This is a genomic window from Microbacterium sp. SORGH_AS_0505, from assembly GCF_030818715.1.
GTDB lineage: Bacteria > Actinomycetota > Actinomycetes > Actinomycetales > Microbacteriaceae > Microbacterium.
Genome location: NZ_JAUTAT010000001.1, coordinates 1,918,678 through 2,149,363, shown reverse-complemented (window position 1 = coordinate 2,149,363; position 230,686 = coordinate 1,918,678). Strand labels below are relative to the sequence as shown.

At 68.9% G+C, this 230,686-nt stretch carries 213 protein-coding genes, 2 tRNA genes, 3 rRNA genes and 6 pseudogenes (2 of these 224 running past the window's edge); 53 read left to right on the top strand and 171 right to left on the bottom strand.

The features are described 5' to 3' along the window. Positions 1-327, bottom strand: partial view of a MarR family winged helix-turn-helix transcriptional regulator gene (locus QE428_RS10555; RefSeq protein ID WP_307468911.1) — the 5' portion only. Its footprint begins 114 nt before the window's first position; only the first 327 of its 441 coding nucleotides appear in the window; its start codon is at positions 325-327; the stop codon falls past the left edge of the window. Between the two features lie 40 nt (positions 328-367). Here QE428_RS10555 and QE428_RS10550 point away from each other — a divergent pair, with 40 nt between their 5' ends. Further along, the gene (locus tag QE428_RS10550) at positions 368-604 is read left to right on the top strand and encodes a hypothetical protein (protein WP_091352852.1); all 237 of its coding nucleotides are present in this window, start codon (positions 368-370) and stop codon (positions 602-604) included. A gap of 15 nt (positions 605-619) precedes the next feature. On the opposite strand, the gene uvrB is transcribed toward QE428_RS10550, so the two are convergent. The 6 genes from uvrB to QE428_RS10520 all read right to left on the bottom strand — a co-directional run bounded on the left by uvrB (position 620) and on the right by QE428_RS10520 (position 8,299). After that, positions 620-2,701 (bottom strand): excinuclease ABC subunit UvrB, encoded by a 2,082-nt coding sequence (uvrB, locus tag QE428_RS10545; protein ID WP_091352847.1) that lies wholly within the window; start codon positions 2,699-2,701, stop codon positions 620-622. 65 nt (positions 2,702-2,766) lie between these two features. Continuing rightward, positions 2,767-3,363 carry a dephospho-CoA kinase gene (gene coaE, locus QE428_RS10540; protein WP_307468904.1) on the bottom strand — a complete coding sequence of 199 codons (597 nt, stop codon included), beginning with the start codon at positions 3,361-3,363 and terminating at the stop codon, positions 2,767-2,769. A gap of 23 nt (positions 3,364-3,386) precedes the next feature. Beyond that, positions 3,387-4,574, bottom strand: a complete 1,188-nt coding sequence (locus tag QE428_RS10535; protein ID WP_307468901.1) for a diguanylate cyclase — start codon at positions 4,572-4,574, stop codon at positions 3,387-3,389. Further along, positions 4,571-6,283, bottom strand: a complete 1,713-nt coding sequence (locus QE428_RS10530) for a cell wall metabolism sensor histidine kinase WalK (RefSeq protein WP_307468897.1) — start codon at positions 6,281-6,283, stop codon at positions 4,571-4,573. Before QE428_RS10530 ends, QE428_RS10535 begins: the two co-directional genes overlap by 4 nt. Positions 6,284-6,382: 99 nt before the next feature. Continuing rightward, on the bottom strand, positions 6,383-7,834 hold the full coding sequence (gene rpsA / locus QE428_RS10525) for a 30S ribosomal protein S1 (RefSeq protein WP_065570782.1): 1,452 nt from the start codon (positions 7,832-7,834) through the stop codon (positions 6,383-6,385). A gap of 147 nt (positions 7,835-7,981) precedes the next feature. Then, entirely contained in the window at positions 7,982-8,299 is a 318-nt protein-coding gene (locus tag QE428_RS10520; protein WP_307468890.1) for a YchJ family protein, read from the bottom strand. A gap of 193 nt (positions 8,300-8,492) precedes the next feature. Here QE428_RS10520 and QE428_RS10515 point away from each other — a divergent pair, with 193 nt between their 5' ends. From QE428_RS10515 to QE428_RS10505, 3 genes are read left to right on the top strand one after another with little or no spacing between them, the layout of a single operon-like run. Then, positions 8,493-9,014: a hypothetical protein gene (locus QE428_RS10515; protein ID WP_307468887.1), complete on the top strand. Its 522-nt coding sequence runs from the start codon at positions 8,493-8,495 to the stop codon at positions 9,012-9,014. 17 nt (positions 9,015-9,031) lie between these two features. Continuing rightward, on the top strand, positions 9,032-9,919 hold the full coding sequence (locus tag QE428_RS10510; protein ID WP_307470723.1) for a hypothetical protein: 888 nt from the start codon (positions 9,032-9,034) through the stop codon (positions 9,917-9,919). A 16-nt stretch (positions 9,920-9,935) separates the two neighbouring features. Further along, complete coding sequence (locus QE428_RS10505) at positions 9,936-10,853, top strand: 5'-3' exonuclease (RefSeq protein ID WP_307468883.1); 918 nt, start codon at positions 9,936-9,938, stop codon at positions 10,851-10,853. Between the two features lie 4 nt (positions 10,854-10,857). Here QE428_RS10505 and QE428_RS10500 read toward each other — a convergent pair. Continuing rightward, positions 10,858-11,851: pseudogene (locus tag QE428_RS10500) on the bottom strand (PHP domain-containing protein). A 7-nt stretch (positions 11,852-11,858) separates the two neighbouring features. Next, positions 11,859-12,911 (bottom strand): anthranilate phosphoribosyltransferase, encoded by a 1,053-nt coding sequence (gene trpD / locus QE428_RS10495; protein WP_091352829.1) that lies wholly within the window; start codon positions 12,909-12,911, stop codon positions 11,859-11,861. A gap of 122 nt (positions 12,912-13,033) precedes the next feature. Here trpD and QE428_RS10490 point away from each other — a divergent pair, with 122 nt between their 5' ends. The 5 genes from QE428_RS10490 to QE428_RS10470 all read left to right on the top strand — a co-directional run bounded on the left by QE428_RS10490 (position 13,034) and on the right by QE428_RS10470 (position 17,943). After that, the gene (locus tag QE428_RS10490) at positions 13,034-13,678 is read left to right on the top strand and encodes a heme-copper oxidase subunit III (RefSeq protein ID WP_091352826.1); all 645 of its coding nucleotides are present in this window, start codon (positions 13,034-13,036) and stop codon (positions 13,676-13,678) included. A 24-nt stretch (positions 13,679-13,702) separates the two neighbouring features. Continuing rightward, positions 13,703-14,503 (top strand): c-type cytochrome, encoded by an 801-nt coding sequence (locus QE428_RS10485; RefSeq protein WP_091352823.1) that lies wholly within the window; start codon positions 13,703-13,705, stop codon positions 14,501-14,503. A gap of 39 nt (positions 14,504-14,542) precedes the next feature. Continuing rightward, on the top strand, positions 14,543-15,619 hold the full coding sequence (locus QE428_RS10480) for a ubiquinol-cytochrome c reductase iron-sulfur subunit (protein ID WP_307468871.1): 1,077 nt from the start codon (positions 14,543-14,545) through the stop codon (positions 15,617-15,619). Next, positions 15,616-17,439 carry a cytochrome bc complex cytochrome b subunit gene (locus QE428_RS10475; RefSeq protein WP_307468868.1) on the top strand — a complete coding sequence of 608 codons (1,824 nt, stop codon included), beginning with the start codon at positions 15,616-15,618 and terminating at the stop codon, positions 17,437-17,439. Before QE428_RS10480 ends, QE428_RS10475 begins: the two co-directional genes overlap by 4 nt. 78 nt (positions 17,440-17,517) lie before the next feature. Continuing rightward, positions 17,518-17,943, top strand: a complete 426-nt coding sequence (locus tag QE428_RS10470) for a rhodanese-like domain-containing protein (protein WP_307468865.1) — start codon at positions 17,518-17,520, stop codon at positions 17,941-17,943. Positions 17,944-18,251: 308 nt separating this feature from the next. Here the strand turns inward: QE428_RS10470 and QE428_RS10465 are convergent, their stop codons facing one another. The 5 genes from QE428_RS10465 to QE428_RS10445 all read right to left on the bottom strand — a co-directional run bounded on the left by QE428_RS10465 (position 18,252) and on the right by QE428_RS10445 (position 23,315). Beyond that, on the bottom strand, positions 18,252-18,686 hold the full coding sequence (locus QE428_RS10465; RefSeq protein ID WP_091352812.1) for a cytochrome c oxidase subunit 4: 435 nt from the start codon (positions 18,684-18,686) through the stop codon (positions 18,252-18,254). Further along, entirely contained in the window at positions 18,687-20,429 is a 1,743-nt protein-coding gene (gene ctaD / locus QE428_RS10460) for a cytochrome c oxidase subunit I (protein ID WP_133399447.1), read from the bottom strand. Beyond that, complete coding sequence (coxB, locus tag QE428_RS10455; RefSeq protein ID WP_091352809.1) at positions 20,429-21,328, bottom strand: cytochrome c oxidase subunit II; 900 nt, start codon at positions 21,326-21,328, stop codon at positions 20,429-20,431. Before coxB ends, ctaD begins: the two co-directional genes overlap by 1 nt. Before the next feature lie 113 nt (positions 21,329-21,441). Continuing rightward, positions 21,442-21,807, bottom strand: a complete 366-nt coding sequence (erpA, locus tag QE428_RS10450; RefSeq protein ID WP_307468852.1) for an iron-sulfur cluster insertion protein ErpA — start codon at positions 21,805-21,807, stop codon at positions 21,442-21,444. Positions 21,808-21,923: 116 nt separating this feature from the next. After that, on the bottom strand, positions 21,924-23,315 hold the full coding sequence (locus tag QE428_RS10445; protein WP_307468849.1) for a dipeptidase: 1,392 nt from the start codon (positions 23,313-23,315) through the stop codon (positions 21,924-21,926). A 52-nt stretch (positions 23,316-23,367) separates the two neighbouring features. Between QE428_RS10445 and QE428_RS10440 the strand changes: the two genes are divergently transcribed. After that, on the top strand, positions 23,368-23,928 hold the full coding sequence (locus QE428_RS10440) for a DUF3043 domain-containing protein (RefSeq protein ID WP_091352799.1): 561 nt from the start codon (positions 23,368-23,370) through the stop codon (positions 23,926-23,928). A 70-nt stretch (positions 23,929-23,998) separates the two neighbouring features. On the opposite strand, the gene QE428_RS10435 is transcribed toward QE428_RS10440, so the two are convergent. The 6 genes from QE428_RS10435 to dnaE form a co-directional block, all read right to left on the bottom strand. Beyond that, a complete protein-coding gene (locus QE428_RS10435) occupies positions 23,999-25,489 on the bottom strand; it encodes a hypothetical protein (protein WP_307468845.1) in 1,491 nt (496 codons plus the stop codon). A 73-nt stretch (positions 25,490-25,562) separates the two neighbouring features. Then, positions 25,563-26,582 (bottom strand): quinone-dependent dihydroorotate dehydrogenase, encoded by a 1,020-nt coding sequence (locus QE428_RS10430; RefSeq protein WP_307468842.1) that lies wholly within the window; start codon positions 26,580-26,582, stop codon positions 25,563-25,565. A 37-nt stretch (positions 26,583-26,619) separates the two neighbouring features. Beyond that, positions 26,620-27,093 carry a transcriptional regulator NrdR gene (gene nrdR, locus QE428_RS10425; protein WP_091352791.1) on the bottom strand — a complete coding sequence of 158 codons (474 nt, stop codon included), beginning with the start codon at positions 27,091-27,093 and terminating at the stop codon, positions 26,620-26,622. A gap of 13 nt (positions 27,094-27,106) precedes the next feature. Continuing rightward, positions 27,107-28,408 carry a histidinol dehydrogenase gene (hisD, locus tag QE428_RS10420; protein ID WP_307468837.1) on the bottom strand — a complete coding sequence of 434 codons (1,302 nt, stop codon included), beginning with the start codon at positions 28,406-28,408 and terminating at the stop codon, positions 27,107-27,109. A gap of 20 nt (positions 28,409-28,428) precedes the next feature. Then, positions 28,429-29,523: a hypothetical protein gene (locus QE428_RS10415; RefSeq protein WP_307468834.1), complete on the bottom strand. Its 1,095-nt coding sequence runs from the start codon at positions 29,521-29,523 to the stop codon at positions 28,429-28,431. A gap of 96 nt (positions 29,524-29,619) precedes the next feature. Next, positions 29,620-33,138 carry a DNA polymerase III subunit alpha gene (dnaE, locus tag QE428_RS10410; protein WP_307468832.1) on the bottom strand — a complete coding sequence of 1,173 codons (3,519 nt, stop codon included), beginning with the start codon at positions 33,136-33,138 and terminating at the stop codon, positions 29,620-29,622. Between the two features lie 48 nt (positions 33,139-33,186). Here dnaE and QE428_RS10405 point away from each other — a divergent pair, with 48 nt between their 5' ends. Continuing rightward, positions 33,187-33,660 carry an NUDIX domain-containing protein gene (locus tag QE428_RS10405; RefSeq protein WP_307468829.1) on the top strand — a complete coding sequence of 158 codons (474 nt, stop codon included), beginning with the start codon at positions 33,187-33,189 and terminating at the stop codon, positions 33,658-33,660. A gap of 22 nt (positions 33,661-33,682) precedes the next feature. Here QE428_RS10405 and QE428_RS10400 read toward each other — a convergent pair whose 3' ends face one another. From QE428_RS10400 to QE428_RS10310, 19 genes are all read right to left on the bottom strand, one after another. Continuing rightward, on the bottom strand, positions 33,683-34,603 hold the full coding sequence (locus QE428_RS10400; RefSeq protein WP_307468827.1) for an RluA family pseudouridine synthase: 921 nt from the start codon (positions 34,601-34,603) through the stop codon (positions 33,683-33,685). Next, on the bottom strand, positions 34,590-35,222 hold the full coding sequence (gene lspA, locus QE428_RS10395) for a signal peptidase II (RefSeq protein ID WP_307468825.1): 633 nt from the start codon (positions 35,220-35,222) through the stop codon (positions 34,590-34,592). Before lspA ends, QE428_RS10400 begins: the two co-directional genes overlap by 14 nt. An 11-nt stretch (positions 35,223-35,233) precedes the next feature. After that, positions 35,234-35,848 (bottom strand): DivIVA domain-containing protein, encoded by a 615-nt coding sequence (locus QE428_RS10390; protein ID WP_307468822.1) that lies wholly within the window; start codon positions 35,846-35,848, stop codon positions 35,234-35,236. 114 nt (positions 35,849-35,962) lie between these two features. Continuing rightward, the gene (locus QE428_RS10385) at positions 35,963-36,265 is read right to left on the bottom strand and encodes a YggT family protein (protein WP_091352759.1); all 303 of its coding nucleotides are present in this window, start codon (positions 36,263-36,265) and stop codon (positions 35,963-35,965) included. A gap of 4 nt (positions 36,266-36,269) precedes the next feature. After that, positions 36,270-36,725, bottom strand: coding sequence for a cell division protein SepF (locus tag QE428_RS10380; protein WP_307468818.1), 456 nt, complete (start codon positions 36,723-36,725; stop codon positions 36,270-36,272). 32 nt (positions 36,726-36,757) lie between these two features. Continuing rightward, positions 36,758-37,441: a YggS family pyridoxal phosphate-dependent enzyme gene (locus tag QE428_RS10375; RefSeq protein WP_307468815.1), complete on the bottom strand. Its 684-nt coding sequence runs from the start codon at positions 37,439-37,441 to the stop codon at positions 36,758-36,760. A 7-nt stretch (positions 37,442-37,448) separates the two neighbouring features. Further along, positions 37,449-38,609, bottom strand: a complete 1,161-nt coding sequence (ftsZ, locus tag QE428_RS10370) for a cell division protein FtsZ (RefSeq protein ID WP_307468812.1) — start codon at positions 38,607-38,609, stop codon at positions 37,449-37,451. A 157-nt stretch (positions 38,610-38,766) separates the two neighbouring features. Next, positions 38,767-39,798, bottom strand: a complete 1,032-nt coding sequence (locus QE428_RS10365) for a cell division protein FtsQ/DivIB (protein ID WP_307468810.1) — start codon at positions 39,796-39,798, stop codon at positions 38,767-38,769. A gap of 35 nt (positions 39,799-39,833) precedes the next feature. Beyond that, entirely contained in the window at positions 39,834-41,234 is a 1,401-nt protein-coding gene (murC, locus tag QE428_RS10360) for a UDP-N-acetylmuramate--L-alanine ligase (RefSeq protein WP_307468807.1), read from the bottom strand. Positions 41,235-41,303: 69 nt separating this feature from the next. Next, a complete protein-coding gene (locus QE428_RS10355; protein WP_307468806.1) occupies positions 41,304-42,377 on the bottom strand; it encodes a glycosyltransferase in 1,074 nt (357 codons plus the stop codon). 10 nt (positions 42,378-42,387) lie between these two features. After that, the gene (gene ftsW / locus QE428_RS10350) at positions 42,388-43,602 is read right to left on the bottom strand and encodes a putative lipid II flippase FtsW (RefSeq protein WP_307468803.1); all 1,215 of its coding nucleotides are present in this window, start codon (positions 43,600-43,602) and stop codon (positions 42,388-42,390) included. Beyond that, entirely contained in the window at positions 43,559-45,100 is a 1,542-nt protein-coding gene (gene murD, locus QE428_RS10345; protein ID WP_307468800.1) for a UDP-N-acetylmuramoyl-L-alanine--D-glutamate ligase, read from the bottom strand. The genes ftsW and murD overlap by 44 nt, the downstream gene beginning before the upstream one ends. Beyond that, the gene (mraY, locus tag QE428_RS10340; RefSeq protein WP_307468797.1) at positions 45,097-46,206 is read right to left on the bottom strand and encodes a phospho-N-acetylmuramoyl-pentapeptide-transferase; all 1,110 of its coding nucleotides are present in this window, start codon (positions 46,204-46,206) and stop codon (positions 45,097-45,099) included. The genes murD and mraY overlap by 4 nt, the downstream gene beginning before the upstream one ends. Then, positions 46,203-47,615, bottom strand: a complete 1,413-nt coding sequence (gene murF / locus QE428_RS10335; protein ID WP_307468794.1) for a UDP-N-acetylmuramoyl-tripeptide--D-alanyl-D-alanine ligase — start codon at positions 47,613-47,615, stop codon at positions 46,203-46,205. Before murF ends, mraY begins: the two co-directional genes overlap by 4 nt. Before the next feature lie 27 nt (positions 47,616-47,642). Then, entirely contained in the window at positions 47,643-49,454 is a 1,812-nt protein-coding gene (locus QE428_RS10330; RefSeq protein ID WP_307468791.1) for a penicillin-binding protein 2, read from the bottom strand. Between the two features lie 4 nt (positions 49,455-49,458). Then, positions 49,459-50,067, bottom strand: a complete 609-nt coding sequence (locus QE428_RS10325; protein WP_091352724.1) for a hypothetical protein — start codon at positions 50,065-50,067, stop codon at positions 49,459-49,461. Beyond that, positions 50,064-51,023, bottom strand: a complete 960-nt coding sequence (gene rsmH, locus QE428_RS10320) for a 16S rRNA (cytosine(1402)-N(4))-methyltransferase RsmH (RefSeq protein WP_133399430.1) — start codon at positions 51,021-51,023, stop codon at positions 50,064-50,066. The genes QE428_RS10325 and rsmH overlap by 4 nt, the downstream gene beginning before the upstream one ends. 103 nt (positions 51,024-51,126) lie before the next feature. After that, positions 51,127-51,558, bottom strand: coding sequence for a division/cell wall cluster transcriptional repressor MraZ (mraZ, locus tag QE428_RS10315; protein ID WP_307468785.1), 432 nt, complete (start codon positions 51,556-51,558; stop codon positions 51,127-51,129). A 205-nt stretch (positions 51,559-51,763) separates the two neighbouring features. Beyond that, positions 51,764-52,141 (bottom strand): DUF3040 domain-containing protein, encoded by a 378-nt coding sequence (locus tag QE428_RS10310; protein ID WP_307468783.1) that lies wholly within the window; start codon positions 52,139-52,141, stop codon positions 51,764-51,766. A 60-nt stretch (positions 52,142-52,201) separates the two neighbouring features. On the opposite strand from QE428_RS10310, the gene QE428_RS10305 reads away from it, so the two are divergent. After that, positions 52,202-53,296: a polyprenyl synthetase family protein gene (locus QE428_RS10305; RefSeq protein ID WP_307468780.1), complete on the top strand. Its 1,095-nt coding sequence runs from the start codon at positions 52,202-52,204 to the stop codon at positions 53,294-53,296. A 19-nt stretch (positions 53,297-53,315) separates the two neighbouring features. Here the strand turns inward: QE428_RS10305 and QE428_RS10300 are convergent, their stop codons facing one another. Continuing rightward, a complete protein-coding gene (locus tag QE428_RS10300; RefSeq protein ID WP_307470721.1) occupies positions 53,316-53,642 on the bottom strand; it encodes an Rv2175c family DNA-binding protein in 327 nt (108 codons plus the stop codon). 184 nt (positions 53,643-53,826) lie between these two features. On the opposite strand from QE428_RS10300, the gene QE428_RS10295 reads away from it, so the two are divergent. After that, positions 53,827-55,017 carry a LysM peptidoglycan-binding domain-containing protein gene (locus tag QE428_RS10295; RefSeq protein ID WP_307468777.1) on the top strand — a complete coding sequence of 397 codons (1,191 nt, stop codon included), beginning with the start codon at positions 53,827-53,829 and terminating at the stop codon, positions 55,015-55,017. A gap of 69 nt (positions 55,018-55,086) precedes the next feature. Continuing rightward, positions 55,087-57,046 (top strand): annotated as a pseudogene (gene pknB / locus QE428_RS10290) (Stk1 family PASTA domain-containing Ser/Thr kinase). 69 nt (positions 57,047-57,115) lie between these two features. On the opposite strand, the gene QE428_RS10285 reads toward pknB, so the two are convergent. Genes QE428_RS10285 through QE428_RS10275 form a run of 3 tightly spaced genes read right to left on the bottom strand, consistent with a single transcriptional unit; the run spans position 57,116 to position 60,118 of the window. Then, positions 57,116-58,444 (bottom strand): class II 3-deoxy-7-phosphoheptulonate synthase, encoded by a 1,329-nt coding sequence (locus tag QE428_RS10285; protein ID WP_091352699.1) that lies wholly within the window; start codon positions 58,442-58,444, stop codon positions 57,116-57,118. A 50-nt stretch (positions 58,445-58,494) separates the two neighbouring features. After that, on the bottom strand, positions 58,495-59,181 hold the full coding sequence (locus tag QE428_RS10280) for a 1-acyl-sn-glycerol-3-phosphate acyltransferase (RefSeq protein ID WP_091359473.1): 687 nt from the start codon (positions 59,179-59,181) through the stop codon (positions 58,495-58,497). A 1-nt stretch (position 59,182) separates the two neighbouring features. Further along, positions 59,183-60,118 carry an ROK family protein gene (locus QE428_RS10275; RefSeq protein WP_307468774.1) on the bottom strand — a complete coding sequence of 312 codons (936 nt, stop codon included), beginning with the start codon at positions 60,116-60,118 and terminating at the stop codon, positions 59,183-59,185. A 146-nt stretch (positions 60,119-60,264) separates the two neighbouring features. Here QE428_RS10275 and QE428_RS10270 point away from each other — a divergent pair, with 146 nt between their 5' ends. Then, positions 60,265-62,100 (top strand): long-chain fatty acid--CoA ligase, encoded by a 1,836-nt coding sequence (locus QE428_RS10270; RefSeq protein ID WP_307468770.1) that lies wholly within the window; start codon positions 60,265-60,267, stop codon positions 62,098-62,100. Between the two features lie 50 nt (positions 62,101-62,150). On the opposite strand, the gene QE428_RS10265 is transcribed toward QE428_RS10270, so the two are convergent. The 3 genes from QE428_RS10265 to QE428_RS10255 are packed head-to-tail and all read right to left on the bottom strand — an operon-like array spanning position 62,151 to position 67,611. Beyond that, complete coding sequence (locus QE428_RS10265; RefSeq protein ID WP_307468767.1) at positions 62,151-62,639, bottom strand: peptide deformylase; 489 nt, start codon at positions 62,637-62,639, stop codon at positions 62,151-62,153. After that, on the bottom strand, positions 62,639-64,150 hold the full coding sequence (locus QE428_RS10260; protein ID WP_307470718.1) for a MinD/ParA family protein: 1,512 nt from the start codon (positions 64,148-64,150) through the stop codon (positions 62,639-62,641). The genes QE428_RS10265 and QE428_RS10260 overlap by 1 nt, the downstream gene beginning before the upstream one ends. A gap of 53 nt (positions 64,151-64,203) precedes the next feature. Next, complete coding sequence (locus QE428_RS10255) at positions 64,204-67,611, bottom strand: pyruvate carboxylase (RefSeq protein WP_307468764.1); 3,408 nt, start codon at positions 67,609-67,611, stop codon at positions 64,204-64,206. 97 nt (positions 67,612-67,708) lie between these two features. On the opposite strand from QE428_RS10255, the gene QE428_RS10250 reads away from it, so the two are divergent. Further along, a complete protein-coding gene (locus tag QE428_RS10250; RefSeq protein WP_091352683.1) occupies positions 67,709-68,524 on the top strand; it encodes a ParA family protein in 816 nt (271 codons plus the stop codon). A gap of 48 nt (positions 68,525-68,572) precedes the next feature. Here QE428_RS10250 and QE428_RS10245 read toward each other — a convergent pair whose 3' ends face one another. From QE428_RS10245 to QE428_RS10235, 3 genes are all read right to left on the bottom strand, one after another. Next, a complete protein-coding gene (locus tag QE428_RS10245; protein WP_091352680.1) occupies positions 68,573-69,118 on the bottom strand; it encodes a MerR family transcriptional regulator in 546 nt (181 codons plus the stop codon). 100 nt (positions 69,119-69,218) lie between these two features. Continuing rightward, positions 69,219-69,899, bottom strand: coding sequence for a MerR family transcriptional regulator (locus QE428_RS10240; protein ID WP_231916557.1), 681 nt, complete (start codon positions 69,897-69,899; stop codon positions 69,219-69,221). After that, entirely contained in the window at positions 69,896-70,384 is a 489-nt protein-coding gene (locus QE428_RS10235; protein WP_065572210.1) for an FHA domain-containing protein, read from the bottom strand. The genes QE428_RS10240 and QE428_RS10235 overlap by 4 nt, the downstream gene beginning before the upstream one ends. A gap of 245 nt (positions 70,385-70,629) precedes the next feature. Between QE428_RS10235 and QE428_RS10230 the strand changes: the two genes are divergently transcribed. Together QE428_RS10230 and lpdA are read left to right on the top strand one after the other, a co-directional pair. Further along, positions 70,630-71,199 (top strand): copper resistance CopC family protein, encoded by a 570-nt coding sequence (locus QE428_RS10230; RefSeq protein ID WP_307468758.1) that lies wholly within the window; start codon positions 70,630-70,632, stop codon positions 71,197-71,199. A 29-nt stretch (positions 71,200-71,228) separates the two neighbouring features. Next, positions 71,229-72,629 carry a dihydrolipoyl dehydrogenase gene (lpdA, locus tag QE428_RS10225; RefSeq protein ID WP_307468756.1) on the top strand — a complete coding sequence of 467 codons (1,401 nt, stop codon included), beginning with the start codon at positions 71,229-71,231 and terminating at the stop codon, positions 72,627-72,629. A gap of 112 nt (positions 72,630-72,741) precedes the next feature. Here lpdA and QE428_RS10220 read toward each other — a convergent pair whose 3' ends face one another. The 8 genes from QE428_RS10220 to QE428_RS10185 all read right to left on the bottom strand — a co-directional run bounded on the left by QE428_RS10220 (position 72,742) and on the right by QE428_RS10185 (position 80,190). Beyond that, a complete protein-coding gene (locus tag QE428_RS10220; RefSeq protein WP_307468753.1) occupies positions 72,742-73,371 on the bottom strand; it encodes a CYTH domain-containing protein in 630 nt (209 codons plus the stop codon). Further along, entirely contained in the window at positions 73,361-73,603 is a 243-nt protein-coding gene (locus tag QE428_RS10215) for a response regulator (protein ID WP_091352663.1), read from the bottom strand. Before QE428_RS10215 ends, QE428_RS10220 begins: the two co-directional genes overlap by 11 nt. 89 nt (positions 73,604-73,692) lie before the next feature. After that, the gene (locus QE428_RS10210; protein ID WP_307468749.1) at positions 73,693-76,176 is read right to left on the bottom strand and encodes a glycogen/starch/alpha-glucan phosphorylase; all 2,484 of its coding nucleotides are present in this window, start codon (positions 76,174-76,176) and stop codon (positions 73,693-73,695) included. 85 nt (positions 76,177-76,261) lie between these two features. Then, on the bottom strand, positions 76,262-77,275 hold the full coding sequence (locus QE428_RS10205) for a YihY/virulence factor BrkB family protein (RefSeq protein WP_133399422.1): 1,014 nt from the start codon (positions 77,273-77,275) through the stop codon (positions 76,262-76,264). A gap of 74 nt (positions 77,276-77,349) precedes the next feature. Further along, positions 77,350-77,871: an A24 family peptidase gene (locus QE428_RS10200; RefSeq protein WP_307468746.1), complete on the bottom strand. Its 522-nt coding sequence runs from the start codon at positions 77,869-77,871 to the stop codon at positions 77,350-77,352. Positions 77,872-77,875: 4 nt separating this feature from the next. After that, positions 77,876-78,172 (bottom strand): DUF1905 domain-containing protein, encoded by a 297-nt coding sequence (locus QE428_RS10195; protein ID WP_133399420.1) that lies wholly within the window; start codon positions 78,170-78,172, stop codon positions 77,876-77,878. Positions 78,173-78,229: 57 nt separating this feature from the next. Beyond that, positions 78,230-79,216: an aldo/keto reductase gene (locus tag QE428_RS10190; protein WP_307468742.1), complete on the bottom strand. Its 987-nt coding sequence runs from the start codon at positions 79,214-79,216 to the stop codon at positions 78,230-78,232. A 5-nt stretch (positions 79,217-79,221) separates the two neighbouring features. Beyond that, the gene (locus tag QE428_RS10185; RefSeq protein WP_307468739.1) at positions 79,222-80,190 is read right to left on the bottom strand and encodes a LysR substrate-binding domain-containing protein; all 969 of its coding nucleotides are present in this window, start codon (positions 80,188-80,190) and stop codon (positions 79,222-79,224) included. Between the two features lie 80 nt (positions 80,191-80,270). Between QE428_RS10185 and QE428_RS10180 the strand changes: the two genes are divergently transcribed. Next, complete coding sequence (locus QE428_RS10180) at positions 80,271-81,311, top strand: aminotransferase class V-fold PLP-dependent enzyme (protein ID WP_307468737.1); 1,041 nt, start codon at positions 80,271-80,273, stop codon at positions 81,309-81,311. 6 nt (positions 81,312-81,317) lie between these two features. Here the strand turns inward: QE428_RS10180 and QE428_RS10175 are convergent, their stop codons facing one another. Further along, complete coding sequence (locus QE428_RS10175; RefSeq protein WP_307468734.1) at positions 81,318-82,985, bottom strand: sodium:proton antiporter; 1,668 nt, start codon at positions 82,983-82,985, stop codon at positions 81,318-81,320. A gap of 78 nt (positions 82,986-83,063) precedes the next feature. Here QE428_RS10175 and QE428_RS10170 point away from each other — a divergent pair, with 78 nt between their 5' ends. Then, positions 83,064-84,224, top strand: coding sequence for a hypothetical protein (locus QE428_RS10170; protein WP_307468732.1), 1,161 nt, complete (start codon positions 83,064-83,066; stop codon positions 84,222-84,224). Between the two features lie 8 nt (positions 84,225-84,232). On the opposite strand, the gene QE428_RS10165 is transcribed toward QE428_RS10170, so the two are convergent. Next, positions 84,233-84,544, bottom strand: coding sequence for a hypothetical protein (locus tag QE428_RS10165; RefSeq protein ID WP_223247041.1), 312 nt, complete (start codon positions 84,542-84,544; stop codon positions 84,233-84,235). Between the two features lie 218 nt (positions 84,545-84,762). Here QE428_RS10165 and QE428_RS10160 point away from each other — a divergent pair, with 218 nt between their 5' ends. Then, positions 84,763-85,785 carry an NADPH:quinone reductase gene (locus QE428_RS10160; protein ID WP_307470715.1) on the top strand — a complete coding sequence of 341 codons (1,023 nt, stop codon included), beginning with the start codon at positions 84,763-84,765 and terminating at the stop codon, positions 85,783-85,785. A gap of 79 nt (positions 85,786-85,864) precedes the next feature. On the opposite strand, the gene QE428_RS10155 is transcribed toward QE428_RS10160, so the two are convergent. Further along, complete coding sequence (locus QE428_RS10155; protein ID WP_307468727.1) at positions 85,865-91,105, bottom strand: GDSL-type esterase/lipase family protein; 5,241 nt, start codon at positions 91,103-91,105, stop codon at positions 85,865-85,867. 294 nt (positions 91,106-91,399) lie between these two features. Beyond that, a tRNA-Pro gene (locus QE428_RS10150) sits at positions 91,400-91,473 on the bottom strand. 104 nt (positions 91,474-91,577) lie between these two features. On the opposite strand from QE428_RS10150, the gene QE428_RS10145 reads away from it, so the two are divergent. The 3 genes from QE428_RS10145 to QE428_RS10135 are packed head-to-tail and all read left to right on the top strand — an operon-like array spanning position 91,578 to position 93,053. Then, positions 91,578-92,156, top strand: a complete 579-nt coding sequence (locus QE428_RS10145) for a GNAT family N-acetyltransferase (protein ID WP_307468723.1) — start codon at positions 91,578-91,580, stop codon at positions 92,154-92,156. Further along, positions 92,153-92,656: an O-acetyl-ADP-ribose deacetylase gene (locus QE428_RS10140; protein WP_307468720.1), complete on the top strand. Its 504-nt coding sequence runs from the start codon at positions 92,153-92,155 to the stop codon at positions 92,654-92,656. The genes QE428_RS10145 and QE428_RS10140 overlap by 4 nt, the downstream gene beginning before the upstream one ends. 40 nt (positions 92,657-92,696) lie before the next feature. Continuing rightward, a complete protein-coding gene (locus QE428_RS10135) occupies positions 92,697-93,053 on the top strand; it encodes an RNA-binding S4 domain-containing protein (protein ID WP_307468718.1) in 357 nt (118 codons plus the stop codon). On the opposite strand, the gene QE428_RS10130 is transcribed toward QE428_RS10135, so the two are convergent. From QE428_RS10130 to QE428_RS10045, 18 genes are all read right to left on the bottom strand, one after another. Further along, positions 93,039-93,443, bottom strand: a complete 405-nt coding sequence (locus tag QE428_RS10130) for a DUF2809 domain-containing protein (RefSeq protein WP_307468715.1) — start codon at positions 93,441-93,443, stop codon at positions 93,039-93,041. The two genes, QE428_RS10135 and QE428_RS10130, sit on opposite strands and share 15 nt — an antisense overlap. Next, complete coding sequence (locus QE428_RS10125) at positions 93,440-94,336, bottom strand: NUDIX domain-containing protein (protein ID WP_307468711.1); 897 nt, start codon at positions 94,334-94,336, stop codon at positions 93,440-93,442. Before QE428_RS10125 ends, QE428_RS10130 begins: the two co-directional genes overlap by 4 nt. 127 nt (positions 94,337-94,463) lie before the next feature. After that, positions 94,464-95,993, bottom strand: coding sequence for a ribosome biogenesis GTPase Der (gene der / locus QE428_RS10120; protein ID WP_091352602.1), 1,530 nt, complete (start codon positions 95,991-95,993; stop codon positions 94,464-94,466). Further along, positions 95,990-96,667 carry a (d)CMP kinase gene (gene cmk, locus QE428_RS10115; RefSeq protein WP_091352599.1) on the bottom strand — a complete coding sequence of 226 codons (678 nt, stop codon included), beginning with the start codon at positions 96,665-96,667 and terminating at the stop codon, positions 95,990-95,992. The genes der and cmk overlap by 4 nt, the downstream gene beginning before the upstream one ends. Beyond that, positions 96,660-97,775 carry a prephenate dehydrogenase gene (locus tag QE428_RS10110; RefSeq protein ID WP_307468705.1) on the bottom strand — a complete coding sequence of 372 codons (1,116 nt, stop codon included), beginning with the start codon at positions 97,773-97,775 and terminating at the stop codon, positions 96,660-96,662. The genes cmk and QE428_RS10110 overlap by 8 nt, the downstream gene beginning before the upstream one ends. Continuing rightward, positions 97,772-98,554, bottom strand: a complete 783-nt coding sequence (locus tag QE428_RS10105; RefSeq protein WP_133399408.1) for a pseudouridine synthase — start codon at positions 98,552-98,554, stop codon at positions 97,772-97,774. The genes QE428_RS10110 and QE428_RS10105 overlap by 4 nt, the downstream gene beginning before the upstream one ends. Continuing rightward, positions 98,551-99,156 carry an SMC-Scp complex subunit ScpB gene (scpB, locus tag QE428_RS10100; protein WP_018186406.1) on the bottom strand — a complete coding sequence of 202 codons (606 nt, stop codon included), beginning with the start codon at positions 99,154-99,156 and terminating at the stop codon, positions 98,551-98,553. The genes QE428_RS10105 and scpB overlap by 4 nt, the downstream gene beginning before the upstream one ends. Then, positions 99,146-100,000 carry a ScpA family protein gene (locus tag QE428_RS10095; RefSeq protein ID WP_307468697.1) on the bottom strand — a complete coding sequence of 285 codons (855 nt, stop codon included), beginning with the start codon at positions 99,998-100,000 and terminating at the stop codon, positions 99,146-99,148. Before QE428_RS10095 ends, scpB begins: the two co-directional genes overlap by 11 nt. Continuing rightward, positions 99,984-100,817 carry a ParA family protein gene (locus tag QE428_RS10090; protein ID WP_091359460.1) on the bottom strand — a complete coding sequence of 278 codons (834 nt, stop codon included), beginning with the start codon at positions 100,815-100,817 and terminating at the stop codon, positions 99,984-99,986. Before QE428_RS10090 ends, QE428_RS10095 begins: the two co-directional genes overlap by 17 nt. Before the next feature lie 146 nt (positions 100,818-100,963). Further along, positions 100,964-101,887: a site-specific tyrosine recombinase XerD gene (gene xerD / locus QE428_RS10085; protein ID WP_307468693.1), complete on the bottom strand. Its 924-nt coding sequence runs from the start codon at positions 101,885-101,887 to the stop codon at positions 100,964-100,966. A 6-nt stretch (positions 101,888-101,893) separates the two neighbouring features. Beyond that, positions 101,894-102,544 carry an NUDIX hydrolase gene (locus QE428_RS10080; RefSeq protein WP_307468690.1) on the bottom strand — a complete coding sequence of 217 codons (651 nt, stop codon included), beginning with the start codon at positions 102,542-102,544 and terminating at the stop codon, positions 101,894-101,896. 3 nt (positions 102,545-102,547) lie between these two features. After that, positions 102,548-104,248, bottom strand: coding sequence for a CTP synthase (locus tag QE428_RS10075; RefSeq protein ID WP_091352575.1), 1,701 nt, complete (start codon positions 104,246-104,248; stop codon positions 102,548-102,550). 71 nt (positions 104,249-104,319) lie between these two features. Next, the gene (gene recN / locus QE428_RS10070; protein ID WP_307468682.1) at positions 104,320-106,014 is read right to left on the bottom strand and encodes a DNA repair protein RecN; all 1,695 of its coding nucleotides are present in this window, start codon (positions 106,012-106,014) and stop codon (positions 104,320-104,322) included. Further along, entirely contained in the window at positions 106,011-106,931 is a 921-nt protein-coding gene (locus QE428_RS10065; RefSeq protein WP_307468679.1) for an NAD kinase, read from the bottom strand. The genes recN and QE428_RS10065 overlap by 4 nt, the downstream gene beginning before the upstream one ends. Then, positions 106,928-107,734: a TlyA family RNA methyltransferase gene (locus QE428_RS10060; RefSeq protein ID WP_307468676.1), complete on the bottom strand. Its 807-nt coding sequence runs from the start codon at positions 107,732-107,734 to the stop codon at positions 106,928-106,930. The genes QE428_RS10065 and QE428_RS10060 overlap by 4 nt, the downstream gene beginning before the upstream one ends. Further along, the gene (locus tag QE428_RS10055; RefSeq protein ID WP_157681063.1) at positions 107,731-107,895 is read right to left on the bottom strand and encodes a hypothetical protein; all 165 of its coding nucleotides are present in this window, start codon (positions 107,893-107,895) and stop codon (positions 107,731-107,733) included. Before QE428_RS10055 ends, QE428_RS10060 begins: the two co-directional genes overlap by 4 nt. Positions 107,896-107,951: 56 nt before the next feature. Beyond that, positions 107,952-108,983 (bottom strand): HAD-IIA family hydrolase, encoded by a 1,032-nt coding sequence (locus QE428_RS10050; RefSeq protein WP_307468673.1) that lies wholly within the window; start codon positions 108,981-108,983, stop codon positions 107,952-107,954. Beyond that, a complete protein-coding gene (locus QE428_RS10045; protein WP_307468670.1) occupies positions 108,983-109,648 on the bottom strand; it encodes a hypothetical protein in 666 nt (221 codons plus the stop codon). The genes QE428_RS10050 and QE428_RS10045 overlap by 1 nt, the downstream gene beginning before the upstream one ends. 6 nt (positions 109,649-109,654) lie before the next feature. Here QE428_RS10045 and QE428_RS10040 point away from each other — a divergent pair, with 6 nt between their 5' ends. After that, positions 109,655-110,644, top strand: coding sequence for a hypothetical protein (locus tag QE428_RS10040; RefSeq protein WP_307468668.1), 990 nt, complete (start codon positions 109,655-109,657; stop codon positions 110,642-110,644). Positions 110,645-110,781: 137 nt separating this feature from the next. On the opposite strand, the gene rrf is transcribed toward QE428_RS10040, so the two are convergent. From rrf to QE428_RS09960, 16 genes and pseudogenes are all read right to left on the bottom strand, one after another. Beyond that, positions 110,782-110,898: ribosomal RNA gene (gene rrf, locus QE428_RS10035) — 5S ribosomal RNA — on the bottom strand. A 98-nt stretch (positions 110,899-110,996) separates the two neighbouring features. Next, a 23S ribosomal RNA gene (locus QE428_RS10030) occupies positions 110,997-114,102 on the bottom strand. Between the two features lie 373 nt (positions 114,103-114,475). Further along, positions 114,476-115,998: ribosomal RNA gene (locus QE428_RS10025) — 16S ribosomal RNA — on the bottom strand. Together the 16S, 23S and 5S rRNA genes form the textbook arrangement of a ribosomal RNA operon. A 582-nt stretch (positions 115,999-116,580) precedes the next feature. After that, the gene (gene tyrS, locus QE428_RS10020) at positions 116,581-117,894 is read right to left on the bottom strand and encodes a tyrosine--tRNA ligase (protein ID WP_307468665.1); all 1,314 of its coding nucleotides are present in this window, start codon (positions 117,892-117,894) and stop codon (positions 116,581-116,583) included. Between the two features lie 230 nt (positions 117,895-118,124). Next, positions 118,125-118,820 carry a hypothetical protein gene (locus QE428_RS10015; RefSeq protein WP_307468662.1) on the bottom strand — a complete coding sequence of 232 codons (696 nt, stop codon included), beginning with the start codon at positions 118,818-118,820 and terminating at the stop codon, positions 118,125-118,127. Then, on the bottom strand, positions 118,817-119,458 hold the full coding sequence (locus QE428_RS10010) for a SatD family protein (protein WP_307468659.1): 642 nt from the start codon (positions 119,456-119,458) through the stop codon (positions 118,817-118,819). Before QE428_RS10010 ends, QE428_RS10015 begins: the two co-directional genes overlap by 4 nt. A 73-nt stretch (positions 119,459-119,531) precedes the next feature. Further along, positions 119,532-120,963: pseudogene (argH, locus tag QE428_RS10005) on the bottom strand (argininosuccinate lyase). Beyond that, complete coding sequence (locus QE428_RS10000) at positions 120,960-122,087, bottom strand: DUF418 domain-containing protein (protein WP_307468656.1); 1,128 nt, start codon at positions 122,085-122,087, stop codon at positions 120,960-120,962. Before QE428_RS10000 ends, argH begins: the two are co-directional and overlap by 4 nt. Further along, a complete protein-coding gene (gene argF, locus QE428_RS09995) occupies positions 122,066-122,989 on the bottom strand; it encodes an ornithine carbamoyltransferase (protein WP_307468652.1) in 924 nt (307 codons plus the stop codon). The genes QE428_RS10000 and argF overlap by 22 nt, the downstream gene beginning before the upstream one ends. Continuing rightward, entirely contained in the window at positions 122,986-124,230 is a 1,245-nt protein-coding gene (locus QE428_RS09990; RefSeq protein WP_307468650.1) for an acetylornithine transaminase, read from the bottom strand. Before QE428_RS09990 ends, argF begins: the two co-directional genes overlap by 4 nt. Continuing rightward, entirely contained in the window at positions 124,227-125,126 is a 900-nt protein-coding gene (gene argB, locus QE428_RS09985) for an acetylglutamate kinase (RefSeq protein ID WP_307468647.1), read from the bottom strand. Before argB ends, QE428_RS09990 begins: the two co-directional genes overlap by 4 nt. Continuing rightward, positions 125,123-126,280, bottom strand: a complete 1,158-nt coding sequence (argJ, locus tag QE428_RS09980) for a bifunctional glutamate N-acetyltransferase/amino-acid acetyltransferase ArgJ (RefSeq protein ID WP_307468644.1) — start codon at positions 126,278-126,280, stop codon at positions 125,123-125,125. The genes argB and argJ overlap by 4 nt, the downstream gene beginning before the upstream one ends. Continuing rightward, positions 126,277-127,326, bottom strand: a complete 1,050-nt coding sequence (argC, locus tag QE428_RS09975; RefSeq protein WP_307468642.1) for an N-acetyl-gamma-glutamyl-phosphate reductase — start codon at positions 127,324-127,326, stop codon at positions 126,277-126,279. The genes argJ and argC overlap by 4 nt, the downstream gene beginning before the upstream one ends. Positions 127,327-127,534: 208 nt before the next feature. Further along, positions 127,535-128,521 carry an NAD-dependent epimerase/dehydratase family protein gene (locus tag QE428_RS09970; RefSeq protein ID WP_307468639.1) on the bottom strand — a complete coding sequence of 329 codons (987 nt, stop codon included), beginning with the start codon at positions 128,519-128,521 and terminating at the stop codon, positions 127,535-127,537. Then, entirely contained in the window at positions 128,518-130,101 is a 1,584-nt protein-coding gene (locus QE428_RS09965) for a hypothetical protein (protein ID WP_307468636.1), read from the bottom strand. Before QE428_RS09965 ends, QE428_RS09970 begins: the two co-directional genes overlap by 4 nt. Then, on the bottom strand, positions 130,083-130,853 hold the full coding sequence (locus QE428_RS09960; protein WP_133398247.1) for an ABC transporter ATP-binding protein: 771 nt from the start codon (positions 130,851-130,853) through the stop codon (positions 130,083-130,085). The genes QE428_RS09965 and QE428_RS09960 overlap by 19 nt, the downstream gene beginning before the upstream one ends. A gap of 59 nt (positions 130,854-130,912) precedes the next feature. On the opposite strand from QE428_RS09960, the gene QE428_RS09955 reads away from it, so the two are divergent. After that, the gene (locus QE428_RS09955; protein WP_307468631.1) at positions 130,913-132,037 is read left to right on the top strand and encodes an AAA family ATPase; all 1,125 of its coding nucleotides are present in this window, start codon (positions 130,913-130,915) and stop codon (positions 132,035-132,037) included. A 2-nt stretch (positions 132,038-132,039) separates the two neighbouring features. On the opposite strand, the gene QE428_RS09950 is transcribed toward QE428_RS09955, so the two are convergent. From QE428_RS09950 to infC, 11 genes are all read right to left on the bottom strand, one after another. After that, positions 132,040-132,438 carry a hypothetical protein gene (locus QE428_RS09950; RefSeq protein WP_307468626.1) on the bottom strand — a complete coding sequence of 133 codons (399 nt, stop codon included), beginning with the start codon at positions 132,436-132,438 and terminating at the stop codon, positions 132,040-132,042. A 59-nt stretch (positions 132,439-132,497) separates the two neighbouring features. Further along, entirely contained in the window at positions 132,498-135,008 is a 2,511-nt protein-coding gene (gene pheT, locus QE428_RS09945) for a phenylalanine--tRNA ligase subunit beta (RefSeq protein WP_307468623.1), read from the bottom strand. After that, positions 135,008-136,048, bottom strand: coding sequence for a phenylalanine--tRNA ligase subunit alpha (gene pheS, locus QE428_RS09940; RefSeq protein ID WP_307468621.1), 1,041 nt, complete (start codon positions 136,046-136,048; stop codon positions 135,008-135,010). The genes pheT and pheS overlap by 1 nt, the downstream gene beginning before the upstream one ends. A 48-nt stretch (positions 136,049-136,096) precedes the next feature. After that, entirely contained in the window at positions 136,097-137,017 is a 921-nt protein-coding gene (locus QE428_RS09935; RefSeq protein WP_240741216.1) for an amino acid ABC transporter permease, read from the bottom strand. Continuing rightward, positions 137,014-137,670 (bottom strand): amino acid ABC transporter permease, encoded by a 657-nt coding sequence (locus QE428_RS09930; protein WP_091352501.1) that lies wholly within the window; start codon positions 137,668-137,670, stop codon positions 137,014-137,016. The genes QE428_RS09935 and QE428_RS09930 overlap by 4 nt, the downstream gene beginning before the upstream one ends. 70 nt (positions 137,671-137,740) lie before the next feature. Then, on the bottom strand, positions 137,741-138,637 hold the full coding sequence (locus QE428_RS09925) for a glutamate ABC transporter substrate-binding protein (protein WP_091352498.1): 897 nt from the start codon (positions 138,635-138,637) through the stop codon (positions 137,741-137,743). Positions 138,638-138,697: 60 nt separating this feature from the next. Next, positions 138,698-139,492, bottom strand: a complete 795-nt coding sequence (locus tag QE428_RS09920) for an amino acid ABC transporter ATP-binding protein (RefSeq protein WP_091352495.1) — start codon at positions 139,490-139,492, stop codon at positions 138,698-138,700. A gap of 77 nt (positions 139,493-139,569) precedes the next feature. Continuing rightward, positions 139,570-140,370: an RNA methyltransferase gene (locus tag QE428_RS09915; protein ID WP_307468614.1), complete on the bottom strand. Its 801-nt coding sequence runs from the start codon at positions 140,368-140,370 to the stop codon at positions 139,570-139,572. Between the two features lie 83 nt (positions 140,371-140,453). Next, complete coding sequence (gene rplT, locus QE428_RS09910) at positions 140,454-140,834, bottom strand: 50S ribosomal protein L20 (RefSeq protein WP_064003211.1); 381 nt, start codon at positions 140,832-140,834, stop codon at positions 140,454-140,456. A 30-nt stretch (positions 140,835-140,864) separates the two neighbouring features. After that, positions 140,865-141,059, bottom strand: coding sequence for a 50S ribosomal protein L35 (gene rpmI, locus QE428_RS09905; RefSeq protein WP_018187228.1), 195 nt, complete (start codon positions 141,057-141,059; stop codon positions 140,865-140,867). A gap of 47 nt (positions 141,060-141,106) precedes the next feature. Further along, positions 141,107-141,802, bottom strand: a complete 696-nt coding sequence (infC, locus tag QE428_RS09900) for a translation initiation factor IF-3 (RefSeq protein ID WP_231916552.1) — start codon at positions 141,800-141,802, stop codon at positions 141,107-141,109. Between the two features lie 177 nt (positions 141,803-141,979). Here infC and QE428_RS09895 point away from each other — a divergent pair, with 177 nt between their 5' ends. Beyond that, the gene (locus QE428_RS09895) at positions 141,980-142,378 is read left to right on the top strand and encodes a DUF1844 domain-containing protein (RefSeq protein WP_018187226.1); all 399 of its coding nucleotides are present in this window, start codon (positions 141,980-141,982) and stop codon (positions 142,376-142,378) included. 44 nt (positions 142,379-142,422) lie between these two features. Here QE428_RS09895 and QE428_RS09890 read toward each other — a convergent pair whose 3' ends face one another. Genes QE428_RS09890 through QE428_RS09865 form a run of 6 tightly spaced genes read right to left on the bottom strand, consistent with a single transcriptional unit; the run spans position 142,423 to position 146,774 of the window. Next, complete coding sequence (locus QE428_RS09890; RefSeq protein WP_307468610.1) at positions 142,423-143,202, bottom strand: SseB family protein; 780 nt, start codon at positions 143,200-143,202, stop codon at positions 142,423-142,425. Further along, positions 143,186-143,932, bottom strand: a complete 747-nt coding sequence (gene priA / locus QE428_RS09885) for a bifunctional 1-(5-phosphoribosyl)-5-((5-phosphoribosylamino)methylideneamino)imidazole-4-carboxamide isomerase/phosphoribosylanthranilate isomerase PriA (RefSeq protein WP_091352486.1) — start codon at positions 143,930-143,932, stop codon at positions 143,186-143,188. Before priA ends, QE428_RS09890 begins: the two co-directional genes overlap by 17 nt. Positions 143,933-143,982: 50 nt before the next feature. After that, entirely contained in the window at positions 143,983-144,630 is a 648-nt protein-coding gene (hisH, locus tag QE428_RS09880; protein WP_091352483.1) for an imidazole glycerol phosphate synthase subunit HisH, read from the bottom strand. Then, a complete protein-coding gene (hisB, locus tag QE428_RS09875; RefSeq protein WP_091352480.1) occupies positions 144,627-145,238 on the bottom strand; it encodes an imidazoleglycerol-phosphate dehydratase HisB in 612 nt (203 codons plus the stop codon). The genes hisH and hisB overlap by 4 nt, the downstream gene beginning before the upstream one ends. A gap of 57 nt (positions 145,239-145,295) precedes the next feature. Next, complete coding sequence (locus tag QE428_RS09870; RefSeq protein WP_307468607.1) at positions 145,296-146,369, bottom strand: histidinol-phosphate transaminase; 1,074 nt, start codon at positions 146,367-146,369, stop codon at positions 145,296-145,298. Between the two features lie 27 nt (positions 146,370-146,396). Beyond that, the gene (locus QE428_RS09865; protein ID WP_307468606.1) at positions 146,397-146,774 is read right to left on the bottom strand and encodes a LysM peptidoglycan-binding domain-containing protein; all 378 of its coding nucleotides are present in this window, start codon (positions 146,772-146,774) and stop codon (positions 146,397-146,399) included. 303 nt (positions 146,775-147,077) lie between these two features. Here QE428_RS09865 and lexA point away from each other — a divergent pair, with 303 nt between their 5' ends. Further along, the gene (gene lexA, locus QE428_RS09860; protein WP_091352471.1) at positions 147,078-147,743 is read left to right on the top strand and encodes a transcriptional repressor LexA; all 666 of its coding nucleotides are present in this window, start codon (positions 147,078-147,080) and stop codon (positions 147,741-147,743) included. 57 nt (positions 147,744-147,800) lie between these two features. On the opposite strand, the gene metE is transcribed toward lexA, so the two are convergent. Further along, on the bottom strand, positions 147,801-150,122 hold the full coding sequence (gene metE, locus QE428_RS09855) for a 5-methyltetrahydropteroyltriglutamate--homocysteine S-methyltransferase (protein WP_307468602.1): 2,322 nt from the start codon (positions 150,120-150,122) through the stop codon (positions 147,801-147,803). Next, complete coding sequence (locus QE428_RS09850) at positions 150,119-151,075, bottom strand: methylenetetrahydrofolate reductase (RefSeq protein ID WP_307468600.1); 957 nt, start codon at positions 151,073-151,075, stop codon at positions 150,119-150,121. Before QE428_RS09850 ends, metE begins: the two co-directional genes overlap by 4 nt. Positions 151,076-151,321: 246 nt before the next feature. Between QE428_RS09850 and QE428_RS09845 the strand changes: the two genes are divergently transcribed. Next, complete coding sequence (locus QE428_RS09845) at positions 151,322-153,217, top strand: prolyl oligopeptidase family serine peptidase (protein WP_307468598.1); 1,896 nt, start codon at positions 151,322-151,324, stop codon at positions 153,215-153,217. Positions 153,218-153,235: 18 nt separating this feature from the next. Here QE428_RS09845 and hflX read toward each other — a convergent pair whose 3' ends face one another. Continuing rightward, positions 153,236-154,750 (bottom strand): GTPase HflX, encoded by a 1,515-nt coding sequence (gene hflX, locus QE428_RS09840; protein ID WP_091352457.1) that lies wholly within the window; start codon positions 154,748-154,750, stop codon positions 153,236-153,238. Positions 154,751-154,828: 78 nt separating this feature from the next. On the opposite strand from hflX, the gene QE428_RS09835 reads away from it, so the two are divergent. Then, on the top strand, positions 154,829-155,470 hold the full coding sequence (locus QE428_RS09835; protein ID WP_307468592.1) for a class I SAM-dependent methyltransferase: 642 nt from the start codon (positions 154,829-154,831) through the stop codon (positions 155,468-155,470). A gap of 5 nt (positions 155,471-155,475) precedes the next feature. On the opposite strand, the gene dapF is transcribed toward QE428_RS09835, so the two are convergent. The 20 genes and pseudogenes from dapF to thyX form a co-directional block, all read right to left on the bottom strand. Beyond that, the gene (dapF, locus tag QE428_RS09830; RefSeq protein WP_307468590.1) at positions 155,476-156,342 is read right to left on the bottom strand and encodes a diaminopimelate epimerase; all 867 of its coding nucleotides are present in this window, start codon (positions 156,340-156,342) and stop codon (positions 155,476-155,478) included. A gap of 38 nt (positions 156,343-156,380) precedes the next feature. Then, positions 156,381-156,959, bottom strand: coding sequence for a TetR/AcrR family transcriptional regulator (locus QE428_RS09825; protein ID WP_091352448.1), 579 nt, complete (start codon positions 156,957-156,959; stop codon positions 156,381-156,383). Continuing rightward, entirely contained in the window at positions 156,952-157,806 is an 855-nt protein-coding gene (locus QE428_RS09820; RefSeq protein WP_307468587.1) for an alpha/beta fold hydrolase, read from the bottom strand. Before QE428_RS09820 ends, QE428_RS09825 begins: the two co-directional genes overlap by 8 nt. 51 nt (positions 157,807-157,857) lie before the next feature. Beyond that, positions 157,858-158,778: a tRNA (adenosine(37)-N6)-dimethylallyltransferase MiaA gene (gene miaA, locus QE428_RS09815; RefSeq protein WP_307468586.1), complete on the bottom strand. Its 921-nt coding sequence runs from the start codon at positions 158,776-158,778 to the stop codon at positions 157,858-157,860. Between the two features lie 4 nt (positions 158,779-158,782). Then, a complete protein-coding gene (gene miaB, locus QE428_RS09810) occupies positions 158,783-160,339 on the bottom strand; it encodes a tRNA (N6-isopentenyl adenosine(37)-C2)-methylthiotransferase MiaB (protein ID WP_307468584.1) in 1,557 nt (518 codons plus the stop codon). Between the two features lie 49 nt (positions 160,340-160,388). Further along, entirely contained in the window at positions 160,389-161,267 is an 879-nt protein-coding gene (locus tag QE428_RS09805) for an ABC transporter permease (protein ID WP_307468582.1), read from the bottom strand. Beyond that, a complete protein-coding gene (locus QE428_RS09800) occupies positions 161,264-162,184 on the bottom strand; it encodes an ABC transporter ATP-binding protein (RefSeq protein WP_307468580.1) in 921 nt (306 codons plus the stop codon). Before QE428_RS09800 ends, QE428_RS09805 begins: the two co-directional genes overlap by 4 nt. A gap of 65 nt (positions 162,185-162,249) precedes the next feature. Then, entirely contained in the window at positions 162,250-162,963 is a 714-nt protein-coding gene (locus tag QE428_RS09795; protein WP_307468577.1) for a regulatory protein RecX, read from the bottom strand. Positions 162,964-162,965: 2 nt separating this feature from the next. Further along, positions 162,966-164,021, bottom strand: coding sequence for a recombinase RecA (recA, locus tag QE428_RS09790; RefSeq protein ID WP_307468575.1), 1,056 nt, complete (start codon positions 164,019-164,021; stop codon positions 162,966-162,968). 227 nt (positions 164,022-164,248) lie between these two features. Next, complete coding sequence (locus tag QE428_RS09785; RefSeq protein WP_091352418.1) at positions 164,249-164,470, bottom strand: DUF3046 domain-containing protein; 222 nt, start codon at positions 164,468-164,470, stop codon at positions 164,249-164,251. A gap of 7 nt (positions 164,471-164,477) precedes the next feature. Next, the gene (locus tag QE428_RS09780; protein WP_091352414.1) at positions 164,478-164,798 is read right to left on the bottom strand and encodes a helix-turn-helix domain-containing protein; all 321 of its coding nucleotides are present in this window, start codon (positions 164,796-164,798) and stop codon (positions 164,478-164,480) included. A gap of 149 nt (positions 164,799-164,947) precedes the next feature. After that, positions 164,948-165,484, bottom strand: a complete 537-nt coding sequence (locus QE428_RS09775) for a CinA family protein (RefSeq protein WP_091352411.1) — start codon at positions 165,482-165,484, stop codon at positions 164,948-164,950. Continuing rightward, positions 165,484-166,051, bottom strand: a pseudogene (pgsA, locus tag QE428_RS09770) (CDP-diacylglycerol--glycerol-3-phosphate 3-phosphatidyltransferase). Before pgsA ends, QE428_RS09775 begins: the two are co-directional and overlap by 1 nt. 31 nt (positions 166,052-166,082) lie before the next feature. Then, entirely contained in the window at positions 166,083-168,791 is a 2,709-nt protein-coding gene (locus QE428_RS09765) for a DNA translocase FtsK (RefSeq protein WP_307468570.1), read from the bottom strand. 57 nt (positions 168,792-168,848) lie between these two features. After that, positions 168,849-169,340, bottom strand: a complete 492-nt coding sequence (locus tag QE428_RS09760; protein WP_091352401.1) for a GNAT family N-acetyltransferase — start codon at positions 169,338-169,340, stop codon at positions 168,849-168,851. Positions 169,341-169,378: 38 nt separating this feature from the next. After that, entirely contained in the window at positions 169,379-171,055 is a 1,677-nt protein-coding gene (locus QE428_RS09755; protein WP_091352397.1) for a ribonuclease J, read from the bottom strand. Continuing rightward, positions 171,052-172,030 (bottom strand): annotated as a pseudogene (dapA, locus tag QE428_RS09750) (4-hydroxy-tetrahydrodipicolinate synthase). Before dapA ends, QE428_RS09755 begins: the two are co-directional and overlap by 4 nt. After that, complete coding sequence (locus QE428_RS09745) at positions 172,027-172,551, bottom strand: hypothetical protein (protein WP_307468568.1); 525 nt, start codon at positions 172,549-172,551, stop codon at positions 172,027-172,029. Before QE428_RS09745 ends, dapA begins: the two are co-directional and overlap by 4 nt. A gap of 266 nt (positions 172,552-172,817) precedes the next feature. Then, positions 172,818-173,570, bottom strand: a complete 753-nt coding sequence (locus tag QE428_RS09740; protein ID WP_307468567.1) for an SDR family oxidoreductase — start codon at positions 173,568-173,570, stop codon at positions 172,818-172,820. Positions 173,571-173,597: 27 nt separating this feature from the next. Next, positions 173,598-174,341, bottom strand: a complete 744-nt coding sequence (gene thyX / locus QE428_RS09735; RefSeq protein ID WP_091352388.1) for an FAD-dependent thymidylate synthase — start codon at positions 174,339-174,341, stop codon at positions 173,598-173,600. Between the two features lie 83 nt (positions 174,342-174,424). Between thyX and QE428_RS09730 the strand changes: the two genes are divergently transcribed. From QE428_RS09730 to QE428_RS09715, 4 genes are all read left to right on the top strand, one after another. Continuing rightward, entirely contained in the window at positions 174,425-174,862 is a 438-nt protein-coding gene (locus QE428_RS09730; RefSeq protein WP_091352384.1) for a thioredoxin family protein, read from the top strand. After that, positions 174,855-175,421 carry a DUF4395 domain-containing protein gene (locus QE428_RS09725; protein ID WP_307468563.1) on the top strand — a complete coding sequence of 189 codons (567 nt, stop codon included), beginning with the start codon at positions 174,855-174,857 and terminating at the stop codon, positions 175,419-175,421. Before QE428_RS09730 ends, QE428_RS09725 begins: the two co-directional genes overlap by 8 nt. Before the next feature lie 94 nt (positions 175,422-175,515). Further along, positions 175,516-175,941 carry an OsmC family peroxiredoxin gene (locus QE428_RS09720; protein ID WP_307468560.1) on the top strand — a complete coding sequence of 142 codons (426 nt, stop codon included), beginning with the start codon at positions 175,516-175,518 and terminating at the stop codon, positions 175,939-175,941. Continuing rightward, the gene (locus tag QE428_RS09715) at positions 175,934-176,824 is read left to right on the top strand and encodes a TIGR01777 family oxidoreductase (RefSeq protein ID WP_307468558.1); all 891 of its coding nucleotides are present in this window, start codon (positions 175,934-175,936) and stop codon (positions 176,822-176,824) included. The genes QE428_RS09720 and QE428_RS09715 overlap by 8 nt, the downstream gene beginning before the upstream one ends. Before the next feature lie 4 nt (positions 176,825-176,828). On the opposite strand, the gene QE428_RS09710 is transcribed toward QE428_RS09715, so the two are convergent. The 6 genes from QE428_RS09710 to QE428_RS09685 form a co-directional block, all read right to left on the bottom strand. After that, complete coding sequence (locus QE428_RS09710; RefSeq protein ID WP_307468556.1) at positions 176,829-177,278, bottom strand: tetratricopeptide repeat protein; 450 nt, start codon at positions 177,276-177,278, stop codon at positions 176,829-176,831. Then, positions 177,275-178,087 (bottom strand): 4-hydroxy-tetrahydrodipicolinate reductase, encoded by an 813-nt coding sequence (gene dapB, locus QE428_RS09705; protein WP_307468554.1) that lies wholly within the window; start codon positions 178,085-178,087, stop codon positions 177,275-177,277. The genes QE428_RS09710 and dapB overlap by 4 nt, the downstream gene beginning before the upstream one ends. A gap of 9 nt (positions 178,088-178,096) precedes the next feature. Next, positions 178,097-178,918, bottom strand: coding sequence for a TSUP family transporter (locus tag QE428_RS09700; protein ID WP_307468552.1), 822 nt, complete (start codon positions 178,916-178,918; stop codon positions 178,097-178,099). A 1-nt stretch (position 178,919) separates the two neighbouring features. Next, entirely contained in the window at positions 178,920-179,519 is a 600-nt protein-coding gene (locus tag QE428_RS09695; RefSeq protein ID WP_091352354.1) for a histidine phosphatase family protein, read from the bottom strand. Between the two features lie 73 nt (positions 179,520-179,592). Next, the gene (locus tag QE428_RS09690) at positions 179,593-180,612 is read right to left on the bottom strand and encodes an aldo/keto reductase (RefSeq protein WP_091352350.1); all 1,020 of its coding nucleotides are present in this window, start codon (positions 180,610-180,612) and stop codon (positions 179,593-179,595) included. Positions 180,613-180,826: 214 nt separating this feature from the next. After that, complete coding sequence (locus QE428_RS09685) at positions 180,827-183,091, bottom strand: polyribonucleotide nucleotidyltransferase (protein ID WP_091352346.1); 2,265 nt, start codon at positions 183,089-183,091, stop codon at positions 180,827-180,829. 295 nt (positions 183,092-183,386) lie between these two features. Between QE428_RS09685 and QE428_RS09680 the strand changes: the two genes are divergently transcribed. Continuing rightward, complete coding sequence (locus tag QE428_RS09680) at positions 183,387-183,569, top strand: DUF5302 domain-containing protein (protein WP_091352343.1); 183 nt, start codon at positions 183,387-183,389, stop codon at positions 183,567-183,569. 63 nt (positions 183,570-183,632) lie between these two features. Here QE428_RS09680 and QE428_RS09675 read toward each other — a convergent pair whose 3' ends face one another. Next, complete coding sequence (locus QE428_RS09675) at positions 183,633-185,072, bottom strand: cation:dicarboxylate symporter family transporter (RefSeq protein WP_091352339.1); 1,440 nt, start codon at positions 185,070-185,072, stop codon at positions 183,633-183,635. A gap of 125 nt (positions 185,073-185,197) precedes the next feature. Here QE428_RS09675 and QE428_RS09670 point away from each other — a divergent pair, with 125 nt between their 5' ends. Continuing rightward, on the top strand, positions 185,198-186,463 hold the full coding sequence (locus tag QE428_RS09670; protein WP_307468546.1) for an ATP-binding protein: 1,266 nt from the start codon (positions 185,198-185,200) through the stop codon (positions 186,461-186,463). Continuing rightward, positions 186,460-187,140, top strand: coding sequence for a response regulator (locus QE428_RS09665; RefSeq protein WP_091352332.1), 681 nt, complete (start codon positions 186,460-186,462; stop codon positions 187,138-187,140). The genes QE428_RS09670 and QE428_RS09665 overlap by 4 nt, the downstream gene beginning before the upstream one ends. 7 nt (positions 187,141-187,147) lie before the next feature. On the opposite strand, the gene QE428_RS09660 is transcribed toward QE428_RS09665, so the two are convergent. Beyond that, positions 187,148-189,103, bottom strand: a complete 1,956-nt coding sequence (locus tag QE428_RS09660) for a GDSL-type esterase/lipase family protein (protein ID WP_307468543.1) — start codon at positions 189,101-189,103, stop codon at positions 187,148-187,150. Positions 189,104-189,254: 151 nt separating this feature from the next. Here QE428_RS09660 and QE428_RS09655 point away from each other — a divergent pair, with 151 nt between their 5' ends. After that, on the top strand, positions 189,255-189,851 hold the full coding sequence (locus tag QE428_RS09655) for a DedA family protein (RefSeq protein WP_307468541.1): 597 nt from the start codon (positions 189,255-189,257) through the stop codon (positions 189,849-189,851). Between the two features lie 23 nt (positions 189,852-189,874). Here the strand turns inward: QE428_RS09655 and QE428_RS09650 are convergent. Together QE428_RS09650 and QE428_RS09645 are read right to left on the bottom strand one after the other, a co-directional pair. Further along, positions 189,875-190,501 (bottom strand): annotated as a pseudogene (locus QE428_RS09650) (FMN reductase); the annotation flags it as partial. Beyond that, positions 190,498-191,694 carry an LLM class flavin-dependent oxidoreductase gene (locus QE428_RS09645; protein ID WP_373457719.1) on the bottom strand — a complete coding sequence of 399 codons (1,197 nt, stop codon included), beginning with the start codon at positions 191,692-191,694 and terminating at the stop codon, positions 190,498-190,500. The pseudogene QE428_RS09650 and the gene QE428_RS09645, both read right to left, overlap by 4 nt. 142 nt (positions 191,695-191,836) lie before the next feature. Here QE428_RS09645 and QE428_RS09640 point away from each other — a divergent pair, with 142 nt between their 5' ends. Then, positions 191,837-192,949 carry an acyltransferase family protein gene (locus tag QE428_RS09640; RefSeq protein WP_307468536.1) on the top strand — a complete coding sequence of 371 codons (1,113 nt, stop codon included), beginning with the start codon at positions 191,837-191,839 and terminating at the stop codon, positions 192,947-192,949. Here QE428_RS09640 and ald read toward each other — a convergent pair. Then, complete coding sequence (ald, locus tag QE428_RS09635) at positions 192,922-194,031, bottom strand: alanine dehydrogenase (protein WP_307470710.1); 1,110 nt, start codon at positions 194,029-194,031, stop codon at positions 192,922-192,924. The two genes, QE428_RS09640 and ald, sit on opposite strands and share 28 nt — an antisense overlap. A 120-nt stretch (positions 194,032-194,151) precedes the next feature. Here ald and QE428_RS09630 point away from each other — a divergent pair, with 120 nt between their 5' ends. Together QE428_RS09630 and QE428_RS09625 are read left to right on the top strand one after the other, a co-directional pair. Continuing rightward, positions 194,152-194,661, top strand: a complete 510-nt coding sequence (locus tag QE428_RS09630) for an Lrp/AsnC family transcriptional regulator (protein WP_091352317.1) — start codon at positions 194,152-194,154, stop codon at positions 194,659-194,661. Between the two features lie 59 nt (positions 194,662-194,720). Then, the gene (locus QE428_RS09625; protein ID WP_091352313.1) at positions 194,721-195,731 is read left to right on the top strand and encodes an isopenicillin N synthase family oxygenase; all 1,011 of its coding nucleotides are present in this window, start codon (positions 194,721-194,723) and stop codon (positions 195,729-195,731) included. 95 nt (positions 195,732-195,826) lie between these two features. Here the strand turns inward: QE428_RS09625 and rpsO are convergent, their stop codons facing one another. The 4 genes from rpsO to QE428_RS09605 form a co-directional block, all read right to left on the bottom strand. Further along, positions 195,827-196,096 (bottom strand): 30S ribosomal protein S15, encoded by a 270-nt coding sequence (gene rpsO / locus QE428_RS09620; RefSeq protein ID WP_018187174.1) that lies wholly within the window; start codon positions 196,094-196,096, stop codon positions 195,827-195,829. Between the two features lie 166 nt (positions 196,097-196,262). Further along, entirely contained in the window at positions 196,263-196,631 is a 369-nt protein-coding gene (locus QE428_RS09615; protein WP_091352309.1) for an FKBP-type peptidyl-prolyl cis-trans isomerase, read from the bottom strand. A 42-nt stretch (positions 196,632-196,673) separates the two neighbouring features. Next, on the bottom strand, positions 196,674-197,237 hold the full coding sequence (locus QE428_RS09610; RefSeq protein WP_091352306.1) for a YceI family protein: 564 nt from the start codon (positions 197,235-197,237) through the stop codon (positions 196,674-196,676). 232 nt (positions 197,238-197,469) lie between these two features. Beyond that, positions 197,470-198,627: a PrsW family intramembrane metalloprotease gene (locus tag QE428_RS09605; protein WP_307468516.1), complete on the bottom strand. Its 1,158-nt coding sequence runs from the start codon at positions 198,625-198,627 to the stop codon at positions 197,470-197,472. A gap of 59 nt (positions 198,628-198,686) precedes the next feature. On the opposite strand from QE428_RS09605, the gene QE428_RS09600 reads away from it, so the two are divergent. After that, positions 198,687-199,550, top strand: a complete 864-nt coding sequence (locus QE428_RS09600; protein ID WP_307468513.1) for a fumarylacetoacetate hydrolase family protein — start codon at positions 198,687-198,689, stop codon at positions 199,548-199,550. A 64-nt stretch (positions 199,551-199,614) separates the two neighbouring features. On the opposite strand, the gene QE428_RS09595 is transcribed toward QE428_RS09600, so the two are convergent. From QE428_RS09595 to QE428_RS09565, 7 genes are all read right to left on the bottom strand, one after another. Beyond that, positions 199,615-200,049, bottom strand: a complete 435-nt coding sequence (locus QE428_RS09595) for a DUF4190 domain-containing protein (protein WP_307468511.1) — start codon at positions 200,047-200,049, stop codon at positions 199,615-199,617. A gap of 78 nt (positions 200,050-200,127) precedes the next feature. After that, a complete protein-coding gene (locus tag QE428_RS09590; RefSeq protein ID WP_133398281.1) occupies positions 200,128-201,585 on the bottom strand; it encodes an aspartate ammonia-lyase in 1,458 nt (485 codons plus the stop codon). Positions 201,586-201,651: 66 nt separating this feature from the next. Beyond that, positions 201,652-202,632: an aldo/keto reductase gene (locus QE428_RS09585; protein ID WP_307468506.1), complete on the bottom strand. Its 981-nt coding sequence runs from the start codon at positions 202,630-202,632 to the stop codon at positions 201,652-201,654. Then, positions 202,629-203,018, bottom strand: a complete 390-nt coding sequence (locus QE428_RS09580; protein ID WP_091352286.1) for a MerR family transcriptional regulator — start codon at positions 203,016-203,018, stop codon at positions 202,629-202,631. The genes QE428_RS09585 and QE428_RS09580 overlap by 4 nt, the downstream gene beginning before the upstream one ends. 45 nt (positions 203,019-203,063) lie before the next feature. Further along, entirely contained in the window at positions 203,064-203,966 is a 903-nt protein-coding gene (locus QE428_RS09575) for a phosphodiesterase (protein ID WP_307468501.1), read from the bottom strand. A 36-nt stretch (positions 203,967-204,002) separates the two neighbouring features. Continuing rightward, positions 204,003-204,338, bottom strand: a complete 336-nt coding sequence (locus QE428_RS09570; RefSeq protein ID WP_091352280.1) for a peptidase — start codon at positions 204,336-204,338, stop codon at positions 204,003-204,005. Next, positions 204,335-205,585: an inorganic phosphate transporter gene (locus QE428_RS09565; RefSeq protein WP_307468498.1), complete on the bottom strand. Its 1,251-nt coding sequence runs from the start codon at positions 205,583-205,585 to the stop codon at positions 204,335-204,337. Before QE428_RS09565 ends, QE428_RS09570 begins: the two co-directional genes overlap by 4 nt. A gap of 185 nt (positions 205,586-205,770) precedes the next feature. On the opposite strand from QE428_RS09565, the gene QE428_RS09560 reads away from it, so the two are divergent. The 4 genes from QE428_RS09560 to QE428_RS09545 all read left to right on the top strand — a co-directional run bounded on the left by QE428_RS09560 (position 205,771) and on the right by QE428_RS09545 (position 211,388). Continuing rightward, on the top strand, positions 205,771-207,870 hold the full coding sequence (locus QE428_RS09560) for a S9 family peptidase (protein ID WP_133399303.1): 2,100 nt from the start codon (positions 205,771-205,773) through the stop codon (positions 207,868-207,870). 39 nt (positions 207,871-207,909) lie between these two features. Then, positions 207,910-208,812, top strand: a complete 903-nt coding sequence (locus QE428_RS09555; protein WP_307468496.1) for a hypothetical protein — start codon at positions 207,910-207,912, stop codon at positions 208,810-208,812. A 195-nt stretch (positions 208,813-209,007) separates the two neighbouring features. After that, a complete protein-coding gene (locus QE428_RS09550) occupies positions 209,008-210,039 on the top strand; it encodes a TerC family protein (RefSeq protein WP_307468494.1) in 1,032 nt (343 codons plus the stop codon). A gap of 62 nt (positions 210,040-210,101) precedes the next feature. After that, the gene (locus QE428_RS09545) at positions 210,102-211,388 is read left to right on the top strand and encodes a hemolysin family protein (protein WP_091352264.1); all 1,287 of its coding nucleotides are present in this window, start codon (positions 210,102-210,104) and stop codon (positions 211,386-211,388) included. Between the two features lie 78 nt (positions 211,389-211,466). Here the strand turns inward: QE428_RS09545 and QE428_RS09540 are convergent. Next, positions 211,467-211,542, bottom strand: a tRNA-Thr gene (locus QE428_RS09540). 30 nt (positions 211,543-211,572) lie between these two features. Further along, positions 211,573-212,508: a thioredoxin domain-containing protein gene (locus QE428_RS09535; protein WP_091352260.1), complete on the bottom strand. Its 936-nt coding sequence runs from the start codon at positions 212,506-212,508 to the stop codon at positions 211,573-211,575. A gap of 228 nt (positions 212,509-212,736) precedes the next feature. Here QE428_RS09535 and QE428_RS09530 point away from each other — a divergent pair, with 228 nt between their 5' ends. Together QE428_RS09530 and QE428_RS09525 are read left to right on the top strand one after the other, a co-directional pair. Next, positions 212,737-213,840: an ABC transporter ATP-binding protein gene (locus QE428_RS09530; protein WP_133398287.1), complete on the top strand. Its 1,104-nt coding sequence runs from the start codon at positions 212,737-212,739 to the stop codon at positions 213,838-213,840. Positions 213,841-213,921: 81 nt separating this feature from the next. Further along, positions 213,922-215,229 carry a DUF4032 domain-containing protein gene (locus tag QE428_RS09525; RefSeq protein ID WP_133398288.1) on the top strand — a complete coding sequence of 436 codons (1,308 nt, stop codon included), beginning with the start codon at positions 213,922-213,924 and terminating at the stop codon, positions 215,227-215,229. A gap of 9 nt (positions 215,230-215,238) precedes the next feature. On the opposite strand, the gene QE428_RS09520 is transcribed toward QE428_RS09525, so the two are convergent. The 3 genes from QE428_RS09520 to cysS all read right to left on the bottom strand — a co-directional run bounded on the left by QE428_RS09520 (position 215,239) and on the right by cysS (position 218,355). Then, positions 215,239-215,877 (bottom strand): NAD(P)-dependent oxidoreductase, encoded by a 639-nt coding sequence (locus QE428_RS09520; RefSeq protein ID WP_091352258.1) that lies wholly within the window; start codon positions 215,875-215,877, stop codon positions 215,239-215,241. Between the two features lie 95 nt (positions 215,878-215,972). Further along, positions 215,973-216,959, bottom strand: coding sequence for a 23S rRNA (guanosine(2251)-2'-O)-methyltransferase RlmB (gene rlmB / locus QE428_RS09515; protein ID WP_091352255.1), 987 nt, complete (start codon positions 216,957-216,959; stop codon positions 215,973-215,975). Next, positions 216,952-218,355 (bottom strand): cysteine--tRNA ligase, encoded by a 1,404-nt coding sequence (gene cysS / locus QE428_RS09510; protein WP_091352253.1) that lies wholly within the window; start codon positions 218,353-218,355, stop codon positions 216,952-216,954. Before cysS ends, rlmB begins: the two co-directional genes overlap by 8 nt. A gap of 58 nt (positions 218,356-218,413) precedes the next feature. On the opposite strand from cysS, the gene QE428_RS09505 reads away from it, so the two are divergent. Both QE428_RS09505 and QE428_RS09500 read left to right on the top strand, forming a co-directional pair. Further along, entirely contained in the window at positions 218,414-219,340 is a 927-nt protein-coding gene (locus tag QE428_RS09505) for a DMT family transporter (RefSeq protein ID WP_091352251.1), read from the top strand. A 1-nt stretch (position 219,341) separates the two neighbouring features. Next, the gene (locus QE428_RS09500; RefSeq protein ID WP_091352249.1) at positions 219,342-219,815 is read left to right on the top strand and encodes a GNAT family N-acetyltransferase; all 474 of its coding nucleotides are present in this window, start codon (positions 219,342-219,344) and stop codon (positions 219,813-219,815) included. 9 nt (positions 219,816-219,824) lie between these two features. On the opposite strand, the gene ispD is transcribed toward QE428_RS09500, so the two are convergent. The 3 genes from ispD to QE428_RS09485 form a co-directional block, all read right to left on the bottom strand. Further along, a complete protein-coding gene (ispD, locus tag QE428_RS09495) occupies positions 219,825-221,015 on the bottom strand; it encodes a 2-C-methyl-D-erythritol 4-phosphate cytidylyltransferase (RefSeq protein WP_307468481.1) in 1,191 nt (396 codons plus the stop codon). After that, positions 221,012-222,289 (bottom strand): acyltransferase, encoded by a 1,278-nt coding sequence (locus QE428_RS09490; protein WP_091352246.1) that lies wholly within the window; start codon positions 222,287-222,289, stop codon positions 221,012-221,014. Before QE428_RS09490 ends, ispD begins: the two co-directional genes overlap by 4 nt. 93 nt (positions 222,290-222,382) lie before the next feature. Continuing rightward, positions 222,383-222,865, bottom strand: coding sequence for a CarD family transcriptional regulator (locus tag QE428_RS09485; RefSeq protein WP_065571227.1), 483 nt, complete (start codon positions 222,863-222,865; stop codon positions 222,383-222,385). A gap of 133 nt (positions 222,866-222,998) precedes the next feature. Between QE428_RS09485 and QE428_RS09480 the strand changes: the two genes are divergently transcribed. Next, a complete protein-coding gene (locus QE428_RS09480; protein WP_133398295.1) occupies positions 222,999-223,484 on the top strand; it encodes a DNA modification methylase in 486 nt (161 codons plus the stop codon). Positions 223,485-223,548: 64 nt separating this feature from the next. Here QE428_RS09480 and QE428_RS09475 read toward each other — a convergent pair whose 3' ends face one another. Together QE428_RS09475 and QE428_RS09470 are read right to left on the bottom strand one after the other, a co-directional pair. Beyond that, positions 223,549-224,232, bottom strand: a complete 684-nt coding sequence (locus QE428_RS09475; RefSeq protein ID WP_091352243.1) for a response regulator transcription factor — start codon at positions 224,230-224,232, stop codon at positions 223,549-223,551. Continuing rightward, positions 224,229-225,422, bottom strand: a complete 1,194-nt coding sequence (locus QE428_RS09470; RefSeq protein ID WP_091352241.1) for a cell wall metabolism sensor histidine kinase WalK — start codon at positions 225,420-225,422, stop codon at positions 224,229-224,231. Before QE428_RS09470 ends, QE428_RS09475 begins: the two co-directional genes overlap by 4 nt. Before the next feature lie 177 nt (positions 225,423-225,599). On the opposite strand from QE428_RS09470, the gene phoU reads away from it, so the two are divergent. Further along, positions 225,600-226,271: a phosphate signaling complex protein PhoU gene (phoU, locus tag QE428_RS09465; RefSeq protein ID WP_091352240.1), complete on the top strand. Its 672-nt coding sequence runs from the start codon at positions 225,600-225,602 to the stop codon at positions 226,269-226,271. Positions 226,272-226,350: 79 nt separating this feature from the next. Here phoU and QE428_RS09460 read toward each other — a convergent pair whose 3' ends face one another. Further along, positions 226,351-227,100 (bottom strand): phosphoglyceromutase, encoded by a 750-nt coding sequence (locus QE428_RS09460; protein ID WP_091352238.1) that lies wholly within the window; start codon positions 227,098-227,100, stop codon positions 226,351-226,353. A gap of 41 nt (positions 227,101-227,141) precedes the next feature. Between QE428_RS09460 and QE428_RS09455 the strand changes: the two genes are divergently transcribed. After that, on the top strand, positions 227,142-227,966 hold the full coding sequence (locus tag QE428_RS09455) for a class I SAM-dependent methyltransferase (RefSeq protein WP_091352236.1): 825 nt from the start codon (positions 227,142-227,144) through the stop codon (positions 227,964-227,966). Between the two features lie 31 nt (positions 227,967-227,997). On the opposite strand, the gene QE428_RS09450 is transcribed toward QE428_RS09455, so the two are convergent. The 3 genes in view from QE428_RS09450 to QE428_RS09440 are tightly spaced (at most 2 nt apart) and all read right to left on the bottom strand, a layout consistent with a single transcriptional unit that may run on beyond the window. Further along, complete coding sequence (locus QE428_RS09450; RefSeq protein WP_307468467.1) at positions 227,998-229,092, bottom strand: aromatic acid exporter family protein; 1,095 nt, start codon at positions 229,090-229,092, stop codon at positions 227,998-228,000. A gap of 2 nt (positions 229,093-229,094) precedes the next feature. Then, entirely contained in the window at positions 229,095-230,177 is a 1,083-nt protein-coding gene (locus tag QE428_RS09445) for a folate-binding protein YgfZ (RefSeq protein WP_307468464.1), read from the bottom strand. Then, a protein-coding gene (locus QE428_RS09440; protein ID WP_307468461.1) for an FABP family protein crosses the window boundary here: on the bottom strand, positions 230,174-230,686 show its 3' portion. 93 nt of this gene lie beyond the right edge of the window; the window shows 513 of its 606 coding nt (coding positions 94-606); the start codon falls outside the window, past its right edge — the gene reads right to left on this strand; it ends in the stop codon at positions 230,174-230,176. Before QE428_RS09440 ends, QE428_RS09445 begins: the two co-directional genes overlap by 4 nt.

Below are 230,686 nucleotides of genomic sequence, written 5' to 3'. Positions count from 1 at the left end.
GGCGAGCTCGCGCAGCGCGCGCCCGTCGTCGGTCAGCTCGATGTCGAGGACGCGCTCGTCAGCCGCGCGACGTCGGCGGACCACTCGTCCCTGCGACTCCAGGCGCTTGATCGTCGGCGAGAGACTCGCGGGCTCCACGGCGAGGGCGGATGCCAGCTCGCTCAGAGACTGCGGGGCCCTCTCCCAGAGGGCGAGCATCACCAGGTACTGCGGGTGGGTGAGCCCGAGGGGGTCGAGGATCGGCCGGTAGATGGAGACGACGTTGCGTGCCGCCGTCACGATCGCGAAGCAGAGCTGGCTCTCCAGCTTCAGGGCGTCCTCGTTCATCCCGATCCTCACCTCACTAATCGTTAGTACACTAATGATTATGGATGAGGAACGGGAACAACGACCCCCACTCCGTCAGCGGATCCGTGCAGCCGGCGGCTTCTACACCTGGTGGAACAGCCGCCTCATCCGCTACGCCGGCCCCGCCTCCGTCGGACCCTATGACACCGAGCCGGAGCCGGTCCGCACGGAGCGTGCCTGCCCCCTGTGCGGCCGGCCGATGTCGCAGCACACGTTCGACCGCTCCGGCGAACGCCCGCTCATGCACTGCCCCTGATGGGCGTGGACCCGGTCAGGCGTGACCGGCGCGCTCCATCGCTCGCAGCTCCTTCTTGAGGTCCTGAACCTCGTCGCGAAGTCGACCCGCGAGCTCGAACTTGAGCTCATCGGCCGCCGCGAGCATCTGCCGGGTGAGGTCTTCGATGGTCGCCTCGAGCTGGTTCGCCCCCTCCGCCGCGATGCCTTCGCGCCGAAGCTGCGGTGTCGGGCTCTTTCCCTTGCCCGACTTCGTCTTGCCCTTGCCGCGGCTGTCCATCATGTCGCGCGTGTCGCTCGCCTCGCGGGCGAGGGCATCGGTGATGTCGGCGATCTTCTTCCGCAGCGGCTGCGGATCGATGCCGTGCTCGAGGTTATACGCGATCTGCTTCTCGCGACGGCGCTCGGTCTCCTCGATGGCCGCGGCCATCGAGTCGGTGATCTTGTCGGCGTACATGTGCACCTCGCCCGACACATTTCGGGCGGCACGACCGATCGTCTGGATGAGAGAGGTCCCGGACCGCAGGAAGCCCTCCTTGTCGGCATCCAGAATGGCCACGAGCGACACCTCCGGAAGGTCGAGGCCCTCGCGCAGGAGGTTGATGCCGACCAGAACGTCGTAGACGCCCTGACGGAGCTCGGTCAACAGCTCGACACGGCGGAGCGTGTCGACGTCCGAATGCAGGTAGCGCACCCGCACTCCGTGCTCGCCGAGGAAGTCCGTGAGTTCTTCGGCCATCTTCTTCGTGAGGGTCGTCACGAGGATGCGCTCGTCCTTGTCGACGCGGATGCGGATCTCCTCGAGCAGGTCGTCGATCTGCCCCTTCGACGGCTTGACGATGATCTCCGGGTCGATCAGGCCCGTCGGACGGATGATCTGCTCGACCACGCCGTCGGCGATCCCCATCTCGTACTTCCCCGGCGTCGCGGACAGGTAGACGCTCTGACCGATCCGCTGCTTGAACTCGTCGAAGCGCAATGGTCGGTTGTCCATCGCGCTCGGCAGCCGGAACCCGTGGTCGACGAGCGTGCGCTTGCGGGAGGCATCCCCCTCGTACATGGCACCGATCTGCGGCACGGTCACGTGCGATTCGTCGATCACGAGCAGGAAGTCGTCGGGGAAGAAGTCGAGGAGCGTGTGCGGGGCCTCCCCCGGCATCCGTCCATCGAGGTGGCGGGAGTAGTTCTCGATGCCCGAGCAGAACCCGAGTTGCTGCAGCATCTCGAGGTCGAACGTCGTGCGCATGCGCAGGCGCTGCGCCTCGAGGAGCTTGCCCTGCGACTCGAACTCCTTCAGTCGCTCCTCGAGCTCGTGCTCGATGGTGCCGATGGCGCGCTGGACGGTCTCGGTACCCGCGACGTAGTGGGATGCCGGGAAGATGGGCACACTCTCGAGCTTCTGCACCACGTCGCCGGTGAGCGGATGCAGCATGTACAGCGCTTCGATCTCGTCGCCGAAGAGCTCGATCCGCACGGCGAACTCCTCGTACACCGGGATGATCTCGATGGTGTCGCCGCGCACGCGGAAGTTTCCGCGCGAGAAGTCGACGTCGTTGCGGTTGTACTGCATCGCGATGAACTTGCGGATGAGGGCGTCGCGGTCGTACCGCTCCCCCACCTGCAGCGCGACCATCGCGCGGAGGTACTCCTCGGGAGCACCGAGGCCGTAGATGCACGAGACGGTCGACACAACGACCACGTCGCGCCGGCTCAGCAGCGAATTGGTCGTCGAGTGGCGCAGGCGCTCGACCTCGGCGTTGATCGAGGAGTCCTTCTCGATGAAGGTGTCCGTCTGCGGGACGTACGCCTCGGGCTGGTAGTAGTCGTAGTAGCTGACGAAGTACTCGACCGCGTTGTTCGGCAGGAGGTCGCGGAACTCGTTCGCGAGCTGGGCCGCCAGCGTCTTGTTGTGCGCCATCACGAGGGTCGGCCGCTGCACCTGTTCGATGAGCCACGCCGTCGTCGCGGACTTGCCGGTACCCGTGGCACCGAGCAGGACGACGTCGGTCTCACCCGCATTGATGCGCGCGGCGAGATCGGCGATCGCCTGCGGCTGGTCGCCGCTGGGGACGTATTCGCTGATGACCTCGAACGGCCGGACGGATCGCGTGGTCTGCATGAATCCAGCGTAGGCCGGGCCTCCGACACCGGCTCCGGCGTTCGCCGTCGGCGTGGGACCGACCCTCAGGCGGTGAGGCGGGTCCAGACGTCGTCAGTCTGCGCGAGCGTCTCGTCGAGCGTGCCGGCCGTATCGATCACGACGTCGGCGATCGCGAGCCGGCGCGCGTCGTCGACCTGGGCCGCCATCCGGGCGTCGGCGTCCTCGGTTGTCATCCCGCGCAGCGAGACGAGTCGCTCCCTGCGGAGGGCCGCCGGGGCGTGTGCGACGACGATCAGCTCCCACGGGTCCGCCGCCCGAGCCTCCAGCAGGAGCGGCACGTCGTAGACGACGACCGCGTCGGGATCCGCGTCGAATGCCATCTGGAATCGGCGGGCGGACTCAGCGCGCACGGCAGGATGGACGATCGCGTTGAGACGGCCGACGGCATCCGGATCGCCGAACACCCGTGACGCGAGGCCGGCGCGATCGAGCTCGCCGTGCGGCGTCAGCAGGTCGTTCCCGAACTCTGCGGCGATCGCGTCGAGGACCGGCGAACCGGGCTGCTGCACCTCGCGGACGAGCGCGTCGGCGTCGACGATCACGGCGCCGTGTTCGGCCAGCCGGCGGGCGATGGTGGACTTCCCCGAGGCGATTCCGCCGGTCAGCGCGATGAGAGGCACTCTCCGAGGATGCCACGGCTCGATCAGGTCAGGTGCGAGCGCGCTTCCTCGAGTCCGCCGAAGAGGACGGATGCCTCCAGGCTCCGCGATGCGCGGATGGCCGCCTCGCGAGCGGCGTTCATCAGGACGGTCGGGTCGTAGCCGACGGTCTCCGTCAGTCCGACTCCGATCCCGACGACCGGGAGAAGCCCCGTCGGGTTGTCCGCGAGATCGTCGATGCATCCGCGGTAGATCGCCGCGCCCTGCCGCCGCGCGTCGGCGGCGGTCGTCGCCACGCCGCACACGGCGAGCGTGGAGTCACCGTCCTCCCCCACGAAGGCGGAGGCGGGGGCGTGGCGTCGGACGGAGCGGCGCCACTGAGCCGCGAGCTCATCCGCGGCATCCGACCCGAAGGCGGCCGCCATCTCGTCCAAGCCGTCGACGTGGACGATGATCACGCTGACGAGCTCTCGACGCCATCCGGCGCGTTCGGTCATGTCCCGGAGCGCGTCACGGTAGGTGCGCCCGAGCATGATCCCGTCGGCCGCGACGCCGTTCTCGCCGAGCCACTCATACCGCTGGGTCGCGCTCTTGTTCGCTCTCAGGATGGAGGTGACCACGACGGCGACCATGGTCAGGACGACGGTTGCGATGTTGGCCGAGATGGAACCGAACCAGGTCACGAAGAAGGTTCCCTCAGGACCGTCGAGGACGAAAGCCGCCAGACGAGCGCCGTAGAAGGCGGCTCCGGCGAACAGGACCGCGGACAGCAGGTGGGCGTTGCCGATCCGGCCCATGGGGCGACGCGTCGCCTCCCACCCGCCTGCGAGGAAGAACACCACGATGGTGGCAGCCATGACCACCCATCCGCCCCAGGAGCCCTCGACCGGGACACGGATCACGGCGGCGACGAACGTGAACACGGCGAGGACACCGACGATCACCGAGGACCAGCCGATGGGGCGGTCGTTGAAGCGGCGGTTCCCCAGCCATATGAAGGCAGGGGTGAGCGCGAAGGCGGAGTTGCCGATGGCGATCGCGACCGCTCCCCCGATGCCCGCCGCCCAGGAGATGTAGGCGAAGGTCGTCGCCGTACCGCACAGGTACGCGACCGCCCAGAGTCGCCCCGCGCCGGCGTCGCGGCGACGCAACGTCTCTACGACGAAGATGCCCGTTGCGACGAAGGCGACGAGGGCCGTCATCACGGTCACCGAGAACAGATCGAGCGTCACCGGTCGCCCTCCTCGACAGGACGCGTGACGGCCGCCCGGGCGGGCAGACGGACCATGAACGTCGTGCCCTTGCCCTTGGTCGAGGTCACCGTGATGTCGCCACCGTGAGCGCGAACGATCTCGCGGCTGATGGCGAGCCCCAGCCCGGTTCCCGCAACACCGGACTCCGCTCGGAAGAACCGCTCGAACAATCGATCCTGGTCTTCTGGCGTCAGCCCGATCCCGGTGTCGCGGACGAGGAACCACGAGACGTCACCGTCCGTGGAACTGCTGAGCGTGATCGAGCCGCCGTCCCGGTTGAACTTGATGGCGTTGCTGATGAGGTTGTCGGCGACCTGACGGATCCTGGCGGGGTCGACGAAGGCCGGGGTCTCCAGGATGTCGTCGGCGTCGATACGGATCGCCCGCTCGCGAGCGATCGGCGTGAGGTCGGATGCCGACGCCCGAACGACGGACGCCAGGTCGTGCATCACGGGCGAGATCGTCACTTCGGCCGACATCCGCGATGCCGTGGATGCTGCGAGGATGCCGGACACGATGCCGAGCAGCCGCTCGCTGTTGCGGTAGGCCACGTCCACCTGACGGAACACCGTCTCGGGAAGGTCCTCCGTATCGAGGACCAGCTCCAGGTAGCCGAGGATCGAGGTGAGCGGTGTCCGCAACTCGTGCGAGACGGATGCGACCAGGCTGTCCCGGGCTTTGAGCGCCGTCCGCTCGTCGGTCACGTCGCGCGCGACGAGGACCACCCCCGCAGGATCGCCGTCGGCATCCCGCATCCGGCGCGCCGTCAGGCTGAGTGCCGCACGTCGCGACTCCGAGACGGCGTACCAGACGACGACGTCACTGAAGGTCTCCCCCCGCATGATGCGGGACAGCGGACGATCCTCAGTCGCCAACGGCGTCTCCCCGTCGGCGGCGAAGATCTGCTCCCTGCCATCGGCCCTGCCGAATCCGGGGATGCGCTGCTGGAATCGGCCGAGCGCGTCATTGACGAAGGTGATCTCGCCGTCGGGGCCGACGCGGAGGACTCCGAAATCGACGGTGTCGAGCACCTCCGTCAGCAGTTGTTCCTGTCGACTCGCGTGGCGCAGCGCCGCCGTCAGGCGCTGCGCCTGACGGTCGAGCAGGGCACGCTGAGCGAGGAAGCGCCGCGTCGAGTTGTAGGTGGATGCCCCGATGGCGATGACGACGGCCGGGAGGACGATGACCGCCCATGTGAGCTGGAAGTCGGGCACGAAGAGAAGAGCGACCCAGTACGAACCGATCGATCCGACGCACGCCACGATGAACCAGAGCCGCCCCATCGAGGACAGCCACATCGTCGGGAACGCCCAGAGGAGACCGATGCCGGGGACGTCCGACGTGCGCATGAGCCCGATCGCGACGATGTCGAGGAGTGGTATGACGGCGACCCAGGACGGGTGCAGACGTGACCAGGGGACGGCGAGACTCGCGACGGCAGCGACGACGACGATGACGACGCCGGGCGCGAACTGCGGAGCGTCGGCGAGCCACCCGCTGGGCAGACCCGACAAGAAGATCGCCGCCACGATCGCCGTGAGGAGGAGCTGATTGTTGGCGGCCACCCGGTCGCGCAGTTCGGTCAGCGGCAGCTGACGCAGCGGCGCGTCGAAGAATCGGTGCATGCGTGCTCCCGCCCGGTCGGACGACGATCGATCTGCGGTCGATCCCTCGTTCTCATGCGCCACACCTGCACGTTACCGGGAGCCGGGGCCGTCGGCATCCGTCGGTACAACGACCGAGGGGCCGGAGCACATTGCTCCGACCCCTCGATTCAGGTGTGTCGATCAGCGACCGGACAGCTTCTCGCGGAGAGCAGCCAGCGCCTCGTCGTCGGCGAGGGTGCCGGCGCCGCCGGAGACCTCGGACGAGAAGGACGACGAGCCCGAGTCGGCCGGAGCGGCGGCCTCGGCCTCGAGAGCCTTGGCGACAGCGGCCTTGTGAGCCTCCCAGCGACCCTGAGCAGCGGCGTACTCGGCCTCCCAGGCGAGGCGGGCCTCGTCGAAGCCTTCCTTCCACTGGTTGGTCTCGGGGTCGAAGCCCTCGGGGTACTTGTACTCGCCGTTCTCGTCGTACTCGGTGACCATGCCGTAAAGCGCCGGGTCGAACTCGGTGCCGTTGGGGTCGACAGACTCGTTGGCCTGCTTGAGCGAGAGCGAGATGCGACGACGCTCGAGGTCGATGTCGATGATCTTGACGAAGACCTCTTCACCGACGGAGACGACCTGCTCGGCGAGCTCGACGTGCTTGCCCGAGAGCTCGGAGATGTGCACGAGGCCCTCGATGCCGTCGGCGACGCGGACGAACGCACCGAACGGGACGAGCTTGGTGACCTTGCCCGGAGCGACCTGACCGATCGCGTGGGTGCGGGCGAAGACCTGCCACGGGTCCTCCTGCGTCGCCTTCAGCGACAGCGAGACGCGCTCGCGGTCCAGGTCGACCTCGAGGATCTCGACGGTGACTTCCTGACCGACCTCGACGACCTCGGATGCGTGCTCGATGTGCTTCCACGAGAGCTCCGAGACGTGGACGAGACCGTCGACGCCACCGAGGTCGACGAACGCACCGAAGTTGACGATCGACGAGACGGTGCCCTTGCGGACCTGACCCTTGTGGAGGTTGTTGAGGAAGTTCGAGCGCGACTCGGACTGCGTCTGCTCGAGCAGGGCGCGGCGCGACAGGACGACGTTGTTGCGGTTCTTGTCGAGCTCGAGGATCTTCGCCTCGATCTCCTGACCGAGGTACGGCGTGAGGTCGCGGACGCGGCGCAGCTCGATGAGCGACGCGGGCAGGAAGCCGCGGAGGCCGATGTCGACGATGAGGCCACCCTTGACGACCTCGATGACGGAACCGGTGACGACGCCGTCGTTCTCCTTGATCTTCTCGACGTCTCCCCAGGCACGCTCGTACTGTGCGCGCTTCTTGGAGAGGATCAGGCGGCCTTCCTTGTCCTCCTTCTGGAGGACGAGAGCCTCGACCTGGTCGCCGACGTTGACGACCTCGTTGGGGTCGACGTCGTGCTTGATCGAGAGCTCACGCGAGGGGATGACGCCCTCGGTCTTGTAGCCGACGTCGAGGAGGACCTCGTCGCGGTCGATCTTCACGACGGTGCCTTCGATGAGGTCTCCGTCGTTGAAGAACTTCAGGGTCTTCTCGACCGCGGCCAGGAAGTCCTCAGCAGATCCGATGTCGTTGATGGCGACCTGCTTGGTGGCCGGGGCGGTCGTTGCGTTAGTCATGTAGGGGGTTGTCCTTGGATGGTGTTGTGATCGGGCCCCGAGGCACATCCGCGCGAGGACGCGCGGCAGCCGATCGGAGCAGAGTGGTTGTTGTTGCGATGTCGCGAGAGCACGGCGGATGAGCCACGCGTGCGACGCTCTATGTTATCAGAGCGCGTCGACGTAGTACCAGCGCCCGGCCCGCCGGATGAAGCGACTGTGCTCCTCCATCGTCTCGAGGTCGCCGCCGGCACCTTCCCGCCATGACGCCCGGAAGCGCACCCGTCCCGACCGGCCGTCCGGAGCGATGTCGGAGCCCTGGATGTCGAGCCTCATCCATTCCGTGTCGGGGTCGATCGTCAGGTCGCCCGGCCGTGTGCCGGGGTACCACGTGTCGACCAGATGCCGCGCGTCGCCGAGCGCGAATGCCGTGTACCGCGAACGCATGAGGTCTTCGGGTGTTTCCGCTGCACGCCCGTCGAGCACTGGGCCGCAGCAGGACGCGAAGTCCCGCCGGCCGCAGGGACAAGGTGCGTCAGCGGCGAGCCGTCGCCCTCGACGAGCGGATGCCGCAGCCCCGAACGACATGATTCCTCCCCACGCTCACGAAAGACCCGAGTGAGCCTACGCGCTGTGGACAACCCTCGGAGAAGAGACGAGGGTTCACTACCGTGGTCGCATGATCGCTCGACGCACCGCAGCGCTGCTGGCCGCGACCGTACTCGCCGCCGCCCTCGCGGCGTGCGCACCGACCGCTTCCCCGACCCCGTCGCCGACAGCGACCGGATTCGCATCGGAAGAGGAGGCATTCGCTGCCGCGGAGGCGACCTATCGCGCATACGTCGACGCTCTGAATGAGGTCGATCTGTCCGATCCCGCGACATTTGAGCCCGTGTATTCGCATCTGTCAGGCGAGGCTCTCGACAGCGAGAAGAGAACCCTGACACAGATGCACTCCGATGGCTGGGCGGTGTCAGGTGATACGACCCTCCCAGCGATCTTCGAAGGCGAAGGTCTCGGCGAGCTAGTGGTCTGCCAGAACGTCTCAGAAGTCGACGTCCGGGACGCCGAAGGGACTTCCCAAGTGGCGGCTGATCGTCCCGACGTCTTCGCTCTGGAAGTGCGTGTTGTATTCGACCCGTCATCGGATACGAACGCAAGGGTCGCTGAGAGCCAGGCCGTCCAGGACTCGCGGTGTTGAAAAATCCAAGGTTGACCATGATCGGCGTCCTGAGCGCCATCGCGGTAGCCGCTGCCGTTGCGAGCCCAGCTTCGGCCGATGAGGGCGGCGGCTGTTTCGGGTCCAACACTTGGACAAACTGCCAGGTGCAGAACAACGGGTCATCCGTTTCGATCGGCGCGACCCGCGGCGAGTCCTCCACACCGACCCGCCCACAGACCGGGCCCCGGGGCGGCGGCGGCTCATCTGTCACTCCTCCTCCGCCGCGGAACCCGAACGCCTTCTATCCGGGTCAGCGGACCCGCGAAGAGTGGCTCGCAGAGTGCGCATTCAACCAAGCGTGCGCAGGCGCCATCGCCGCCCCGGGCGGCGCACCGATCCCCGGCACCGAACAGGCCGAGCTGCCGCCGCCCGATCCCGCTGTCCCGGCCGCCCCGGATCCGACGACGGCGACCATCCAGGACGTCGCGCAGTTCGCACCGGCGCCGCCGGCGATCGTCGGCGAACCCGACGGAATGGGCGTGGTGGGTATGCCCACCAACTTCGTGGTCGGGGCCGAGGAGCACATCGTGCAGGGCGACATCTTCGACATCCCCGTCACCGTTCGCTTCACTCCGGTCTCCTACGCCTTCAGCTATGGTGACGGGGCGACGCGGGAGACGAGGACCGCCGGCAGGTCGTGGGACGACCTGGGGGTTCCGCAGTTCACCGCGACCGCCACCAGCCACAGCTACGGCGCCGCAGGCGAGTACGAGGCCGCCGCGACCATCCGGTACGCAGCTGAAGCGGATGCCGGCGGCGGATGGTTCCCGATCGCCGGCCTTCTCGAGGTCGATACCCCGACCACCGTCATCCGGATCGTCGACGTCGAGACCGCGCTCGTGCAACGCACCTGCGACGAGGATCCGAGCGGACCCGGTTGCTGAGTGCGAGGATGAGCGCGTGACCGAACGCCTCATGCTGCTGGACTCCGCGAGCCTCTACTTCCGCGCCTTCTACGGCGTGCCCGACACGGTCAAGGCGCCCGACGGCCGCCCGGTGAACGCTGTCCGCGGGTTCCTCGACATGATCGCGAAGCTCGTGACCACCTACGAACCGACGCACCTGGTCGCCTGCTGGGACGACGATTGGCGGCCCCAATGGCGCGTCGACCTCATCCCTTCGTACAAGGCGCATCGGGTCGCCGAAGCCGTCGCCGCAGCACCGGACGTCGAGGAGGTCCCGGATCCCCTCGAGATCCAGGTACCGGTGATCCGCGAAACCCTCGGGGTGCTCGGCATCCCGATCGTCGGTGCCGCGGAACACGAAGCGGACGACGTGATCGGCACCCTCGCATCGACCAGCACCATGCCCGTCGACGTGATCACCGGAGACCGGGACCTCTTCCAGCTCGTCGACGACTCGCGCGGCATCCGGGTCATCTACACCGGTCGCGGAATGAGCAAGCTCGAGGAGCTCACGGACGCCGCGATCGTCACCAAATACGACATCCTGCCCTCGCAGTACGCGGACTTCGCCGCGATGCGCGGAGACGCGTCAGACGGACTCCCCGGGGTTGCGGGCGTGGGCGAGAAGACCGCCGCGACCCTCCTCGCGGCGCACGGCGATCTCGCCGGCATCCGCCGTGCCGCGGAGGCGGGCGAGGGCATGAGCGCGGGCGTGAGAACGAAGGTCCTGTCCGCCGCGGACTACCTCGACGTCGCACCACGCGTCGTCGAGGTGGTGCGAGACCTCCCACTTCCGGAGGTCGACGCTCGCATCACGACACCCGACGACGCAGAGCTCGCGACGCTGGCGAAAGCCTGGTCGCTGGGTTCATCGGCGACGCGCGCGGCCGAGGCGCTGTCCGCCCGGGCCTGACGACTCACCGAGACGATGTCCACTCCCGCAACCGCGCGAGCGGCCAGGTGGTGATGATCCGCTCCGCGGGAACACCCGCACGCTCCGCCCGGACGGCGCCATGATCCAGTAGCGACAGCTGACCGGGTGCATGCGCATCAGAATCGATCGAGAAGAGGCATCCGATCTCGAGGGCCAGCGCCACCAGGTCGTCGGGAGGATCCTCGCGCTCCGGGCGGGAATTGATCTCGACCGCGGTGCCGTGCTCGGCGCAGGCCTCGAACACGGCCCGCGCATCGAACACCGACGGCGGGCGCGTGCCACGAGAGCCCGACACGAGTCGTCCCGTCACGTGACCGAGGACGTCCACACGAGGGTCGGATGCCGCGGCCACGAGCCGACGCGTCATCGGCACCCGTTCCATCCGCAGGGCGGAGTGCGCGGAGGCCACCACCACGTCGAGCGTGCGCAGCAGATCATCCTCCTGGTCGAGGGAACCGTCGTCGAGGATGTCGACCTCGATCCCGCTCAGCAGCGTGAACGACGTCATCCGCGAAGCCCGGGATCACTGCGAGCTGTTCACGCAGCCGCTCGGCTGACAGTCCGCGCGCGACCCGCAACCGCGGCGAGTGGTCGGTCAGCGCGAGGTACTCGTGTCCGAGAGCGCGCGCCGCATCGACCATCAGCTCGATCGAAGTCAGCCCGTCGGACCATTCGGAGTGGGCATGGAGGTCACCGCGAAGCAGCGAGCGCAACTGAGACTGCTCGACGGGTGCGACCCGGTTCCGCAACTCGGCCAGGTAGGCCGGCACCTCACCGGAGAGCGCCTCGGCGATGACCTTGTAGGTGGAGTCGCCGATGCCCTTGCGCGATCGGAGGCGGCCGACGTCCGCACGCTCGTCGGCGTTCAGCCCCGCGAGCGTGTCGGCCGCGGCACGGAAGGCCTTGGACTTGTAGCGCGAAGCGCGGTCGCGCTCGAGGAGCTCCGCTATCTCGGTGAGCGCCTCGATCGGGTCCATCGTCTGCTCAGCGTCCGCTCGCCGAGACCCAGGCGTCGAGCTTGGCGCGCGCGGCGCCGGAGTCGACGGCGGCGCCGGCCTCTGCGTACGCGTCGGCGAGCCGTTCGACGAAGGGACGCTGCAGCTCGGCGGCATCCCGGAACAGGCGGTACGACACGATCCCCGCGGCCGCGTTCAGAAGGACGATGTCGCGCACCGGCCCCGCCTCGCCGTCCAGCACCCGCCGGACGATCTCGGCGTTGTGAGTCGCGTCGCCGCCCAGCAGGTCCGCGATGTCCGCGCGAGGGATGCCGAGATCGCGGGGATCGAGATCGTGCTCACGAACGTCGCCACGGCTGATCTCCCACACCCGGCTGTGGCCGGTCGTCGTGAGCTCGTCCAGGCCGTCGTCCCCGCGGAAGACCAGCGCGGTCGCTCCGCGAGTCTGGAAGACACCGGTGATGAGCGGGACGCGGTCGAGGTGGGCGACGCCGACCGCGTTCGCCTCGGCCCGTGCCGGGTTGCAGAGCGGCCCGAGGAAGTTGAAGACCGTCGGGATGCCGAGCTCGGCGCGTGTCGGTCCCGCGTGCCGGAAGCCGGGGTGGAACGCCGACGCGAAAGCGAACGTGATGCCCACCTCGTCGAGTACCTCGGCGACGCGCTCCGGGGACTGGGTGAGGTCGACGCCGAGTGCCGCCAACACATCCGACGAGCCCGATTTCGAGCTCGACGCGCGGTTGCCGTGTTTGACCACCGGGATGCCGCTGGCCGCCACCACCACGGATGCGGTCGTGGACACGTTCACGGTCCCGTAACGATCACCGCCCGTGCCTACGATGTCGAGCACATCCGCGCGGACCGGGAGGGGCACCGCCGCCTCGAGGATCGCGTCGCGGAACCCGACGATCTCGTCGACGGTCTCGCCCTTCGCGCGAAGTGCCACGAGGAAACCGGCGAGCTGCGAAGGCGTCGCGTCTCCCTGCATCACCTGGCGCATCGCCCACGTGGATTCGGACACGCTGAGGTCCTTCCGGTCCAGCACCGTGGTGAGGATCTCGGGCCAGGAGTACATGTCCGCCATGACCCCCGATCCTACTCAGCACTCTGACAGCCGACTCCCGGCGGGCCCATCGACCGCCCTGACGCCACGGAAAGACGGAAGTACCTTCAGGAATGCGAAACCCTCCCCCAACATCGGCCATAATGGGGAGTGTGACGACCACTCCCGCGACATACAACCAGGCGCTGCGTTCGGTGAAACGACCGGACCCCGTTGCCGTCGGCACGATCGTGTGGCTGGGCAGCGAGGTCATGTTCTTCGCCGGCCTCTTCGCCATCTACTTCACGATCCGCAACACCTCGCCGGAGCTGTGGGCCAGCCGAACCGAGCTGCTCAACGTGCCCTTCGCGGCCGTCAACACGCTCATCCTGGTTCTGTCGTCGTTCACCGCGCAGGCCGGCGTGTTCGCCGCCGAGCGCTTCCAGCCCTACCGCCGCGGATCGATCTGGAACTTCCGCCAGTGGGGCATGGTCGAGTGGTTCTACCTGACCTTCATCATGGGTGCCGTCTTCGTCTCCGGCCAGGTGTGGGAGTACGCCACGCTGGTCGCGGAAGGGCTGCCGATCAGCGCGGATTCCTACGCTTCCGCCTTCTACATCACAACCGGTTTCCACGCCCTCCACGTGACGGGTGGCCTCATCGCCTTCCTGCTCATCATCGGGCGTGCATTCGCGGTCAAGAACTTCGGCCGAAAGGAGATGACCTCCGCGATCGTCGTGTCCTACTACTGGCACTTCGTCGACGTCGTGTGGATCATCCTCTTCGCCGTCATCTACTTCATCCGGTAATACAGAGCGGAGCTGAGTTCCTCAATGGCATCCAAGACCCCGCGTCGGCACACGGGCCGTCGCAGCAAGTGGGCGGCCGCCGCTCTGATCGGCGTCGGCCTGCTGCTCACGGGTGGCATCTACGCCGGCGCGTCCGCGGCGATGGCCTCGACCTCCTCCACCGACTCGGCTTCAACGCTGACCGTCGAGGATGGCAAGAAGCTGTTCCAGGCGAACTGCGCAACGTGCCACGGCCTCGATCTGGAGGGCACGGAAGACGGCCCGTCGCTCTACGGCGTCGGTGAGCTGTCGGTCGAGTTCCAGGTCTCTACGGGCCGCATGCCGCTGCAGGCCCAGGGTCCCCAGGCTCCGCAGAAGGCACCGCAGTTCACGGAAGACCAGATCAAGGCGATGGCCTCGTGGGTCCAGTCCGTGGCTCCCGGCCCGACGTATCCGGACAAGCGGATCCTCGACGGCGAAGGCGACCTCACCGAGGGTGCGGAGCTGTTCCGCATCAACTGCGCGATGTGTCACAACGTCGCCGCAGCAGGTGGCGCGCTGACCGAGGGCAAGTACGCCCCCGCGCTGACGAAGACCAGCCCCCTGCACATCTACGCGGCGATGGTCACCGGCCCGCAGAACATGCCCGTGTTCAACGACATGACCATCACGCCCGACGAGAAGCGCGACATCATCTCGTCGCTGATGTACCTGCAGAAGAGCGAGCCGGTCGGTGGCTTCACCCTCGGATCCCTCGGTCCGGTCTCCGAAGGCCTGTTCATCTGGATCTTCGGCATCGGCACGCTGATCGGCATCTCGGTGTGGATCACCGCGAAGTCCAACTGATTTAACACTGACGACGAGAATTCCAGGACGAGGAGCACAATGTCACACGAGGAAGAGCCGCAGGCGCTCGAGAAGGCTCACCGGCCTTCGTCGGGACTCGTCGTCGCGGTCGCCGACCCCGTGCAGAACCCCGGTCTGCCGCCCCACCGCGAGCGGATGACCGACAAGGACCCGGCGGCGATGAGCCGCGCGGTCCGCACCGTCTACACGCTGTTCTACATCTCACTCGCTGCGAGCCTCTGGGCTGTCGCCGCGTACATGCTCTTCCCGATCGAGAGCGGCAACTTCGGAGACATCCGGAGCAACAACCTCTTCATCGGCCTCGGAATCGGGTTCGCTCTTCTGACCATCGGGATCGCGGCGATCCACTGGTCGAAGGCGATCATGCCCGACAAGGAGCACATCGAGGCCCGTCACTCGACCCGCGGCAAGGAGTCGACGCGCGAAGCCGCCGTCAACGTCTTCCGCGAGGCGAACGAGGAGTCCGGCTTCGGGCGTCGCACCGCGATCCGAGGCGGCCTCATCGCTGCGGTCGTCGCATCGATCGTCCCCGGCGTCACGCTCTTCCGCGGTCTGGCTCCGCACTCCTCCGAGGAGAACCCGCTGGCCGGTGACCCGGTCGCACTTCTGAAGCACACGATGTGGAAGGAAGGCGAGCGCCTGGCGCACGACCCCTCCGGCCTTCCGATCCGCGCGGCTGACGTTGCCCTGGGCTCCGCCGTCCATGTGATCCCCGAGTCCCTCAAGGATCTCGGTCACCTCGAGGGCTACCTGGAGGAGAAGGCGAAAGCGATCGTCCTCCTCATGCGGTTGCTCCCCGAGCAGCTCCCCGCCGAGTACAACCGCCTCGACTGGTCCTATGACGGGATCGTGGCGTACTCGAAGGTCTGCACGCACGTCGGATGCCCCGTCGCGCTGTACGAGCAGCAGACCCACCACCTTCTCTGCCCCTGCCACCAGTCGCAGTTCGACGTGTCGCGCGGTGCCGAAGTCATCTTCGGCCCGGCCGCACGGCCGCTCCCGCAGCTGCCTATCGCGGTGGACGCAGAGGGCTACCTCGTCGCGAAGAGCGACTTCGAAGAGCCCGTTGGGCCCAGCTTCTGGGAGCGTCATTGAGCACCTCGACTGAATCAGCGCCGGCTACCGCTCTCGCCACGCCGGCCGAAAAGCCCCTCGGCGGCCGGTTCATCGGCGCGACGGCGAACTACATCGACGAGCGCACGAGCATCTCGGGCCTCGTCAAGGAGATCGGTCGCAAGATCTTCCCCGACCACTGGTCGTTCATGCTCGGCGAGATCGCTCTGTGGAGCTTCGTCGTCGTCTTCCTGTCGGGCTCGTTCCTGACCTTCTTCTTCGAAGCATCGATGGCTCCGACGCACTACAACGGCGCCTACGTTCCGTTGCGCGGTATCGAGATGTCCGCTGCGCTCGAGTCGACGCTGAACATCTCGTTCGACCTGCGCGGCGGTCTCCTGGTTCGTCAGATCCACCACTGGGCGGCTCTGCTGTTCATCGCGGCCATCGGCGTGCACATGCTCCGCGTGTTCTTCACGGGTGCATTCCGCAAGCCGCGCGAGCTCAACTGGGTGATCGGCTTCGTGCTGTTCATCCTTGCGATGGCGCTCGGCTTCACGGGTTACTCGCTGCCCGACGACCTCCTCTCGGGCAACGGTCTCCGCATCATCGACGGCATGATCAAGGGCCTCCCGCTCATCGGTACCTGGACCTCGTACCTCCTCTTCGGCGGCGAGTTCCCGGGTACGGCGATCGTCGGCCGTCTGTACACGCTGCACATCCTGCTGCTGCCGTTGATCCTCATCGCCCTGATCGCAGCCCACCTGATGCTGATGATCATCAACAAGCACACGCAGTTCGCCGGCCCCGGCCGCACGAACGACAACGTCGTGGGCTACCCGATGGTCCCGGTCTACATGTCGAAGATGGGCGGCTTCCTGTTCATCACGTTCGGTGTCCTGGTGCTCATCGCCTCGATGTTCACGATCAACCCGATCTGGAACTACGGACCGTACGACCCCTCCCCCGTTTCCGCGGGTACCCAGCCTGACTGGTACATCGGATTCGCCGACGGAGCGCTGCGTCTGGCGCCGTCCAACCTCGACCTGGTGCTGTTCGACCACACCTTCTCGTTTGGGATCCTGTTGCCGGTCGCCGTGCTCGGCGTGTTCATCGTGCTCGTCGCGATCTACCCCTTCATCGAGGCGTGGGTCACCGGTGACAAGCGCGAGCACCACATCGCACAGCGCCCCCGTCACGCCCCGACGCGCACTGCGATCGGTGTGGCCGGTGTGATCTTCTACGCCGTCCTGTGGGCCGCCGCCTCGTCGGACATCATCGCGACGCACTTCCACCTGACGATGGAAGGCGTGATCCACTCCCTGCAGGCGCTGCTGTTCATCGGTCCGATCGTCGGGTACTTCGTCACGAAGCGCATCGCGATCGCCCTGCAGAAGAAGGATCGCGAGATCGCGCTCCACGGCTACGAGTCGGGTCGCATCGTCCGCCTGCCCGGCGGCGAGTACATCGAGGTCCACCAGCCCGTCGACGCCTACGAGCGTGTGAAACTGATCGACTTCGAGGTTCACGAGCCCCTCGTGGTTCGTCCGAACGACAACGGTCGCATCCCGTGGCACCAGAACGTCCGCGCCTCGCTGTCGCGGTGGTTCTTCGAAGACCGTCTGTCCCCGGTCACGCAAGCCGAAGTGGATGCCGCGATCGCTCACCAGCACCACGAGCTCGAGCACATCGACCACGAGGAGCAGGAAGAGATCCGTGGCGCGCACGAGCGTGCCGGCGCGGTCGATGCCCCGCTCCACCCGATCGATGACGGCCACAACCCGGAGACGGCCAACCGTCCGTCGAACATCATCGTGGTGGACGAGGACTCCAACAAGAAGAACGACCGCCCGAGCGACTGACCGCTCTGGCAGGAAAGCGGCGGGGTCTGACCGAGAGGTCGGACCCCGCCGCTGTTGTTCCTGCGTAGCGTCGATGACATGACCCTCTCCCCCGCAGTCGTCCTGTCCTACTTCGAGACGAAGCTCCTCGTCGAGACCGACCCGAGTGATGTCTACGCGGCCCAGCAAGCGAGCGATCCGTTCGTGCTCGTCGACGTGCGCAACCGCGAGGCCTGGGATCAGGGGCACGCCACAGGCGCGATCCACATGCCCCACCGTGAGATCGCGTCGCGTGCCGTGAGCGAGATCGCGTCGCATATCCCTGTAGTCGTCTACTGCTGGAGCCCGGGGTGCAACGGCGGGGCGCGGGGCGCCGCGGAGTTCGCGCGTCTCGGCTACTCAGTACGGGAGATGATCGGTGGATTCGAGTACTGGGCGAGGGAGGGACTCCCCGTCGAGGACGTCAACGGGCCGCTCCCCCGCCGATTCGATCCTCTGGTCATGCCGGTCCGCGCGCAGCGCTGACACGACCGCACGTTCAGCGACCCGATCTCGGAGAGCACTGCCTGCCGACGCGTGAGCACCCGGAGATCCGCCCGCCGGCGGGAGATGATCGCGCGCCGCGCTCAGGCCCTTGCGCTGGGCCCAGCGGGGCTCCCAGCAAAGTCCCTCCGCGCTCCTGGATACCGCTCATCAGGACTGGGCCGCCTGGGGGCTCGTCCGCGGCCTACGAAGGACCTCCGAGGACCCTACGAACGAAGCCGCCCGCCACGTGTTGCGGCAGACGGCTTCGTTAACGCGACGTCGTTATCGACGCCCGGACAATGCATGGTTCAGCGGGCGAAGTAGCCCCGGTAGTACTCGTAGACCCAGCCCACGATGGCGACGACGAAGATGCCGACGCCGATCGGGATCATGAACTCGCCGACGGCGAGGCCGATGAAGGCGATCGCGGCCGAACCAGCGAGGACGAGAGGCCACCAGGACCAGGGCGAGAACTCGCCCATCTCAGGGTCGCCGTCATCGATGTCCGCCGTGAGCGAGTCTTCAGGAAGCGTGCCGCCCTGGGCCTTTTCGACGCGGCTCGAGTAGAACGCGATCATCGCGGCCATCATCGTCACGAAGACGAGGCCCACGGACCCGACCCACTCGATCCGGTTGAACACCGGCAGCTGCGGGTGGGCGAGGATGTTCCAGCCGACGTACACGACGGCGACGAGGGCGAAGAATGCCGCCAGCACCCACCAGAGGTTGACGTTGGTCTTCACTTACTTGACCTCACCGTTCGACAGATCGACAACCGGAGCGTCGGGCGCGTCCTTCGCGGGTCCCACGCCCACCGGGATACCGGCTTCGGGGTGGTTCAGGTCGAAGGCCGGGCGTTCGCTGCGGATGCGCGGGATGGATGTGAAGTTGTGTCGCGGCGGCGGGCAGCTGGTCGCCCACTCGAGCGATCCGCCGTAGCCCCACGGGTCGTTGACCGTGACGCGAGGTGCGGTGCGTGCCGTGATCCAGACATTCAGGAGGAACGGAACCATGGATGCCGCGAGGATCATCGAACCGACCGTCGAGACCTGGTTCTGCCACGTCCAGCCGTCCGCTGCCGAGTAGTCGGCGTAGCGGCGGACCATGCCGTCCGCACCCAGCCAGTGCTGGATGAGGAAGGTCATGTGGAAGCCGATGAACAGGAGCCAGAAGTGGACGAGGCCGAGGCGCTCGTTCAGCATCTTGCCGGTCCACTTGGGCCACCAGAAGTAGAAGCCCGCGAACATCGCGAACACGACGGTTCCGAAGACCACGTAGTGGAAGTGCGCGACGACGAAATACGAGTCCGATACGTGGAAGTCGAGCGGCGGCGACGACAGGATGATGCCGGTCAGACCACCGAAGACGAACGAGACGAGGAAGCCGAGCGCGAAGACCATCGGGGTCTCGAAGGTGATCGAGCCTCGCCACATCGTGCCGATCCAGTTGAAGATCTTCACGCCCGTCGGGACGGCGATGAGCATCGTCATCAGCGCGAAGAACGGCAGGAGGACGGCGCCGGTCACGTACATGTGGTGTGCCCACACGGACACCGACAGGGCGGCGATGGCGATCGTCGCGTAGACGAGCGTCTTGTATCCGAAAATCGGCTTCCGGCTGAACACCGGGAAGATCTCCGACACGATGCCGAAGAACGGCAGCGCGATGATGTAGACCTCGGGGTGTCCGAAGAACCAGAAGAGGTGCTGCCAGAGCAGGACACCGCCGTTGGCCGGGTCGTAGATGTGAGCGCCGAGGATGCGGTCCGCCGCAGCGGCGAAGATCGCTGCAGCGAGCACCGGGAAGGCCATCAGGATCAGGATGCTGGTGACCAGGGTGTTCCAGCTGAAGATCGGCATGCGCCACATCGTCATGCCGGGAGCACGCATCGTCATGATCGTGGTGATGAAGTTGACGCCACCGAGGATCGTGCCGAAACCACTCATGCCGAGACCCAGCATCCACAGGTCACCGCCGGCGCCGGGGCTGAAGCTCTCGCCTGCCAGCGGCTGATAGGCGAACCATCCGAACGCCGCTGCACCCTGCGGGGTGAGGAAGCCGGCGACGGCGATGGTCGAGCCGAAGGTGAACAGCCAGAACGCGAAGGCGTTCAGACGCGGGAACGCGACGTCGGGGGCACCGATCTGCAGCGGCAGCAGCGCGTTCGCGAAGCCCGCGAAGAGCGGCGTCGCGAACATCAGCAGCATGATCGTGCCGTGCATCGTGAACAGCTGGTTGTACTGCTCCTTCGTCGGCACGATCTGCATGCCGGGCTCGAAGAGCTCGGCACGGATGATCAGCGCCATGACGCCACCGAGCATGAAGAACAGCACCGAGGCGATCAGGTACATGTACCCGATCGTCTTGTGGTCGGTGGAGGTGATCCACTTAACGACGATGTTGCCCTTGTGCTCGACGCGCGAGCTGCTGAGGAGTGCAGCCTGGCGAGGGGGAAGCGTGGGGGCCGGAGGTGCGATGGTGGCCATCAGTTGTGCTCTCCCTCAGCGGCGGGCGCGCCGGTGCCGGGCGCGTTCTGTTGCCGGTCGAATGCGTCGTCGATGTCGCCGGTCTGACCCTTGGCCTTCAGCGACGCGATGTAGGTCTCGTACTCGGACTCGGAGACGACCTTCACGTTGAAGAGCATCATCGAGTGGTACTGGCCGCACAGTTCGGCGCACTTGCCGACGAACGTGCCTTCCTTCGTGGGCTCGAAGGACCAGTAGTTCTCGCGGCCGGGGTACATGTCCTTCTTGTAGAGGAAGTCCACGATCCAGAACGAGTGGATGACGTCACGCGATTCGAGCTGGAGCGTGACCTTCTTGTTCACGGGCAGAACGAGCTCGGGGATCTCGTTGGTGATGTTGCCTTCGGCGTCGGTCTGCGCCTGGACGCCCATGGTCCACACCGGGTCCTGCGGCTCGTCGCAGTTGTTGCCGTTGTACTGGAAGTCCCAGGCCCACTGCTTGCCGATGGCGGTGACGCACACATCGGGGTTCTCGTACTGCGTCTCGAGGATCGCCTGGTCACGCGCGGTGAAGGCGAAGAAGCCGAGGACGAGGATCACCGGAGTGATCGTGAAGAACATCTCGATCGGCATGTTGTACCGCAGCTGGACGGGAAGACCCGACTGCCCCTTGCGGCGACGGTAGGCGATCGCCGCCCAGCCCATGAGAGCCCAGGTGATGACACCGACGGCGAGGACGACGATCCAGGACGTGGTCCAGAGGCCCGCGATCATCGACGTGTGGTTCGTCGCCTGCCCGCCTCCCTCATCGAAACCGGGGAGGAAGCCGTTCGCTGTTGTGGGGCTGCACGCCGCGAGCGTGACCGCGGAGGCGATCGCAAGCGGGAGGGCTACCCAACGGAGTCGGCGGTTGACGCGCACGGTGCACCTTTCGGGGACATGAAGGTCAGACTCATGCCAGTCTAGGGCAACCTCTTACGGGATTCCGGCCATCCGCTCAGGATGCCGGGGCCACGGAGGGAACCCGGGATGGATCAGTGGAAGCTGTCGCCGCAGGCGCAGCTGCCCGCAGCATTCGGGTTGTCGATCGTGAAGCCCTGCTCCGAGATCGTGTCCTTGAAATCGATCTTCGCGCCCTCGAGGTAGGGCACCGACATGTCGTCGACGATCACCTCGACACCGTCGAAGTCGACGGTCTGGTCGCCCTCGAGGTAACGCTCGTCGAAGTAGAGCTGGTAGATGAGACCCGAGCATCCGCCGGGCTGCACTGCCACCCGCAGACGCAGGTCATCGCGGTTCTCCTGCGAGAGCAGGCTCTTCACCTTGTCGGCCGCTGCCTCGGTGAGGGCGACGCCGTGTGCGGGAACGGTCTCGGTGGACTGCGTGGCGATGTCGGTCATGACTCTCCCCATGGTCGGGCCGCCAGTGCTCTTCAGGAACGGGGGCGGCGTGCTGACTCGATTCTACGTCGCGTCGCGCGGTCTGGTCGGGCGACGCGGGGATCCGCACGCGCGGATCATTCGGATGCGTCGAGGGATTCCAGCAGGAGCGCTTCGGAGAGCAACGCGTGACGGAACGTGTCGACGTGGAGCGACTCGTTCGGGCTGTGCGCCCGCGCGTGGGGGTCTTCCACTCCGGTGACGAGAATTTCCGCGCCCGGGAACTCCCGGACGAGATCCGCGATGAACGGGATGGACCCGCCCACGCCGATGTCGACGGGGGTCCGTCCGTATCCGCTCTCCAGGGCGGCCCGCGCCTTCTCAACCGCGGGGCCTGAGGTGTCGACGAGGAACGGGTTGCCGAAGTCGACGTCACGGAAGCTCAGGCGCGATCCGAACGGCGCGTGCGCGCGCAGGTGCGCCTCGATCGCGTCGAACGCCTCGGACGCGGCCTGTCCGGGCGCCACGCGGGTGCTGATGACCACCGTGACCTTCGGAGACAGGGTGTTGGACGCGTTGCGGACGCTGGGCGCATCGATTCCCGTGATGGTGATCGAGGGCTTGTTCCAGATCCGGCTCAAGATCTCGTCACGCCCGATGGGCGATACGCCTTCCGGCAGTCCGGCTTCGCTTCGAAGGGTCTCCTCCGAGTACGGCGGGGTCGCGGCATCCCGGGACGTCAGACCATCCACCGCAACGGCTCCATCTTCGTCCCAGAGGGTCGCCAGCAAGGTCACCGCCGCCATCATGGCGTCCGGGACGGCGCCGCCGAACATTCCCGAGTGGGAGGCGTGGTCGAGCGTCTCGATGTCCAGGGTGAAGCGCGCGTTTCCGCGCAGCGACACCGTCAGCGCGGGAGTCTCGGAGTCCCAGTTGCCGGAGTCGGCGACGACGATGACGTCGGCGCGGAGTGCGTCGGCGTTGTCGCTCAAGAACTGCGCGAACGATGCCGAACCGGCCTCCTCCTCGCCCTCGAAGAACAGGTTCACGCCCAGGTCGAAGTCATCGCCGAGCGTGGCTTTCAGGGCGCGGAGAGCTCCGATGTGGGCCATGATCCCGGCCTTGTCGTCTGCGGCGCCGCGGCCGTAGATGCGGCCGTCGCGCAGCGTCGGCTCGAACGGCGGGGACTCCCACAGCGATTCGTCGCCGACCGGCTGGACGTCATGGTGGGCGTACAGAAGGATCGTCGGCCGACCGTTGCGGGGCGCGCGCGTCGCGAGGACGGCCGGCATCCCCTCCTCCCCCGTCTCGGGGATCACGGCGGTCTTGATCTCGACGCGCTCGAAGATACCGAGATCGTCCACGAGCGCCTTCACCGCTTCGGCGCTGCGCTGCACCTCAGCACGGTCGAAGCCGGGGAAGGCGACGGACGGGATGCGGACGAGGGCTCCCAGATCGGCGAGGGCGGCGGGGACCTGGGTGAGGGCCGCCTCCCGCACCGCAGCGGACCGGGTCGTGTCGGAGGTCATGCGGCTAATCTTATGTGGCACGCCTTTTTCGCCGATTCCGAGGAACCGCCCCGTGGCAAAGACACCGCCCCCCGCCGACACCGCTCCCGACGCACCCGTCGGCTCGGGAAAGAACCGCCCGACGCCCACGCGCGCCGAGCAGGAAGCGGCGCGCAAGCGGCCTCTCGTCGCGAACACGAAGGAGGCGCGCGCCCGCGCGAAGGCCGAGCTCGCCGCGCAGCGGGAGAAGGCCCGCGTCGGCATGGCGAACGGGGACGAGCGGTACCTGACTCCCCGCGACCGAGGCCCCCAGCGCCGGTTCGCCCGCGACTACACCGACGCCGGATGGCACTTCGGTGAGCTCATCATGCCGCTGCTGGTGATCGTCATCCTCTTCGCGCTCGTTCCGAACACGGCCATCGTGTTCTACGCCTACGTCGGGCTCTGGGCCTACCTGCTCTTCGTGGTCGCTGACATGGCGCTGCTCTCGCGCAAGGTGAAGAAACTCGCCGCTGCCAAATGGGGCGACCGCCGCGAGAAGGGCCTCGGCTGGTACGCCGCGATGCGGTCGGTGCAGATGCGCTTCATGCGCCTGCCGAAGCCGCAGGTCAAGCGCGGCGAGTACCCGAACTGACTTCCCGCGACCGACGAGACGAAGCCCGCACCTCGAGGTGCGGGCTTCGTCTCGTCGTGATGATGATCGACTACTTCCCCATCACTTTGTAGCGGTACTCGACGGTGATCTTGTCAGACACGAAGTAGCTGTAGAGGCCCGTGGCTGCCGTGACCGAGAGCGTCGCCGGCTTACCGGGAACGCTGTACCAGCCCGGGGACGACGCGCCCTCCCTCATCTCCGTCAGTTTCGCCGTGGGGTTGCCGGCGGTTCCATATCCCCACACGGCCTGACCCGAAACGACCGGCGCGTTCAGCGTCATCTTGACCTTGACGCCGCCGAACCCGTAGGAGTCACGGACCTGCTTCGGAACACCGGTCGTACCTTCGGAGATGAGCGAAACGGAGTCGTCGCCGTAGTAGCCGTCGAACCCGATGCACGCGAAGGTCACCTCGTCGTAGTCGCAATAGCCGTCCTGGTATTCGTCGAGGGGTGTGTAGGTCTTGAGGACGGAGGACGTCTTGTACGTCTTCTTTACGGTCTTCTCAACGAGCTTCCCCGTCTTGACCACGACCGTAGTGGTGGCCGACTTCGTCGCCCCCTGCGGCCCCTTGATCTGGACTTTGACGGTGTAGGTGCCGGGCACGACTTTCCCGCCGACTTTGCCATCCCAAGTGACGTTCCAGCTCTTCGATGACGACAGCTTCCACGACCGCACGGTCTTGGTGCCCCGCAGGATCGTGACAGTGCCCTGGGCGGTCACGGCTTCAGCCGTACTCGTCTTGCTGGAGACGCTGATCTTGGTGGCGTCCAGATACCCGTCTTTGACCGGGTAGATCGTCCGAGCCGACGCGGAGACGGCCGTCGCGGTGATGGCGACGTCCTTGACCGTCAAGTTCGTGGACGTGCTCCGCGTCTTACCCGCAGCCTTCGCCGTGAACGTGACCTTCGCTGTCCCCGTGCCGAGCTTGACGCCAGACACCGTCGCCTTCGCGGGCGCCCCCGTCGCCGACGCGACCTTGAGCGTCGAGGACTTCGCACCTCGGACGGCCGTCACGACTCCCGTGAACGGAACCCGGAGACCCGTTTCGTCGACAGCGGCGACGGTCGCAGTCGATGTGTTGACCTTCGCCTTGGACCAACTCCAGATCGAGCGGGGGTTGAGCGACAGGGAGACGTCTACCGGAGCGCCTGAGCCCACGACGAGGTCCGTGCTCACGGGAGCTCCCGAGGCCGGCGTCACCTCGAGGCGATAGCGACCGGGCCGCGTGGTAAGGGAGACGTCGACAACGAGGCTGGCTCGTCTTTCGACCGTCGCCAGGTCCAGGGGTGCGAGCTCCGCGACGAGCGCGCCTTCAGGTGAGTAGATCCTCGGTACGCCCGTCGTATCTGCATCCGATGTCACGATGACCTGTGTCGTGTCGCGGACTCCGTCCGAGGCCGGCAGACTGATCACCGCCGGGCTGGACACAGTGAGCACGGCGTCTGAAGCCGGCTCCGTCGCCTGCGCGGCCGACACAGTGCCGAGAGTCAAAGCGGTCGCCACGCCAAACACGAGTGGCGTGAACATGGACGTTTTCATGAGAGATCCCCATCCCCTGACGTAGATGAGACGACTCTAATGTTTTCGGCAGCAGTCCCGCCACCGAATGATGTCAGCGCGCCAGGCCGCGGTTGATCTGCCACCCCCACAGCGGTCCGCGGTAGACGAACGCGCTGTAGCCCTGGACGAGGTCGGCGCCGGCCGCGAGCCGCTCCCGGACGTCGTCGGCCGTCTCCACTCCCCCGGCGGCGATCACGCAGAACTCGGCGGGGACTGCCGCGCGGACCCGACGGAGCACCTCGAGCGAGCGTTCGCGCAAGGGCGCGCCGGAGAGTCCGCCCGCGCCCATGGCCTCGACCTGATCGGCATCCGTCGTCAGCCCACTCCGGGCGATCGTCGTGTTCGTTGCCACGATCCCCGCGAGACCGGCGTCGACCGCCATCGTCGAGATGCCATCGATCTCCTCGTCGGAGAGGTCCGGGGCGATCTTCACGAGCAGGGGCGTGTCGCCGGCGGCATCCTTCACGGCCGTCAGCAGCGGCCGCAGGGTCTCGACGGCCTGCAGCCCGCGCAGTCCGGGTGTGTTCGGCGACGACACGTTGACCACGAGGTAGTCGGCGACGGGTGCGACGAGTCGCGTGCTCGCGACGTAGTCTGCCGTCGCGTCGGCGACGTCGACGACGCGGGACTTGCCGATGTTCGCGCCGAGGACAGGGCGCCGACGACGGCGGCGCATGCGGGCGAGCCGCTCGGCGACCACGGCCGCGCCCTCGTTGTTGAATCCCATGCGATTGATGAGCGCGCGATCGGCGGGCAGGCGGAACAGCCGCGGACGCGGGTTCCCGTCCTGCGGAATCGCGGTGACCGTCCCCACTTCGATGTGCCCGAACCCGAGGGCGTGCAGCCCCAGAGCTCCGATCGCGTTCTTGTCGAACCCGGCGGCGATGCCGAAGGGCGAGTCGAAGACGAGACCGAGGGCCTCGGTCCGGAGCTCAGGATCCGGTCTGGTCAGCCCGCGCGCGACCGCGGAGAACGGGGGCACCGCGGCGAGGCGGATGACCGCCATTCCGAGGTGGTGGGCGGTCTCGGGGTCGAGCCGGCGCAGGACGAGGTCGAAGAGGAGTCGATACATCGGCTCCCAGCCTAGAGGCGGCGCTCGCGTGGTTCGCTCAGGCGTCCTGTCGCGGGGCGCGCTGCGCCTGGTCCGCCCGCAGGAGGGCGATCGCCGCATCGAAGTCGTCGAGGGTCTCGAACGCCTGGTAGACGCTGGCGAAGCGGAGGTAGGCGATCTCGTCGAGTTCGCGGAGCGGCCCGAGGATCGCGAGACCGATCTCGTTCGTGTCGATCTGCGAGACACCTGTCTGGCGGACGGATTCCTCGACCGCCTGGGCGAGCATCGCGAGGTCCGCCTCGGTGACGGGGCGGCCCTGGCAGGCTTTGCGGACGCCCGACATGACCTTCTCCCGACTGAAGGACTCGATCACACCGGATCGCTTGATGACGTTGAGGCTCGCGGTCTCGATCGTGGAGAACCGACCGCCGCATTCGGGGCACTGACGGCGGCGGCGGATGCTGAGACCGTCGTCGCTCGTGCGCGAATCGATGACACGGGAGTCGGAGTGGCGGCAGAACGGACAGTGCATGGCGGCATCCAGCCTACGCGTCGAAGCGCGCCGAGACGGCTTCGCCGTGCGCGGGCAGCACCTCGGCGTTCGCGAGCGTCACGATGTCGCGGTGGACCGTCTGCAGCGCCTCGCGGTCGTAGGCAATCACCTGCTGCGGCCGGAGGAAGGTGGATGCCGACAGGCCCGACGCGTACCGGGCCTGACCACCGGTCGGGAGGACGTGATTGCTGCCGGCGAGGTAGTCGCCGAGGCTCACGGGGGTCCACTGCCCGACGAAGACCGCGCCCGCGTTGACGTACTCCTCGGGACGGGGGTCGCGCAGGTGGAGTTCGAGGTGCTCGGGAGCGTAGGCGTTGCTGAAGGCCGTGGCCGTCACGATGTCGTCGACGAGCACGACGGCGGACTGAGGGCCCGCGAGCGCCTGAGCCACGCGCTCCGCGTGGTGCGTGGCCGCGGCGCGCTTCTGGACCTCGGCCACGACGGCCTCGGCGAGCGTCGCCGAATCGGTGACCAGCACGGCGGCAGCCTGCTCATCGTGCTCCGCTTGGCTCACGAGGTCGGCCGCGACGAGGCGGGCATCGGCCGAATCGTCGGCGACGATGAGGATCTCCGTCGCACCGGCCTCGGAGTCGGTGCCCACCATGCCCGCCACGACGCGCTTGGCGAGGGCCACGAAGTTGTTGCCGGGCCCGGAGATGACGTCAACGGGGGCGAGGTCGATGGCGGGAACGCCGTGCGCGTAGGCGCCGATGGCCCCTGCCCCTCCCATCGCGTAGACCTCGGTCACCCCGAGGAGTTTGGCGGCCGCGAGGATGACGGGGTGCACCCGGCCGTCGTGGTCGCGCTGAGGCGGAGAGGCGAGCGCGACCTGCTGAACGCCTGCCACCTGCGCCGGAACCACGTTCATGACGACGCTCGACGGATAGACGGCCTTCCCTCCCGGGACGTAGACGCCGGCGCGACGGACCGGACGCCAGTGCTGCTCGACGCGGGCACCGGGACCGATCTCGGTCACGACCGGAGCTGGCACCTGCGCGGCGGACGCCAGTCGTACGCGACTGATCGCGTTCTCGAGCGCGGAGCGGATGCCGGGATCGAGGGACGCGAGCGCCTCGTCGAGGTGCGCAGCGGGTACACGGACAGCGTGACCGTCGACGCCGTCGAAGCGAGAGGCCTGCTCGCGGAGCGCGACCTCGCCCCGCTCCGCGACGTCGGCGACCACAGCGGCCGCCGTGGCGAGCGCCTCATCGCGGGCAGCCGTGGCCCGGGGAACAGCGGCGAGGAGGTCGGTCGGCGTGACGGCGCGACCCCGGAGGTCGATCGTGCGGAGCATCCCTCCAGGCTACCGGCGGCTCAGCCCCGTGTGACGCCCGAGACGTCGGTCAGGTACCCGATCCGGCCGTCCTCGTGACGGACGACGAACGAGTCGCCGCGGTCTTCGATGACGAGCGCCCAGGCCGTCGGGCCGACACGGAAGAGCGGCGCGCCGTTCTCATCAACGACATCACGCTCGACCGGCGCGAGAGCCCAGAACGCCTGATGCGCCGATGCGGAAACCGGTGCGGGCTCGTCGTCCTCCGCCGGCGCTCCGAAGGGGGTCGGGTCGGGCTCGACCTCCGGCGCCGCCATCGTGAATCGTGCGTCCGAGAGAGGACGCGCGACCACGGGACGCGCACGACGAGCCACGCGGTGAGCGGGCGCCTCGGCCCGGTGAAGGAAGTCCTCGTGGAACGGCGGGATGAACGGTGCGAAGACCGTCAACGCGACCCCGGCGGCCATCAGGAGGACCTCGACCCAGACCACCCAGCTGCTCAGCCAGACACCGGTGGCGGCACCGCGGGCGATGTTCGTCCACAGCCAGCTCAACCAGAGGACGGCGGAGACGGAGAACGCGACGGAGGCGAACTGGTCGACGCCGAGGGAGCCCACGCGGCGGATGCCGTCCGGCGAGAACCGGCGAAGGGTGATGAGGAACACGGCGACTGTCGGTGCGGCGATCGACAGGACCCAGTCGATGCCCGAGGTCCAGACCGACCCGCCGCCGAGGAGGCGGGTGAATTGGTTGTCGCCGTAGAGCGGGAAGAACGAGAAGAGGAACGCCAGCGCCCACACGCCCAGGAGCGAGACCTCGCGAAGGGAGAAGGGGCCGATCCCGTACTGCGGCGGGATGTGGCCCTCACCGGATGCCGCTGCGCCGGATTCGAGCGCGGCAGGTGACCCCGTCACGGCGGGATCGTCGACGACCGTCTCGGCCTCGACGGGCTCCGAGGCAGGCGCGTCGGCGTCAGCCGTGGCATCCGTCGAGAAATCGTAGGCTTCGGTCTCACGATCGAGGCCGTTCGCGTCGACGGCGGCGGTGTCGGGAGCCCGGACCACCGTGACGTCGAGGTCCTCGACGGTGCTTCCGGCGTCGTCGGGCGACTCGGGGTTCGTCTTCTGGTCGGTCACGGTGCTCCTTCCGAACAGCGCGGATCAGCGCCGCCTGCGATCCTACCCGCGTCGGCCCTGCGGATCAGCCCGCGCGACACGGCCTGTCGCACTCGCTCAGCCGAGGCACTGCGGACCGAGCAGCCCCTTCAACTCGCCGTACAGGTCGACGGTGACGCCTACCTGCGCCGGCACCTCGAAGACCTTCGCGACGCCGCCCTTGTGCAGCTTCAGCGTCACCTCCGTCGTCCCGGGGTGACGGTCGAAGACTGCCGCGAGCTGCCCGATCGTCGTCTCGGTCGCGCGATGCTCGGGCAGCAGCAGGACGAGCGGACCCGCGGCATCCACCGATCCGAGATCCGGGACGAATGCCGACTGGCCGTGCAGGTTGCGACCGTCGTCGCGCTGCGAAACGCGCCCTCGGACGACGAGGATCGAGTCGGCGACGAGCATCGACTGGAACTCGGTGTACGTCTTGCCCATGAACATGACGGTCACCTCGCCGTCGAAGTCCTCGACGGTGATCATGCCGTAGGGGTTGCCGCTCTGCTTGGCGACGCGGTGCTGGACGCTCGTGACGAGGCCTGCGACGGTGACGATGTCGCCGTCGGAGATGTCCTCAGAGACCAGCAGGTCGTGGATGGACGTCGACGCGTGCTTCGCGAGCGGGATCTCGAGACCTGCCAGCGGATGGTCCGAGACGTAGAGGCCGAGCATCTCGCGCTCGAAGGCGAGCTTGTCCTTCTTCGTCCACTCGGGGCGTTCCGGCACGCGTGCGACCTGCTGCGGCTCGTCGTCGCCCCACAGGCTGTCGAAATCGAATCCGACCTCGCCGTTCGCCTCGCGGCGCTTGTCGAGGACGGCCTGCTCGACGGCGTCCTCGTGGATCTCCATGAGGGCACGCCGGGTCGAGCCGAGCGAGTCGAAGGCCCCGGCCTTGATGAGCGACTCCACGGTCCGCTTGTTCGCGACGTGGACCGGGACCTTGCCGAGGAAGTCGTGGAAGCTCGCATACGGACCGTCCGAGCGGGCCGACACGATCCCGTCGACGACGTTCGTCCCGACGTTGCGGACGGCGCCGAGGCCGAAACGGATGTCCTCCCCGACGGCGGCGAAGAACCGGATGGACTCCCCCACGTCGGGCGGCAGCACCCGGATGCCCATGCGGCGGCACTCGTTGAGGTACACCGCCATCTTGTCCTTCGAGTCGCCGACGCTCGTGAGGAGGGCGGCCATGTACTCGGCGGGATAGTGCGCCTTGAGATAGGCCGTCCAGTAGGAGACGAGGCCGTACGCGGCCGAGTGGGCTTTGTTGAAGGCGTAGTCCGAGAACGGGAGCAGGATGTCCCACAGCGACTTGATCGCCGCCTCACCGAAGCCGCGCTCCTTCATGCCGCCCGAGAAGCCCTCGTACTGCTTGTCGAGCTCCGACTTCTTCTTCTTGCCCATCGCGCGACGCAGGATGTCCGCCTGGCCGAGCGAGAAGCCGGCCACCTTCTGCGCGATCGCCATGACCTGCTCCTGGTAGATGATCAGGCCGTAGGTCGTGTCGAGGATGTCCCGCAGCGGCTCTTCGAGCTCGGGGTGGATCGGGGTGATCGGCTGCACGCCGTTCTTGCGGAGCGCGTAGTTGGTGTGCGAGTTCGCGCCCATCGGACCCGGGCGGTACAGCGCGATGACGGCCGAGATGTCCTCGAAGTTGTCGGGCTTCATGAGGCGTAGCAGGGACCGCATCGGGCCGCCGTCGAGCTGGAACACACCCAGGGTGTCGCCGCGGCTCAGGAGGTCGTACGCCGCTCGGTCCTCGAGTTCGAGGTGCTCGAGGTCGAGCTCCTCACCGCGGTTGGTGCGGATGTTGTCGAGGGCGTCCGAGATGATCGTGAGGTTTCGGAGCCCGAGGAAGTCCATCTTGATCAGGCCGAGGGTCTCGCACGACGGGTAGTCGAACTGCGTGACGATCTGGCCGTCCTGCTCGCGGCGCATGATCGGGATGATGTCGATCAGCGGCTCGCTCGACATGATGACGCCGGCGGCGTGGACGCCCCACTGGCGCTTCAGGCCCTCGAGCCCGAGGGCGCGGTCGAAGACCGTCTTCGCGTCGGGATCGGTGTCGACGAGCGAGCGGAACTCGCTGGCCTCCTTGTAGCGCGGGTGCTTGGCGTCGAACATGCCGCCGAGCTCCATGTCCTTGCCCATGACGGGCGGCGGCATGGCCTTCGTGAGTCTCTCGCCCATGGAGAACGGGAAGCCCAGGACGCGACCGGCATCCTTCAGTGCCTGCTTCGACTTGATGGTCCCGTAGGTGACGATCTGCGCGACGCGCTCGGACCCGTACTTCTCGGTCACGTAGTCGATGACCTCGCCGCGGCGACGGTCGTCGAAGTCGACGTCGAAGTCGGGCATCGACACGCGGTCGGGGTTCAGGAACCGCTCGAAGATGAGGCCGTGCTCGAGCGGGTCGAGGTCGGTGATGCGCATCGCGTAGGCGACCATCGAGCCGGCACCGGAGCCACGGCCGGGCCCGACGCGGATGCCGTTGTCCTTCGCCCAGTTGATGAAGTCGGCGACGACGAGGAAGTAGCCCGGGAAGCCCATCTGCAGGATGATCCCGGTCTCGTACTCGGCCTGCTTGCGGACACGGTCGGGGATGCCGCCCGGGTACCGGTAGTGCAGGCCCGCCTCGACCTCTTTGATGAGCCAGCTGTCCTCGGTCTCGCCGTCGGGGACGGGAAAGCGCGGCATGTAGTTGGCGGAGGTGTTGAACTCCACCTCGCAGCGCTCGGCGATGAGGAGCGTGTTGTCGCACGCCTCTGGGTGGTCGCGGAAGAGCTGACGCATCTCCTGCGCCGTCTTGATGTAGTACCCGTCGCCGTCGAACTTGAAGCGGTTGGGGTCGTCGAGCGTGGACCCGGACTGGACGCACAGGAGCGTCTCGTGCGCGTCGGCCTCGTGCTGGTGCGTGTAGTGGGAGTCGTTGGTGGCGACCAGCGGGATGCCGAGATCCTTCGACAGTCGGATGAGGTCGGTCATGACGCGGCGCTCGATCGACAGACCGTGATCCATGATCTCGGCGAAGTAGTTCTCCTTGCCGAAGATGTCCTGGAACTCGGCGGCGGCGGCGCGTGCCGCGTCGTACTGGCCGAGCCGCAGACGGGTCTGCACCTCACCCGAGGGACACCCTGTCGTGGCGATGAGTCCCTTGCCGTAGGTCTGCAGGAGGTCGCGGTCCATGCGGGGCTTGAAGTAGTAGCCCTCGATGCTCGACAGCGAGCTCAACCGGAAGAGGTTGTGCATGCCCTCGGTGCTCTGGCTCCACATCGTCATGTGGGTGTACGCACCCGAACCCGAGACGTCGTCGCTCTTCTGGTCGGGCGATCCCCACGCCACGCGCGATTTGTCGCTGCGGTGCGTGCCGGGCGTGACGTACGCCTCGAGACCGACGATCGGCTTGACGCCCGCTGCCTTGGCAGCGCGATAGAACTCGAACGCCGCGAACGTGTTGCCGTGGTCGGTGACGGCAATCGCCGGCATCCCGTAATCAGCGGCGGCCTGCGTCATCGCGCCGATCTTCGCGGCCCCGTCGAGCATCGAGTATTCGCTGTGGACGTGCAGATGAACGAAGGAGTCGGATGCCACGGATCGAGTCTACGTTCCGCCTCGGACAGGGCGCCTAGGCTGATCGACATGACCACCCCCGAGTTCGTCCTGACCCTCCGCGAGAAGATCGGCACCGCACCGCTCCCCCTGGTCGGAGTCACCGCGATCGTGTTCCGCGACGAGAAGGTCCTCCTCGGCAAACGCGCCGACAACGGCGAATGGCAGGCGGTCTCGGGGATCGTCGAGCCCGGCGAGGAGCCGGCCGACACAGCCGCCCGCGAATGCCTCGAGGAGGCGGGCGTCGTCGTCCGCGCGACGCGGCTCGCCGCGGTGCAGCAGGTCCCCCGCATCGTCTACGCCAACGGCGATCAGGTCGACTACCTCGATCTCGTCTTCCGCTGCGATTGGGTCTCGGGCGACCCGCATCCCGCCGACGGCGAGTTGACCGAGGTCGGCTGGTACGGCCTCGGCGACCTGGTCGAGGTCGATCAGACGCACGTACGCAAGATCGCGCTCGCGATCGCCGAGGACGACCCGGCCACGTTCGCCGGCGGTCGTTGACTCCTCGTCGATCTCCCGGACGTCACTGGTCGCGGAGGATCTCCAGAGCACCTGCGAGGTCCGCCGGGTAGTCCGATCGGAACGTCGCCCAGTCCCCCGTGGACGGATGCGCGAACGACAGTTCGTGCGCGTGCAGCCACTGGCGCGCGAGCCCGAGCTTCTGCGCCAGCGTGGGGTCGCCGCCGTACAACGGATCGCCGACGCAGGGATGCCGGTGCGCGGCCATGTGCACGCGGATCTGGTGCGTGCGACCGGTCTCGAGGTGGACCTCGAGGAGCGACGCCCGCGGGAACGCCTCGAGCGTCTCGTAGTGGGTCACCGAATCCTTGCCGTCGGGGATGACCGCGAACTTCCACGAATGGTTCGGATGACGCCCGATCGGAGCATCGATCGTTCCGACCAGGGGGTCGGGATGCCCCTGGACCACGGTGTGGTAGATCTTGTCGACCTCGCGCTCCTTGAACGCGCGCTTGAGCGCCGTGTACGAACGCTCGGTCTTCGCCACCACCATGAGGCCGCTCGTGCCGACGTCGAGCCGGTGCACGACCCCCTGTCGCTCGGGCGCACCGGACGTGGCGATCCGGAAGCCGGCGGCGGCAAGGGCGCCGACGACGGTCGGCCCCTCCCACCCGAGCGACGGGTGAGCCGCGACGCCGGCGGGCTTGTCGACCACGACGATCTCGTCGTCGTCATGGACGATGCCGAGATCGGGTACCGCGATCGGCACGATCTCGGGGCCGCGCTTGTCCTCCCAATCGACCTGCAGCCAGGCGCCGGCGACGAGCTTGTCGGACTTGCCGACCGTGCGCGCGTCGAGCTGGACACCACCCGCCTCCGCGACCTCCGCCGCGAAGGTCCGCGAGAATCCGAGGAGCTTCGCGAGCGCCGCGTCGACGCGCGTGCCGTCGAGTCCGTCCGGAACAGGAAGGCTACGGCTGGGCATGAGGATCCGCCGACGTGGACGCGTCGTCGTCCGCATTCGACGAGGCAGCATCGGTCGAGGTCGCGGTGCGCGCGGCATCCTTCTCGCGCGTGCCGTCGAATCGGAGACCGATGAGCACCAGGATCGCGACCGCGATCATCATCGTGACGATGAACATGTCCGCGACGTTGTAGATGGCCGACGGGAACCACAGCCACAGCCAGGGTGTGTGGATGAAGTCCACGACGTGTCCGACCAGGAAGCCGGGCGCGCGCAGCAGACGGTCCGTGAGATTCCCGAGGATGCCGCCGAGCAGCAGTCCGAGCACGACCGCCCAGGCGCGGGTGCGCACGCGCGTGATGCCCAGGGCGACGATCGCGATCGCCGCTGCGGCGAGCACAAGGGTGAAGACCCAGGTCACGCCCTCACCGAGCGAGAACGCCGCGCCCGGATTGAACGTCAGGTAGAGCTGGAGGAAGTCCCCGATGACGGGCACGGCCTGCCGCTCGGGCAGGTTCTGGAGAGCGAGGTACTTCGTGAACTGATCAGCGGCCAGCACCAGCACCGCGAGGATCGCGATGGTGGTGCCGGCCGCTGCGGCGCGCAGTGTCGTCCGCGTCGCGGACGTTCGGCTCGACAATGTGCGAGTGGTCAGGACGCGGGGATGGGCGTCGAGCCCGACGTTCCGGCGACGTCGAGGTCGCGGAGCTTGTCCTCGATGAAGCCACGGAGCTGAACGCGGTAGTCGCGCTCGAACTGACGGAGCTCGCTGATGCGACCCTCGAGCGTGCCACGCTCGCTCTCGAGGCGCGTGATCTCGTCGCGCGCCTTCGAACGTGCGTCGTTGAGGATGGCGTCGGCCTCGGCCTGCGCCTCGGAGATGAGCTTCTCCTTCTGAGCCTTACCCTCGGCGACGTGCTCGTCGTGCAGACGCTGCGCGAGCTCGATGATGCCGGCGGAGGCGGCGGCGGGAGCGGTAGCTGCGGGGACGGGAGCCTCGGTCGGCTCGGCCGGGGTCGGGACCTCCTCGACGACCTGGGTCTCGGGCGCTGCTTCGACCTCGGGAGCGGACTCCTGGGCAGCGGGGGTCTCGCCGGACTCGTAGGCGGCGAGCTTCGCCTTCAGTTCCTCGTTCTCGGCGATGGTCTTACGCCACTCGATGACGATCTCGTCCAGGAAGTCGTCGACCTCGTCGGGGTCGAAGCCCTCCTTGAAGCGAACATGCTGGAACTGCTTGGTGACGACGTCTTCGGGAGTCAAAGGCATGTGTCTTTCCTCTTTCGGGGCTCAGGAGGCGGGCCGGTCAATGAAGACCCGCGAGGCGCGAGCCGTACCCCGACAGCATAGTCCGCGGCTGTCATGGGTGCGACGAGGGCGCGGTCAGTATCGGCTCAGCACCTGCGTGATCGACAGCAGCACGAAGCAGCTGAGCATGGTGATGGGGAATGCGAGGTCCAGGGCGATGGGACCGATGCGCAGTGGAGGGATGAAACGACGGAAGAACTTGATGGGCGGATCCGTCACCGTGAACACGACTTCTGCCACGACGAGCCAGCCGCCGCGCGGACGCCACTCCCGATTGAACATCGGGATGTACTCCAGGACCAGACGTGCCAGGAGGAACAGCACGTAGATGAGCAGGAGCGCGTTGAGGATCCCGGCGATGAGGCCGATGACCGACACGGCGTCAGTGGGTGAAGGGGGTGGAGTCCGTGTCACCCTGGGCGATCGCGCCCTCGCCCGACACGGCGACGTTCTCGGGCGAGAGCAGGAAGACCTTGCTCGTCACGCGCTCGATACGCCCGTACAGACCCAGCGACAGACCGCTCGCGAAGTCGATGAGGCGGCGCGCGTCGGCGTCGCTCATCTGCGAGAGGTTGATGATGATCGGGATGCCGTCGCGGAAGTTCTCGGCGATCGCCTGCGCGTCGCGGTACTGCTTCGGGTGGACCGTGACGATCTCGCTCACCGTCGCTGGAGCCGGCTGACGAACGACAGCGGGGCGGTGGATGGGCGTCACCGGCGCCGTCTTGTTCTCGATCTGCTTCTCCCGGCTCTCGCGGCGCGGAGTGGGCTCCTCGTAGACCTCTTCCTCATCGGCGAGGCCCAGGTACACCATGGTCTTCTTGAGCGGGTTCGACATCGCATCCTCCGTATTGCTCGTCTGTGACGAGGCTATCCGTGCACGGGCCTCGGGCCCGTGATTGCCGAACCGATCCGCAGGTGTGTCGCACCTGCCGCGATCGCTTCGACGAAGTCGCCGGTCATCCCGGCGGAGATCCAATCGGCATCCGGCACGACCATCCGGACGCCGGCTGAGTAGGAGGCCAACCGCTCGAAGGCGGGCGCGGGCTCCTCGCCCAGGGGGGCGACGGCCATGACGCCCCGCAGGCGGAGCGACGGACAGGTCGCGGCGACATGCTCGGCGAGCTCGGCCACGCCCGATGGAGCGACGCCCCCGCGTCCCGCGTCGTCGGTCAGATTGACCTGGATGAGGACGTCGAGGACGTCGGCGTCATCGGCCCGCGCGGCGTGCAGCGCGTCGGCGAGGCGAGTCCGGTCGAGCGAGTGCACGGCATCCGCATCGCGGCGCACCGCCCGGGCCTTGTTCGTCTGCGCCTGTCCGATGAAGTGCCATCGGACCGGGTCCCCGGCGTAGGCCTCGTGCTTCGCGCTGAGCTCCTGCTGGCGGTTCTCCCCGACGTCGGTCACGCCGAGTCCGGCGAGGTCCTGCACGAGGTCGACGGGGTGGAACTTCGTGACCACGATGCGGGTGATCCCCGATGGATCGCGGCCCGCCGACCGAGCGGCATCCGAGATGCGCGCGTCGATGTCGGCGAGCCGCGAACGCAGATCCACGATCCGGTTACTTCAGGAAGTCGGGGATGTCGAGGTCGTCGTCGCCGAATGCCGAGTCGTAGTCGCTCGACGAGGACGGCGCGGACACCGACACCGACTCACGCGTACCGGCGTTCTCGGCGGCTGCGAGGTCGCGAGCCACCGTGTCGGCCGGCAGCGGCGGCAGGACCGGGGCGGATGCCGGGCGGCTGGCCGTGATCGGCTCGACCTTCACCTGGGGCTCGCCACCGTCGAAGCCGGCGGCGATGACGGTCACCCGCACCTCGTCGCCGAGGGTGTCGTCGATGACCGTACCGAAGATGATGTTGGCCTCGGGGTGCGCGGCCTCCTTCACCAACTGGGCTGCGTCGTTGATCTCGAAGATGCCGAGGTTCGAGCCGCCCTGGATCGAGAGGAGCACACCGTGGGCGCCCTCGATCGACGCCTCGAGGAGAGGGGATTCGACCGCGAGCTCGGCGGCCTTGATCGCACGGTCGGCGCCGCGCGCCGAGCCGATGCCCATGAGCGCGGAGCCCGCGCCCTGCATGACCGACTTGACGTCGGCGAAGTCGAGGTTGATGAGACCCGGGGTGGTGATCAGGTCGGTGATGCCCTGCACACCGGCGAGGAGCACCTGGTCGGCCGTGGCGAACGCCTCGATCATCGAGATGCCGCGGTCGCTGATCTCGAGGAGGCGGTCGTTCGGGACGACGATGAGGGTGTCGACCTCTTCCTTCAGCTTCGAGACGCCGGACTCGGCCTGGGTCTGACGGCGACGACCCTCGAACGAGAAGGGCTTCGTGACGACACCGATCGTGAGGGCGCCGATCGACTTCGCGATCCGTGCGACGACGGGTGCGCCACCGGTACCGGTGCCACCACCCTCGCCCGCGGTCACGAAGACCATGTCGGCGCCGGCGAGGGCCTCTTCGATCTCCTCGGCGTGATCCTCGGCGGCGCGACGGCCCACCTCGGGGTCGGCGCCGGCGCCGAGACCGCGGGTGAGCTCACGTCCCACGTCGAGCTTGATGTCGGCGTCGCTCATGAGCAGCGCCTGTGCGTCCGTGTTGACGGCGATGAACTCGACGCCGCGAAGGCCGAGCTCGATCATTCGGTTGACGGCGTTGACACCGCCACCACCCACGCCAACGACCTTGATCACAGCAAGGTAGTTCTGGTTCTGGCTCACGCCGGCCTCCGTATCGTCCTGAACCTCGAGTGCAAACCTTCAACCTCAACCAGAGGTTTAAAGAATTGCCGAGTATGCAATTCCTGATTCCGAAGGTATGCGTCGATGAGACGCCCGCCCGCATCGCGGCGGCGTGTCGTCGGATCGGATTTCCGCGTCAGCGGATGACGACGGCGGTGGGCGACGAGACGTCGTATTCCTCGACCTCGGACGGGGGTTTGGCGGTCATCGCGGCCGACAGCACCCGAGCTTTCTCGAGTGGCTCCTCGGGGCTCCCCCACAGCACGTCCGCGCCGTCGATCGTCAGCGTGACGTCATCCGGGGTGGTCGCGGACATGGCGCTGATCTGCGTGCGGAGGTCCGCCGGGAGCGACCGGTAGACGGCGCCGACCGCCCGGAAGGCGCGCGACCCCGCACCACCCGACGCATCGATGACGGGATACCCCTCGGGTGCATCCTTCGTCGTCGCGAGGACGACACCTGCGGCATCCACGAGCGAGAAGCCCGCCCTCGTGGAGACGACACCGACAGGGGTCCGCTCGACGATCCGCACCACGAGCTCCTGCGGCGGTCTCGCTTCGATCGAGTAACTCTCGACGAGGGGGAAAGCGACCAAGGCCGCCTTCACGTCGCTCGAGTCGATCAGCGCGAGCGGTGTGCCCATCTCGCCGGCGAGGGCCTTCTCCACGGCGGCGCCGGCGAGACGGTCGGTCCCCACCACCGTGATCTTCGACACCGCGAACAGCGGGCTGTACGCCGTCGCGATCGCGCCCAGACCGACGATGACGACGGCGGCGAGTCCGCCGAGCCACGCGTACCGGCGGCGGCGCTGACGCACGGTGAAGCGCCGGACCTCGCGACGCAACGCACGTCGGCGGGCGCGTGCCGCCGCCCAGACGTCGCGCATGCTGAGCGATCGCTCCGGCTCGGCATCCTCTCGGGGCGTCTCCGGCGCGACATCGTCCGGCTGCTCGGTCGGCGTGAACGGGACGACCCGCCCGAGTCGGCCGGGTCGCGACGGCTCGATGACCTCGGTGACCTGCGCATCGGAGGCCGCCGTCCCGTCCTCATCCGCAGACGGTGCGGCGGGGGGCTCGATCAGCAGCTCCGGCTCGCGAGCGCGCTCGGTGCGCGACGGCTCCTCGGGGCGGCGCGTCGGCGTCGACGGGAGCGGCGAAGGCCGCCGCATCTCAGTCCCGCTCCATCTTCAGGCCCGACCCACGGTCAGTTCTCCGCCGAACCGAGGGCGTCGAGGACCTGCGGGATGATCCGGTACACGTCGCCGCATCCGAGGGTGATGATGTAGTCGCCCGGGCGGGCGATGGATGCCGTGTACTCGGCAGCCTGCTGCCAGTCGGCCACGAAACGCACCCGGTCCTGATCATCGAACGCCCCGCTGACGAGCGCGCCGGTGACACCCGGCACGGGGTCCTCGCGGGCACCGTACACGTCGAGGACGACGGTCTGATCGGCGCGCGACTCGAGAACGTCGGCGAACTCGCGGTACATCGCCTGGGTGCGCGAGTACGTGTGCGGCTGGTGGAGCGCGATGATGCGCCCCTCACCGACGACGGTGCGGGCCGCTGCCAGGGCGGCGTCGACCTCCGTCGGGTGATGCGCGTAGTCGTCGTAGACCGATACGCCGGAGCGGATGCCGTGCAGCTCGAACCGGCGAACGGTGCCGCCGAACTCCTCGACCGCGCGCACGGCGGGCTCGAGCTCGTGACCGAGCGTCAGCAGGACGGCGACCGCGCCGGCCGCGTTGATGGCGTTGTGCGCGCCGGGGACGGCGAGGGCGCCGGATGCCGAGTGTCCCCCGTGGTGGATCGTGAAGGACACCGGCCCCTCCGTGACGATGTCGCTCACGCGGACGTCGGCGTCGGGCGACGTCCCGAAGGACACCACGTTCGGGTGGGTCAGGGCGCCGGCGACCTCGCGGGCACCGGGGTCGTCGGAGGAGATGACGACCGCCTGGGACGCGGCATCCGCGAATCGGACGAACCCGTCATAGAAGGCCTCGCGCGACCCCCAGTGGTCGAGGTGGTCGGGGTCGACGTTCGTGATGAGAGCGACGGAGGTGTCGTAGAGGAGGAACGAGCCGTCGGACTCGTCGGCTTCGATGACGAAGAGATCATCCGATCCGGTGCCGCTCGAGACGCCGAGCGATGCGATGACTCCGCCGTTGACGAACGTCGGGTCGGCCCCGATGGCGCGGAGCGCGGTGACGATCATGCCCGTCGAGGTCGTCTTGCCGTGCGCCCCGGCGACGCTCACCAGGCGGCGGCCTCCGACGAGCCAGTGGAGCGCCTGCGAGCGGTGGATGACGGCGACGCCGCGCTCCTTCGCCCGGAGGTACTCGGGGTTCTCGGGCCAGATCGCCCCGGTGAACACCACCGCATCGACGCCGTCCGGCAGGTTCGACGCATCGTGACCGACGTGCACATCGGCTCCGCGGGCGGCGAGAGCGCGCATCGTGGCACTGTCGGAACGATCGGATCCCGAGACGCGGATGCCGCGGTCGAGGAACATCCCGGCGAGTCCCGACATCCCGGAACCGCCGATCCCGATGAAGTGGGCGGCGGTGATGTCCGTGGGGATGGGGAGCGAGAGATCGGGGCGAATCATGGCCCGTCAAGTCTAGATCGGGCCCACCGGGAGGACGCTGCGGCGCGCTGGGGCGACGGGCCCGGCGGCTCAGCGACCGAGTGCGCGATCGATGAGCGCGACGACGTTCTCGCTGCCCGCTCGCGTCCCCACCGTCGACGCCGCGTCACGCATGCGGTCGAGGGCTTCCGGGTCGGCGAGCAGCGGAACGACGCTCGAGCGGATGCGGTCCCCCGTGAGCTCGCCGTCCGGGATGAGCACAGCGGCACCGGCGGCGACCGCGGACGCGGCATTGAGCGCCTGCTCGCCGTTGCCCACCGCATACGGCACGTAGACCGCAGGGATGCCCAGAGCGCTGATCTCGCTCACGGTCGCCGCACCGGAGCGCGACACGATCGCGTCGGCGAGGGCGAAGGCGAGGTCCATGCGGTCGATGTACGGAACGACTCGGTAGGCGTCGTCGCCGGGGTCGGCGATGTCGTTGCGCTCTCCCGCCGCATGCAGAACCTGCCATCCCGCGGCGACGACGTCCCGCCACGAATCGGCGAGGGCGCGGTTGATGCGGACGGCCCCGAGCGAGCCGCCGAAGACGAGGAGGACCGGCCGTTCGGCGTCGAGGCCGAACACCTCTGCGGCCTCCGCTCGGAGCGCTGCCCGGTCGAGGTGCACGATCTCGGGACGCAGCGGCATCCCGACGACCTCCGCACCACGCAGCGGAGTGCCCTCGAAAGCGACACCGGATGCCGCGGCCCGCTGCGCGCCGAGGACGTTGGCGAGTCCCGGCTTGGCGTTCGCCTCGTGCACGACCACCGGGACGCCCGCGCGCCGCGCAGCGACATACGCGGGAGCAGAGGCGTAACCACCGAAGCCCACCACCACATCGACCCCCCGCTCGCGGATGTGCCCTCGGACCTGACGCACCGCGCGCGCGAAACGTTCGGGGAAGCGGAGAGCCGCGGCATCCGGTCGACGTGGGAAGGGCACCTTGTCGACGAACAGCAGCTCGTAGCCTCGCAGAGGCACCAGCCGCGCTTCGAGCCCTTCGCGTGTGCCGAGGACCAGGACGGTGGCGTCGGGTTCGCGAGCGACGAGAGCGTCGGCGACGGCGAGCAGCGGATTGACGTGGCCCGCGGTCCCGCCGCCGGCCAGAAGGTACGTGGTCACCGGATCGAGCCTACCGGCGGGCAGGCGCGGCCCCCGGCGCCGACGTCGGCAGCGTCCGGGCGAACGCGAGCAGTGCCCCGCAGGCAAGAAGCACCGACATCAGCGACGTGCCGCCTTGGGACATGAACGGGAGCGGAACGCCAAGTACCGGGAAGACCCGAAGCACGACGCCGATGTTGATGAGGGCCTGACCGACGATCCAGACGGTCACCGCCCCCGCGGCGATGCGGATGAAGGGGTCGGGAGTCTTCCGGATCACATGGAACGCACCGATGGCGAAGAGTGTGAACATCGCCAGCACCACGACGCACCCGATGAGGCCGAGCTCCTCGCCCACGATCGCGAAGATGTAGTCGTGGGATGCCGCTGGCAACCACGCGTACTTCTCTCGAGAATTGCCGAGCCCGAGCCCGAAGACACCGCCGCTTGCGAGCCCCCAGATGCCGTGGAGCGGCTGATAGCAGTCGCCGTAGTAGTCCGCGAGGCAGTCCGGGTTCATGAAGCTCATGATGCGCCGCATCCGGTCCGGACTCGTGATCGCCAAGAAGGCGACAGCGCCCACTGCCAGCACGAGCGGGATGACGAAGATCCGGAGTCGCACGCCGGAGAAGAACAGGGCCGCGAGGAGGATCAGCACGAGGATCATGGCTGTGCCGAGGTCCTTGCCTGCCACGACCGACCCGATGACGATGATGGCGACCGGGACGACGGGGATGAAGACGTGCCGCCAGTCACCGAGGAGCGTCTGCTTGCGGTAGAGGACGTAGGCGAGCCACAGGGCGAAGGCGAGTTTGAGGAACTCCGAGGGCTGGAGCTGGTTTCCCGCGATCATGATCCAGTTGCGGTTACCGCCGTCTGCGAATCCCAGCGGGGTGAAAACGAGCAGCTGGAGGAAGAGCGCCCCGATCAGCGCGATCCAGGAGATGCGCTTCCAGAACAGCATCGGCAACCGGCTCAGCACGAACATCAGCGGGATGCCGACCACAGCGAACACGCCCTGCTTGATCGCCGTCTCGAACGGACCGCCCGCTCCGGAGGTCGCCATCGTCGCCGACAGCACCATCACGAGGCCGAAGATCGTCAGGATCAGCGCCGTCGAGGCGATGAGGAGGAACTCGCTCGGGACCGGCGCGAGGACCTTCCCGAGACCGACGCGCGCCGTGAAAGCGGACGAGCCGCGGTCAGCCGGATCCGACGGGGCCGGACGGTCGGTCGTGGTTGTCACCGGCGTCCTTTCCGATCCGTGCGTTCACTGCGGCGGCGAAGCGCCGGCCGCGATCCGAGTACGAGGCGAACTGGTCGAAGGATGCCGCTGCCGGAGCGAGGAGGACCACGTCTCCGTCCTGCGCGACGCCCGCCGCCAACGCGACGACCTCGGTCATGACGTCCTCAGTCTGAGCGTGGTCGACCTCGAACACCGGAACCGTCGGGGCGTGTCGCGCGAAAGCCCCCACGATGTCGGCGCGCTCGACGCCGATCACGATCGCCGCCGCGACCGCAGGGCCGCGAGACGCGATCAGATCGTCGATGTCGACACCCTTCAGAAGGCCGCCGACGACCCAGACGGCACCCGGGTAGGCCTGGAGGGAGGATGCCGCCGCGTGCGGGTTCGTCGCCTTGGAGTCGTCGACCCACGTCACGCCGTCGGCGACGGCGACGACCTCGATCCGGTGCGGATCGAGACGGAAGGTGCGCAGGGCGTCTCGGACGGCGGCAGGAGGGACGTCGATCGAACGGGCGAGTGCAGCGGCGGCGAGGATGTTCGCCACGACGTGCGGAGCGGCCAGACCGGACTCGGCGAGGTCCTCGACGGTGGTGAGTTCCAGCGCGTTCGTGCGGCGCTCATCGAGGAAGGCACGGTCGACGAGGATGCCGTCGACGACACCGAGGTCGCTCGGGCCCGGAACGCCGAGATCGAACCCGATGGCGCGGCATCCCTCGACGACTTCGGCGTCCTCGACCATCTCGCGCGTCGCGACGTCGCTCTTGTTGTAGACGCAGGCCACGCGCGTCTGCCGGTAGACGACAGCCTTCGCGTCCCGGTACGCGTCGAAAGAGCCGTGCCACTCGAGGTGGTCCGCAGCGAGGTTGAGGCAGACGCTGGCGTGCGGCGACACCCGACCCGCGGCATCCGAGAGACTCAGGTACCAGAGCTGATGGCTCGAGACCTCGACCACGAGCACGTCGAACCCCGCGGGGTCGCGGACGGCGTCGAGGACCGGCACGCCGATGTTCCCGCACGGGGCGGCGCGGAGGCCTCCCGCCACGAGCATCGTGGCCGTGAGTTGCGTCGTGGTCGTCTTGCCGTTGGTGCCCGTGATGAGCATCCATTCGGCCGGCGTTCCGTCGGGACGGAGGACCTTGTCGCGGACGCGCCACGCGAGCTCGATGTCGCCCCACACGGCGACTCCCGCTTCGCGCGCCCATGCGACGACGGCGTGATGCGGGGGGAAGCCCGGCGACGCGATGACGACGTCGGGGCGGTGGGCGATCAGCTCGTCGGGGACGCCGTCGAGCGCCCCCTTCCAGAGGCGCGCACCGATGACCGGCAGCAGACGCGCGTACTCCTCGCTCGCCGTCTCGGTCACGACCAGGACGTCTGAGCCGAGCTCGGCCAGGGTGTCCGCGACCGAGAATCCCGTCATCGACAGGCCGAGGACCGCGACCCGCAGTCCCGACCAGTCCGCGTGCCAGCTCGTCAGGCGATCGAGGTCGGCGGTCACAGTGCAGCCAGCCAGCCGACGTAGAACAGGGCGACCCCGAAGATGGCGAGGATGCCGGCGATGACCCACATCCGGACGACGATGGTGATCTCGGGCCACCCGCGCATCTCGAGGTGGTGGTGGAAGGGGCTCATGAGGAAGAGCCGTTTGCCGCCCGTCGCCTTGAAGTAGTAGCGCTGCAGGATGACCGACGCGGGAGCGATGATGAAGACGCCCGCGAGGACGATGGAGAGGATCTCGGTACGGCTCAACACGGCCATCGCGACGACGACACCGCCGATCGCCATCGAACCCACGTCGCCCATGAACATCTTCGCCTTGGGGGCGTTCCACCAGAGGAACCCGACGAGGGCGCCGACGAACGAGGCGGCGACGATCGTGAGGCCCATGGGGTCCCGTGTGTCGTAGCAGGCGGCCGTGTACTCGGTCACCAGTGCGGCGGAATGGCAGCGCTGCTGCAGCTGCCAGAACGTCACGAGGCTGTAGGCGGACACCGTGAAGATGCCGGCTCCCGTGGCGAGGCCGTCCAGCCCGTCCGTCAGGTTCGTGGCGTTCGACCACGCGACCGACATGAACGAGATCCACAGGAGATAGAGGATCCAGCCCACGACAGCGCCGAGCGCCATGAAGGAGAGCGTCGGGATGTCGCGGAAGAACGAGATGTAGGCCGAACCCGGAGTCTCGCCGTACTGGTTCGGGAAGTTCAGGGCCATGATGGCGAAGGGGACGGCGACGGCGATCTGGCCGACGATCTTGCGCCAGCCCGAGAGGCCGAGGCTCCGTTGAGACCGGACTTTCATGTAGTCGTCGATGAAGCCGATGATGCCGAGGCCGACCATCATCCAGAGCACGAGCAGACCGGAGATGGTGGGCTCCGTGCCACCCGTGTAGCTGCCGACGAAGAACCCGACGATGGTCCCCAGGACGAAGACGATGCCGCCCATGGTGGGCGTCCCTCGCTTGGTGTGATGGCTCGGGTTGTTGATGTCTTCGGGTGTGCGGATGACCTGACCCCAGCCGATCTTCCGGAACAGCCGGATGAACAGCGGTGTCAGGAACAGGGTGAATGCCAGCGAGATCGTCGCAGCGGCCAACAGGGATCTCACGAGAAGAATTCTCCCAGACGATCGCCGAGGAACCTGAGCCCGGCGGAGTTCGAGGACTTCACCAGCACGCGATCACCGTCGCGGAGCTCGGCCGTCAGGTAGTCGTAGGCCTCGTCAGCGGTCTCGAAGAAGACGGCTTCGCCGTCCCACGAGCCTTCGCTGATGGCGGCCAGGTAGAGGCGTCGCGCCGCCGTCCCGATGACGACGATGCGTTCGTAGCGCAGCCGCACGGCCTGGAGCCCGATCCGATCGTGCTCCTCCCCGGCCTGCTCGCCGAGCTCCGTCATGGCACCGAGGACGGCGACCTTGCGCTGTCCCGGCTCGGCGATCTGGGCGACGGTCCGCAGCGCGGCGGCCATGGAGTCGGGGCTCGCGTTGTAGGCGTCGTTGATGACCCGCACGCGGTCGCCGCCGAGCGGCTGCATCCGCCAGCGCTCCGCGATCTTCACGGTCCCGATGCGCGCGATAGCGTCGGCCGGATCGACGCCGAGCAGCTGAGCGACCGTGATGGCGGCGAGGGCGTTCATGACGTGGTGTTCGCCGAGCACCTTCAGGTGCAGGGGCAGTTGACGGCCGTCGACGTGGACCGTCGCGGTCGTCCCGGATGCCGTGACTTCGACGTCGTCTGCGCGAACGTCGGCCGCGGTCCCGCGTCCGAACCACCGGACGTCGGCTCCGCGTTCCTGCGCCGCAGCTGCCATCGCCGCGACACGGGCGTCGTCCGCGTTGAGGACCGCGGTTCCGCCCGGACGGAGAGCCTGGACCAGTTCGGTCTTCGCCCTCTGCGTCGCCTCGACGCCCCCGAATCCGCCCGCGTGGGCGAGCCCGACCATAAGGACGACGCCGATGTCGGGCGTGATGAGACCTGCGAGCTCCGCGATGCGGCCCGGCCGCGAGGCGCCGAGCTCGCTGACGAGGAAGCGGGTGTCGTCGGTGACGCGGAGCATCGTGACGGGTGCGCCGACCTCGTTGTTGAACGACGCTCGCGGGGCGACCGTCGGCCCGTCCACCTCGAGGATGCGCGCCAGGAGGTTCTTCGTCGTCGTCTTGCCGTTCGATCCCGTGATGCCGACCACGCGGAGGTCTCCGGCGGAACGCACGCGTGCCACCACCTCGCGGGCGAGGGCACCCAGCGCGGCGACGGCGTCGGCGACGACGATCTGCGAGATCGCCGTCTCGACGCGGCGCTCGACGATCGCGAGCGTGGCGCCGGCTTCGGCGGCCACATCGACGAACAGGTGCCCGTCGGTCACGTCGCCGGGCTTGGCGACGAAGACCGAGCCCGGCTCCATCTCCCGGGAATCGGTGTCGACGGTGCCCGCGACAACCGTCTCGGGGGTGTCCGTGCCGTGGAGGTGGAGGGTGCCGCCGATGGCGTGCGTCACCTCGGCGAGCGTCATCCGGATCATGCTGGGGGTCTCCTCGTGCGCTCGGGTTCAGCCGGTGACGGGAAGGAGGGGGGTCTCCGAACCCGACGGCATGATGCGGTAGTGCGTGAGCACCTGCGCCATCGCCTTCTTGAACACCGAACGGTTGGCCGACGACATGCGCTGCTTCTTGGGCTCGTCGAAGACCGTCAGGACAACATACTTCGGATCATCGGCCGGAGCGAAGCCGACCAGTGAGGTGAAGTACAGGTTCTTCTTGTATCCGCCGTGACCGTCGGGGATCTGCGCGGTGCCCGTCTTGCCGCCCATCCGGTACCCGGGGAGTTCGACGTCCTCGGCGAGCGTGCCCTGTGCGAACACGTTCTCGAGCATGAGCGAGACCTCCTTCGCCGTCTCCTCTGTGATGACGCGTTCGGGCTTCGCGAGCTTCGGTGTGACGACCTCGCCGTTCGCCTTCGTGCACGATTCGACGAGGGATGCCGGCATCCGGACACCGCCGTTGGCGAAGGTCTGGTACGCATTCGCGACCTGGACGGCCGTCACGGTGAAGGCCTGACCGAAGGTCGTCGCGTACTTCGTCTGGTTGTCCCACGTGTCGGCGGGTCGGAGGATCCGTTCGGGCTCTCCCGACCAGCCCAGACCGTCGGTTTCGCCGGCACCGAACTTCTTGAGGTAGTCGTACCGGGTCTGCGGATCCACCATCGCGCCGAACTGCGACATCGCCACGTTCGACGAGGTCACGAGGCCACCGTTGAGGGTGAGGTTCTGCGTCGCGTGGTTCTCGGAGTCGTTCACGACGGCTCCGTTGGAGAACACCATGCGATCAGGGACGGTGACCGTCGTCTCCGGCGTGACGCCCGCCTGTTCGATCGCCGTCGCCGCCGTGACGGGCTTGAAGGTCGAGCCGGGCTCGAACGAGGTCCGCAGGAGGCGTGAGCCCCGGTCCTCGGACTTGCTGGCGCCCGGGTCGTTGGGGTCGACGGAGTCCGTCTCCGCGATCGCTCGGATCTTGCCCGTGGCGGTCTCCATCACGAGGATTCCGCCCCAGTTGGCCTGGTAGCGGTCGGTCTCCTCCGCGATCAGCTGCTGCATGTACCACTGCAGATCGGAGTCGATCGTCAGCTTGAGGGTGCCGCCGTCCGCGGCAGGCTCCTCGACCGCCGTACCGGGGATCGTCACGCCGTTCGCGCCGCGCTGGTACTTGATGCTCCCGCTCGTGGGTTCGAGGCACGAGTCCTGCAGCTTCTCGACCCCTTCGAGGGGCTCCCCGTCCGAGCCGACGAAGCCGATGATGTTTCCCGCCACCGCGCCGTCGGGGTACGACCGCGAGGCGACCGGCTCGAACGAGAGGAAAGGGATGCCGAGATCGTCGAGCTCGCGGAACTCCGCCGTCGACACGAGCCGTTTGATCACCTGATATCGGCTCTCGGGGTTCTTCGCGTAAGCGTCGTCGACCATGGTCCGGACCTCGTCCGAGCTCTGGTCGGTCACCTCGGCGATCTCTGCGGCGATCTCCGGCCACGTGACCATGACGGTGTCGCCGGCGTCGTCCTTCACGATCGCGCCATTGTCGTCGCGGAGGGACATGCCGCCCTCAGCGAGCTTCGGGTCGACGACGACGTTGTACCGCAGCATGCTCGTGGCCAACGGGCTGCCGTTCGCGTCGACGATGGTGCCCCGCGCACCCTCGAGGGTCGTCGTGGTCTGCATGCCCTTGCTGAAGGCGTCTTCGACGTGCTGGCTCGCGTTGACGACCTGGATGTCGATGAGGCGGGCGACGAAAGCGACCAGGACGACCAGGACGACGGCGAGGGCGACGACGGTGCGACGGCGCGGACTGCGGGTTGCTCGAGTCGTCATGTTCTCAGTGTGTGGCGGGGGTCGGCAGTCCGTCGGTGATGGACGGGGGTGTCGGCGTATCGGCCAGCAGCTTCGTGTCGATGGAGACCCCCGTGTCGAGGCTCGCCTCAGGATCGGTGACGAGCGGGACACCCGCCACGAGAGCGTTCGACACCGCCGCCCGCGACAGCGCCTCGATCGACGACGCGTCGGAGGCACCCGTCTTGGGGCCGAGGGTCGTGCCGTCGCTCAGACGGATGTAGCTGGGCTCACCGCCCGCGACCAGGCCGAGCGCCGCCGCATTGGCTGCGAGGAACTGAGGCGAGCTGAGACCCGCGACCTCGTCCTCGAGGATGTTCTTCTGGTAGTTCGCGTCCCGCTGCTGCGCCGTGAGGTTCTTCACTTCGAAGGCATCCTGCGTCGTGACGATCGACAGCCCCATCTGCACTCCGGCGATCGCGAGGGCGCCCGCGACGGCGATGACTCCGAACGCCCGCCGGGGGCGACGCCGGGGCTGGGGCGCGACGCCCCACCCGACGCGACCGACGGGCCGAAGCGCAGGTGCTGCCGAGCCGAGGAGCTCCTCATCGGGCGCGGTGTCGATGGCGGTGGTGGCCAGTGCCGAAGCGCTCATGACGCCTCCCTCACTCTCTCGGCCGCACGCAGCCGCACCGGGGTGGCACGGGGGTTACGGATCTTCTCTTCGTCGGACGCCAGCTCTGCACCCTTGGTGAGGAGCCGGAAACGGGGGGCATGCTCGGGCGGTTCGATCGGGAGCCCGGCGGGAGCGGTCGACCTGGTCGCTTCGGCGAGCACGCGCTTTACGAGTCGGTCTTCCAGCGACTGGTACGACATGACGACGATCCGGCCCGAGACGGGCAGGATGCCGAGCGCCGCGGGCAGGGCGCGCTCGAGGACCGTCAGCTCGCCGTTGACCTCGATTCGCAGCGCCTGGAAGACGCGCTTGGCGGGGTGCCCGCTGCGCTCACGCTGAACGGCGATCGGCGTCGCGGCGACCAAGATGTCGACGAGCTGCGCGGACCGCTCGATGGGGGCGTCCTGACGGGCGGCGATGATCGCCCGCGCGTAACGACCGGCGAGCTTCTCCTCGCCGTAGCGTTCGAAGATGCGACGCAGATCGCCCTCTCCGTACGTCGCGACGATGTCGGCCGCCGTCGTCCCCGCGGACTGATCCATCCGCATGTCGAGGGGCGCGTCCTTCGAGTAGGCGAAGCCGCGGTCCGCTTCGTCGAGCTGCAGCGACGAGACACCGAGATCGAAGAGGATGCCGTCGGCCCGGCGGACGCCCACGCTCGAGACGGCGTCGGCGATGCCGTCGTAGACGGTGTGCACGAGGTCCACGCGGTCGCCGAAGCGGGCGAGCCGCTCCCCCGCGATGCGCAGCGCGTCCGTGTCGCGGTCGAGGCCGATCAGACGCACCTGGGGGAAGCGTTCGAGAAGCGCCTCGGAGTGTCCGCCCATCCCGAGCGTCGCGTCGACGACGACCGCGCCGTCGTGCTGCAGCGCAGGCGCCAACAGCTCGATGCAACGGTCGAGCAGGACGGGGGTGTGGATCTCGTCGTGGGCCATGATTCCTTCGGTTCCGTGAGGCCCTCGACCCCGATCCCCATCCGCTCCGACCTGGCGCCGGGGAAGTGCGTCAGGGCGTGCGGCTGGGAGTCGCAGTCGAGGATCAGAAGAGTCCCGGGATCACCTCCTGCTCCATGTCCGAGTACGTGTCCTCATTGCTGTCGGCGTAGGCGTTCCACGCGTCCGCGTTCCAGATCTCGGCGTGTGCGCCGACACCCGTGACGATGAGCTCGCGCTCCAGCCCCGCGTAGGTGCGGAGGTGAGGCGGAATGGTGATGCGGTTCTGGGAGTCGGGCTCCTCGGCGCTGGCGCCCGAGAGGAACATGCGCTGGAAGTCGCGCGCCTGCTTGTTGGTCAGCGGCGCCTCGCGGATGCGCTCGTAGACCCGCTCGAACTCCGCCGAGCTGAACACGTAGAGGCAGCGTTCCTGGCCACGGGTGATGACGACACCGGGACCGAGATCGTCGCGGAACTTGGCGGGAAGGATGACCCGTCCTTTGTCGTCCAGCTTGGGGGTGTGGGTGCCCAACAACATCGCTCGGTCACCCCCTTCGTCCGGCCTGCTCCAGGATGACGCCACTTTACTCCACTTTCCTCCACTCCGCGACAGTTTCGACGCACGCCGCATCCCTGCCGCACCACCGGACGACGGCAAGGCGGGTGATAGCCCGCGCGGACACAAAAAAGCACCGACCCGAGGGTCGGTGCTTCAGAAGTGGAGCGCGGTGGAGGGCGCCGGATCAGCGATCGTCGTTGCGGCGATCCCAGCGGTCGTTCATGCGATCCATGAAGGAGGCGGATGCCGCTGCCTTCGCGGCACGCGGCTTACGCGTACCGGTCGCGTTCCGTGCGGCTGCCGCACCCTTGGCCGGGGTGAAGGCCAGGACGACGCCGACGACCATGACGACGAAGGCGATCACGCCGATCACGATCAGCGATGTGGCCACGCCGACGACGAGGCCGGCGATACCCAAGAGCACGATGACGGACCCGTAGACGATGTTGCGGTAGCTGAGCGGCGCCGCTCCACGGTCCGCGCTGACAACATCGGCGTCGTTGCGCATGAGATGGCGTTCCATCTCGTCCAGCAGACGCTGCTCCTGTTCTGACAGTGGCATGCATCCCCCTCGGGTCGGTCCGTCAAGTGTACGCGTCCGCGCGATCACTAGGCTAGGCCTGTGTCTTCCTCTCTCGACCCGATCGTCGCCGTTTCTCAGCGAGTCGAGAGGTTCCTCGAGGCGCAGCGCGAAGCCGCATCCGAATTCGGCGACGAAGCGCGCGCCTTCGTGGAATCCGGCGCATCCGCGGCGACCGGCGGCAAGGCGTTCCGAGCCCGCTTCTGCCTCGCGGGCTTCCGAGCGGTGGCGACGGCTGGCGGCGGGACGTCGAGCGTACCGGACGCGGCGATCACCGCCTCCGCAGCACTGGAGATCTTCCACGCCGCGGCGCTCGTGCACGACGACGTCATCGACAGGTCCGACACCCGGCGAGGGCGCCCTGCGTCCCATCGCGCGTGGGAAGCAGAGCACCGCGCGAACGCCTGGGCGGGTGACGCCGAGGAGTTCGGTCGATCTGCGGCGATCCTCTTGGGCGACCTCCTCGTGGCGTGGAGCGACGACCTGCTCGAAGAGGGGCTCGCGAACGTCGAGAACCCACGGGCCCACCGTGCGCGCACAGAGTTCGCACGGATGCGCCGCGAGGTGACGATCGGGCAGTTCCTCGACGTCGCGGAGGAATCCGCTTATGTCGTGGCACCCGTCGACACCCACCCCGACCGCGCTCTGCGCGTCGCGTCGTTGAAGTCCGCCCGGTACAGCGTCCAGCACCCGCTCCAGCTCGGCGCCACCCTCGCCGACGCGGACGACGAGCAGTACCGGGCTCTGGCGGCGTTCGGTCACCCCATCGGACTCGCCTTCCAGCTGCGCGACGACGTCCTCGGGGTGTTCGGAGACAGCGCGGTCACCGGCAAACCCGTCGGCGACGATCTCCGTGAAGGCAAGCGCACCCTCCTCATCGCGTACGCGCGCGCCTCCCTGCCTGCCGGCGCCCTCCGCATCTTCGATGAACTCGTCGGCGAGCGGGATCTCACCCCTGAGCAGGTGGCGCACCTGCAGCAGACGATCGTCGACACCGGAGCGCTCGCCCGCGTGGAAAGCCTGATCACGGATTGGGCGGCCGAGGCCGACAGAGCGCTCCGCGGCGCGCGGCTCGGTCACGGCGCCGTCGGTGATCTGCGCGACCTCGCTCGGGCGGCGACGGTACGCGCCGCCTGACGAGCAGGCATCCCCTCGGTCAGGCGAGCGTCTGCGCGACCCGTCGGACCTCGCTCTTGCGTCCCTGACGCAGGGCGTCGATCGGCGCGAAGCCGATCGAATCCTCGGGCGCGAGGAGCCAGTCGATGGTCTCGTCATCGGAGAACCCCGCATCGTGCAGCACGATGATGGTCCCCCGGAGGGAGGAGATCGGCGCCCCGTCCACCAGGAAGACGGAGGGAACCCGCGGCGCGCCGAAGCGGCGGGAGGCGACGAGCTGTTGCTCGTCGAGCATCCGCCGCACGCGCCCGAGCGGCTCTCCGGTCAGGTCGACCAGTTCGGGAAGACTCAGCCAATCGGTGGACACGGGCGTCGCAGAACTCACTCCCCCACTATCGCATCCGCCCCGCCCGATCGCCGCACTCCCATCTGGTCACACCCGTCACATACACCACACTGATTGACAGCAGTCACATCGGCGTGTCACGGTTTCGAGGGGGATCGACGATCTGGGACCGAACGAAGGAACACCTGTGCACCGGAACGACGTCATGCCCCCCTCTCTGTTCCACCGAGGCGCTCCCGCTGTGATCGGGTCGATCGCCCTCTCACTATCCCTCCTCCCCGTCGACGCGGCCACGGCCGACGATCACGAGCGCTCGGCGCCCCGACCGCTGTCGGCGAAGGCGCACGCGACGCCCATCCCAGCCGCGAGCCCCGCCACGATCGTCGGGACACCCGCCGCGCGCGCTGCTGTGCGGACACATGTCGTCGCCCGCGGGGAGACCATCAGCGCGATCGCGGCGGCGAACGGTGTCCGCACGGCGGACGTCCTGGCATGGAACGACCTCGGATGGCGTTCGCTCATCCACCCGGGCGACGTCCTCCGCCTCGGCCCGAAGACGGAGAAGACGGATGCCGAGCCCTCTCGGCCCGCCCGGGGTACGGCATCCGCCTATACAGTTCGTCCCGGCGACACGCTCTGGTCCATCGCACAGCGCCACGGGATGAGCGTCGCCTCTCTGGTCCGCGCCAACGAGCTCGGCGCGTCGTCGATCATCCACCCGGGCCAGAAGCTCACGGTCACGGAACTCGCCGCGCATCGCGCCGCGGCACCGGCGCCGTCTCCCCGAGTCGCGGCGGGGCCGGTGCACGAGGTATCCGCCGGCGAGACACTCTGGGCGATCGCCGCGGACAGCGGCACCTCCCTCGCACGACTCCTCGACGCGAACGGGCTCGATGAGGCATCCATCATCTACCCCGGGCAGAAGCTCCGCATCCCCGCCGCGGCAGCGCCTCGGGCCGCCTCCACGCAATCGCGTCCTGGGCAGACCGAACTGGATGGCGAGCAGATCGCGAACGTCCGGACCATCATCGAGGTCGGACGGGACCGGGGCGTCTCACGGGACGGAATCGCCATCGCGCTTGCGACGGCGATGGTCGAATCCTGGATCCGCAACCTGGACGGCGGCGACCGGGACTCGGTCGGCCTCTTCCAGCAGCGCCCGAGTGCCGGCTGGGGAAACGAGAAGCAGATCCGCGACCCCCGTCGGTCGGCGGCCGCGTTCTTCGGCGGCGCATCCGATCCGAACGGCGACCGCACGCGCGGCCTCCTCGACATCGACGGGTGGGAGGACATGGCCTTCGGGGACGCAGCCCAGGCCGTGCAGATCTCGGCGTACCCGGAACGCTACGGGCCCTGGAAGGACGAGGCCTACCGCTGGCTCGACCTGTACGGGTGATCACGTCTCCCCGCGGCGGAAGGTGCGCCGCTACCCGGGCTCGCAGGGTCTGCTCCGTAGACTTCTGACGTGACCGCCACCCCGCAGACCGACCCGCTGATCGGCCACCTGGTCGACGGCCGGTACCGCGTTCGCGGCCGCATCGCCCGAGGCGGGATGGCCACGGTCTACGTCGCCACCGATCTGCGTCTCGAACGCCGCGTGGCGCTGAAGGTCATGCACGGTCATCTCTCGGACGACACCGTCTTCCAGAACCGGTTCATCCAGGAGGCCAGGTCCGCTGCACGCCTGGCGGATCCGCACGTCGTCAACGTCTTCGACCAGGGTCAGGACGGCGAGATGGCGTATCTCGTCATGGAGTACCTGCCCGGCATCACGCTCCGCGAACTGCTGCGCGAACAGAAGCGGCTCACGCTCCCGCAGACGATCACCATCATGGACGCGATCCTGTCGGGTCTGTCCGCCGCGCACCGCGCGGGCATCGTTCACCGGGACGTGAAGCCGGAGAACGTCCTCCTCGCCGAAGACGGCCGGATCAAGATCGGCGATTTCGGTCTGGCACGCGCCACGAGCGCGAACACCGCCACCGGGCAGATGCTCCTCGGCACCATCGCCTACCTCGCTCCCGAGCTCGTCACGCGCGGCACGGCCGACGCGCGCAGCGACATCTACGCGCTCGGCATCATGCTCTACGAGATGCTCACGGGCGAACAGCCCTACAAGGGCGAGCAGCCGATGCAGATCGCCTATCAGCATGCGACGCACTCCGTCCCGCGACCGAGCGTCAAGAACCCCGCGGTGCCCGAACAGCTCGACGAGCTGGTCCTCTGGGCCACGGAACGCTCACCCGAGGACCGCCCCACCGATGCGCGCGAGATGCTCGAGCGCCTGCGCGAGATCGAGAAGCAGCTCGGGGTCTTCCCTCAGGTCGTGCGGTCGACGCCGGCCGGCTCGACCGTGGTCGTCGACGATTCGCTCGATTCGGACGAGGTCACCCGTGTCATGCCGGGGACGTTCACCGCCCCCAGTGTCACCACCGAGGTAGACAACGCCACCCGACTGCGCCGCCGTTCCCACCGCAACACGGTCAAGGGGAGCTGGCTCCTCGCCGTCGTCCTCCTCCTCGCCGCTGCCGCCGGCGGCCTCGGATGGTGGTTCGGGTCAGGGCCCGGATCACTCGTCTCCGTACCCACTGTCGAAGGGATGAGCTTCGAGGACGCTCGGGACCTCCTCGCCGACAACGCGCTCGTCGCGGAGCGCAGCGAGGTGCACAGCCTCACCGTGCCCGCCGGGCAGGCGGTCGACACCGACCCCGACCCCGGGACCTTCCTCGACCGCGACGCCACCGTGACGGTGAGGATCTCCTCAGGGCCGGCGACCGCGGAGCTGCCGGCGCTGCAGGACAAGACGCGCACCGACGTCGAGTCACTGCTGCAGGAGAAGAACATCGACGTCGCGGCAGTCAAGGAGTACTTCACGTCTTTCGCCTCGGGACGGGTCGTGCGCGTCTACGTCACGCAGACCGGCGCGGCGGACGCCGTCGAATGCACGGAGGGCTGTTCCGTCCTCGAGGGATCCCGAGCTGAGCTCCGTGTCTCTCTCGGGCCGCTCCCCGACGTCGTCGGGAAGAGCGCCGACGAGGCGTCCGCGGCCCTCACGGACGTTGAGATGAAGGTCGACGAGAAGCGCGAATACAGCAGCTCAGTGGCCGACGACCTCGTCATCCGCGTGGAGGATCGCCCCGGCGGCGGATCGTGGCAGCAGGGCGAAACCATCACGATCGTCGTCTCGGACGGGCCGAAGCCCGTGGAGGTTCCGAACGTCGTCGGCGAGACGGTGCGCACGGCCGTCGAGCGGCCTGCAGTCCGCCGGGTTCGAGGTCAATCCGAACATCGACGACGCCGAGATCCCGCTCGGTGGCCGCTACTGGGATGTCTACCGCGTCCGCTCCATGACCCCCGAGGGCGGGACCCTGCAGCGTCCGGGCGCGACGATCAGCCTGACGCCGCAGTTCCAGCCGTTCGGCTGAGACCCGGCATCCGTCTCCGAGGACGACGAGGGCCCGACGGTCATCACCGCCGGGCCCTCGCTCCGTGCGTCAGCGCTTGCCGAGCTCCTCGGCGACGAGGAATGCCAGTTCCAGCGACTGCATGTGGTTCAGTCGCGGGTCGCACAGCGACTCGTACCTCGTCGCCAGTGTCGCCTCGTCGATCATCTCCGAGCCGCCCAGGCACTCGGTGACGTCGTCGCCGGTGAGTTCCACGTGGATGCCGCCGGGGAAGGTTCCGACGGCGCGGTGAGCCTCGAAGAAGCCCCGGACCTCATCGACGACGTCGTCGAAGCGACGCGTCTTGTAGCCGGTGGGCGTCGTGATGCCGTTTCCGTGCATCGGGTCCGTGACCCAGAGCGGTGTCGCACCGGCATCCTTCACTGCCTGCAGGAGCGGCGGGAGGGCGTCGCGGATCTTGCCTGCGCCCATCCGTGTGATGAACGTGAGACGCCCGGGCTCGCGCTCGGGGTCCAGCTTGTCGATCAGCGCGAGAGCCGTCTCGGGGGTGGTCGAGGGTCCGAGCTTCACCCCGATGGGGTTGCGGATCTTCGAGAAGTAGTCGACGTGGGCGCCGTCGAGGTCGCGCGTGCGCTCCCCGACCCAGAGGAAGTGCGCCGACGTGTTGTAGGGAGTGCCGGTGCGCGAGTCGATGCGGGTCATGGGGTGCTCGTAGTCCATGAGCAGACCCTCGTGGCCGGTGTAGAACTCGACGCCGCGGAGCTCGTCGAAGTTCGCTCCCGCGGCCTCCATGAACTTGATGGCGCGGTCGATCTCGCCGGCCAGGCGCTCGTAGCGCTGGTTGGCCGGGTTCTTGGCGAAGCCCTGGTTCCAGCTGTGCACCTCGCGGAGATCCGCGAAGCCGCCCTGCGTGAACGCGCGGACGAGGTTCAACGTCGAGGCGGCCGTGTGGTAGCCCTTGAGCAGCCGCTGCGGGTCCGCGGTGCGCGACGCCTCGGTGAAGTCGTACCCGTTGACGATGTCTCCGCGGTAGGCCGGGAGCGTCACCTCGCCCCGCGTCTCGGTGTCGCTCGAGCGCGGCTTGGCGAACTGACCCGCCATGCGGCCCATCTTCACGACCGGCATCGACGCGCCGTAGGTCAGGACGACCGCCATCTGCAGGACCGTCTTGATCCGGTCGCGGATCTGCTGTGCCGTGGCGCCCGCGAACGTCTCGGCGCAGTCGCCGCCCTGCAGGAGGAAGGCCTGACCGGATGCGGCCTTCGCGAGGCGCGCACGGAGGTTGTCGACCTCGCCGGCGAAGACGAGCGGCGGGAGGGTCGCGATCTCGGCGGAGACGGCCGCGACCGCATCCGCGTCGGGCCACAACGGCTGCTGCTTGATCGGGAGCGAGCGCCAGTGGTCGAGAGGAGTGGGCATCCGTTCATTCTACCGACGAGGGAGGGGCCTGTCGGTCGTGTGACGGCGGCTCAGGCCGCGGCGGGGCGGCGGTCCTTGACCGTGGACGCGTAGACGTCGTCGTACTCCTGCTCCCCCATGCGCTGCAGCGCGACCATGATCTCGTCGGTCACCGATCGCAGCACGAAACGATCGGACTCCATGCCGTAGAACCGACTGAAGTCGAGCGGCTCCCCGATCACCATGCCCACGCGGCCCACCCGAGGGATGGAACGCCCGATCGGCATGACCTCGTCGGTGCCGATCATGACGACGGGGATGACGGGCACCCGCGCGGTCAGGGCCATGCGCGCGAGACCCGTACGACCCCGGTAGAGCTTGCCGTCGGGACTGCGGGTCCCCTCGGGGTAGATCCCGAGGATGTCGCCGCGGCCGAGCACCTGCAGGCCGGTGTTGAGGGAGGCCTCGGAGGCCTTGCCGCCGGTGCGGTCGATGGGGATCTGTCCCGTCCCCTGCATGAACACCCGGGTCGCCCACCCCTTCAGACCCTTGCCCGTGAAGTAGTCGCTCTTGGCGAGGAAGGACATGGACCTGTCGATCATGAGCGGCAGGAAGATGGAGTCGCTCACGGACAGATGGTTGCTCGCGATGATGGCCGCACCGGATGCCGGAATGTTGCTGCGTCCCACGATCCACGGTCGGAAGATCGCCTTCACGATCGGTCCGATGATCAGGTATTTCAGGACCCAGTAGATCATGTCAGACCCGGCCGCCCGCGAGGTCGGCGACGCCGATGAGGCCGGCATCGTTGCCGAGGGTCGCGATGGCGAACGAGGCGATGGGCCTCTCGCCGTAACCGGGCAGCGCGGTGGCGTAGGCCTCGCGCACGGGGTGCAGCAGGTGCTCGCCGAGGTCGGCGACGCCGCCGCCGATCACGAACAGCTCCGGGTCGAGCACCGCTTGAAATCCACCGCAGGCCTCCCCCAGCGCCGTCGCGACGCGGTCGACGGCCTCGAGGGCGCCCGCGTCGCCGGCGGCGATCAGCGCTTCCATCGCGGCGGCCGGCACGATCCCCTCGGCGGTGCGCGCTGCCGCCAGAGCCGCGCCCCGCGAACCGGACGCGGCGATATCGGCGGCCTCTCGCTGAAGCGCACGGCCGGACGCGTACTGTTCGAGGCACCCGTTCTGCCCGCATCCGCAGGGGCGCCCACCCCGTTCGAAACGGATGTGGCCAAGCTCGGCGCCGATACCGTTGCCTCCCACGAGAAGGTCGCCGTCGATGATCGCGGCGCCACCCACCCCGGTTCCCAGGGTGATCATGACCATGTCGCTGACCTCGCGCCCGGCGCCGAAGCGGAATTCGCCCCACCCGGCGGCGTTGGCGTCGTTCTCGAGCGTCACCGGACGCCCGATGCGCCTCTCGAGCTCGTCGCGCAGCGGCTCGTCGGTCCAGTCGATGTTGGGGGCGTGGAGGATGACGGCGCGGCTGGCATCGATGAACCCGGCTGCGGCGACGCCGACGGCGTGGACCACGCGACCAGAGACGAGTTCGTCGACCATTCCGGCCACGGCATCGGCCAGCGCGCCGGGGTCGGCGGGGGTGGGAACGCGGCGGCGGTCGACGATGATGCCGTCCGGGTCGACGATGCCGCCGGCGATCTTGGTCCCACCGATGTCGATGCCGACGTTGAGCACGCGACTCCTCTCCGCGCGTGCGAGGCCGCACGGCATCCGTGAGTCTAATGGGGCGGCGCATCCCGCTGCCGCCGCGGGATCGAGGATCACGATGCCCTAGACTCGGTCGCACCTGACGCCACCCGGTACCGAAGGAGTTGCCGCCCATGAGCGCCGTACAATTCGACGTCCCCGCTGTAGTGCCCGCGGATCCGACCGCGAACACCTCAGACATCCTCGTGGAGCGGGTGAAGGCGACTCCCTCGCTGGCCCTCTTCGCGGTCCCCGACGGGGACGCCTGGCGTGACATCACGGCCGCGGAATTCCACCGCGAGGTCCTCGCGCTGGCGAAGGGGTTCGCCGCGAGCGGCATCCAGCCCGGCGACAAGGTCGCGTTCCTCGCGCGGACCACGTACAACTGGACGCTCGTCGATTTCGCCCTCTTCTTCGCGGGGGCCGTCATGGTGCCCGTCTACGAGACGAGCTCGCCGTCGCAGATCAACTGGATCCTCAGCGACTCCGGGGCCATCGCCATCGTGGTCGAGAGCGACGTGCACGCGGATCGCGTCGCGGAGATCCGCTCCGAGGTACCTCTCCTGCGCGAGGTCTGGACGATGCAGTCCGGCGACCTCGACACGCTGCGCAAGAACGGGTCGTCCATCAGCGACGAGGAGATCGAACGCCGCCGGAACCTCGCGAACTCCGACGACATCGCGACCCTGATCTACACGTCCGGGTCGACCGGCCGACCGAAGGGGTGCGTCCTCACGCACAAGAACTTCGTCGAGCTCTCGCGCAACTCCGCCAGGGCGCTCCACGAGGTCGTCCAACAGCCGGGAGCCTCGACGCTGCTGTTCCTCCCGCTCGCGCACGTGTTCGCGCGGTTCATCTCCATCCTCAACATCCACGGCGGCGTCAAGACGGGCCACGAGCCCGACACCACGAAACTCCTCGCCGGACTCGGGTCGTTCAAGCCGACGTACCTCCTCGCCGTGCCCCGTGTGTTCGAGAAGGTCTACAACTCCGCCGAGCAGAAGGCCGAGGCCGGCGGCAAGGGCAAGATCTTCCGCGCCGCCGCAGCTGTGGCTGTCGAGCACTCGCGTCGCCTGCAGGACGGCGAGAAGATCCCGATCGGCATGAAGATCAAGTTCGCCCTGTTCGACCGGCTCGTCTACAGCAAGCTGCGCACCGCCATGGGCGGCCGTGTCCAGCACGCCGTGTCGGGATCCGCGCCTCTCGGGTCGCGCCTCGGCCACTTCTTCCACAGCCTCGGCGTACAGATCCTCGAGGGATACGGCCTGACCGAGACGACCGCTCCCGCGACCGTCAACCTCGCCACGAAGTCGAAGATCGGCACCGTCGGTCCCGCTCTCCCCGGCGTGGGCGTACGTCTGGCTGACGACGGCGAGATCGAGGTCCGCGGAATCAACGTGTTCAAGGAGTACTGGCGCAACCCCGAGGCGACCGCCGAAGCGTTCGACGACGGGTGGTTCCGCACCGGGGACATCGGGACGTTCGACTCCGAGGGATACCTCACGATCACGGGCCGCAAGAAGGAGATCATCGTCACCGCGGGCGGGAAGAACGTCGCGCCTGCGGTGCTCGAGGACCCGATCCGCGCGAACCCGATCGTCGGTCAGGTCGTCGTCGTGGGCGATCAGAAGCCGTTCATCGGAGCGCTCGTCACCCTCGACCGCGAGATGCTGCCGACGTGGATGTCGAACAACGGCCTCTCGTCCGACATGCCGATGTCGCAGGTCATCGCCCACCCGAAGGTCCTCGCCGAGGTGCAGAGCGCGGTGGACCGCGCCAACGCGTCGGTGTCGCGAGCGGAGTCGATCCGCAAGTTCGTGATCCTGGACACCGAGTGGACCGAGGCATCCGGTCATCTGACGCCGAAGATGAGCATCAAGCGGAACGTCATCCTGTCGGACTTCGCTGCCGACATCGACGAGCTCTACCAGGCGAACGTCTCGACGACGAACATCTCGCTCGGCAACTGAACCGAATGAGAGAAGGCCCCGGCGAGCCGGGGCCTTCTCTCAATCAGCGGTCAGAACCAGTCGGACTCCCGCACCTCGCGCATGGCCTGTCGGCGGACATCCTTCGGAAGGCGGTCGAGGTACAGCATGCCCTCGAGGTGGTCGCACTCGTGCTGGAGCGCCTGTGCGAGCAGCCCCTCCCCCTCGATGACGATCTCGTCGCCGCTGAGGTCCATGCCCGTGACCCGCGCCCACGGGTGCCGGATCGCGTCATGCCAGAGACCGGGGACGGACAGGCATCCCTCCCCCGTGGGCGCCGGATCGCCGGAGACCTCGAGGACGGGATTCAGGACGTATCCGATGACGCCGTCCACGTTGTAGCTGAAGGCCCGGACCCCTACACCGATCTGCGGGGCGGCGACACCGGCACGACCCGGCTCGGCGACGGAGTCGACGAGGTCGGCGACGAGTCGACGCACCCCCTCGTCGATCTCGTCGATCGGGGCGCACACGCTCCGAAGGACCGGGTCGCCGAAGATCCGGATCGGGCGGGCCGGCATCAGCGCACCACCCCGGCGGGGCGCAAGCCCTCGACCACGACGGCGGCGAGTTCACGCGCCGCGAGCCGCGTCGATGCCGACAGATCCCGGAACGTGATCGGCCCCCCGGTCGCGATGTGAGCGTCATACGGAATCGACACGACCGCGCGCACGCGGGTGCGGAAATGCGCCTCGAGTTCGCTCGGGCGCACCAGGCTCGCACCGGGACGGGACGTGTTGAGGACGACGACCGCGCTGCGAGCGAGTTCGGCGTAGCCGTTCGACTCCAGCCACGACAGGGTCTCTGACGCGAGCTTCGCCTCGTCGACGCTACGACCGGCCACGATGAGCAGCTGGTCGGCCAGCTCGAGGGTCGCATCCATCACGGAGTGGACGATGCCCGTACCGCTGTCGGTCAGGACGATCGAGTAGTAATGCGCGGCGATGGCGGCGACGTCGTGGTAATCGCGGTCGCTGAATGCCTCCGACAGATGCGGGTCGGCGTCGGAGGCCAGGATGTCCAGTCGTGTCTCGTCGCGCGCGACGATCGCGGACAGGTCGTTGAAACCCGTCACCTCGTCGCGCGATCGGACGAGGTCGCGCACGGTCTTGCCGCTGGTTCGCTCGATCCGCTCGGCAAGTGTGCCGCGATCGGGGTTCGCGTCGACGGCGATGACCCGGTCCTCGCGCGCGTCGGCGAGGGCCATGCCGAGCAGCGTCGTGACGCTCGTCTTACCGACACCGCCCTTGCGGGAGAGGACGGGGACGAACTTGGCGCCACCGGTGAGCGGCGCCGAGATGCGACGGTCAAGCTCCTTGCGGGCGCGGACGCGGGGGCTGTCGGCGAGGATGACGCGGCGCGCGGTGGCGCCGTAGACGAGGCGCTGCCAGAGCCCCTCGGGCTCGGACGCGGCGACGCGCGACCGGTCGATGAGTCGGTCGGCGGTGAGCAGCTCGGGGCTCTCGCGGTCGGCGCCGAGCTGGTCGAGGCGCCGCGACTGCAGCGGCTCCTCCTCGACCCGTGCGCCGCGGACGCGCTCCAGCGCGTGCTTGTCGCCGGCGGCGTGGTGCATGGCGCGTCGGGTCGAGCCCGTCTGCGCGGACACGGCGGTCGTCGTCGCGGCCGGGACGACCTCGGCGTCGACGACATCGCCCTCGGACACGGCGCCGGTCGGCTCTTCGGCTGGCTCGCCCGAGGCGGGTTCCGCGATGACCTCAGCAGGGGACACCTCGGCATCGGAGATCTCCGCACCGGCGATCGGCTGATCGTCCGCGGCAGTCTCGTCACCGTGCGCGACCGAGATGCCGTCGGCCGCACCGTCGTCGGCTACCGGACCGGCGTCCCCGCCATCGACGTAGTCCTCATCGTCGACGTAGTCGTCGTCGTCGTCGTCCGAGAGTGACGGAAGCGCGAGGTCGATCTGCGCGGTCGTCCCGTCGACGATGCCGATGCCGGTCGTCTCGAGGTTGTCGGTGCGCTCGAGCACACCGTTGTCGACGTCGTCCGACGTCTCGTTGTCGCGCTCACGCATCACGGGGGTCACTCCTGGTGGATCTCGGGGCTCGAAAAGCCCGACGCACCAGGTTAGTCCGCAGGACGGACGACGAGCAAAAGGTCTCCCGCCTCCACCTGAGCCGTCGCGGCGATCACGACACGCTCGACGACGCCGTCCACGGGGGCCGCGATGGCGGCCTCCATCTTCATGGCCTCGATGGATGCCACGGGCTCCCCGGCTCGCACCTTCGCCCCCTCGTCGGTCTTGATCGTGACGACGCCCGAGAAGGGCGCCGCCACCTGACCGGGCTTCGATGTGTCGGCTTTCTCGGCCTGGCGCGCTTCGACCGCGACGGAGCGGTCGCGCACGGCTACCGGGCGAAGCTGGCCGTTGAGGGTGGCCATGACGGTCCGCATCCCCTTGTCGTCGACCTCGCCGACGGCCTCGAGGCCGACGTAGAGCTGGACTCCCCGCTCGATCTCGACGACATGCTCCTGGCCCGGACGCATCCCATAGAGGTAGTCGATCGTGTCGAGCGCGCTCAGATCGCCATAGGTCTCCCGGACCTCGTGGAACGCCTTGGTCGGTGCCGGAAACAGCAAGCGGTTGAGCTTGTCGCGGCGCGTGGCGGAGTCGGCGTCGAGGGCGGCCGTGTCGTCGAGGGAGATCTCCGTGACTCCCGTCTTGACGGAGCGGCCCGCGAGGACCTTGGAACGGAACGGCTCGGGCCATCCTCCGGGGAGGTCTCCGAGCTCGCCGGCCATGAAGCCGACGACCGAATCGGGCACGTCGTACTTCTGGGGGTTCGCCTCGAAGTCCGCGGGGTCGGCCTTCACCGCCGCGAGGTGCAGGGCGAGATCGCCGACGACCTTCGACGACGGTGTGACCTTCGGAACACGCCCGAGGATGCGGTTCGCCGCGGCGTACATGTCCTCGATGAGCTCGAAGTCCTCCGAGAGCCCGAGGGCGATGGCCTGCTGCCGGAGGTTCGAGAGCTGACCGCCCGGGATCTCGTGGTGGTACACGCGGCCCGTGGGCCCCGGCAGGCCCGATTCGAAGGGTGCATAGAGGTTGCGCACTGCCTCCCAGTACGGCTCGAGGTCCGAGACCGACTGCAGATCCAGACCGGTGTCGCGGTCCGTGTCGGCCAACGCAGCGACGAGTGCCGAGAGCGACGGCTGGCTGGTGGTGCCCGACATCGGCGCGGCGGCGGCATCGACGGCATCCGCGCCTGCGGCACTGGCAGCGAGGAGTGTCGCGAGCTGACCGCCTGCGGTGTCGTGCGTGTGCACGTGGACGGGCAGGTCGAAGCGCTCGCGCAGAGCCGTGACGAGCTTCGTCGCGGCGGCCGGACGCAGCAGACCTGCCATGTCCTTCACGGCGAGGATGTGGGCACCGGCCTCGACGACCTGTTCAGCCAGACGCAGGTAGTAGTCGAGCGTGTAGAGGTCCTCCGCGGGGTCGAGGAGGTTGCCGGTGTAGCAGACGGCCGCCTCGGCCACGGCGGTGTCGGTGGAGAGGACCGCTTCGATGGCGGGGCGCATCTGAGCGACGTCGTTGAGCGCGTCGAAGATGCGGAAGATGTCGACACCGGATGCCGCGGCCTCCGCGACGAAGGCGTCGGTGACCTTCGTGGGGTAGGGCGTGTACCCGACCGTGTTGCGTCCGCGCAGAAGCATCTGGATGGCGACGTTGGGGAGCGCCGCCCGGAGTGCGTCGAGCCGCTCCCACGGGTCCTCGCCCAAGAAGCGGAGCGCGACGTCGTACGTCGCCCCGCCCCAGGCCTCGACCGAGAGGAGCTGCGGCGTGAGCCGCGCGACGTGCGGGGCGACGCGCACGAGATCTTTCGTCCGCACCCGCGTCGCAAGGAGCGACTGGTGCGCGTCGCGGAATGTCGTCTCCGTCACCGCCAGGCCCGGCTGCGCACGGAGTGCCTCGGCGAACCCGCGAGGGCCGAGCTCGAGCAGCCGCTGTCGCGATCCCGGGTCTGGTTCGGCGTCGAGATCCACGACGGGGAGCTTCGCGCTCGGATCGGTCTGGACGGGGCTGTCCCCGTTGGGGCGGTTCACCGTGACATCGGCGAGCCAGGACACGATCTTCGAGCCGCGGTCCTTCGACTCGCGTCCGAGGACGAGCTCGGGACGCTCGTCGATGAATGCCGTGCTGAGGTCGCCGGCGACGAAGGCCGGGTCGTCCAGCACCCGCTGGAGGAAGGGGATGTTGGTCGACACCCCGCGGATGCGGAACTCCGCCAGGGCGCGGCGCGAGCGGACGACGGCGGCCTCGAAGTCGCGGCCGCGGCAGGTCAACTTCGAGAGCATCGAGTCGAAGTGCGGGCTGATCTGCGACCCCGCTGCGGTCGTTCCGCCGTCGAGACGGATGCCGGCGCCGCCCGGGGACCGGTAGGTCGTGATCTTGCCGGTGTCGGGACGGAAGCCGTGGGCGGGGTCCTCTGTGGTGATGCGGCACTGGAGTGCGGCGCCACGCAGCTGGATCTGATCCTGGCGGAGGCCGAGGGTCTCGAGCGTCTCCCCCGCGGCGATGCGCATTTGCGACTGCACGAGGTCGACGTCGGTCACTTCCTCGGTCACGGTGTGCTCGACCTGGATGCGCGGGTTCATCTCGATGAAGACGACCTCGCCGGTGCGGGGTCCCGCCGTCTCGAGCAGGAACTCGACCGTGCCGGCGTTCTCGTACCCGATCGATTCGGCGAAGGCGACGGCGTAGGCATGCAGGCGGTGACGGACCTCGTCGGCCAGGTTCGGCGCGGGAGCTATCTCGACGACCTTCTGGTGGCGGCGCTGCACCGAGCAGTCGCGCTCGAAGAGGTGCACCGTCTCCCCCGCCTTGTCGGCGAGGATCTGCACCTCGACGTGGCGCGGTCGCTGGACGGCCTGCTCGAGGAAGACGCGGGCGTCGCCGAAGGCGCTGCCGGCTTCGCGCATGGCCTCGGACAACGCAGGCGGAAGAGCGTCGGGGTGCTCGACGCGCCGCATCCCGCGTCCACCGCCCCCGGCGACCGCCTTGACGAAGATCGGGAAGCCGATCTCACCGGCCTGCGCGATGAGAGCGTCGATGTCATCGGAAGCGTCCGTCGATCGGAGCACTGGAACGCCCGCGGCGATGGCGCGCTGCTTGGCGGTGACCTTGTTGCCCGCCATCTCGAGGACGGTGGACGACGGGCCGATGAAGGCGATGCCGTGCGCGGCGGCCTTCGCCGAGAGCTCCGGATTCTCGGACAGGAATCCGTACCCGGGGTAGATCGCGTCGGCACCGCACTCGAGCGCGACGCGGATGATCTCGTCGACGTCGAGGTAGGCCCGCACGGGATGCCCGACCTCGCCGATCTGGTAGGCCTCGTCCGCCTTCAGCCTGTGCAGCGAGTAGCGGTCCTCGTAGGGGAAGACGGCCACGGTCCGAGCACCCAGCTCATACGCGGCACGGAATGCGCGGATGGCGATCTCTCCGCGATTGGCGACCAGAATCTTGCGAAACATGCTCTTCACCTCTGTCAGGTGCGGGGCCGCTGCGCTGGGGCCACCGAGGTACGGGCTGAGTACCCTCACAGCCTAGGGGACGGTAACGTTGAGCCTTGTGCACGTACTCTCCGTCAGCTCCCTCAAAGGTGGCGTCGGCAAGACGACCGTGACCCTGGGCCTCGCCTCCGCGGCGTTCGCGCGCGGGGTACGGACCCTTGTCGTCGACCTGGACCCGCAGTCCGACGTGTCGACGGGCATGGACATCCAGGTCGCCGGGCGACTCAACGTCGCCGACGTCCTCGCCAACCCCAAAGAGAAGGTCGTCCGTCAGGCGATCACCTCGAGCGGGTGGGCGAAGGTCCACCCCGGCACGATCGACGTGATGATCGGCAGCCCGTCCGCCATCAACTTCGACGGCCCGCACCCGAGCGTCCGCGATGTGTGGAAGCTCGAAGAGGCACTCGCGACCATCGAGGCCGACTACGACCTCGTCCTCATCGACTGCGCGCCGTCGCTGAACGCGCTGACGCGTACGGCATGGGCGGCATCCGACCGTGTCGTCGTCGTCACCGAACCAGGACTCTTCTCGGTGGCCGCGGCCGACCGTGCGCTGCGCGCGATCGAAGAGATCCGCCGCGGTCTGTCTCCCCGGCTCCAGCCCCTCGGCATCGTCGTGAACCGGGTGCGCCCGCAGTCGATCGAGCACCAGTTCCGGATCAAGGAACTCCGTGACATGTTCGGGCCGCTCGTCCTCACCCCTCAGCTCCCGGAGCGCACATCGCTGCAGCAGGCGCAGGGCGCGGCGAAGCCGCTCCACATCTGGCCCGGTGACTCCGCGCAGGAGCTCGCAGCCGACTTCGACTCGCTCCTGGATCGGATCGTCCGAACGGGCCGCATCCCGGTCGCCGGGACTGCTTCCTCACCCGCCTGAGCGCGCCAGTCGTACGGAAGTGGATGCCTCACGGCATCCGGATCGGCGTCAGGCCGTGCGTGCGGCGCGACGGGCGGCGAGCTCGTCGGTCTGCTCGGGCTGCTGCGCGTCGAAGTCGACCAGAGTGGTCTCGACTTCACGCAGGACCTTGCCCACGGCGATCCCGAAGACGCCCTGCCCACGGCTGACGAGGTCGATGACCTCGTCGTTCGACGTGCACAGGTAGACGGAGGCGCCGTCGCTCATGAGGGTCGTCCCCGCGAGGTCGCGGATGCCCGCGGCGCGGAGCTGGTCGACGGCGATGCGGATCTGCTGAAGCGAGATGCCGGTGTCGAGCAGACGCTTGACCAGCTTGAGGACGAGGATGTCACGGAAGCCGTAGAGCCGCTGCGACCCGGAACCGCTCGCACCGCGGACGGTGGGTTCGACGAGCTCGGTGCGCGCCCAGTAGTCGAGCTGACGGTAAGTGATGCCGGCGGCCCGTGCCGCCTGGGCACCGCGGTAACCGACTTCATCGTCCATCTCGGGGAGGCCGTCGGTGAACAGGAGCTCCGTCGAGAACTTCTGCTCGCCCAGCGCGTCGTGCGCGGTCATCGAGGCCTCCTGCAGGTGAGTGGTGGTTCCACGCTAAAGGAGGGAACGGCCTCCGGCAACGACATCCGGCTCGCGGGTGTCGGCGTGTCGCGGAGGTCGGTCACGGCGTCAGGCGTTCGAGCGCGGCGCTGACGAAGACCTGGCGGATCTCCTCCAGCCGACGCGCGAGTTCCGGGGCCGTCTCGCTCGCCTGCGCGCGCGATCCGGCGTCCGTCCGACGCAGGAGCGGAGCGATGGCGCTCTCGATGAGAGAGACCTCGCGTTCCACGCTCTGACGGATCGTGCGCACGTGGCGGGGCTGGATTCCGTGGGCGTTCAGAGCGACCAGGGAACGGAGGATGCCGAGTGCTCGCTCATCGAACGAGTCGGACGGGCCGATCAGGCCTGCGGAGACCGCCTCGTTCATCAGCGTCGCGGTGGCACCGGCTGCGGTGATGAGTTCATCCCGTCGGTAGCGCCGGGACGTCTGGACGATCGATGCCGGCGGTGCCGGGGACGCCTCGTCGCCGTGCTCCTCGAGGTATTCGCGGATGCGCGCCAGCGGGATGCCGAAGTCGCGCTGCATCGTCAGGGCGGTGCGCAGGCGCTCGACGTCGGCAGAGGAGAACTTCCGGTAGCCGGAGTCCGTCCGGACGGGAGTGACGATGCCCTGCACCTCGAGGAAGCGGAGCTTGCTGGCGGTGAGGGCGGGGAACTCCGGACTCAACCGGGCGAGGACCTGACCAATGCTCAATGACCCCGAGGACGCAGCTCGTCCCCGGGTGGCGGCGGCCGAACTCACGCGCTGATCGCCCGCTCGGCGGGTGCGATGAAGAAGTTCAGGCGGAACTTGCCGACCCGAACCTCCGCGCCGTCGGTGAGCGTGGCGCGATCCACGCGCTCGCCGTTCACGTACGTCCCGTTGAGCGAGCGCTGATCGATCAGCTCGAACGTCGCTCCGGTGCGGGTGATCTCGGCGTGACGGCGCGACACGGTGACGTCGTCGAAGAAGATGTCGGCCTCAGGATGACGCCCGACGGTCGTCACGTCGGTGTCGAGCAGATAGCGTGCCCCTGCCGTCGGGCCGGAACGCACGATGAGGAGGGCCGCTCGTGCCGGCAGGGCGTTGATCGCCTCGACCTCGGCGGCCGTCAGTTCGGCGCCGAACGGCACGAAAGAGAGGTCGGAGTCGTGCCCGAAGGTCTGCGTCGAGTCCACGAGCCGCGGGTGCGCCGACGTCTCGGCACCGCGATGGATGTCGCCGTTCGGTCGCTGAGTGTCGTCCACGATGTCCTCCTTCTTCCACAGTAACCGATCGGTCACGCTCCCGGTGGCCGCGCACCAGGGATCGGCGCACGCCGACGGTGTTTCCCGCGTCTCGTCCGGGCGACGATCGCGACCCCGCCTGCGTAGCCTCGCGCACGCAGAGCCCGGGGCACAAGGAGGAGTCCCCGACCGCCGCATAGTAGCGGCGTCTCGCCTCCCACGACAGGCCTGCGGACGGCGGCGGCTCGCGGACTAGCCTCACGCGCATGTTCTTCACCACACGCCTCACCTCGCGGCGCGCGGGTGTCGTCGCCGCGACGGTCGCCGCCCTCCTCCTGCTCGCTCCGGCACCCGCGGCATCCGCTCACGACGAACTGCTCTCGTCGGACCCGAAGGCGGACGAGATCGCGGGCACCACCCCGGACAGCATCACCCTCACGTTCAGCGACGCGCCGTCGACCGAACCCGGCGCGACGCAGTTCGCCGTCTACGACGAGGCCTGCTCGGCGATCGCGGCCGGCGAGCCGACGGTCGACGGCAACACCGTCTCGCAAGCGATCAGCGGCCCGGTCGAGGGCGCCGTCCTCGTGCAGTGGCGGGTGGTGTCCAGCGACGGCCACCCGATCTCGGACGAGTACACGTTCTCGGTCGGGGAGGACGGCAAGGTCTCGGCGGTCGAGCAGTGCGGTGAGACCCTCGCCGAGCAGGCGGAAGGGTCTTCCGAGGGCTTCAACGCCGTTCCGTACGCGGTCGGTGGCGCGATCATCTTCACGGCCGTCGGCGTCGTCATCGCGGTCGCGATCGTCCGTGGTCGACGGGGTGCCACGAAGGAGTGAGGGCACCCGCGGCGGACTAGGCTGGGGGCATGCCTCACTACGACGTCGTCATCCTCGGTGCCGGCCCCGGCGGCTATGTCGCGGCCGTCCGCTCGGCACAGCTCGGACTGTCCACCGCCATCATCGAAGAGAAGTACTGGGGCGGTGTCTGCCTCAACGTCGGCTGCATCCCCTCCAAGGCGCTTCTGAAGAACGCCGACCTCGCGCACACCTTCACGCACAAGGCCGACCTCTTCGGCATCAGCGGTGACGTGAACTTCGACTTCGGGGTCGCGTGGGATCGCAGCCGCAAGGTCGCCGACACCCACGTCAAGGGCATCCACTTCCTGATGAAGAAGAACGAGGTGACCGAGTACGAGGGCCGCGGCTCCTTCGTCGACGCGAAGACCATCGAGGTCACGAAGGCGGACGGCTCGACCGAGACAGTCTCCGCCGACAACGTCATCATCTCGACCGGCTCGACCGTGCGTCTGCTCCCGGGCGTCACCCTGAGCGAGAACGTCGTCACCTACGAGGAGCAGATCCTCACCCGTGAGCTTCCGAGCTCGATCGTCATCGTGGGCGCCGGTGCCATCGGCATGGAGTTCGCGTTCTTCATGAGCAACTACGGCGTGAAGGTCACGATCATCGAGTTCCTCGATCGCGCACTGCCCAACGAGGACGTCGAGATCTCGAAGGAGATCCAGCGTCAGTACAAGAAGTACGGCATCGACATCCTGACCTCGACCAAGGTCGAGTCCGTGGTCGACTCCGGCGACAAGGTCACCGTGTCGTACTCGGCGAACGCCGACGGCGCGAAGGGTGAGATCGAGGCTGACAAGGTCCTCATGTCGATCGGCTTCGCTCCCCGCGTCGAGGGCTTCGGTCTCGACAAGACCGGCGTGAAGCTCACCGAGCGCGGCGCGATCGAGATCGACGACTACATGCGCACCAACGTCGAGGGCGTCTACGCCATCGGCGACGTCACCGCGAAGCTGCAGCTCGCCCACGTGGCCGAGGCGCAGGGCGTCGTCGCCGCCGAGACCATCGGCAAGGCGGAGACCCAGACGCTCGGCGACTACCGCAACATGCCCCGCGCGACGTTCTGCTCGCCGCAGGTCGCCTCGTTCGGACTCACCGAGCAGCAGGCCCGCGACGCCGGATACGACGTCAAGGTCGCGAAGTTCCCGTTCTCGGCCAACGGCAAGGCCAACGGCCTGGGTGAGCCGGTCGGCTTCGTGAAGCTGATCGCGGATGCCGAGCACCTCGAGCTGCTCGGTGGCCACCTCATCGGCCCCGACGTGTCGGAACTCCTCCCCGAGCTCACGCTCGCGCAGAAGTGGGACCTCACCGCCCTCGAAGCGGCGCGCAACGTGCACACGCACCCCACGCTCTCGGAGGGCCTGCAGGAGGCATTCCACGGCCTCGCCGGCCACATGATCAACCTCTGATCGCCGCGGGAGACCTATCGGAACGCATGGGTCTTCAGTAATCTGGCGAACACGACTGACGCCGCCCCGAACGAAGCCGGGGGCGGCGTCAGTGCGTTAACGAACGCTGCGGTCAGAGCCCGAGGGCGCGTTCGAGCTTGGACCCCGACGTCGAGACCTCTCCCCCCACGGCACGGACCAGCAGGTCCGCCGCATCGAAGAGCGCGTCGCGGGCAGCGGCATCCGTCGGCGCCGCGGGCCCCAGCTCGAGCTCCCACTCGCGCCAGGTGGTGTCGACGCCCCGGCGCACATCCGTCGCGGTGACGCGGTCGTCGACGAACTCGGCGAGGAGCCCGCCGGCGGTGTCGAGCAGGGCGTAGGCCGTCCGGGAGTTCCGGATCCGCGCAAGGGGTGCGAACGGCGGATCGGCGATCTCGGCGAGGACACTCTCGATCGCCGGCGGGACGACGATGTTCTCGGGGTCGCCGTCGTCGAGGGGCCACCGGGACTCGGCCTTGCCCTCGGGCGTCACCCGCTTGATGTGCCACCCCTCGTCCGGGCCGCCGCTGCGGCGACGCAGGGCGACACGAGCCCGACCGAGCGAGCCCTCCGCCGTGTCGAGGTAGTGGGCGTCGAGTTCGCGCGGCTCGGGCGCGCCGACGACGGCGACGCCGGGAAGCCGTGCCCAATCGGGCAGAGGCGTCCCGGCGTCGACGTCATAGGTGCGCTCGATCTCGAGCGAGTGCTCCGGCTCAGTCGTCAAGGGTCGATCGGTCGTCGCGCTCGTCTGCGGACGGGTCGATGTCGTCCTGCGAGGCGACGAAGTGGAAGTCCGCGGATGTCGGGCCGTCGCCCTCCCCCGTGTTCTCGTCGGCGCCCGATCGCTCGTAGGTGATCTGCGTCTCGCTGTAGGGCAGGATCAGTCGATCCGTGTCTTCCTCGAGCGGGATGACCTGGCCGTCGAGCGGGCCGCCGTGAAGTCGTGCAATAGCCATAGTTGTACCTCCGGATCCGACTCTAATCGCGGGAGCGCACCGGCCCGGGATGCCTTGTCAGCGCGCCGAGCCGGTGATATCCACCGGGCTCAGACGATCGGCGGAGTGTGCCAGATGCGGTCGATGTAGTCGCGCATGGACCGGTCCGACGAGAAGAAGCCGCACCGCGCGACGTTCAGGATCGCGGCGCGCGTCCAAGCATCCTGGTCCGCGTAGAGGGCGTCGACGCGCTTCTGGGCCGCGATGTAATCGGTGTAGTCCGCCAACGCCATGAACGGGTCGTGATGGATCAGATTCGACACGACAGGCTCGAAGACGGATGCATCACCGCCGGAGAACGTCCCAGAGGAGATGAGATCGAGCGCGCGGGACAGATTCTCGTCCGCGCGGACGAAATCGATCGGGTGGTACCCGCGCGTCTGGAGATCGGCGACCTCGGGCTCGGCCATACCGAAGAGGAAGAAGTTGTCGTCGCCGACGAGTTCGCGGATCTCGACGTTGGCGCCGTCGTCGGTGCCGATCGTGAGCGCGCCGTTGAGAGCGAACTTCATGTTGCCTGTTCCCGACGCCTCCTTTCCGGCGAGCGAGATCTGCTCCGAAAGATCGGCGGCGGGGACGACGCGCTCGGCGAGGGTGACGTTGTAGTTGGGCGGGAACAGTACCGCGAGGCGCCCCTCGACGCGCGGGTCGTCGTTGACGACCGAGCCGACCGCGTTGATGAGATGGATGATCCGCTTGGCCATCGCATACCCGGGCGCTGCCTTGGCGCCGAACACGAACGTCCGGGGCGTCACCTGATCGGCCGTGACCCGTCCCGAGGCGATGGCGTCGTACTCCGTGATGATGTGCAGGAGCTTGAGCGTCTGACGCTTGTACTCGTGCAGCCGCTTGACCATGACGTCGAGCAGATGATCATCGGCGACCGTCAGCCCGTCGCGCTCGGCCAGAGTCCGTGCGAGGGTCCGCTTGTTCGCGGCCTTGACGGCCCGGAAGGCGGAGCGGAACTCGGCGTCGTCTGCGTACTCCTCGAGTTCGCGCAGCCGGTCGAGGTCCGTGAGCCAGCCGGCACCGATCGTGTCGGTGATGAGCCGCGAGAGCCCGGGGTTCGCGAGACGCACGAAGCGGCGCGGCGTCACTCCGTTCGTGACGTTGGTGAACTTGCCGGGGTAGAACTCGTCGAAGTCCGGCAGCACCTTCTCGCGCAGCAGCTGCGAGTGGAGCTCCGCGACGCCGTTCACCTTCGATCCGGCGACCGTGGCGAGGTACGCCATCCGGATCGCACCGTCGGGCGAAACGATCGACATCCGCCGGATCCGCTCCGCGTCGTCACCGAACCGGTCGCGGACCTCCTCGAGGAACTCGTCGTTGATGCGGTAGATGATCTCGAGGTGCCGGGGCAGCAGCCGGCCCAGCAGGTCCGCCGGCCACACCTCGAGCGCTTCGGGCAGAAGGGTGTGGCACGTGTAGGCGAAACACTGCTGCGTGATCTGCCACGCGGCATCCCATTCGAGCTTCTTCTCGTCCACGAGGACGCGCATGAGCTCGGGCACGCCGATGACGGGGTGCGTGTCGTTGAGCTGGAAGATGACGCGGTCGGGGAGGTTCGCGAGGTCGAAGTCTGCCGGCAGGATGAGGTTCACAAAGTCGCTGATGGATGCCGCGACGAAGAAGTACTGCTGCTGCAGCCGCAGCTCCTTGCCCTGCGGCGTGGAGTCCTCGGGGTAGAGCACCTTCGAGATGTTCTCGGCGTAGGTCTGCGCGCGGACGGCCTCCTGGTAGTCGCCCGCGTTGAACACGCGGAGATCGAAGCCCTGCGTGGCCTGCGCACTCCAGAGCCGGAGCGTGTTGACGCGGCCGTTGTGATAGCCGGGGACCATGTAGTTGTAGGGGACGGCGAGGACGTTCCACGCCGGCTCCCACCGGGTCCGTTCGATTCCCCCGTCGTCGTACGTCTCGGTGTAGCCGCCGAACGAGATCGTCTGCGCGGCCTCGGGATGCGGGAACTCCCAGGGCGAGCCGAGCGCGAGCCACGAGTCGGCCTGCTCGACCTGCTCCCCGTCGACGAACGTCTGCCGGAAGATGCCGTATTCGTAACGGATGCCGTAGCCCACGCTCGGGACGCCGAGGGTCGCGAGCGAGTCGATGAAGCACGCGGCGAGCCGTCCCAGGCCGCCGTTGCCGAGCCCGGGCTCGACCTCCATCGCGCGGACATCCTCGAGATCGAGGCCGCACGCCACGAGCGCTTCATCGGCGATGTCGGTGAGGCCCGTCGCGAGCAGGTTGTTGTCGAGCTGGCGACCGAGCAGGTACTCCGCCGACAGGTAGGCGACGCCCTTGGACTGGATCGTGCGCTGACGGCGGACGTCCTCGAGCCAGCGGGCCATGAGGTAGTCACGGACCGTGGCGGCCAGCGCGAAGTAGCGATCGTTCGCCGTCGACGTCGACAGGGCGACCCCACGGCCGTTGTTGAGGTTGCGGAGGAACTGCGTCACGAAACCGTCGACCGTGGGCTCGGGTGCCTGGACGGGGGCGAGGGCGATGGGGTGACTCGGTTGAAGGCGCTGGTTCTTCACGCTTCGACGGTACACACCCCGCACGGCGGCATCGAGTGGATGCGTCAGAGTTCACACAGCGGTGATGCGGTCGTGACGCCGGGCCTCACCCGGCCCGCTCGGCGGCGAGCGCTTCGCGCGCGGCGTGGAGCTCGTCGGCCGCGGCCTTCACCTGATCCTCGGCGGTCTGCACGCGGCGCTCGATGAGGGTCGTCGCTCCGTGGACCCGTCGCACGCGATCCTCGCTCTCCAGCGTCGCGGCGACGATGTAGGACGAGGCGATGAGGATCACCTGGCACGACAGGTTGATCCACAGGAGCAGGGCGATGAGCGTGGCGAACGAGGCCAGCAGCGGGTTGGACCCCGCGCCGCCCACGAACAGGCTCGACAACTGCTGCAGGACGGTGAGCCCGAACCCGCCGATGAGCGCGCCGACCCAGAGGGCGCGGGCGGGGGCGCGCACCCCCGACAGCGTGCGGAAGAGGAGGGCGACGACGACGGTGTCGAGGATGAAGGTGACGAGGATGCCGACCCCGGCGCTGATTCCCACGGTGAGGGGACTGTCGGCGGACACCCCGACGAACTCCGAGACGAGCCCCACTCCCGCCGTGCCGAGGACCGTCGCCACGGCGGCGGCGGCGAGCCCCGCGCCGATCACGATGGCGAGGACCAGGTTCCGCGCGAGGACGATGAAGAAGAGCGTGTCGTCGTGCACTTTGTCGGCGAGGGTGCGCAGGGCCGTCCGGAGCGATCCGATCGCCCCGATGGCCGCCATCACCAGACCCACGAGCGACACCGCGCCCGCGAGGGAGAACGCGACCGGCTGGCTGAGGCTCTCGGGTTTGATGATGCCGTCCTCGCCGACGAGGCCGGGGATGACGCTGTCGACGGCGTCGATGAGGCCCTGCCACGCCTGCGGGTTCCCCGCGAGCCACAGCGCCGCCACCGAGAAGCCCAGCAGGACGCCGGCGAACACGCTGAAGAGGGTGCGGTAGGTGACGCTGTCGGCGAGGAGGGGACCGCGACGCTCGCTGTACCGCAGGTACGCGCGCACGATCCGCCAGGACAGTGCCTTCGCGATCAGGCGCGGGACGAGCGGGGTCTTCGTACGGTCGGCCATCCCCTCACGCTACTGACGGAGGGATGCCGGTCGGAGACCCTTGCGCCGCGACGGGGGATCTGGCATCCGCCGGCTCAGAGCCCGACGCGGTCGGCGATCGCTCCGCCGAACACGATGCCCGTCCAGGCGCCGAGCAGCATCCACGGCCCGAAGGCGACGGCGGTGCGCCGGCCGGCCCTCCGCGTCGCGAGAAGGATCACTCCGTACAGACCGCCGAAGACGAAGCCGGCGAAGGCGCCCACGGCGAGCGCCGACCAGCCCGCCCATCCGAGTGCGATGCCGAGGACGCCCGCGAGCTTCACGTCTCCCCCGCCCATACCCCCACCCGCAGCGCGGAGCAGCAGATAGAACGCGAACAGGACCGCGCCTCCGACCGCTGCGCGCAGCAGGGACGACCACGGCGCGCCCGCCAGACACGCGATCGCCAGCAGTCCGCCGAGCACGGGGTACCCGGGTAGGACCCAGGCGTTGGGCAGACGATGCGTTCGCGCGTCGATCAGGGCCAGAGCGATCGACACGACGAGGAGCCAGGCGTAAGCGAGCGCAACGGCGACGAGCGCGACAGGGCTGGGCGCCTCGGTGAGCAGGCCGAGCATCGGCTCAGCCGTCGAACACGTCGAGGCGAGCACGGACCGCGTCGCCGTCGGAGATGCCCTCCCGCTCGCGCACCGACCGTTTCAGCGGGAGCACGTACACCCCGCGGCCGGCGTCAGGGAAGATCGACGTCCGCCACCGAGAGGAGCCGATGGTCACCTCCACGGGGATCGATCCGAACCCACGCCCCGGACGCGGCACCTCGCGGATATCGGCGCTCACCTCTTCGGGCAGCGGGATGAAGTACCAGTCGTCCCTCCGCGACTCCCAGCGGTACAGGACTCCGGTGACGTCGACGATCATGTGGTCACGGTAGCGGCGTCGCGCGCCGGGCGGCGGGCGGCATCCCCACCCCTGCGTTCACCACTGGGGGTGGATGTCGGCGCGGAGCCTGCGGTCGTAGACGTCGACGACCGCGGCCGCGAAGGTCTCGAGATCGGCGGGATCGATCGACCCGGCGGCGGCGTTGCTGCGAGCTTGCGCCGTCGTCCGGGCGCCCGGGATGACGGAAGTGACGCCGGGACGGGACGCGATCCAGGCGAGGGATGCCGCGGGGAGCGACACCCCGTCGGGGAGGGCGGCGGCGAGCTCGTCCGCCGCGACGAGCCCGGTCTCGTAGTCGACGCCCGAGAAGGTCTCCCCCCGGTCGAACGCCTCACCGTTGCGGTTGAAGGAACGGTGGTCGTTGCCCGCGAACGACGTCGAGCTGGTGTACTTCCCGCTCAGGAGGCCGGAGGCCAGCGGCACCCGGGCGAAAACGGCGACGCCGGCGGCATCCGCAACGGGCAGCACCTCGTCGAGCGGCTTGAGCCGGAAGGGGTTGATGATGATCTGCACGTTGGTCACGCCGGGACGCGAGATGGCGGACAGCGCCTGACCGCACGTTTCCACGGAGACGCCGTAGGCCGCGATCGCGCCGTCGGCGACGAGGGCGTCGAGCGCGTCGAACGTCTCGTCGGCATCGATGACGGCGGACGGCGGGCAGTGGAGCTGCACGAGGTCCAGGGTGTCGACCCCGAGGTTCGAGCGCGACCTGTCCGTCCACGCCCGGAAGTTGTCACGGGTGTAGTTCTCAGGCTCCTGCGCGAGGCGGCGGCCCATCTTGGTCGCTACGGTCACATCGTGGCCCGGGTGCGCGGCCAGGAACGTGCCGATGAGGGATTCGCTGCGTCCGTCCCCGTACACGTCGGCGGTGTCGAAGAGGGTGACGCCCGCCTCGACCGACGCGGCGAGCACGTCGAGGGCGTCTGCTTCGGAGACGTCGCCCCAGTCCGCTCCCAACTGCCAGGTGCCGAGGCCGATGGTGGAGACGGAACGGCCGGTCGCGGCGAGGGGGCGCTGATGCATGGGGCTCACCCTACTTCGGCGCCGGGCGCTTCAGGGCCGGATGCCGCCATGTCTCCGACCGCATCGGCGAGGTGCCGCAGGACCGTCGCGACGGCCGGCACCCGCGCCGCGCCGCGCGCGGACACGGCGTGGAGCTCACGTCTGTCGCGTGACGCGAGTGGTCGCGTGAGGATGCCCTCGACGAGCGGGAAGGATGCGACGGCGAGCCGCGGGAGCGTCGCGACGCCGACTCGCTGGGCGACGAGCTGCTCGACGGCCGCGACGTTGTCGGTCTCGAACCGGATGCGCGGGGTGAAGCCCGCACGAGAGCACGAGTCGAGGAGATGGCTGCGGCACCGGGGGCATCCTGCGATCCAGTCGTCCGCGGCGAGGGTCTCGATGTCGACGATCACGTCGGAGGCGCGCGGATGCCCCTCGGGCAGGATCAGCAGCAGGTCCTCCTCCCCGATCCGTCGGGCGTCGAGCCCGCGGATGCTGTCGCCGTGAGCGTCGGTCCCGTCGCCGGGGTGGCTGAACGTGAGGGCGATGTCGGCACGGTCGGCGCGGACGGCTGCGACCGCTTCTGGCGGCTCGGCTTCGACGTAGGTGAGCGAGACGCCGGGGTCGGTCTCTGAGAGGCGTCGCATGAGCCGCGGGAGGACGGTCGGCGACGCGGAGGGGAATCCGACCAAGCGGACGGTGCCGGTCCGACCGCCGCTCAGGTCGGCGAGCTCACCGGCGACGGCGCCGAGAGCCGTCGTGATCGACGCAGCGTGACGGGCGAGGATGCGACCGGCCTCGGTGAGCCTCATCCGCCTGCCGACGCGCTCGACGACCGGTATGCCCAGACGTGATTCGAGCCGGCGGATCTGCTGGCTGACCGCCGGCTGGCTGTAGCCGAGCGCGGCCGCGGCGGCGGTCACCGACCCCGCGTCGCCGATCGCCTTGACGATGCGGAGTTCAGCGACGGACAGGTCGGGCAACGAAGACGGCACACCGATATATAACGCGACGTCATGGACTCGATGCAACACTTGCCGTGGTGCACTCTGACGAGTGTCGGGACGATGGACTCATGGCCCTCTCCCCCGCCGACGTCCGTGCCGCGTTCCCCGATGCTCGGGGATACGTCGCGGCCTGCACCGCGGGCATCCCGACCCGTGCCACCCGCGCCGCTGTCCGAGCGGACCTCGACGCGCTGCCGGACCCCGTCCGGTACGCCGCCGTGGCCGAGCGGTGCCGTACATCGTTCGCGCGACTCGTCGGGGTCGCGCCGGAGTCCGTCGCCCTCGGTGCCCAGACGTCGGCGATGGTGAGCCTGCTCGCGGCATCCCTCCCCGACGGTGCGGTCGTCCTCTGCCCCGACGGGGAGTTCTCCTCGCTCGTCCTCCCCTTCGTGCACGCCGGTCGCGGCATCACGGTGCGCACGGTCCCGCTCGAGGCGCTCGCCGCGTCGATCGAGCCCGGCGACACGATGGTCGCCTTCTCGATCGTCCAGTCCGCAACGGGAGCAGTGGCCGACGCGGACGCGATCGTCGCCGCCGCCCGGGCCCACGGGGTGCGCACCTTGTGCGATGCGACGCAGGCCGTCGGATGGATGCCGGTAGCCGCCGGCGCCTTCGATGCGCTCGTCTGCCACGCGTACAAGTGGCTGTGCGCGCCGCGCGGCGTCGCGTTCCTCACGGTCACCGAGGACTTCGCGGCCTCGATCCTCCCCCGCCAGGCCGGGTGGTACGCGGGAACCGACCCGTGGGCGTCCTGCTACGGCCGGGACGCGGCACTGGCGGCATCCGCTCGACGGTTCGACGTCTCGCCGGCGTGGCAGGCCTTCGTGGGGGCGGAGCCCGCGCTCGCGCTGTTCGCCGACGCGGATCCGGCCGCCCTGCGCGACGAGGTCACCGCGCTCGCCGCGGCGCTGAGGTCGCGCCTGGGGCTGCCGCAGCCCATCCGTGCGACGCCCATCGTGACGTGGCGGGACGAGAACGGGGCCGATATCGCGCGTCTGCGGGAGGCCGGGGTCGTCGCGTCGAGCCGGGCGGGCAACGCACGCGTCGCACTCCACGTGTTCAACGACCTGCGCGACGTGGACGACATCGCGCGGACGCTCGGACGCTGACCCGGGTCAGGCTCGGTCGGAGCGGAGCTCGATCGCGATCTGCGACGCGTCGATGACGGCGAGCTCGTGCGCGAGGACGTCGGCGTCGAAGGTCCCGCTATCGCGTGCATCGAGGAGCACCCGGCGCTGAACCGCCAACACCTCGAGTCGTCGAGCGCTCTCGACCTCGAAGATCTGGGACCGGTCCGCGTCCGCCGGTCGTTCGGCGGCCGGAACGGTCGCGGCGCTGTCGCGGAGGAGTTCGAGGATGTGACGACGCTCCTCGTGTTCGCGCTGCCGGGTCTCCTCCTGCGACCCGGCGGACGTGAGGGCCGTGACCATGGGGGCGACCGTGGCTCCCTGCCCGACGAGCGAGACGACGGCGACCGCGAAGGCGACGAGGATGAGGACCGACCGCTGCGGCGTGCCCTCAGGCAGCGTCTGCGCGGCGGCCAGCGTGATCGCGCCCCGCATGCCCGCCCACACGACGAGGGCCCCTTCTCGCCACCCCAAGGGCGCCTCCTGGAAGTACCGGATGTCCGCCAACCCGCGGGTCACGCGCGGTCCGAAGCGGCGCACCGTGTCACGCGAGACCGTTCTGCCCCGGCGCGCGAAGGCGTCGACGAGCTTCTTCTCGCCCTCTTCGCTCTCGAGCCGCTGGGCGATCGTCTCGAGTCGGGGCTGCAGCCGGCGCACGCGACGCGCACTCGCGGACAGGAGCGCCAGGAGCGGTGCGACGTAAGCGGCCCGGACGACGACGGTGAGCAGCCACGCCCCCGCCGCGATGAGGAGAGCGGGTGCCACGCCGGCGTGCACGGCTTGGACGTCCGAGATGATCGTCGTGAGCTGCAGGCCCATGAACAGGAAGACGAGTCCCTCGAGGATCAGCTCGATCGTGCGCCAGTTCTGCGCATCCGAGAGGCGGTTGCGTGCGGAGAAGACGCGCGGTCCCCCGACGCCCGTGATGATGCCTGCTACGACGGCGGCGACGAGCCCCGAGGCCCCGAGAAGCTCGGCCGGGATTGCGGCCAGGAACGGCACGGTGAAGGACAGGACGGTGTTCACGGTCGGGTCCGTCGCCCGACGACGGACGGTGAGGTTCAGCCAGCCCAGGAATGCTCCGATCAGCACGGCGACGACGACCGCGTAGGCGAACGTGCCGACGGCACCCCAGAACGAGAAGGATGCCGCAGCCGCCGCGATGGCCGTCCGCAGCAGCACGAGCGCCGTGGCGTCGTTGAGCAGACTCTCGCCCTCGAGGATGGCGATGACCCGTTTGGAGACCGGGGTGCGTTTGATGATCGATGTCGCGACCGCATCGGTCGGGCTCACGATGGCGCCGAGAGCGACTCCCCACGCGAACCCGAGGTCGGGGATCACGATCATGAAGAACAGCCCGAGGGCGAGCGCGGTCCCGATGACGAGGAAGACCGACAGCCCGGCGATCGCGCCGAACTCGCGTCGGAAGTGCATGGCCGGCATCGAGACGGCTGCGGAGTACAGCAGGGGCGGCAGGATGCCGAGGAGGATCCACTCCGGGTCGAGGACGAAGTCGTCGAAGACCGGGAGGAAGCTTCCTCCGACTCCGACGGCGACCATGAGGATGGGCGCCGCGATCCCGGCCCACCGGCCCACGACCGTGGTGAGGGCGACGACGAGGAGAGCGACCACCAGGCCGAGGAGTGACTCGATCACACCGAAAGCCTCTCAGAGCATCCGCATCGCCCGTCGACGATTCGGACAGTTCGTCACCGGCCGATAGGCTCCCGGATCGTGCTTCGCCTGATCTTCTCCGCAGCTGTGGGCGCTCTCGTCGGCGGTGCCATCGCCGCTCTCGTCGGCCCTCCTGGAGCCGGCATCTGGATCCTCGCGATCGCGCTGCCCGTCGGCATCCTGAGCCTGGTCTTCATCCGGCTCGGCGCCTCGGGGCTCGCTTCGACGTCCGTGTCACAGGATGATCTGACCCGCGCACGCGCCGAAGATCGTCTGGGCGTGGCGAGGATCGAGGCGGTCCGCCAGACCGGGACGCAGATCAACGATCAGCCTGTGTGCGAGATCGACGTGACGGTGCAGCCGCGTCGGGGTGCGGCGTACGCAACCACCCTTCGGAGCATCGTCCCGCTGGTCGAGCTCGGAGCACTTCGACCCGGCGCGATCCGGCCCGTCGCGATCCTCATCGAGGGCGGTCCCGAGTTCGGATTCATCGACGGCGAGGTCTCGCCTGAGGAGGTCGCCGGTCTCACCGTCCCTCCCCAGGGATCGGTTCCGACATTGGCATGGCCGAAGGCGCAGCGCGTGGTGAACGGCGCGCGGCGCGGGCCGCTCCTGGGCATCGGTCCGCGCGGGCGCGTGCTGCGCGGCATCCTCTTCGTCGTCGTCGCGCTCGCCGTGGCAGCCGCGGTCGTCGCGCCCTACAGTCGCGCCGTCGTCATGACCGTCCAGGCGGCGCAGGAGGGGCGCATCGGCGTCGACCTGCGACGCCCCGACGAGCTGGCCGTCGCCGTTCAGGCCCTCGAGGACGAGATCGGGCACGACGAGGTCAGTTCCGTGCTCATACGGTCCGATTTCATCCGCGTCGAGGCCCCCCTCATCCCCGGGAAGACCGAGACCGACGTGTGGATGTACCGAGGCGGGGTCGTGGACCACGAGGGAGCCGCCCCATCGCAGCCCGACCTCGCGTCCGAGCAGTTCTCATGGAAGGACATCGCCCTCTCGAAGGTGTGGGCGCTGATGGGGAAGGTGTCCGCGGAGTCGGGCATCGCCATCGGCGACGCGAGCGCTGTCGTGTCCCGAAGCACGGACGGCGACATCGACAGCGAGACGTTCGGGAAGTCCGTCGAAGCCCCCGAGATGTTCATCTCGCTCCGCACGGACTACAAGAGCGTCTCGTTCCGGGTGAACGCAGACGGGTCGGGTGACCTCGTCGCGCAGTGACGCGAGGCTCAGGCAGCGGTGAGGTCCCTCTGCACGGGAAGCGACGCCATCGCGTCGGCGCTGGGAAGGTCGACTCGCAGGCGCGTGGTTCCCGGGCGCGGACCGGCACCGTTGACGATCGCGGCCCCACCCAACCGGGCGAGCGGTGCGGCGAGCGCGGCAGCCGACTCGGCAGGGAGGAATCCGACGACGCGGCCGTGGGAGTGCACGGCGACGTCGGCAGTGCGACGCGTCCGACCGCGGCCGACGCGCAGGACGTAGAGCCGGTCGTTGCGGGTGCGCCGCTCAGGATCGTCGACGAGGTAGTACGTCCGCTCCACGTCTACCCGAGAAGTGGGAAGGTCACGGAGATCCGGGAGATCGTCGTGCGATCGCGTCCGGCCGACCAGGGAGTGACAGAGGTGTTCGAGCCAGGTGGGCACTACGCCCCCCTTTCCTGCACGCGACATGAAACGCCGCTGCGTCGAGCCTCTCACAGTGCGCCTGGCAATCCCCCGGTCTCGGAATGCGTGCGCGCTACGGTCGGTTCATGCCACGTATGAGAGCCATCGTCTACACCTCCCCGGGCGCCTCCGACGTCCTCTCCCTCGTCGACCGCGAGATCGCGGCTCCCGGACCCGGCGAGGTGCGCGTGCGCATCGCCGTGTCGGGCGTGAACCCGACCGACTGGAAGTCCCGCGCGGGCGGCACGGCGCGGGCGAGTTTCGCCGAGACCGTCCCGAACCAGGACGGGAGCGGGATCGTCGACGCGCTCGGCGACGGTGTCGAGGGACTGACCGTCGGCGATCGCGTGTGGGTGCACCTCGCGCAGCACCAGCGCCCCACGGGCACCGCGCAGGAGTACACGGTGGTACCGGCATCCCGGGCCATCCGGCTCCCCGAGGGCATCGACTTCGCGGCCGCCGCGAGCCTCGGCGTTCCCGCCGTGACCGCGCACCGCGCCCTCACGGTCCACGAGGACGGGCCGGCTCGCCTGGCCCCTGGAGCGCTCGCCGGACGCACCGTGCTCGTCGCGGGAGGCGCCGGAGCCGTCGGGCATGCCGCGATCCAGCTGGCCCGCTGGGCCGGCGCAACGGTGATCACGACCGTCAGCTCCGACGCCAAAGCGGAGCTCGCCCGGGCAGCCGGCGCGCATCACGTCATCGACTACACGCAGGGCGACCTCGTCGAGAGCATCCGCGAGGTCGCACCTGACGGCGTCGACCAGATCGTCGAGGTGTCGCTCGCCACGAACGCGGCGGTCGACGCGGAGGTCGCGGCCGGGCACGCGGTCATCGCGTTCTACGCCGACGACAACGGCGACACCTTCAGCATGCCGATCCGTCCGACCTTCGCGAAGAACATCCGTGTGCAGGGCGTTTTGCTCTACACCGTCGGAGAACCGGCCCTGGATGCCGCGGTCGCCGACATCACGCGCGCACTGGAGGACGGTGCACTGCCGGTGGGCGAAGATGCCGGCCTGCCGCTGACCTGGTTCCCACTGGAGGAGACCGCGGCCGCGCACGACGCGGTCGAAGCGGCGACGGTCGGCAAGGTACTCATCCGCGTCGCGGAGCTCTGAGTCCGCACGCGACCGCCTGACAGTGGCAAAGGGATGCCGCGGGTCGCACCTTCTGCGAGGGCGACCCGCGGCATCCGTCTCAGCGGACGACGACCGTCAGCGGAGTCGAGCGGGTCGCGCCCGCCTCGTTGCGGTACTCGACGACGTACTCGTACGTGCCCGGGGCACGGCCCGTGACCGCGGTGCGGGTGCGCTGCGCATTCGGCGACGCGGCGGTGAGCTGCTGCTCGTCGATGACCTTCCCGTTCTCGTACAGCGCGTACGAGGTCGCGTTGGTCCCCCACCACAGGTTCGACGTGACCGTGTAGGCGCCGTCCCGGTCGTGGTTGTCGTGCGAGAGCACGGGCGTTCCGGGAGCGGCATCCGTCACCGTGACGGTGATCGACGTCGTCTGGGTGACACCGGCCGCGTTGATCAGCTCGCCCGTGTAGACGTACGTGCCGTTCGAGCGGCCGGCGATCGGCACCGCGACCTGCTGCGCCCGCGGTGATTGCGGGGTCAGAAGGCGGGTGTCGAGGAGTTCACCGTTCTCGTACAGCCGGAACACGGAGCCGTTGACGCCCCACCACAGGTTCATGGTGACCGTGAACGATCCGTCGCGCAGGCCGTCACCCCACCCGCTGTCGCTCATGAGCGCACCCCGGCCGGGCCGGGCGGTCGCCCCTTCGTCGGCGTAGACCGAGAACCGGGACTCCGCCGTCGCGACGACGCCGTCGTGGTTGACGGCTCGGACCGTCAGCACGTGGTCCCCGGCCTTGTCCGACAGATCGATGACGGCGTCGGCCGCGATCGGCTCCCCGTCGAGGGCGACGTCGAGGTTCCGCACGCCGGACTCGGGGTCTGCCGCCGACACCCCGAGCGCCAGCTCGCCGCTGTCAGGCAGGAGCGCACCGTTCTTCGGGAGACCCGAGATCACCGGAGCGGTCTCGTCGGCACCGCCCGAGGGACCACCCGTCACGGCGATGCGCGGCATCGGAGCCGGTTCCATGCCGTCGCCGATGAAGAAGCTCGGGTGCGGCGGCTGGTTGTAGCCGGTGTTCTGCCAGGCGACCGCGACCCGGTACTGCATGTCGTGCATGAGCGTCGGGATGCGGATGTCGGTCTCGTCGGAGGTCGAGTAGATGCGCAGCTCCGACGAGTCCGCCGAGCGCCACACGATCTCTTCGCGCCAGTCGCCGAACAGGTCGGCCTGGAGGTTGGGCGTACCCTTCGTGCCGTTGTTCGACCGGGCCCCGGCATCCGAGAGGATCGTCTTCTGCTCCCCGGCCGCCCAGTCCCACTTCGCGACGACGGGCGTGCCCTGCGATGTCGTGGCATCCCAGTCGTGGTCGACGATCTCGCGCAGCGGGTCGCCGTCGAACCATGCGAGGAAGTTCGCCGCCGGGATGCGGTCCCCGATGACCTCGCCGTCGGCGGCGACGAGAGTCCCGGTCCGGGAGTTCCACGCGGCGTCGCCGCCGACGGCCCAGCCTTCGGCGCCGGGATGCCGCGGGTCGATGTCGCCCATGGCGGCACGGCCCGTGTCGACGGTGGCGGGAATGCTCCAGAGCACCTCTCCGGTCTTCGCGTCGCGGTACGTCGCGCCGCGGTTGCCCGATGCCGCCATGTTCTCGTGGGCGGCGAAGGCCTCGAGGCCCGGTCGCGACGGGTCGAAATCGCTGACGTGCAGCGCGTCGCCGTGGCCGAGCCCCGTCGAATAGAGGAGCTCCCCGTCGTCGTCGATCGTGGCCGAGCCGAAGATGATCTCGTCCTTCGCGTCACCGTCGACGTCGGCGACCGACATGGAGTGGTTACCCTGCCCGTACAGGGCTTCGGCACCGTCCTCGTCCGAATCGGCGACCCATCGCGTCGTCAGCTTCTCGCCGTCGAAGTCGACGGCGGCGACGACGGCACGCGTGTAGTACCCGCGGCTGAAGATCGCGCTCGGGTGCTCGCCGTCGAGGTACGCGACGGACGCGAGGAACCGGTCGACCCGGTTGCCGTAGGTGTCGCCCCACGATCCGACGTCGCCGCGCTGCGGGATGTAGTCGATCGTGTCGACCGCCGCGCCCGTCAGGCCGTTGAAGACCGTCAGGAACTCCGGGCCCTGCAGGACGTACCCCGAACTGTTGCGGTGGTCCGCGCTGGCATCGCCGATGACGCGCCCGGCGCCGTCGACCGTGCCGTCCGCGGTCCGCGTGATCAGCTCGGCACGGCCGTCGCCGTCGAAGTCGTAGAACATGAGGTCCGTGTAGTGCGCGCCCGCTCGGACGTTCACGCCCAGGTCGATCCGCCAGAGGCGCTCGCCGTCGAGCCGGTAGGCATCGACGTAGACGTTGCCGGTGTAGCCGCCCTGCGAGTTGTCCTTCGCGTTGGAGGGGTACCACTTCACGATGAGCTCGTACTGTCCGTCACCGTCGACGTCGCCGACGGTGGTGTCGTTGGCCGAGTAGGAGTAGGGCTGACCGTCCTTCGTGTAGGCGTCCGCCGGCTTCTGGAGCGCAACCGTTCGGTACGCCGCGGTCTGCACACGCACCGGATCGGACTCGGTCGTCTCGACGGTCTCGTCGCCCGACCCGCTCAACCGGGTGACGAAGTACTCCGAGGCATCCGTCCCATCGGGGTCGAGCAGGTTGGTCGACGCGGTGATCGGCGCCGTGGTGATGCGTCGGCCGTCACGGTACACGTGGAAACCTGCGTCGGCCGGGTCGGTGCCCAGCAGTCGCCACGACACGAGCACGCCGTCACCCGTCCGGACCGCGGCGACACCGCGGTCGAGGTACTCCGCCTGGCGCTGCAGCACCGTCGGCGCCGCCGTCTCGTACGGGTCGGATGCCGCACCGGCACCGCCCACGCCGACCGGGACGACCGTGTAGAAGTACGGCACCGTGGTCAGCACACCGTCGTCGTCGGTGAAGCGCGGGACGTCAGTCGTGCCGACGAGGGTGCCACGCTCGCCCTCGACCTCTGAGCGGAATACGAGGAAGTAGAGGCTGTCATCGGCGGCCGCCCAGGCGAGCTCGACCTCGCGCGGGTCGATGCGGACGGCGTCGATGCCCGTGGGCTTGCCGGGGGCGTCGACGTCAGGGTCGATCAGGCTCGTCTCGACCTTGGCCGACGGCACGGATTCGAGGCCCGTCCGGTCCACGGCGGTCACGTGGTAGCTGTAGTCCAGTCCGACGCGCGCCGTCCGGTCGGTGTACGCCGGCTCGGTGCTGCTGCCCACGAGCGCCGGGGCGGTGTCGAAGGCGGACGATCGGTAGATGTTCCAGGTGAGGCCGGATTCGGCATCCCATGCCAGGTCGATCTCGGGAGCGGCGGGGTCCGCCTCGACGCCCGTCACCTTCAGCCCCGTCGGGCCGAGGAGGATGGGCGTGATCTCGAGTCCGTTCAGACGCGTGCCGGCAGCGGCGCCGTAGGCCTCGATGTTCAGCTGACCGTCGGTGACGAGGAAGGGTCCGCGGAGGACGGCCGCGACCGAGCCTCGGCCGGCGTTGCCCGTTCCCGCTTCCTTCCCCTCGACGCGGAAGCTCGTGCGGGTCGACCCGATCCAGTCGCCCGAGAACGTCTTGACCGAGTAGGTGCCGTTCGGGACGTCGAGCGCGAAGGTCGAGCTGTCGCCCGGGAGGACGAAGTCGCGGATCAGGTCGTTCGACCCCTCGGAGGCGCCGCGGTCACGCCCCGCGTTGGCGGGCAGCGTGTTCGTGAAGCCGTACCCGCGGTCTTTCGTGTACCCGAGGTTCGGCGTGATCTCGGTGTACCCGGCGGCGAGCGGGTTGCCGGCGAGCTGGAAGTCGAACCGGTAGGCGGCCTGCTTGGTGGTGAACTCCACCGGCGCCGACGGTTCGGATTCGCCGCGACCGTTGACCGCGACGACGCGGTAGCGGACAGTCGCACCTTCGCTGAGACCCTGCACGATCGTCGTGGGCTGGGTCACGGTGCCGACCAGAGTCCAGGTGTCCTCACCGGCCGCCTGACGGAACACCTTGTAGATGTCCGCGGTCGGCACGGCGTCCCACTTCAGGGTGGCCCCGGCGTTGCTGATGGCGCCGGCGACGAGCTTCTGCGGGGCGGCTGGCGCATCGGCCGGGGGCTCCGTGTCGGTGATCTCGTCGGCGAGGGGGATGTCGAGGGTGCTGATGCCCTGGGCCACCAGGCGAGCCATCTGGATGGCGCCGTACTCCTGGAAGTGCGTGTCGTCGACCGTTCCGGCGGGCCGGTTGGGGAACACTCCCGGGTCGACGTGCAGGAAGACGGCCTTGGCCGCTTCAGGGCCGATCTCGTCGAGGTAGGCGCGGCTGGATGCCGAGAGGTCGACCAGCGGCACGTCCTCCTCCGCGGCGAGCTCGGTCATCTTCTCGACGTACTCGGGGAAGCTCACGCGGAAGAGCCCGGTCTCGGGGTCGAAGTTCCGGCGGGAGACGGGCGTCACGAGGACCGGGGTCGCACCGCGCTGGCGCGCGCCCTCGACGTACGTGCGGAGGTACTCCTTGTAGTCGGCCGGCGAGGCGTAGCGGTCGTCCACTCCCTGCGTCGCGTCGTTGTGGCCGAACTGCGCGAACAGGTAGTCGCCGGGGCGGATCGCGCGCAGCACCTCGTCGAGGCGGCCCTGCGTGAGGAAGTTCTTGGACGAGCGCCCGCCGATCGCGTGGTTCTTGACCGCGACGTCGTCGGAGAGGAAGCGCTCGAGCATCTGGCCCCACCCCGCCTGCGGCGCGTACGCCGTCGCGTCGTAGGTCTGGACGGTCGAGTCCCCCGTCAGATAGGTCGTGGACACGGCGCCGGCGGTGCGCTCGGGCAGCCGCGTGATCGTGAGCGCGTTGAGGGATGCCGCTCCGCCTGCGATCTGCAGCGTCAGGCGCCCGTCGACGAGGGCGATGGGGAACGCCATCTCGAGGTACTCCCCCGCCGCCTTCGCCGTCGGCTGCACCTTGGCGATCGATTCGGCCGTGATCGCGATGTCCGTTGCGCCCTCCGCATCGCCGGCGACGAGCGAGACCGAGTAGTCACCCGGCGCGAGGTCGACCTCGAAGGTGCCGCCCTGCGCCGCGACGAAGTCGGACCGCACGGCGTCGTCGCCCCCGCGGTCGACATCAGGGTCTGCGGATGTGGGCGCCGTGGAGAAGCCGTACCCCCACTCTGAGTCGAACGCCGTTGCGGACGTCACGCCGAGCGCGCCGGAGGCGACGGCGCCAGGCCCGAAGTCGAAAGCGACGACGTCGCCGTCGGGGAGCGGCGCGGGGGTGTCTGCAGCGGCCGCGGGCGTTGCAGCGATGAGCGACGCGGTGAGTGCGGCCGCGGACGCGAGAGCGAGCGCGGAGCGGGGACGGCGGATGGGCATGGGTCCTCCTGGACGTCGTCGGCGAAAAGGCGCGCCGGACGACCCGCACCGGATGGGCGGAGAACGGTCCGACAACCTCGAGAGGGGCTTATGTCACGTCATCGAGCCCACGCGCTCCCGTCGTTGGAAAGCGCATTCCAGCTCGTTGCGACCGATCCTGGCATGACCCATGAGGCAGGCGCAAGGCATCCATCCGAAAGAATGAATCGTGTCAATTCGCGGGTAGGTACGGAACGAACGACGAAAGCCCCGGAACCCGCATCTTCTGCGTGATTCCGAGGCTTCCTCGAACCGTCGGGATGACAGGATTTGAACCTGCGACCCCTTGACCCCCAGTCAAGTGCGCTACCAAGCTGCGCCACATCCCGGTCCGTTGCCCTCGCGGACAACTCCACTATCCTAACCGGTCCGAAGGCCGCCCGCGAACCGCCACGGGGTTCCGCGTGTCCGATGTCGCCGCTACCCTGCCCGGATGGCCGAGATATCGATCGAACCGGCGCGTGCGGATCGCTTCGCCGACGCCGAGCGCGCGTTGACCGGAGGCGGCGACGGCGCCGACTGCTGGTGCCAGTGGTGGATGCTCGCGCCGAAGGACTTCGGGGCCACCAGCGTCGACGAACGGCGTGAGCGACTGCGTCAGGATCTTTCGGCTTCGGTCCCGTCAGCACTGATCGCATACGTCGACGGCGTAGCCGCCGGCTGGGTGAAGGTCTCCCCTCGCCCCGATCAACCCCGCCTCGCCCGCACCCGCAACATCCAGACGTCGCCTGAGCCGATGGACGACCCGTCCGTCTGGGCGATCACCTGCTTCGTCGTCCGCAAAGAGCACCGCTCCCAGGGCATCGCGAGCCGCCTTCTGGACGCCGCAGTCGACCACGCCCGCACGCACGGCGCCCGCATCGTCGAGGGCTACCCGCTCGACACCGACGTCAAGCGGTTCTCCTCCAACGACCTCTACCACGGCACGCTGTCGAGCTTCCTCGCCGCAGGTTTCATTGAGACCGCCCGCCCCGGCGCGGCCCGTCCGATCGTCGCAAAGGAGCTCTCATGAGCCGCGTCACCGTCGTCCGCGGCGACATCACCCGCCAGCAGGTCGACGCCGTCGTGAACGCCGCCAACCGCGCCATGCGGGGCGGCGGGGGCGTCGACGGTGCCATCCACCGCGCGGGCGGTCCCGAGATCCTCGCCGACTGCATCGCCCGCTTCCCGCATGGCCTCGCGACCGGGGATGCCGGATGGACGACCGCCGGCGACCTGCCCGCACGCTGGGTCATCCACGTCGTCGGACCGAACCATACGGCCGGCGAACGCGACCGCGGCCTCCTCACCTCCTGCTACCGTCGTGCCCTCGAGGTCGCTGACGACCTCGGCGCGACGACCGTCGCGTTCCCGCTCATCAGCGCCGGGATCTACGGCTGGCCACTCGACGACGCGGTCGACGCCGCCGTCGCGACGCTCGCCGAGACCCCGTCGAACGTGACCGAGGCGCGCATCGTCGCTTTCGACGACGCCATGTTCACCCGCGTCGAGCGGCGACTCGCGGCATCCTGACCCGTCTTACGATGGATTCACCGGACGGGAGGAGGACCACATGGCGGATGCCGTGCGTGTCGACTCCTGGCTGTGGGCGGTCCGCGTCTACAAGACCAGATCGGCGGCAACCACCGCCTGCCGCGCCGGGCACGTCCGGGTCAACGGCGACAAGGCGAAAGCCGCCCAGCAGGTCAAACCGGGCGACGAGCTGCGCGTGCGGATCGCGGGCTTCGACCGCATCCTCGTCGTGCGTCAGACGCTCACCAAACGCGTCGGCGCTCCCCTGGCCGCCGTCGCCGCAGAGGACCGGACGCCCGAACGCGAACCCGTCGCGCAAGTCGCCGTCCGCGACCGCGGCGCCGGTCGGCCCACCAAGCGCGAGCGTCGCGACATCGAACGGCTACGCGGCCGCTGACACCGCCGCACGGTGACGCGCGAGCGCGCTGCGGACCGCGGCATCCGTCGCGCAGAGCACGACACCCGTCACCGCGTACACGAGCAGGTCGCGCGCGTCGAAGACGGTTCCGAACACGAGGACGATCGGCGGCCACTCCCCCGCCCACGCGACCGGCAGCCCCGTGAGCTGGAACAGTTCGACGCCGACCGACCACGCGACGACGATCGCGCCGATCAGCCAGGACGACAAACGGGGGAACAGCGCCACGAGCCCGCCCCACACCGCGACGACGTAGAGCGCATCACCGGCGATGTCGGATGCCGCGGTGTCCGCCGCCCCGAGGTGCACGGCCAGTCCGCAGGCCACCGCTGCCAGAGCGACAGCGACGCCGATCAGCTGTCGCTTCACACCCGGTCGCGCAGCCACGACGCCCCACGGACCTCCGCGCCCGCCGCGACCGCCCGCTCGCCGAGCGCGCGGTCGCTGGTCACGAGCAGGACTCGATCCCCGTCGCCGACGCGCCGCCGCGCCTCGGCGACGAGCGCGTCGTCACCCGCGGCATCCGCTCGCAGCACCTCGACGGAGCCGGCCGGATCCGCGGCGGCGCGCGCCTCACCCTCGAGCACGGCGACGACGGCGGGGAACCATGTGTCGCCCGGCAGCGACAGCTCGGAAGCCGTCACCCCCAGGCGCGACAGACCCTGAAGCCGCTCGAGCAACTTGGACGCGGCACCGGCACGGTCGCGCCACCACCCGTCGGGAACCGAGCCGACGACGTTCGCCGCGTCGACGAGCACGGTGGGTCGAACGGCGAGCAGGTCGCGCAGCGCAGGCCACGCATCCGCGAAGCCGGGATGCAGGGGCAGCGCGTCGACCTCGTCGAGCGGCACCCACTCCAGTGCGTAGCTCTCGGGGTCGGTGATCACCGGCTCGAACGGGTCGACGACGTCGGCGACGAGCGTCGTGTACGACCACACGCCGAGGTCGAGAACGCTCGTGAACTTCGGCCGGAGGGCTGCGACGGGAACGCCCGCCTCTTCGTGCGATTCACGGATCGCGGCATCCGTGGCGCTCTCGCCCTGGTGCCGCGCACCTCCGGGGATGCCCCACGTGCCACCGTGGTGACTCCACGCAACGCGGTGCTGCAGCAGGACGCCGCGCGCGGCATCGTGCGCGAGCAGGCCCGCGGCGCCGAATCGGCCCCAATACCGCTCACCCGCGTCGGTCACCACCCAGGCATCGCCCGGATCACGAGGACCGGAGGGGCGTGGCGGCCCGCTCGACGGTTCCTCGATCCTCATGCGATCAGCCTCTCACGCGCTCGGCGGCGAGGTGCGGCATCCGTCATGTCGCGGAACAGATCCCCAGCGTGCCCGCAGACAACTCAGCCTGCCCGCAGACAACGAAGGAGATGACGGCGGGCGGGCGTCAGCGCTGGCGACGCTCGCGCACGCGCATGTTCGTGATGATCGGGGTGCCCTCGAACCCGAAGATCTCGCGCAGGCGCCGCTGGATGAATCGGCGGTACCCGGGGTCGAGGAATCCGGTCGTGAACAGCACGAATGTCGGCGGACGCGTCGACGCCTGCGTCCCGAACAGGATGCGGGGCTGCTTGCCGCCGCGGAGCGGGTGCGGGTGCTCGGCGATGAGTTCGGCGAGGAACGCGTTGAACTTGCCGGTCGGGATGCGCTGATCCCACGATTCCAGCGCCGTCTCGAGCGCCGGGACGAGCTTGTCGAGGTGACGGCCGGTGCGGGCCGAGAGGTTCACGCGCGGCGCCCACGTGACGTGCGCGAGGTCCTGCTCGATCTCCCGCTCGAGGTAGCGGCGACGGTCGGCGTTGTCCATGTCGTCGTCGTTCAGGCGATCCCACTTGTTGAACGCGAGGACGAGGGCACGGCCGGACTCGAGGACCAGGTCGATGATGTTCAGGTCCTGCACGCTGATCGTCTCGGTCACATCCAGGACGACGACGGCGACCTCGGCCTTCTCGAGGGCCGCGCTGGTGCGGAGCGACGCGTAGAAGTCGGCGCCCTGCTGCAGGTGCACGCGACGACGGATGCCTGCGGTGTCGACCAGACGCCACAGCTTGCCGCCGAGCTCGACGACCTCGTCGACCGGGTCGCGGGTGGTGCCGGCGAGGTCGTTGACGACGACGCGCTCTTCGCCCGCGGCCTTGTTCAGCAGCGACGACTTGCCGACGTTCGGACGACCGAGGATCGCGACGCGGCGTGGCCCGCCGAGCTCGTTCTTCGCGACGGCCGAGACCTCGGGCAGCACCTTCATGATCTCGTCGAGCAGGTCGGCGACGCCGCGACCGTGGATCGCGGAGACGGGGTGCGGCTCGCCGAGGCCCAGGTTCCACAGCGCCGCGGCCTCAGGCTCCTGACGGGCGTCATCGATCTTGTTGGCGACGAGGAAGACCGGCTTGTCGGTCTTGCGGAGCATGCGGACGACCTGCTCGTCGGTCGCTGTCGCGCCGACCATCGCGTCGACGACGAACATCACGACGTCGCACAGCTCGATCGCGATCTCGGCTTGGGCTGCGACGGAACGGTCGATGCCCTTGGCGTCGTGCTCCCACCCGCCGGTGTCGACGAGCGTGAAGCGACGGTCCATCCACTCGGCCTTGTAGCTCACGCGGTCGCGGGTGACACCGGGGGTGTCCTCGACGACGGCCTCGCGGCGGCCGAGGATGCGGTTGACGAGGGCGGACTTGCCGACGTTGGGCCGTCCGACGATCGCGACGACCGGCAGGGCCGGCAGCATCTCCACGACCTCGCCGCCCGCGGTGAAGCCGGCCAGCAGGTCGTCGTCGTCCTCGTCGAGCTCGTAATCGGCGAGCGAGGCGCGGAGTGCGGCAGCGCGCTGCTCGGCGAGGTCCTCGTCGAGGTTCGCGAGCTTCTCCTCGAGCTGGTCGGGCCCGCCTTCGTATTCGTAATCGTCTTCGGCGCTCATCGCGAGCCTTCCGTTCCCGACCGCACGACGTCCAGGACGGCGTCGACGGTCTGTGCGAAGTCCAGGTCGGTCGAGTCGACAACCGTCACGCCGGGGGCGGCGGTGAGGAAGTCGACGACCTGGGAGTCAGATGCGTCACGCTTGTGCAGCGCGGCGGCGACAGCCGCGGCATCCTCTGTGGTCAATTCGGCGCTGCGCCGCGCGGCGCGCACCTCGGGGGCGGCGGTCAGAAGGATCCGCACGGGGGCGTCGGGGGCGACGACGGTCGTGATGTCGCGTCCCTCGACGATGACGCCGGGGCGACCGGATTCGGCCACGAGGCGACGGAACAGCACGTTGACCTGCTCGCGGATCACCGGCACGCGCGCCACACCGCTCACGGCTGAGCTGACGCGGGGCTCGCGGATCGCCTCGGTGACCGAGGTCTCCCCCACCCGCACCCAGTACTCGTCGGGGTCGAGCGAGATGGCGTAGTCGAAGTCGCCGGCGGCGTCGACGACGGCCGAGGCGTCGGACGTGTCGGCGCCGTGCTGCAGGACGTGCCAGGCCAGCGCCCGATAGGCGGCACCGGTGTCGAGGTAGCCGTAGCCCAGGCGTCGGGCAGCTTCCTTCGACACGCTCGACTTGCCGCTGCCTGCGGGGCCGTCGATGGCGATCGTGATCGGGTCAGTCATTGAGGCTCGCAATCTTCCAGCCGCGCGCCGAGAGGCCGTCGGTGGCGATGCTCACGGCGGAGGGGACGACGCTGATCTCGCCGAGGCCGAACTGGGCGCCCGGGGAGTGCTCGAGCCGGAAGTCCTCGACGTTGACGCGCAGCTCACCGAGGTCGCCGAACAAGCGCCCCAGCTGGCCGGGGGTGTCGTCGACCATGACGACCACCGTCTCGAATCGGCGGTTCTGTCCGTGCTTGCCGGGCAGTCGCTCGACGCCCTCGTTGCCGCGACGGATCGTGTCGGCGACGGCGCGACGCGAACCGGGGGCATCAGGGTCGCGGAGCGCTCCGGCGACGGTGGTCAGGTCGGCCGCGAGGGCGTCGAGCACGTCGACGACGGGCTCCGCGTTCGCGCCCAGGATCTGCACCCACAACTCGGGGGCGGACGCCGCGATGCGGGTCGTGTCGCGGACGCCCTGCCCGGCGAGGCGGAGCGACGCGTCCTCGGCGGCGACGAAGCGTCCCGCGAGGAGGGATGCCACGAGCTGCGGCACGTGCGAGACGAGAGCCACGGAGCGGTCGTGTTCCTCGGGGGTCATCTCGACGAGGCTGGCGCCGAGATCGAGGGCGAGGCCCTCCACGACGGCGAGGTCGCGCGCGGATGTCTCCTCGTCGCGGCAGATCACCCACGGTCGGCCGAAGAAGATGTCGGCGCGCGCCGAGATGGCTCCGCCACGTTCGCGACCGGCCATCGGGTGGGACCCGATGTAGCGCGACAGGTCGACTCCGCGCTCACGCAGCGCCAGGAGCGGCTCGAGCTTGACGCTCGCGACGTCCGTGACGACGGCATCCGGGAAGGCACCGAGTTCACGTTCGATGACATCGGCGGTGACATCCGGCGGGACGGCGACGACGACGAGGCTCGGCCGATCCTCGTCTCGGGCCACGCGCCCCGCGCCGTAGTCGACCGCCAGGCGGAGCTGGGCGGGCGACGCGTCGGCCAGGACGACGTCGACACCGAGCGCGCGCAGCGCGTGGCCGATGCTCGAACCGAGCAGGCCTGCGCCGACGATGCGGACGAGTCCGCTCGTACGGACGGCGCGGGCGCGCGCGTCGATGGCGTCGGTCACAACTGCTCCTGAGTGGGATCCCCGGGCGGGGTCTCCGCCTGGCGCGCGAGAGTCAACAGCGCACCGCGTTCCACTGTAGTCAATTCGCGTGCCCGACCCGCTGGGAGCGTGCCCAGGTGGAGCGGCCCGAACTGGCGGCGGACCAGCTCTTCGACGGGGTGGCCGACCGCCGCCATCATGCGGCGGACGATGCGGTTGCGTCCCGAGTGCAGCGTCAGCTCGACGAGACTCGTGTCGCCGCTCGCGTCGAGCAGCCGCGCCTTGTCGGCCGCGATCGGACCGTCCTCCAGCTCGATGCCCTTGGTGAGCTGCGCGATGGTCTGCGGCAGCACGCGACCCGACACCTTCGCGATGTACACCTTGGTGACCCCGAATGACGGGTGCGCGAGGACGTGGGCGAGCTCGCCGTCGTTGGTGAGGACGAGGAGTCCGCTCGTCTCGGCATCCAACCGCCCCACGTTGTAGAGGCGCTCGGGCCAGTCCTTCGTGAAGCGTCGCAAGTCGGGTCGGCCCTGGTCGTCCTTCATAGACGACACGACGCCCGTGGGCTTGTTGAGGATCACGTACCGCTTGCTGGTGTCGAGCTGGATCGCGGTGCCGTCGACGTCGACCTGATCGGTCTCTGGGTCGATCCGCGATCCGAGCTCGGTGACCACGACGCCGTTCACCCGCACGCGGCCCTCGACGATGTACTGCTCGCAGACGCGGCGCGAGGCGACTCCCGCGTTCGCGAGGACCTTCTGCAGCCGGACCCGGTTCTCGTCGGACTGGTCGTTCATCGGATGGTCTCTCCTTCGAATCCCGCGGAGCCGTCATCCAGCAGCGGGGAGATGGGGGGCAGCTCGTCGAGGGAGTTGATCCCCAGGTGACCGAGCAGCGCGTCGGTGGTGCGGTAGTTGATGGCCCCGGTCTCGGGGTCGGTGAACGCTTCGGTGATGAGGCCGCGGGCCAGGAGCGTTCGGACCACCGAGTCGACGTTCACGGCGCGGATCGACGCGACCTGACTGCGCGACACCGGCTGCTTGTAGGCGATGACGGCGAGCGTCTCGAGCGCGGCCTGCGACAGCCGCGACGGCGCCTGCCCGTTGACGAACTCGGCCACCAGGTCGTCGTGCTCGTCGCGCACGTAGAAGCGCCATCCCCCGCCGACCTCGCGCAGCTCGAACCCGCGCCGCGGCCCGGAACGCTCCCCGTCGTAGTCGGCGACGAGCTCGTCGACGGCGCGGCGGACGGCGGCGACGGGGGCGCCGACGGCGGCGGCGAGTGAGACGAGGCTCTGCGGCTCGTCGATGATCATCAGGATCGCCTCGAGGCGGCGAGCGATGTCCCCGGCGTCCTGCGAACGCGGTGGCGCCTCGATCTCGGTGGCGTCATCGGTCATAGTCGGCTCCCAACGTGGCGAGGTTCTCTTCGGACCAGCGGTCGGCGGTCCACCGGAGGGTCAGCTCCCCCAGCGGCTCGAGCTGCTCGAAAGACAGCGCGGCGTGACGGTACAGCTCGAGGACGGCGATGAAGCGCGCCACGACGACGCCGGTCTGCGTGACGCCGGCAACGAGCTCGCGGAAGTTGAGCTGACCGGCATCCCGCAGCAGCGTCACGACGATCGCGGCCTGCTCCCGGATCGACACGAGCGGCGCATGAAGGTGGTCGAGCCCGACGTGCGGGATCTCCTTCGGCGCGAAGGCGAGCATCGCGATCGCGGCGAAGTCGCCGGGAGACAGCGTCCAGACGAGCTCGGGCACGGCCCGCCGGTGCTTCTCGTCGAGGCGGACGGCCCGCATGTGACGCCTGCCCTCCCGCTCCAGGCACCGCGCGAACCACGCGGACACCTCCTTGAAGGCGCGGTACTGCAGCAGACGGGCGAAGAGCAGATCTCGGGCCTCGAGCAGGGCGACGGATTCCGCATCCACGAGCTCCCCCTGCGGCAGCAGCCCCGCGACCTTCATGTCGAGCAGGGTGGCTGCGACGACCAGGAACTCGGATGCCTGGTCGAGATCCGCGTCGTCGTCGAGCCCCTTCAGGTACGAGATGAACTCATCGGTGACTTTGCTCAGCGAGACCTCGGTGATGTCGAGTTCGTGCTTGGAGATCAGCGTCAGGAGCAGGTCGAACGGGCCGTCGAAGTTGCCCAGCGAGACGCGGAAACGATCACCCGCGGCCTCGATCGACTCGGCCTGGGGAGGCTCAGCGGCGGCGTCGGGGCCTTCGTCAGGCGACGGCGCCACGGGAGACCAGCTCCCGCGCGAGGCGCAGGTACGCCTGGGCGGCGGAGTGCTCGGGAGCGAACTTCGTGATCGGCACGCCCGCGACGGAGGCGTCGGGGAACTTCACCGTACGACCGATGACCGTCTCGAGCACGTCGTCACCGAAGGCGTCCACAACGCGCTCGAGGACCTCGCGCGAGTGCAGGGTGCGCGGGTCGTACATCGTGGCGAGCACGCCGTCGAGGGTGATCGCCGGGTTGAGCCGGTCGCGCACCTTGTCGATCGTCTCGATGAGGAGGGCGACGCCGCGGAGGGCGAAGAACTCGCACTCGAGCGGGATCAGCACACCGTGGCTCGCGGTCAGCGCGTTGACCGTGAGCAGGCCGAGCGAGGGCTGGCAGTCGATGAGGATGACGTCGTAGTCGCCGGCGACCTTGCGGAGCACGCGGGCCAGGATCGTCTCGCGGGCGACCTCGTTGACGAGGTGCACCTCGGCCGCCGACAGGTCGATGTTGGCGGGCAGGATGTCGAGGCCCTCTACCGACGTCGAGACGATGACCTCGTTCGGGTCCCGCTTCGGGTCGAGGAGGAGGTCGTAGATCGTCGCGGTCTCGTGCGTCTGCACGCCGAGTCCGGCGGACAGGGCGCCCTGCGGGTCGAAGTCGACCGCGAGCACCCGACGCCCGTAAGAAGCGAGACCGGCGGCCAGGTTGATGGTGGTCGTCGTCTTGCCGACGCCGCCCTTCTGGTTGCACAGCGAGATGATGCGTGCGGGACCGTGTCCGTCGAGCTTCGGCGGGGTCGGGAAGCCGTGGTAGGGACGACCCGTCGGCCCCATCGGGGTGTCGGTCGCCACCGTCGAATCGACGTCCGCCGTACTCCGCTTGCTCGCCACTGATCTCCCGCCTTCGCCGTGCTCACCCGAGTCTAGTCACCCCGTCGCGGCCCGCCGTGGAGCGACTCCCCGCAGCCGGGCACCCGGAGTCATCTCGCGCGCGGGTGCGAGGTGAGATACACGTCGCGGAGCGCATCCACCGTGACGTGCGTGTAGATCTGAGTCGTGGCGACCGAGGCGTGGCCGAGCAGCTCCTGCACGACGCGGACGTCGGCACCGCCCTGCAACAGGTGCGTCGCGAACGAGTGCCGGAGCGTGTGCGGAGACACGTGGGCGGTGATCCCCGCCCGCTCGGCGGCCTGCTGGATCACGAGCCACGCGCTCTGCCGCGACAGCGGAGCTCCCCGCGCGCCGAGGAACGCGCGCGGCGTCGCCCGCCCGCGGCGCGACAGCTCCGGCCTCGCGCGGGTGAGGTAGGCGTCCGCCGACGCCCGCGCGTACGACCCGACGGGGACGATGCGTTCCTTCGCTCCCTTGCCGCGAACCCGCAGGACCTCGCCGTGCATCAGATCGTCGACGTCCAGGTCGACGATCTCCGACACGCGCGCACCCGTCGCGTACAGGAGCTCGAGCAGCGCGCGATCACGCAGGCCGACGAGTTCACCGGGTGCGGCGTCCTCGGGCGCGGGGCCGGCGGCATCCAACAGCCGGAGGACGTCCTCGACGGGCAACGCCTTCGGAAGGCGCATCGGCGCCTTGGGTGGCCGCAGCTTCGTCGTCGGATCGTCCGTCACGATGCCCTCGCGCGCGAGGAAGCGATGGAAGCTGCGGATGGCGGACTGCAGCCGCGCCAACGAGGTCGACGCCGGCGGCGGATCGGATGACGCGCGTTCCGCCGCGAACCCGGTGACGAGCTCCCCCGTCACGGCATCCGTGTCCTCGACGCCCCGCTCAGCGAGCCACGCCAGGTACCCGGCCAGGTCGCGACGGTAGGCCGCGACGGTGTGCGCCGACAGTCCGCGCTCGATCGTGATGTGCCGGAGGAACGCGTCGACGGCGCGCGCGAGCCTCACGGCGCCTCAGCCCTGCGGTCGGTCCGCGCCCACGGGACGCGAGCGTCCCGGCCACGGCGCGTCGGCGGCGCCGAGCGTCGTCCACTCGCGGGAGCGGCCGGCAGCGGCGGCGAGGGCCGCGATGACGAGCGACGGGTTCTGGAGCTTCCGAGCCAGGACCGCGTCGACGACCTCATCCAGCGCCACCCACCGCACCTCGATGTCCGCTTCCTCCTCGGTGCGGGCGAAGGCTTCGGACGTCGCCGCGAGTCCGCGGGCCAGATAGATGCGGATCGCCTCGTCGCTGCCGCCGGGGCTCGTGAAGAAGTCCGAGAGCACGTCCCACCGCTCGGCGGTCAAGTCCGCCTCCTCGGCGAGCTCGCGCTTCGCGGCCTCGAGGGGGTCCTCCCCCGGCACGTCCAGCAGGCCTGCCGGGATCTCCCAATCGCGGAAGCCGACCGGGTGACGGTACTGACGGATGAGGAGGACGCGCCCGTCGTCGTCGAGCGCCAGGACGGCGACCGCACCGGAGTGGTCGACGTACTCGCGGACGATCGACCCGTCACCGTAGGCGAACTCGTCCCGGCGGAGATTCCAGACGTGCCCCTCGAAGACCGTCTCGGTCTGCGTCACACGAACCGCGACGGCGTCGTCCTGCAGAGGCGCAGCATCCGTCATCGCTCAGTCCTCGTTCTCGACGTCGAACAGCTCGCTCGCGCGGTGCCGGTCGAGAGCCGCGGCGATGAGACCTCGGAACAGCGGGTTCGCCTCGGTCGGCCGCGAGCGGAGCTCGGGGTGCGCCTGGGTCGCGATGTAGTACGGGTGCACGTCTCGCGGGAGCTCGACGTACTCGACGAGGTCGAGGTCGGGGTTCAGGCCCGAGAACCAGAGACCCGCGTCCGCGATCTGCTGGCGGTAGGCGTTGTTGACCTCGTAGCGGTGACGGTGACGCTCGGTCGCGCGGTCCGAGCCGTAGAGCTCCGCGGCGAGCGAGCCCTCGGCCAGTGCAGCCTCGTACAGACCCAGACGCATCGTGCCGCCCATGTCGCCGCGGTCGAGGATGTCGACCTGCTCCGCCATGGTCGCGATGACCGGGTGCGGCGTCTCCGGGTCGAACTCGCTCGAGGACGCGTCCTCGATACCGGCGACGTGGCGCGCGTACTCGATGACCATGCACTGCAGGCCGAGGCAGATGCCGAGCGTCGGCAGCCCCTGCTCGCGGGCGAACTTCAGCGCCCCCAGCTTGCCCTCGATGCCGCGGATGCCGAAGCCGCCGGGGATGACGATCCCGTCGACGGCCGACAGGGCCTTCGCGGCACCCTCGGGCGTCTCGCACAGGTCCGAAGGGATCCACACGATCTGGACCTTGGTCTCCTGCGCGAACCCGCCCGCCTTCAGGGCCTCGGTGACCGAGAGGTACGCGTCGGGCAGGTCGATGTACTTGCCGACGAGACCGACGGTCACCTCGTGCTTGGGGTTGTGGACCGCGTTCAGGACTTTGTTCCAGCGGGTCCAGTCGATGTCACCCGCCTTGGCGTCGAGGCCCAGGCGTCGCACGATGTACGCGTCGAGACCCTGGTCGCTGAGCGTCGAGGGGATGTCGTAGATGCTCGGCAGGTCGACGGTGTTGATGACCGCATCCTCGTCGACGTCGCACATGAGCGCGATCTTGCGCTTGTTGGACTCGGTGACGGGGCGGTCGCTGCGCAGGACAAGCGCGTCGGGCTGGATGCCGATGGAACGCAGCATCGCGACGGAGTGCTGCGTGGGCTTGGTCTTCTGCTCGCCCGAGGCACCCATGAACGGCACCAGCGAGACGTGCACGAAGAAGACGTTGTCGCGGCCGAGCTCGTGCCGGATCTGACGCGCCGACTCGATGAACGGCTGCGACTCGATGTCGCCGACCGTGCCGCCGACCTCGGTGATGATCACGTCGGGGCGGGGCTCTTCGCTCGCCTGCAGGCGCATGCGCCGCTTGATCTCGTCGGAGATGTGCGGGATGACCTGAACGGTGTCGCCCAGGTACTCGCCGCGGCGCTCCTTGGCGATGACCTCGGAGTAGATCTGACCCGTCGTGACGTTCGCGGCCTGGCTCAGCTCGATGTCGAGGAAGCGCTCGTAGTGACCGATGTCGAGGTCGGTCTCGGCGCCGTCGTCGGTCACGAAGACCTCACCGTGCTGGAACGGGTTCATCGTTCCCGGGTCGACATTCAGGTACGGGTCGAGCTTCTGCATCACGACGCGCAGGCCGCGCGCGGTGAGGAGGTTACCGAGGCTGGCGGCGGTCAAACCCTTGCCGAGAGACGAAACGACACCACCCGTCACGAAGATGTGCTTGGTGATGTCGTTGTTTTTGCGTCCCGCGCCCGAAGAGTCCGTCACGGGCTTTCACTCTATCAGCCCTCCTGCGCACCCGGTCCGGAGGCCGCCCGGGTGTCGCCTCGACCGGCGTCTCAGCGAGCGCGTCCGAGCTCGAGCAGTTCGCGCGCGTGCCCCAGTGCCGCGTCCGAATCCGCCATACCCGACAGCAGGCGTGCCATCTCGGCGGCGCGTTCCTCACCCTCCAGACGACGGACGCTCGACGCGGTGACCGATCCGTCGTTCGACTTGACGACCGACAGGTGGTTGCCGGCGAAGGCGGCCACCTGCGCCAGGTGGGTGACGGCGATGACCTGGCTCGTCTCGGCGAGTTTCGCGAGCCGACGGCCGACCTCGATCGCCGCGGCGCCGCCGATACCGGCATCCACCTCGTCGAAGACGAAGGTCGGAACGGGATCGGTCCCCGCGATCACGACCTCGATCGCGAGCATGACACGGCTGAGCTCGCCACCGGACGCGCCGCGGGCGACCGGACGCGGAGACGCGCCGGGATGCGGCGCGAGCTGGATCGTCACGACATCGCGGCCGTGAGCGGCCTCGGAGCCGGGGTCGACGGCGACCGTCAGCCGCGCGTCGGGGAGGGCGAGGTGACGGAGCTCCTCGGTGACGGCGTCGCCGAGACGGGATGCCGCGGCTCGCCGCGCCTCCGTCAGCTCGGCGGCGCGCGCGTCGACTTCGTCGCGGAGCCGATCGCGTTCGACGGTCAGCCGCTCGATGCGGTCGCCGTCGTCGTCGAGCTCGGCGAGGCGCGCGGAGCCCGTGGCGAGCAGCCCGATGGCCTCGTCCAGCGAACCGTGGACCCGGATGAGTGCACCCAGTGCGGCCCGTCGCTCTTCGACCGCCGCAAGCTCGTGCGGACCGCCCTCGTCGAGGTCGGCGAGATACCCGCTGAGCTCCCCCGCGATGTCGGCGACCCGGTAGCCGAGCTCCTCGATCGCCGCAGCGTGCGCTCGCAGCACCTCGTCGGTACCGGCAGCGCGCTCGAGGGCCCGTCGAGCCTCAGCCAGGAGCTCCTGCACATCGGGCAGGTCGTCCTCGTTCGAGAGCGCGGTGTGCGCGGTGGCCGCAGCCATCCGCAACTCCTCGACGTTCGCCAAGCGGTCGGCGCGCTGCGCCAGCTCGACGTCCTCACCGGGCTGCGGGTCGACCGCCTCGATCGCGTCGATCGCGCTCCGGAGTTCCTCCGCCTCACGCGCACGCGCGCTCTGCTCGGTCGTCAGCGTCTCGAGCTCAGCCGCCGCGGTCCGCCAGGCATCCCACACCGCGCGGTACCGTTCGAGCGACGTCGCGATCTCGGCACCGCCGAACCGGTCCAGCGCGTCGCGCTGCGCGGCGGCCGACGTCAACCGGAGCTGATCGGACTGACCGTGGACGACGACGAGCTGGTCCGCGAGGTCTGCGAGCACCCCCGCGGGCGCCGTCCGGCCGCCGACGGTGGCACGACTGCGACCCTCGCTCGACAGCGTGCGACCGAGGTAGAGCTCCGCCCGCCCGTCACCGAGCGGTTCGATGTCGCCCCCGGCATCCCGGACCCGTTCGACGACAGCGCCGGCCTCCGGAACGATCCACACGCCGTCGACCGCGGCCTGATCCGCTCCGGCGCGCACGGCGCCGGAGTCCGCCCGCGCTCCGAGGAGAAGGCCGAGACCCGTGACCACCATCGTCTTGCCGGCGCCGGTCTCACCCGTGATCGCGGTGAAGCCCGGACCGATCGGCAACGTCGCCCCCGCGATCACTCCGAGGTCGCGCAGCCGGATCTGCTCGATCACAGCACCGTCTCCGCATCGCCCCGCCACCCCGCGATGGGGAGCTGGAACTTGCGGACGAGCCGGTCGGTGAAGACCGACCGGTGCAGGCGCGCCAGGCGCACCGGCTGCGTCGATCGCCCGACGACGACACGTGCGCCGGGAGGCAGGTCGTGGGAGCGGCGGCCGTCGCACCACAGCACGCCCCGGCCCTGGTTGCGCTCGAGGACGTCGAGCGAGACGGACGTCTCGGGCCCGAGGACGAGAGGCCGGGCGAACAGGGCGTGCGCCGACAGCGGCACGAGGCAGAGTGCCTGCACCGAAGGCCAGACGACGGGGCCACCGGCCGAGAAGTTGTAGGCCGTCGACCCGGTGGGGGTCGCCACGACGACGCCATCGCACCCGAAGGACGACAGCGGCCGTCCGTCGATCTCGATCATGACCTCGAGCATGCGCTCTCGAGATGCCTTCTCGACGGTCGCCTCGTTGAGCGCCCACGTGGAGTAGACGACACTCCCATCGGCGTCACGGACCTCGACCGACAGCGTCATCCGCTCGTGGATCTCGTAGTCGCGGGCGAGGGCGCGGCCGATCGCCTCGTCGACGTCGTCCGCTTCGAGCTCGGCGAGGAACCCGACGTGACCCATGTTGACCCCCAGGAGGGGAACGGATGCCGCGCGCACCAGCTCGGCCGCGCGCAGGATCGTGCCGTCGCCGCCGAGGACGATCGCGATCTCGATGTCCGAGACGTCGATGCCGCCTTCGCCGAGGATCGCCGTGTCGAGGTCGCCGAGCGCAGCCGCGAGCTCGGGGTCGTCGCCCGGGACCACGGGGCGCAACCCCGCCGCGTGGACGGCGGCGACGACGCGCCGGGCGCCGGCCACGGTGTTCTCACGCAGCGCGTGCGCCACCACGAGGATGTTGCGCGTCGCGTCGGTCATGCGGCTCCCGCCAGTCGGTTCACGGTGTCCAACCATTGTGTCGGATTGACGTCGTCGGTCGTCCCGGGTCGCAGATGGATGAGGAACTCGCGGTTGCCGTGAGTCCCGGCGATCGGCGACGCGATCACCCCGTGGGTCCCGAGGCCGGCATCCCACGCCGACCACAGGACGCTCGCCACAGCGTCCGCCCGGCGCCCGGCATCCGTCACCAGACCCTCCCGGACACCCGTGCGGCCGACTTCGAACTGCGGCTTGACGAGCAGGACGAGATCGGATGCCGCAGCGCACACAGCCGCCGCTGCGGGGAGGACGTGCGTGAGCGAGATGAACGAGAGGTCCCCTGTCACGAGGGTCGGCACGTCGGCGACGCCGCTCGCCTCGGCGAGGGACGCGGGCGTCATGTGCCGTGCGTTGAAGCCTTCGACCACGGCCACCTCGGGAAGGGCGGCGACCTCCGCCGCAAGCTGCCCGTGTCCCACGTCGACGGCGAGCACCCGGGCGGCGCCGCGCTCGACGAGCACCTGGGTGAACCCTCCGGTCGAGGCTCCCATGTCGAGCGCGACGCGCCCGCCCGGGTCGACTCCGAACGCGTCGAGGGCGGCCAGGAGTTTGTGGGCGGCGCGGCTGACGTAGTGGTCGGATGCCGCGACCTCGATGTGCTGTTCGTCACCAACCTTGACCGAGGCCTTCACGACGGGCTGACCGTCGACGCTGACCAGTCCCGCGTCGATGAGCTGAGCCGCATGGGTGCGGCTGCGCGCGAGACCGCGTGCGGCCACGGCCGCGTCGAGTCGGCTGCTCATGCGTTCGGGTCGCGCGGACCCGATTCGAGACGCTTCGCGAGCTCGTCGTGCAGCAACGCATACGCGGCCGCGCGCTCCCCCAGCGGCTGGTCCTCGATCACTTCGAGCGTCGAGAGCAGGTCCTCGCGGCGCGCGTCGCCGTCAGCGGCATCCATCGACATGTTCCCCACCCTACGCGGCGCGGAGGACGGCGGACGTGAACGCGGCGGCGCCGTCGTCAGCGTCGGTGGAACGGGTCGGCGTAGAGCCGCTCGGGCACCCGGAAGCCGTAGATCGCCCGTCCGGTGCCCCAGATCGCCGCGGCGCCGGCGCGCACGAGATCGATCGGACGATCACCCTCGGCGACGATGTGCACGTCCGGCCCGTCGATCCGCACCGAGGCGGAGCCGACGGTGGTCACGTCGCCCTTCACGATCGTCTCGGGGTACGGCTCGTGGAGCTCTCTCAGGTCGCCGACGATGTAGGTCGGCCTTGAGGAGTTCGGCGCGGCCAGGACGTGCTTGGGCCTGTCGATCCCGGTGAGCACCAGGACGGAGTCGATCTCCGCGGCCTGCGCGCCGGCGATGTCGGTGTCGAGCCGGTCGCCGATGAAGAGCGGATGCCGTGCCCCGAACCGCGCGACCGCCTCGTCGAAGATGGGGCGCTCGGGCTTTCCCGCGACGGTGGCCAGTCGTCCCACAGCCGTGTGCACCGCGGAGACGAGAGTGCCGTTGCCCGGCGCGATGCCGCGTGCCTGCGGGATCGTCCAGTCGGTGTTCGTGGCGATCCAGGGGATGCCGCCCTCCTCTTCGGGGAGCGCGAGGGCGTATGCCGCCTCGGCGAGCTGCGCCCAGCCCACCTCGGGAGCGAAGCCCTGGACGACGGCGGCTGGACGATCGTCCGCGCTCCGGGTCACCGAGTACCCGGCCTTGTCGAGCTCGAAGACGAGACCGTCGCCGCCGACGACGAGGATGGTGGCACCCGAGGGGACCTTGTCGCGCAGCAACCGGACGGCCGCCTGCGGACTGGTGACGACCTCGTGCGGCTCGGTCGCGAGACCGAGCTCCGTGAGGTGCCCGGCCACGACACTGTCACGACGGGAGGCGTTGTTCGTGATGTACGCGAGCGGACGGTCTCGTCGCGATGCCGTCAGACTCTCCACGGCGTGCGGGATCGCAGCGTCACCCGCGTAGACGACGCCGTCGAGATCCGCGAGGACCAGGTCGACGCCGTCGAGAGGCGTGGGACGCGTGCGGGAGAAAAGCCCCATCAGGAGCGCTCCTCCTCGTCGTCCTCCTGAACGGATGCCGGTTCGTCGTCCACGTCGTCGTCACCGGCGTCGTCGGCCGGGTCCTCGATCTCTTCGTCGAGCTCGATCTCATCGATCTCGTCGATCTCGATCGTCTCCGAATCGGCATCGACCTCACCCAGAGCCGCGGCGGCGATGTCGGCCCGACGCTGCCACTGGGCGGCCTCATCGTCCTGGCCGAGCTCTTCGAGGACGGCGGCGCGCGCCGCGAACAGTCCGGGGCTCCACGGGAACGCCGTGTCCGGATCGAGTTCGGGAATGTCGAGTTCCTGGAGGGCACGGTCGGGTTGACCGAGGTCGAGACGGGCGCCCGACATCGCGATCGCGAGTTCGACACGGACGTCGGTCGGCAGAGAAGCACGGTCGACGGCACGTCCGACCTCGAGCGCGCGGTCGGGGCGACCGACACCGCGCTCGCTGTCGACCATCAGGGCGATCTGGTCGTCTCGACCGGAGATCCGGCGGAACGTCCGCAGTTCGCGCAGGGCGAGGGCGAAGTCTCCGACGGCGTAGGCCGTGATCGCGACGGTCTCGCGGACCACGGCGATGCGACCGGCGCTGCGGGATGCCGCCAGGGCATGCTCGTGGGCCAGGGTCGGGTCTTCATCGATGAGACGGGCGGCCATGGCGAGGTGACGAGCGACCTGCTCCGCGTTGTCCTTGCTGAGGGTCTTCAGCTCGTTACGCGCAGCACCGTTGAGATCGCGTGCCGTGACCTCATCGGGAACGACCGGGCCTGCCGGCATGCTCCGACGGTCCGAGTCCTGCGGCGGCCGCGAAGACCGACGCTCCCCGTCGCGCTGCGGGTACGACGGACGGTCGCCATCGCGGCGCGGGTACGACGGACGGTCGCCATCGCGGCGCGGGTACGACGGACGGTCGCCATCGCGGCGCGGGTACGACGGACGGTCACCATCGCGGCGCGGGTACGACGGACGGTCACCATCGCGGCGCGGGTACGACGGACGGTCACCATCACGACGCGGGTACGAAGGACGGTCACCGTCACGCTTCTCATACGGACGTCGCTCGCCGTCACGCTTCTCGTAGGGACGTCGCTCGCCGTCACGCTTCTCGTACGGACGTCGCTCTCCGTCACGCTTCGGGTACGACGGACGGTCACCGTCACGGCGCGGGTAGGACGGACGGTCGCCGTCACGCTTCTCGTAGGGGCGTCGCTCCCCGTCACGCTTCGGGTACGACGGCCGGTCGCCATCGCGGCGCGGATACGAGGGACGGTCACCGTCACGACGCGGGTACGAGGGACGGTCGCCGTCACGCTTCTCGTACGGACGACGCTCGCCATCGCGCTTCGGGTACGAGGGACGGTCGCCGTCACGCTTCTCGTAAGGACGACGCTCCCCGTCACGCTTCGGGTACGACGGACGGTCACCATCACGACGCGGATACGAGGGACGGTCACCATCACGACGCGGGTACGAGGGACGGTCGCCATCACGCTTCTCGTACGGACGACGCTCACCATCGCGCTTCGGATACGACGGACGGTCACCCTCGCGACGCGGCGCGGAACCGCGTTCGCTGTCGCGGCGCTCGGAGGGGCGACGGTCGCCGTCGCCGCGCGACGGGCGTCCGCTATCCCGCGACCGCTCGTCGCGTGAGCTCGAGGAAGCAGGGGTGAACTTCCGTTTGCCGCCCGACTTTTCAGGGCGCTGCTCGTCCGTCATCTCTCTGTCCTCTCACGTACGCGTTAACGAGAAATGGCCACCCAACTCTGGGTGGCCATTTCACGAAAGAAGTCCGGCGGTGTCCTACTCTCCCACAGGGTCCCCCCTGCAGTACCATCGGCGCTGTGAGGCTTAGCTTCCGGGTTCGGAATGTAACCGGGCGTTTCCCTCACGCTATGGCCGCCGAAACACTATTGATGTTTCAGTCTGCACAACGATTATTCGTTATGCGGTTCTCGACCGTACATCGAGAACCACTCAGTGGACGCAAGCACCTAAACGGTGTGTTATCAAGTCATCGGCTTATTAGTACCGGTCAGCTTCACGTGTTACCACGCTTCCACATCCGGCCTATCAACCCAGTAGTCTGGCTGGGAGCCTCTCACCCGAAGGTATGGAAATCTCATCTTGAGGCCGGCTTCCCGCTTAGATGCTTTCAGCGGTTATCCATCCCGAACGTAGCTAACCAGCGGTGCTCTTGGCAGAACAACTGGCACACCAGAGGTTCGTCCAACCCGGTCCTCTCGTACTAGGGTCAGATCCTCTCAAATTTCCTACGCGCGCAGCGGATAGGGACCGAACTGTCTCACGACGTTCTAAACCCAGCTCGCGTACCGCTTTAATGGGCGAACAGCCCAACCCTTGGGACCTACTCCAGCCCCAGGATGCGACGAGCCGACATCGAGGTGCCAAACCATGCCGTCGATATGGACTCTTGGGCAAGATCAGCCTGTTATCCCCGAGGTACCTTTTATCCGTTGAGCGACAGCGCTTCCACAAGCCACTGCCGGATCACTAGTCCCGACTTTCGTCCCTGCTCGACCTGTCAGTCTCACAGTCAAGCTCCCTTGTGCACTTACACTCGCCACCTGATTGCCAACCAGGTTGAGGGAACCTTTGGGCGCCTCCGTTACTTTTTGGGAGGCAACCGCCCCAGTTAAACTACCCACCAGGCACTGTCCCTGAACCGGATTACGGTTCGAAGTTAGATATCCAGAGTGACCAGAGTGGTATTTCAACAATGACTCCACGGTAACTGGCGTCACCGCTTCAAAGTCTCCCACCTATCCTACACAAGCCACACCGAACACCAATACCAAGCTGTAGTAAAGGTCACGGGGTCTTTCCGTCCTGCTGCGCGTAACGAGCATCTTTACTCGTAATGCAATTTCGCCGAGTTCGCGGTTGAGACAGTTGGGAAGTCGTTACGCCATTCGTGCAGGTCGGAACTTACCCGACAAGGAATTTCGCTACCTTAGGATGGTTATAGTTACCACCGCCGTTTACTGGGGCTTAAATTCTCAGCTTCGCCTTGCGGCTAACCGGTCCTCTTAACCTTCCAGCACCGGGCAGGCGTCAGTCCGTATACATCGTCTTGCGACTTGGCACGGACCTGTGTTTTTAGTAAACAGTCGCTACCCACTAGTCTCTGCGGCCTCCACGCCCTTTCGGAGTAAATCCTAATAAGCGGAAGGCCCCCCTTCTCCCGAAGTTACGGGGGCATTTTGCCGAGTTCCTTAACCACGATTCTCTCGATCTCCTTGGTATTCTCTACCTGACCACCTGAGTCGGTTTGGGGTACGGGCAGCTAGAACCTCGCGTCGATGCTTTTCTTGGCAGCATAGGATCACCCACTTTTTATCCGCATCGTGTCTCAGCCTATGTGAGAGACGGATTTGCCTATCTCTCGGCCTACGCACTTGCCCCGGGACAACCATCGCCCGGGTTGGGCTACCTTCCTGCGTCACACCTGTTAATACGCTAGCCGCACCAGAACGGGGTCGAGCGTTAGACCGGCCGGCTTCACCCCGAAGGGATCCACTCAGCCGGGTTAGGACTCTTAGCACCACTGGATTAGCTTGGGCGGTTCTTCGCCGGTACGGGAATATCAACCCGTTGTCCATCGACTACGCCTGTCGGCCTCGCCTTAGGTCCCGACTTACCCAGGGAAGATTAGCTTGACCCTGGAACCCTTGGTCTTTCGGAGGACGTGTTTCTCACACGTCTTTCGCTACTCATGCCTGCATTCTCACTCGTGTAGCCTCCACGGCTGGTTCACACCGCCGCTTCGCTGGCCACACGACGCTCTCCTACCCATCAACACGGCTGGACCACGAAGGCCTACCAATAATGTCAATGCCACAACTTCGGTGGCGTGCTTGAGCCCCGTTACATTGTCGGCGCGGAATCACTTGACCAGTGAGCTATTACGCACTCTTTCAAGGGTGGCTGCTTCTAAGCCAACCTCCTGGTTGTCACAGCAACTCCACATCCTTTCCCACTTAGCACGCGCTTTGGGACCTTAGTTGGTGGTCTGGGTTGTTTCCCTCTCGACTATGAAGCTTATCCCCCACAGTCTCACTGCTGCGCTCTCACTTACCGGCATTCGGAGTTTGGCTGACGTCAGTAACCTTGTAGGGCCCATCGGCCATCCAGTAGCTCTACCTCCGGCAAGAAACACGCAACGCTGCACCTAAATGCATTTCGGAGAGAACCAGCTATCACGAAGTTTGATTGGCCTTTCACCCCTATCCACAGCTCATCCCCTCAGTTTTCAACCTAAGTGGGTTCGGTCCTCCACGACGTCTTACCGTCGCTTCAACCTGGCCATGGATAGATCACTTCGCTTCGGGTCTAGGACATGCGACTGAATCGCCCTATTCAGACTCGCTTTCGCTACGGCTACCCCACACGGGTTAACCTCGCCACATATCGCTAACTCGCAGGCTCATTCTTCAAAAGGCACGCTGTCACCCCTACTAAGGAGGCTCCAACGGTTTGTAAGCAAACGGTTTCAGGTACTATTTCACTCCCCTCCCGGGGTACTTTTCACCTTTCCCTCACGGTACTTGTCCGCTATCGGTCATCTGGGAGTATTTAGGCTTATCAGGTGGTCCTGACAGATTCACACGGGATTTCTCGGGCCCCGTGCTACTTGGGATACTCTTCGCGTCAAGAGAAGCATTTCGACTACGGGGTTGGCACCCTCTATGACCCGCCTTTCAATGCGGTTCGTCTATACCTTCTTGTAACGCCGACAGTTCGGCAGAACTATCTGAAAAGTCCCACAACCCCGAATACGCAACTCCTGCCGGATATCACACGTACTCGGTTTAGCCTGTTCCGGTTTCGCTCGCCACTACTAACGGAATCGCGGTTGCTTTCTCTTCCTGTGGGTACTGAGATGTTTCACTTCCCCACGTTCCCTCTACCCGCCCTATATATTCAGGCGGGAGTCACTAGGTCGGCACGCCGCCCAGCGGGGTTTCCCCATTCGGACATCCTCGGATCAAAACTTGCTTATCAGTTCCCCGAGGCTTATCGCAGATTGCTACGTCCTTCTTCGGCTCCAGATGCCAAGGCATCCACCGTTTGCTCTTAAAGACTTGAAATCACATGAGTTGAATCGTCAATCGAAATTGACTAATGATCTTTAAGATCATCTTTCACGAACCGATCAAAAGATCAGCTCGCAAGATGCTCGCGTCCACTGTGTAGTTCTCAAAGTACGGGCGGTACCTTCCCCGCACCAGCAATCGCCGGCACAAGAAAAGGCCCAGAGGTTCGGACTTCCATCCGGTCCCTCAGGACCCAACAGCGTGCATGTGTCAGAAGCCTCACCCCGAACCGTTCCAAACCCGAAGGTCGTACTAGATCCGGAAGTCACCCTCCGACACCTCGTCAAATGTTCCACCCATGAGCTCCGGTCGAGAACATTCGTCTCGAAACCGGCTCTGTCACTCCGAAGAGTGCAGTGCTCCTTAGAAAGGAGGTGATCCAGCCGCACCTTCCGGTACGGCTACCTTGTTACGACTTAGTCCTAATTACCGATCCCACCTTCGACGGCTCCCTCCACAAGGGTTGGGCCACCGGCTTCAGGTGTTACCGACTTTCATGACTTGACGGGCGGTGTGTACAAGACCCGGGAACGTATTCACCGCAGCGTTGCTGATCTGCGATTACTAGCGACTCCGACTTCATGAGGTCGAGTTGCAGACCTCAATCCGAACTGGGACCGGCTTTTTGGGATTCGCTCCACCTCGCGGTATTGCAGCCCTTTGTACCGGCCATTGTAGCATGCGTGAAGCCCAAGACATAAGGGGCATGATGATTTGACGTCATCCCCACCTTCCTCCGAGTTGACCCCGGCAGTATCCCATGAGTTCCCACCATTACGTGCTGGCAACATAGAACGAGGGTTGCGCTCGTTGCGGGACTTAACCCAACATCTCACGACACGAGCTGACGACAACCATGCACCACCTGTTTACGAGTGTCCAAAGAGTTGACCATTTCTGGCCCGTTCTCGTATATGTCAAGCCTTGGTAAGGTTCTTCGCGTTGCATCGAATTAATCCGCATGCTCCGCCGCTTGTGCGGGTCCCCGTCAATTCCTTTGAGTTTTAGCCTTGCGGCCGTACTCCCCAGGCGGGGAACTTAATGCGTTAGCTGCGTCACGGAGTCCGTGGAATGGACCCCACAACTAGTTCCCAACGTTTACGGGGTGGACTACCAGGGTATCTAAGCCTGTTTGCTCCCCACCCTTTCGCTCCTCAGCGTCAGTAACGGCCCAGAGATCTGCCTTCGCCATCGGTGTTCCTCCTGATATCTGCGCATTCCACCGCTACACCAGGAATTCCAATCTCCCCTACCGCACTCTAGTCTGCCCGTACCCACTGCAGACCCGAGGTTGAGCCTCGGGATTTCACAGCAGACGCGACAAACCGCCTACGAGCTCTTTACGCCCAATAATTCCGGATAACGCTTGCGCCCTACGTATTACCGCGGCTGCTGGCACGTAGTTAGCCGGCGCTTTTTCTGCAGGTACCGTCACTTTCGCTTCTTCCCTGCTAAAAGAGGTTTACAACCCGAAGGCCGTCATCCCTCACGCGGCGTTGCTGCATCAGGCTTTCGCCCATTGTGCAATATTCCCCACTGCTGCCTCCCGTAGGAGTCTGGGCCGTGTCTCAGTCCCAGTGTGGCCGGTCACCCTCTCAGGCCGGCTACCCGTCGACGCCTTGGTGAGCCATTACCTCACCAACAAGCTGATAGGCCGTGAGCCCATCCCAGACCGAAAAATCTTTCCAACTGCTGACCATGCGATCGCAGCTCATATCCAGTATTAGACGCCGTTTCCAGCGCTTATCCCAGAGTCAGGGGCAGGTTGCTCACGTGTTACTCACCCGTTCGCCACTGATCCACAGAGCAAGCTCTGCTTCACCGTTCGACTTGCATGTGTTAAGCACGCCGCCAGCGTTCATCCTGAGCCAGGATCAAACTCTCCGTAAAAGAAAAATACTGACAACGACCGGAATAGGCCGAAGCAGCGAGTTTGAACTGACCAAAGAGATAAATCATTGCTGACTATCCGTTGCCGACACCGAAGTGCCGGACTTTGATCCAAAGGAATCTCACCTCAGCCAAAGCTGAGATCGAGGTTATTTGGCATTTGACAAGTGCACGCTGTTGAGTTCTCAAGGATCGGATGCTCCCACACCACCCCGCAGGGCTTCGTAGTGAGGCAACGTCACACTCTTCGCTCGACTCCCGAACGAGACGGCACGCAACGATCAGGAGATCGTGTCGGGCTCATCACCACGGGGCTTCGAGGTGGAGTCCCCATCCTAGACCACAAGGTCTTGTTCTCTCTAGGAGAGGTTTGGGATGGATGTGGTTCTCCGCTTGAGGGGGCCGGAGGCCTTTCGGTCTCTCGCTCTTCCCTGTGGGGCGAACAAGTAATAAGTTACGCGGCTCCCGCAGGTCCGGCAAATCACGCCCGCATCCCGGGCGTGTCGCGCTGATCAGGAGCCCAAACAACAGAGGCCGCTCCCCCCACGGATCGGGAAGAGCGGCCTCGGAGAGGGCCATTCGTCAGGACACGAACACGCCGGCCATCGTCTTCTTGCCGCGCCGGAGCACGGAGACGCCACCGGGGAGCGAACCCGTGATGACCTGCCCCTCGTCGACGACCTTCACACCGTCGACGGAGACACCTCCCTGCGAGATCGCGCGTCGCGCCTCGCTCGCACTGGAGACCAAGCCGGTGTCCAGGAGCGCCTGTACGACCGGGATCTCCCCGGCCGTCGCCACGTGCGGCAGCTCCTCGAGCGCAGAGCGGAGCGTGGGGGCGTCGAGGGCGGTGAGATCCCCCTGCCCGAAGAGTGCGTCGGACGCGGCGGCGACCGCATTCGCGGCATCCGCTCCATGCACCGTCGTCGTGACCTCCATCGCGAGACGACGCTGCGCCGCACGCCGGAAGGGCTCGTCGGCGACCAGCCGCTCGTACTCCTCGATGTCGGCGCGCGTCAGGAACGTGAACACCTTCAGGCGAGCGACGACGTCGGCATCATCGGTGTTGAGCCAGAACTGGTACATCCGGTACGGGCTGCACATGTCGGCATCCAGCCACACCGCGTTGCCCTCGCTTTTGCCGAACTTCGTCCCGTCGCTGTTGGTGATCAGCGGCGTGCCGATGGCATGCACGGACGTCCCCTCGACGCGGTGGATCAGATCCGTCCCACTCGTCAGGTTCCCCCACTGGTCGCTGCCACCCGTCTGCAGGACGCAGTCGTACTGGCGGTACAGCTCGAGGTAGTCCATCCCCTGCAGGATCTGGTAGCTGAACTCGGTGTAGCTGATGCCCGCGTCGGAGTTGAGGCGGGCGGCGACGGCATCCTTCTTAAGCATCGTGCCGACCCGGTAGTGCTTGCCGATCTCGCGCAGGAAGTCGATCGCGCTCATCGGCGCGGTCCAGTCGAGGTTGTTCACGAGCCGGGCCGCGTTCTCGCCCTCGAAGCTCAGGAACCGTTCCACCTGGCCCCGCAGCCGCTCGACCCACTCGGTCACGGTCTCTCGAGTGTTGAGCGTCCGCTCCGCCGTGGGCCGCGGATCGCCGATGAGACCGGTCGATCCACCCACGAGTCCGAGCGGCTTGTGCCCGGCGAGCTGCAGACGCCGCAGGAGGAGGAGCTGCACGAGGTTGCCGAGATGCAGGCTCGGCGCCGTCGGGTCGAAGCCGCAGTAGTACGTGATCGGCGATCCGGAGAGGAGGTCGCGAAGCGACGCTTCGTCGGTCGACACGTGCACGAGGCCGCGCCAGACGATCTCGTCCCACACGTTGGCGAAAGACGGGTCGTTGGCGGGCGCGAGCGCCGTCAGATCGGCGCTCGATACGGATTCAGACACGTCTTCCAGGCTATCAGCGGGGCCACGGCTGATCAGTCCGCCGCCACCTCGTCGTACAGGCCGATGACGTTCCCCTCGGAGTCGCGCAGATAGACCCGGCGCGAGCGTTCGTCGAGGAGCTGGATCTCGCCCATCTGCTCCCCCACCTGCGGCGACCGCGAGAGCGACCGTGTCGTCGATGCGGTCGACGGTGGGATGCGGCACGCAGACCCCGGCTTCCGCGACAAGGGTCAGGCGGCGGTGCCCCACCACAGGAGGAACGCCGCTCCGAGCGCGGTCACCCAGCTGACGAGACTGCCGATGAGGAAGTACTCCGCGCGCGTACCGAGGTCGGTGTCGCGCGAGATCTCGGGAAAGCGCACGATGCCCTTCGCGGCGAGCACGGCGGCGAGGAGCGTGAACGCGCCGGTCCCCGTCAGCGCGAACACCAGGACGCGCTCGAGCGGGCCGATCAGGCGCCCGCCCTTGAGGATCGTCGGGGCGTCGGACGCGACCTCGCCACCGCGCAGTGCCGCCCGCACGACGACGTTGCCCGACTCGGTGAGGAACGCGAGGGCACCGATCACGAAGACGCCGACGTCGAGACTCACCGCGCCGAGCGGGGAGCCGGTCGGCCAGATCGCTCCGAGCGGACCCTGATCGTCACGGACACCCGTGACGGCGACCGCAACCAGTGCGACCAGCGCGACGACGATCAGGGGCCAGAGGCCGGCCCGACCTCCTGTCGAACCGGGCGTCGTGACCACCCACATCGAGGCGACACCGGTCGCGGCGAATGCCCAGACCGCGGCATCCGCTCCGGAGGCGCCGACGAGGACGAGGAGGAACGCCACGATGTAGAGCAACGCTCTCAGCCGCGCGGGCGCATGACGACGGATGAGGTCCGCGAGACCGACCCCGAGCAGGACGATGCCGGCGCCGATCACGACGGATCCGTCGACAGATCGGTGAAACCCGCAACGAGGGCGGCGGAACCCGCAGCGGAGAGAGCTTGCGAGACGGCGGGCTGGGTGATCCCTTCCGCCTCCGCCAACTCCCGCTGCGTGCGTCCGAGGCACCGGCCGTACGTGAGTCGGCGGGTGCGCCCGCTCATGGCCGACACGAGCTCGTCGCGCGCCAGAACGTACGCGTTGGCGTAAGCGATGCGTTCGGTCATGACGGCATCCTGTCCCTGTTCCGTCGCGATGCGCGTGCGCGCGTGCGGCACGGCGCGGTCCTGCAGTCGATGAGCATGCTCGATCGCAGCACGCGCGGCCCACCAGCCGGGCCCATCGGTGATGCCGTCGTCGACGCGATCGACCGCACCTACTCCGAGTCCGAACCTGAGCTGGATGCCCTCCGGGAGGTGGAGCTGCAGGAGCAGCAGCGAGGCGAGCGCCGCGGGCAGGTCGGGGTACACCGCCTGGAATTCGTCACCGACCGTGGCGGCGAGCGGGGAGACGGAGACCGGGTGATCCGCATGTACCTGATGCGACGAAGCGATGATCGCGCGCTGGGCACCGGCGCGATCGGTCAGGGTGCGGGACCCGACGATGTCGGCGATCACGGCGACGTGAGAGGGCATGTCGGCATGCTACGGCGCTTATCATCGCAGCGCAATAAGCTTTTTGCTTATTTTATCGCCGGTATAAGCGGGATCAGATGTCGAGTTCGCGTGCGAGGTCCTGCACCCGGGACACCAACGCCGAACGCTGCTCACCCACCCGCACGGGAGCGGTGCCGCCCACGCCGTCACGGCTGGCCACAGACCCCTCGACCGTGAGGACGTCCCGCACGGCCGGCTCGAGATGCGGCGAGACCTCAGCCAACAGCGCGTCGTCCGCATCCTCGAGACCGATCCCCCGCTGCTCGCAGGCCTGCACCAACGCGCCGGAGATCTCGTGCGCGTCACGGAACGGAACGCCGCGCTTGACGAGCCAATCCGCCACGTCGGTCGCCAACGAGAATCCCTCGGGAGCGGATGCCGTCATCCGGTCGGTGTCGAAACGGAGAGTCGCGATCATCCCCGCGAACGCCGGGAGAAGGACTTCGAGCGTCGTCACCGAGTCGAAGACGGGCTCCTTGTCCTCCTGCAGATCGCGGTTGTACGCGAGAGGGAGAGCCTTCAGCGTGGCGAGCAGGCCGGTGAGGTTGCCGATCAAGCGGCCGGATTTTCCCCGAGCGAGCTCCGCGATGTCGGGATTCTTCTTCTGGGGCATGATGCTCGAGCCCGTCGAGAAGCCGTCGTCCAGGCGTACGAACGAGAACTCGCGCGTGTTCCAGATGATGATGTCCTCGGCGAAGCGGGAGATGTCGACGCCGATCATCGCGGCGATGAAGGCGAACTCCGCCACCACGTCGCGCGCCGACGTCCCGTCCATCGAGTTCTCGGCCGGCCGCGCCAGACCGAGGTCCTGCGCCACGGCGTGGGCGTCGAGACCGAACGTCGCACCGGCGAGCGCTCCCCCGCCGTAGGGCGAGACCGATGCCCGGGCCGTCCAGTCCCGCAGCCGTTCCAGGTCGCGGACGAGGGGCCAGGCATGCGCCTGCAGGTGATGCGCGAGAAGCACGGGCTGGGCGTGCTGGAGATGTGTCCGCCCCGGCATGATGGCCGTCGAGTGGGCCTCGGCTTGAGCGACGATCGCGTCGACGACGCGCACGATGTCCCGCGCGATCACCCGCGAGTGGTCGAGGAGGAACAGTCGCACCAGTGTCGCGATCTGATCATTGCGACTGCGGCCGGCGCGGAGCTTGCCACCCAGCTCGGAACCGACCTCACGGATCAGGGCGGCTTCGAGCGCACCGTGGACGTCTTCGTCGGACTCCACGGCCACCAGGTCACCGGAACGCAGGGCGTCACCGAGCGCGTCCAACCCGGCATGCATCCGCGACTCTTCCTCGGCCGTCAGGTATCCGGCGGCGGCGAGCGCACGCGCATGCGCGTGGGAGCCCGCCAGGTCGTAGTGGGCCAGAGCCCAGTCGAAATGCGTGGATCGACTCAGATTCGACGAGCTCCGGAGACGGGCCGGTGGCGAAGCGTCCGCCCCACAGTGCACCCTGGTTCGTCGCGTCGCTCTTGCTCTCACTCACGTGACCACCCTATCGGCGGGGTCGAGGTTCCATCCGGGCACCAGTGTGCGGGACAGGAAGGCCAGCGCGCGTTCCAAGGGCCCCCGGCCGCACAGTAGCGCCCATGCTGTGCAGAAGACGACGGCTCCCAGGCAGAACCACCAGAAGAGTCCGAGATCACGGAACGCCTGCAGGTCGGTCGTGTCATCGAAGACGCCGAGCGCGATGACGGCCCAGACGAGGACCTGCCCCACGTAGGCGGTCAACGGCATGGACCCGACCGCACGGAGGGGGGCGACCAGCCACGTGATCGGCGTGCGGCACAGGAGCAGGCAGGCTCCGAGGACCGCCAGGGCGAATCCCCCCGAGCCGATGACCTCCGCGAGCCCGCCGCTGTGGGCCTCCGCGGAGAGCGCCGCCTCGCCGTAGGTTCCCGGCGACGTCATACCGCTCGCCTCGGCGACGATCGAGATGATGCCGCCGACCACCACGGCGGCAACGCCCGCCGCGAGGATCGTCACCTGCACGGACAGGATGCGGAGGTCCGTGCGTCCGATGGCGATGCCGGCGACGACGAACGCGATCCACAGCGGGAACGGATACGCCCATCCCGTGAACAGGAAGAACTGCCTCCCCGACTCGCCCTCCCACACCGGGAGCGCGTCGAGGAACGGCAGGACCCACGGCATCACGAGCGCGACGGATGCCGCGATGCCCCAGAGCGCGCGTATCGACAGGGCGAGGAGCGGGAGGGCGAGGAGGAAGAGGATGCCGTAGGCCTGGAGGATGACGTAGATCGGCACACCCGTCTGCGTGAGGAGCACCCCGATCAGCCAGAGCGCGACGGCGCGGACCGCGAGGCGCTTGCGGCTCACGCCCAGTCGCGCCCCGCGATGCGGCGTCCGCCCGCCGGTCATCAGCGCGATCGAGACTCCCGCGAGGGTGGCGAACAAGATCGACGATCGGCCGTTGACGAGGTCGGCCCACGTCGACGGGTCCGTGAGGGCCAGGGGCTCCTCGATGGTGAGCAGGTGCGCAGCGAGCATGCCGAACACCGCGAGCGCGCGGGCGAGGTCGATGCCGTGGAGCCTGGCAGGGCCGTTCCAGCTCCACCAGGTTCGGGTCAGCTCTGCCGCAACAGCCACACCAGCAGCGCCTTCTGCGCGTGCAGGCGGTTCTCCGCCTCATCCCAGACGACGCTCTGCGGTCCGTCGATGACGTCGGCGTCCACCTCGTACCCGCGGTCGGCGGGGAGGCAGTGGATGAAGACGGCGTCGTCCTGAGCGAGCACCATCGTCTCCTGCGTCACCTTGTAGGAGCCGAGATCCCGCAGGCGCGCGATCTTCTCCTCTTCCTTGCCCATCGACACCCACGTGTCGGTCACGATGACGTCCGCACCGGAGGCGGCCTCGTTCGGGTCGGTGTAGAGGGTGAGGGATCCGCCGGTTTCGGCGGCGCGGCGGTCGGCGTCGGCGACGACGTCCTCACGGGGTGCGTAGTCCTCCGGCGAGGCGATGCGCACGTGCATGCCGGCCGTAACACCTGCAAGCGCGTAGGAGTGCGCCATGTTGGAGAGCCCGTCACCGAAGAAAGCGAGGGTGAGACCCTTCAGCTCGCCCTTGTGCTCGCGGATCGTGAGCAGGTCGGCGAGCAGCTGACAGGGGTGGAAGTCGTCACTCAGGGCGTTGACGACGGGGACGCGCGTGTCCTTCGCCATCTCCTCGAGCCCGGCCTGCGCGTACGTGCGCCACACGATCGCGGCGACCTGGCGCTCCAGCACCCGGGCGGTGTCGGAGGGGGTCTCCTTGCCGCCCAGCTGGCTGTTCGCGGTCGAGATGATGAGCGGCGAGCCGCCGAGGTCCGCGATGCCGACGGCGAAGGACACCCGCGTACGGGTCGACGACTTGTCGAAGATGACGGCGACCGTCTGCGGACCGGCGAGCGGCTTCTCCTTCCAGCGGTCGGCCTTCAGCTCGACGGCCAGGTCGAGGATCTCGGCCTGCTCGGCCGGGGTCAGGTCGTCGTCGCGCAGCAGGTGGCGGGTCATGCGGAGGCCTCCGAAGTGTCGTGGGTCGTGTCGTCGAGCATGAGGGCGTCCTCGACAGTCGCGAGGGAGCGGGCGAACAGGGTCTGGAACTCGTCGATCTCGACGTCGCCGATCGTGAGCGCCGGGGCGAGACGGATCGTCGAGTCGTTGGCGGCGTTGATGATCAGGCCGTGCTGCTGGGCAGCGGCGACCACGGCGCCGGCGACGGGATGCCGGAGGGCGACGCCGATCAGCAGCCCCTGGCCGCGGCATCCCTCCACCAGTGCCGAGCCGATCGCGCCGACGGCGTCGCGGACCTGGCGGCCGCGCTCTGCCGCCGCCTCGACGAGGCCGGCGTTCTCGATCTCGTCGAGGACCGCGGACGCCACGGCCGTCGCGAGCGGGTTGCCGCCGAACGTGGATCCGTGGGTGCCCGGGTAGAAGAGCTCGCTCGCGGCACCGAAGGTGATGAGGGCGCCGATCGGGATGCCGTTGCCGATGCCCTTGGCGACGGTGATCGCATCCGGGGTGATGCCGGTGTGCTGGAACGCGAACCATGCGCCGGTGCGCCCCGCTCCGGTCTGGATCTCGTCGATGATCAGCAGCGCGCCATGGCGACGGGTGATCTCCCGCGCGGCCGCGAGGTAGCCCTCGGGGAGATCGAGCACCCCCGCCTCGCCCTTGATCGGCTCGACGAACAGCGCCGCGACGCGGTCGTCGATGGCCTCTTCGAGCGCCTCGATCGTGGAGTCGAGGAACTCGACTCCCGGGACCATGGGCTCGAAGGGCTGCTGCATGGCGGGCTTGCCGGTGAGGGCGAGCGTCCCCATCGTGCGACCGTGGAAGGCGTTCTTGAGCGCGAGGATGCGGGGGCGGTCGGTGCCGCCGTGGAGGCGCGCAAGCTTGAAGGCGGCCTCGTTGGCCTCCGCGCCGGAGTTGCCGAAGTAGACCCGGCCGGAGTCCCCTGTGCCGGCGAGCCGCTTCAGCCGAGCGGCGAGACCGAGCTGCGGCGGCGTGGCGAAGTAGTTCGAGACGTGCCCGAGCGTCGCGGCCTGCTCGGCGACGGCCTGCACGAACACGGGGTGCGCGTGACCCAGGGAGATCACGGCGATGCCGCCGAGGAAGTCGAGGTATCGGGTGCCTTCGTCGTCCCACAGGTGCGCGCCTTCGCCGCGCACGAGCAGAGCGAACCGGTCCCCCGAGTTGAGGACGAGGTCGCGCGCTGCGTCGTCCTTCCAGCTCACCGTCGTCTGCGCGGTCATCCCGCCACCACCTCTGTTCCGATTCCGCGTTGTGTGAAGAGTTCGACGAGCACCGAGTGCGGCTGGCGTCCATCGATGATCGCCGCGCGATCGACGCCGCCGTCGACCGCGTCGAGGCAGGCCTGCATCTTCGGGATCATCCCCGACTCGAGGCTCGGTACCAGGGCGCGCAGCTCCATGGCCGTCAGGTGCGAGACGAGGGAGTCGCGGTTGGGCCAATCGGCGTAGAGGCCGGCGACGTCGGTGAGGATGACGAGCTTGACCGCGCCGAGAGCGACGGCGAGCGCCGCAGCCGCGGCATCCGCGTTGACGTTCAAGGAGCTGCCCGGTGCGTCGACGTCCGGCGCGATCGACGAGACGACCGGCACCCGGTCGGCGGCGAGGTGGTCGAGGATGGCCGTCGGGTCGACGCCGACGACGTCGCCCACGTGCCCGAGGTCGTGTTCGGCTCCGTCGACCACGACACCGCGACGGCGTCCTTGGAAGAGTCCGGCGTCCTCCCCCGACATCCCGGTGGCGAACGATCCGTGCGCGTTGATGCGCGACACCAGCTGGGGGTTGATCTGCCCGGCGAGCACCATGCGGACGACCCCGATCGCCTCGGTGCTCGTGACGCGGTAGCCGCCCTTGAACTCGCTGGAGATGTCGAGGCGGTCGAGCATGGTCGAGATCTGCGGTCCGCCGCCGTGCACGACGACGGGTTTCACCCCGACGTGGTGCAGGTAGGCGATGTCCTCGGCGAAGGCGGCCTGCAGCTCCTCGCTGACCATCGCGTTGCCGCCGTACTTGATGACGACGATCTGATCGCGGAAGCGCTGGAGCCAGGGCAGGGATTCGACGAGGACCGCGGCCTTGCCGGCGGCCTCTTCGGGCGTGGTCTGCTGGATGTCGGTCATGACGAATAGGCGCTGTTCTCGTGGACGTAGTCGTGCGTCAGGTCGTTGGTGAGGATCGTCGCCGCCGCCTGACCGACGCGCAGGTCGACGAGGATGTGCGTCGCGCGGGGAGTCAGGTCGACCTCCTCGCGGGGGCGGTCGGGTCCCCCGGCGGTGCAGACCCGGACCCCGTTGAACAACACGTCGACGTCGTACGGGTCGAAGGCGGCATCCGTCGTCCCGATCGCCGCCAGCACACGGCCCCAGTTCGGGTCGTTGCCGAAGATGGCGGCCTTGAAGAGGTTGTTGCGCGCGATCGAGCGGCCCACCGTGACGGCGTCCGCCTCGTTCTCGGCGCCGACGATCTCGATCGTGATGTCGTGGCTGGCGCCCTCGGCATCCCCCTGCAGCTGCGCGGCGAGGTCCAGGCAGAGCTCGGCGAGTGCGAGCGCGAAGGCGGCAGGCTCGGGACGGATGCCGCTGGCCCCGCTCGCGAGGAGCGTCACCTGGTCGTTCGTCGACATGCAGCCGTCGGAGTCGAGCCGGTCGAAGCTGACCCGTGTGGCCTCGCGGAGCGCGGCGTCGGCGGCCGCGGCATCCAGGTCAGCGTCGGTCGTGATGACGACGAGCATCGTCGCGAGGCCCGGAGCGAGCATGCCGGCGCCCTTGGCCATGCCGCCGATGGTCCAGCCGTCCTGCGAAACGACGGCGCGCTTGGGACGGGAGTCGGTGGTCATGATGGCGAGGGATGCCGCCTCTCCCCCGTCGGCGGAGAGGGCGGCGACCCCCTTCTCGACGCCGTCGAGGACCTTGCCGCGGAAGACCTCGTCACCGGTGCCGATGAGACCGGTCGAGCAGACGAGCACGTCACCGGCGCCGATGCCGAGGAGCTCGGCGGCCTTCTCGGCGGTCTGGTGCGTGGTCTGGAACCCGAACGTGCCGGTGAAGCAGTTCGCTCCCCCGGAGTTCAGGACGATCGCCTCGACGACGCCGTCCCCGATGGCCTGCTGCGACCACAGGATCGGGTTGGCCTTGGCGCGGTTGGTCGTGAAGACGGCCGCACCGACCTTCTTGGGCCCGCGGTTCACGACGACGGCGACATCGTTCGCCCCGGTCGACTTCAATCCGACGGCGACGCCGGCCGCCTCGAATCCCTGTGCTGCCGTGACGCTCACGGTGCCACCCCGTTCACGCTCAGGCCCGTCGTCTCGGTGAGACCGAGGGCGATGTTCATCGATTGGATCGCGGCACCGGCGGTGCCCTTGACGAGGTTGTCGACGGCCGCGACCACGACGACGCGACCTGCCGCCCGATCGATCGCGAGTCCGAGGAGGGCCGTATTCGCGCCCAGCACGTCGGCCGTCCGTGGGAACGAGCCCTCGGGCAGGAGGTGCACGAACGGCTCGTCGGCGTACGCGGACTCCCACGCGCCCCGGATCTGCGCGTCGGTGACACCGTGCGCGATGGGGGCGGTCGAGGTGGCGAGGATGCCGCGCGCCATGGGGACGAGCACCGGGGTGAACGAGATGCGGATGTCCGCCTCGGTCGGCGCAGCCGCGGCGAGCGCCTGCCGGATCTCGGGGATGTGCCGGTGCGTGCCGCCGACCGCGTACGGGTTGGCGGTGCCGAGGATCTCCGACGCCAGGAGGTTCGTCTTGAGGCTCTTGCCTGCCCCGGAGGGTCCGACGGCGAGCACGGTGACGATGTCACCCGGATCGATGACGCCGGCGGCGACGCCGGGTGCGAGGCTCAACGAGACGGTGGAGGCGTTGCAGCCGGGGGCCGCGACGCGCCGCGCGCCGACGAGGGCGCCCCGTTGCTTCGCGCTCCCGACGGGGAGCTCAGGAACCCCGTACGCCCACGGCTCGGAGAACGCTCCCCCGTAGAACGCGTTCCACGCGGACGGATCGGTGAGGCGGTGGTCCGCGCCGGCGTCGATGACGAGCGGAACGTCCTCGAGCATCTCGGTGTACTGCGCGGACTGGCCGTGCGGCAGGGCGAGGAAGACGACGTCGTGCCCCGAAAGGACCTCGGGGGTCGTGTCCTGCAGCGTCAGGTGCGCGAGGGACCGCAGGTGCGGCTGGTGGTCGATGAGGGGCTGTCCGGCGTTCGAGTGGGCCGTGACGGTGCGGATCTCGACGTCGGGATGCGACGCGAGGAGGCGGAGGATCTCTCCACCCGCATAGCCGGAAGCGCCGGAGACGGCGACCGAGAAGGTCATGGATTCAACCTTATTGTCTGGAGTGAGCGGGGCCGAAGACGGCGACACCTGCGGCTCGATCCGTCGTGCGCGGAGAGCGGGAGGGGTCGCCTAGCGTCGGCGGTCGCCCAGACGTCGACGCGCGCGGACCACCGTCGAGACGGTGAGGGTCGCGGGCGAGGACATACCGCGACGGTATCGCCGCGGCATCCGTTGCCGCAAATCGAGGTCAGCGCTCGGCGCGCAGCGCCTCGATGAGCGCGAGTTCCTCGGCGCGCTCGAGCCCCGACGTCCTGGAGCGCGCGACACCGCGCTCGCGTTCGTCCTCGAGGACGCGGGCGACCGTCTCGGCGAGCGGACGGGTTCTGCCCCCCGCCGCCCGGTAGGCCGCACCGCTTCGCGATGCGAAGCCCGGCATGTCGGCCGGCAGCCACAGCGGGAGCGATCTCGGTCCCGCCCAATGCGCGATCCCGTGACGCTCGAGCCAGTCGGCGGGAGCGGTGTGCACCTCGCCGGTGTGGCCCGCGGCATCCCGCGCGACGGTGACGACCTCCGCCAACGGGTGGGAGGGGCCAACCGCATCGACCAGGCCGTCGAATCCGCGTGCCCCCGAGGCGACGACGAAGGACACCAGGTCATCCACGTCGATCACCTGTGCACGGAGAGCGGTCGCTTCGGGAACGAGGACCGCCTCTGCGCCCGCGGCTGAGAACCGGGCCGGCCAGTAGCCGAAGCGGTCCGTCGGGTCCCCCGGGCCGACGATCAACCCTGGTCGGATCACTGAGACGCGGGCGCCGAGAGCCGCCGCCTCACCCTCGGCGGCGACTTTGGCTCGCGCGTAGTCGTAGGCATCCGCCTCGCCCAGGGGCTCGATGATCGCCGCCCGCTCGTCGGCGCCTACCCGGGTCGCGTCGGCGTAGACCGACACGCTCGAGATGTACGTGGCGTGCGCCGCGCGATCACCGAGAGCGGATGCCGCCTGCGCGACGTGTGCGGGAACCGAGGAGACGTCGACGATCTCGTCCCATTCGGTCCCGGCCAGCGCATCGTAGGCCTCTGGCAGGTCCCGGTCGGTGACGACGAGATCCGCGCCCGCGGGGGCAGCGCGACCGCCGCGCGCCGTCACACTCACGCGGGCGCCGCGCTCGAGCCATGCCTCGGCGACGCGGCGACCCACCCACCCGGTGCCGCCCAGGACGAGGATGCGGTCGGTCATGACGGCAGCGCCCGGATGCGCTCGAGCAGTTCCGGACCGGACCGGTCGAAGGTCCGCCCGCCGAGGTGGACACCCAGCGCGGCGATGCCGCCGCCGACGACGACTCCCGTGGCGAGCGTCGGCAGGCCCCACGCCGCAGGTCCCTGAACCATCCCCGTGACCGCGAGGAAGAGGACGGGCAGCGAGAGCACCGCGATGACGGCCCAGACGACGAACACCAGAAGACCGCCCACGAAGGTCTGACCGGGGACGCTCTTGAACGGGCTGTCCCCCGGCGCGGCGACGGGCGAGATGATCATGGCGGACGTCACGGCCGACACCCCGTACCCGGTGAGGAGGACCCCCAGGGCGGTGCCGAGGACGAGCGGGAGACGCCCGGCATCCGCACTCAGGACGCTGGTCGCGACCGTGAGCACGACGACAAGGGGGATGCCGAGACACGCCGCTCCCAGGAGCCGCCCGAGACGGTCGTCGCGGCCCCGCACGCCCGTTGCGAGCACCGTGGCGTACGCCGTGCCGTCGTAGGAGATGTCGCTGTAGCAGGCGATGGCCAGCACGAACGCCACGAGGACCGGCGACGCCGCGAACAGGAAGCCGTCGACGCCGCTCACGAAGGCGAACAGGATCGGGAAGATCGGCACCACGAGAAGCTGGCGCAGATACCGTGGATCGCGCAGCCAGGCGTTGAGCGAGCGTGCCCAGGTCGCACCGACTCCGCCGGTCGGCATGACCCCGAACAGCCCGAGCTTGCCCGCGGCGACCTGCCGGCTGGACTGCCGGGCCGGAGACGCCGTCGCCCCGGCGATGGCGCGCGACCACGCCCACCAGAGCGCGGCGAGAGCGGCGAGGGCGATCGCGAGGCGCGCGAGAGCGAGCAGGCCCTCCCCGGCGGCGAGGGCCGGCGCCACCGCCCACGCGGCTCCGAGCGGCGTCCACGGCAAGATCGCCGCCGCGGCGCCGAGCCTCTCGCCGAGCGATCCGTCGCCCCCGTCCAACAGGCTGAGGATGCCCGTGGTGATCGGTCCCGCGAGCATCACGACGACCAGCACGAGCGTCCCGATCAGCTCGCGCCCGCGGCGATTGCCGCCGACGCCACCGGAGAGCTCGGCGACGAGCCGGGAGGCGACGACGCAGATCGCCACGCCGATCAGGGCCGCGGGGATTCCCGCGAGCGCCGCGAGCGGCCATCGCGCCCACAGGATGACGGAGATGAGCGCCACGAGGGTCGACACGACGCCCGGGATCCCGGTCGCGGCCGTCCCGGCGAGCGCGAGCATCGTCTGACGACGGCTGAACGGGTACGGCGCGAGGCGACGCGCGTCGATCGCCGTGTCCATCCCCGCCACGACGATCGGCCCCACGACCCACCCGAGCACGAGCGCGCTGCCGCCGATGATGCTCACGGCGGCCGAGGCGTCGAGCGATCCGGCCAGGCTCAGCGAGACGATGCCGGCGGTGACGGAGATCAGGATGCCGATTCCCCACAGCGCGCCGGCGATGAAGCCGACGAGCTGCCAGGGTCGACGGGCGAGAGTGTTGAAGAGCGCGCGGTACCGGAGCTTCAGGACTGTCGCAACCACTGCGGCCCCTCACTCGTGTGACGCCCGCCGACGAGATCGACGAAGCGGTCCTGCAGACTCTGCCCGGCGCGAACCTCGTCGATCGTGCCGGACGAGAGGACCCGCCCCGCCGCGATGATGGCGACGTGATCGCACATGCGCTGCACGAGGTCCATCGAATGGCTCGAGACGATGACCGATCCGCCCGACGCGGTGTAGCTGCGCAGGACGTCCTCGATGTTCGCCGCAGAGACGGGATCGACCGATTCGAACGGCTCGTCGAGGACGAGGAGACGGGGTGCGTGCACCAGCGCGCAGGCGAGCGCGACCTTCTTGGTCATACCCGCGGAGTAGTCGGCGACGATCGTCCCCGCGGCGGGGCGAAGATCCATGAGATCCAGGAGATCCGAGACGCGCGGCGCGATCTCGGCGCGCGGCAGCCCGAACATCATGGCCGTGTAGGTGATGAGCTGCTCGCCGGTGAGGCGGTCGAAGAGTCGGATGCCGTCGGACAGGTTGCCGATGACGCGTTTGGCGGCCACCGGGTCCCGCCACACGTCGATCCCGTGCACCCAGGCGCCGCCCGCGTCGGGACGCAGAAGGCCCGTCGCCATCGACAGCGTGGTGGTCTTGCCGGCGCCGTTCGGGCCCACGAGGCCGTAGAACGAGCCGGACGGCACGATCAGGTCGATACCGGCGACCGCCGGGGTCGACCCGAAGTGCTTGACGAGGCCGGAGAGATGGAGGGCGGGGACGATCTGGTGCTCGCTCACCCGGCGAGCCTAGCGAACGGCCTCGTCGCGATGTCCACTCCACCTGGCACAGTGGGGGGATGCTGCGCACGCTCGCCGTCTCCGGCTACCGCTCTCTCCGCGATGTCGTGCTCCCGCTCGAGGAGCTCACCGTCGTGACCGGCGCGAACGGGTCGGGCAAGTCCAACCTGTACCGCGCACTGCGCCTGCTGGCTTCGGCCGCGCGCGGTGATCTCGTCGGTGCCGTCGCGCGGGAGGGCGGGCTGCCGTCGCTCCTGTGGGCCGGCTCGGAGGACGGCGGCGGGCAGGGCACCGTCCGACGCAACCCGATCGCAGTGCAGCTCGGCTTCGCATCGGACGAGCTCGGGTACCTCGTGGACCTCGGCATCCCCCAGGCGTCGCAGAACAGCGTCTTCGCCCGCGACCCCGAGATCAAGCGGGAGCAGGTCTTCGCCGGCAGACTCGCGAAGCCGGCGACCCTGCTGATCGACCGGCTCCGGGCGCAGACGCGCGTCCGTGACGGCGCGTGGGTGTCCCTCGATCAGAAGCTCGCGCCTTTCGAGAGCATCGTCACGGACCTCGCCGACGGCGACACGGCCCCGGAGCTGCTCGGTCTCCGGCGGATCATGAACGGCTGGCGCTTCTACGACCACTTCCGCGTCGACGCCGACGCCCCTGCCCGTCGTCCGCAGGTCGGCACCCGCTCGCCCCTCCTCGCCCACGACGGCTCGAACCTCGCCGCGGTGTGGGCCACCGTCCACGACGCGGGATTCGGGCACCTGCTGGACAGCGCCGTCGACGAGGCCTTCCCCGGCAGCCGGGTCAGGGTGGAGGCATCCGACGGGAACCTCCGTCTGACCCTGAGCCAGCCGGGCCTCCTGCGGCCGCTGGACGCAGCAGAACTCTCGGACGGAACCCTCCGCTACCTCCTCCTGTGCGCCGCACTCCTTCCTGCACGTCCGGCGCCGCTCACCGTCCTGAACGAGCCCGAGTCCAGCCTTCACGCGAGCCTGCTGGCGCCGCTCGCGAACCTCGTGCGGGCGGCGGCCGCGCAGACGCAAGTGCTGCTGGTCTCGCACGCGCCGGGACTCATCGACGCCATTCCTGATGCGCACCGCATCTCGCTGGAGCGTCGCATCGACGGCACAGTGGTCGAGGGTCAGGGACTGCTCGATGCTCCGCCCTGGAACTGGGGCACGCGCTGAGGTCAGAGGACGACGAACGACGAACCCAGCACCAGGACCAGGACGACGCCGGCGATGACCGCACCGCAGATCGTGATCGCGCGGAACGCTCCGTAGCCTCGGTGGGCGGCGGGAGACCGGAGGGCGCCGAGGGCCGCCGTGGCTGCCGCGATCGCGACGACGACGAACCACACGACGCCGCTCACGACGGGGCCGGTCCATGCCGCCGGGAAGAAGACGGACGCCTGGGGGAAGAGCAGCATCCCGTACTGCCACCCGAGGGAGTACGACACGAGGCTCGCCGCCACCGTCGTGACGTTGACAGCGGCGAGGAACCGGATGATCCTCGCCGCTCTCGGCATGCGTTCCGCGGCACCCCCGTGCGGAACGGGGGATGCCGGGGCTTCGGACGCGGTCGCCATACGCGAACGGTATCCTCCGAACGACCGGCTGTGCAGTCGGCCATTCGGAGGACAGCGGTTCAGTCGCGGATCGCCGCTCCGTGACGCTCGGCGGCGACAGCCACACCGGCGAGCTTCGCCTCCGTTGCCTCCGTCGCCGTCAGCGTGCGGTCGTCAGCGCGGAAGCGCAGGGCGAACGTGAGGCTCTTGGCTCCCTCGGGGACCCCGGCGCCGCGGTAGTCGTCGACGAGACGGAGGTCCTCCAGCAGAGGACCTGCGCCGTCGGCGAGCGCATCCCGCACCTCGCCGGCGGCGAGGTCGGCTGCGACGACGAGCGACACGTCCTGCGTCGCCGCGGGGTACGTCGCGAGTGACGGCGCGGCATCCGGTGCGGGTGTGAGGGCGAGGACGGCGTCGAGGTCGAGTTCGGCGACGAAGACCCGCCCCTGCAGGTCTGCCGCCTCTGCCACGGCCGGGAGCAGCTCGCCGACGTAGCCGACTTCGGCGTCCCCGACGAAGAGCGAACCGGCGCGGCCCGGGTGGAGCGCGGCGCGCTGGGCCTGCCGGACTTCGATCTCCACACCTGCGGCCGCGGCGATCGTCTGGATCGCACCGAGCGCATCGGCGAGGTCGAAGGCGACGGCCGGCTGGCCGGGTCGCTTCGCCAGCGCGTTGCCGTGCAGCAGGACGGCGACGTGCCGGGGCTGCGGCGGGATCGACGCGTGCAGTGCCGCGAGCGTCGCCTCAACGGGCAGCTGCGCGAGCGGCGGCACGGTCGTGGTGCCGTACTCGACGCCCTCGACGGGTGCGAACACCGTGCCGGTCTCGAAGAGGGCCACGTCGGTGAAGCCTCGGGACACGTTCCGGTGCGCGATCTGCAGGAGTCCCGGGAGCAGCGAGCGCCGCAGGAACGGCGCCTGACCGTCGAGCGGGTTGGCGAGCCGGATGGAGGGCACGTGCTCCCCCGTCGCCGAACCGTGCAGGTCGTTCTGTTCCTCGGTCGTGAACGGGAACGCGACGACCTCGACGTGACCGGAGGCAGCCAACGCGTTCGCGACGCGACGACGTCCGCGCTGAGGCGCCGTCAGGCCGCGGCCGGAGGGAGGCGTCGGGAGGATCGACGGGATCCGGTCGAGCCCGTGCAGTCGGGCGACTTCTTCCGCGAGCGTCCACCGGTCCGTGAGATCGGGGCGCCAGGAGGGCGGGATGACCTCCCAGCCGCCGTCACCGTCGATGACCTCGCACCCGATGGTCTCGAGCGCGCCGACGATCTCGTCGGGCGTGTAGTCGACGCCGATCAGGCCGGCGACGAACGACCCGGGGAGCTCGACCGACGGGACGAACACCTCGGCGAAGAGCGCGCCGCCCGTGGTCGTGTCGAGCGTGCCACCGGCGAGTTCGACCATCAGGTCGGCGACGCGGCGGGCCGCGACGAACGGGATGAGCGGGTCGACGCCCCGCTCGAAGCGCCGGGACGCCTCGCTGGGAAGCTTGTGCCGACGCGCCGTGCGGGCGATCGACACGGGGTCGAAGATGGCCGCCTCGATGAGGACGTTGCGTGTGGTATCCCCCATCTCGGTCTTGCCGCCGCCCATGACGCCCGCCAGGCCGATGGGGCCGGACTCGTCGGTGATGAGCAGGTCCTCGGCGTCGAGCGTGCGCTCCTTGCCGTCGAGGGTCGTGAGCTTCTCTCCCGCCGACGCGCGGCGCACGGTGATTCCACCGGTGAGCGCGTCGAGGTCGTAGCCGTGGATCGGGTTGCCGAGTTCGAGCATCACGTAGTTGGTGATATCGATCAGGATGCCGAGGGAGCGGATGCCTGCGAGCGACAGGCGCGCGGTCATCCAGGGCGGCGTCGGCCGCGAGGGGTCGACGTCGCGCACGATGCGCACGACGAACTCGCTCGCACCCGGCTTGCCGTGGATGGGTGCACCGTCGTCGACGGTGATGTCGAACCCGCCGGTGGGCTGCTCGAGCTCCTCGAAGGGGCGTAGGCCGGGGTCGGTGAAGGCGGCACGGGTCGCGTGCGCGTACTCGCGCGCCGCACCCCGGATCGAGAGGGCGTATCCGCGGTCGGGCGTGACGTTGATGTCGACGGCGGCGTCGTCGAGACCGAGGAGAGCGATCGCGTCGGTCCCGACCTCGGGGTCGAGGCCCAGATCCGTCAGGCGGAGGATGCCGGAGTGCTCCTCCCCCAGGCCGAGTTCCTTGGCGGAGGCGATCATGCCGTCCGAGACATGGCCGTACGTCTTGCGCGCAGCGATCGGGAACGGGCCGGGGAGGATCGCTCCCGGCAGCGTCACGACGACCTTGTCGCCTTCGAAGAAGTTGCCGGCGCCGCAGACGATGCCGCGGACGCCGCCGTTCGCCTCGCCGACGTCGACCTGGCACCACCGGATGGTCTTGCCGTTGGACTGCGGCTCGGCCTCGAACGAGACGACACGTCCGACGACGATGGGGCCCGTGAGGTCGAACGCGTGCACGTCCTCCTCTTCGAATCCGACGGAGACGAAGGAGGCCAGGACGTCCTCGGGGGTCGTGCCTTCGGCTACATCGACGTACTCGCCGAGCCAAGAGAGCGGGACGCGCATCAGACCACCATTCCGAACTGCTCGCTGAAGCGGACATCGCCCTCGGCCATGTCACGCATGTCCTGCACATCGCTGCGGAACATCAGGGTCCGCTCGATGCCCATGCCGAAGGCGAAGCCCGAGTAGACCTCGGGGTCGATGCCGGCGGCGCGGAGGACATTGGGGTTCACCATCCCGCATCCGCCCCACTCGATCCAGCGCGCGCCACCGGGGAAGGTGGGGTGCCACAGGTCGAGCTCGGCGGACGGCTCCGTGAACGGGAAGTAGTTGGTGCGGAACCGGGTCTTCGCCTCGGCTCCGAAAAGGACCTTCGCGGCATGATCGAGCGTGCCCTTGAGGTGCGCCATCGTGATGCCCTCGTCGATCACAAGCCCCTCGAACTGCGTGAAGGCAGGCAGGTGCGTCGCGTCGAACTCGTCGGTACGGTACACGCGGCCCGGGCAGAGGATGTAGATCGGGACCTCGCGCTCGAGCATCGAGCGGACCTGCACCGGGCTCGTGTGCGTGCGCATGACGAGGTGGCGGGCGACCGGGTCGACGAAGAACGTGTCCTGCATCTGGCGGGCCGGGTGATCGGGCGCGAAGTTGAGGGCGTCGAAGTTGAACCACTCGTGCTCGAGTTCGGGCCCCTCGGCGATCTCCCATCCCATGCCGACGAAGAGGTCGGCGATCTCCTCCTGGAGGAGTGAGATGGGATGCCGCGCCCCGACCCGCCCGCGCGGGGCGATCGCCGTGATGTCGACACGCTCCGCTTCGAGTTTCGCGGCGGTCTCGGCGGCGGCGAGCTCGGCCTCGCGAGCCGCGAGCGCCTGATTGACGCGACCGCGAGCCTGGCCGACGAGCTTGCCGGAGGCGGCCTTCTGGTCGTTCGGGACGTTGCGCAGCTCGGCGTTGAGACGCGCGAGCGGCGATCCCTCCGCGGTGTGAGCCGAACGGGCGGCCTTCAGCGCGGCGGTGTCGGGGGCGGCGGCGAAGGCGGCCAGCGCCTCGGCGACGGCGGCATCCACCGCCTCGGGGGTGATCTCGGGTGCGTCGGACACGAGAGACGAGTCTACCGGCGGGCCGGAGTGCGGCCCGCCGGTAGGACGTCAGACCCCCCGGCCGGTACCCGAGTCCTTCGAGCTCGCCCTCAACTGAGTGGCGATGAGCTCGGTGTCGGTGGTCTCCTGAAGAGGCCGGGCCGGAGCCGCGCCGGGAGTGCCGGGATTGCGGCTGAGGCGCTTCTCGACCAGCTTCGCGACACCGGACAGTGCCAGACACAGACCGATGTAGATGATGCCTGCGACGATCGTCGCCTGCACGATGGGTCGGTCGAGCGAGTTCTGCGAGCCGAGGTACTTCGCGTAGAAGAGGAGTTCCTCGTACGTGATGATGAAGCCGAGAGCGGTGTCCTTCAGCGTCACCACGAGCTGAGCGATGATCACCGGCATCATGGCCCGGATCGCCTGCGGCAGGAGGACGAGGCGCATGACGCCCGACTTGCCGAGGCCGAGGGCATAGCCAGCCTCGGACTGTCCGCGCGGGAGCGATTCGACCCCTGCGCGGATCACCTCGGCGAGCACCGAACCGTTGTAGACGATGAGGGCGATGACGACGACCCAGTACCCCTCGATCCGAACGCCGAGCACCGGCATCCCGTAGTAGAGGAGGAACATCGTCACGAGCACGGGCACCGCGCGCAGGAATTCGACGACGGCGGCGACCGGGACACGCACCCACGCGTGATCCGACAGACGGCCGATCGCGAGGATGAAGCCGAGGGCGAGCGCGCCGACCGCTGCGACGGCGAAGGCCGCCAGCGTCCGGCCCGCGGCCATCAGGAACTGCTCCCAGATGCGGGTGTAGGTGAAAGCGTTCCACTTCTCCGCCGAGAACTGTCCGGTCACGGCGAGGCGCCAGACCAGGAAGCCGATGACGGCCGCCACCACGAGGACGACGACCACACCGATGATGCGGTTGCGTGCGATCGCCCGAGGGCCGGGGACGTCGTAGAGGACGCTGCTGCTCATCGCGCCACCTTCCATCGGTTCTCGAGTGTCCGTTGACCCCACGAGAGAAGCAGGACAAGAGCGACGAAGATGACCATGACGCAGATGATGACCACGAGCTGGTTCTCGCCTCGTTCGCTCAACCAGTCGCGGGCGGACCCGAGGTTCATGACCGAGAATCCGGCGGCGACGGTCGTGTTCTTCAGAAGGGCGATGAAGACGCTCATCATCGGCGGGATGACGGAACGGAACGCCTGCGGGAGGACCACGAGCGACATCACCTGCCCGAAGGTCAGGCCGAGTGCTCGCGCAGCCTCGGCTTGGCCGACCGGGACCGTGTTGATTCCCGACCGCACCGTCTCGGCGACGTACGTGGCGGTGTAGATACCGAGGGCTGCCACGGCGAAGATCACCTGGACGCCACCACTCGCCCGAACTTCGAGAAGAGGCGGCAGGGTGAAGGCGAATCCGAAGAAGACGAGGGTCAGCGGTGTGTTGCGGATCGTGTTGACGTAGAACGTGCCCACGGCGCGGGCGATCGGCACCGGCGAGACGCGCATCGCGCCGACGATGATTCCGAGGATCAGGGCGATCAGCCCACCCCCGAAGAAGAGGACGAGCGTGCCGAGGAGCGCTTCACCCCAGAAGTCGAGGTTGTCGGTGATGACGCCCATGGGGTCCTTTCGAACGTCTCAAGAGAGGAGAAACCCCGGGGACACGAACACGTGTCCCCGGGGTGAGAGGTCAGTCGACCTGGGGCTGCGTGGCCTTGACGCCGGCCGGCTCGAGGTACTTCTCGTACAGCGCGGTCCAGACGTCGCCGCCGTCCGTGAACAGAGTGTTGATGTGGTCCTTGAGGACGGTGTCGCCGTCCGCGAGGCCGACGCCGTAGCGCTCCTCGCTGAAGGGGCTGCCAGCGAGCTTCAGGTTGTCCGGGTCCTCCGCGACGTAGCCGGCGAGAATCGCCTCATCCGTCGTGATGGCGTCGACCTGACCGTTCAGCAGCTGCTCGACGCACTCGGAGTACGTCTGACGCTCGGTGACCTCGCCGTTGTACTCGTCACGGATGCGCTGCAGCGGGGTGGAACCCGTCACCGAACACGTGACCTTGTCCTGGAGGTCGTCGGGACCGCTGATCGAGTCGTCATCCGCGGCGACCAGGAGGCCCTGACCCGTGATGAAGTACGGTCCCGCGAAGTCGATGACCTCGTCGCGCGCGTCCGTCATCGAGTACGTGCCGACGTAGTAGTCGATGTTGCCGTTGACGATCTCCTGCTCGCGGTTCGCCGACGGGATCGTCTGGAAGTCGATCTGATCCTCGTCGAAGCCGAGGGATGCCGCGATCCACCGAGCGATGTCGACGTCGAAGCCGGTGCGCTCACCCGAGACGGCGTCTTCGTAGCCGAGGCCGGGCTGGTCGCTCTTGACACCGACGACGATCTTGTCGGCCTTCGACGCACGGTCGAACGTCGGGCTGCCGTCGAGAGTCACGTCGCTGGCGACCTCCCAGAGGCCCTCCGTGTCGTCGTCGCCGCCGGCAGCGCCGCCGGGCGCGGTGGGGCTGCCGCTGTTGCAGCCTGCGAGCGCGAGTGCCGCGATCGCGATGCCGGCGAAGGCGCCGGCGAGTCGTGTCTTACGCATGTGATCCTCCTGGTTTCGTGTCGTTCGTCGTTCGTCGCGCCGGTGCAGGGCGCGGACGTCTCAATGGGTGATGAGCTTGGACAGGAAGTCCTTCGCGCGGTCGCTCTTCGGGTTCGTGAAGAACTCCTGCGGAGCGGCCTGCTCGACGATCTGTCCATCGGCCATGAAGACCACGCGATCCGCCGCCTTGCGGGCGAAGCCCATCTCGTGGGTGACGACGATCATCGTCATCCCGTCCTGCGCGAGGCCGACCATGACGTCGAGGACCTCGTTGATCATCTCGGGGTCGAGCGCGGAGGTCGGCTCGTCGAAGAGCATGACCTTCGGCTTCATCGCAAGAGCGCGGGCGATCGCGACACGCTGCTGCTGACCACCCGAGAGCTGGGCCGGGAGCTTGTCGGCCTGGTGGCCGACGCCCACACGGTCGAGCAGCTCACGAGCGAGCTTCTCGGCATCCGCCTTCTTCATGCCCTTGACCTTGATCGGACCGAGCGTGACGTTCTCGAGGATCGTCAGATGCGAGAACAGGTTGAAGGACTGGAAGACCATGCCGACATCGGCACGGAGCGCCGCGAGCGCTTTGCCCTCGGCCGGAAGATCGGCGCCGTCGATCGTGATCGAGCCGCTCGTGATCGTCTCGAGACGGTTGATCGTGCGGCACAGGGTCGACTTGCCGGACCCGGACGGACCGACCACGACGACGACCTCGCCGCGGTTGACCGACAGGTCGATGTCGGTAAGGGCCTGGAAGTCGCCGTAGTGCTTCTGCACGTTCGTCAGGACGACGAGCGGCTCGCCTCGGCGGACGTCGATGTTCGACGTACGCGGCGCAGGGTCGGCAGCAGGAGTGGTCATGTATCCGACCCTATGGGGCAGGGTGGCCCATAACCCTTCTGGTGGCGCGGGGTTTACAGTTCCGTAATGATTCGACGTCAGCCGGCCGAACGCTGCGCGAACGCCGATTCGTACAGGCACACGCTCGCCGCGGTCGCCAGGTTCAGCGACTCGGCCCGACCGTAGATCGGGAGACGGAGCGAAAGGTCGACGAGCGACAGTGCCTCGTCGTCGAGCCCGCGTGCCTCGTTGCCGAAGACCCACGCGGTCGGTTCGGCGAGCGTCGCACGGTGATCGACGAAGTCCTCTCCCCCGACGTCGGCGGCGACGATCCGGAGCCCCGCAGACCGGGCGCGGCCCGCGGCGTCCGCGAGATCCACCCCGACGGCGACGGGAAGGTGGAAGAGCGACCCGGTCGTCGCGCGGACGACCTTGGGGTTGAAAGGATCGACCGTCCGGCCGGTGAGGACGACAGCGTCGGCACCGACGGCATCCGCTGCACGGATGATGGTGCCGAGATTGCCGGGGTCCCGCACCTCCTCGCAGATCACGATGAGCTTCGGGTCGTCGGCGAAGATGTCGCGCACCGATGTCGGCACCTGACGCGCCACCGCGATGATGCCCTGCGGGGTGACCGTGTCGGCCATCGCCTCGATGACGGCCTCACTCGCGAACTCGACCTCGACGTCCGCGTCGGATGCCGCATCGCGAATGTCCTGGTGCTTCTCCCATGCCGAAGGAGTCGCATACAGCTCGATGAGCGTGTCGGGCCGCCACACGAGGCCCTCTCGCGCAGCCTGCGGACCTTCGAGGAGGTACAGCCCGGTCTCTTGCCGGGCTGCGCGCTTGGTCAGCTTCGCAACGGCGCGGACACGCGGCGATCGGGGGTTCTCGAGCACGTTCTCAGTGTAGGGCGCGGGTGCAGCGGGCATGCGAAAGGGCGCCCTCCGAAGAGGACGCCCTTTCTCAGAAGGTGACGCGATCAGGCCTTGGGGGCGTTGACGTCAGCCGGCAGCGCAGCCTTGGCGGTCGCGACGAGCGACGCGAAGACGGCGGGCTCGTTGACCGCGAGCTCGGCGAGCATGCGGCGGTCGACCTGGACACCCGCGAGGCCGAGGCCCTGGATGAAGCGGTTGTACGTGATGCCGTTCTGCCGGGCAGCGGCGTTGATGCGCTGGATCCAGAGGCGACGGAAGTCGCCCTTGCGCTTGCGGCGGTCGCGGTACGCGTAGACGAGCGAGTGGGTGACCTGCTCCTTCGCCTTGCGGTACAGACGCGAACGCTGTCCGCGGTAACCGGAGGCGCGCTCGAGGATGACGCGACGCTTCTTGTGGGCGTTGACAGCCCGCTTGACTCTAGCCATTTCTTCTACTTCCTAAATCTGCGTCGGCGATCAGATGCCGAGGAGCTTCTTGGCGACCTTGGCGTCACCCTTGGCCAGGACCTGCTCCTGGTCGAGGCGACGGGTACGACGGGTCGCCTTGCCCTCGAGGTTGTGGCGCAGGTTGGCCTGCTGCTTCATCAGCTTGCCGCTGCCGGTGACCTTGAAACGCTTCTTGGCACCCGAGTGGGTCTTCTGCTTCGGCATATCTCTTCCTTCGTTGGGGATCCCGCGGACGGGAGTCTGTGGTGCGCTTACTCCGCCGGAGCGGAAGCGGGGGTCTGTTCGTCGTCGGCCTGACCGCGCGCATCACGCGCAGCCTGCTTCGTCGCGGCGCGGGCCGCGTTCTGCTCCGTCTTGACCTCGGACTTGTTCTTGTGAGGGGCCACCACCATCACCATGTTGCGGCCGTCGATCGTGGGATTGGACTCCACGGTGCCGAACTCGGCGACATCCTCGGCGAACTTGCGGAGGAGGCGGACACCCTGCTCGGGACGCGACTGCTCGCGCCCGCGGAAGAGGATCATCGCCTTCACCTTGTCCCCCGCCTGGAGGAAGCCCTCGGCGCGCTTGAGCTTGGTTATGTAGTCGTGCGCCTCGATCTTCAGACGGAACCGGACCTCCTTGAGGACGGTGTTCGCCTGATTGCGCCGCGCTTCCTTGGCCTTCTGCGCAGCCTCGTACTTGAACTTGCCGTAATCCATGATCTTGACCACGGGGGGCTTCGAGTTCGGGGCTACCTCGACGAGATCGAGGTCGGCCTCCTGGGCCAGGCGCATGGCCACCTCGATGCGGACGACGCCGACCTGCTCACCCGCGGGTCCGACGAGGCGGACCTCGGGAACGCGGATGCGGTCATTGGTGCGGGGATCGCTGATGCGGAACTCCTCTTCGTGCGGTGGACGGCCTCCGGTGACACGGAAATGTGTCGCCGGGCGGAAGATCGTCACGTCCACCCCGCACGATGCATGCATCGGCGTTCTGTTCTGCACCCTGGACAACCTCGACGAGCGAGGCGGAGTGCGAGACCCGGTAGCCTGGAGCGGCAAGCGCGGGTGGGATGTGATCCTCTTTCGACACGGAGCAGAACACTCCGGTGCCCGCAGAAGTCTAGCAGAGAGCAGCACGTGAGTACTATTCCGGCCGACCACAGCGATCACGACCCCGAGCGCCTCTCGCGCTGGGAGGAACAGGAACGGGTCGCGCAGTCCGCCACCCGAGACATCGCGGACGTCCCCGCGGTCGAGGTGATCACGACGACATCGGTCCACCTGATGAGCGCCGCCGCCGTCAAACTCGGCCTGGCAGACGACCCCGACCAGCAGAAGGACCTCGACGAGGCCCGCAAGCTCATCAACGCCCTCGCGGGCCTGATCACCGCCGCCGCCCCCGAGGTGAGCGATATGCACGCGCGCTCGCTCCGCGACGGGCTGCGCACTCTGCAGCTCGCCTTCCGCGAGGCGTCGTCCATCCCCGACCCCATCGGCAAGGGTCCCGGCGAGAAGTGGACCGGCCCGGTCAACTGAGACGCTGAAGGGGGGATGCCGCGCGGCATCCCCCCTTTTGCGTGTCAGGCGCGGATGAGCTTGACGGTCAACGAGTCAACGAGGACGGCGACGCGGTCGTCCGTCGCCCACCTCGACGCCAGTCGCTGCAGGATGGCATCGAGAGCCGCCTGGTCGAGGCCGTCGACGAGGTGCAGGCTCACGACGAGTTCGGGTCCGCGCAGACGCGAATGAGGATCGCCCGCCGCGACGGAAAGATCCAGGACGCCGAGTTCTGTGCCGATCGACTCCTGAAGGCCGGCGAAGACGTCCGGCGAGACATGCGGCGGCTCCCACGCCTGACCCTGCCCGATCGCCCAGACGGCGGGGCGGCGGAGGACGAACTCCGTGTCGCTGCCCGGGTCGATGACGATGAGCTCGGTGTCGTCGGCCGCGGCCGACAGGGCCGTCCGGACGCCGTCCGCGGGTACGGGGCGCGCGGCGGCATCCCATCGCGACATGGTCGTGACCGAGGTGAAGACGGGGAGCACACGCCGCCCGTCCGGCGCGGCGACCGTCACGATCGACAGCTCCTGCGTCTTATCGACGGTCAGGCCCGTCGGACCGAGGCCTTCATCGCCCTTCTCGGCGACCAGGGGGATGAGGAGGCGAGCAGCTCGGTAGGCGTCGACCACGGCGGTCGCCGGCCCCTCCCCCGCGTGGAACGCGGTCAGCGCCGCGAGCAGCGCCGGGTCGGCGCTGCCGTCGTCGCCGCTGTGCGGATTCGCTTGGAAGCTCCGCCCCTCCCAGGGGACGCCCGCCGAGTCAGCCGCGTGACCCGAGTGCGGGTCAGTGTCCGGCGACATCCAGCGCCTCGGCCAGCGTGAACGCGCCGGCGTACAGGGCCTTTCCGACGATCGCACCCTCGACACCCAGCGGCACGAGTTCGCGAAGCGCCGCGATGTCGTCGAGGCTCGAGATGCCGCCGGATGCGACGACCGGCTTGTCGGTGCGGACGGCGACCTCGCGCAGGAGCTCGATGTTCGGCCCCTGCAACGTGCCGTCCTTCGTCACGTCGGTGAGCACGTAGCGGCTGCAGCCGGCATCCTCGAGACGGTCCAGGACCTGCCAGAGGTCGCCGCCGTCGCGCGTCCAGCCCCGTGCGGCGAGCGTCGTGCCGCGCACGTCCAGACCGACGGCGATGGCCTCGCCGTAGCGGAGGATCACATCGGCGGCCCACTCGGGGTTCTCGAGCGCCGCGGTGCCGAGGTTGATGCGGGTCGCACCGGAGTCGAGCGCTGCGTCGAGGGACTCGTCATCGCGGATGCCGCCGGAGAGCTCGACCTTCACGCCGCGGAGGGACTTGATCACCTTGCGCATGAGCGCTGCGTTCGAGCCGCGCCCGAATGCGGCGTCCAGGTCGACGAGGTGGATCCACTCCGCGCCCTGCCTCGCCCACTCCTGCGCGGCGTCGACGGGATCGCCGTAGCTGGTCTCGGTGCCGGCCTCGCCCTGCGTCAGTCGGACGGCCTTGCCGTCGGCGACGTCCACAGCGGGCAGCAGGGTCAGTTCGGGCGTGGATGCGAATTCGTTCATGGCTCCGGGTGGGACGGTGTGCACGCCGGGCGCGCGCACAAGGGGACAGGTTACTCCGACGCAGGCAGCGAGGAGATCCAGTTCGAGAGCAGGCGGATGCCGGCCGCTCCCGACTTCTCGGGGTGGAACTGCGTCGCCGACAACGGGCCGTTCTCGACAGCGGCGAGGAACGGCCTGCCGTAGTCGCACCACGTCAGCACCGGCTCGCGGAACGGCTTGATGACGTCGAGAGTCCAGTCCTGCGCCCCGTAGGAGTGGACGAAGTAGAACCGCTCCTCCTCGAGGCCCGCGAACAGCGTCGATCCTTCGCCGGCGCGGACCGTGTTCCAGCCCATGTGAGGCAGGACCGGCGCCTCGAGCTCGGTGACCGACCCCGGCCACTCCCCCAGACCCTGCGTGTCGACGCCGCGCTCGACACCGAGTTCGAACATGACCTGCATCCCGACGCAGATACCGAGGACCGGCATCCCTCCCGCCAGGCGGCGACCGATGAGTTCGTCTCCACGACTGGCGCGCAGAGCCGACATGACGGCGGAGAAGGCGCCGACTCCCGGGACGAGGAGCCCGGCGGCATCCGCGATCAGCCCGCGGTCCTTCGTGAGACGCGCGTCGGCCCCCGCCTCGATGAGCGCCTTGACGGCGGAGTGGACGTTGCCCGATCCGTAGTCGAGGACCGCGACCAGCGGCGGTGTCGTCACAGGGCGCCCTTCGTGCTCGGGATGCCCTGGACGAGCGGGTCGAGCGCCTTGGCCTGCCGGAACGCGCGGGCGAACGCCTTGTACTCCGCTTCGGCGATGTGGTGGGGGTCGCGGCCGGCGACCAGAGTGACGTGAACGGTCAGGCCGGCGTGGAAGGCGATGGCCTCGAACGTGTGACGCACGAGCGATCCGGTGAAGTGGCCGCCGATGAGGTGGAACTCGTAGCCCTCGGGTTCGCCCGAGTGGACGAGGTAGGGACGACCACTGATGTCGACGACCGCCTGAGCGAGGGCCTCATCCAGCGGGACCAGCGCGTCGCCGTAGCGCGAGATGCCGGCTTTGTCGCCGAGCGCCTGCCGGATGGCCTGCCCCAGCACGATCGCCGTGTCCTCGACGGTGTGGTGAGCGTCGATGTGGGTGTCCCCGCTCGCGCGGACGGTGAGGTCGACGAGCGAGTGCTTCGCGAAGGCGGTGAGCAGGTGGTCGAAGAACGGGACCGTCGTCTCGATCGTGCTCTGACCGGTTCCGTCGAGATCGAGCTCGAGCTCGATGGTCGACTCGCTTGTCGCACGCCGAACGGAGGCGGTGCGGGACGCGGGGATGCTCATGCATCGAGTCTATCGACGCGCGGCATCCGCCCTGCCCTCGTGACGACGCCGCGGGACTCAGAGCGAGGCGAGCGCCTCGAGGAACGCCGTGGACTCGTCCTCGCTGCCGGCCGAGACGCGCAGCGTGTGCGGCAGCCCGACATCGCGGACGAGGATGCCGCGGTCGTACAGACCCCGCCACGTCGCCCGAGGGTCCCTCACCCCGCCGAAGAGGACGAAGTTCGACCAGCTCTCGTAGGGCGAGTAGCCGAGGGCGGACAGCGTCGCCGAGATGCGATCCCGCTGAGCGACGATGTCGTCCACCATCCCGAGCATGGTCGGCGCGTGCCGCAGCGCAGCGGTCGCCGCAGCCTGGGTGAGCGCGCTCAGGTGGTACGGCAGACGAACGAGCCTGAGGGCGTCGATGACCGCCGGGTCGGCGGCGAGGTAGCCGACGCGGGCGCCGGCGAACGCGAACGCCTTGCTCATCGTCCGCGACACGACCAGACGCTCGCGTCCGGGAAGGAGCGTGAGTGCTGACGGCTCATCACGTGGCGCGAACTCCTGGTACGCCTCGTCGACGATGACGATGCCTCTCGAGGCTTCGTAGACGGCCTCGATCACGTCGAGCCGGAGAGGAGTGCCCGTCGGGTTGTTCGGCGCGCAGAGGAAGACGACGTCGGGCTGTGCGCGATCGATCTGCTCCGCGGCATCCGAAGCCGTCAGCGTGAAATCCTCGCCACGAGTGCCGCTGACGTACGTGGCGCCGGTCGCCCCGGTGAGGAGCGGGTACATCGAATAGGTGGGGGTGAAGCCGAAAGCCGTGCGTCCCGGGCCGGCGAAGGCCTGGAGGAGGTGGTGCAGCACCTCGTTCGACCCGTTCCCCGCCCAGATCTGTTCCGCCTGGAGGCCGTGCCCCAAGTAGTCCGCGAATCCTTCGCGAAGTCCGGTGAACTCCCTGTCGGGGTACCGATTGATGTCGCGGAGCGCCTGCGCGATCGCATCGAGGATGTCGTCCGCCACATCCTCGGGGACGGGGTGGGTGTTCTCGTTGACGTTCAGCGTCACCGGGAGCGACGCCTGCGGGGCGCCGTAAGGGATCTGTCCCCGCAGATCGTCGCGGAGGGGTAGGTCGTCGAGACTCGCACTCACCCCGCCATCGTAGGACGTCGCGCCGGTCTACTCGGCCGCCTGAGCCGTGTAGGCCGTGGGGATCGCCAGCGACTGACCCGCGTCGACGACAGACGACGGCAGCGCGTTCAGCCGGACGATGTCGTCGATCACGTCGCGGGGGTCGCTGTCGGGCGCGACGTCCTGAGCGATCGTCCAGAGCGAGTCACCGGAGTGGACCGTCACCGTCTTGAACGTCCCCGCCGCCGAGCCTGCGTCACCGCTGGCGAGTGCGCCACCGCTGGAGAGGATGCCGATCCCCAATGCCACGACCGCCGGCAGCGCTGCGAGCGTCGCGACGACGCGACGACCACGCGTCGTGAGACGCAGCCGCGTGCGGACGACGGGACGGGTGGGAGCGGGGGTGATGGTGGTGATCGAGTTCATGGTGTCCTCCTCGGGGCGACCCCGGTCAGATGAGATCTTCGCCCCCGCCCGTCGGCCGGGACGAGCGGGTGCGAAGTTCTCTTCCGAATCTATCTTCGATATTCGTACACTGTCAAGGGAGCGGTTATCCGCAGATCGATCGAAGACGACACGCGGTCGGCTGCGGCACGATCTCATCGACACCGGATACGGTTTCGATGACCAGAGCCCATCACCAACCTCCGACATTCGAAGGCGAGTGCCCCCGGCTCGACGTTCTAGGCCGGGGAATCGGCGGGGACGCGGGACCGTGAAAGGAACGACATGAGCGACAAGCCGCAGACGCGTCGGCGTAAGAGCCTGAGCGACAAGCAGCTCGCGATCCTCGAGGTGATCCAGAGGTCCATCGCTCGGTACGGGTATCCGCCGAGCATGCGAGAGATCGGGGACGCGGTCGGCTTGAAGTCGCTCTCGAGCGTGACCCATCAGCTGAACCAGCTCGAGTTGAGCGGCTACCTTCGTCGTGACCCCGGCAAGACCCGCGCCATGGAGGTGCTGATCGACCTGCCGGGCGCAGCCGGCGAGAATCCCGCGGACGCCGCGCCCGCTGTGGGCGACGCCGCCATGGTCCCCTTGGTCGGACGCATCGCCGCGGGCGTCCCGATCACCGCCGAGCAGCAGGTGGAGGAGATCTTCCCGCTCCCCCGTCAGCTCGTCGGCAAGGGCGAGCTGTTCATGCTGAAGGTGTCGGGCGACTCCATGATCGACGCGGCGATCTGCGACGGAGACTGGGTCGTCGTGCGTTCGCAGGCGGATGCGTCCAACGGCGAGATCGTTGCGGCCATGCTCGACGGCGAAGCGACGGTGAAGACCTTCCGCCAGCGCGACGGACACACCTGGCTCCTGCCGCGGAACTCGGCGTTCGAGCCCATCCTGGGCGACGATGCGGTCGTCCTCGGCAAGGTGGTCGCCGTGCTCCGCGCCGTGTGAGAACCGGATATGTCGAAGGGGAATGCCGCGCGGCATCCCCCTTCGACGTTCTCGAGGTCAGACGTCTGCGGTCGCCCGTGCGCGCACGCTCCGAGCCGCGGCGACGATGTTCCGGAGCGAGGCTGCCGTCTCCACGTATCCCCGGGTCTTCAGCCCGCAGTCCGGGTTCACCCACAGCCGCCGGACGTCGAGCTCGGCGGCAGCTCGCTCGAGGAGGGCGGTGACCTCCGCTTGCGAAGGGATTCGCGGCGAGTGGATGTCGTACACGCCGGGCCCGATTCCATGATCGAAACCGGATGCCGCGACATCCGAGATCACCTCTCCCCGGCTCCGGGCTGCCTCGATGGACGTCACGTCGGCATCCAGGGCCGCGATCGCACCGATGACGACGCCGAACTCGGAGTAGCAGAGGTGCGTGTGGATCTGCGTCGCGTCGGCGGCACCGGCGGTCGCGAGGCGGAAGGACGCCACCGACCAGGCGAGGTACGCGGGCTGGTCCGCTGCGGTCAACGGCAGGAGCTCACGTAGCGCGGGTTCGTCCACCTGCACGATGGCGATGCCGGCGCCCTCGAGGTCGGCAATCTCGTCGCGCAGGGCGAGGGCGACCTGATCAGCCGTCTCGCTGAGCGGTTGGTCGTCCCGCACGAACGACCACGCGAGGATCGTCACGGGACCGGTGAGCATCCCCTTCACCGGCGACGTCGACAACGACTGCGCGTACGCCGACCACCTCACGGTGATGGGTGTCGGACGTGACACGTCGCCCCACAGGATCGACGGTCGCGTCGCGCGCGAGCCGTACGACTGCACCCATCCGTTGCGCGTGACGGCGAACCCATCGAGGTTCTCGGCGAAGTACTGGACCATGTCGTTGCGCTCGGCCTCGCCGTGGACGAGCACGTCCAGCCCGACCTTCTTCTGCAGCTCCACGACGCGCGCGATCTCGTCGCGGAGGAAGCCCTCGTACGCGTCCGCGTCGATCTCGCCGCGACCGAACCGAGCGCGTGCTCGGCGGATCTCGCCGGTCTGCGGGAACGAGCCGATGGTGGTGGTCGGGAGCACCGGCAGGCCGAGAGCGGCGCCCTGCACGGCGACACGGACCTCGTACGGCGTCCGGATCCGGTCAGCGGGGGTCAGGGCGGCGACGCGGTCGCGCACGGCCCCGTCGCGCACGCCCGCGGCGTGACGGCGATCGGCGAGCGCGGCGGTCGCGGCATCCACCTCGTCGGCGATCGCCTCGCGTCCGTCGCGGAGACCTCGAGCAAGCGTCGCGATCTGTCGGACCTTCTGGTCGGCGAATGCGAGCCACGAGACCAGCCGCGGATCGAGCTCGGTCTCGTCGTCGAGGTCGTACGGGACGTGTTGGAGCGACGTCGACGTGCCCGCCACCGTCGCCGCAGCCCCCAGCCGCGCCACCTGATCGACCGCGTCGGCGGCGGAGGCGAGATCGCCCCGCCACACGTTCCGGCCGTCGATGACACCGGCCACGAGGACCTTCGACGCCAGGCCTGCCGTCGGGGCCGGGATCGATCCGCGGATCAGATCGACCGCGATCGCGTCGACGGGTGATGCCGCGAGTGCACGCCATGCCGCCGCCGACAGCTGGCCGTACCCGGCGGCCACGAGGATCGCGGGTCGTCGTTCGGCCGAGGCGAGCACCTCGGCCGCTCGTGCCGCTGCGGCGGCGAGCTCGTCGTCCGTGTAGCCGAGCGACTGGCTCACGAGTGCGGGCTCGTCGAGCTGGACCCATTCCGCGCCCGCGTCGCGGAGGGCCGCGAGAAGATCGACGTACACCGGGAGGAGGTCGTCGAGACGGTCGAGGGGACGCGCGGCGGGAGCAGCATCCGTCGTCTTCGACAGGGCCAGGAAGGTCACCGGACCGACGAGCACGGGGCGGGTCGTGAATCCGTCGGCGACGGCTTCCGCAACCTGGCGCGCGAAGCGATCGCTCGACAGGGTGAAGTGCGTCTCGGGACCGATCTCCGGAACGAGGTAGTGGTAGTTCGTGTCGAACCATTTCGTCATCTCCAGCGGCGCCGCGTCGCCCTCGCCCCGGGCGGCCGTGAAGTACGCGGCCAGCGGGATGGTCCCGTCCGCGCGGCGCAGGTGCGCGAAGCGTTCGGGGAGCGCACCGACCGCCGCGGCGACGTCGAGCACCTGGTCGTAGAAGGAGAACGATTCGGGGATGGCCGAATCCGCGCGTCCGAGGCCGAGATCGGCGAGCCGGTGCCGCGTGTCTCGGCGCAGGTCGGCGGCGACCCGTTCGAGCGCCGTCTCCTCGAGCTCTCCGCGCCAATGCGCCTCTACCGCGTGCTTGAGCTCGCGGCGTCGGCCGATGCGCGGGTAGCCGAGGATCGTTCCGGCGGCGAGTTCGGTCATGATGTCTCCTCTGTCGGGGTGATGACGCCCGCCTCGGCCAGGGTGGCGAGGACGGTGCGGTGGTGGTTGAAGGCGTACAGGTGAATGCCGGGTGCGCCGCCCTCGAGGACGGCGCGGCAGAGTCCGGCGGCGTAGCGGACGCCGACCTCGCGTCTCCCCTCGGCGGTGGGCTCCACGTCGAGGTCGACGGCGAGCGCGCCGGGGACGGGCTGGCCGGTGAGCTCGACGATCCGGGCCAACCGCGAGGGCGAGGTGATCGGCATGATGCCGGGGAGGATCGGTATGACGACCCCCGCTGCGCGGGCACGGGACACGAAGGCGAGGTAGTCGTCGGCGTGGAAGAACAGCTGGGTGATGGCGAGGGTCGCGCCCGCGGCCTGCTTGGCGAGCAGTGCGTCGATGTGCTCGGCGGGGTACCGCGATCGCGGATGCCCGTTCGGGAACGCGGCGACGGCGATGTCGACGTGTCGGCGCCGTTCGACCCGCGCGGCTCCCGGGACCCCGGGAATCGGTTCCTCCGTATACGGGGAGCATTCGGCCTGAACGCGGTCGATGAGCTGCACGAGTTGCGCGGCGCTCTCGAGGTCTCCCGCCCCGTCGGGGTCCTCGGGGGCACCCTGCGGCGCATCGCCGCGAAGCGCCAGGAACGAGCGGATGCCGGCATCCAGGAACTCGCGGATGAGCGCGGTCGCCTCGCGGTAGGAGTTGCCGACGCAGGTGAGATGGGCGAGAGGCTCGACGCGCGTCTCGCCGCGGATGTGTCGGAGCACCTCGAGCGAGCGCCCTGCCGTCGAGCCCCCCGCGCCGTAGGTGACCGAGATGAACGACGGCTCGACCTCGGCGAGACGCGCGATCGTCCGGTGCAACGCCGCGTCGGACGCGTCGCTGCGCGGCGGGTAGACCTCGAAGGAGACCGGCACGGTGGGGACGGACGGGGTCTGAATGATCGACATGTGGGCTCCGGGGACGACTCGGATGGCCTGGCGGCCGCGGACCGCACGCACTCGTGCGGGGACCTCGCGGGCGGGTGCCGGGCTCGGCTGTCGCTCCGGACCCGGGGTCTCCGGGCCACTGATGCGGTCATGCTAGCCACGCGCCCGGCGGCTCCGACAGGACTGTGACGCTCCGTGTCGGTGCGTGTCACGAGATGACCTCCGGCGACCTCGGCGTCGCGGAGTGACGCCGCGTAGCGTGGATGCATGAAGACGATCGCCCCGTTCGGTTCCTGGATCTCGCCCCTGTCGGCCGCGGACGCCTCAGCCGCGGCCGCGCGCTACGACGGGGCGCGCTTCGTCGGCGCTGAGGTGTGGTGGGGAGAGACCCTGCCCGACGAGGCGGGCCGATCCTCCGTGCGCCGTGCGATCGGCGAGGCGGTCGAGGACGTGCTCCCGGCACCCTGGAGCGCCCGGTCCCGGGTGCACGAGTACGGCGGCGGCTCGTGGACGGCGGACGACGATGGGCGACTGTTCTTCGTGGAGAAGACCGATCAGCGGGTGTGGACGATGCGGCCGGGCGAGCAGCCCGTCCCGCTCACCCCCGAGGACCCAGGGGCGCGGCACGGCGGTCTCCGATGGCAGAACGGGACGCTGCTGGCCGTCCGCGAAGTCCACGACGACGCTCCCGTACCTCGCCGCTCCGTGGTGTCGATCTCCCTCGACGGCACGGAGGTGCGTGAACTGGTGGCCGGGAGCGACTTCCTCGCCCAGCCCGCGCTCTCCCCCGACGGGCGTCGGCTCGCGTGGGTGGCGTGGGACCACCCCGACATGCCGTGGGACCGCACTGAGATCCGCGTCGGCGACCTCGAGGACGGTATCGTCACGACCTGGCGCGCCGTCACCTCTGGAGACACAGCGGCCCTCCAGCCCGAGTGGGATGCCGCGGGCCGCCTCTTCTACGTCGACGACGCGACCGGGCGGTGGAACATCCGGCGGCGGGATGCGGCATCCGATCGTCCCGCCGAGCTCATCGCCCCGGCCGACGCCGACACCGGCGGCGGACTGTGGGTCCTCGGCGTCCGGTGGTACGCACTGCTCGAGGACGGCGGCATCATCGCGGTCCGGACGAACGGGTCGGACGAGGTGGTCCGCATCGACGCAGACGAGTCCGTTCGCGCCACCGATGTCCCCGCACGTTCTCGCACGGTCGTCGAGGACGTGCAGGGGTCACGGGTCCTGGTGTCCGGCGCCGCGCCCGGGACGACGGGCATCTGGGAGATCGCGGCCGACGGGTCGAGCTCGCTCGCGGTCGGGACGCGCTCCCGCCTCGACGACGCGTGGATCCCGGCGGCGCGGCCGTTCACCGTGCCCGGGCTGCACGGCGAGGTGCACGCCTTCGACTACCCGCCCACCAGCCCGGATTTCGCCGCGCCCGATGGCGAGCTCCCGCCGTACGTCGTCTACGTCCACGGCGGTCCGACCGCGCACACGGGCGGCGTCCCCGACAGCCGGATCACGTTCTTCACGAGCCGGGGCATCGGCATCCTCGAGGTCAACTACGGCGGCTCGACGGGCTACGGCCGCGCCTACCGTGAGCGTCTGCGGGGACAGTGGGGCATCGTGGACCGAGACGACGTGGCCGCAGCCGCGTCCGGGCTCGCCGCCGACGGACGAGCGGATGCCGCGCGTCTCGGCATCGCCGGCGGTTCCGCGGGCGGCTGGACGGTGCTGACGGCCCTCGCCAGCACCGACGTGTTCGGCGCGGGGATCTCGCGGTACGGCGTCGGTGATGCGCGTCTGCTCGCCACGGACACCCATGACTTCGAGGCGCGCTACCTCGACGGTCTGATCGGACCGCTCTCCGAGGCCGAGGCGCTGTACCTCGAGCGCTCACCGCTCGGACACACCGACGGCTTCCGTGTCCCCGTGCTGCTCCTCCAGGGCGCGGAGGATGCGGTCGTCCCGCCCACGCAGGCTCAAGCTATCCGCGACGCCCTCGCCGAACGCGGCGTGCCCCACGCCTACGTGCTGTACGACGGCGAGGGGCACGGCTTCCGGCGTGCGGAGACCGTCATCCACGCGCTCGAGACCGAACTCGCGTTCCTCGGTCGGGTCTTCGGGTTCGATACGCCGGGAGTGCCCGCCCTCACCCTCGACTGAGGTCGAGGCGGGCCATCGTCACCGGGCGTACGGTGCCAGCTCCGCCGCCAGTCGCTCGGACACATGCGCGTGGACGGCGGTCCCGCCCTCCTCGTGCTGAGTGGACAGGATGTGGCCCGACTCGTGGACCGCGTTGACGAGGTCGCCGCGGTCGTACGGAACGAGAGCGTGAACCTCGACCGCCGGGAGCGGCAGCGCGTCCTCGATCGTGGCGCGGAGCTCCACGATGCCCTCGCCGGTGCGGGACGAGACGAAGTGCGCCTTCGGCTCGAGACCCCGGAGGACCAGACGCGTGTCCGGATCAATGAGGTCGGCCTTGTTGAACACGACGATCTCGTTCGTCGAGCGCGCTCCGACATCACCCATGACATCGCGGACGGTGGCCAGCTGGGCCGCCGGGTCGGGATGCGATCCATCGACCACGTGGACGATGACGTCCGCGTCGCCGACTTCCTCGAGGGTCGAACGGAACGCCTCGACGAGCTGGTGCGGGAGGTTCCGGACGAAGCCCACGGTGTCTGTCAGCGTGTAGACGCGTCCGTCGGCCGCCTGGGCGCGGCGCACCGTGGCGTCCAGCGTCGCGAACAGGGCGTTCTCGACGAGCACTCCTGCGCTGGTCAGCTTGTTGAGCAGGCTCGACTTGCCGGCGTTCGTGTACCCGGCGATCGCCACCGACGGAATCGTGTTGCGCTTGCGCTCGGCCCGCTTCGCCTCGCGGGCGGGCTTGTAGTCGCGGATCTGACGTCGCAGCATCGCCATCCGGGTACGGATGCGGCGGCGATCCAGCTCGATCTTCGTCTCACCGGGACCGCGGGACCCCATGCCGGCGCCACCGGCACCGACCTGGCCACCGGCCTGGCGACTCATCGAGTCACCCCACCCGCGCAGGCGCGGGAGGAGATACTCGAGCTGGGCGAGCTCGACCTGAGCCTTGCCCTCACGACTCTTCGCATGCTGGCTGAAGATGTCGAGGATGACGGTGGTGCGGTCGATCACCTTGACCTTGACGACGTCCTCGAGGGCACGCCGCTGGCTGGGCGCGAGCTCGGTGTCGGCGATGACGGTGTCGGCGCCCACGGCGACGACCAGGTCGCGGAGCTCCGCCGCCTTGCCGCGGCCGATGTACGTGGCGGGGTCGGGGTGGGGGCGCCGCTGCAGCACGCCGTCGAGGACGACGGCACCCGCGGTCTCGGCGAGCGCCGCAAGCTCGCGCAGCGAGTTCTCGGCATCCTCCGTCGATCCCTGCGGATACACGCCCACGAGGACGACGTTCTCCAGCCGCAGCTGGCGGTACTCGACCTCGGTGACGTCTTCGAGCTCGGTGGACAGTCCGGGGACGCGGCGCAGCGCCGCGCGCTCCTCACGATCCCACTGATCGCCGTCCGTGTCGCCGTAAGCGACGGTGCTCTCGTCCTGCAACGCCTGTGCGGCGCCGAACACGCGCACCCCCGAACGCGACTCCGCTCGCGCGAGCACGCGGTCGACCGGGTCCACCGGCTCGTCCGTCGTAGCAGGGGTGGTGGTGTCTGTCATGTGTTCCTTTCGCGGCCTCGCGGCCATCCGTGCACTCTAGCTTCCCGCGGCTCGCACCGCCTCCGCTACGCTCGTCGCATGGGGAGCGACCACTACTTCAGCGCGTCCCCGTCCAGCTCTGAGAATCTCCGCCGCATCCGTGTGTCCCTCGCCGGTCGCGACGTCGAGGTGATGACGGCGGGCGGGGTGTTCAGTCCCGACCACGTGGACGGCGGGACGGCGGTGCTTCTGGCGAACACTCCCCCGCCCCCGGTGGGCGGTCATCTGCTGGATCTCGGATGCGGCTGGGGCCCCATCGCACTGTCGCTCGCCATCGACGCCCCTCACGCGACGATCTGGGCCGTCGACGTCAACGAGCGAGCACTCGACCTCGTCCGCCGCAACGCCGCGGAACTCGGCCTCGATAACGTCAACGCCGTACTGCCCGAGGATGTTCCGGCAGACATCACGTTCCGCACGATCCGGTCCAATCCGCCGATCCGCGTCGGCAAGGACGTGCTGCACGGGCTGCTCGAGACGTGGATCCCCCGACTCGCCGAGCGCAGCGACGCCTGGCTCGTCGTGCAGCGGAACCTCGGCTCGGACTCCCTGCAACGGTGGCTAGCGGCATCCCTCGACCGCGGCTACTCCGTCAGCCGCGCAGCGACGGGGCGCGGTTTCCGCGTCCTGAAGGTGCGCCGGCACGGCACACCCGCGACGGGGACGATCCCCGTTCCCTGACCCGGTCAGGCGAGCGCGATCTCGCCCGAGAAGACGAGCGTGGCGGGCCCCGAGAGCAGAACCCGCTCCCCGGCATCCGTCCGGACGACGCGCACGCCGAGGCGCCCGCCGGGGACGTCGACCGTCCACCGGTCCGGTGCTCCCGCGCCCGCCCAGTGGCGGACGGCCAGAGCGGATGCCGCGACCCCGGTCCCGCACGAGAGCGTCTCGCCGACGCCACGCTCGAAGACCCGCATCCGGATGGCGCCGACACCGTCGGTGACGAGCGGTTCCTCGGGGACGACGAACTCGACGTTCGCGCCGGCCGTCGGTACGGGGTCCAGGATCGGCTGAACGGTCAGATCGAGCCCGTCGAGTTCGGCGATGCTCGAGAGGGCGACGACGACGTGGGGGTTCCCGACGTCGATGCCGAGGCCCGGGCGCGCGATCTTCAGACCGTGGGCGCGTACGAGGACCTCGTCGGAGGTCGGACGCCACAGACCGAGGTCGACTTCGAAGCCGTTGTCGGCGAGCGTGACGGTCTTCGTTCCCGCTCGCGTGCCGATGCGCAGGGTCTCGCCGGCGCCCAGCGTCGCATATCCCGCGCTCAGGAGGTATTTGACGAAGACGCGGACACCGTTGCCGCACATCTCGGCGACGGAGCCGTCGGCGTTGCGGTAGTCCATGAACCACTTGGCGTCGAGGGTGTCGGCGCCCGCGTCGATGGCGGCCGAGCGCACGACGCGGAGCAGCCCGTCGGCTCCGATCCCGAACCGCCGGTCGGTCAGCGCGGCGATCTGCTCGCCGGTCAGGTGGAGCGAGCCGTCGGGGTCGGCGACCACGACGAAATCGTTGCCCGTCCCGTGGCCCTTCGTGAATGCGATCGTCGACACCCGCCCAGTCTAGGCGGGGGCGGACGCCGCTTCGCCGGTCACGGCGAGTGCCGCCCCGCGCGCAGTCCGGCGTCCATCACTTCGAGCGACCATGCGACGCTCGCGTCGACGTCGACGTCGATCCGGAAGCCGCGCGCGGCGTCCAGGACGGCGAAACCGTGGAGGACACTGCGCAGCATCCGGATGGCGTGGACATGCTCCTGCTGCGGCAGACCGTAGCGGGCGAACACCTCGCCCAGGGCGTCGAGACTGTCGCGGAGCGCGATCGCGAGCGGATCGTCCGCATCCGCCGGTTCCGCAGCGGCGGTGGCTGCGTACCGACCCGGATGATTGACGACGTACCGCCGGAACCTCCCTGCGACGTCCGTGAGCGCCGGCGCACCGCCCTGGTCCGATCGCGTCCCGCGGAACAGCTCCGCGAGCTCCTGCGCCGCGAGGGTCGCCACCCGGTGGGTGAGCTCGACGAGTCCGCCCGGGACGTGCTTGTAGAGCGAGGGGGGACGGACGCCGACCCGCTCCGCCAGGGCCGTCATCGTCAGTGCGGCGAGCCCCTGTTCGTCGATGAGCTCTGCCGCCGCGCGCGTCACGGCATCGACATCGAGTCCCGCCCTAGGCATCCGCCGGTCCCGTCCGGGTCGAGAAGACCGATCGCAGGAACGGGACCGCGAGCTCGACGACCTCGCCGGGGCGTTCGACGTGCGGGTAGTGTCCCGCGCCGTCGATGATCGCCAGTCGGCCGATGCCGGGTCGGAGCGCGGCGATGACGCCTTCGCCCTCGGCCCGGGGGTCCGCCCAGTCCGGGTCGGCGGTGCCCATCACCACGAGGACCGGTACGGTCACGTGCGGAAGCTGCTCTCCCGCATCGGCGGGACTCGTCTGCCCCATGGCCCGGAGCGCCGCCATGCGCGCAGGGTCACCGAGGTGACCGGCGATGCGGGCCCGCTCCTGCGGCCAGTCGGCGGGCTTCTGCGGGATGGCGAGGTCGAGGTAGCGGAGCCACGCGGGGACGCTCCCGCGGAGCATCATGGTCGCCAGGTGCGTCATGCCCTTCCGGTGCCGGGCGTGCCGAAGCATGCCCAACAGGTCGAACCGCTGCGCGCGGGTGAACGGCGCCAGCTCGATGGCACCCACCACGTCCTGCGGGGCCCGCGCTGCGGCGACGGTCGCAGCTCCTCCGCTGATCGACTGCCCGATGACGACCGCGGGGCCGCCGAGGTGACGGATGACGGCGAGGAGGTCGCCGGCGATATCGCCGCGACTGTAGCTCGCCCACGTGGCGCTCGACTCGCCGCATCCGCGGATGTCGACGTTGGCCACGCGGAACCCCGCCGCAACCAGAGCCGGCACGACGAAGCGGTAGGAGTGACGGGTGTCCCCCATTCCGTGCGCCAGGACCACGAGCGGCCCCCGCCCGACCACGTCGAACGCGATCTCGCCGCCCTCGACCTGCAGTTTCTCGACCATCGCCGTCTCCTTCGCATCGTGTCCGATACGAAGAAGCTACGGCTATTAGCTTTAGCTTGTCAAGTGATCGAGCAGACGGATGCCGGGAGTCCCGGCATCCACCCAGCGAAGACCGGGATACCGTTTGAACCACGAGACCTGGCGCCGCGCGTACCGCCGCGTGAGCGCCTGGGTCTCGGCGACGGCCTCCTCCTCGTTTATCCGCCCCGCCAGTTGCGCGAGCGCCTGCGCATAACCGATCGCGCGGGGAGCCGTCGGACCGGACTCGAGTCCCCGGGCCCGCAGGGCGTCGACCTCAGCCAGCAGGCCGCCCCGCCACATCCCCCGGACCCGCGCGTCGAGGCGCAGGACGAGCTCTGCGCGGTCCAGGTGGACGCCGACGAGCTCGGTGGCGGGATGCCACAGCACCGGCGCCTCGGGAAGCGCAGCGCCGTGGGTGTCCGCCCCCTGGAGGAGCACTTCGAGAGCGCGGACGACCCGTCGGCCGTTGCGCGGATCGAGGCGCTCGGCCGCGCCGGGATCGACCGCGCGGATGCGCTCGATCAACGCGCTCGCGCCGAGCTCGTCGAGGTCGGCCTCGAGTCGGGCGCGCAGCGCCGAATCGCGGGGCGGGAAGCGGAAGTCGAAGACGACGCTCGAGACGTAGAGGCCCGATCCCCCGACGAGGATCGCATCGGCACCGCGGTCGAAGATGTCGCGGATCGTCGCGCGCGCCCGCTCCTGGTAGACGGCGACGGCGACGTCCTCCGTCACGTCGAACTCGTCGAACAGATGATGCGGGATGCCGCGGCGCTCGGGTACCGGGATCTTCGCCGTCCCGATGTCCATGCCGCGATAGAGCTGCATGGCATCGGCGTTGACGATCTCCGCCGGCCGACCACTGCGGATGAGCTCCTCGGCGAGGTCCAGCGACAGCGACGTCTTGCCCGTCCCGGTCGCCCCGACGATCGCCCAGAGGCGCTCTGCGCCCACGAGGTCAGAGTCCGGGCGTCGCGGTACGGATCAGCGGCAGGCCGAGCGACACGGCGCGCGGACCCGCGTCACCGGCCGGAGCCGGGACGCCGCAGGAGTCGGCCTGCGCACGATCCCACGCGTCGCCTGCCTTCGTGCGGCGGATGCTCAGCGGAGCTCCGTCCGGACTGTCGGCGAGCAGGTGGAACGGCGCGGCGTGCGTGACGACGGTCGTCACGACGTCACCGGGGCGGGGAGTCGGAGAGCCCTCGGGAACCTCGAAGTGGACCAGGCGATTGTCCGCGGCGCGGCCCGTCAAGCGGCGGGTCGCGGCATCCTTCTTCCCCTCTCCTGTAGAGACGAGGACCTCGACGGTGCGGCCGAGCTGCGCCTGGTTCTCTTCGAGCGAGATCCGCTCCTGCAGAGCGACGAGGCGGTTGTAGCGCTCCTGCACGACCTCCTTCGGGACCTGATCCGGCATGGTCGCCGCAGGTGTGCCCTCGCGGATCGAGTACTGGAACGTGAAGGCGCCCGCGAAGCGAGCCTGCTCGACGACGCGCATGGTGTCCTCGAAGTCCTCGTCGGTCTCGCCCGGGAAGCCCACGATGATGTCGGTGGAGATCGCCGCGTCCGGCATCTTCTCGCGCACGCGGTCGAGGATGCCGAGGAACCGCTCGCTCCGGTACGAACGCCGCATCGCCTTGAGGATGCGGTCCGACCCCGATTGCAGCGGCATATGCAGCTGCGGCATGACAGCGGGGGTCTCGGCCATCGCGTCGATGACGTCGTCGGTGAAGGCTGCCGGGTGCGGGCTCGTGAACCGGATGCGCTCGAGCCCCGGGATCTCGCCCGCTGCGCGGAGGAGCTTGCTGAACGCCTGGCGGTCACCGAACTCGACCCCGTAGCTGTTGACGTTCTGGCCGAGGAGGGTGACCTCGATGGCGCCGTCGTCGACGAGCAGGCGGATCTCGTTCAGGATGTCGCCGGGCCGGCGGTCCTTCTCCTTGCCGCGCAGGCTCGGCACGATGCAGAACGTGCAGGTGTTGTTGCACCCGACCGAGATCGAGACCCAGCCGCTGTGGGCCGCGTCGCGCTTGGTGGGGAGCGTCGAGGGGAACACCTCGAGCGACTCGAGGATCTCGAGCTCCGCCTCGCCGTTGTGACGCGCGCGCTCGAGCAGGCTCGGCAGGGATCCCATGTTGTGGGTGCCGAAGACGACGTCGACCCAGGGAGCCTTCTGCTGGACGGCATCCTTGTCCATCTGGGCGAGGCACCCGCCGACGGCGATCTGCATGCCGTCGTGCTTGTCCTTGCGGCTCTTCAGGTGGCCCAGGGTCCCGTAGAGCTTGCCCGCAGCGTTGTCGCGGACGGCGCACGTGTTGATGACGACGACGTCCGCTTCGACTCCCGCGTCAGCGCGGATGTAGCCCGCCGACTCGAGGGAACCGGACAGACGCTCGGAGTCGTGGACGTTCATCTGGCACCCGAAGGTCCGCACCTCGTAGGTGCGGACGCGGCCGTCGGCGGCGACGGCTGCGGCGGACGGGGCGATGAGAGTGGGGGCAGCGGAAGGGCTGGTCATGATCAGGCCATTCTACGAGCCGCGTCGCCTCGGGACGCCCCGGGCGGTGTCAGCGCAGGAGCGAGCGGATGCGGGCCGCAGATATGGCGCTGAAGGTGACGGCGATGGCGACGAGAACGGTGACGGCGAGCCACACGGGGACGACGCTCGAGCCGACGAAGAGATCGATCCCGTAGATCTCCTTGAGGTCACTGATGGCGCCGGCGTCCCCGCCGGCGAGAGCGGCGATCGTCTTGTCGGTGAACGGCAGGCGCAGGAGCATGGCTCCTTGGGCGAACGGGAGGGCGTTGATGGTCGACGCGACGCCATCGGGGAGAGACCCGACCGGGATGTAGGAACCCGCGACGAATCCGAGGACGGTACCCACGACCGTCGAGAACGCGGAGTAGGCACCGGTCGTCTTCAGGAAGGAGGCCCCGAAGGCTCCGAGGGAGGTGAAGGCGACGCAGCAGAGCACCATCGCACCGATCGCCCGCAGGATCTCGAGAGGACCGAGCCACGTGCCGCGGACGAGTCCGAGTTCGAGCACGGTGAGGATGAGGATGATGCCCGACATGACGATCGCGACGGACACCGAGGACAGCAGGTAGCCGAGCACCAGCTGCGATCGACGGATGGGGGCGACGAGGAAGTCGGCGAACCGGCCCGAGGCGCGATCGTCCACGAACACGGAGATCGCGCCGATCCCCGAGGTCACGGTAGTGAGCAGGACGATGCCCGACAGCATCCAACTGTCGACGAAGGCCTCGATGTCGCCGCGGGATGCGCGCGGGAGGGTGCGCTCGAGACCATCGACCTGCAGCCGGGAGAGGAAGAGCGTGTAGAGGAAGAAGAGGATGAGTCCGCTCAGCAACGAGAAGAAGACGTTCATCCGATCGCGGAAGAAAAGGGTCAGATTGCGGCGCACGATGGCCGCGATGATGCTCATGCGGCGTCCCCGACGAGCTCACCGCGGCCGGTGAGGGCTAGGAAGACGTCGTCCATCCGACCGTGCCGGAACTCGAAGTCCAGAACGTCCTCTCCGTGCGCCGCCAGCAGGTGTCGAGCGGCCCGCGCGTCGGGGACCTCGATCGTGACGACGCCGCCCTCCCGGCTCGCCCCCAGACCGCCGCGGATGGCGAGACCGGACAGCGCGTCGGGGTCGCGTGTCGTGACCGTGAGGACGCTGCGACTATGGCGCGACCGCAGCTGCGTGGGAGTCCCGCTCGCGACGACGCGACCGGCGTCGATGATGGTGACCTGGTCCGCCTCTTCGGTCTCGGCCATGTAGTGGGTCGTCAGGAAGACGGTGAGTCCACGCTCGGAGCGGAGCCGATCGATCGCCGCCCACACGGCGACGCGGCTGGCGGGGTCGAGACCGGCGGTCGGCTCATCGAGGAAGAGGATCGACGGCTCGTGCATGAGCGCACGAGCGATGTCGGCGCGGCGCCGCTGTCCGCCCGACAACCGTCCGTACGGGCGGTCGAGGAACTCGTCGAGTTCGATGAGGAGAGAGAGCTCGGCGAGCCTCTCTGAGAAGACGTGTCGGTCGACGAGAGAGAGCGTGGCGCGCAGCGCCAGGTTCTCCCGGACGGTGAGACCGTCGTCGAGCAGCGATCGCTGGAACACGACACCGATCCGTGACCGCACGCGTTCGCTCTGCACCGACACGTCGTAACCCGCGACGCGGACGCTTCCGGCATCGGCGCGGAGCAGCGTGGTGAGGCATCCGATCGTCGTGGACTTCCCCGCACCGTTGGCACCGAGGAAGGCGAACAGCTGACCGTCGGGCACCTCGAAGGAGACCCCGTCGACGGCAGTGACGGTCTTGTAGGACTTCACGAGACCGTCGACCTCGATCGCCATACGCACGCTCCTCCACCCGCGCGGGGCGCGCGTAGGGCGAGTCTGTCAGACGGACGCGACCATGGTCACGGTTCGAAGCGAACCCCATGCCGCGGCGGTGCGCTGGCCTCGTCGAGCGCGCGACGTGCCATCGACAAGGCGACGGAGCCGTACCCTCGCCGGGCCAGCTGCCCCGCAAGCCGCCGGAGCGCGGTGTCCCGGTCGAGACCGTCGAGCCCGCGAGCCTTCGAGCGGGCGAACTCGAGCGCTCGCTCGGCCTCGTCGTCGGGGAGCTGGTCGAGCGCCTCATCGATGACCTCGCGAGGGATGCCGCGCTGCGACAGGCCCTGCGCGATGGCCATGCGTCCCTGCGCCTTGCGGGATGTCGCTTTGTCGATCAGCTGTTCAGCGAGGGCGGCGTCATCGAGATAGCCCAACGACAGGAACCGTTCGACGATGCCCTCCCGGTCGGCCTCGTCGAGGTCGTGCTCGGTGAGCACGGACCTGGCCTCGCGAATCGACAGCGACCTCGTCCGGAGCTTGCGCAGCAACACGCGCTCTGCCACCGCCGCGGGTGCGTCCTCCCCTGCCGGGGCGACGACCGGCACCGTGCCGGTCGACGGGTGTGCAGCGCGCGCTGCGGACCGTTCGGACGCCGCACGTTCCGCGATCCACGTCGCGTGCCACGGCTGCGAGTCATCGGAGTCGGAGCGGGCGGCGTCGGTGGTGTCGGCGCGGGGCCCGAAGAGCGGGATGACGGGGGCGAGCGACTCGCGCTCGCCCCCGTTCGAGTCCGTCATGATCAGGCCGGACGGCGAGCCGCCAGCTCGTCGGGCGTCGCGGCATCCTCTGCCTGCTTCGACTGTCCGATGCCGAGCTTCTGCTTGATCTTCGTCTCGATCTCAGCGGCGACGTCGGTGTTCTTCAGGAGGAAGTTGCGGGAGTTCTCCTTGCCCTGACCGAGCTGCTCGCCCTCGTAGGTGTACCACGCACCCGACTTCTTCACGATGCCGTGCTCGACACCGAAGTCGATGAGGCTTCCCTCGCGGGAGATGCCGACGCCGTAGAGGATGTCGAACTCCGCCTGCTTGAAGGGCGGGGCCATCTTGTTCTTGACGACCTTCACGCGAGTACGGTTACCGACCGCCTCGGACCCGTCCTTCAGGGTCTCGATTCGGCGGATGTCGAGTCGCACGGAGGCGTAGAACTTGAGCGCCTTACCGCCGGCGGTGGTCTCGGGAGACCCGAAGAACACGCCGATCTTCTCGCGGAGCTGGTTGATGAAGATCGCGGTGGTCTTGGTCTGGTTCAGGCCACCGGTGATCTTGCGGAGAGCCTGAGACATCAGTCGGGCCTGGAGGCCGACGTGGGAGTCGCCCATCTCGCCCTTGATCTCGGCCTCGGGGACGAGGGCCGCGACGGAGTCGATGACGACGAGGTCGATGGCGCCGGAGCGGATCAGCATGTCGGCGATCTCGAGCGCCTGCTCACCGGTGTCGGGCTGCGAGACGAGGAGTGCGTCGATGTCGACACCCAACTTCTCGGCGTAGCTCGGGTCGAGCGCGTGCTCGGCGTCGATGAAGGCGGCGATGCCACCGGCACGCTGCGTGTTCGCGATGGCGTGAAGCGTGAGCGTCGTCTTACCGGAGGACTCGGGACCGTAGATCTCGACGACGCGGCCGCGGGGGATGCCGCCGATGCCGAGCGCGACGTCGAGTGCGATCGACCCGGTCGGGATGACCTCGACCGGAGCGCGCTCGTCGCTCCCCAGTCGCATGATCGATCCCTTGCCGAACTGGCGGTCGATCTGGGCGAGGGCCGATTCGAGGGCCTTCTCGCGGTCTGCAGGTGAGGGCATGTCGTGCTCCTTGATACTCGCGGTTCCGTCGCCCGTAGGCTGTCGCGCTCGTCACCGACGGATCGGATGCTGCGACAGGGCGTGGGTGTCATCTGACGAGATTCACGTTAGGAGGGGGCTCCGACATTACTGCCGGATCCGGCCCTGACGTGAACGACGTGTCTACGACACCCGTTGTGCAGGAGACTACGCCCGTATCGAACGCATCTTCGATACGACACGCCGGATCACCGGCGCGGATCGAGCCTTCCGGCGCCGTGACGGCGGTCCACGGGAACATCGGTCTCGGCGCACAGGGCGTACCAGACCTCACGCGGTGGGACGCCGGCGGCGAGGGCTTCCCTGGCGGTACGGTTGCCGACGTCCGTCAACACCAGGTCGGAGACGAGTGCGGCGCCTCCCGATCCGAACTCGTCGGCGACGGCGCGATCGAATTCGCTGTGACGCATCGAGCGGTCAGCGCAGCGACAGCTCGGGAGCGGGGACCTCGTCTCCCAACGACGCGAGGTCGTCCGGGACGACATCGGTGAGGGAGTGCAAGCCTTCGAGCACCGAGATGCGCTCTCCGACCTCGCGCATGATCGCCGAGATCGGCACATCGAGGGCTTCTGCGACCGCAGCGAGGATCTCGCTCGACGCTTCCTTCTGACCGCGCTCGACCTCGCTGAGGTAGCCGAGGGCGACGCTCGCCTTGCCCGACACCTGCCGGAGGGTGTGACCCTTCTGCAGACGGAAGTCGCGGAGCACGTCACCGATCTCTTGACGAACCAGGATCATGCGTGGGCCCTCCCTCTGCTGCGATCCACCGAAGCCCTTGCGGGAGGACCACGGTACAACACGTTCGCTGTCACCCTAGACCCCGAGCGCTGGGGAATGGATGGGAATCACCGAGACGTAACGTGCTCGGAACACGCGCTATTCCCGGGTCAGAGCGCGTCGACCGCCAAGGCGATCGCGCGCGCGGCGGCAGCGGTGCGGATCTCGTCCCGGTCTCCGTCGAGGGCGAGGGACTCGACGCGCGAACCGAGCGGAGTGGAGACCGCGATGTGGACGGTGCCGACGGGCTGCCCGTCGGAGGAGAGGGGACCTGCGATCCCCGTCGTCGCGATTCCCACGTCCGCGGGCTCTTCCTCGCCGACGGCGCGGCGGACGCCCTCCGCCATTTGGCGCGCGACGCGCGGATGAACAGGGCCGTGCGCCTCGAGAAGCGTGTCGTCGACGCCCAGCAGTCGCGCCTTGAGGTCGGTTGCGTACGCGACGATCCCGCCCCTGAAGACGGCGGACGCACCGGAGACGGAGACGACGGATGCCGCCACCAGCCCGCCGGTCAACGACTCGGCCACCCCGAGCGTCCATCCCAGTTCTTTGAGTCGTTCGACGAGCCGCTCGGAGTCGGACCGGGGACCGCGGGCGACGGCCGTCTCCTCGAGCTCGTCCGGCAGTTCGCTCGGCGTCCGGGGCATCACGCGCTCCGGACCCGGCGGGAGCGGAAGGCGGTCACGACGTAGTCGACGCCGCTCGCCACCGTCAGCAGCACGGCGATCGTCATCGCGACCGTGTTGACCACGTGGATCCACTCCCCCACCACCGTCCAGAGCGGCAGCAGCGCGAGCGACAGTGCGACGGCTTGAGCGACGGTCTTCAGCTTGCCCATCCACGCCGCGGCGACGACGTGGTCCGTGGCCACCACGAGACGGTGCATCGTGATGCCGAGCTCGCGCACGAGGACCAGCACCACGACCCAGGCGGGCAGTTCGCCGAGGATCGAGAGGGCGACGAACGCGCACCCCGTGAGGACCTTGTCAGCGATGGGGTCGAGCAGCTTGCCGAGATCGGTCACGATCTCGTAGCGGCGGGGCGAGATAGCCGTCGATCCCGTCGGTGGCGATCGCGACGATGAAGAGCGCGCCCGCCCACCACCGCAGGGCGCCGTCCGTGCCGCCGTCGGCCAGGAGGAGCCACACGAACACAGGTGCGCACAGAATGCGCACGATCGTGATGGCATTGGGCAGCTGCCGGGGGATCGTCACGGGACGAGCCTACCGAGCCGCACAGCTGACGTCAGTCGCGGCCGGTGAGACCCCAGGCATCCTCATCACCCTCGGACTCGACGACCTCGTAGCCCTCGAACTGCTCCGTGACGGCGTCGGGGCCGTAGGGATCCGTCGCGAGCGCGGCAGCAGCGGGGGCGGCGGCGGGCGCGGCATCCTCGGGCGGCTCCTCGCCTCGCAGGCGGGCCAGGACGGCGGGGAGTTCGTCGGGTGTCACGAGAACGTCGCGAGCCTTCGACCCCTCGGACGGGCCGACGATCTCGCGCGCCTCGAGCAGGTCCATGAGCCGGCCGGCCTTGGCGAACCCGACGCGGAGCTTGCGCTGCAGCATCGAGGTCGAGCCGAACTGCGTCGTAATGATCTGCTCGGCGGCCGCCAGGAGGAGCTCGAGGTCGTCACCGATGTCGGCGTCGATCTCCTTCTTCTCGACGATCGCCTCGACGTCCTTGCGGTACTCGGGTCGCGCCTGGTTCTTGACGTGGTTGACGACCTTCTCGATCTCCTTCTCGGCCACCCAGGCGCCCTGCACGCGGACCGCCTTGGACGCACCCATCGGGAGGAACAGACCGTCGCCCTGACCGATGAGTCGGTCGGCACCGGGCTGATCGAGGATGACCCGGGAGTCGGTGACGCTCGTCACGGCGAAGGCGAGACGGGACGGCACATTGGCCTTGATGAGACCGGTGACGACGTCGACCGAGGGCCGCTGCGTCGCGAGGACGAGGTGGATGCCGGAGGCACGGGCGAGCTGCGTGATGCGGACGATCGAATCCTCGACGTCGCGGGGGGCGACCATCATGAGGTCGGCGAGCTCGTCGACGACCACGAGGAGGTACGGGTAGGGCTTGAGGACGCGCTCGCTGCCCGCGGGGAGCTGGATCTCGTTCGCGACGACGGCCCGGTTGAAGTCGTCGATGTGACGGAAGCCGAACGACGCGAGGTCGTCGTACCGCATGTCCATCTCCTTCACGACCCACTGCAGCGCCTCGGCCGCCTTCTTCGGGTTCGTGATGATGGGGGTGATGAGGTGCGGCACGCCGGCGTAGGACGTGAGCTCGACGCGCTTCGGGTCGATGAGGACCATGCGGACGTCCGACGGCTTCGCGCGCATCAGGAGGCTCGTGATCATCGAGTTCACGAAGCTCGACTTACCCGAGCCGGTCGAACCGGCGACGAGCAGGTGGGGCATCTTCGCGAGGTTCGCGACGACGTACCCGCCACCGACGTCCTTGCCGATGCCGATCGTCATGGGGTGCGTCGCCTGCTGGGCATTGGGCGAGCGCAGCACGTCGCCCAGGGTGACGATCTCACGGTCGGTGTTCGGGATCTCGACCCCGATCGCGCTCTTGCCGGGGATCGGCGCGAGGATGCGGACCTCGTTGGAGGCGACGGCGTAGGCGATGTTGTTGGTGAGCGCCGTGATCCGCTCGACCTTGACCCCGGAACCGAGCGCGATCTCGTACTGCGTCACTGTCGGACCGCGCGAGAACCCGGTCACCTTCGCGTCGATCGAGAACTGCTCGAAGACGCCCATGATTGCGCGCACCATCGCGTCGTTCGCCTCGGAACGGGCTTTGTGCGGCGTGCCGGCCGCCAGAGCGTCGGCGGACGGAAGGCGGTAGTCGCCGGCATCCGGGTCGACGGAGTCGAGGTTAGCGGCGACGAAGTCGGGCACGGGCGGGATGGGCGGGGCCTCGGGCGCGGCGTCGCGCTTGCGGCCCGGTGTGCGCGGGGGTGCGGGCGCGATGATCTCGGTGACCGCGTCGGGCATGACGGCGGGCGTCGGAGTGGTGACGGGGTTGTCGAAGCTGCCGTCGCCGCTCGCCTCGAGCAGGGCGGTGAGGTCGTCGGCACCGAGGCCGCCGTCGGCGTCCTCCTCGCGGCCCGACTTGTTGCGGCGCCACCACGGCAGGGAGTCGCCGTCGTCCTCGGGGGCGTCGAACGCGACCGTGGGGCCGGTCTCGCCCTTCGTCGGCGCCGGGTCGCGTTCGGAACGCTCCGCACCGAACATCCAGGCGTACAGGTCGCCGAGGCGCTGCCCGATGCGGTTCGGAGGCGTCTTCGTGAGGATCAGGACGCTCAGAAGCGCCAGGAGACCGAGGACGATGCCCGCCCCGATCTCCGTCATGACCGTCAGCGGCTCACCGATCGCCCATCCGAACAGGCCGCCGGCGCCGCTGAGCTCGACGAGACCCTCGCTGGGCTGCGGGCGTCCCCCGGCGACGTGGCAGAAGCCTGCGACGACGAGGACGAAGAGTCCGGCGCCGATGCCGATGCGACCGTTGTCGTGCACGGACGGTGGATGCCGGAACAGCCACCCGGCGAGCAACAGCAGGATGACGGGGAAGACGAACGCCTCGCGGCCGATGAGGGCGCCGACGCTGTAGGCGCTGATGTTCGTTCCCACGTCAGTGCCGATCAGGAACCACTCCACGACGGCCCCGGCGATGGCCATCAGGACGAGCAGGAAGGGGAACCCGTCGCGGCGCTGATCCTTCTCGAGCGACTCCGATCCGAACGCGCGGAACATGCCCCCGGCGACGTGCGCGAGCCCCAGCCAAGCGCGAACGATGACAGGCGGGCGGTCGACGTCGTCGACGTAGCGGCGCGGGGCCGGCTCGGCCTTGCGCCGCGGGGTCGGTTCGGCTTTCTTGGCCCGCGCCGAGGAGCCCGACGCGGTCGCGCGGGGTTTGCTGGTCGGACTACTGCTCCTGGGCATAGCTTCCACGGTAGGCGGCATGTCCGACATGTCGCCGGATTGACGCGGGTTTCGGCGTCAGCCGAGGCGCTTGACCATCGTGTCGCGGCCGATGCCGCTCCGCGTCACCGCGAAACCCTCGGTCCGGTAGAGCACCTGAGCGAAGTTGCCGCGCTCCACCGACAGGCTGATCCGTGCACGCCCTTCGGCCCGCGCGGTCTCGCACAATCGGCGCAGCAGCGCTCGTCCGACTCCGTGGGACCGCCAGAGGGGCTTGACGCCGATGATGAGCTCCGGCACGCCGCTCCCGACATAGCCGAATCCCGACTCGATGCGCGGCAGCGTGCGATACCAGGCCGCGCCGATGTCCTCCGCCCCGGCCACGGCGACGAAGCCGACGTCCCCGGGACGCATCCACCCCGCGAGGTAGCGACGGTGGAACGGATCGGCGAGGACGTCGTGGCGCGGACGCGGCGGCCCCGGCCGCCAATTCGCCGCCTCGACGACCATCTCACCCAGAAAGACGCCGTCGGCCTGCGAGGCAGAGCGGAGCGTCCAGGACTCGGGCATGCCCGAATGTTAGCGGGCGGGCGAGCCCTTTCAGCGGGTCAGGCCTCGATGACCATCGGCACGATCATCGGACGGCGACGCAGCGACTGGTTCACCCAGCGGCCGATCGTGCGACGGACGACCTGCTGCAGGGCGTGCTGGTCGCGGACCCCCGACTGGGCCGCCTCGGTCAGCGCCTGCGCGATCTTAGGTTTGACCGAGTCGAACACGGCATCGTCTTCGGCGAACCCGCGAGCGTGGATCTCAGGACCCGTGATGATACGGCCGGACGCGGCATCCACCACCACGATGACGGAGATGAAGCCCTCTTCGCCGAGGATGCGACGGTCTTTGAGGTCGGCATCCGTGATCTCGCCGACCGACGAGCCGTCGACGTAGACGAAGCCGAGATCGAGCTGACCGACGACGTTGGCGACCCCGTCCTTGAGATCGATGACGGTGCCGTTCTCGGCGATGATCGTGTTCTCGGCGGGGATGCCGCTGTCCTGAGCGAGCTTCGCATTCGCCATCAGATGGCGGTACTCGCCGTGGACGGGGAGCACGTTCTTCGGCTGCAGGATGTTGTAGCAGTACAGAAGCTCCCCGGCGGCGGCGTGACCCGAGACGTGGACCTTCGCGTTGGCCTTGTGGACGACGTTGGCGCCGAGCTTGGTCAGCCCGTCGATCACGCGGTAGACCGCGTTCTCATTGCCCGGGATGAGGCTGGAGGCGAGGATGACGGTGTCGCCCTCCCCCGGCTCGATGGCGTGGTCGAGGTTCGCCATGCGCGACAGGACCGCCATCGGCTCTCCCTGCGAGCCGGTCGACATGTAGACGATGCGATCGTCGGGGAGGTCCTTGGCCTTCTTGTAATCGATGAGCACACCGTCGGGCACGTTCAGGTACCCGAGCTGCTCGGCGATCGTCATGTTGCGGACCATGGAACGCCCGAGGAACGCGACGCGACGGCCGTGCGCGGCAGCGGCGTCGATGACCTGCTGGACGCGGTGCACGTGACTCGAGAAGCTCGCGACGATCACGCGACGCGGTGCCTTGCCGATCACCTGGTCGAGCACCGGCCCGATCGCGCGCTCGAGCGGCGTGAACCCCGGGACGTCGGCGTTCGTGGAATCGACGAGGAACAGGTCGACCCCCTCCTCGCCGAGGCGGGCGAACGCGCGGAGGTCGGTGAGCCGGCCGTCGAGCGGAAGCTGGTCCATCTTGAAGTCACCCGTCGCCAGCACGAGGCCCGCGGGGGTCCGGATGCCGACGGCCAGTGCGTCGGGGATGGAGTGGTTGACGGCCACGAACTCGAGGTCGAACGGGCCGACCTGCTCGCGCTGGCCTTCCTTCACCGTCAGCGTGTACGGCTTGATCCGGTGCTCCTTGAGCTTCGCCTCGACGAGAGCGAGAGTCAGCTGCGAGCCGATGAGGGGGATGTCGCCCTTGCGCTTGAGGAGGTAGGGCACCGCCCCGATGTGGTCTTCGTGGCCGTGCGTGAGCACGACGCCGACGATGTCGTCGAGGCGACCGCGGATCGCTTCGAAGTCGGGGAGGATCAGGTCGACGCCGGGCTGGTGCTCTTCGGGGAAGAGGACGCCGCAGTCGACGATCAGCAGCTTGCCGTCGAACTCGAAGACGGTCATGTTGCGACCGACCTCACCGAGCCCGCCGACGGGGGTCACCCGGAGGGTTCCGGGCTCGAGCGGGTTCGGGGCGGAGACGGGGTTGCTCATCGAGTGGTTCCATGCACCTTCGGAAGGGCGCCGCCGGCAGCGGCATTGCGATCAGGTCGGAAGTTGGAGAAGTCGGCGCCCTGGATGTCCTTCACGAGATCGAGCTCGTCCTCGATGAGGGCGGCCTCCCACTCCTCCGGGCCCACGAGCGGCAGGCGCACGCGGGGGCTGGAGATGCGGCCGAGGCCGTGGAGGATGTATTTCGCGCTGACGGTGCCCGGCACGTGCGTCATGACGGCGCGGACGAGGGGTTCGAGCTTCTGGTGCGCGGCGGTCGCCGTCGCGAGGTCACCGCGATTGACGGCATCCACGATCACGCGGTACGGCGCGGACGTGATGTTCGCCGTGACACCGATCAGGCCCGCGGCTCCGATCGACAGGTGCGGCAGGACATTCGCGTCGTCGCCGGAGAAGTAGAGGAGGTCCGTCTGGTTGAGGACCCGGCTCACCTCGCTGAAGTCGCCCTTGGCGTCCTTCACCGCGAGGATGTTCGGGTGCTTGGCCAGGCGCAGGATCGTCTCGTACTTGATGGGCACACCCGTGCGTCCCGGGATGTCGTAGAGGATCACGGGCAGGTCGGTGGCATCCGCGACGAGGCGGAAGTGGGTCAGGATGCCGGCCTGCGTCGGCTTGTTGTAGTACGGCGTGACGATCATGATGCCGTCCGCGCCGGCCTTCTCGCTCGCCTTGTACAGCTCGATCGCGTGCGCGGTCTCGTTGGAACCGCCGCCCGTGATGATCTTCGCGCGGCCCGAGGAGACGGACTTGCCGACCTCGACGAGCTTCAGCTTCTCGGCATCCGTCAGCGTGCTCGTCTCACCGGGTCGTGCCGGTCACGACGATGCCGTCGGCTCCGCCGGTGATGACGTCGTCGATGTGCTTCTCAACGGCCGGCCAATCGACCTCGCCGTCGGCCGTCATCGGAGTGACGAGCGCGACGAGCACCTGACCGAACGGATTGGCGGAGTGCGTCATGGTTCCCAGGGTACCGGTCGGCGTCCGTCGGCCGTGTTCGGGGTTCGGTGGGTGTCAGCATCTCCCCGCGCGATCTCGATGAGCGGTCGGATGCCGGCGGGCACCGTGGCCCGCAACCCGTCGAGCTCCGCGCGGGTCAGCAGCCGCTGCCGGAGCGAGGATTCGAATGCGCAGAGGAACGCCTCCGCGCCGGCGCATCGCGCGATCTGCGCGAGGCAATGGGCGAGGCGTACCGCGACGAGGGCGTCGGGCTCGCCCCTCCCGTCCCGGTGGACGACGAACCCCGGCGGAACGGATGACGGATGCCGGTCGGGGTCGATCCAGACATGCGGCGGCGATGCGGGACCGCCGTCGAGGGTCCACAGCCCGTGATGTCGAGCCGCGCTGAGGCACGAGAGCCGGCCGCGGCATCCCAGCGCGGCCAGAATGACCGGCGACGTGCCCGGGACGGCGTAGACGCCCTGACGTGCGCGAACGAGAGCACCCCGTCGAACAGCGGCGCGGAGAGCGGCATCCGTCACTCCGGCGGCCCGAGGGCCGAGGTTCGCGCCACACCGCCGTGCGCCGCGACGACATCGACGGCTGAGCGACTCACCCGGTCGAGTGTGCGGAACCACCCCCGAGGGCGGTGATCGGACGGGCTCCCCGGTGGACCGATCCCGAGGTCGGCTGACTGGGGAGGATCCTCGACGTGCGGCATCCCGGATCGAAAGACCGGCGGAGGACACGACACGCCGTGCCACACCCCTGTGCCCCGGGGCGTCGCGGGACGGACCGGTCTTTCGCGTCAGCGGCCGCGGGAGGCGGCGGCGACCACGAGTCGGTCGGGCAGCAGGCGCGTCACGGCGACGAGCGCCTTGTACCGGAGGGACGGGATGCTGACGGCCCGGCCGTGCGCGGCATCCCTCAGGGATTCGCGGACCACCTTCGGGGCGGTCAGCCACATCCAGCGTGCGACGCCCTCCTCCCCCGGAGGGAGCCCGAGCCGCTCGTGGAAGTTCGTGTGGACGAAGCCCGGGCAGACGGCCGTCACCGTCACGCCCTTCGGCGCGTAGACCGCGTTCGCCCAGCGGCTGAAGCTCACCACCCACGCCTTGGCCGCGCCGTACGTCCCCCGCGGGATGAGTCCCGCGACGGACGCGATGTTCAGGATGCGGCCCCGGCCGCGCGCGAGCATCGCCGGGAGCGCGGCCCGGGTGAGCCGCATCGTGACCTCCACGTGCAGCTCGAGGTGCCGGGCCTCGTCCTCGATGTCGCCCGATGCGAACCCGAGCGACAGGCCGTACCCAGCGCTGTTGACGAGGAGGTCGACGCCCTGCTCGAGTCGCTGTTCGACACGGTGCCGCTGGCCCGGGTCCAGGAGGTCCGCGACGAGGACCTCGGCATGCCCGCCGCGTTCGTCGAGCTCGGCGGCGAGGGCCTCGAGGGCCGCACGGTCGCGCGCGACGAGGACGACGTCGGCGCCGCGCGCGGACAGCTGCCGGGCGTACTCGGCTCCGATCCCGGAGCTCGCGCCCGTGACGAGTGCGGTGCGGTTCATGCGCGTCAGCCTAGGACGCGCCGAGGCTCAGGGGGCGACTCGCCCGTTCGCGTTGAACGCGGCGTACGTGAGCGGCATGAGCTCCCGCCAGACGTTCTCCATCTTCTCGGCGCACATCTCGATCTCGCGCTGCGGGAACGACGGGAAGTGCGTGCCCTCGCGCGTCGTGCGCAGCGACAGGAAGTTCATGAGCGACCGCGCGTTCACCGTCACGTACATGGACGACATGATGTTGAGCGGCAGGACGATGCGGGCGACTTCGCGGGCGATGCCGGAATCCAGCATCCGCTGGTAGCTCTCGAAAGCGGCGACGGATGCCTCGCGCGTCTCGCGGGCGACGAGCTCGACCTGCTCGTCGGATCCGGGGAGGAAGTTGTACGCGCCGGGCTTGCCGACCTGCACGAGGTTGCGCTCGGGCGCGGGGACGTAGAAGACGGGGCGGAGCTCGCGGTATCGACCCGACTCCTCGTTGTACGACGCCATCCGGTGGCGCATGAACTCGCGGAAGACGAAGATCGGCGCCTGCACGTAGAAGGTCATCGAGTTGTGCTCGAACGGCGAGCCGTGCCGATCGCGCATCAGGTAGTTGATGAGGCCGCGGTCGCGCCCTGTCGCCTCGGAGCCGTCGGCCGCCGCCGCGAGAGTCTGCTCGCCCTGGGTCGACACGCGCGCCGCGAAGAGGACGTCGCTGTCGGAGGCGGACGATCGCACCAGCTCGACCGTGACATCGCTGCGGAACTCGATCTCGGGGCTTTCGGGGCGCTCACTCACGGCTCACACACTACCCGCCGGGCTCGTCACACATGACGTCGCGCGAGCCGCGACACCACGCGCGGGACTACTGTGGAGCGGTCATGGATCTCCTTCCCGCCATCCTCGTGCTGACCGCGCTCCTCGTGGTCACCGTGGGCATCGGTCTGACCCTGCGGTGGCGGCAGAACCGGCCGCGCCCCTTCGACCCCCGCGAGATCGTCGAACCCACCCGTCTCGGGGCCGAACGCCTCGGCGAGACCGCGACGCTGCTGCAGTTCAGCACCGAGATGTGCAGCCGGTGCCCCGGCGTCCACCGCACGCTGCGCGAGATCGCCGACGACCGCGACGGCGTCCTGCACCTGAACGTCGACCTCACGCACCGCGTCGACATCGCTCAGCACTTCCACGTCCTGCAGACCCCGACGACCCTCATCCTCGACAAGGACGGCATGGTCCGTTCCCGGTTCGGCGGAGTTCCGGGTCGCCAGGTCGTCGAGATGGAATTGGACCGCGTGACGACGGGAGCCGACCGTGGCTGAGGTGCGAGGGATCGATCCCCGGGGGCCGCGCTTCGCGGCATCCATCACCGCTGTGCTGCTGCTCATCGCGACGTTGCTCGCCCTGCTCGGTGGCTCGACGGCCCACACCGACGCGGGGTTCGGCTGGCTGAGCCCGCTCGGCGGCGGCATGTTCATCGTCCCCATGCAGGGATGGGTGCTTCCCTTCACCCCCGTGGGCATGCGGGTCCTGGATCCCGGCTTCCTCGCCGTGCTCGTCATCGCCCTCCTGTTCCTCTGGGGCGTCGTCTCGCCGCGCACCGCGCCGTGGAGCGTGCTCTATCGCCGTGCGATCCAGCCGCGCCTCGCTCCCCCGACCGACCTCGAAGACCCGCGCCCGCCGCGCTTCGCGCAGGGCGTCGGCCTGTTCGTCACGACCATCGGCCTCGTGCTCCACGCGCTCGGCGTTCCGCTCGCCCTGCCGATCTCGGGGGCGTTGGCGTTCATGGCCGCATTCCTCAACGCGGTGTCCGGCCTGTGCCTCGGATGCCAGTTGTGGCTCCTCCTGCAGCGCGTCGGTCTCGTCGGCCGCACCGCCTGAGTCCCCTCCCCCTCCTCGTCAAGACGTATCGCCCGCTGATCCGCGAGGCATATGCTCGGCAGCGATTCGTCACGACCACGACAGAGGAGACACCATGAGCGTCACGAGCGAAGCCACCACCAGCTGGAAGGGCACCCTGTTCGAAGGGTCGGGCGAGGTCGCCCTCGAGAGCTCCAACCAGGGCCCGCTTCCCGTGAACTGGAAGGCCCGCAGCGAGGGATCGACGTCGGTGACGACGCCCGAGGAGCTCATCGCAGCAGCCCACTCGTCGTGCTTCAGCATGGCTCTCTCCAACGCCCTGGCCGAATACGGCACTCCCCCTGAGAGCGTCGAGACGACGGCATCCGTCACCTTCATCCCGGGGACCGGCATCACGGGCTCGCACCTGAACGTCAGCGCATCCGTCCCCGGCCTCTCGGCCGAGGACTTCGACCGCATCGCGAACGAGGCGAAGACCGGATGCCCCGTCTCGGCAGCCCTGTCGGGCATCGAGATCACGCTCGAGGCGACGCTTGCCTGAGCGCCGCGTCGTCGTCTCGGGCGCGTCGGGCTTGATCGGACGCGCCCTCATCGACTCCCTCGTCGCCGACGGCTACGCCGTCACGCGGCTCGTCCGCCACCCGGCCCAGGGCCCCGACGAGGTCACCTGGTCGCCCGGTGAGAAGCCGCTCGATCCTCAGGTGCTCGCAGGCGCAGAAGCTGTCGTCAACTTCAACGGCGCGACCATCGGACGTTTCCCTTGGACGGCCTCGTACAAGAAGCAGCTCGTCTGGTCGCGCCTGCGCCCGACGCAGACGCTCGCCCGCGCACTCCGGGAGCTCGGCGAGGATGCGCCTCTGTTCGTCAGCTCGTCGGCGTCGGGGTACTACCCGCCCGACGGACACGGGCGCACGTTCGACGAGACCGGTCCGCGCGGCGACGCATTCCTTTCCGAGCTCTGCGGCGAGTGGGAGGCTGCCGCCGTCGCGTCGGGCGCTCGTACGGCGCTCCTGCGCACCGCCCCGGTCGTGCACCGCGACGGCGTCCTCAAGCCGCTGCTGCTGCTCACGAAGCTCGGACTGTCGGGACCGCTCGGACGCGGAACCCAGGTCTGGCCGTGGATCTCGCTCGATGACGAGATCCGCGGCATCCGTCACGTCATGGACCACAGCATCACGGGACCCGTCAACCTGACCGGGCCGGAGCGGGCCACGGCGAACGACCTCGGCTTCGCGCTCGCGCGTCGCTTGAACCGGCCGTACCTGCTCCGGGCGCCCCTCTGGGCCATCCGACTGGTCCTGGGGAAGGATGCCGTCGACGCGCTTCTCGCCACCGACTCGCACGTCGTGCCCGCGGTGCTCCTCGAGTCCAGGTTCGAGTTCCACCACCCGACCGTCGAGGACGCGGTGGCCGCGGCGGTCTGAGGACTCAGCGGCGCCGTTCGGCGCGCTCGTGCGAGATCGCGGTGCGGATCGCGCCGCGGGCGCGCCGGCGGTCGCCCGCTCCGTCGTAGAGGAGCCCGAGCCGGTACCAGGCGCGCCAATCCGTGGGGTTCGCCTCGACGGCGTCGCGGTAGGCGGGGAAGAGGGCGTCCACCTCGGCCTGGACGGGCCTGCCGCTGGGCCGGAGCGCGAGCTCCTCGGCGGGCAGGGCGCCCTCCGCCGCGAGCCGTCGCCCCAGCCGCTCCGCGCCCGCGCCGAAGCTCAGCTCGCGCCACAACGCCCAGACGGCGACGACGGGAAGCAGCACGAGCGCGACGCCCATCGCGATGCCCACGGCGTCGCCGCTCGTGAACAGCAGCACGGCTCGCTGTGCGACGAGAGCGATGTACAGGACGAGGACGACGGCGACGATCCCGACGCCGATACGCGTCCTCATCGGGTGGTCGCCGCCGCAGCCTGATCCGAGGCGTCCCCGTCCGCGACGGGCGCCGTACGGGCGGGCTGCGGCATCCGGATCCCGATGTCGATCATCGAATCGAGCCCGAGGACGAGGCCCGATGCGTCGCGAGCCGCAGCGAGGGCAACCCGGATGCCGGGGGCGTACGCCGCGGCCGGGTCGATCGTGTCGTGGACGATCGTGAGGGACTCCCCCGGCCCCGACAGGATCGTCTCCTGCCGTGCCACGACACCCGGCCGGCGCAGGGAGTGCACGGGGACGCTCGCGATCTGCTGCCCGCGGGCGCGCTGATCGACGTGCGGAGCCTCGACCGGGCCGGCCTCGGAGCGTGCGGCGGCGATCAGCTCCGCGGTGCGGACGGCGGTGCCGCTGGGCGAATCGACCTTGGTCTCACGGTGCGTCTCGACGATCTCGATCGACGGGAAGAACGGGGCGGATGCCGCCGCGAGAGCGGACCCGATGACGGAGCCGAGCGAGAAGTTCGGGATGAAGACCGCGCCGGTGCCCGCGGCATCCACGAGGGGACGGACGAGGGCGATGCGCTCGGCGGACCAGCCGGAGGTACCGACGAGGATGTTCTTGCCCCGTTCGATCGCCGCGCGGACGACATCGATCGACACGGCCGGCGTCGAGGCGTCGACGACGAGGTCGGCGGCGTCGATCTCGGCGAGATCGCTCGAGGAGCCGAGGACAGCGACGGTCTCGAAGCCGTCGGTCGCCGCGATGACCTCAGCGATGATGCTGCCGAGCTTGCCGGTCCCGCCCACGAGGGCCACACGCGTCGTCATGTCTCCAGCCTAGGCGGGCAGGAACCCGGCGACCGTGTCCCACGCGAGCTTCACGACCAGGAGTCCGAGGACGACGAGGAACACCACGCGGACGAAGCCGTTGCCCCCGCGGGTGGCCATCCGGGCGCCGATGAAGCCGCCGGTGATGTTCGCGCAGGCCATGACGAGACCGAGCGCCAGGATGATCTCGCCGTGGACGCCGTAGACGATCAGCGCGGCGAGGTTGGTGGTGAGGTTGGCGATCTTCGCATTGACGCTCGCCTGCAGGAAGCCGAACCCGAGGACCCCGACGAGGAGGATGACGAAGAACGACCCGGTGCCGGGACCGAGGATGCCGTCGTAGAACCCCACGCCGAGCCCGATGACCCCCGAGCGCCACACGACCGCGACGCGCTCGGCGTGCCGCGGCTCGTGGTGCAGGCCCATCTTCGGGCGGAGGAGCGTGTAAACGCCCACCGCGACGACCGCCACCAGGACGACCGGCGTGAGCACCTCGCGGGGGACGTACCTCGAGAGCGCGGCGCCCACCGCCGAGCCGCCGAAGGCCCCGAGGACGAGCGGGATCAGGAGGACGAGATGGACCTTCACCCGTCGGAGGTACACCCAGCTCGCCGACAGCGTCCCGAAGAACGAGCTCAGCTTGTTGGTTCCGAGGATGAACGGGGTGGCGACGTCCTCGGGCACGCCGATGACGAGGGCCGGCAGCTGGATGAGGCCGCCCCCGCCCACGACGGCGTCGACCCACCCGGCCACCCCTGCCGCGACCACGAGGAACAGCAGCGCGCTCGCGGAGACGGGGAGCCAGTCGGCGAGGAGAGGACCGGTCAGCACCTCACACCGAGAGGATGTCGGGAAGGCCCGTCCGGAGCTCCACCGGGAGGTGTGCGAGGTCGTTGTGGGCCACAAGGGACCACGGCCGCCCGGGACGCTGAGCGAGCACGGTGAGACCGCAGTGCGCCTGGTTGATCGTCAGCCAGCGCCATTCCGGAGCCTGCAGCACCTCTCGGACGAACCAGGCGATGACGAAGTTGTGGGTGATGAGCAGCTCGTGCGCGTTGGGGCGGTGAGCGAGGAACTCCGCCCCGGCATCCGCCATCTGCGCCGCGCCCGCGTCTGCCTCGGCCTCGGTCACTCCCCCGAAGAACGGCTCGTAGACGTTCGGTGTGTCGGGCGTCATCCCGCTCGGCACGCAGTCGAACAGCAGGGCGGTCGGCTCGGGGTCGACGGCGGGGAGCCGCTCCGAGACGGCCCGTGCCGTCTCGGCGGCGCGCAACAGCGGCGAGTGCCAGACGGCGGTCAGCGGAACGCCCGACAGGCGGTCCGCGAGGAGGTCCGCCTGTCGCCGACCGCGCGGCGAGAGCGGTCCGTCGGCGAGTCCGTGCTCCGCGTCGAGGTGTTCGCCGTGCCGCACCAGGTACAGATAGTGCGTCACGTGGTCGCTCGCTTCATCGTGGTTCCCCCGGGTCCCCGGACGTTCCCGGGGTAGCTCCAAGCCTAACCGAGGCTCAGTCGGTGGCCTTGGCGATCTCGGCGAGGTGCGCGCGGCTGAGATGCACGCCGACGCCCTGGACGAGCTCCTCGACGTGAGCGACCGCATAGGCGTTGACGATCGGTGCGGCGACGACACGCTGCGCGAGCAGCCAGGCGATCGCGACCGCCGCGGGCGGAACGGCGAGCTCCGCCGCGATGCGGTCGAGGGCGCGCAGCGTGCGGGCGCCGCGACGGTTCATGCTGGCGGCCAGCTGCCGCCCCCGGACCGAGCCGCCGACCCGGTCGCGAGCCCGGTGCACGCCGGAGAGGTAGCCGTGCTCCAACGCCTGCGAGGGCGTCACAGCGATGCCCTGGGCGCCGGCGACGAGACGGAGGTCGCCGTCGAACTCGTCGCGACGGAGCACGTTGTACGGGACGTCGAGCACCGTGAACCGGGGATACCCCGCGGCCGAGAGGATGCGGGCCTCGACGAGCTGGGCGGCGCGGTAGCCCGCAGCACCGATCGCACGCACCTTGCCGGTGTCCACGAGCCATTCCGCCGTGGCGAGGGTGTCTTCGAGGAGCGTCGTGCGGTCGGCGGTGCCGTCGAGCGAGAGGACGTCGATCCGGTCGGTGCCGAGACGGGTGAGGGATGCCTCGACCGCGCGCACGAGGTTGACGGACCCGAGTCCGGGGTTGTCGGCACCGCGGCCGACCTTGACCGTGAGGACGAGATCGTCGCGGTTGCGGCGCGCGGCCATCCAGCGACCGATCGCATGCTCGCTGCGGCCGGCGGCGTAGCTGTCGGAGGTGTGGACGGCGTTGCCACCCCGTTCGACGTATCGGTCGAGAATCGCGTGCGCCGCGGCGAGGTCCACGTGCCAGCCGAACTCCGCACCGCCGAGGACGAGCGGGAACACCGAGAACCCGGTCTCGCCGAGCGGAACGCGGATGTTGCGGCCGACCGGCGCACCGTGCACGGGGAGCGGACCGGAGGGGTGGATGCCGGGCACGACCGTCGGCGACGCCTGATCCGCCGTCTCGAACGCTGCCATACCCGTCTCCTTGCGGAGCGCTCGGGGGTTCGCGTGCCCACGCATCCTCCGATGCGCTCTCTCCGAGGGTAGAACAGCCCTCAGACCCGACGCGGACGCGCGCGAGACAACGGGTGACGTTTCCATAACGGTTCGATCCCACCGGATCGACTGAGCGTCCCGACACGACGAACGCCCGCCCTCCGAAGAGGACGGGCGTTCGCCAGAGCGTGGCTCAGGCCTCGGCGGGCGCCTCGGCCGCCGCGTCGCCGGCCGGAGCCGACTCCTCGACGACGGGCTCGAGCGAGAGCTTGCCGCGGTCATCGATCTTCGTGATGCGCACGAGGATCTTCTGTCCGACACCGAGCACGTCCTCGACGTTCTCGACGCGCTTTCCGCCGGCGAGCTTGCGGACCTCGCTGACGTGCAGCAGGCCGTCCTTGCCCGGCAGGAGCGAGACGAACGCACCGAAGGTCGCGATCTTGACGACCGTGCCCAGGAACTGCTCGCCGACCTCGGGGTTGGTCGGGTTGGCGATCGCGTTGACCTGCGCACGGGCGGCCTCTGCCGAGGGTCCGTCGACAGCGCCGATGTACACGGTGCCGTCGTCCTCGATCGAGATCTGCGCGCCGGTCTCGTCCTGGATCGCGTTGATCGTCTTGCCCTTGGGGCCGATCAGCTCGCCGATCTTGTCGACGGGGATCTGGACGCTGATGACGCGGGGCGCGGTGGGCGCCATCTCGTCGGGAGCGTCGATCGCCGAGTTCAGGACGTTCAGGATCGTGAGGCGAGCCTCCTTGGCCTGGGTCAGCGCGGCCGCGAGCACCGACGACGGGATGCCGTCGAGCTTCGTGTCGAGCTGGATAGCCGTGATGAACTCGCTCGTTCCGGCGACCTTGAAGTCCATGTCGCCGAGAGCGTCTTCGGCGCCGAGGATGTCGGTCAGCGCGGCGTAGCGCGTCTGGCCGTCGACCTCGTCGGAGACGAGACCCATGGCGATACCGGCGACGGGGGCGCGCAGCGGCACACCCGCGTTCAGCAGCGACAGGGTCGAGGCGCAGACCGAGCCCATCGACGTCGAGCCGTTGGAGCTCAGCGCCTCGGAGACCTGACGGATCGCGTACGGGAACTCCTCGCGGCTGGGCAGCACCGGCACGAGGGCGCGCTCGGCGAGGAAGCCGTGCCCGATCTCGCGACGCTTCGGGCTGCCGACACGGCCGGTCTCACCGGTCGAGTAGGGCGGGAAGTTGTAGTGGTGCATGTAGCGCTTGCTCGTCGTGGGCGACAGCGAGTCGATCTGCTGCTCCATCTTGAGCATGTTCAGCGTGGTGACGCCCATGATCTGGGTCTCGCCGCGCTGGAAGACCGCCGAGCCGTGAACGCGCGGGATGACCTGCACCTCGGCGTCGAGCGGGCGGATGTCGGCGAGCCCACGACCGTCCATACGGACACCCTCGGAGAGGATGCGGCCGCGAACGACGATCTTGGTGACCGACTTGTACGCCGCAGCGAACTCGATCGGCGCACCGGCGGGGAGCTGCTCGGCCTCGACGGCGGCGATCAGCTCGGCCTTGACGCGGTCCTTGACCTTGTCATCGGCTGCCTGACGCTCCTGCTTGTCGGCGATCTGGTAGACGTTCACCAGGTCGTCGTAGGCGCGGCCGGCGACGAAGTCGTAGACCTCGGAGCTGTACGGGGCGAAGACCGGGTAGACGCCGGGCTCGCGCGACGAGGAGGCAGCCATCTGAGCCTGCGCCTCGACGAGCTGCTTGAGGAACGGCTTCGCGGCCTCGAGGCCGCCGGCGACGATCTCTTCGCTCGGCTTGACGGCGCCACCCTTGATGAGGTTCCAGCTGTTCTCGGTGGCTTCGGCCTCGACCATCATGATCGCGACGTCGCCGTCGGGCAGGACGCGACCGGCGACCATCAGATCGAAGACGGCCTCTTCCACCTGAGCCTGGTTCGGGAACGCGACCCACTGGTCGGCGTGCTCGCCGTGGCCGGGGATGAGCGCGAGGCGCACACCGGCGATCGGACCCGAGAAGGGCAGACCGGAGATCTGCGTCGACGCGGAGGCCGCGTTGATCGCAAGGGCGTCGTAGTACTCGCCGGGTGCGATCGAGAGGACCGTGACGACGATCTGGACCTCGTTGCGCAGGCCGTCGACGAACGACGGACGCAGCGGCCGGTCGATGAGGCGGCAGACGAGGATCGCCTCGGTGGAGGGGCGGCCCTCGCGACGGAAGAACGAACCGGGGATCTTGCCCGCGGCGTACGAACGCTCTTCGACGTCGACGGTCAGCGGGAAGAAGTCGAAGCCCTCACGGGGGTGCTTGCCGGCGCTGGTGGCCGACAGGAGCATGGTTTCTTCGTCGAGGTAAGCGGCAACGGCGCCCTGCGCCTGCTGTGCCAGTCGTCCGGTCTCGAACCGGACGGTGCGGGTGCCGAAACGGCCGTTGTCGAGAACGGCTTCGGCGGCGGTGATTTCTGGACCTTCCAAGAGGTCTCTCCTTCTTTGTTTAGACTCGCACGCGCGTTTCGCGCACGAGATCGTGCGAAGGAGCAGGAACAGGCAGTTATGGGCGCGCGGAGACATCCGCGAAGTCCGCCTGCGCTGGCCACCAGTCGAAGACCACCATCCACCGGAACGGGATGGGAATCCACCACAGGGGACCAGCTTCCTGCCGGGCCTGCTCCATGAGCTCACTGTGAAGTTGAGCGGATGCCGCGAACAGAACCGCGGACAACCCGAGCCAGCCTATCAGCGCACCCCCTTCGGTGCGTATCGTGGCGGGATGAGCGACGACGAGAAGACCGCGGACGCGGCATCCGATGACATGAAGCGGAAATTCCGCGAGGCGCTCGAGAAGAAGAACTCGCGCACCCGGCAGGGCGAGGCCCACCTGGACGGCGACTCGGCCGTGCACGGCACGCACGGTGCGGTCACCAAGCGCGAGTTCCGACGCAAGAGCGGCTGAGCACGACACGACGAAGGCCCGGATGCCGAGTGGCGTCCGGGCCTTCGTCGTGACAGTCGCGTGTCAGCTGCCGAGATCGGCGCGGCGCGCGCGGGCCCGCTCCTCCTTGGCCTCCGCCTCGGCGAGCGCGGCGTCGTTGAGTCCTGAGGTATCGACGGCACCGGTGTCATCCGAGACGCCGTGGGCGGTCAACGTCGCCTCGTCGAATGGGCGACGCCCGGCGAGGACGGCCGCCACCTGCTCGCGGTCGATCTGCTTGGTCCACGTTCCGATGAGGAGGGTGGCGACGGCGTTGCCGGTGAAGTTCGTCAGCGCCCGCCCCTCGGACATGAACCGGTCGATCCCGACGATGACGCCGACGCCGTCGACCAGGTCGGGACGGTAGGCCTGCAGGCCGCCGGCGAGGGTCGCGAGACCCGCGCCCGTGACGCCCGCGGCGCCCTTGGAGGCGATGATCATGAAGACGAGGAGTCCGATCTGCTCGGGGATGGACATCGGGGCGCCGAGCCCGGTCGCGATGAACAGCGAGGCCATCGTCAGGTAGATCGCGGTGCCGTCGAGGTTGAACGAGTAGCCGGTGGGCACTGTGATGCCGACGACCGGCTTGGAGACGCCGAGGTGCTCCATCTTGGCGATGAGGCGCGGTAGGGCCGACTCGCTCGAGGACGTGCCGACGATGAGGAGGTACTCGCGCCCGAGGTACTTCATGACCTGGAAGATGTTGACCCGGGCGACGGCGTAGAGCATCGTGCCGAGCACACCCACGATGAAGACGATGCACGTGATGTAGAAGGCGATCATCAGGATGCCGAGGCTCACGATCGCCGCGAACCCGGTCTTGCCGACGACGGCGGCGATGGCGCCGAACGCACCGATCGGGGCGAGCCAGAGGATCATGCCCAGGATGCGGAAGACGAGGGCCTGGAGGTTCTTGACCGCATTCATGATGGGCTCGGCCTTCGCGCCCATCTTCTGCAGGGCGAAGCCGACCAGCAGCGCGATGAAGAGGACCTGCAGCACGCTCTCGCCGGTGAAGGCGGAGAAGAACGTGGTCGGGATGATGCCGAGGATGAACTCGGTCGTCGTCTTCGCCTCGCTCGTGTCGCCCGCGTCGTACTGGGCGTTCTGCATGTTCAGGCCCTCACCCGGGTGGATGATGTTGCCGACGACGAGACCGATCGCGAGGGCGAAGGTCGACATGGCCATGAAGTACAGCAGGGCGAGGCCGCCGATGCGACCGACCGTGGCTGCCTTCGCGATCGACCCGACACCGACGACGATCGTGCAGAAGATGATCGGCGCGATCATCATCTTGATGAGGTTGACGAACGCCTTGCCGACCGGTTCGAGGGACTCTCCGAAGGCGGGCCAGATCAGACCGACGACGCAGCCGAGGACGACGGCGATGATGACGGAGACGTAGAGCCATGTGTGCTTGTCCCACGCCTGCTTGCCCCGGCGCGGGTTGTATCCGGGGAGCCGGAACGAAGATGTGAGGGCCATGATCTCTCCTGGGTGACAGTCGTTGTCGGAGTCGACGGCGGTGTCGACGAGGATCAGCGTGCCGCGTGTGCACGCGCCCGAGCAGTTGTGGTCGTATTGGTCGCAGATCGACGAGAGGAGGCGATGTGGCCCGATCAGGCGCAGCGAGCGCGGCATCCCGCGTGTTCCTCGCCGTCGCCGCGGCCGTCGTGATCCTGTCGCTGGCGATCGCGGGGATCCTTCTGTGGGAGGGGCAGCGCGCCGCCCGCGCCGAGGCGGAGCGTGTCACCCGCGCCGTCGCCGAGACGATCGCCGACAGCACCGGGGTCGCCGATACCCTCGCGCGCGGAGACCGCGCCGCGGCGACGCGTCTCCTGCAGCCGGAGGTCGAGGCGGTCACGAAGGACGCCGGCGTCGATTTCGTCACGATCATGGACCCGGCCGGCATCCGCATCACCCATCCGGACCCGGCTCGCATCGGCAAGACGTACATCGGGACGATCCCGACCGGGACGGCCACGCTCACGGAGGAGTTCACCGGCACGCTCGGACCGTCGGTCCGCACGATCGTGCCCGTCCAGTCCGACGGCGTCGTGGTCGGACGGGTCTCGGTCGGCGTCACGATCGGCTCGATCACCGAGGCGCTCGGCCCGCGCATCCTCGTCGCCGTCGCCATCGCCGTCCTCCTCGCGGCGGCGGGACTCGCCGGCGCGGTCTACGCCCGCCGGGTGACCCGTCGGGTCGCGGGCGACCTGCCCGCCGGGGCCGTCCGCGACGCCGTCTCGTCCTACGAGTCGATGCGAACGCTCGGCGACGCGCTCCGGGCGCAGACCCACGAGCACGGGAACCGCCTGCACACGGCCATCGCCCTGCTCGAACTCGGACGCACGCGCGAAGCGATCGACATCCTCTCCGAGGACGCGCGGCAGAGTCAGCTCCTCGTCGACCAGGTCGCGGCGCGCCGTGAGGGCGATCCGACCGTCGGTGCGCTCCTGCTCGGCAAGGCGTCGCAGGCGGCCGAGCGCGGCGTCGAGTGGCGCGCCCGCATCGACGCCGACGCTCCGCGCTCGGTCCTCTCCCCCGTCGACGCGGTCTCGGTCGTCGGCAATCTCATCGACAACGCGCTGGATGCCGCGGCATCCGCTCCCCCGCCGCGGTGGGTCGACGTGCAGATGACGCGCACGACCGAGGACGAGCTCGCCCTCGAGGTCGCCGACAGCGGAGCCGGGATCCCCGCTGACATCGCGGACCGCATCTTCGAGCACGGGTTCTCGACGAAGCCCGCAGGCAAGGCCGGAAGAGGCGTCGGGCTCGCCCTCGTCCGCGCGATCGTCGACGAGGCCGAGGGCACGATCTCCCTGCATTCCGACCCGACGACCTTCCGCGTGATCCTCCCCCGGGGTGACGCATGATCGGCGTCATGCTCGTCGACGACGACGCTCTGACCCTCGAACTGCACCGCGGCTACGTCGAGCGGCTCGACGGCTTCGAGGTCGTCGCGGAGTGCACGGGCGCGCGCGCCGCCGTCTCCGCGCTCCTGGGCAGCCCCGGTGCGGGCGAGATCGATCTGGTCCTCCTCGACATGACGATGCCCGACGGCTCCGGTCTCGACGTCCTCCGCCACCTGCGGGCGCGCACCGGCACCGTCGACGTGATCGCCATCACCTCGGTCAGGGATTCCGAGGTCGTCCGTCAGGTGATCGCCCTCGGCGCCGCGCAGTACCTCGTGAAACCGTTCACCTTCAGCGACTTCCGCGACCGCATGATGCAATACCTGCGGTTCCGCGAGCGACTCTCGCTCGCCGCGGGGACAGCGACCCAGGCCGAGATCGATGCGATGGTGGGCGCCCTCCGCACCTCACCGACCCCCACCCTTCCGAAGGGGCTGTCCGCGGAGACGCTGGACAGGGTGAGCGCGCTCCTGCGGTCCGGACCCGCATCCGCGAGAGAGGCCGCCGACAGCCTCGGGATGTCGCGGGTCGCCGCGCGACGCTACCTCGAACACCTCGCCGAGGCGGGGCGCGCCGAGCGTGCGCAGCGCTACGGGACTCCCGGCCGCCCTGAGGCGGAGTACCGCTGGGTGCGCTGACCGCCCGCTACCGGCGGACGTCCGCGTGTCCCGTGGGGCGCCCGACGACGACGTAGTCGGGCAGCTTCGCGGAGCGGCCGTCGCCTGCCGTCCGTCCCCGCAGCCGACGCCACATCCACGGGAGGGCATCGCGGCGCAACCAGGTGCCGGAGGACGGCGGGTCCTCATCGACGTGGAACGCCTCGTCGAGGTCGGCGAGAGCGTCGGCGTGGGGCACGCCGAGCGCCTCGGCAGCGCGGTAGGCGACGGAGCGGTGCCCGCGGGAACGCAGGTGCACCTTGTCGTCCGCCCAGACGTCGACCCTCGCGAGATCGACGTCCGCAGCGAGATCGAGAAGGGTTGCCCCGGTGCGGGCGGCGACCGCACGCAGTCGGGCGTTGTAGACCGCGAACCGCCGCGTGAACACGCGTGCGGCCAGGCGGTCGGGCAGGAAGATCGTGGCCAGCAGCACGTCGCACCCGGCGCTCCGGAGCCGCGTGACGGCACCCTCCACCTCAGCCGCGAGGGAGAGGGGGTCGCACACCGGCTGCACGAGATCGTTGGCTCCGATGAGGATCGAGACGAGGTCCGGACGCAGCTCCAGGCATCGCGGCAGCTGCTCGTCGACCAGGTGGGAGACCCGTTGGCTGCGGACCGCCAGATTCGCGTAGCGGAACGGCCGGGTAGCCCCGCCGCTCAGTGCGAGCAGGTGCGCCAGCCGGTCCGCCCAGCCGCGGAACGACCCCACCGGCATCCGGGAGGTGTCGCACAGACCCTCGGTGATCGAGTCCCCGAGCGCGACGTAGCGGGACCATCGACGCGCAGGTGCGGGTCGGGCGACCGTGTCCGGACGGGGCCATGCGACGACGCGACGCCCGGCATCCCGTCGATGGAGGATTGCGGCCCGGTCGTAGTGCTCGAGCAGGCGCTCGGCGAGCGCGTCCCACGTGCGTCCGGCGACCGCGGTCCGCGCGGCGTGGGCGAAGGCGTGGCGCTTCGCATCGTCGCCCGCGAGGTCCACGACACGAGCGCGCAGGTCGTCGGCGTCCCCGGGACGGTACAGCCATCCGTCGACGCTGCTGCGGACGAGGTCGACCGGGCCGCCGGTCCCCGTCGCGACCACGGGGACCCCGCTGGCCTGCGCCTCCTGGATGGTCTGCCCGAACGTCTCGCTCTCACCGGGGTGCACGAAGACGTCGAACGACGCCAGGGCCGTCGCGAGCGCGTCCCCGTCGAGGTGTCCGAGGAAGACGGCTTCCGGGAGAAGCCGCTCCAGCGATGACCGCGCAGGGCCGTCGCCGACGATGACGAGACGGATGCCGGGGGTCCCCCGGAGCGCGATCAGATCCTCCACCTGCTTCTCGGGGGCGAGCCGACCAACGTACCCGACGATCACCTCGCCGGGGGCGATGCGGGCACGCCAGGCCTCGTCGCGTCGCTCGGGGGTGAACCGCTGCCCGTCGACGCCGCGCCCCCACAGGCCGACGCGGTCGACCCCGAGCGCCGCGAGCTGGACGCGCGCGGCCTCGGAGGGGGCGAGGGTGAGAGTGGCCCTCCGGTGCAGCCGGCGCACCTGCGCCTCGGCGAGCGCGGTGGCCTGCGGGACGCCGTACCGCCCCGCATAGGCGATGACGTCGGTCTGATACACGGCGACGCTCGGCAGACGCTGCGACTCGGCGGCGATGACGCCCTGCCACCCCAGCAGGAAGGGCGAGGCGAGATGGACGACGTCGGCATCGAAGCGTGCGAGGTCGCGCGCGATCGAGGCCGCGGGCGGGACCGCGAGCCGCACAGCGGGGTATTTCGGGAGCGGGATCGACGCGACGGCGCGGCCCGGCATCCCGAGGTCGTACCGCCTGACCCCGGGGGCGACCACGAACACGTCGTGCCCGCGGCGCTGGAGGTGCTCCCGGATCTGGAGGACGGATCCGGTGACCCCGTTCATGTGCGGGAGGAATGACTCGGTGACGACCGCGACTCTCACACGACCAGGGTGCCCGCGCGCACGGGGCGGGACAGGGCTCAGACCGCCGGATCGCGGACTGTTCATCCACCTCTCGTCTCGCCGTCACCGGAGCGTTCCCCGCCGGCTTCGCGTTCGCGCGGCGTTCACATCGCACTGGTACGCAGGGGCCGTGATCGGCGATCTCCTCACGAGCGTGGCCTCGAGTCCTTGGGCGCTCCCCGCGCTGTTCGCCCTCGTCTTCGCCGACGCAGTGCTCGTCATCGTCCCCGGCGAGGTGGCGGTGACAGCGACGGGGGCGCTCGCCGCCGCGACGGGCAGTCCCCCGCTCGTCGCCGTCGTCATCGTCGCCGCCGTCGCCGCCTTCTGCGGGGACGCACTCTGCTACGGCATCGGCAGGGTCGCAGGCGTGGACAGATGGCGGTGGATGCGGCATCCCCGCGTCCGCTCAGCTTTCGCGTGGGCCGGCGCCCGACTCGCCCAAGGCACGGCGACGGTCGTCTTCACGGCGCGATTCATCCCATTCGCCCGACTCGCGGTCAACCTCACGGCGGGCGCCACCCGGGTACCGCCCGGTCGCTACGTCGTGGCGGTCGCCGTCGCGGCGACGGCGTGGGCCGTCTACCAGGCCGTCATCGGCGCCGCGATCGGCACGCTGCTGCCGGACAACCCGATCGTCGCCGTCATCGCCTCGATCGTCGTCGCGATCGCGCTCGGACTCGTGATCGACGTGGCGGCGGCCCGGCTCGCGGGCCGCCGCACGCGATGAACGACTATTCGCCCGAGAGGCCGCCCCAGCAGGTGACCGAAGGATCCGCCCTTGCCGAGGTAGGACTCGGGGTCGAAGGGGTCGAGCGCCTCCTCCGCGGGGCGCCGGGTGACGGCATCCCCCAGTTCCCGTGCACCGCGCTCGATCCGTGCGGACAGGGGCGACACGTCGTCGGCACGGGCGCCCCAGTCCGACGACGCGGCGAACACGCCCGTCGAGACGGCCTCGGCGTGCAGGTAGGCGAACAGCGGTCGGATCGCGTAGTCGATGGCGAGCGAATGACGGGCCGTGCCCGCGTTCGCTCCGATCAGCACGGGCTTGCCCTGCAGGGCGTCGGGGTCGAGCACGTCGATGAACGACTTGAACAGCCCCGAGTAGCTCGTCGAGAAGATCGGCGTCACGACGATCAGCGCATCCGCCGAGACCACCGTGTTGATCATGGTCTCGAGCGCGGGCGGCGCGAAGCCGGTCAGCAGGTTGTTCGTGATGTCGTGCGCGTACTCGCGCAGTTCGAAGGTGTCGACGGATGCCTCCACCCCCCGCTCGCGCAGGTCCGCCAGCACGGCGGCGGAGAGCTTGTCGGCCAGCATTCGCGTCGACGAGGGGTTCGACAGCCCCGCCGACACGACCGCGATGCGGCGGGCGCTCATCGTGCACCACCCAGACCGAACGCGGCGCCGACGGGCGTCGGGGTGTCCTGGTAGGGACTCGGACCCGACAGGTTGTCGCCGCGGTTGGCGCGGGGACGCGCCTCGCGCACCGGTCCGTCGCCGTACGTCGCCGCGACCCGCGCCGCGTGCGTGGGCGCGTCGGGGACGATCGCCGGGCGGTCCTTCGCGAGCTCCTTGCGGAGGACGGGGACGACCTCGCCGCCCAGGAAGTCGAGCTGCTCGAGGACCATTTTGAGTGGAAGCCCGGCGTGGTCGACGAGGAACAGCTGCCGCTGGAAGTCGCCGAACAGGTCGCGCATCCCGGCGTAGCGGTCGATGACCTGCTGCGGCGAGCCGACGGTCAGCGGCGTCATCGCGGAGAAGTCCTCCATCGACGGACCGTGACCGTAGACAGGGGCGTTGTCGAAGTACGGGCGGAACTGCGCGACGGCGTCCTGCGAGTTCTTCGCCATGAACGCCTGCCCGCCGATCCCGACGATCGCCGTCTCGGGGGCGCCGTGGCCGTAGTGCTCCCAGCGCTGGCGGTACAGACCGATGAGGCGCTGGTAGTGCTCGGCGGGCCAGAAGATGTTGTTCGCGAAGAAGCCGTCACCGTAGTAGGCCGCCTGCTCGGCGATCTCGGGCGTGCGGATCGAACCGTGCCAGACGAACGGCGCCACTCCGTCGAGCGGACGCGGCGTCGAGGTGAAGCCCTGCAGCGGGGTGCGGAACTTGCCCTCGAAGTCGACGACGTCCTCGCGCCACAGCTTGTGCAGCAGCGCGTAGTTCTCGATCGCGAGAGGCACACCCTGACGGATGTCCTTGCCGAACCAGGGGTAGACGGGTCCGGTGTTGCCGCGGCCGAGCATGAGGTCCATGCGCCCGCCCGACAGGTGCTGCAGCATCGCATAGTCCTCGGCGATCTTCACCGGGTCGTTGGTCGTGATGAGCGTCGTCGAGGTCGAGAGGATGAGGCGCTCGGTCTGCGCGGCGATGTACGCGAGCGTCGTCGTCGGCGAGGACGACCAGAACGGCGGGTTGTGGTGCTCCCCGATCGCGAACACGTCGAGGCCGACCTCTTCAGCGTGCTTGGCGATCTCGACGGTCGCCGAGATGCGCTCACGCTCGCTGGGCGTGTGACCCGTGGTCGGGTCCTGCGTGATGTCGGTGACGGTGAAGATGCCGAACTGCACCCCGGGCCAGCTGGCGGTGCTGTTGGTGTCGCTCACGATGTCTCTCTCGATTCCCGGACGGATCGCGTCCGATTCATGCAAGTGAATATACCGGAGTCAACGTCTCAGCGTCCACGTTATTCCCGCAGGTACGCTGGCCCGAATGAGCACCCCCGGCCGCACCCGCCGCGTGCCCATCTGGGACAACGCCCGGGCCGCCTGCATCCTTCTCGTCGTCCTCGGGCACGCGATCCAGCGCCTGACCTACGACTCCGACATCGCGCAGAGCCTCTACTACCTGATCTACGCGTTCCACATGCCGGCGTTCGCGCTGATCTCCGGGTACTTCTCGAGGTCCGATCCGCCGAACCGGCGCCGGATGGTCCGCATCCTCACCGACATCGTGCTCCCCTACGTCATCTTCGACGGGCTCTGGACCCTCACGAAGCTGCTCGTCGAAGGACGCACCAACCCCAACCTCACGCAGCCGTCGTGGACGCTGTGGTTCCTGCTCGCCCTCGCGATCTTCCGACTCGTGCTTCCCTACCTCGCGCTGCTCAGGATGCCGCTGCTCTGGGCGTTCGTCGTGTCGATCTCGGTCGGCTACCTCCCGAACGTCGACTCCACACTCTCCCTGTCGCGGACCCTCGGCTTGCTGCCCTTCTTCACCCTCGGCTGGTGGCTGCATCACCACGGCTTCCTGGAGCGGCACGGATTCCTTCACCGCCGACGCGTCTCGCTCCGGATCGCCGCCGTCGCCGTCCTGGCCGCGGCGGGCATCTGCGCGTGGCTCTTCGTCGACGAGCTCACGACCATGCACCTCGGACAGTGGCTCTTCTACGAACAGGACTACGCCGATCTCGGCGGGACGCAGTGGTGGGCCGGCGGCATCCGCCTGCTGCTCATGGCCATCGCGCTCGTGCTCAGCGCATCGTTCTTCGCCCTCGTCCCCCGACGGGAGTACCGCTGGACGGCGATCGGGCGTTACACGATGTACGTGTACCTGCTGCACTCGTTCGTGCTCTACCCGCTGCGCGAATCGGGGATCCTCCGGGGCCTCGACCCGACCTGGCTGTGGCTTCCCCTCGTCGCACTCCTGTCCGCGGCGATCACGGTCGGGCTCGCGTCGAAACCGGTTCGCCGCGTCTTCCGACCGCTCGTCGAACCGCGTCCGGGGTGGCTCTTCGCCGATCCCGACCTGGTCCACCTCGGCGCGACGCGCACCGACCCGACCGGGTCGCGGCGTCCTCAGACGCCGACGCCGGCAGGGTCGTAGGCCAGCCCGAAGGCCGCCGCGACGCCCTCGTTGGTCACACGCCCGCCACGCACGTTGAGCCCCTTCGCGAGCGCAGGATCGGCGGCCGCCGCGGCATCCCAGCCGCGGTCGGCGAGTGCCGTCACGTAAGGGAGGGTCGCATTCGTCAGAGCACGCGTCGACGTTTCGGGAACCGCCCCGGGCATGTTCGCGACGCAGTAGTAGACCGCATCGTGAACGGCGAACGTCGGGTCGTCATGGGTCGTGGGCCTCGATCCCTCGAAGCACCCGCCCTGATCGATGGCGATGTCGACGAGTACCGCCCCCGCCTTCATCCCCGCAACCATGTCGAGCGTCACGAGCTTCGGCGCCGCCGCTCCCGGGATGAGGACCGATCCGATCACGAGATCGGCGGATGCCACCTGCTCGGCGATCTCGAAGCGGGTGGACGCCCGGGTGTGAAGGCCCGTGTAGCGCTTCTCCAGTTCACGCAGCCGCGGCAGCGACACATCCAGGACGGTGACGTCCGCGCCCATGCCGAGCGCGTTGGCCGCAGCATGCTCCCCGGCGACGCCGCCGCCGATCACGACGGCCTTCGCCTTCGGCGTGCCTGCGACGCCACCGAGCAGCGTACCGCGGCCACCGGCCGCGCTCATGAGCGTGTGAGCGCCGACCGTGATGGAGATGCGCCCCGCCACCTCGCTCATCGGCGACAGGAGCGGAAGGGCGCGGTCGGCGGTCTGCACGGTCTCGTAGGCCACGGCCGTGGTCCCCGCGGCGATGAGGGCGTCGGTCAGCGGCCGATCCGCAGCCAGGTGGAGGTACGCGAACAGCGTGAGATCGTCACGGAGGTGGGGGTACTCCGCTGCGATCGGCTCCTTCACCTTCACGACGAGCTCGGCCCTCCCCCACGTCGATTCCGCATCGGGGGTGATGACGGCACCGGCCGCGGCGAACGCGTCATCTCCGATGCGCGAGCCTGCACCGGCGCCGGACTGCACGAGCACCTCGTGACCGCGCGCCACGAGTGCGTCGACCCCCGCGGGGGTGATGGCCACGCGGTTCTCGTTGTTCTTGATTTCCGTAGGGATGCCGATGCGCATGGCGTCACGCTCCTCGTCAGCGAGTGATGTGCGAATCATCCTGCAGAAGATTCGTTACAGCCGGGTGACAGTCGAAGATCATTCGGTGAAAATGGATTCACACTCCCGAATCGAGGAAGAATGACCGCAACCCCGCTCGATGCGACGAAGAATCATCGGCCGGCGGCTGACCTCGACGAGGTCGATCGGGCCATCGTCGAGGCCCTGGCCGCGGAGGCGCGGCTCACGAACGCCGAGGTCGCCGCCCGGGTCGGCGTCGCGGCATCCACCGCCCACGCGCGCACCCGCGCGCTCGTGGACCGCGGCGTGATCACCGGCTTCCATGCGAGCGTGGACCAGCGGATCGCCGGCGCGGGCCTGCAGGCCATCGTCCATGTGACCCTGCGCCCCGGCTCCCGGCATGAGAGCATCACCGAGTTCGCGCACGAGGTGCGCGGCCTGCCGCAGGTGATCCAGATGTTCTTCCTCGGCGGGTCCGACGACTTCCTCATCCATATCGCCGTCGCGGATTCCAGCGATGTCCGTGCCTTCGTCGTCGAGCACCTCTCGGCGCAGCGCAGCGTCGCGAACACGCGCACGAGCATCATCTTCGACTACCACCGCAACCGCGTCGCCGCCCCGTTCCACTGAGTCGGTAACCGCTTGAAACAAAGCGCCGACCACCTGAAACCTCTGCTTATCCTCGGACCATGTCCGCGCAGAGTCTCCCCGTCCTCGACCTCTCCCTCCTCGATCAGGGAGCGGATGCCGCAGAGGCGTTCCGCACCGAGCTGCGCCGCGCGACCCACGAGGTCGGCTTCTTCTACCTCACCGGCACCGGCGTCTCCCCCGAGCTGGAAGATCGCCTCCACCGCGCCGCGCGCACCTTCTTCGAGCTGCCCGATGAAGCCAAGCTCGAGATCGAGAACATCAAGAGCCCCCACTTCCGCGGCTACACACGCATCGGCGGCGAACGCACGCAGGGTCTCGTGGACTGGCGCGAGCAGATCGACATCGGCCCCGAGCGTCCGGCGATCGACGATCCCGACGCTCCTCCCTATGCCGCCCTCGTCGGACCCAACCTGTGGCCGAGCGCCCAGCCCGAGCTCCGCGAGATCACCGACGAGTGGACCGCGATCCTCTCCGCCGTGGGACGAAAGCTCCTCCGCGCCTGGGCGGAGGCTCTCGGCGCACCGGCGACGTACTTCGACGATCACTTCGGCGAGGCGCAGACTCTGCTGAAGATCGTCCGCTACCCGGGGTCCAGCGCCCCCGAGCCCCAGCAGGGCGTCGGAGCGCACAAGGACGCCGGCGTCCTCACGCTGCTGTGGGTCGAGCCGGGCAAGGGCGGCCTGCAGGTCGAGAAGGACGGCGAATGGGTCGACGCCCCCGCCGTGCCCGGTACGTTCGTCGTCAACATCGGCGAGCTCCTCGAACACGCGACCGGCGGCTACCTCACGGCCACGAACCACCGGGTCGTGTCGCCGCGCGCCCCCGGGGACCGCATCTCGGTGCCGTTCTTCTTCAACCCGTCGCTCGATGCGGAACTCCCCGCTATCGAGCTGCCCGCCGAGCTCGCGGCGCAGGCCCGCGGGATCTCCCAGGACCCCCGCAACCCGATTCACGGCCTCCACGGCGAGAACGCGCTGAAGTCCCGACTGCGGGCCCACCCGGACGTCGCCGAGATCTGGCACCCCCACCTCGTCACGGCGCGCGTCTGAGTCGCGCGCCCCGCCGGGAACGATGAAGGCCGCCCCACACCGTGGGGCGGCCTTCTCAAGAATGTTCTGCGCGATTGAACGCTGGCAGCGATGCCTTATCGACGGAGGCCGAGGCGCTCGATGAGCGAGCGGTAACGGTTGATGTCGACGTCCTGGAGGTAGCCCAGGAGACGGCGGCGCTGACCGACGAGCAGGAACAGACCACGACGCGAGTGGTGGTCGTGCTTGTGCTCCTTGAGGTGCTCGGTGAGGTCCTTGATGCGCTGCGTCAGCATCGCGACCTGCACCTCGGGGGATCCGGTGTCACCGGGGTGCGTCGCGTACTCTTCGATGATCGCCTTCTTGACGTCTGCTTCCAGTGCCATAGGTGATCCCCTTCCTCTTCGTTGCGCGGCGCCCGACGCCTGATGCGTGGGCTCTCTTTATCCGCGGCCGATCGAACGGCAACCACAGGAGTCTACAGGACGACGCGGCCGCGGACGACCGGGGGCCTGGCCGCCGAAGCGACCAGGCCCTCGTGTGCGATGCGTCTCAGCCGACGGCGAGCAGATCGATGATGAAGATCAGCGTCTTGCCGCCGAGGAAGTGGCCGCCGGCCGGGCCGTAGGCCAGGTGCGGCGGGATGACGAGCTCACGCCGTCCGCCGACCTTCATCCCGGGGATGCCGTCCTGCCAGCCCTGGATGAGGCCGCGGAGGGGGAACTGGATGCTCTCGCCGCGGTTCCACGACGAGTCGAACTCCTCGCCGGAGACGTACTCGACGCCGACGTAGTGGACGGTGACGGTGTCGCCGGGCTTCGCCTCGGCGCCGTCGCCCTCGATCAGGTCGCGGACGACGAGGTCGGAGGGAGCGGCTCCCTGGGGAGCGTCGATCTCGGGCTTGGTGCGGTCTGCAGTCATGAGTCCATCCAAACCGAGCGGCATCCGGTGGTCAAACGCGACTCAGGCCTGGATCGAGCCCTGGAGGTCGAGCTCGATCGTGACGTCCTTGCCGACGAGCACGCCACCGGTCTCGAGCGCGGCGTTCCAGGTGAGGCCGAAGTCCTCGCGGTTGATGACCGTCTTCGCCGTGGCGCCGGCCTTGTAGTTGCCCCAGGGGTCGGTGCCGAAGCCGCCGAAGTCGACCTCGAAGGTGACGGGCTTGGTGACGTCCTTGATGGTCAGGTTTCCGTCGACGAGGAAGTCGCCCTTCTCGATGCGCACGCCGGTCGACGCGAAGGTGATCTCGGGGTAGGTCTCGACGTCGAAGAAGTCGGCGCTGCGAAGGTGACCGTCGCGGCCCTCGTCCTTGGTGTCCAGCGACGCGGCGTCGACCTTGGCCTCGAGCGTGGCCTCGAGCGGGTTCTCGGGGGCGACGAGGGTCGCCTCCTTGACGTTGAAGTGGCCGCGGACCTTGGAGATCATCATGTGGCGGACGCTGAAGCCCACCTCGCTGTGGGACGCGTCGAGGATCCAGGTCCCCGCCTTGTAGCCGGGGATGTCGAGGGTGGCGGTGGAGTCGGTCATGATCGTCCTTCGTGGAGGGGTTCCGGCACGCGCCGGCGGTCAAGAGGGCGAAACGTCGCCGGGTCCAAGCCTATTCCCATGAATGCAGATCCACCGGTACGCGACCCCTCTTGACACCGCGCGGGGGCGGCGGGATCATTTCAGTACGCCAACTCAGCGCCCGGAAGACTCGCAGGCATCGCCGCGGCACCGGGCGCTGAGTCTTTTCCCCGGCGCTCCACCGCCGCTCACCTCAGGGCGCGAGGACGGCCTGACGTGCGCGGGTGGCTCGTTCGAGGTAGACGCGTTCGTCCGCAGCGGCTCGAGGATCCCGTCCGCTGACGACTCGTTGCCGAGCCGCCGCGAGGGACGTCGCCTCCGCGATGAAGCGTCGCATCGCCGAGACCCGGTCGCCCGACAGCGACCGAGCCCAAGCGAGGGCGCGGGAGCGCCCGCCGCGCGTCGCCAGCATGTCGACCTCGGCGGGAGAGAACCAGCCCACCGCCGCATAGTCGGCGAGCCGGGCGCGTGTGAGACGCGCCTCCTCCCGGCGGAGGAGCACGATCCCCACGATGAACGCGGCGAACAGCGGGACCTGGAGCGTCACATACAGGACGAAGAAGTCCGCCATGGCCGCGGAACCGTTCCACAGCGCGTGCAGGCCGATGGCACACAGGACCCCGACGGTCCACCTGCCGAGAGCGGCACCTCCCCTCGCGCCCGTCCGTGCGGCGAGCCCGAGGGCGTATCCCGTGGCGGCCGTGAACATGACGTGCGCGAACGGAGAGAGGATGCCGCGCAGGAAGAACGTGAACGCGGCGCCCTCCGCACCGCCGGTGAGGAGACTGTCGCCGAAGTACAGGATGTTCTCCGTGAAGGCGAACCCCGCTCCGACCAGTGCGCCGTAGACGACGCCGTCGACGGGACCGTCGAACGCGCGACGAGCAGCGACGAAGAGGAGGAGGACTCCGGCCCCCTTCGCGATCTCTTCCACGATCGGAGCCTGCACCACCGACGACACCGTCTCGGGAAGCCAGGGCGCCACGACCGAGACGACCAGCCCGACGCCGAGCGCCACCGCTACCGATGCGACGGCTCCCCACAGGAGCGCGAAGACGACGAGCCCGCGCGGCTCCGGCTCCCATCGGTCGATGATCCGGATGGCCGCCACCACGACCGCGAGCGGGACCAGGGCGAGGACGGCCGAGACGACCGAGGCGATCGGCCCGAGGAACGCGAGGAAGTAGACCGCGAGACCCAGGGCGACGACCCCGAGCACGATCGCGACTACCCACAGGACCACGCGCCCACCCGAGGCCGCCGGCACCGGGAGCTCGCGGTGCGGCGGAGCTGGCGGTGGCGTCATCGCCGTCGCGTGGACCGGCTGCGCAAGGGGCGACGGGAACGACATGCGCTCAGCCTAGGGCGGCCCGATCGAGCGCCGGAGCGGGGGGACGATACCCTGGAGCAATGCGCTTCGCCCACGTTGTCCCCGACGGAGTCGACGAGCCGCAGCTGGTTCTCGTCGAGGAGGATCGCGCCACCGTGGTGTCGCGCCTGTTCGACGGGGCCCCGTCGCGACTGCAGCAGCTGATCGAGGGCGGCGACACTCTTCTCGACCGGGTGCGTGAAAGCGCACCCGCAGCCGAGTGGATGCCGCTGGGCACCCCTGTGTTCGCGTCGGCGATCCTCGACACACCGATCACCATCGCGATCGGCCTCAACTACTCCGCCCACTCCAGCGAGCTCGGCCTCAAAGCGGACGCCGCACCCACGGTCTTCATCCTGTGGCCCGGCTCCCTCACCGGCCACCGCCAGACCACGACCTGGCCTCGCTCGCTCAGCACGTCCGTCGACTACGAGGCTGAGCTCGGCGTGATCATCGGACGACCCGCGCGCGACGTGGCGATCGAGAACGCCCTCGACCACGTGTGGGGCTACACGGTGGTGAACGACATCACGGCACGCGACATCCAGTTCTCCGAGGCTCAGTGGTCGCGCTGCAAGTCGTTCGACGGGTTCACCCCCACCGGGCCCTTCGTCGTGACGGCGGACGAGATCCCCGACCCGCAGGATCTGCACATCTGGGCGATCGTCGACGGGAAGATGGTGCAGGACGCCTCGACCGATCAGATGATCCACCCGGTCGCGAAACTCGTCTCGTTCCTGTCGCAGTCGGCGACGCTGCTGCCGGGAACACTCATCTCGACCGGGTCGCCGGGCGGGGCCGGCTACTCCCGTGACCCGCAGATCTTCCTGCGCGACCGATCGACCGTCACGGTCGGCGTCGACGGGATCGGCGAACTCACGACCTTCTGCCGCATCCTCGACTGACGCGGCGAACGAACGACGAAGCGGCGACCACCCGAGGGTGATCGCCGCTTCGCTTTGTGCGATGTCAGTAATCCAGCTGGGTCGACCCGTTGAGGACGTCGGAGCACGGCAGGTCGACGCCGTACACGTTGACGATGGCCGTCGGGTCTGCCGCGCAGGTCATCCCCGCCGCGATGGGCGGCCAGACGAGCGCGAAGAAGATGATGATCCCGACGATCATGAGGACGACGCTCACGATGATAGCCGCGAGGGCCAGTCCGTTCTTGACGCCGGCCTTACGGCTCTGAACAAGGGCGACGATACCCAGGATGAGGCCGATGAGCTGCGTGAAGGGGATGATCGCGAGGATGAGCGCGACGATTCCCATCGTGCGCCCCGGCTTCGCACCGGGCGTGGCTCCACCCGCGTTGTACTGCGGCGCGTTGCCGTAGGCGGGAGCCTCGTACGCCGGCGGCGCGGGCGGGATGTTCTGAGAGTTCGGCTGGTTGGGGTCGGTCATGGGGTGTCCTTCACATCGCTGATCGGCCGAGATACGACCCTGACGCTAGCGTCCATGGTTCTCTCAGACAACCTGAAATCATTTCTGGTCCGCAGCGGTCGGTTTCGTGATAACCGGGATCGCGCGCGTGACCGCCTGCAGACCCGACAGCCGCGCCGGGGACAGCTGCTTGTCGACCTCCTCGCGTGACATCAGACCGGCCTCGACGACGAGGTCGCCAACGTTGCGCTTGGTCAGCAGCGCCGTCTTCGCGAGGGCCGCCGCCGCGGTGTACCCGATGAACGGCGTCAGCGCCGTGATGACGCCGACGGACGAGCCGACCATCGTGCCGAGCCGCTCGCGGTTCGCGGTGATGCCGTCGACGCAGTTGACGCGGAGGGTGCGCATGCCGCGCCGCATCCAGGTGATCGACTGGAAGATCGAGTGCGCGATGACCGGCTCGAACGCGTTGAGCTGCAGCTGCCCACCCTCGACGGCCATCGTCACGGTCAGGTCCGCACCGGCGACGGCGAATGCGACCTGGTTGACGACCTCGGGGATGACGGGGTTGACCTTTCCGGGCATGATGCTCGAGCCCGCCTGCCGCGGCGGCAGGTTGATCTCGCCGAATCCCGCCTGCGGGCCGCTCGAGAGCAGGCGCAGGTCGTTGCTGATCTTGGACAGCTTGATCGCGTTGCGCTTGAGCGACGACGAGAACGACATGAATGCGCCGGTGTCGCTCGTGGACTCGACGAGGTCTTCCGCGGTCTCGAGGTCCAGCTCGCTGATCTCACGCAGGTGCCGCAGGACGGCACCGGAGTAGTCCGGATGCGTCGTGATGCCGGTGCCGATGGCCGTCGCACCCATGTTGATCTCGTAGAGGAGGTGCGCGTTCTCGCGGAGGCGGTGGTAGTCCTCCCCGAGCGTTGTGGCGAACCCGTGGAACTCCTGCCCGAGCGTCATGGGGACGGCATCCTGCAACTGGGTGCGCCCCACCTTGAGCACGTCGTGGAACTCGTCGGCCTTCTTCAGGAAGGACTGCCGCAGCAGATCCAGCTCTTCGAGGAGGGACTGCAGGTCGAGGCCGAGTCCCACCTTGATCGCCGTCGGGTAGACGTCGTTGGTGGACTGGCTGCGGTTCGTGTGATCGATCGGAGACAGGAAGGCGTAGTCGCCCTTCTCGCGTCCGGCCATCTCGAGCGCGACGTTGGTGATGACCTCGTTCGCGTTCATGTTGGTCGAGGTGCCGGCGCCGCCCTGGATGACGCCCACGACGAACTGGTCGTGGAACTCGCCGTCGATGACGCGCTGAGCGGCCTGATCGATGAGGTCGGCGCGGGATGCCTCGAGCACGCCGATCTCCTTGTTGGCGCGCGCGGAGGCCTGCTTGACCATCGCGAGGGCGACGACGAGGTCGCGGTAGACCGAGATCGGTCGCATCGAGATGGGGAAGTTCTCCAGAGCCCTCGCCGTGTGGATGCCCCAATAGGCGTCGGCGGGGATCTCCATCGATCCCAGGGAGTCGGTTTCGGTGCGCGTCGTCGCGTCAGATGCCATGTGCGGTGTCCTCGTGGGTCACAGGGGTGCAGGGATGGATCGAGCCTATCCCCGCACCCCCCGACCTCACCGGTTCACGCTGGACATGTCTGCGTAACGATCGCCGACCGCCGGCGCCACGTCACCGAGTCGGCGCAGCTGGTCATCGGTCAATGTCAGGTCGGCGGCTCCGATGTTCTCCTCGAGTCGCTCGAGCTTGCGCGTCCCGGGGATCGGGACGATATCCTCGCCCTGCGCCAGGAGCCACGCGAGCGCCACCTGAGCCGGAGTCGCCTCGGCTTCCGCGGCGATCCCCTCGACGACCTCCACGATGCGGAGGTTGGCGGCGAGCGCCTCGTCCTCGAATCGCGGGTTGCTGCGACGGAAGTCGTCCTCGGCGAGCTGGTCGACCGAGCGGATGGTGCCGGTCAGGAAGCCGCGACCGAGCGGCGAGTACGGAACGAACCCGATGCCGAGTTCGCGCAGCGCCGGCAGCAGCTCCGCCTCGGGGTCGCGGCTCCAGAGGGAGTACTCCGTCTGCACGGCGGTCACCGGGTGCACCGCGTGCGCGCGGCGGATGGTGGCAACGGATGCCTCCGACAGTCCGTACCCGCGGATCTTGCCTTCCTGCACGAGCTCGGCGAGCGCACCGACGGTCTCCTCGATGGGGACGCCCGGGTCCATCCGGTGCTGATAGTAGAGGTCGATGCGATCGGTCTGCAGGCGCTGCAGTGACCCCTCGACCGAGCGGCGGACGTTCTCGACGCTGCCGTCGACACCGGAGCGGCCGTCCGGGTGACGGACGATGCCGAACTTCGTCGCGAGCACGACCTCGTCGCGGCGACCCGCCTCCGCGAGCGTCGCGCCGAGGAGCTCCTCGTTCGTGTGAGGTCCGTACATCTCCGCGGTGTCGAGCAGGGTCACGCCGCGATCGAGGGCGCCGAGGATCGTCCGCTTCCCTCCCGTGTCGTCCTGCCCCGCGCCGGTGTAGAACGCGCTGATGCCCATGAGGCCGAGGCCGATGCGACCGACCTGCGGTCCGTGGGCTCCGAGTGTGGTGGTCTTCATGATGGGCCGATCTCCTTGTCGTAGATGTCGATCTTGTGGTCGATGGCGGCGAGGCTCAGGGTGACCTCGTCGAGCTGCCGTCGGACGACCTCCCTGTGCTCGACGAGCAGCCGGCGGCGTTCGGCGACCGTCCCCTCCCCTTCGCGGGCGAGCTCGGTGTAGCGACGCATCGTGGCGATCGGCATCCCGGTCCAGCGCAGCCGCGCGAGGAAGCGGATCCAGACGAGGTCCGCGTCGGAGTAGCGACGGTGGGATGACGATGCCCGGTCGACCGGGTGCAGCATCAGCCCGGCCCGCTCGTAGTAGCGCAGCGTGTGGGCGCTGACGCCGGTGGCGTCGGCTGCTTCGGCGATCGAGGCGCCGGAGGGACCGGAGAGGAGGGTCATGCCTTCACGGTAGAACTTCGAGCGCGCTCGAAGTCAAGCGGTGGCTCAGGAAGGTTTGCGCGAGAACGCCTCGAGGCGCTCCTGCGGGCTGAGGGCTGCCATCCTCTCGACCCATTCGGCCGAGAAGTAGTCGCCGGTGGGGGCATCTACGACAGGCACGACGGTGTGGGTGATCGTGTCGTCGTACACGTGGACGAGGTGGAAGGACTGGCCGGCATCCATCCCGTTCACGTCCGTTGCGGGTCGCTGCAGATTCATCGTGTAGCAGGTGGCCGACGCCACACTCACGGGGATGCCGGCGAAGGTCCCGTTCGTCGAGTAGTGCAGGTGGCCGGCGAGGATGCCGCGCACGTCGGTTCCGGCGACGATGTCGGCGAGGGCGTCCTGCTCCCGGAGCTCGAGGATGTCGAAGAACGGGATGTGGCTCGGCAGAGGTGGGTGGTGGAGTGCGAGGAGGGTGCCGAGCGGCGCCGGCTCGGCGAGGACGCCGCGGAGCCAGTCGCGCTGGGCCGCGTCGACCTCGCCGTGATGCCAGCCGGGAACCGTCGAATCGAGCACGACCAGTCGCAGCCCGCCGAGGTCGTGCACGGCCGTGAGCGGCTCGAGCGAGGCTGGTTCGTCGAACAGACCCTCGCGCATCGCGGGGCGTTCGTCGTGGTTGCCCGCGACCCAGACGATCGGCGCGCCCAGGCGCTCGGCGACGGGTTCCACGATCTCGCGCAGGCGGCGATACGCGTCGGGCTCGCCGAGGTCCGTCAGGTCGCCCGTCACGACGAGGGCGTCGGGACGGATGCCGGTGCGCTCGATCGCCGCAAGGGCGGCCTCCGCTCCCCCGGTCGAGTCGTACGCGCCACCGAGCCGACGATCGCCCGCGAGCAGGTGGGTGTCGCTGAGGTGGACGATCGAGCGGAGGGCGGGCGCGTGCCGGCCGAAGGAGACGGACTGCATACCGTCAGCCTATTGACGGTCCCGGACGGTGCGCGGTCAGTGGTTGAAGAGGATCAGCAGGAGCCCACCGAGGACGACGAGCCCGCAGACGGCGAACGAGCCGTATGCGCTCACCAGGGCGACGCGCTTCTGCGCGGGGCTGAGCGGGTTCTTCTTCGCGGCCTTCTTGGCTGCTTTCGCGGCCCGCTTCTGCTCCTTCGGCGTCATGACCGTCAGCGCGTCCGTGAAGGTCGCGGGGATCACGACGGGCACGCGCCCGGCCAGGACGAGCAGCCGCAACCCGACGGCGTAGAAGAACACGACGACCGACGCGGCGAGGATCGCGGCGACGAAGACCTGGACGAAGGCCAGCCAGTCGATGCTCACGCTCATCGGACGCCCTCCTCGTCGGATGCGGCGGCCGCCTGCGCGACGCGTTGCTGACGCCGTGTGGGCGGCGGCTCCTCGGTGAGGTCGACCGCGGCGCCGGAGTCGGCCACCTCGCTCATCGCGTTGGCCGCGGTGACCTCGTTGCGACGCGAGCGCAGGAAGATCGCGAGGACGATCGCGACGGCGATGACCGCGCCGATGATGACGCCGATGAGCTCACCGACGCCCTGCCCGAACAGGTTCTCGAAGCCCACGATGAGGAACGCGGCGAGCGCTCCGACGATGCCGGCCGCCGGGAGCGTCAGAACCCAGCCCACCGTGATGCGTCCGACCGTGCCCCAGCGGACGACCGCGCCGCGGCGTCCGAGGCCGGATCCGATGACGGAGCCCGAGGCCACCTGGGTCGTCGACAGCGCGAACCCGAGGGCGCTCGAGGCGAGGATCGTCGAGGCGGTGGATGCCTCTGCCGAGAAGCCCTGCGCCGGCTTCACGTCGGTGAGGCCCTTGCCGAGGGTGCGGATGATGCGCCAGCCGCCCATGTAGGTGCCGAGGGCGATCGTGAACGCGCAGGCGAAGATCACCCAGAGCTGCGGGTCGGACTGGGTCTGCCAGCCGACCGTGATGAGCGCGAGGGTGATGACACCCATCGTCTTCTGCGCGTCGTTCGTGCCGTGGGCGAGCGCGACCAGCGATGACGTGAAGATCTGTCCCCAGCGGAAGCCGTCGCGCCCGTCGGGCTTGTTGTCGTAGCGACGGGTCACGACGTAGGCGATCTTGGTCGCCACGAAGGCGATGATGCCGGCGGTGAGCGGCGCGATGAGCGCCGGGAGGACGACCTTCGAGAGCACGACTCTCGTGTCGATGGCGCTGATGGAGGCGCCGACGACCGTCGCGCCGATGAGGCCGCCGAACAGGGCATGCGACGAGCTCGAGGGGAGCCCCAGGAGCCACGTCAGCATGTTCCAGGTGATGGCTCCGATGAGCCCGGCGAAGATGATGGCCGGGAAGATCGATTGCGAGAGCTGATCCTCGCGGATCATGCCGCCCGAGATGGTCTTGGCGACCTCGGTCGACAGGAACGCGCCGACGAGGTTGAGGACGGCCGCCAGGAGGACGGCGACCTTGGGCTTCAGGGCACCCGTCGCGATGGGCGTGGCCATCGCGTTCGCGGTGTCGTGGAAGCCGTTGGTGAAGTCGAAGAACAGTGCCAGTGCGATGACCAGGACGACGATGAGTGCTGCGGTCTCCACAGTTCGCTTTCCGTCGGGAATCGGGGGAACGGGCGCCGCGGCGATCGGCAGTGCGAACGAAAAGTTCACCCAGACGTCAGCGAGTGTTCAGTCGGGCCTGGAAAATCCTCGCACACGTTGCGCCATGGCATAACCCGCGCGCGCTCGCGAGGGTCGGTTAGCGTGGTCGGGTGACTTCCGAAGCTGTGACACCGCCCGTCGCCGACCGCCGCCCCTTCACCCGGACCCATCACGGCGACGCCGTCTCGGATCCGTATGAATGGCTGCGCGCGAAGGAGGACACCGAGGTCGTCGGTCACCTCGAGGCCGAGAACGCCTACACCGATCAGCGCACGGCGCACCTGGAGGGCCTCCGGAACCGGATCTTCGACGAGATCAAGGGCCGCACGCTCGAGACGGATCTCTCGGTACCCTCACGGCGCGGGCAGTGGTGGTACTACGGACGCACTCTCGAGGGCAAGCAGTACGGCATCAATTGCCGCGCCCCCATCGCGGACGTCGACGACTGGACCCCGCCGGTGCTCTCCCCCGACACGGACGTCCCCGGCGAACAGGTCCTGCTCGACGGCAACGTCGAAGCCGACGGCCACGACTTCTTCTCGCTCGGGAGCCTCGACGTCTCGAACGACGGTACGCGCCTGCTGTACGGCGTCGACATCGCCGGCGACGAGCGTTACACGCTCCGCATCCGCGACCTCGCGTCGGGTGAGGATCTGCCCGACGTCATCGAGAACACGTCCTCGGGCGCGGTCTTCTCCCCCGACGGCCGGCACGTCGTCTACACGACGGTCGACGACGCGTGGCGTCCCGACACCGTCTGGCTCCACGTCGTGGGGACGGATGCCGCTTCGGATCGGATCCTCTTCACCGAACCCGACGAGCGCTACTGGGTCGGCGCCGGTTTCACCCGCAGCGACCGGTTCCTCGTGATCGGGGTCGGATCGTCCATCACCTCCGAGGAGTACCTGGTCCCGGCCGACGACCTCACCGCCGAGCCGCGCTCCGTGTGGCCGCGCCGCGAAGGCGTGGAGTACTCGCTCACCCACGCGGTCGTCGGCGGCGAGGACGTCCTCTACATCCTGCACAACGACGGCGCCCTGGACTTCGAACTGGTCCGGGTCGCGGCATCCGATCCGACCGGGTCGCGCCACGTCGTCCTGCCGCATCTCCCGGGACGTCGGCTACTGGACGCCTCGGCGTACCGCGACTGGGCGATCGTCGAGTACCGACGCGACGGCCTCGCCCGGGTCGGCATCCTCGACTACGCGACCGACGACGTCCGCGAGATCGCGTTCGAGGAGCCGCTGTACGCGGTCGGGGCGAGTGGGTCGTCGGAGTGGGCACCGCCCGTCATCCGGCTCGGGTACGCCTCGTTCGTGACCCCGGGCACGGTCTTCGACTACGAGGTCGCCACCGGCGAGCTCCTGCACCGCAAGAGCCAGCCCGTCCTCGGGGGCTACGACCCCTCGGACTACGGACAGGAGAGGGTCTGGGCGGTCGCCGACGATGGCACGCGGATCCCGGTCTCGCTCGTGTGGAAGCGCTCGTTCGGCGAGCCGGGTACGTCGCCGCGCCCCGTCCATCTCTACGGCTACGGTTCCTACGAGCACTCGATCGAACCGGGGTTCTCGGTGGCGCGTCTTTCGCTGCTGGACCGCGGCGTGGTCTTCGCCATCGCCCACGTCCGCGGCGGCGGCGAGATGGGGCGTCAGTGGTACGAGGAGGGCAAGCTCCTCCACAAGCGCAACACGTTCACCGACTTCGTGGCCGTCGGCCGCCATCTCGTCGCCGAGGGGTACACCTCGCCCGATCGCCTCGTCGCCGAGGGCGGCTCCGCCGGCGGGCTCCTCATGGGCGCCGTGGCGAATCTCGCCCCCGATCTGTTCGCCGGCGTCCTCGCGGGTGTCCCGTTCGTCGATGCGCTGACCACGATCCTCGACCCCTCCTTGCCGCTGACCGTCATCGAGTGGGATGAGTGGGGTGACCCGCTGCACAACGAGGACGTCTACGCCTACATGAAGTCGTACACGCCCTATGAGAACGTCCAGGACGGTGTCTCGTACCCCCGCATCCTCGCCGTCACCTCCCTCAACGACACCCGCGTCCTCTACGTGGAACCGGCGAAGTGGGTGGCCCGCCTGCGCGAGGTCGGCGCGGACGCGCTCCTGAAGTGCGAGATGGTCGCCGGTCACGGCGGCGTCAGCGGTCGGTACAACTCGTGGCGCGAGCGCGCGTTCGAACTCGCGTGGCTGCTGGACGTGCTGGGACTCGCCGAGACCGACTGATCGTCGCGATCGCATCGCGCGGCTGGGTACGATTCCGCCATGGCCTCAGATCCTCGCTTCCGCGCGTCGGTCCGCATCGATCTCGATCTGGTCTGCGCGCACCCCGACAATCTCCTCACCGGCATCGACGGTTCGTCCCGCATGTCCGCGTCGACGATGGATGCCGAGGACGCACTGCTGTCGCTCCTCGACGTCGCGGTCGCCCCGGGAGCAGATCACCTCGTCCGGATCGAATCCGCCAGCACGGCGGTCGTCGACTCCGAGTGGGAGGGGACGTCGGGCGGCGTACCCGCAGGCTCGTCCGACACCGCCCGAGTGGCGCGCGCGGGCGCGAGACTGGCGGGCATCGACTGGGCGCTGAACGAGCTCTTCGGCGGGGCGACCGGTGACGCGACGGCATCCGAGTTGCGGCAGCGCACCATCATCAAGGGACTCGTCTGGAACGCCTCCGTCATGGTCGTGGACTGCCTGTTCGATGACGTCCTCCACCTGGCGGATGCCTCAGGCGACCACTCCGCGTGGCGGGACACCCACGTCATCTCGCAGTTGCCGCCGCAGTACGCGACCCATTACGACCGAGGGTTCGCGCAGAAGTTCCTCGCCGCGACGATCGAGGTCACGTCGCGCCTGAGCGCGTCGCCCGTGTACCCGCCGACCGTCGCGCACGAGCTGGCGCTCAAACTCGTCCTCGATGAGGCGGAGCGCAACGCGGACCGGCTCGGCGGCGACCTGCCCGATGGCTGGCGGGAGCACCTCGACACGGTCTTGTTCCAGGATCTCGACGTCGAGTCGCTCTTCGGCGAGCAGGACGAGACGACGAAGCGGGATGCCGCAGCGGCGACCCCTCCCCTCGACTTCGCGAGCTGGTTCATCCCGTACGCGCACGCACCGGCGCCCGCGCCGTACGCGAGCGACGACCTCAAGGAGCCCGCAGGGCGCTAGCACGGCCGACCCCGTCGAGGCAATTGTCAGTCTTGGCCTTCGGCATCCCATAAAATCGGAAGTCCCCAGGGGGAGTACTCCGATACGGTCGGTTCGTCATTACGGATGTGAAGGCGCATCCCGGACCACCGGTCTCGAGCAATCGAGATGGAGAAGACTCTGGCGTCATCTGTTCACGCCATCGAGGAGACTCCTGTGGAAATCACCCCGCTCGTCTGGGGCATCACGATCGCCGTCACGATCGCCTTCTTCGTCTACGAATTCTTCGCCCACGTGCGCAAGCCGCACGAGCCGTCCATCGCCGAATCGGCACGCTGGTCGGCCTTCTACATCGGCCTCGCCCTGTTGTTCGGCGTCGTCATCGGCTTCATCCCGGGCTGGGGATGGGTGTACTCGGGTGAGTACTTCGCCGGCTACCTGACCGAGAAGGCGCTGTCGATCGACAACCTCTTCGTCTTCCTGATCGTCATGGCCGGCTTCGCCGTTCCGAAGATCTACCAGCAGAAGGTGCTGATGATCGGCATCGTGATCGCCCTGATCATGCGCGGTGGGTTCATCGCGGTGGGCGCCGCCCTCATCGAGAACTTCTCGTGGATCTTCTACATCTTCGGCGCGCTGCTGCTGTTCCTCGCGTACCGTCAGGCCTTCACCCACGGCGAATCCGACCCGGCCAACGGCAAGTTCATGCAGTTCGTCCGCCGCCACCTGCCCGTCAGCGACGAGTACAACGGCGACAAGCTCACGGTCAAGAAGGACGGCAAGCGCTTCGTCACCCCGATGCTGCTCGTCATCGTCGCGATCGGCTTCGTCGACCTCATCTTCGCCGTGGACTCGATCCCGGCCATCTACGGCCTGACGAACGAGGCGTACATCGTCTTCACCGCGAACGCCTTCGCGCTCATGGGGCTCCGCCAGCTCTTCTTCCTCATCGGCGGTCTGCTCGAGCGCCTCGTGTACCTCGCTCAGGGCCTGGCGGTCATCCTCGCCTTCATCGGCATCAAGCTCCTCTTCCACGCCCTGCACGTCAACGAGCTGCCCTTCATCAACGGGGGCGAGCCGCTGCTGTGGGTTCCCGAGATCCCGATCTGGCTCTCGCTCCTGTTCATCGCCGCCACGATCGTCGTCGCCACGGTCGCGAGCCTCGCCAAGACGCGGCGCGACGACGCCAAGGCGCTCGCAAGCGGGGCGCCCACGACCACTCCCGAGCAGAAGAAGGAGCACAGCTGACCGATGATCAGCGACCATACGCAGACGCCCACCGTTGAGGCCGACGCCATCGAGCAGATCCGATGAACGACCTCGCCCTGAACATCGCCCTGGTCGTGGTGTTCGTTCTGGTGGGCGGAGTGTTCGCCGCCACCGAGATGGCTCTCGTCACGCTCCGTGAGAGTCAGATCAATGCGATCGCGGCGCGCGGCAAGCGGGGCGCCAAGGTGGCGGGACTGGCACGGAACCCCAACACGTTCCTGTCGGCCGTCCAGATCGGCGTGACCGTGGCGGGCTTCGCGTCGGCCGCCTACGGCGCCACGTCGATCGCCCCGTCTGTCGCCCCGCTCATCGAGTCGTGGGGCGTCGATCCCGGATTGGCGCTGACCTTCGCGACGCTGATCCTGACCCTGCTGATCGCCTACCTGTCGCTCGTGCTCGGAGAGCTCGTGCCGAAGCGGCTGGCGATCCAGCGGAATGCGCAGTTCGCCTACGCCGTCGCCCCTGTCCTCGACGGGTTCGCGAAGGTCATGCGACCCGTCATCTGGCTGCTGTCGGTCTCGACGAACGCGCTCGTGCGCCTGCTCGGCGGCGACCCCCACAAGACCGGTGAGGAGATGACCGATGAGGAGGTCCGCGACATCGTCGCGAGCCACGAAGGCCTGCCCGAGGACGAGCGACGGATCCTCGAGGACGTCCTTTCGCTGCGAGGCCGCCAGCTCAGCGAGGTCATGCGCCCGCGTCCCGAGGTGACCGCGCTGGATGACACCGCCACGATCGGGGAGGCCGTCGCCGAGGCACGGGAACTGCCGTTCTCCCGGTATCCCGTCGCCGACACCTCCATCGACGACATCGTCGGATTCGTCCACGTCCGTGACCTGTTCGAGGCGGTCGTCGAGGGCCGGGATGCCCCGTTGTCGGGCATCGTGCGTCCGATCCCGTACTTCCCGTCGACAGCGCGCGTCCTCCCGACGCTGACGAAGATGCGAGCCGAGGGCCACCAGATCGCGGTGGTCGTCGACGAATACGGCGGGACCGACGGCATCGTCACCCTCGAGGACCTCGTCGAGGAAGTCGTGGGCGAGATCTTCGACGAGTACGACACCGCCATCGCCCCGGACGCGGACCGCGAGATCATCGACGGTCGCCTGAACCTGCAGGACTTCTCGGAGGCGACGGGCGTCGTGCTCCCCCGTGGAGCGTCCGACACGGTCGCCGGCTTCGTCACGGAACGGCTCGGCCGTCTCGCGGTCGTCGGCGACGTGATCGAGGTCGACGGCGCGACGATCGAGGTCACGGCCCTCGACCGTCGCCGCATCGCCGAGGTCCGCGTGACCGCGCGCGACGCGGTCGAAGCAGACGAGAGCTGACCTCAGACGTCGCACAACAGAGAGCCCCTGCGTCCTCGAAAGGAGCGGGGGCTTTTCTGCGTTCTGATGTGGGGTTCGTGGTGCCGGCTACAGGACTTGAACCTGCAACCCCCGTATTACAAGTACGGTGCGCTACCAATTGCGCCAAGCCGGCAGATGGCCCAGTCTAACCGGGCCGCGCAGCTCACTCCGCAGGCGCAGTGGGCGTCGGTGTCGCGGTCTGCTCGGTGTAGAACTTGTCGCTCGCGCTCGTCAGGACGAACTGCGAGAACTCCGCGGCATCCTTCAGCGCACCCATGTACGGCTGGCCGTTGACGAGGATCATCGGCGTTCCGGCGAGCTGCAGACCGTCGGCGTCGGGGATGCCGGAGATCGCACGCTCCGTGGCGTCCTTCGTCCACTCGATGTAGTCGCCATCCTCGATGCAGTCGCGGACCTTGTCGGGCTCCTGGGCGCCGACGGCCTGCGCGAGGTCGGCGAGTTCGGTGTCGGAGAACCCATCGGTGTCCATCGCGGGCTGACGGCTCAGCAGTTCCGTGTTGTAGGCGAAGAAGACGTTCTCGTCGTGCGTGGCGACGCACGCCGCAGCGGCGGCGGCGCGCAGCGAGTACTTGGTGCCGTTGGACTTGGCGGTCAGCATCGACACGGGGTGGTAGCTGAGCGTCGCCGCGCCCTCGTCCACCCACGTCTTCAACTGATCCACGTTGGCGAGCTGCCATTCGCGTGCGCCCGGGGAGAGGTAGTCCACGTAGACGCGGATGTCGACGGGAGCCGCGGATGCCGTCGGTGCGGGTGCGGCCTTGTCCGACTCCGGGGTGGCCTCGACCGCGCTGTCGTCGATCGCGCCCTGGCTGCCCGCGACGCCGGCGACGTCGCTGACGGCGAAGCCGTCGGAGCTGGCGGTGTCCGGGGTCAGATCCCGTCCACCCATCGTCGAGGTCACCGACCAGACGACGACGGCAGCGACAGCGGCGACCGCTCCCGTGGCGAGGACACCGAGCGAGATGCGGCGTGCGAGCCGGACGCGCGACTGCTTGACGTGGACGCGCTGCGCTTTCTCGCGCACGGCCTCGCGACGATCGGTCGCGGATGACGGGGTGTCGCCGGAATCGGTGGACATGAAACCTCGGGAAGATCTGTGGTGCGGCCAGAGGGCGCGGCGCCCGGGTGTGGCGCACGCTCCGATGTTAGTCAGACGCGCTGGAAAAAGGCTGACGAGGAGGCATCCCTCAGCTCCCTGCAGCCGTGGCATACTGAACACGCACCCGATGGCGGGTGTGCGGGGTGTCCCCCGCTCGCTTCACAACGGATCGTCCGGCACGTACCTGCCGGTGAAGGAGAAGAAAAGATGGCGTCCGTCACGTTCGACAACGCAACCCGTCTGTACCCCGGTGGCACCCGCCCGGCGGTCGACAAGCTCAACCTCGAGGTCGCCGATGGCGAGTTCCTCGTCCTGGTCGGCCCCTCCGGTTGCGGTAAGTCCACGTCGCTCCGCATGCTCGCAGGCCTCGAAGAGGTCAACTCCGGCTCCATCCGCATCGGTGACCGCGACGTCACCGACGTGCCGCCGAAGGACCGCGACATCGCGATGGTGTTCCAGAACTACGCGCTCTACCCGCACATGACCGTCGCCGAGAACATGGGCTTCGCGCTCAAGATCGCCGGTGTCGGCAAGGAGGAGCGCGCCTCCCGCGTTCTCGAGGCAGCCAAGCTCCTCGACCTCGAGGAGTACCTGACCCGCAAGCCGAAGGCCCTCTCGGGTGGTCAGCGTCAGCGCGTCGCCATGGGTCGTGCCATCGTGCGTCAGCCCCAGGTCTTCCTCATGGACGAGCCGCTGTCGAACCTCGACGCCAAGCTCCGCGTCCAGACCCGTACGCAGATCGCCTCGCTGCAGCGCCGCCTCGGCGTCACCACGGTCTACGTCACCCACGACCAGACCGAGGCCCTCACGATGGGTGACCGCATCGCGGTCCTCAAGGACGGCCTCCTGCAGCAGGTCGGCACCCCGCGCGACCTGTACGAGAAGCCGAACAACGTCTTCGTCGCCGGCTTCATCGGCTCCCCCGCCATGAACCTGTTCCCGGCCGACCTGGCCGAGGGCGGCATCCGCTTCGGCTCCGAGGTCGTCCCGCTCGACCGCGACACCGTCGGCCGCGCCAACGGCAGCCAGGTCACGGTCGGCGTCCGCCCCGAGGACATCGAGGTCGGCCCCGCGGACGGCAAGGGCCTCGCGGTCCAGGTCGACCTGGTCGAGGAGCTCGGCGCCGACGGCTACCTCTACGGTCACGTGGACATCAACGGCAAGCGCACCGACATCGTCGCTCGCGTCGACGGCCGCAACCACCCGAACGCGGGCGAGACGGTCACCCTGGCCGCCAAGCCGGGCCACGTGCACGCGTTCGACATCGAGTCGGGCGACCGCCTCAACGACAAGCCGGTCGTCTCGGCCTGATCGTCATCATCAGCAGGACCGCGGCGCGGGTGGGTCTTCCGGACCCCCCGCGCCGCGGTGCGTGAGTCGGAGGTCACCCGCGTGGTCCATTCCCTGAGCATCACCGCCAGCAGCGTCGACGCGGGGCTTCTGGCTCTGCCCTGGTCGACTCCTCTCGGCGAATGGCCCAGTGACGCGATCGTCTCGCTCCCGAAGGGGCTCTCCCGCCATCTCGTGCGCTTCGCGAGCCTGTCGGGGCGTGTCGTGGCGGTGAAGGAGACGACGGCGGAGATGGCCCGTCGCGAGTACGAGATGCTCGGCTCGCTCGCTCGGCTGGACGTCCCCTGCGTGAGCCGCGTCGCCGTCATCGACGGCCGCCGCACCGCGAAGGGCGAGCCTCTCCCCGCCGCTCTCGTCACCGCGCACCTGCGCTTCTCGCTCCCCTACCGAGCTCTTTTCACCCAGGTCCTGCGTCCCGACACGGCCACGCGCCTCGTCGACGCCCTGGCGGCGCTCCTGGTCCGCCTCCACAACGTCGGCTTCTTCTGGGGCGACGTCTCGCTGTCGAACACGCTGTTCCGACGGGATGCCGGTGCGTTCGCCGCCTACCTCGTCGACGCCGAGACGGGCGAGCTTCACGAGGGCGGCCTGACGCGCGGCCAGCGCGAACACGACCTGGACGTCGCGCGCACGAACATCGCCGGCGAGATCATGGACCTCGAGGCCGGCGGGCGTCTCGAGGGCGGTGTGGACGCCGTGGCGATCGCGGACGGCATCATGTCGTCGTACCGGTCGCTGTGGAGCGCGCTCACCGAGACCGAGACGTTCGCGGCGAACGAGACCTGGCGCATCACCGAGCGCGTGCAGCGGTTGAACAGCCTCGGTTTCGACATCGGCGAGATGTCGATCGATGAGACATCCGACGGCACGAAGGTGCTGATCCAGCCGAAGGTGGTGGATGCCGGGCACCACCAGCGGCGTCTGCTGCGCTTGACGGGCCTGGATGTCGAAGAGAATCAGGCCCGCCGCCTGCTCAACGACATGGACGAGTTCGCTGCCCGCGTCTCGCGCCTCGGCAGCGACGAGGAGATGGTCGCCCACGAGTGGCTGACCCGCGTCTTCGAACCGGTCGTCAAGGCGATCCCGTGGGAGCTGCGCAGCAAGCTCGAGCCCGCCGAGGTGTTCCATCAGGTGCTCGAGCACCGCTGGTACATGTCACAGGCCCGCGGGCGGTCGATCCCGATCGCCGAGGTCCTGTCCTCCTACATCGACGGCGTGCTGCGTCACCGCCGCGACGAGGCGACCGTGATGGGTCCGCCGACCGAGACGACGGCGCTTCCGGTGATCACGTCGGACGTGCCCGTCAGCGACGACGACGAAGACGAGGTCGACTGGCGCGACCTCGTCTGATCGTGGTCGTCAGTATCCGACGGTGAACCGCTCGCGCACATGCGCGGGCGCCTCGATCTCATCGAGGACGGCGATCGCGAAATCGGCGCCGGAGATGAAGGACTCGCCCGTGTCGTCGGTGACGATGACGTCGCCGCCGGTGCGGTACGAGCCGGTGCGCTCCCCCGGCGCCCATGCGCCGAATCCGCCGGCCGGGTGGATGTAGAACCAGTCGCGACCGCTGGTGTCGGCCTGGAGGTCTTCGAGGATGCCGATGGCTTCCATCGCCTCGGGCTTGATCTCCTCGGGAAAGCCGCTGTCGATCACGCGGGGACCGCCCGGGGCGACGAGGCTGCCACCGGCGCCTCCGATGACGCCGACGCGCACCGAGAGCGGCAGCGCCGCGATGACGCCGTCGACGGCCTCTCGCATCTTGCCGACCATGTCTCCGCGGGGCGAGGTCGCGAAGACGACGACATCGACTCCGTCGAGTTCTGCCGCGAGTGCCGGGGCGTCGAGCATCGTGCCCTCGACGTAGGTCGCTCCCTCGATCCGGTCGGCGGGGATCTTGCGCGCGACGGAGACGACGGTGTGTCCTCGACGGACACCCTCGGCGACGATGTTGCTGCCGGCGTAGCCGGTGCCTCCGATGACGGCGATGCGGGTCATGATGGTTCCTCTCCTGCGGATGGACAGTCGAGTGCCAGTCTGACCCGTCTCCCTATGGTCGCGCTATCCGTCGGCCATGCAGCGACGCGTATGCGTCACTCGCTCGCGGAACGCAGCGTCGACACCTGGTACAGCGCGACGGATGCCGCGATGCCGGCGTTGAGCGATTCGGTCGCCGCGTTGATCGGGATCGACACGATCTGGTCGCAGGTCTCCGTCACGAGGCGCGACAGGCCCTTGCCTTCTGAACCCACGACGATGACCACGGGGCGGTCCGCGAGCTCGAGCGCCGGCAGCGACACGTCGCCTCCGCCGTCGAGACCGAGGATGAAGACGCCCTGCTTCTTGAACTCCTTGAGCGTCGTCGTCAGGTTCGGGGCGATCGAGACGGGGATGCGGGCGGCCGCGCCCGCGCTCGTCTTCCATGCGGCGGAGTTGACGCCCGCCGAGCGGCGCTGCGGCAGGATGATCGCCTGTCCACCGAAGGCGGCCGTGGAGCGGATGATCGCGCCGAGGTTGCGGGGGTCCGTGATCCCGTCGAGGGCGACGAACAGCGGCAGCTGGCCGCGGTCGATGACCTGCTCGAGCAGGTCCTGCGGGTGCGCGTACTCGTAGGGCGGCACCTTGAGCGCGACGCCCTGGTGCACGCCGTCGAACCCGGCCATGCGGTCGAGCTCCTGACGGGTGACCTCGAGGACGGGGATCTCGCGGTTCGTCGCGATGGAGAGCATCTCCTTGACGCGGTCGTCCATCTCGACACGCTGCGCGATGTAGAACGCGGTCGCGGGGATCTTGGCGCGGAGGGCTTCGAGCACGCTGTTGCGACCGGTCACGGTCTCGGTGTCGTCACCGGACTTCGCCTTGGGCGCGCGCCCGCCGGTCGTCTGCCGGATCTGCGGCTTGCCGCCCGCCGCGACGAAGCGCTCCTTCGCTGCCTTGCGCTTGCCGGCCGGGTGCCAGGCGCGGTCCTCGGCCTTGGGGGTCGGACCGCGACCTTCGAGCGAGCGCTTGTTCTTGCCGCCGGTCCCCTTCGTGGGGCCCTTCTTGCCGCGTCCCGCGGAGGGGTTGCCGTGCTTAGCCATCGTTCAGACTCCAATGGGTCCCCGAGGGACCGTCTTCGAGGACGACGCCTGCCGCCGCGATCGCATCGCGGATGCGGTCGGCTGCCGCCCAGTTCTTGGTCGCGCGGGCCTCCGCGCGCTGGTCGATCATGGTGCTGACGAGGCGGTGCAGGGCGGTCGCCATGGACTGCGCCATCACCGCGGACCACTTCGCATCCATGGGGTCTATGTCGAGAAGGCGCACCATCGCCGTCACCTGCCGGAGGGAATCCTCGGCGGCGGCGGAATCGCCTGCATCGAGGGCTGCGTTGCCCCGACGCACGGTCTCGTGGAGGACTGCCAGCGCCTGCGGCACACCGAGATCGTCATCCAGCGCCGCCGCGAACTCCTGTGGGACATCCGATGCGAACCAGCCGACGGATCCGTCACGGGCGCGGAGCCCGCGTTGCAGGAACGAGCGGATGCGGCCGAGCGCGGCATCCGCTTCGGTGAAGGTGGACTCGGTGATGTCGAGATTCGAGCGGTAGTGCGCCGAGATGAGCGCGTAGCGGACCACGAGCGGGTCGGTGTCGCGCAGGACATCCTCGGCCAGGAGGAAGTTGCCGAGAGACTTCGACATCTTCTGGTCGCCGACCGTGACGAGCCCGTTGTGCACCCAGTAGCGCGCGAAACCGTCGCCGGCCGCCGTCGATTGGGCGAGCTCGTTCTCGTGATGCGGGAAGCGGAGGTCGAGGCCGCCACCGTGGATGTCGAACTCGGGACCGAGGTATCGGCGGCTCATGGCCGAGCACTCGATGTGCCAGCCCGGTCGCCCGGAGCCCCAAGGAGAGTCCCATGTCGCGTCCGCGGGCTCGCCGGGCTTCGCACCTTTCCAGAGCGCGAAGTCGCGCGGGTCGCGCTTGCCGCGCGGGTCCGCATCGGCGGCCGATTCCATGGCGTCGACCGACTGACGGGTCAGCGCGCCGTAGGGCGCCCAGGAACGCACGTCGAAGTAGACGTCGCCGGCGGCGGCGTACGCGTGCCCCGCCTTGATCAGGCGCTCGATGAGCTCCTGCATCTGCGGGATGGACGCCGTCGCCCGCGGTTCGTAGGTGGGGGGCAGGATGCCGACCGCGGCATACGCGCGGGAGAATTCGAGCTCCATCCGGTAGGCCAGCGCCCACCACGGCTCCGATTCCGTCGCGTTCGCGAGGACCTTGTCGTCGATATCGGTGACGTTGCGGACGAAGGTGACCCGGCCGAATCGGTGCTCGAGCCACCGGCGGAGGATGTCGAAGCTCAGCGCCGCGCGGACGTGGCCGATGTGGGGTCCGGACTGGACCGTCGGACCGCAGACGTACATCGTGACGTTCTCGGGGTCGGCGGGCGCGAAGTCGCGCAGCGCCTGAGCCTGGGAGTCGTAGAGCCGAACCGTCACCGGTCCATGCTACCGGCGGGTGGCATCCGAGCCCGCTCCGAGGCGATAGAAAGGACGGGTGCTGCACGTGTTCGCCGTCTTGGCCGCCGCCCTCCTGTTCGGGACCACCGGAACGGCACGAGCACTCGGACCGGACGAGGCCTCGGCGCTCTCGGTCGGCGTCGCTCGGTCGGTGGTCGGCGGGACGGCCCTGGCCGTGCTGGCGTTCGGACTGGCCGCGGCGCATCGACGCCGGGTGCCGGACCGCCCTCGGCCGAAACCGACCTGGCGTCCGCTCGCCCTCATGGCCGTCACCGGTGTCGCGCTCAGCCTCTACCAGCCGCTCTTCTTCGTCGGCACGCAGACCAACGGTGTCGCGGTGAGCACGGTGATCGCCTTGGGCTCCGCTCCCGTGCTCGCCGGCATCCTGGAATGGATCCTCTCGCGCCGCGTGCCGTCGATGCTGTGGATGGGCGCGACCGCCCTGGCTGCGATCGGCGTGGTCCTGCTGGGGCTCGGCGGCGGAGGCGGCTCGGGCGGCGTCGACGCGCTCGGTCTCGCCGCCGCCGTCGGCGCGGGCGCGTGCTTCGCCGTGATCGCGAATGCGCAGCGCCGTCTCCTCGACGCAGGGTGGGACGCGTTCACCGTCGTGGGCGCCATGGGAGTCGGGTCCGCGCTGATGTGCGCGGCCGTCATCCCGTTCGTGGATCTGTCGTGGACCCTCACGCCGCCCGGCATCGCGATGGCACTGTGGCTCGGCCTCGCGACGATCGGCGTCGCCTACTCGCTCTTCACGTGGGGGCTGCAGGGACTCACTGCAGCGACCGCCGCGACGCTGACGCTCGCCGAGCCGTTGACCGCGACGGTGCTGGGCGTGACCGCGCTCGGCGAGACGCTGTCCCCCCTCGCCGTCGTCGGGCTCGCGGTCCTGGCCGCAGGCCTCGTCACCCTCGCGTGGGGCAGCCGTCGGCCCCGCGACCCCCGACCTTTCGCCGTGGAGGCCTGACATGCCCGTATCCGACGACCTCGACATCCGCGTCGACGATCTGACCGGCGAGTCGACGGTCGCGCTCGTCCGCCAGCACCTCGCGGGGATGCACGAGCTTTCGCCCGCCGAAAGCGTCCACGCACTGGACGTGTCCGCGCTTCGAGATCCCGCCGTGACGGTGTGGTCCGCGTGGCGACGCAACGACCTCGCGGGGATCGGCGCGCTCTCCCGCCTGAGCGACACGGACGGCGAGCTGAAGTCGATGCGCGTGACCGCCGACCACCTCGGGACGGGGGTGGGACGCGCGATCCTCCGCCACATCCTCGCCGACGCCAGGGCGCAGGGCGTCACCCGGGTGTGGCTCGAGACGGGCTCGGATGCCGGGTTCCTGGCCGCGCGGACGCTGTACGCCAGCGAGGGGTTCACCGAGTGCGAACCGTTCGGCTCCTACCGGCCGGACCCCGCGTCGACGTTCATGACGCGTCCCCTCTGACCCGCTCGATCAGGCGGGGACGACGACCGCGACCGCGAAGGCCGCCACGCCGTCTCCTGTTCCGGTGAACCCGAGGCCGTCGGTCGTCGTCGCCGACACGGTCACCGGCGCGCCGAGGGCGTCCGACAGCACGCGCTCGGCTTCGACGCGCCGCGCGGCGAAGCGCGGGCGCTTGGCCTGCACCTGAACGCTGACATTGCCGATCACCCAGCCGGCCTCCGCCGCGAGCGCGCGGGTCCGCGCGAGGAACGCCGCCGCATGCGCCCCCGCGTACTCGGGCTGATCCGTCCCGAAGTGCGTGCCGATGTCCCCCAGGCCCGCGGCCGCGAGGACCGCGTCCACGATCGCGTGGGCGACGGCATCCCCGTCGGAATGCCCATTCAGCCCCGGCTCCCCGGGCCACTCCAGACCGGCGAGCCACAGGGTGTCGTCCCCGCCGAAGGCGTGTACGTCTGTTCCGATCCCGACGCGCGGGATCGCCGGGGCGGGGACCCGGACGACCGGCGGGACGGGTGCGACGAGTGCGCGAGCGCGCTCGAGGTCTGCCGCTGTCGTGATCTTGAACGCGAAGTCGTCTCCGGGAACCGTTCGCACGACGGTTCCGGCTGCCTGGAGGAGCGCGGCGTCATCGGTGTGGTCGGCGGCCGCGTCGCGGTACGCCTCGTCGAGCACCGCGCGTCGGAACCCCTGCGGGGTCTGGGCCGCGGCGAGGACCGAGCGGTCGACCGGCTCGACCACCGCGTCGCCGTCGACGCGCTTGAGCGTGTCGACGACGGGGCGGACGGGGATGACGGCATCCGATCCGCCTTCAACGGCGTCGATCACACGTTCAAAGACCTCGGGAGGGGTGAGGGCGCGCGCGGCATCGTGGACGAGGACGATCTCGACGTCCGGCCAGACCGCCCCGAGTCCGGCGGCGACCGACGTCTGCCGGGTGGCTCCTCCCGCCACCACGGAGACCAGGTCCCGGCGATCCCTGGCAGCCTCGAGCGCCTCGGTCTCCGCGTCGCCGACCCGGTCGCCCGGCGCGACGACGATCACCTGTGCCTCGGGTGCGGCGAACACCCCGCGGAGGGCATGGCGCAGGATCGTGTGCGAGTCGATGCCGACGAACGCCTTCGCCGACCCCGTGCCGAGTCGCGTGCCCGAACCTGCGGCGACGACGATGACGGCAACACGCGGAACGGGGATGAGGCTCATGCCTCCGAGCGTACCGAGCCGTCGGCGACCGGGCTGCGGCGCAGCAGGAGGACGGCGACTCCCAGGAGGAGGGCGCCGACCACCGCTATCGGGAGGTCGAGGAACCACTCCATGACGGCGAAGGGCGGTACGAACGCGCACACCCACGCGACCGCCACGATCCCCGTGGCCGGCGCGCGCCCGAGCGTGCCCAGCGCCTCCCATTTCGCGAGGACCAGCGAGAGCGCGAGCAGCACTCCGAGCACCACGATGAACAGGATCGGACGCGACCACCACCACGCGGGCGACGCCGGCGCCGGTGCGGCGCCGGGGATCAGCAGGCTGACGCCCGTGAGGGCGAGCATGACCGGAAGGTGCCAGAGGTAGATCGTCATGAGGCGCGACCCGAGGACGAAGACCACGCCCTGCATCGCCCGGAGCGCCATGAGGCGCGCGAGCACCGGCTTGAGCAGGCGCAGCAGGCAGGCCTGCGCTATCCCGAGGATGACGAGCGGAACCGTCGGCGGATTCAGGTTGCCGAGCATGCTCGCGGAGTACGGGCCGAGGGAGGTGAGCGGCCAGAGCAGGAGGTAGCACGCCGCCGCGATGGCGACGAGGGAGAGCGGATGCCGTCGGTCGAACCATCCGTCGGCGTACCAGAACCCGAATTGCTGGATGAGCGGCCAGACGAAGAGGAGATTGAGCAGCCCGATCTCCGGGATGCCCGTCGAGAAGCGCACGGCGTCGACGAGGACGACCCCCATCGCGAGGGTCAGAAGCGTGAGGACCGGGCGGCGGGCATGGCACGCCGCCAGGAGCGGCACCGCTGCCTGACAGAGCAGGTATGCGGCGAGGAACCAGAGGGGGGATCCGGCGCCGATGGCGGCATCCGCAACGAGCTGGTCGGGCAGCCCCGCCGCGGTCGCGACCCCGAGGACGACGGCGAAGAAGATGAACAGCGGCAACGCCGGCTGAGCAAGGCGGAGCGTGCGGGTCCGCACGAACCCGGCGGCGTGGCCGCCCTTCGCGGTCCAGGAGCGCCAGCCCGTCGCCGAGGCGAACCCGCCGACGACGAAGAACAGCGGCATGATCTGCCCGACCCAGGTTGCTGCGTTGAACCAGGGCTGCTCTTCGGCGGGACGGGATGCCGCGAGCCCGCCGTCCGGGCCGGGACCGATCCCCACCTGCACGAGGTGGACGACGATGACGAAGAGGACGCACACCACGCGGGCGAGGTCGAGCGTGAGATCACGACGCGAGAGGTCGACGGTGGCGGTCACGGAACGGGTGGTCACGGGCACATCATGCCGCACCCCTTCACCGCCGTGCGGCATGTGCTCGAACAACGAAGAACGGCCGGCTGAGCAGCCGGCCGTTCTCAGAATGTGTCAGGAAGCGAGGACCTCGTCGAGGACGGTGGATGCCTTCTCCTCGTCGGCCTTCAGCGCCAGCGCGATCTCGGAGATGAGGATCTGCCGGGCCTTGGCCAGCATCCGCTTCTCCCCCGCGGACAAGCCACGGTCCTGGTCGCGGCGCCAGAGGTCGCGGACGACCTCGCTGACCTTGATGACATCGCCCGACGCAAGCTTCTCGAGGTTCGCCTTGTAGCGACGCGACCAGTTGGTCGGCTCCTCGGTGAAGGGTGCGCGCAGGACATCGAAGACCTTCTCGAGCCCGTCCTTGCCGATCACGTCGCGGACGCCCACGAGATCGACGTTGTCCGCAGGGACCTCGATGATGAGATCGCCCTGGGTGACGTTGAGCTTCAGGTATTTCTTCGTCTCGCCCTTGATGACGCGATCCTTGACCTCGATGATGGTCGCAGCGCCATGGTGCGGATAGACGACGGTTTCGCCAACCTCAAAAAGCATGCAGTTGTGTCCTTTCGGCAACCTCCAGAATACCACAGGCGACATACGCTAAGGTTCGCCGCCCACCTGCCCGATGCCACTCCCACGACCCCATAGGATGAGAGGGTCGCCGTTCGTGTCATCTGGAGGATCCGTGAAATCGCGTCTCATCGCGTCCCTGGCCCTGGGCGCCGCAGTCGTTCTGGGCACCACCGGCTGCAACATGCTGGCCCCGCAGGCGACGACCATCCAGTACTCCGCTTCCGACGGCGTCAACATCCCCGACTCCGGGCCTCTCAAGGTGCGCAACGCCCTGATCATCGCCGACGAGGAGGGCACGCTGGGCAACCTCGTCGCCTCGATCGTGAACTCCACCGATGACGCGCTCGCCCTGAACGTCTCGATCGAAGGCCAGCCGCAGAGCGTCGAGATCGCCGCGAACTCCTCCGTCACCCTCGGCGTCGACATGGCACCCATGACGTTCGACAACGTCGGCAAGCCCGGCGCCAACGTCGAGGTCTCATTCCAGTCCGGCGAAGGCGAAGGCGTCCGCGTCTTCGTCCCCATTCTCGACGGCACGCTGCCCTACTACACGCAGTTCGTGCCGACCCCCGCCGCGACGGCGACGCCCGCCGGCTGATCTCACGCTGCACGACGAAGGCCCCCACCGACTCGGTGGGGGCCTTCGTCGTGTGGCCGCGTCGTCAGGCTTCGAAGCGATAGCCGAGCCCGCGCACCGTGAGCAGCATGCTCGGGTCGCTGGGGCTCTTCTCGATGCGGGAGCGGATGCGCTTGATGTGGACGTCGAGGGTCTTCGTGTCGCCGAAGTAGTCGCTCCCCCACACCCGGTCGATGAGCTGACCGCGGGTCAGGACGCGACCGGCATTGCGCATGAGGAGCTCCAGGAGCTCGAACTCCTTGAGCGGCATCGAGATCTCGGTGCCTTCGACCGAGACGGTGTGGCGGTCGATGTCGAGGGTGACGCGCCCGCCTTCGATGATGCGGTCGTCGACGTCGAGCTCGTCGTTCTCGCTGCGGCGGAGGACCGCGCGCATGCGTGCGAGCAGTTCCCGAGACGAGTACGGCTTGGTGATGTAGTCGTCCGCGCCGAGTTCGAGTCCCACGACGATGTCGACTTCGCTGTCCTTGGCCGTCAGCATGATGATGGGCACCTTCGAGGTGGACCGGATGACGCGGCACACCTCGGTCCCCGGCATCCCGGGGAGCATGAGGTCGAGCAGGACGATGTCGGCGCCACGCGAGGTGAACGAGTCGAGGGCGATGCCGCCGTCTTCGGCGATCTCGACCTCGAATCCCTCTCTGCGCAGGAGGTAGGCGAGCGGGTCGGCGAGATCGGGTTCGTCTTCGACGATCAGGACGCGGGTCATGGTGTCTTCCTTTTGGCGGGCGCCTTCGCGCCGATCTTCTTGGGCTTCTTCTTGCGAGTGGGGGTGTCGCGATCCGCCTCGGCGACGAGGGGAAGTCGGATCGTGAACGTCGACCCGCGACCGGGACGCGACCACAGCTCGACCGACCCGCCGTGCCGCTGGACCGCGTGCTTCACGATCGCGAGGCCGAGGCCGGTTCCGCCGGTGCGGCGAGAGCGCGCTTGATCGGCGCGGTAGAACCGTTCGAAGACGCGCTGCTGGTCATCCTCGGGGATGCCGATGCCGTGGTCGGCGACGGCGATCTCGACGGCGCCGTCGGCTTCGCGCACGCCGATCCCCACCTGCGCTCCGGCGGGCGAGTAGGCGATCGCGTTGGCGAGCAGGTTGCTGACGGCTTCGGTGAGGATCTGCGGGTCGCCTCGCACGAAGAGCCCCTTCTCCCCTCCACTGGCGACGCTGATCTCCGCCGACTCCGCGGCGATGGCCTGGGATTCGATGGCCGACCGGACCACCTCGTCGACCGCCACGTCGCGCATCTCGGCGATCTCATCCGCCGACTGCAGGCGCGAGAGGTTCATGATGCGGGAGGTCAGCTGCCCGAGGCGGGTCGCCTCACCGCTGAGCCGCCGCACGAAGTGGCGCACCTGATCGGGGTCGTCGGCGGCGGACTCGATCGCCTCGGCGAGCAGCGTGACCGCGCCGACGGGCGTCTTGAGCTCGTGGGAGGTGTTCGAGACGAAGTCGCGGCGCATCTGCTCGACGCGCTCGCGCTCAGTGATGTCGCGGATGACGATCAGCGTGAGCCGCGGCGTGATGACACTGGCCCGCGCGGCGACGACGCGAGGCTCGACCCCGCGGTTGAGGGTCATGTTCTCGGTCGCGGGGAGCCCCGTCTGACGAGCGTTGCGCACGAGGTGCCGGAGGCGATCGGCGTCGAGGGTCTCGTTGACCGTGAGCGAGAACACCTCTGCCGTGGCGGATGCCGCGAGCACGAGCATGGACGGATCGACCACGACGGCGGCGTCGTCCATCGCCTGGAGGACGGAAGCGGTGCCCTCGGGCATGTCCAGCGATGTCACCAGCCGGGTGCGCGCGCGCTCCTGCATCGCGTAGACCACGAGTCCGACCGCGCCGGCGCCCACGAAGAGCCCCACGACGAGCGCCAGCAGCTCGAGCTGCGTCGAATCCATGACCCCAGCGTAAGGTGGTCGCACCCCCGCAATCGGACGGAAATCGGCCCGTGCGTCGCGCACCGTCGACTGTTCACCGTGTCGGCACCGACCGTTAACCTGAGCGCGGGAGGATCGCCGAGGTCTCTGCGCGACAGGTCGCGCCCCTCACCCGCCCGCACGAAGAGAAGGTGCTCCATGCGCGAAGTTTTCCACCAGTCCCTCGAGGACGTGCAGACCCGTCTCGTCGAGATCTCCGACCTCGTGACGGTCGCGATCGAGCGGGCGACCCGCGCGTTCGCGACGAGCGACGTCGCCCTCGCCGAGGACGTCATCGACAACGACAAGGTCATCGACGACAAGGCCATCGAGCTCGACGAACTGGCCATCGAGATCCTCGCCCGTCAGCAGCCGGTCGCCCGCGACCTGCGCATCGTCGTCGCGGCGCTGCGTGTGAGCGCCTCGCTCGAGCGGATGGGTGACATCGCCGAGCACATCGCCCAGCTGACGCGCATGCGCTTCCCCGAGCGCGCCGTCCCGAAGGGCCTCAAGAACACCTTCACCAAGATGGGCGAGATCGACACCGAGGTGGCACGCACCCTCGCCGACCTCCTGCGCACCGAGGACCTGTCGCTCGTGAGCCGTCTGCACGAGCTGGACGACGAGCTCGACGCGCTCCACCTCGCGGTCTTCGAGAAGGTGCTCAGCGACAACTGGCAGGGCGAAGCGTCGGCGACCGTCGACGCGACGCTCGCTTCCCGCTACCACGAGCGCTTCGGCGACCACGCGCTCTCCGTCGCGAAGAAGGTCTCGTACCTGGCCACGGGCACGTGGTCGGCCGACCCCGAGGGCGTCGACGCCGAGGTCTGATCCCGGCTCGGGTGCGCCCGGACGACGAAGAGCGGATGCCGCGAGGCATCCGCTCTTCGTGTTCCCGGTGGCGTGCCGGTTACTTCTTGCCCTGCGAGGCGACCGCGGCGGCGCCGGCGGCGGCGGCTTCGGGGTCGAGGTACTCGCCCGGCTCGAGCGGCTCGAGGTTCTCGTCGAGGCGGTACACGAGCGGGATGCCGGTGGGGATGTTCAGCTCGGCGATGTCGTCGTCGCTGATGCCGTCGAGGTGCTTCACGAGCGCGCGGAGGGAGTTGCCGTGGGCCGTGACCAGGACGGTCTTGCCGGTCTTGAGGTCGGGGACGATCTCGTTCTCCCAGTACGGGAGCAGGCGGTCGATGACGATCTTGAGCGACTCGGTGCGGGGCACGTCGCCGTCGATGTCGGCGTAGCGCACGTCGCCGACCTGCGTGTAGGGGTCGTCGTCGGAGATGTCCGGCGGCGGAACGTCGAACGACCGGCGCCAGAGCATGAACTGCTCCTCGCCGAACTCGTCGAGGGTCTGCGCCTTGTCCTTGCCCTGCAGGGCGCCGTAGTGACGCTCGTTCAGACGCCACGAACGCTTGACGGGCACCCAGAGGCGGTCGGCTGCGTCGAGCGCGATGTTCGCGGTCTGGATCGCACGCGACAGCAGCGACGTGTGGAGGATGTCGGGGAGCAGACCCGATTCCTTCAGCAGCTCGCCACCGCGCTGGGCCTCCGCCTTGCCCTGATCGGTGAGGCGGACATCCACCCAGCCGGTGAACTGGTTGGACTTGTTCCACTCGCTCTGACCGTGCCGAAGGAGGATCAACGTGTAGGGGGCTGTCATGCCCGCAATCCTACCGGCGCGCCGGATGGGATCATGGGGTCATGACGCGTTCCGATCCGGTCGTGGGGCAGGTGACCCGGGGGACGACGAACACCAACCGGCTGCGCCGGGTGGATCGTTGGATCGCTCGGCATCCGATCCTGCGACGGACAGCGGACCCGCTCGTGGTCGACCTCGGCTACGGGGCGAGCGGCGTGACCGCGTTCGAGCTCGAGGCGAGGCTCCGTCGCGCTCGCCCCGACGTCGAGGTGCTGGGGCTGGAGATCGAACCCGCGCGCGTCGGTCGGGCGCGCGAACAGCTCGCTCGGGTGCGCGCGGGCGAGGCGAGCTTCGCCCGGGATGCCCGGGTCTCCTTCGCGCGCGGCGGGTTCGAGGTACCGGTGCCGGACGGTCGACGTCCAGCCGTCATCCGCGCGTTCAACGTGCTGCGGCAGTACGACGAGCACGAGGTCGCCGACGCATGGGCGCGGATGGCGTCGCGCCTGCGCCCCGACGGCATGCTCGTCGAGGGGACGTGCGATGAGCTCGGTCGGATCTCGACCTGGATCGAGGTGGGGCCGGATGCCGCGCCGCGCAGCCTGACCATCTCGTTGCGGCTCGCGGAGCTCGACTCCCCCGCGATCGCGGCGGAGCGCCTGCCGAAGGCGCTCATCCACCGGAATGTGCCAGGGGAACGGGTGCACGACGTGATCGAGGCGCTCGACCGGGAGTGGACGCGCGCGGTCGCGGCGTCAGCGTTCGGGCCCGTGCAGCGGTGGCGCGCCGCGCTCGACGCGCTCGACGCCGCGGGATGGGCGATCGGCGGTCGCGCGCGATGGCGGCTCGGCGAGCTGACCCTGCCCTGGGACGCTGTCGCGCCGCGGTGACCCCGCGATTACGCCGTGGTGACGAACGGGGTCAGACCCGCGGCAACCGGGCCCGGGCGTCCGCCGGGCTGAGGCCCGTCGCGCACAGCAGGTCGGTGGCGAGGGGGCGGAGCGCCGTGATGAGCGTCTGGTCGCCGAGGGAGCCGTCGGGCACGAGTGCGATTGGATCGAGGCGCGCGGCGACCGCGGTGAGCACCTCGCGCGCAGCCGGTTCGTACGTGATGTCGGTGAGGGACTGCTGCACGAGGTCGGCGCCGCGGATCAGCTCGACCAGGAGGTCGGCTGCGACATCGCGCTTGCGGCCGTCGTCGACGAGGTAGGCGGCGCGGCGCGCGACGACGCGGAGGTTGCGCACCGCGAGGTCCATGCTCACCCGCATCCGTTCGTACCGTTCCAGCTCGAACCGTTGCCGCCGCAGGAACGGCGAGATGCGGGCGATCGCTGCGCCGGATTCCACCGAGGTCTTCCAGTCGTCCACGAGGCCCTGCAGCTCGCGCGCCTTCTCGAGACCACGTTCGGTCCGCACCCGACTGCCGCGGCGAAGCCCCTGGGCGACGGTGCCGGCGGCGCCCTGGAATGCGGAGAACAGGCGCCCGGCATCCGTCAGCGCGGTCCGCAGCGGACTGCGCGGGATGAGGGCCGTCACCAGCAGCGCCATCGCGCCGCCGATGAGCGCGTCGAGCAGGCGCAGGAACGGCACCTGGGCTGGCACGACGACGACGATGATCGACTGGATCGCCGCAGCGATCGCGAACCCCGCCTGCGGCGACACGAAACGGGCGATCGACAGACTGACCGCGAGAGTGAGTGCGAGCTGCCACCAGCCGTTGCCGGCGAGGAACACGACGAGCTCGGCGACGAACACGCCGAGCGTCATTCCGATGACGGTCTCGAGGACGCGCCACGGTCGCGCGTCACGGACGAGTCCGAGGCTCGAGATCGTGACGGTCGCCGCGATCAGCGGGGCGGGATGCCCGAGGCCGTAGTGCGCGATCGAGAACGCGGTGCTGGCTGCGACGACCAGCTGCAGGATCGCGACAGCGGAGCCCTTCAGGCGGGTCCACCCCTCCCGCGGGTACCGGCGGGCGGTGGGCACCGGAGCCGTCGCCGTCGGTTCCCCCGTCATCGTCAGCGGCGCTGGGACAGGCGCGGCAGGCGCGGGATGGATGCCGCGCGCCCCGCATCCGGGGGCACGACGACCTCTTGCGCGGCGGCGATCTCGCCGTCAGGCACCTCGACCGTCAGCGCGGCGTCGACCGGCACGGACCGCTTCACGATGGCGAGGGCGATGGGGCCCTCCACGTGATGACGTGCGACGGAGGTGACGGCGCCGACATCGGCCCCGTCGAGCCGGACCGCTGCGCCGGGTGCCGGGAGCTCGGCATCCGATCCGTCCAGCTGGAGCGACACGAGTCGTCGCGGCGGGTGGCCGAGGTTGTGGACCTTCGCGACGGTCTCCTGTCCGCGGTAGCACCCCTTGTCGAGGTGGACCGCGGTGCGGAGCCAGTCGACCTCGTGCGGCAGGGTGCGTCCGTCGGCCTCACTCGCGGCGCGCGGGCGCCACGCGGCGACGCGCAGAGCGTCCGCGGCGAGGTATCCGGCGAGGCGCGTCTCACCACGGACCGCGGCGGCGGCCAGGTCGTCGAGGACCGTGCGCGGCACGACGGCCTCCGCCCAGTCGAGGTCCGCCCCCGGGTGCGGGTCGACGGCGGCGTATCCCCAGCCGCCGATGCCGACGTTCGGCCACGGGTCGCGCCAGACGACCTCGGCACCGAGCGCATCGACGGCCGCGTTCGTGCCGGCGACGACGGCGAAGCCCTCGGACGCGTCCTGCGGGTCGACGCGCAGGCGGAAGCGCATGCGGGTCAGCCAGGTCAGGAGCGCGCCCGCCCGGTCCCGGTCGACGATGAGCCACGTGCGCTCCCCGTCGTCGACGACGGATGCCGCGTGCTCCACGTGCCCCTGCGGATCGAGCACCAGCAGTTCGGTGCCGACGCCGGGAGCGAGCGCGGCGAGCGCCTGCGATGTGATCGAGTCCAGCCACGAGAGCCGGTCCTCGCCCGCGACTGTGAGGACCGTGCGATCGGCCAAGGGCGCGACCGCAGAGCCTGCGGCGAGGTCGCGCTGCTCGCGGACGGGATTGCCGAGGTGCGCGAGACCGCGCTCGTCGACGACGGCGCCGGGGACTCCCGCGAAGACGTCGGCGGTCACTGGACCCTCGCCAGCCGCGCGGAGGCGTGCGACGACAGTGCGGTGCCGAGGGCCGCGATGTCCCAGGCCCAGAGCAGGTGGCCGTCGACGAGGCCGTACATCCGGGTGGCGGACGAGTAGTCCTTCGCACCGGCGGGACGCACGATCGCATCGGTCGCGATGTCGATGCGCGGGCCGCGGACCTGTCCGAGGTAGAGCTCGCTGATCCCGTCGGAGTGGACGAGCGCCACTTCGATCTCGAACCCGCCGCCGTCGGCGCGCAGCGCCTCGACGTCGTCCACGGTCCGGGCCGCGTCACGGGGGGCGAGGGCCGGAAGAAGTGCCGGTCCTGCGTCCTGCTCCGTCGAGGGACGGGACAGACGCCAGTATCCCGTCTCGGCGACGAGGTCGTGGCGGGTGCCGTCGGCATCTTCGAACCAGGCGGTCGCCGCGTAGTTGAGCGCGTCCCCACCGTCGTGGCTGAAGCTCACGCGGTGGGAGAACTCGCCCGACATGGTCCGACCCTGAGC

Excerpts from the sequence above, each read along its gene's own strand:
- QE428_RS10255 (WP_307468764.1), bottom strand. The coding sequence starts at position 67,611 with ATGTTTCGCAAGATTCTGGTCGCCAATCGCGGAGAGATCGCCATCCGC.
- QE428_RS09925 (WP_091352498.1), bottom strand. The coding sequence starts at position 138,637 with ATGCGTAAGACACGACTCGCCGGCGCCTTCGCCGGCATCGCGATCGCG.
- QE428_RS09865 (WP_307468606.1), bottom strand. The coding sequence starts at position 146,774 with ATGAACTCGATCACCACCATCACCCCCGCTCCCACCCGTCCCGTCGTC.
- QE428_RS09845 (WP_307468598.1), top strand. The coding sequence starts at position 151,322 with ATGAAGACGATCGCCCCGTTCGGTTCCTGGATCTCGCCCCTGTCGGCC.
- QE428_RS10190 (WP_307468742.1), bottom strand. The coding sequence starts at position 79,216 with ATGCATCAGCGCCCCCTCGCCGCGACCGGCCGTTCCGTCTCCACCATC.
- QE428_RS09930 (WP_091352501.1), bottom strand. The coding sequence starts at position 137,670 with ATGGGCGTCATCACCGACAACCTCGACTTCTGGGGTGAAGCGCTCCTC.
- QE428_RS10180 (WP_307468737.1), top strand. The coding sequence starts at position 80,271 with ATGGCCCTCTCCCCCGCCGACGTCCGTGCCGCGTTCCCCGATGCTCGG.
- QE428_RS09585 (WP_307468506.1), bottom strand. The coding sequence starts at position 202,632 with ATGAAGACCACCACACTCGGAGCCCACGGACCGCAGGTCGGTCGCATC.
- QE428_RS09530 (WP_133398287.1), top strand. The coding sequence starts at position 212,737 with ATGGCGTCCGTCACGTTCGACAACGCAACCCGTCTGTACCCCGGTGGC.
- QE428_RS10195 (WP_133399420.1), bottom strand. The coding sequence starts at position 78,172 with ATGATCGTCGACGTCACCGGAGTCCTGTACCGCTGGGAGTCGCGGAGG.
- QE428_RS09820 (WP_307468587.1), bottom strand. The coding sequence starts at position 157,806 with ATGGTCGAGAAACTGCAGGTCGAGGGCGGCGAGATCGCGTTCGACGTG.
- QE428_RS10140 (WP_307468720.1), top strand. The coding sequence starts at position 92,153 with ATGAGCCGCGTCACCGTCGTCCGCGGCGACATCACCCGCCAGCAGGTC.
- QE428_RS10490 (WP_091352826.1), top strand. The coding sequence starts at position 13,034 with ATGGGGAGTGTGACGACCACTCCCGCGACATACAACCAGGCGCTGCGT.
- QE428_RS10205 (WP_133399422.1), bottom strand. The coding sequence starts at position 77,275 with ATGGCCGACCGTACGAAGACCCCGCTCGTCCCGCGCCTGATCGCGAAG.
- QE428_RS09890 (WP_307468610.1), bottom strand. The coding sequence starts at position 143,202 with ATGTCGCCGGACACTGACCCGCACTCGGGTCACGCGGCTGACTCGGCG.
- QE428_RS10270 (WP_307468770.1), top strand. The coding sequence starts at position 60,265 with ATGAGCGCCGTACAATTCGACGTCCCCGCTGTAGTGCCCGCGGATCCG.
- scpB (WP_018186406.1), bottom strand. The coding sequence starts at position 99,156 with ATGACCGATGACGCCACCGAGATCGAGGCGCCACCGCGTTCGCAGGAC.
- QE428_RS09920 (WP_091352495.1), bottom strand. The coding sequence starts at position 139,492 with ATGACCACTCCTGCTGCCGACCCTGCGCCGCGTACGTCGAACATCGAC.
- QE428_RS09460 (WP_091352238.1), bottom strand. The coding sequence starts at position 227,100 with ATGACAGCCCCCTACACGTTGATCCTCCTTCGGCACGGTCAGAGCGAG.
- murC (WP_307468807.1), bottom strand. The coding sequence starts at position 41,234 with ATGATTCGCCCCGATCTCTCGCTCCCCATCCCCACGGACATCACCGCC.
- QE428_RS09535 (WP_091352260.1), bottom strand. The coding sequence starts at position 212,508 with ATGTCCACCGATTCCGGCGACACCCCGTCATCCGCGACCGATCGTCGC.
- QE428_RS10080 (WP_307468690.1), bottom strand. The coding sequence starts at position 102,544 with ATGACGGATGCTGCGCCTCTGCAGGACGACGCCGTCGCGGTTCGTGTG.
- QE428_RS09605 (WP_307468516.1), bottom strand. The coding sequence starts at position 198,627 with ATGTCGTTCCCGTCGCCCCTTGCGCAGCCGGTCCACGCGACGGCGATG.
- QE428_RS10045 (WP_307468670.1), bottom strand. The coding sequence starts at position 109,648 with ATGGCCGCCCGTCTCATCGATGAAGACCCGACCCTGGCCCACGAGCAT.
- miaB (WP_307468584.1), bottom strand. The coding sequence starts at position 160,339 with ATGACCAGCCCTTCCGCTGCCCCCACTCTCATCGCCCCGTCCGCCGCA.
- lexA (WP_091352471.1), top strand. The coding sequence starts at position 147,078 with ATGAGCGACAAGCCGCAGACGCGTCGGCGTAAGAGCCTGAGCGACAAG.
- QE428_RS09780 (WP_091352414.1), bottom strand. The coding sequence starts at position 164,798 with ATGATCCTGGTTCGTCAAGAGATCGGTGACGTGCTCCGCGACTTCCGT.
- QE428_RS10105 (WP_133399408.1), bottom strand. The coding sequence starts at position 98,554 with ATGAACGACCAGTCCGACGAGAACCGGGTCCGGCTGCAGAAGGTCCTC.
- QE428_RS09935 (WP_240741216.1), bottom strand. The coding sequence starts at position 137,017 with ATGAGCAGCAGCGTCCTCTACGACGTCCCCGGCCCTCGGGCGATCGCA.
- ispD (WP_307468481.1), bottom strand. The coding sequence starts at position 221,015 with ATGAGCCTCATCCCCGTTCCGCGTGTTGCCGTCATCGTCGTCGCCGCA.
- QE428_RS10435 (WP_307468845.1), bottom strand. The coding sequence starts at position 25,489 with ATGAAAACGTCCATGTTCACGCCACTCGTGTTTGGCGTGGCGACCGCT.
- hisD (WP_307468837.1), bottom strand. The coding sequence starts at position 28,408 with ATGCTCCGCACGATCGACCTCCGGGGTCGCGCCGTCACGCCGACCGAC.
- lpdA (WP_307468756.1), top strand. The coding sequence starts at position 71,229 with ATGCCTCACTACGACGTCGTCATCCTCGGTGCCGGCCCCGGCGGCTAT.
- QE428_RS09545 (WP_091352264.1), top strand. The coding sequence starts at position 210,102 with ATGAACGACCTCGCCCTGAACATCGCCCTGGTCGTGGTGTTCGTTCTG.
- QE428_RS09610 (WP_091352306.1), bottom strand. The coding sequence starts at position 197,237 with ATGACCGACTCCACCGCCACCCTCGACATCCCCGGCTACAAGGCGGGG.
- rpsA (WP_065570782.1), bottom strand. The coding sequence starts at position 7,834 with ATGACTAACGCAACGACCGCCCCGGCCACCAAGCAGGTCGCCATCAAC.
- murF (WP_307468794.1), bottom strand. The coding sequence starts at position 47,615 with ATGATCCGGATGACGCTCGCCGAGGTGACGCACGCCATCGGCGGCACC.
- QE428_RS09800 (WP_307468580.1), bottom strand. The coding sequence starts at position 162,184 with ATGGCGATCGAGGTCGACGGTCTCGTGAAGTCCTACAAGACCGTCACT.
- QE428_RS10090 (WP_091359460.1), bottom strand. The coding sequence starts at position 100,817 with ATGGGGCCGACGGGTCGTCCCTACCACGGCTTCCCGACCCCGCCGAAG.
- QE428_RS09805 (WP_307468582.1), bottom strand. The coding sequence starts at position 161,267 with ATGAGCATCATCGCGGCCATCGTGCGCCGCAATCTGACCCTTTTCTTC.
- QE428_RS09475 (WP_091352243.1), bottom strand. The coding sequence starts at position 224,232 with ATGACCCGCGTCCTGATCGTCGAAGACGAACCCGATCTCGCCGACCCG.
- QE428_RS09575 (WP_307468501.1), bottom strand. The coding sequence starts at position 203,966 with ATGCAGTCCGTCTCCTTCGGCCGGCACGCGCCCGCCCTCCGCTCGATC.
- QE428_RS10135 (WP_307468718.1), top strand. The coding sequence starts at position 92,697 with ATGGCGGATGCCGTGCGTGTCGACTCCTGGCTGTGGGCGGTCCGCGTC.
- QE428_RS09730 (WP_091352384.1), top strand. The coding sequence starts at position 174,425 with ATGGATCTCCTTCCCGCCATCCTCGTGCTGACCGCGCTCCTCGTGGTC.
- QE428_RS10330 (WP_307468791.1), bottom strand. The coding sequence starts at position 49,454 with ATGACGACTCGAGCAACCCGCAGTCCGCGCCGTCGCACCGTCGTCGCC.
- argC (WP_307468642.1), bottom strand. The coding sequence starts at position 127,326 with ATGACCTTCTCGGTCGCCGTCTCCGGCGCTTCCGGCTATGCGGGTGGA.
- QE428_RS09795 (WP_307468577.1), bottom strand. The coding sequence starts at position 162,963 with ATGACGGACTCGAACGGGGGCGAGCGCGAGTCGCTCGCCCCCGTCATC.
- QE428_RS09640 (WP_307468536.1), top strand. The coding sequence starts at position 191,837 with ATGAGCACCCCCGGCCGCACCCGCCGCGTGCCCATCTGGGACAACGCC.
- QE428_RS10280 (WP_091359473.1), bottom strand. The coding sequence starts at position 59,181 with ATGATCTACTGGGTCCTGAAATACCTGATCATCGGACCGATCGTGAAG.
- QE428_RS10430 (WP_307468842.1), bottom strand. The coding sequence starts at position 26,582 with ATGTATCGACTCCTCTTCGACCTCGTCCTGCGCCGGCTCGACCCCGAG.
- QE428_RS10265 (WP_307468767.1), bottom strand. The coding sequence starts at position 62,639 with ATGCCGGCCCGCCCGATCCGGATCTTCGGCGACCCGGTCCTTCGGAGC.
- QE428_RS10260 (WP_307470718.1), bottom strand. The coding sequence starts at position 64,150 with ATGCGTGAGCGCGACAACGAGACGTCGGACGACGTCGACAACGGTGTG.
- trpD (WP_091352829.1), bottom strand. The coding sequence starts at position 12,911 with ATGGCGGACATGTACTCCTGGCCCGAGATCCTCACCACGGTGCTGGAC.
- QE428_RS09600 (WP_307468513.1), top strand. The coding sequence starts at position 198,687 with ATGCGCTTCGCCCACGTTGTCCCCGACGGAGTCGACGAGCCGCAGCTG.
- QE428_RS10510 (WP_307470723.1), top strand. The coding sequence starts at position 9,032 with ATGATCGGCGTCCTGAGCGCCATCGCGGTAGCCGCTGCCGTTGCGAGC.
- ald (WP_307470710.1), bottom strand. The coding sequence starts at position 194,031 with ATGCGCATCGGCATCCCTACGGAAATCAAGAACAACGAGAACCGCGTG.
- recA (WP_307468575.1), bottom strand. The coding sequence starts at position 164,021 with ATGCCCTCACCTGCAGACCGCGAGAAGGCCCTCGAATCGGCCCTCGCC.
- QE428_RS09625 (WP_091352313.1), top strand. The coding sequence starts at position 194,721 with ATGTCCGCGCAGAGTCTCCCCGTCCTCGACCTCTCCCTCCTCGATCAG.
- QE428_RS09680 (WP_091352343.1), top strand. The coding sequence starts at position 183,387 with ATGAGCGACGACGAGAAGACCGCGGACGCGGCATCCGATGACATGAAG.
- QE428_RS10155 (WP_307468727.1), bottom strand. The coding sequence starts at position 91,105 with ATGCCCATCCGCCGTCCCCGCTCCGCGCTCGCTCTCGCGTCCGCGGCC.
- argB (WP_307468647.1), bottom strand. The coding sequence starts at position 125,126 with ATGACCGACATCCAGCAGACCACGCCCGAAGAGGCCGCCGGCAAGGCC.
- QE428_RS10310 (WP_307468783.1), bottom strand. The coding sequence starts at position 52,141 with ATGCCACTGTCAGAACAGGAGCAGCGTCTGCTGGACGAGATGGAACGC.
- QE428_RS09450 (WP_307468467.1), bottom strand. The coding sequence starts at position 229,092 with ATGACGGGGGAACCGACGGCGACGGCTCCGGTGCCCACCGCCCGCCGG.
- QE428_RS09760 (WP_091352401.1), bottom strand. The coding sequence starts at position 169,340 with ATGCCCGAGTCCTGGACGCTCCGCTCTGCCTCGCAGGCCGACGGCGTC.
- rpsO (WP_018187174.1), bottom strand. The coding sequence starts at position 196,096 with ATGGCACTGGAAGCAGACGTCAAGAAGGCGATCATCGAAGAGTACGCG.
- hisB (WP_091352480.1), bottom strand. The coding sequence starts at position 145,238 with ATGAGCATCCCCGCGTCCCGCACCGCCTCCGTTCGGCGTGCGACAAGC.
- rsmH (WP_133399430.1), bottom strand. The coding sequence starts at position 51,023 with ATGGCCCACGACGAGATCCACACCCCCGTCCTGCTCGACCGTTGCATC.
- ctaD (WP_133399447.1), bottom strand. The coding sequence starts at position 20,429 with ATGGCCACCATCGCACCTCCGGCCCCCACGCTTCCCCCTCGCCAGGCT.
- QE428_RS09825 (WP_091352448.1), bottom strand. The coding sequence starts at position 156,959 with ATGCCTAGGGCGGGACTCGATGTCGATGCCGTGACGCGCGCGGCGGCA.
- QE428_RS09740 (WP_307468567.1), bottom strand. The coding sequence starts at position 173,570 with ATGAACCGCACCGCACTCGTCACGGGCGCGAGCTCCGGGATCGGAGCC.
- QE428_RS10470 (WP_307468865.1), top strand. The coding sequence starts at position 17,518 with ATGACCCTCTCCCCCGCAGTCGTCCTGTCCTACTTCGAGACGAAGCTC.
- QE428_RS09850 (WP_307468600.1), bottom strand. The coding sequence starts at position 151,075 with ATGTCGATCATTCAGACCCCGTCCGTCCCCACCGTGCCGGTCTCCTTC.
- hflX (WP_091352457.1), bottom strand. The coding sequence starts at position 154,750 with ATGACAGACACCACCACCCCTGCTACGACGGACGAGCCGGTGGACCCG.
- QE428_RS09785 (WP_091352418.1), bottom strand. The coding sequence starts at position 164,470 with ATGCGTCACAGCGAATTCGATCGCGCCGTCGCCGACGAGTTCGGATCG.
- QE428_RS10400 (WP_307468827.1), bottom strand. The coding sequence starts at position 34,603 with ATGCCCAGCCGTAGCCTTCCTGTTCCGGACGGACTCGACGGCACGCGC.
- rpmI (WP_018187228.1), bottom strand. The coding sequence starts at position 141,059 with ATGCCGAAGCAGAAGACCCACTCGGGTGCCAAGAAGCGTTTCAAGGTC.
- QE428_RS09630 (WP_091352317.1), top strand. The coding sequence starts at position 194,152 with ATGACCGCAACCCCGCTCGATGCGACGAAGAATCATCGGCCGGCGGCT.
- QE428_RS10215 (WP_091352663.1), bottom strand. The coding sequence starts at position 73,603 with ATGGCTATTGCACGACTTCACGGCGGCCCGCTCGACGGCCAGGTCATC.
- QE428_RS09520 (WP_091352258.1), bottom strand. The coding sequence starts at position 215,877 with ATGACCCGCATCGCCGTCATCGGAGGCACCGGCTACGCCGGCAGCAAC.
- QE428_RS10230 (WP_307468758.1), top strand. The coding sequence starts at position 70,630 with ATGTTCTTCACCACACGCCTCACCTCGCGGCGCGCGGGTGTCGTCGCC.
- rplT (WP_064003211.1), bottom strand. The coding sequence starts at position 140,834 with ATGGCTAGAGTCAAGCGGGCTGTCAACGCCCACAAGAAGCGTCGCGTC.
- der (WP_091352602.1), bottom strand. The coding sequence starts at position 95,993 with ATGAGCGCCGAAGACGATTACGAATACGAAGGCGGGCCCGACCAGCTC.
- QE428_RS10325 (WP_091352724.1), bottom strand. The coding sequence starts at position 50,067 with ATGAGCGCTTCGGCACTGGCCACCACCGCCATCGACACCGCGCCCGAT.
- uvrB (WP_091352847.1), bottom strand. The coding sequence starts at position 2,701 with ATGCAGACCACGCGATCCGTCCGGCCGTTCGAGGTCATCAGCGAATAC.
- QE428_RS10515 (WP_307468887.1), top strand. The coding sequence starts at position 8,493 with ATGATCGCTCGACGCACCGCAGCGCTGCTGGCCGCGACCGTACTCGCC.
- QE428_RS09690 (WP_091352350.1), bottom strand. The coding sequence starts at position 180,612 with ATGGCAGCGTTCGAGACGGCGGATCAGGCGTCGCCGACGGTCGTGCCC.
- QE428_RS09590 (WP_133398281.1), bottom strand. The coding sequence starts at position 201,585 with ATGGCATCTGACGCGACGACGCGCACCGAAACCGACTCCCTGGGATCG.
- QE428_RS10295 (WP_307468777.1), top strand. The coding sequence starts at position 53,827 with ATGCCCCCCTCTCTGTTCCACCGAGGCGCTCCCGCTGTGATCGGGTCG.
- QE428_RS10145 (WP_307468723.1), top strand. The coding sequence starts at position 91,578 with ATGGCCGAGATATCGATCGAACCGGCGCGTGCGGATCGCTTCGCCGAC.
- QE428_RS09615 (WP_091352309.1), bottom strand. The coding sequence starts at position 196,631 with ATGACTGCAGACCGCACCAAGCCCGAGATCGACGCTCCCCAGGGAGCC.
- nrdR (WP_091352791.1), bottom strand. The coding sequence starts at position 27,093 with ATGCACTGTCCGTTCTGCCGCCACTCCGACTCCCGTGTCATCGATTCG.
- QE428_RS10010 (WP_307468659.1), bottom strand. The coding sequence starts at position 119,458 with ATGCCCTCTCACGTCGCCGTGATCGCCGACATCGTCGGGTCCCGCACC.
- argF (WP_307468652.1), bottom strand. The coding sequence starts at position 122,989 with ATGACCCGCCACCTGCTGCGCGACGACGACCTGACCCCGGCCGAGCAG.
- QE428_RS09955 (WP_307468631.1), top strand. The coding sequence starts at position 130,913 with ATGCTGCGCACGCTCGCCGTCTCCGGCTACCGCTCTCTCCGCGATGTC.
- QE428_RS10365 (WP_307468810.1), bottom strand. The coding sequence starts at position 39,798 with ATGCGGCGGCCTTCGCCGCTCCCGTCGACGCCGACGCGCCGCCCCGAG.
- QE428_RS09835 (WP_307468592.1), top strand. The coding sequence starts at position 154,829 with ATGGGGAGCGACCACTACTTCAGCGCGTCCCCGTCCAGCTCTGAGAAT.
- QE428_RS09570 (WP_091352280.1), bottom strand. The coding sequence starts at position 204,338 with ATGAGCGTGAGCATCGACTGGCTGGCCTTCGTCCAGGTCTTCGTCGCC.
- QE428_RS09990 (WP_307468650.1), bottom strand. The coding sequence starts at position 124,230 with ATGACCGCGCAGACGACGGTGAGCTGGAAGGACGACGCAGCGCGCGAC.
- QE428_RS10380 (WP_307468818.1), bottom strand. The coding sequence starts at position 36,725 with ATGTCGAACCCGCTCAAGAAGACCATGGTGTACCTGGGCCTCGCCGAT.
- QE428_RS10405 (WP_307468829.1), top strand. The coding sequence starts at position 33,187 with ATGACCACCCCCGAGTTCGTCCTGACCCTCCGCGAGAAGATCGGCACC.
- QE428_RS09720 (WP_307468560.1), top strand. The coding sequence starts at position 175,516 with ATGAGCGTCACGAGCGAAGCCACCACCAGCTGGAAGGGCACCCTGTTC.
- QE428_RS09775 (WP_091352411.1), bottom strand. The coding sequence starts at position 165,484 with ATGCCCCGGACGCCGAGCGAACTGCCGGACGAGCTCGAGGAGACGGCC.
- QE428_RS10285 (WP_091352699.1), bottom strand. The coding sequence starts at position 58,444 with ATGCCCACTCCTCTCGACCACTGGCGCTCGCTCCCGATCAAGCAGCAG.
- QE428_RS09755 (WP_091352397.1), bottom strand. The coding sequence starts at position 171,055 with ATGAGCAACCCCGTCTCCGCCCCGAACCCGCTCGAGCCCGGAACCCTC.
- QE428_RS10550 (WP_091352852.1), top strand. The coding sequence starts at position 368 with ATGGATGAGGAACGGGAACAACGACCCCCACTCCGTCAGCGGATCCGT.
- QE428_RS09455 (WP_091352236.1), top strand. The coding sequence starts at position 227,142 with ATGACGCGTTCCGATCCGGTCGTGGGGCAGGTGACCCGGGGGACGACG.
- QE428_RS10445 (WP_307468849.1), bottom strand. The coding sequence starts at position 23,315 with ATGACCTCCGACACGACCCGGTCCGCTGCGGTGCGGGAGGCGGCCCTC.
- dapB (WP_307468554.1), bottom strand. The coding sequence starts at position 178,087 with ATGACGACGCGTGTGGCCCTCGTGGGCGGGACCGGCAAGCTCGGCAGC.
- priA (WP_091352486.1), bottom strand. The coding sequence starts at position 143,932 with ATGAACGAATTCGCATCCACGCCCGAACTGACCCTGCTGCCCGCTGTG.
- QE428_RS09675 (WP_091352339.1), bottom strand. The coding sequence starts at position 185,072 with ATGGCCCTCACATCTTCGTTCCGGCTCCCCGGATACAACCCGCGCCGG.
- QE428_RS09555 (WP_307468496.1), top strand. The coding sequence starts at position 207,910 with ATGGCCTCAGATCCTCGCTTCCGCGCGTCGGTCCGCATCGATCTCGAT.
- QE428_RS10065 (WP_307468679.1), bottom strand. The coding sequence starts at position 106,931 with ATGACCGACGCGACGCGCAACATCCTCGTGGTGGCGCACGCGCTGCGT.
- phoU (WP_091352240.1), top strand. The coding sequence starts at position 225,600 with ATGCGCGAAGTTTTCCACCAGTCCCTCGAGGACGTGCAGACCCGTCTC.
- QE428_RS10160 (WP_307470715.1), top strand. The coding sequence starts at position 84,763 with ATGAGAGCCATCGTCTACACCTCCCCGGGCGCCTCCGACGTCCTCTCC.
- mraZ (WP_307468785.1), bottom strand. The coding sequence starts at position 51,558 with ATGTTGTTGGGCACCCACACCCCCAAGCTGGACGACAAAGGACGGGTC.
- QE428_RS10125 (WP_307468711.1), bottom strand. The coding sequence starts at position 94,336 with ATGAGGATCGAGGAACCGTCGAGCGGGCCGCCACGCCCCTCCGGTCCT.
- QE428_RS09970 (WP_307468639.1), bottom strand. The coding sequence starts at position 128,521 with ATGACCGACCGCATCCTCGTCCTGGGCGGCACCGGGTGGGTGGGTCGC.
- metE (WP_307468602.1), bottom strand. The coding sequence starts at position 150,122 with ATGACCGAACTCGCCGCCGGAACGATCCTCGGCTACCCGCGCATCGGC.
- QE428_RS09710 (WP_307468556.1), bottom strand. The coding sequence starts at position 177,278 with ATGAGGACGCGTATCGGCGTCGGGATCGTCGCCGTCGTCCTCGTCCTG.
- QE428_RS10390 (WP_307468822.1), bottom strand. The coding sequence starts at position 35,848 with ATGCCTTTGACTCCCGAAGACGTCGTCACCAAGCAGTTCCAGCATGTT.
- QE428_RS10050 (WP_307468673.1), bottom strand. The coding sequence starts at position 108,983 with ATGGGGCTTTTCTCCCGCACGCGTCCCACGCCTCTCGACGGCGTCGAC.
- QE428_RS09765 (WP_307468570.1), bottom strand. The coding sequence starts at position 168,791 with ATGCCCAGGAGCAGTAGTCCGACCAGCAAACCCCGCGCGACCGCGTCG.
- QE428_RS10060 (WP_307468676.1), bottom strand. The coding sequence starts at position 107,734 with ATGAGCAGCCGACTCGACGCGGCCGTGGCCGCACGCGGTCTCGCGCGC.
- QE428_RS10480 (WP_307468871.1), top strand. The coding sequence starts at position 14,543 with ATGTCACACGAGGAAGAGCCGCAGGCGCTCGAGAAGGCTCACCGGCCT.
- cmk (WP_091352599.1), bottom strand. The coding sequence starts at position 96,667 with ATGACTGACCCGATCACGATCGCCATCGACGGCCCCGCAGGCAGCGGC.
- QE428_RS10485 (WP_091352823.1), top strand. The coding sequence starts at position 13,703 with ATGGCATCCAAGACCCCGCGTCGGCACACGGGCCGTCGCAGCAAGTGG.
- QE428_RS09595 (WP_307468511.1), bottom strand. The coding sequence starts at position 200,049 with ATGACCGACCCCAACCAGCCGAACTCTCAGAACATCCCGCCCGCGCCG.
- rlmB (WP_091352255.1), bottom strand. The coding sequence starts at position 216,959 with ATGGCTAAGCACGGCAACCCCTCCGCGGGACGCGGCAAGAAGGGCCCC.
- erpA (WP_307468852.1), bottom strand. The coding sequence starts at position 21,807 with ATGACCGACATCGCCACGCAGTCCACCGAGACCGTTCCCGCACACGGC.
- QE428_RS10200 (WP_307468746.1), bottom strand. The coding sequence starts at position 77,871 with ATGCTCGGCCTGCTCACCGAGGCGCCCAGCCCTGTCGCGCTCGTCGCC.
- QE428_RS10245 (WP_091352680.1), bottom strand. The coding sequence starts at position 69,118 with ATGACCGCGCACGACGCGCTGGGCGAGCAGAAGTTCTCGACGGAGCTC.
- QE428_RS09485 (WP_065571227.1), bottom strand. The coding sequence starts at position 222,865 with ATGCTTTTTGAGGTTGGCGAAACCGTCGTCTATCCGCACCATGGCGCT.
- QE428_RS09470 (WP_091352241.1), bottom strand. The coding sequence starts at position 225,422 with ATGGATTCGACGCAGCTCGAGCTGCTGGCGCTCGTCGTGGGGCTCTTC.
- QE428_RS09950 (WP_307468626.1), bottom strand. The coding sequence starts at position 132,438 with ATGGCGACCGCGTCCGAAGCCCCGGCATCCCCCGTTCCGCACGGGGGT.
- QE428_RS09665 (WP_091352332.1), top strand. The coding sequence starts at position 186,460 with ATGATCGGCGTCATGCTCGTCGACGACGACGCTCTGACCCTCGAACTG.
- pheT (WP_307468623.1), bottom strand. The coding sequence starts at position 135,008 with ATGCGCGTCCCGCTCTCTTGGCTCGGCGAGTACGTCGATGTAGCCGAA.
- QE428_RS09500 (WP_091352249.1), top strand. The coding sequence starts at position 219,342 with ATGCCCGTATCCGACGACCTCGACATCCGCGTCGACGATCTGACCGGC.
- QE428_RS09580 (WP_091352286.1), bottom strand. The coding sequence starts at position 203,018 with ATGACCCTCCTCTCCGGTCCCTCCGGCGCCTCGATCGCCGAAGCAGCC.
- QE428_RS10055 (WP_157681063.1), bottom strand. The coding sequence starts at position 107,895 with ATGTCGATGGATGCCGCTGACGGCGACGCGCGCCGCGAGGACCTGCTC.